Here is a 229,253-nt window from a genome sequence, read left to right as displayed (position 1 = left end):
CCGGCGCCTCCCAGTCGCGCGGCCTGATCTCGTATTTCTCGCTGTCGAGATATTCTTCCTTACCGGGGATGGCGGCCGATTCACAAAGCTCGAAACCCGAATACATGCCCCAGAGCCCGGACAAGCTAGCGGCCAGGGCCGCGCGGATCAGAAAGCCCGGGCGACCGGAATTGTGCAGGAAGGTAGGGTTGATGTCGGGCGTGTTGACGAAGAAATGCGGGCGGTAGATTTCGCGTGCAGGCGCCGTGTTCAGCTCCGTCAGGTATTCCGTCAGCTCGGCCTTGGTGTTGCGCCAGGTGAAATAGGTATAGGACTGCGAAAAACCGACCTTCCCTAGCCGGTACATGACTTTGGGCCGGGTAAAGGCTTCGGCCAGAAACAGCACGCCAGGATCGCGCGAGCGGATATCGGCGATCAGCCACTCCCAGAACGGGAACGGCTTGGTATGGGGATTGTCGACGCGAAAAATCCGCACGCCTTCGTCGACCCATCCCTGGACGACGTCGCGCAGAGCGAGCCAGATGCCGGGCACGGCCTCGCTCGCATAGAAATCGACGTTGACGATGTCCTGATATTTCTTCGGGGGGTTTTCGGCGTAGCGCATCGACCCGTCCGGCCGCCACTGGAACCAGCCGGGATGCTCGGTGAGCCAGGGGTGATCCGGCGAACACTGGATAGCGAAGTCGAGGGCGATCTCCAGCCCGTGCCGTGCCGCCTCCCGCACGAGATCGCGAAAGTCGTCGCGACTTCCGAGTTCCGGGTGAATCGCGTCATGGCCGCCATCGCTCGAACCGATGGCATAAGGGCTGCCCGGGTCATCCGGGCCGGGGGTCAACGTATTGTTGGGGCCCTTGCGGTTGGTCTTGCCGATCGGATGGATCGGCGGAAAATACAAAACGTCGAACCCCATCGCCTTGATGGCGGGCAAGCGGCCGACGACATCGCGGAATGTCCCGTGCCGCGCAGGGTCGTCCGTGATCGAGCGCGGAAACAGCTCATACCAGCTGGCGAAGCTCGCAGCCTCGCGCTCGGCCTCGATCGACAGGAGATCAGAAGCGCCGGTCGCATGTGTTCTCGGATCGGCCCGCTCCATTGCCGCGATCAGGGCGTCTGCTGCAAAGACGGCAGCGCTCTCACCCTGGGACGTGCTCAGTCGCCGCAGATGATCCTCGATAACCATCCGGTCCGCCGGGGCCGCGCTTCGCGCGAACTTCTCCAGAATGAGCCGGCCTTCCGTGATCTCGACCGCGACATCGAGGCCAGCATCGCGTTTCTTGACCAAATCCCGCAGGAATGTGCCGAACTCGCTCCACCAGGCTTCGATGGCGAAGTGGTAACGTCCCTCGCGAAGCAGCGGGAAGCGCGCCTGCCAGCGATCATTGGCGACAAAGATCATCGGCGTGCGCAACCACGACGCCTCGTCGGCCGGTCGCCAGAGAAGCTCGGCTGCCAGCACCTCATGCCCGTCGCTGAAGATATCCGCGGCGACTTCGACGATTTCGCCGACGCTGCGCTTGACCGGGAAGCGGCCATGATCGACGGACGGGGCAATCGACTCGATCGCGATACGCTCGCTCTCCAGACGCTCCCTCTCGTCAGGCTCAAGGAGATGCACGCTCTTGATCGGAGAGCGTGCAGACAATGCGACTGCCGCGCCGGCAGCCGGCTGCAGCCTGACCAGCTTGCTGTGGTCTGGCGGGACCGCGCCCAGTCGCGCAGCCATCACATCGACATCGACTGCGACGGCGTTGACAGGATCCCGGTTCAGCAAGACGAGATGCCGGGATGCGGCATCCGACCGCAAAATGGCATCGAGCCCGCGCCCGAGTTGCAGCGCCCGCATCGAACCTCCCCGGCTGCTCCCCAGCGCGGCAGCCGCCTCGTTAGCCGTCACGATGGCGGGCCTGAGATCCGTGCTTCCTTGCGAGGCCGCGAGAAAATCCTCCGCTTTCGCGTGAAGGAAGGGCGTTTCCATCCCGAACTCGAAGCCCATGGGCATGAGCCAGCCATCGGCCAACAGGGCCGAGGCCATCAACGCAAGCTGCCCGCTCCGTGAGGGACTCACTGACGCCCGGGCCGGCCTTCGGGGCGAAAACGGATCTTCCGGAAACCCTATGACAGCCACATGTTCGGCGAGCGCGTTGTACTCATCGATCCACCGACGCTTCTCGTCATCCCATTGGGCGACAGAGGACGAGAGGAAGTCGAAGGTGTCGCCGATCGCCGGACTTTCAGCCCGGGACGCTTCCAGCCTCCAGGCCAGAGCCTGAAATTCCGGCTGGGCCCGGCGCGCCGGGGCCAGAATCTCGCGCCAGATCCCCGCCGGCACAACCTGCGCATCGTGACAGCGGACGCCAGATGCTCCGAATGCCTGCAGGTTCAGGACCTCGGCCTGCCAGAATGGGATCAGCCGCGCGCACGCTTCCTCACCCTCCCAGGCCGCTCTCCGGCTGCGTCGGGACATGATGGTACGGGGATCGAGTGCCTCGCCCCTGTTTTCGACCCACGCGCCTGTATCTCCGGCTGCCAAGGGTCCAGCAGCATCAGCGCTCTGGATGGCAAGATCGATCCAAAACACGAGACCCAGAGCGTCGCACTCGCGAGCGAGCGAGCTCAGCAGTGGCTCTGCTGCCTGCCCGTCGATGCAGCGAAGATCCCAGGTTAGAAAAAGATCGCGCGATGGGCCAGCGAACGGCCAGGCGAGGAGAACATGCGTGAAGCCGAGATCTTTGGCGTGCCGGACTGACTGACGCCAGGACGACTTTTCCCCGCCCAATCTCGGGTGAAGATAATAAATTCGTGGAGAAACATGGCCTTCCATAACGCAGGAACGGCGAACAGAATTCGCCTCTTCCAGCGGCCGCGCCTCAATCAATGCCACCTGCCCACCACCTTGCTCTTGCTCGATCATGAACGGGCGAGCCAGCGGAGGGTTCCCACGAATGGGCAAGACGTTTTATGACAGCCTGCAGCTGCAATCGATCTCGGCGCTACCCAAAACTCCCACCCGACCTAAAATCTGCCGACGTCGTGACAGTATCCGAAAGCTCTCGCGGCGCCACCTTTACATCCTCGATCGTTGCAGCCAGTTGCGGGACCGCCCGATGCGGCGCATCGGCGAGGATCGTTGCACGAAACGGAAGCGTCGCATCGATGATGGCGGGATCGATAAACTCGTTCCGCATGGACAGAATTTTTGCTCTTAACGTAGGGACAGACAGGCCGATTGCGTGTAGCCTCCGTCTAACGGCCGATATGAGAATGGCCGACAGGGAGCGGGCGATGACAAAAATGCTGATGGCGCTCTGCCTGGCAGGCAGTGCAATGGCTCTCATTCCGACAGAGGCGAGTGCTGTGGTCTGCGCTCGCGGTGTCGTTCGCGCCGGCTGTGTCTCCGCTGGCGGCGCAGTCGTGGTCCGCCGACCGGTCGCTGCGCCCCGGGCGGTGGTGGTCACCCCGAGAGCCGTGGTCGTTGCCCCAAGGCGCGCGGTGGTCAGGCGGCCCGTTCGCTACTGAAACAACTGCCTTTGAAGCCAGGAGAACTCCCATGCTGATGCTGAAGCAGGTGAGCATGATTCTCGCGGTCTCGCTTGCCGCCGGATTGGCAGGATGTGCGACCTCCCCAACGGTGACCAGTCAAACCGTGATCGTCGCTGGCGTCGGCCCGGTCGAAGTCGAACAGATGAATGTCGAGATCGTCGACGTGGAGCCCGCCGAGCGCATCGTGCACGTCCGTCAAGGCCGCAATACGTGGCAGGTCGCGGTGCCGGAGGTGTTCGGCAATCTCCAGAACATCAACGCAGGTGACCGGGTCGAGATTCGGCGCGTGGAAGGGGTCGTCCTCGGGGCCAGACGGGCTCGCAAGGGCGCCCAGCCGAGCGTCATCTATACGGAGACCACCAGCGATCCATCCTTCCAGAACTTGCCGGACAAGTTTGTCGTGCGGTCGCTGACGCTGACGGCGCGCTTCGAGAATTTCAATCCGGCGACCCGCGTCGTGAATTATGTCGGGCCGGCTGGGCCGCGGACCCATACGGTGTCCGATCCTGTCATCCAGAACGATCTCAGGCGTCTGAGGCGCGGCGACATGGTCGAGCTGACCTTCGCCGAAGCCTTCCACTTCCAGAAATACTGAGCGGGGACTTATCCGCCAGCAGTATCCGGCCGTCGAAGCAGGCCATATGGAATGCGTCGAGCCGGACCTGCGGCTGTATTCTGCGCGCCCTTCGCGCATTCGCAGGACATCGCTGGTCGGGCGTTCTCAGTGCGGCTCGACGCACTGCGTCCGGATCATGATCTTGCCGAAGCTCGGCACATGCGCGCCCTCGCTGCTGGCGGCAAGTTCGCCAGCCTTCATCGAAAACCGTATGACCAGCCCCTGCCCTTCACGCCAGGCGCCCGTATCGCCGTCATCCTCGTAGAGTTCGCCCTTGGCGGCAGCGGGAGGTCCGAAGACCAGAACTTCGCGCAGATCCTCCTGACCCATCGGATCGCCGACCGGGATGATCGCGCCTGAGCGGACGAAGACGGGAAGCCGCCCCAAAGGCGCCTCGACGGTGACGCGGCCGCCCTGCGGAAAATGACGGCGGCTATGCCAGTCGTACCAGCCGCCGGGATTGGCGGGCAAAACGACGCTGCGCTGCGTCGCGCCTTCCTCCAGCACAGGCGCGACCAGCAGATCAGGCCCCAACATGAAGGCGTCGTCGATGGCCGCAACGGCCGGATCGTCGGGGAAATCATAGAAGAGCGGCCGCACTGCCGGTTCGTTGTCGCGGCTGGCGCGCCACATCTGTGTGTAGAGATAAGGCATCAGCCGGTATCGCAGCGAAATAGCCTCGCGCACCTGCGGGATCACCTCGGGGTGCATCCAGGGCAGATTGACGACGCCGTCGTCGTTCCAGGAGTTCATGATCATGCGCGGCCACAAGGCGCAGAACTCGTTGAAGCGGCAGAACAGCTCGGGGCCCGGCGTCGGCCCATGGAAGCCGCCGACGTCGTGACCGATGCTGAACATCCCCGACAGGCTCATGTTGAGGCCTTGCGTCAGGTTGAAGCGCAGCGTCTTCCAGGCCGTCTCGTTGTCGCCCGACCAGGTCTGGGCATAGCGCGAGATGCCGGCGCAGCCACCGCGCGTCACCGAGTACTGGCGCTTGCCGGGCTCGCGCGCGGCTTGCGCCTCATAGGAGAGTTTTGTCATCAGCAGCGCCTGGGCCGGCCGCGCCAGGCTTTGAGGAAACGGGCGGCCGTCGCCCGCGCAAACAGCGTCCTCGTCCCAGATCTCGTATTCGTTGTTGTCGTTCCAGACCGTCGTGAAGCCGTAGTCGAGCAGCGCGGTCTCGATGCCGTCGCGCCACCAGGCCCTGCCCTTGGGGTTGGTGTAGTCGAGATGGAAACCGAGCCCGTCCCAGAACTGCGCGACGGCGGGTTTGCCCGTGTCGCCGTCCTGCACAAGAAAGCCGCCATCGAGCGCCTCCTGCAGGCGCGGATGGTCGTCGAGCAGGCAGGGCTTCAGATTGGCGACCGGCTGCAGGCCCGCTGCCTTCAGCCGCGCCATGGTCGCGGCCGGATCGGGGAATTTGTCGCGGTTCCAGTTGAAGGCGTAGCGGCGATTGCCGATCTGGGTATAGCCCGAACCGAAATGGAAGCTGTCGCAGGGAATTTCGTGCTCGCGGCATTTTGCGACGAAATCGCTGATGCGGGCATCGGCATCGGGCGCGTCGGCGATCGCCATCGAGGTGCAGCCGAAGCCGAAGGACCAGCGCGGCGCGAAGGCCTGCCCGCCGGTGAGCCAGGAGAAGCGTCGCACCACCTCGGGCACCGATGGCCCCGCCATCACGTAGTAGTCGAGATCGCCGTCATCGCCGCGCCAGGAACGGAAGAGCCCGTGGTAGTTGTCGAGCGTGCAGCCGAGATCGACGCTGCCGGTGGCGAGGTTGTCGTAGAACACGCCATGCGCGCCCCTGGGCCCATCGACGATGAAGAAGGGCAGCATCTTGTAGAGCGGGTCGCTGAGCTCGGCATCGAAGCCGCACGGATCGACGGCGTCGATCGCAAAGCGCCGGCCGGTGCGGTCGAGCGGGCCAGCCTTGTCACCGAGCCCGTAATGCCGCTCGGTGTAGCCGCGCTCCATGTAGTGGGCGACCGCATGGGTCTTGTTCGAGATCAGATAGGCCTGGGTCGTCCGGTCGCGCAGGAAGGGCTCGGCTTCGCCGTCGCGGCGCCAGGCAATGCCGAAAGGCGCGAGCGTGACTTCGGCCGACAGGCCGGCGGCGGCGAGCACGACCTTGCCGTCGGCTTCGGTGACCGTGGCCGCCGGGCAGGCGAACCCGGAAAGATCATCGCGCGGACGGCCTTCATAGGCAGGCTCGAGCCCGCCTGGCGCGATCGACCAGCCGCGATCGAGCCGGTAGCCGCCCTCGCGGCGCAGGGTGACGCGGCCGATATCGCCCTCCAGGATGCGCACGACGAGGGTCGCGCCATGGCCCAGGTCGAACAGGGCGGCTTGTCCGTCGCGGCCGGCATAGCGGCCTTGCGTCAGGGCTTTCATCTCAGGCGTGCTCCGGAGCGATGGACGATAGTGAGGATGTGCTCAGACAAGCGCGGGGCGGATCACCAGCCCAGCCTCGTCGAAGAGATGCAGATGACCAGGGTCGAAGCGCAGGGCGACGTTGTCGCCGCGACCATGGGCCGTCTGGCCGTCGAGCCTGACCGTGATCTGCGGCAGGCCGGGCACGGAGCCGTAGAGATAGCTTTCGCCTCCGAGCCGCTCGACGAGTTCGATCGTCATGGCGAGCCCCGGCTCGCCGGCGCCGGCCAGCACGATATGTTCGGGTCGGATGCCGAGCGTGATCGCCGCCCCCTGCGGAAGCGCCGCGGCGATGCCGGTGTCCATCATAGTCTCATCCTTGCCCAATGCGACGGCGCCGGGGCCAGCCATCGTCGCCGGCAGCAGGTTCATCCGGGGCGAGCCGATGAAGCCGGCGACGAAGAGGTTATCGGGCGCATTGTAGAGTTCCAGCGGCGTGCCGATCTGCTCGATCCGGCCGCCCTGCAGAACCACGATCCGGTCAGCCAGCGTCATCGCTTCGACCTGATCGTGGGTGACGTAGATCATCGTGCCGCCGAGTTCGGCGTGGAGCCCGGCAAGTTCCTTGCGGGTCGCGACGCGCAGCTCCGCGTCGAGATTCGACAAGGGCTCGTCGAACAGGAAGATTTTCGGGTCGCGCACGATGGCGCGCCCGATCGCGACGCGCTGGCGCTGGCCGCCCGAGAGGGCTTTCGGCTTGCGGTCGAGATAATCGGTCAGGCGCAGCATCGTCGCGGCGCGGCGCACGCGCGCGTCGATGTCGGGCTTCTTCAGCCCCATATTCTCCAGCGCGAAGGCCATATTGGCGTAGACGCTCATATGCGGATAGAGCGCGTAGGACTGGAACACCATCGCGAGCCCGCGCTCGGAGGCCGGCAGCCCGGTCACGTCCTGCCCGTCGATTGCGATGCCGCCGGAGGTGACGTCCTCCAGTCCTGCGATGATGCGCAGCAGCGTCGATTTCCCACATCCCGAGGGGCCGACGAAGACGACGAATTCGCCATCGGCGACGGCGAGATCGACGCCGTGGATCACGGTCGTTGCGCCGAAGGATTTGCGGATGCCGCTGAGCGTTAGTTGCGCCATGAGAGATCCGTTTCGGTCATTTCATTCCTGTATTTGCGATACCGGTCGTGATGAAGCGTTGCAGGAAGACGAAAACCAGCGCGACAGGCAGCAGCGTCACCACCGTCATCGCCAGCAGGTAATGCCACTGCGTCTGCAACTCGCCCTGGAAGGCGTTGAGGCCGATCTGCAGCGTGTAGGACTCGGTCTTGGTCAGTACCGCGAGCGGCCAGAGGAACTCGTTCCAGCGCCACATGATCGAGAAGATCGCCAGCACCGCGAGCGCCGGCATGGCGAGCGGCATGACGATCCGCCAGTAGATCTGCCATTCCGAGGCCTTGTCCATGCGCGCGGCCTCGATCAGGTCGCGCGGCAGGGTCAGCATGTATTGCCGCAGGAGGAAGACGCCGGTCGGCGTCGCCGCACCCGGCAGGATCACGGCCCAGAGCGAGTTCACCAGCCCCAGATACGTGATCACGAGATAGGCCGGCACGAGGATAATGGTGATCGGGATCATCAATGTGCCGATCACCATCAGCATCGCGGTGTTCTTGCCGCGGAACTCGTAGATCGAGAGCGCATAGGCCGCCATCGAGTTGATCATCAGCGTGATCAGCGTCGCGACTACGGTTACGAACACCGAATTGCCGAGGAAGCGGGTGAAGGCGAAGCGCTCCAGCGGCTCGGTGTAATTTTCTGTCGCGAGCTTGAACCCGCGCACGGGCGTCCGCTTGTCGATCGGCACGCGGATCGTCTCGCCCGGATTGGCCGGATCGACCATCTGCGCCTGGATGCCGATGCGCCTGACCTGCGCAAGAACGCGCTTCGCGCCGTCCTCCATCGTGACCTCGAAGAGCGGCAGCCGCTGGGGATAGCCGGCCACCGTGACCTCCTGCTGCGACATGGGCAGCAGCGAGGGCGGGAATTCGAGCAGACCGGCCTGTGTCTTGAACGAGGACAGCATGAGCCAGGCCACGGGGCCGAACATCAGCACGACGCCGAAGGCGAGATAGGCGTAGGCCGCAACATCGGTCCAGTGCCAGCGTCCGGCCTTGCGGCGCGCTTTGATGAGGGTCGCGACGCCGGTCATGCGCCCTTCCTCCGGCCGGCGGCGAGTTGCGCCAGCGTCAGCGCGAACAACACCACGCCGAGCACGACGGAAGCCGCCGCCGCGAGGCCGAAATTCTGCACCTGATTGGAGAAGGCCGTCTCGTAGATGTACTGCACCACCATCAGCGTCGCCGTGCCGGGCCCACCGCCGGTCAACACGAAGACCTCGTCGAAGGTCTGCACGCCCTTGATCAGAGCCAGCACGACCACCACGACCATGTTGGGCCAGAGCAGCGGCAAGGTGATGCGGCGGAAGGCGCGCCAGCGCGGCGTCGCATCCATCTCGGCGGCCTCGTAGAGATCGGCTGGAATGGCCTGGAGGCCCGCGAGCAGGATCAGCGTGTAGAAGCCCATATGGGCCCAGATCGAGACGAAGACGGCCCAGAACATCGCCCAGCCCGGGTCGATGAAGAACAGGATCTTCTCGCCGCCGAGCGAAGTGATGCCGGCATTGAGCAGGCCGTCGCGCTGCAGGATCCATTTCCAGATCAGCGCCACGACAACTGGCGAGAGAAGGACTGGGAAGAAATAGACCGCCCGGAAGAAACCGCGACCGCGGATCTTCATGTTCAGCACCACCGCCGTCACCAGCGAGAACAGCACCATCGCCACGACCTGGAAAACCGTGAACTTCGCCGTGTTGGCGACGCCACGCCAGAAATGGTCCTCGCGGCAGGAGCCGGGATCGAGCCAGGAGCCGCAGTCGAAGAGGTAGGCATACTGCCCCGCGCCGACGAACGGCCTCTGGGAAGGGAACAGCGCCGCCCCGCCCGTCACCGAGAACACCACGTTGATGATCAGCGGTACGAAGACGAACAGGCCGAAGAAGACGAGGTTCGGCAGCAGGAAGACGTAGGCCATCCGCCGCTCGCCGAGGAGCCGCTGCAGCCCGCGCATCGGCCAGTCGACGAGGCGCATGAGTCCGGCAAGCGGGGCGGCCGCAAGGGCCGCCGCGCTGCGGCGCGGTGTGCTGGGAGCGGCCGGCACGCGATTATTTCTTGTCGCGCTCGGCGATCTGCTGGGTGATGTCGGAGGCGATGCGCTGATAGGCCTCGTCCAGGGTGGTCTCGCCCGAGATCGCCTGGCCGACACGGCTGATCACCGCATTGAAGATGATGCGGTTGTTGACATAGCCCTGCAGCTTGTAGGCGACGGGCGAGATGGTCGCGACCTGCTCGGAAAAGACTTTGAGCGCGGCCTTCGCCAGCGGGCTTCCATCCTTGTAGTCGAGCCCCTTGGCGGCGATGCCGAGATGGCCGGGCACGAACAGCGAGCGGCTGTAGAACTCGCTCAGCACCGGCTCGCTGGCAAGATACTCCATCACCTTGGCGACGGCCTCGGGGTTCTTGGTCGTCTTGATCGCGACGAGCCCTGCACCGCCCGGCATGGCGGTGCAGGCGGCGGGACCGCAAGGTGTCGGCACCGCGACCCAATCGAAGGCGTTGCCGATGGTCTTGTCGAACTGTGCGGTCTGCCAGGAGCCCGACATGTAGAGCGCGACCTGGGCGTTCTTGAACTCGTCATTGGCGCCGCGATAGGCCGCGCCCGAGACCGAGCCCCAGAGTTCCTTGGCCATGACGCCGCTCTTGTGCCAGTCGTAGACGAGCTGCGCTGCGCGCTTGAAGCCCTCGTCGATGACGGCGGGTTCGCCCTTCTCGTTGAAGAGCTTGGCGCCCTGCGAGATCGCGAGCCCGAAGAAGCGGTGGCCCGAGCGGTCCATGGCGATCGGGAACGGCGCCTTCACCTTGGCGGCGACCTCCTTGGTCGCCTTGGCCCAATCCTCCCAGGTCGCCTTCGCGCCCGGCATGGCGATGCCGGCCTGCTCGAACAGCGTCTTGTTGACGAGCGGTCCCGTCACCGTGAGCTGCGTCATAAAGCCCGGGATGGCCTTGGTGTCGCCCTCGGGCCGCATCCAGGGCAGGAACGGGCCGAAATTGGCGTCCCAATAGGCGGCATCCTTGAGATAGGGCCGCAGATCCAGCGCATAGCGCGCGATCCCGCCGAGATCGACGACGCGGGCGATGTCGGGGCCCTGCCCTGAGGCCAGCTGAACCGGCAGGTTTTCTGTGATCGCCTTGTAGGGCACCTGGTCGAGCACGACCTTGATGTCCTTGTTCTGCGCCTCGAAGCGCTTGAGCAGATCGGCGACGACCTCGCCTTCATTGCCGTCGGAGTACCAAGTCATCCGCACGGTGGTCTGCGCCTGCGCGACACTGCCTGCGGCAAGGCCGGCAACCAGTGCCAGCGTGGAAATCCAGCCCGTCCTCGTCATGATCCGCTCCATCCCTGTCGATCTTTGCGGGCGCCTCGCCGGGCGCCTTGTCCTAATTTAGGCAAACGTTTGCCTAACTTGTCAAGCCGCGCGATATTGGCCATTCACGGAGGCGGATGGTTTGCCGGCTCCGCGCCGCGTGAGTGGGCGGGAGGGACGAAAAGGCGTGAGCACGAGACGGATAGCGCCACGGGCTGCGTCGCTCGAAACCGTTGCACGCCAGGCCGGCGTCTCGGCGGCGACCGTCTCGCGCATCGTCAACGGCGAGACGCGGCGCGCTTCCCCGCAGACCATCGCGCGGGTCGAGGCCGCCGTCGCCGAACTCGGCTATCGCCCCAACCATGTCGGACGTGCCCTGCGCCGCCGCGAAAGCCGCGTCGTGGCGATGCTCGCACCCAATCTCGACAACCCGGCGATGGCCGCCATCGCGGTCTCGACCGAAGCCGCTTTGCGTGCGGCGGGCTACGTCATGATCCTGTGCGACACCCATGACCGCTCCGACCTACAGGACGAGTATCTGCAGGCAATGCGCTCCCAGCTCGTGCAGGGCTATGTCATGGTCAGCGCCGTCGCGAGCCCGGCGCTCACCGAGGCCGTCGCGCGCGGAGAGCCGGTCGTCTTCGTCAGCCGGCCCAACCCCGATGGCGGCGGCGCCTATGTCGGCATCGACAACCACGCCGCCGGCGCCACGGCCGCCGATCACTGCCTCGCGCAGGGCATCGCGCAACCCGCCGTGATCTATCCGGAGCAACCATCCGCCTCGACGCGCCAACGCGCCGAGGGTTTCGTCGAACGGCTGGTCGCGCGCGGGCTGCCTCGGGAGGCCATTCGGCAGGCGACGGCGCCGGGCCTGTCGCATATCCAGATCGGCTACGAGGCCGCCCGAACCCTGGTCTCGCAACCCGGCGGCTGGCCGCAGGCGTTGCTCTGCGTCAGCGACATGATGGCCTATGGCGCCTATCGGCTGTCGGTCGAGCAGGGCGTCGCGATTCCCGATCGATGCCTGTTGATCGGCGTCGACGGCAACCCGCTCAATGCCTGGATCGCCCCCTGGCTGACCTCGGTCCACATCCCTTACGACGATTTCGGCGGCAAGGTCGTGGCTCAGCTGGAGGCACTCTGGAGCGGCCAATTGCCTGTCGATGTGCTGCTCGCACATCGGCTCGACATTTGAGCAGGTATTGCCAGGTTCTCGTCGGGAGGACACGGGACCGTCCACCTCCCCTGCTCTTTTGAGCCGCTAATTCTCCCCTCGCAATTCGAAACGGACGGACGATTGTCGAGCCTCTGCCGGGATACGGATCCCAGTGTATCTCAGACCTCATTTCGCCGCTATTATCGAACCAGAACGCTGTTTCGCGAAACGCCGAAAGAGTTCAAAATGACAGATAGCCCCTATCAAATCGGGATCACCTTGCTGCGTTTGGTTCACAGCTACGCCGACGCCGAAGAGCTTTTCAAAGCTGCTCGTCACGCTCACCCGAACGCCAAGAAAAAAGACATCGTCTTGGCTGCCTTAGGCGTAATGATTGACCAGTCTGAGACCGACCAGGCGGCAACGAAAAAACTACACGCTCTCGCGATCGAGCAGCGCGGCGAGCTTTAGCCATCTGGCGACCCGGTTCAAACCACTCGAGAAGTCCAATCGACCGGGCGGCTGCATCGCTCGAGGTCGATCCCTTGGCTGGAAGCCTCCCAATTGTGGCAGATCGAAGCGATCAGGATCGGCCTGGCATGGCCTGTTATTGACCTGAAGATAACCGGCTAACCAATTGTCTCGATTAGCCTTCTTAACCTCGCGTTTCGTCCTTTGCCTTATCTGCGCATCGTAGTGGAGAGCGAGATGCCGCGACTAAAATTCGGTTTGACAGCGAAAATAACCAGCTTGTTCGTGCTGCTGGTCGTCGCGGTAGGGGTCGGACTTCTGGCTGGAGCGGCAGGGCTCCAGGAAATCAGAGCGATCGAGAAGGACGCGGCCATCAGCCAAGCGCTTTCAAATCGTGCGACACTCCTTGCAAGCCGCGTTGCCCAAACGTCGATACTCAGCCGGTTGGATGATTTTGAATCCGAGGCGAAAGGGAAACAGGCGATCGATCGACTTGATGAGGCAATCGAACTCGTCGATTCTGCCCGGGCCGCTTTTCGGTCCGCATTGCCGGCCGACATCAGGACCAAAAGCCCCACGCTCGATCCCAGGCTCAGAACATTCGTCGACTTCCAGAAGGGCATCGTCGATATCGGCAGGCGCGTCTCGCCCAAGGCCGCGTTGATCGAGGCAGACGCAATCGAGGCACGGGACAACGTTCGCGAGATTCTGTCTTTGACCGGCAATCTCGCGGACGGGTTCACTGCGCGCGCGCAACAGGCTGCCGGGAGGGCCGACGAACTCGCGAACTCATTGCTAGTCGAAATCGTCGTCGCCGCGATCGGGGTTCCGCTCACGGTCGCCGTTCTGGCGATGATATTTCTGCACGCGCATCTTACCCGTCCGCTGCGCGACCTGATGAAGGTGATCGAAGCTGCCGCATCCCCCCTGGATCTCGTCGAAGTCCCTCATACGCAGCGGCGCGATGAGATCGGTCAACTGGCGCGTACCGTCCGTGCCCTCGGAGATGCCCGAGCGACCCTGACCACACGTGAAGCAGAAGCCGAACTTGCCAATCTGCATTCCCATCGCCGCGCAGAAGAGCTCGGCTTGATCGCAACCGAATTCGAGGAGCAGATCACGCGACTGCTGCTCGATATCGTTACGTCCAGCGCCTCGCTGCGGGTCGGCGCGGAGGATGCGGTCGTCCGTTCGGATCAGGTGGCGAGCGTCTCGGTCGAAATATCGACCGCGGTCGTGGGCGCCGGCGTGGATGCCGATCGCATCGCCGGTGCGGCGATGCAGCTTGGCGATGTCCTGGCAAAAGTCCACTCTGATATCGAGCGGGTTGCAGTGACCGCTTCGGGGTCCAACGAGGGCGCCTCGGCAGCCGAATTCGTGTTTGCGCGGCTTTCAGAGAATACGGGGCAGATCCGAGGCGTCGTCGGCCTGATCGATGCGATCGCACGACAGACCAACTTGCTCGCCTTGAATGCAACGATCGAGGCAGCTCGCGCCGGCGTCCACGGCCGAGGTTTTTCGGTCGTCGCCAACGAGGTCAAAGTACTGTCGGCTCAAACGGCCGAGGCGACGACCCAGATCGCTGAGCGCATTGCCACCGTTGAAGCCGCACTGCTCGATGCCTCGACCGCAGTTTCGGCGATCGTCAGCAAAGTTGGCTCGGTAGAACGTACCACGACCGACATCAGCCGGACGATCAGTTCCCAGCGGACCGTCGTCGAAACCCTCAGCGCGACCGTATCGCGCATCTCAGGCGTCGCTGGGGACGCCGCCATACGCGTGCAGGAGATTGCCGAGGCGAACGCGGAATCCGTTCGCCAATCCAGAGTTGCAGCGCTTGAGATCCAGGGTCTGGATGCGCGTATCGGTGCCGTTCGTGAAGCAGCGACCCGTTTCGCGGCAAGGCTGCGAGCGGCCTGATATTGGCTGGCTTCAGCTTCCCTCTTTGACTTCGGTTTAAACCCTCTGACCAACTGCCCGGCGTCCCGCTATTTGCCTGACAACAGGCGTCCCCGCGCCGAAGCCCTCAGCCATTCATGTAGTCATGGATCTTGCGCCCGAACGGCAAGGTGAGATCGGCGATGAAGTGATGCGCGCCGATCACCCTGCGCACCGGCAAATCGGCAACGGGCGCATTCACATGCGGGACGAGGTGAAGCCGCCCGGGACCGATCCATGATCCCTTGACGGTGATATCGGTCAGGTTCAGCGCCACGAGCTGACAAATCTCGGGCTCGCCATCGACGCCAGGAATAATCTTGAGGTTGACCTGCGTCTTGGTCAGGATCTGCGTCGTCCTGACGCCATTCCCGGCCAGACTCTCGTGCTTGTAGCCCATCGTGCCCATGGCGACCTGCTGGCCGGCATATTCAAGCGTGCCGGTCAGCGTGTCCTTGACCACTTCGAGCTTGGGATGGGCATATTTCTTCGGGAAACCCCAGATCTCGCGGCCGGCCGAGATGGGCGGCTCGAGGTCGAGATACATCTGCGAGACGAAGCTGACCTCCTCCTCGCCGAACTTGCAGGGGATGACGATGCCGGTCTCGGTGTAGGTCCCGAAGCCGGATGAATCCGGCATCTTGATCCATTCGTAATGCACGATCGGCTGGGCGATCGGCTCCAGCGGCTCGGGCAGATGGTGGCGGATCAGCTCCGGATCGGTTTCGTAGCTGATGATCATGTATTCGCGGTTGACGAAGCGGTACGGGCCGGCCGGGTAACTCGGTCCCGCCAGCGGCATGGACGGCAGGTCGAGAATGTCTTTGCGGTTCATGGTCTCGCTTTCCTTACTGCGCGGTCCAGCCGCCATCGATCGGCAAGATGACTCCCGTGATCGATTTCGCGGCGTCCGACGCCAGGAAGACCGCCAGCGCGGCGACCTCCTCGCTCGTCACGAACTGCTTTGTCGGCTGGGCATGCAGCAGAACGTCGTTGATGACCTGTTCCTTGGTCAGGTTGCGGGCCGCCATGGTCTCGGGGATCTGCTTCTCGACAAGCGGTGTCCAGACATAGCCGGGGCAGATCGCGTTGGCGGTGATGCCGAAGGTCGCGGCTTCGAGCGCGACCGTCTTGGTCAGTCCGGCGATGCCGTGCTTGGCGGCGACATAGGCGCTCTTGAACGGCGAGGCGACCAGCGCATGGGCCGATGCGGTATTGATGATGCGGCCCCATTTGCGGGCTTTCATCCCCGGCAGTGCGGCGCGGATCGCGTGGAAGGCGGCAGAGAGATTGATCGCGATGATCGCATCCCATTTCTCGATCGGGAACTCTTCGATCGGCGCGACGAACTGGATGCCGGCATTGTTGACCAGAATGTCGACCGACCCGAACTCGCTCTCGACCTCCGCGATCATCGTCGCGATCGCGCCGCCATGGGCCATGTCGGCGGCACTGTAGCGCGCTTTGACGCCGAAATCGGCCTCGATAGCCTTACGCTCCGCCTCGATCTCCTCGGGCCGTCCGAAGCCGTTGATGACGATGTTGGCGCCCTGCTCCGCATAGGCGCGGGCGATCGCCAGGCCGATGCCGGAGGTGGAGCCGGTGACGACGGCAGTCTTGTCCTTCAGCATAACGGTGCTCCTCGGGCCTGGCTGGTCATGGCGGCGAATACCGCGCTGCGAAAGCCATGGCCGAGCCCTGACGAATGAAACTGACGTTGGGATGAAGCTTGGCTGACGGATCCGTGACAGACCTTCAGGCCCGTTGGCGTCATATCGCTGTCACCTCCGCAGTTTCAGCAATGATCCTTGTTGCAGTGCGAACGATGCAGGGATCACCAAGCCATGAACGCGTCCACAGCCGTATCCCTGCCCGATAGCCGCTATCTCGGCTGGCGTCCCGACCGCTGCGACCGGGTCGCGCTGGTGTTGCAAGGTGGCGGCGCGCTAGGCGCCTATCAGGCCGGGGTCTATCAGGCCTTGCACGAGGCCGATATCGAGCCGGACTGGGTCTCCGGCGTGTCGATCGGCGCCATCAACTCGGCCCTGATCGCCGGCAACCCCCGCGAGCGGCGGCTGGAGCGGCTGCGGGAGTTCTGGGACCGCATCACCGACCGCAAGGTCTGGCTCTTTACGCCCGAAGGCGACGTCTTCCGCCAGGCACGCAATGCGACGTCGTCTTTCTTCACGACGTTGTTCGGCCAGCCCGGCTTCTTCGAGCCGCGTCGCAGCAGCCCGTGGTTCGCCGCGGCCGGCGCGACCGATGCGACGAGCTTCTACGATACCTCGCCCTTGCGCGAGACGCTGCTGGAACTGGTCGATTTCGACCTGATCAACAGTCAGGCGGTGCACTTCTCCGTCGGCGCGGTCAATGCGATGTCGGGCAACTTCGTCTACTTCGACAATATGCGCGAGAAGATCGCGCCCGAGCACATCATGGCCTCGGGTGCGCTCCCGCCGGCTTTCCCGACGGTCCAGATCGGCACCGATCACTTCTGGGATGGCGGCATCGTCTCCAATACCCCGCTCCAGCATTTGCTGGATCAGGAAGACACGTTGAATTCACTGATCTTTCAGGTCGATCTGTTCTCGTCGCGCGGCCCGCTGCCCCGGACGTTGCAGGACGTCATGGGGCGGCACAAGGACATCATGTACTCGTCGCGCACGCGCTATACGACCAACCTGTTCCAGCAATTGCAGAGCTGGAAGAAGAAAGCGCATGAAGCTCTCTCGGCCGTACCGGAAGAGAGCCTGAGCGCTGAAAACCGCCAGTTGCGCGACGAACTCGCGAAACTGCCGGAGCATACCATCCTGCAGCTGATCTATCAGCAGAAAACCTATGAGAGCCACGCCAAGGATCACGAGTTTTCACGGACCTCGATGCGCGACCATTGGCATTCGGGCTATGAGGATACCCGGCAGACCTTGACCCGATCGGACTGGCTGACGATCCCGCCCGACGGCGCCGGAATCGTCGCGCACGACGTGCATCGCGATTTCGAGCGACGCTGAAAGCCCGTCCGTAAAAGACACGCCGCCAAGCGAGGCGCGTCTGCCTGCTTCGAGCCTTGGTCAGCCGAGGATGCCGCGGCGCTTCAGCACGACCATCGCACCCCAGGCGGCGGCGATGCAGATCAATGCGACATAGGTAAAGCCGAGCCCGTCATCCGCCCAAGGGCACACCCTTGGCGTTGATGCCCCAAAGCCCGTGACGAAGGTTGCGGGCAAGAAGCCGAGGGTCAGAATCGAGAGCACGTAGAGCTGCCGGTTCGAAGCCGGCCGCCATTTTGCCGAGTTCGAGCTGCTCATCACGCGGCTGCAGGCGCGGACGGCCCTCTTCGTCGAAACGATAGGCCCCAGATGATGCCCATCCGGGATTGCACGTCAGGATGCAGGGCGGGCGCGATTCGTCAGGGCGACCTCGCTTACGATCGAAGTCAAAACAGCCGCGGGCGAACCGCCCGCGGCGCCGTCGTCGGATTGCTGGCGGCGGGTGTCAGAACACCTGGCGCAGGATGATGAAGAGCGTTCCCGAGATGAGAATGGCGCAGGGCAGCGTGAGCACCCAGGCCATCAGCATGTTGCGCACGGTCGACATCTGCAGCCCCGACTTGTTGGCCGCCATGGTGCCGGCGACGCCCGAGGACAGGATGTGCGTGGTCGAAACCGGCAAGCCATAAACATCCGCGGCCGCGATCGTGGCCGCGGCGACGAGTTCGGCGGAGGCTCCCTGAGCGTAGGTCAGGTGCGACTTGCCGATCTTCTCGCCCACTGTGACGACGATGCGTTTCCAGCCGACCATCGTGCCCAGGCCGAGCGCGAGCGCGACCACGACCTTGACCCAGAACGGAATGAACCGGGTCGCGTCGTCAAGGGATGCCTTGTAGGCGGTCATCACCTTCAGATCCTCCGGCGTGAAGATCTTCTCTTCCTTCTTGTCGGCCTTGAAGATGTGCTTGATCGATTCCGAGGCGAGATACATGTCGTTGCGGGCGTTGCCCACGGTGGCCGCCGGGAATTTCGACGGGTGGCCATAGGTCTCAAGCTGCTTGACGATCTCCTTGTTCAGCGCCGACAGCGCCGGGAAGGTCGTGTCGTCGATCTTCCTTTCAGAGACGTAGCGCGTCACGTTCTGGCGCGGATCGCCGATGATGGCGTAGCCGAGCGCCTTCTGGTCGATCACGCGCTGGCAGCGATCGCGGTCTTGCGGAAATTGTCGAGATCGCCGGCAGGAATGGCGCGGTTCAGAGCATAGGCTGTCGGTGCGCAGCCGATCAGGATCAACATGATCAGGCCCATGCCCTTCTGGCCGTCATTCGAGCCATGGGCGAACGAGACGCCGGTGCAGGTCGCGATCAGCACGCCGCGGATCCAGAGCGGCGGCGGCTTGTTGCCCTTGGGCTCGGCATAAAGTTCGGGGTTCTTGACCAGGATCTTGAGGGTAAGGAAGACGAGCGCCGCGGCGCAGAATCCGAACAGCGGCGAGATCAGCAGCGACTGGCCGATTTCGATCGCCTTGCTCCAGTCGATGCCGGAGGTGCCGTTCGAGGAACTGGTGAGCTGGTTTGCGAGACCGACACCGATGATCGAGCCGATCAGCGTGTGCGAGGACGAGGCCGGCAGGCCAAGCGCCCAGGTGCCGAGATTCCAGAGGATCGCGGCGATCAGCAGCGCGAAGACCATGGCGAAGCCCGCGCCCGATCCGACGTTGAGGATCAGTTCAACGGGCAGGAGCGAGATGATGCCGAAGGCGACCGCGCCGCTGGCCATCATCACGCCGAGGAAGTTGAAAAATCCTGACCAGACGACCGCGACATTGGCCGGCATCGCATGGGTGTAGATCACGGTCGCGACCGCGTTGGCGGTGTCGTGGAAGCCGTTGACGAACTCGAAGCCGAGCGCGATCAGCATCGCGACGCCGAGCAGGGCGAAAGGCAGCCAGGTCGTCGCCGGAGTGCCGGCAGAGCTGATGTCCTGGTAAAGCGAAAAGGCCATATAAGCCAAGCCGGCGGTCATGATTCCGGCAAAGAACGCGAGGGCGCCGAGGCCCTTGGGCGCGTCGAGTTTAGGCTTGTCAGCGTCCTGACGAGCGGCAGTGTCCAAAGCGATACTTGACATGATGAATGACCCCCAGCCCACATGGCGATCGACAAGTGAGCCGCGAATCTGACGTTGCGATGACACCTTGTCGCATGATTGGTCGGGTTTCAGGCGCATGGTCCACGCCTTCATCCCAACGTCATTTGAGCCGGCGAGATTGCCACGCTGGCAGTGGGTGCGTCTTGCCGCCGTTTGGCTTCAGGCTTGCCGCGATCCCGGTGCACTCCTCCAGGGGCTGCACGGGGGCTGCGGAAAGCGATCGAGCGTCAAGACGCCCTGCCCGCCGTTCCCTAGAGCAAATGTCAAAGGTTAGCAGTCATGACCACCGATCTGGACCGCATCAAAGCCGAGATCGCCGACAGCTTCGACGAAGAGCTGGAGATGCAGCTCGAAGAGGACCGGATCGACGAACTCGTCGCCGAAGGTGTCGGCCCTGCCGGTTCGACCCTCGACCGGAAGATCTATTTTCGCGAGCTGTTCCGGCTCCAGCACGAGCTCGTGCGGCTCCAGGACTGGATCCAGTACAAGAAGCTCAAGGTCGTGGTCCTGTTCGAGGGTCGCGACTCGGCCGGCAAGGGTGGCGCGATCAAGCGCGTGACGCAGCGCCTCAATCCGCGGCTCTGCCGCGTCGTCGCGCTGCCTGCGCCCACCGAGCGCGAGAAGCATCAGTGGTATTTCCAGCGCTACGTCCCGCATCTGCCGACCGCCGGCGAAATGGTCCTGTTCGACCGCAGCTGGTACAACCGCGCCGGCGTCGAGCGGGTGATGGGCTTCTGCACCCCCGAGGAGCTCGAGGAGTTCTTTCGCTCGGTTCCCGATTTCGAGCACATGCTCGTGCGCTCGGGCATCATCGTGATCAAGTACTGGTTCTCGATCACCGACGAGGAGCAGGAGTTCCGCTTCCAGATGCGGATCGCCGACCCCCTGAAGCAGTGGAAGCTCTCGCCCATGGACATGGAAAGCCGTATCCACTGGGAGGATTATACCCGCGCCAAGGAAGAGATGTTCGACCGGACCCATACGGAGTATGCCCCGTGGTGGGTGGTTCAGGCGGTCGACAAGAAGAAGGCGCGGCTCAACTGCATCGCGCATCTGCTGGCGCAGATTCCGTATGAGGATGTGCCCAAGCAGGAGATCACCCTGCCCGACCGCGTGCGCCATCCCGACTATGCCCGGCAGGCCGTGCCCCCGGAGCTCCACGTCCCGGATCTCTACTGAGTCGTCGGCCGGCCAGAGCATTGCGCGAAAAAGTGGGTACCGGTTTTCGCTCAAGCAATGCTCTAAACTTCTGGCACCATCGCTCCGGCCGCATCGCGGGCGGAGCGATGATCTGGACTTAGAATGCGCGGCTTCGGTTCAGCAATCGCGGCTCACCGCGTTTAAGGTGTCGGCGAGCCGCCCTTCGGCGCGATCGGCGATGTCGCGCCGACGCCCAGCGACCTCTGCACCATGACGCTGTCGGACCATTTGCCGTAGCGATAGGCGACGCCCGGCAGCAGGCCGACCCGCGCGAAGCCGAAACGCTCATGCAGGGCCAGCGAAGCAGCGTTTTCCGCGTCGATATAGCCGATCATCTGCCTGAAGCCCGCGGCGGCGCAGGCGTCGATCAGCGCCTGCATCAGCAGACGCCCGATCCCGCGACCGACATGGTCGTGATGGATGTAGATCGAATGCTTGACCGTGAAACGGTAGGCCGGCCGTTTCCGGAACGGCACGACATAGGCATAGCCGACGACCTCGCCGCCGAGCGTCGCCACCAGATGCGGCAGCCGGCGGTTGCGCAGGTTCTTGCGCCGATCCTTCAGATCGTCGGGCTGGGGCGTGCCGCGATCCTCGACGCCGTCCTCGACGCCGCGCCGGATATGCCGGCGATAGATCGCCAGCATGGCCTCGACATCGGCATCGCGCGATGGCCGGATGACGACGGGGGTTTGCTGCTCCATGGATCGTGCCTGCTCAGCCGCCGGCCTGTTCGCCGACGACATAAGTGTAAAGCCGCACCGCGCCGGTGTGATCGATCTCGCGATAGACGCCCTGGATCTCGACATCGAAGCCGGGGAAGGTGTTGAAGCTCGCCTCGAACATCCTGAGATAGTCGATCATCGGCTGGGCCCGCTCGGTCAGCCGCTCGCCGGGAACGATCGTCGCGATGCCCGGCGGATAGACCACGAAGGGTGTCGTCGCGATGCGGCCGGCGATGGTGTCGATCGGCAGGTAATCGACGTCGTTGCGGGTCAGGCAGCGTGCCGCATCATGGGGCGACATCGCCATCTCCGGCAGGTGCTCGGGCGAGAACTGCTTCGCCTGCAACCCGCTGACATCGGCGTCGCGGAAGAAGCGGTGCATTTGACCGCAGAGATCGCGCAGGCGCACGCCCTCGTATCGCGAAGGCCTGCGCCGATAGAACTCCGGGATGGCGTCTTCGAGCAGGGCGTTTTCGTCGTGGAGCTTCTTGAAGGCGACGAGCCCGCTGATCAGCGTCCCGGCCTTGCTCGCTTCGACGCCTGGCGTCAGCAGGAAGAGCAGCGAATTGAGATCGTTCTTTTCGGCGACGATGCGGTTCTCCCGCAGGAACTGGGCGACGACGGGCGCCGGGATGCCGTGTTCGGTGTAGGCGCCCGTCGCGCGATCGAAGCCGGGCGTCAGCAGCGTCAGCTTGTTGGGGTCGGTCATGGCAAAGCCCGCCGCCATCCCCGCAAAACCGTGCCAGGCCGCGTCGGGCGCGAGCTGCCAATAGGCCGGGTCGCTCGCGAGTTGGTCGGTCGCGACCATCTCCCAGGCGACGTCATGCACGCCGCCGGGCCGCGCGGCATCGGGGATCGAGACCCGGTCGGGCACGAAGGGCTCGAAGAACCAGCGCCGCTCGGGCCGCGCCTCCTTCTCCTCGAACTCGCGCCTGACGGCACGGATCTTCTTGCGGAGCTCGATGCCGAGCCGGATCGTATCGTCCCAGAGCACTTCGCCGGAGCGCCCCTTCATCATCTGCGCACCGACATCGAGCGAGGCGAAGAGCGGATAGAAGGGCGAGGTCGAGGCATATTGCATGAAGCTCTCGTTGAAGCGGCGGTGCTCGACGCGGCGCTTCTGGCCCTTGATATGCCGGTCCTTCATGTGGATCTGCGAGGCCTGGCTGAAGCTCGCCAATTGCTTGTGGGTCGACTGCGTCGCGATGATGCCCGGCGAATCGGGCCCGAGATCCTTCAGCCCCATGGCGAAGCGCCCGGCATAGAGCGGGTGGAACTTCATGAAGCCGGCCCAGGCCTCGTCGAACATGATGTAGTCGCAGAGATGCCCGATGCGCTGGAGGATCATCTCCGCGCTGTGGATCGTTCCGTCATAGGTGCACTGCTCGACCACGGCGACGCGGAACGGGCGCGGCTTCTTCCAGGCCTCGGGGTCCTTGACCAGCGGATTGGTCCGGATGCGCTCGCGAAGAGCGTCCTCGTCGAAGCTGTCCCAGCGCATCGGGCCGATCAGTCCCCAGGCGTTGCGGACCGTGGGAATGTAAACCGGGATGCCGCCGGCGATCAGCAGCGCGCCGTGATGAGCGGCCTTGTGGTTGTTGCGGTCGAACAGCACGAGATCGCCATCCGTCACCAGCGCGGCCAGCGCGACCTTGTTGGAGGTCGAAGTGCCGTTGAGGACGAAATAGGTCTTCTCCGCCCCGAAAATCTGGGCGGCTTCCTTTTGGGCCTTGAGGGCCGGACCCTCATGGGTCAGCAGATCACCGAGATCGAGCACGGAATTGTCGAGGTCGTCGCGGAAGACCGCCTCGCCGAGATGCTCCATGAACACCCGCCCGATCGGGCTGCGGCTGTAGAACACGCCGCCATTATGGCCCGGACAGGTCCAGAGGTGGTTGCCCTCCTCGGCATAATCGACGAGCGCGCCGAAGAACGGCGTCTTCAGCGTCTCGGCATATTGCTTGAGGCGGCTGATCAGGCTCTTGGCGATAAAGGGCGGGGTTTCCTCGGACAGAAAGATGTAGCCGTCGATGAAATCGAGCACTTCGACCGGCACATCCTCGAAACGCTTGCGGCGGATCAGCAGGATGATCGGGAATTCGAGCCCGCGCCGGCGCATCAGGTTGATGAGCGACGCCGTCTTGCCTTCCAGGCCCTTCTTGCCCCAATCGACGACCATGCAGCCGATGGCGGCATCGGTCTGCACCGCGATCTCGGCGTCTTCGAGCTTGCGGGCCTTCACGACCTCGAAGCCAGAGCGTTCGATCTCGTCGACGATCTGATGGAAGCGGATTCCCTCGAGATCCTCCGCATCGAAGTTCGGCGTCGCGAACAGGAAGGTGAAGCGCCTGAAATAGTCCATCTCGACTCCGCTGAATGAGGTGCGAGGTTTCAGGGAGTCACATGACAACAAGGCGACTTTCGGCGCGATCATGTGACAAGATGCAGCTTGGCGACGAGCAGGCGTCCGCAGATCCAGCATCGGCACGAACCTGCTTGCAGCTTGGACGGCCCCCGACGACCAGACGCGGCGGTGGACGGTAATGGGACACACTGACATGAATGCCGGCACTTCGCCGATCGACTCCCCTACCGTCGCCATAGTGTCATGCGCGGCTGCAACTAGCTCGCCCCATCCATAGGATCACGGATCATCGGAGGTGGGGATGCAACTGAAAACGATTTGGCACGCGACGGCGGTTGGAGCCGTCCTTGCAACCGCGCCGGTGGCCGCGCAGACGATCTATCCGATCAACCGCGCCGAAATCCTCGAGGGCTCGCGCTTCGACTTCAAGGTCGAGTTTCCCGACGCGCCGACCTCGGCCGACGTCGCCGTGACGATCAACGGCAAGGCACCCGCCGAGATTTTCGGCAAGGCGACGGCCTTCATGCAGAACGAGGAAGGCCAGAAGCATTCGGCCCTCTGGCTGCGTGGCGCGACGCTGCCGGCCGGCAACTATGTTGTCGAGGCGACGCAAGGCACCAAAAAGGCGACGGTCAAGTGGGAGGTCTTCGCGACCGCCCAGCCGCGCCGCGCCAAGAACGTCATCCTCTTCGTCGGCGACGGCATGTCGATCGCGCATCGCACCGCCGCGCGCATCATGTCGAAGGGCTGGGAAGAAGGCCGCTATAATGGCGAACTCGCCATCGACGACATGCCCAACATGGCGCTGATCTCGACTTCCGGCAACGATTCGGTCGTCACCGACAGCGCCAACAGCGCCCATGCCTACACCACCGGCCACAAATCCTGCGTCAATGCGCTCGGCGTCTATTGCGCCAAGAACGCACTGACGCTCGACCATCCCAAGGTAGAAACCATCGCGGAGCTGATCAAGCGCCGCAGCGGGATGACCGTCGGCGTCGTCACCAACGCCGAAATCGAGGACGCGACGCCGGCTTCGATGGTCGCCCATACCCGCCGCCGCTCGGACTACAACGACATCGTCAAGATGTTCCACGAGGTGCAGCCCGACGTGATCATGGGCGGCGGCTCGCCGAACTTCCTGCCCAAGTCGACGCCGGGCTCCAAGCGCACCGACGATCTCGACTTCATCGCGCAGTTCAAGACCGCCGGCTACACCATCGCCACCACCAAAACCGAGATGAACGCGGCCGCCGCCTCGGGCGCCAAGAAGCTGCTCGGCCTCTACAACACCTCCAACATCGACGGCGCCTTCGACCTGCGCATCGCCAAGAAGGGCGGCATCTCGAAGTTTCCCGACCAGCCCGACGTCGCCGAGCAGACCAGGGCCGCGATCGACATGATGAAGGGCAATCAGGACGGCTTCTTCCTGATGGTGGAATCGGGCCGTATCGACAAGTACAGCCACTCGCTCGACTGGGAGCGCGCGGTGTTCGACACGATCATGCTCGACAACGCCGTCAAGATCGCCAAGGATTTCGCAGGCGAGCGCAACGACACGCTGATCATCGTCGTGCCGGACCACACCCATGCGGTCTCGCTCGTCGGCACCTATGACGACGAGCGCCCCGGCCAGCTCCTGCGCGACAAGCTCGGCACCTACGCCGACTCGAAGCCGCCGAATTACGGCCCTCTCGATGCCGACGGCTACCCGACCGACGTCAACACCTCGCGCCGGCTGGCTGTCGTCTTCGGCACATATCCCGACACCTGCGACACCGGCCGCCCCTTCATGAACGGCGAGCGCGTGCCGGCGGTGAAGAGCGCCGACGGCAAGACCAATGTCGCCAACGAGGGCGATTGCACCGGCCCGCTCGCAACCCGCAAGGCCGGCAACCTGCCCTTCGACGCCAATTCCGGTGTCCATTCGGCCGATGACGGTCTGCTGACCGCAATGGGCCCCGGCGCCGAGAAGTTCCGCGGCCACAAGCCCAACACCTACGTCTTCCGCGTTATGGCGGAGGCGTTGGCCCTGGGCGGCAAGTAAGCCGGCCGGCCGCCGACAGGAACGAAGGATGCAGCGGCAACGCCGTCATACGCTGACCACCCGCCGCGCGACCCTGATGGGTCTCGCGGCGGCAACGCTTTGCGGGAAGGCCCTCGCGGCCGATTCCGGCATGATCACCTTCGACGGCCTCTACAAATCGTTCGGCGTACTCGGCTTTCAATTCTCCGACCGGGTCGTCGCGCTGCGCGGACAGCCGGTTCGCCTGACCGGCTACATGGCGCCGCCGCTGAAGCCGGAAAGCCATTTCTTCGTGCTGACGCGCGAGCCGCTGGCCATCTGCCCGTTCTGCCAGTCGGACGCCGACTGGCCGGTCGATATCGTCGTCGTCTTCATGAAGGAGATAACGCCGATGGTCAGCGCCGGCCGCAAGGTCGTCGTGGCCGGCCGGCTGGAGATCGGCTCGGCTACGGATCGCGATACCGGCTTCGTCAGCCAGATCAGACTCGTCGATGCCAGCTTCACCCTCGCCTGAACGAGCTGCCGCCAGAGCGCTCCGGCTCTCCGCCGTCACTCTCGACCATCGCGGCGGCGACGGGCGCCCGTTTCGGGTCCTCGACATTCCCGAACTGACCGTGCCTGCAGGCACCCATATCGGGCTGCGCGGTCCTTCAGGCTCGGGCAAGACCTCGCTTCTGCACCTGATCGCCGGCTTGATCGTGCCGGGTACGGGCACGGTCGCCTGGGGCGAGACCGTACTCTCTGCGCTGCCGGCCGGCGCTCGCGACCGCTGGCGTCTCGCAACGCTCGGCTTCGTCTTCCAGGATTTCCACCTCATCCCGGAACTCGACATCCTCGCCAACATCACCCTGCCCGCAACGTTCTCATCGTGGCGGGTCGGCCGGGAGGAACGGGAGCAGGCGGCGGCGGTCGCCGCGCGCATGGGCCTCACCGATCTGCGCCGCAGGACCGGCGTGCTTTCTCGTGGCGAACAGCAGCGCGTCGCGATCGCGCGCGCGGTCTGCCGGCGCCCCGCCCTGATCCTCGCCGACGAGCCGACGGCGAGCCTGGATGCAGCCCATGCCGACGAGGTCGGAGCCTTGCTGGTCGATGCCGCCCGCGAGGCCGGGGCCACGCTGATCTGCGCCACGCATGATGCCGCGCTGCTGGCGCGGATGGAGCGGCGGCTCGACATCGCAACCGCCACGCAGCTGTGGGACGCGGCCGCATGAATCCATTTGCAATGGTCCTTGCCGATCTGCGTGCGCTGCGCTGGACGGCGGCCGCGATCGTCGCGCTGGTGGCGGTGGCCGTGGCGATCGGCGTGGCGATCGGGGCGCAGGAACGCGCGTTACGGCAGAGTTCGGCGGCGGCCGCCGACGATTTCGACCTGCTGATCGGTGCTCCGGGCAGCCAGGCGCAGCTGCTGATGTCGACCGTCTATCTGCAGCTCGACGCGATCCCGCTCGTCGAGGGGAGCGTTCTCGGGGCGCTGGCCCGCGACGAGCGCGTCGCCGGCTTCGCGCCGATCGCCTTCGGAGACGTCACCCGCGGCTATCCGATCATCGGCACCACAGCGGCCTTCGCCACACGCTGGGGCCGCATCGCGCCGAACGAGGGCCGGCTCTTTTCCGCCGAAGGCGAGGCTGTCGTCGGCGCCGATGTGGACTATCGCCTTGGTCAAAGCATCACGCCATCGCATGGCGTCGCGGGACAGGCGCACAAGCCCGGCGAGGAGGATGCCGACGAGGCGGGTCATCGCCATGCCGGCCACGACTACACCGTCGTCGGGCGCCTGCCGCGACTTGGATCGCCGTGGGATCGCGCGATCCTGGTGCCCATCGAAAGCGTCTGGGAAGTCCACGGCCTCGGCAACGGACACGCGACCGGGACGGAGACGATCGGCCCGCCCTTCGACGGAGCCCCCATACCCGGCGTGCCGGCGATCGTCGTCAAGCCCCGCAGCGTCGCCGGAGCCTACGCCCTGCGCAGCCAGTATCGCCAGGGCGGGACGATGGCGTTCTTCCCCGCCGAAGTGCTGGTGGGACTCTATCGGGCACTCGGCGATGCGCGTGGCGTTCTCATCCTGGCCTCGACGCTGAACGCGACCTTGGTCTTCGCCGCGATCCTGCTTCTCCTCATCGCGGTGACGGGGCTGCGCCGGCGACGCTATGCCGTGCTGCGGGCCATGGGCGCGCCCCGGCTTTATGTCCTGCTCGTGATCTGGCTCGGGATGGCCGCGTTGATGGCGTTCGGCTGCGCCGCCGGCCTGTTGCTCGGCGGCGCAGCCGCTTCGGTGCTGTCGCAGCTGGTCGAAGCGGAAACCGGTCTTCACCTCGCGATCTCGCTCGGCAAGCCCGAATTTCTGCAAATCGGCCTGCTGTTCTGTGTCGGCACTCTCCTCAGCCTGTTGCCGGCGCTCGCGTCGTTCACCAGCCCGATCGGAACAGGACTGCGGGGCTGACGTCCATCATCGCCGGAACCGGCCACCAGCCGGCGCCGCACCGCTTCGATGACGGACGCCTCGGCCAATGGCTTCTGCAGGCAAGACGAATACCGTCGAGAGCGGCGGGGCCGGGAGGTTATCTTTCCCTTTTGTCTGCGATCTTTGAAAACCGCTTTCGTTGACCCGACCCTCGCGATCGACGACATTTGAGGGGTCGATTTCACGGTGATGGATCGATCGCGGGATTTGTCGAAGCAGTTCTGCGCCGCGCTACTACTGCCGAAAGCATCACGATGACATCGTGGGCTCCAGTCCCGGGGACATTTCGTGATCGCCTTCATCGACCTGGTTGCAACACGTCTCCCTCATTCTTCGAAGGGTCTGCATCCCTCGCGATGTTGATGATGTCGCGCCACCCTGCGGTGTAGCAGGCCACCCTTGATCCATCATCTCAGATACCAAAGGCGCCGACATTCTCGGCGAATGAAGCCGTATGGCCAAAGTGGCCGCAACCGACGAAACAGCCCAAACCGCATCAGACCCGTCAGCCCCGAACCGGGTCATCGGGCGCTTGCGGCGTGCGCGTGCGGACGTCCCGGGTCGTCTCATCTTCACGACCAGTTTCGGGCTCGAAGATCAGGTTCTGACGCACCTCATCGCGGAGGCAGGGCTGGCGCGAGAGGTTTCCTTCGCGACGCTTGATACCGGGCGCCTGTTTCCGGAGGTTTATGATCTCTGGTCGGAGACGGAACGGCGCTACGGCCTCAGCGTTTCGGCCTTCTTGCCGGATGCGAGCTCGGTCGAGCGCATGGTCCGGGAACAGGGTATCAACGGCTTCAAGGCCTCGCAGGAAGCGCGCAAGCGCTGCTGTTTCCTGCGCAAGCTTGCCCCCCTGGACCGGGCGCTGGCAGGAGCTGCCGGCTGGATCACGGGCTTGCGCGCGGGCCAGTCAGAGGCGAGAGCGGCGACCGGTTTCATCGAACATGATCTCCAGCGTGGCCTGACGAAGATCAACCCGCTGCACGACTGGAGCCGCGAGCAGGCCCGTCTGGTTGCCCAAGACCTCGGCGTGCCCGTCAACCCGCTGCACGCGCGCGGCTTCGTCTCGATTGGATGCGCGCCCTGCACACGCGCTATCGTTCCAGGCGAGTCCGAGCGTGCCGGTCGCTGGTGGTGGGAGCAGGATGCGGCGAAGGAATGCGGCCTGCATGTCGGCGACGACGGCCGGCTCGTCCGCACGCGCACGGCGGAGGTCGCGCTGTGATCGCGCCCGGCCATCTCCAGAACCTCGAAGCCGAGGCAATCTTCATCCTGCGCGAGGTCGTGGCGACCTGCGACAATCCGGTGCTGCTCTATTCGATCGGCAAGGATTCCGCCGTGCTGCTGCATCTGGCGATGAAGGCCTTCTCCCCCGGCAAGCCGCCCTTCCCGCTGCTGCATGTCGATACGACCTGGAAATTCCGCGAGATGATCGCGTTCCGCGACGAAACCGTGCGCCGGCTCGGGTTGGAGCTGATCGTTCATATCAATCAGGATGGCGTAAAGGCCGGCATCGACCCGGTCTCGTCAGGCTCGCGCATCCATACCGATGTGATGAAGACGCAAGGGCTGAAGCAGGCGCTCGACAAATACCGGTTCGACGCCGCCTTCGGCGGGGCCCGCCGCGACGAGGAGAAGACGCGCGCGAAGGAACGCGTCTTCTCGCTCCGGAGCGCCGACCACCGATGGGATCCAAAGAACCAGCGGCCGGAGCCCTGGTCGTTGTTCAACACCGCCAAGAGGGCGGGCGAGAGTTTCCGCGTCTTTCCGCTCTCGAACTGGACCGAACGCGACGTCTGGGACTACATCGCGCTCGAAGGCATCCCCGTCGTGCCATTGTACTTCGCCGCCCCCCGTCCCGTGCTTCGCCGCGGCGATGCCTGGATCATGCGCGACGACGAGCGCCTGCCATTGCTGCCGGGCGAGGTCGTCGAAACCCGCATGGTCCGCTTCCGGACGCTGGGCTGCTACCCGCTGACCGGCGCGATCGAAAGCGATGCAACCAATCTGACCGACATCATCGCCGAGATGCGGGCGTCGCAGAGTTCCGAGCGACAGGGCCGGATCATCGACCATGATGGAACCGGCTCGATGGAGCAGAAGAAGCAGGAAGGCTATTTCTGATGAGTGCCCTCAAGGCCCGGCAGCGCGCCAACGAAGCGGCGCGGCCGGACGACGGCCCGGCCAATGACGACGGGATCGAGCCGCGCTCCCTGCTGCGCTTCTTCACTTGCGGCTCCGTCGATGACGGCAAGTCGACGCTAATCGGCCGCATCCTGTTCGAGACCGGGGCGGTCTTCGACGACCAGCTCGGCACTCTCCAGCGAGATTCCCGCAAGTTCGGCACGCAAGGCGACGAAGTCGACTACGCGCTGGTCGTCGACGGGCTCTCGGCCGAGCGCGAGCAGGGCATCACCATCGATGTCGCCTATCGCTATTTCTCGACGCCGAGACGCGCCTTCATCGTCGCCGACACGCCCGGCCATGAGCAGTATACCCGCAACATGGCGACCGGCGCCTCGACCGCCGACCTCGCCGTCATCCTGGTCGATGCGCGGCTCGGCCTGCTCAGGCAGACGCTGCGGCATTCGTTCATCGTGTCGCTCGTCGGCGTTCGCCATGTCGTCGTGGCGGTCAACAAAATGGACCTGGTCGGCTACGATCGGGCCGTCTTCGAGCTCATCAGCGCCGACTATCGCGCCGCCGCCGCTCAACTTGGCTTCACACAGATCAGCTTCATCCCGGTCTCGGCGCGCAACGGCGACAATGTCACGAGTCCGTCGGCGGCGATGGCGTGGTATCGCGGCGAGCCCTTGCTGGCCCATCTGGAAAACGTCTCGGTCGAGGCTTCGGGCCGGGTCCATGAGGGCGCGGTGTTGCCGGTGCAATGGGTCAACCGACCCGATTCCGGCTTTCGGGGCTATTCGGGCAATCTCGCGCTGGGGCAACTAAAGCAGGGCGATGCCGTCGCCATCCTGCCCTCAGGCCGCACGAGCCGCATCGCGCGCATTCTGGCCCCCGCCGGAGAAGTGGGGCACGCCTCCGCCGGCCAAGCCCTGACCGTAACCCTGGCCGACGAGATCGACGTTTCGCGCGGGGACCTGATCGTCGATGCGGCACGGCGTCCCCCGGTCCGACGCAGCCTGAACGCGCGCCTGCTCTGGACAGGCGAGGCGCCGCTCGCTTTGGGCAACCGCTACGCACTGAAGCTCGGCAGCAGCCATGCTCATGCCGTGGTCAAGGCACTGCACCACAGCATCGACGTCGCGACGGTGACGCCGGTGCCTGCGACGACGCTGGCTATGAACGATATCGGGACGGTCACGCTCGACCTCGACAGGGCGATCGGCGTCCTGCCGTTCTCGGTCAGCACGGAACTGGGTGGATTCATCCTGATCGACACGATCAGCAATGAGACGGTCGCGTTCGGCTTCGTCGATGAGGCGGCGACGCCGTCAGCCGGGACCAACTCCCGCCTCCCAGGCTCCGTCGCCACCCTGCTTGCCTCCCTGCGCAACCGTATCGGGCCCGCCGGGTCCCTGACGCGCAGCGAGCTTTCCGGCGCGGTCGGCGGCAATATGCTCGCCTCTCTCGTGCTGGGGGCGCTCGTCCATGGCCTGACCGGCAGCCTGTCGTCGGCACTGCTTGTCGCGGTGGCCGATCTGGCGTTGCGACCGCTTTTCGTGGGCGGGGCATGGGCCTTGGCGCGCGGCCTTTGGCATCGCCGCCGGAGCCGGAACCAACTCGCTTCGGAGAATGTCCTGGGCGACGGGATCTGATGGTCTGTCGGGTCGGAATTACGTCGGCTCGGAGAGGAAAGACCGCTCTTCTGAAACCGGGTCTGGAAGCAGCGGTCTGTTCTCCCGAACCGGCCAAATTTGAATAACAGTGCTGCCTCGGTCTCTTGTCTGCTGCCTTGCCTCAGCATACCCTTACGTTCCGTAAAAAGAACTTTTTGACCCGTCGGTCGGGCTGGTCCCAGCAACGGAGAGCACGATGCCCCGCCCCGCACTTCGTCGCCTGATCCAGGCCGGCCTTGTTCTGGGAGCCTTCTCTTTGCGCTTTGGGGTCGTGGCCGGGGCGCGTGCGCAGACTGAGTCGCTGAACGTCTCCCGTGATCCGACCCAGGAGCTTAACGTCTCCAAGATCGACCTCGTCACCATCTTCGGCGGCTGGGCCAAGGCAAGGCCGATCCATTTCGGCGATGGCAGCACCTTCGACCAGTTCTACAGGCCGGCTCTTTGAGCCGAGCGCCCTGCCGGGTTCGGCCAGGCGCGTGATCAAGCCAACGGCCTATCGGATGTGGTGCTGATCCCTCTCGCAGCCTTTGCCTCAAGGCGATTGCGCGCTCGTCGGACCGGCCGATCCTGACGAGGGCGCCACGATTTCCGCGGCCGTGGCCGCGCCCAGCGCCTCAGCGGGGTCAATTTCACTAAAGCGAATGTACAATATAGTAAAACCATCTCGCTTGCGTGAATTGATCGGCCGCCGTCCTTCGTTTAAACTCCGTTCGGAATACAGAACGGAGCATGACGGTTTTGGCTACGCTGCACGTCACCGACAGACATGGCCGGTCCCATGAGCTCGACACCGTCGAAGGCTGGCGGGTCATGGAAATCCTGCGCGACTGCAAGGTCGGCATCGACGGACTATGCGGCGGTTCCTGCGACTGCGCGACCTGCCATGTCGTCGTCGCGCCCGACTGGGCTCACCGGCTCCCCGAACCCCGCGCCGACGAGATCGACGCGCTCGACACGCTGCCCCTGATCGAGCCGACATCGCGCCTCTCTTGCCAGATCATCTGGGCGGACGCCCTGGACGGGCTGCGGCTGCACTTGCCGGAAGCGGCCTGATGACCAGCACCCCGAAGCGCCCACCTCTGCCTGCCATCCTGCTCGCCAACGACCTGCTCGACGGGGACGTCGTCTTTGCCGTGGAGGACGCAGACGGAGCCTTGGACTGGACGCGAGATCCCCGTCTCGCGCTGGTCGCTGACGAGGGCGTCGCCGCCGGCAGGCTGGAAGCGTTCGCTGCAGCCGCACGACAGCAGGTCGTCGATGCCTATCTCGTCGATGTGGAGATTGGCCCGAACGGGCCCGTGCCGCGCCACTTCCGGGAGCGTTTCAAGACGCTCGGACCCAGCACTCGCCCGGATTTGGGCAAGCAGGCCGGTGAAGGCATCGCCGGCCGCCGGAGCGCCTGACGATGTACCGCTACGATGAATTCGACGAGCGTTTCGTGCGCGACCGGGTCGCGCAGTTTGGCGATCAGGTCGCCAGACGCCTGGACGGCTCCCTGACCGAGGATGAGTTCAAGCCGCTGCGGCTGAAGAACGGCGTTTATTTGCAGCTCCACGCCTACATGCTGCGTATCGCCATTCCCTATGGCACGCTCTCGTCGCGGCAATTGCGCCAACTCGCGCTGATCGGCGAGCGCTACGACCGCAGCTACGGCCATTTCACCACCCGCCAGAACCTGCAGTTCAACTGGCCGAAGCTGCGCGACGTGCCGGCCATCCTGGACCTGCTCGCCGATGTCGAGATGCACTGCATCCAGACCTCGGGAAACTGCATCCGCAACGTCACGGCCGATCACTTCGCCGGCGTCGCGCAGGACGAGATCGAGGATCCGCGCCCGGTCTGCGAGCTGATCAGGCAGTGGTCGACCGCCCATCCCGAGTTCAGCTATCTCCCGCGCAAGTTTAAGATCGCCGCCACCGGCGCGCAGCATGACCGCGCGGTGATCAAGGCGCACGACATCGGCCTGAGGATCGTGAGGCATCCCGAGAGCGGCGAGATCGGCTACGAGATCAGCGTCGGCGGCGGGCTTGGCCGCACGCCGATGATCGGCAAGGTCGTGCGCGACTTCCTGCCCAAGGCTGACCTGCTCGCCTATCTCGAGGCGGTGATGCGGGTCTACAATCTCGAGGGACGGCGCGACAACAAATATAAAGCGCGGGTCAAGATCCTAGTCCACGAGATCGGGACGGAGGAATTCCGCCGCCGGGTCGAAGCGGAGTTCTCGGCTCTCGACGGGCCTTCGGTGAATGCCGACGCCGAAGAGCTGGCCCGTATCGCGGCCTATTTCACGCCGCCCGCCTATGAGACGTTGCCGCCCGACAGCGGGGCGCTTGCCGTGGCCAAGGCGGGCAACCCGGATTTCGCCCGCTGGGTCGATACCAACCTCACCCCGCATCGCGTGCCGGGCTACACTGCGGTGACGATCTCGCTGAAGCCGGTCGGACTGGCGCCGGGCGATGCGACCTCCGAGCAAATGCGGCTGGTCGCCGATCTCGCCGAGCGCTACTCCTTCGACGAATTGCGCGTCACCCATGCGCAGAACCTCGTCCTGCCGCATGTCCGCAAGGACGATCTCTTTGCGATCTGGCAGGCGCTTGTCCCAGTGGGGCTCGCCACCGCCAATCTCGGATTGATCACCGACATCATCGCCTGCCCTGGCCTCGACTACTGCTCGCTCGCCACAGCCCGCTCGATCCCGATCGCCCAGGCCATCGCGCAGCGCTTCGCCGATGCGGATCGTCAGGCGTCGATCGGCGAACTCAACATCAAGATTTCCGGCTGCATCAACGCCTGCGGCCATCACCATGTCGGCCATATCGGCATTCTCGGTCTGGAGAAGCGCGGCATCGAATCCTACCAGATCACGCTCGGCGGCGACGCCACCGAGAATGCCGCAATTGGGGAAATTCTCGGGCCGGGCCTTCCGGCCGAGGACGTGCCCGACGCGATAGAGGCGATCGTCGGCGTCTATGAGAGCCAGCGTCATGACGGAGAGCGTTTCATCGAGACGGTAAAGCGCGTCGGATTGGTGCCGTTCAAAGCCGCCTTCAGGGAACTGGCCGATGCTGCTTGATCGCAAGGGTGCCATCACGGAAGGCTGGACACGCACGGAAGGTGCCGCGATCGGCAACCTGTCGCAAGCGCTTGTCGGTTTCGACGCGCTGCCGGACGCCTTGGCTCAACTGGCCCAGGCTCAGCAGATCGGAGTTCTGATTCCCAATGCGCTCCCCGTGGCGGCGCTGGAGCCCTTCCTGCCGAGGCTGTCGCTCATCGGCATCGCTTTCCCGGCCTTCGCGGATGGCCGCGGCTTCAGCCTGGCGAAAGCGATCCGCCGTGCCGGTTATGACGGCACGTTGCGGGCGTCCGGCCCGCTGATCCCCGACCAGTTCGCCTATGCGCTGGCCTGCGGATTCGACGAGATTGAACTGCCAGACAGCAGCGCCGCCCGACAGAGCGTCGAGCAATGGCAACTGGCCAGCCGACATCTCAAAAGCAACTATCAGCGCGGCTATCGCCGCGAAGGCAATATCCTCGACAACCGCCGTCAGGCCCGGGCGGACACCCCCGTGGCATGAGTGCGACCGGGGATGATCTGGAGGCGCAACTGATGGACCGTGCTGCCCGCTGGACCGAGGATACGGCCTCCCGCGAGATCGCCGACTTCCTGCCCCGGAGTCGCCATGAGCGCTGGATCGATCTCGGCTTCGGCTTGCTGGTCGCAATCCTGCTGTTGGGATGGTCGGCGTTACCAGACCCCGCCGCCCGGCCGCAGCCGCCCACCGGTCAGTCAAGTCCGCGATGATCCAAGACATCCCGAGGACATGTCGGCACGCCGCAGCGAACCGCTGGCGACATTGCCTCAGTTAGCCGCAACTACTCCTGCCAAGCCGGTCCATTTTGCCGCCCCCCGCGTATGGCCGATTTTCTGCGCAGTCGCGTCGCGTTGGTACCCTGCCGAGGCCGCGCGCTGAGCTGTCTGGCGAAAAGGGATGCCGTTTGAGCGCCATTGCGAAACGGGATAACCGACGCCAAGCGGAGGCGAGACAAAAGCGCCAAAGGCAACCGGACCAGGAGGGTATTATCCTTCTTCCCGCCCGATCTTTGAAATCCGTTTTCATTGACCCACCGCGTCAAATCAAGAACAGTACATGTATTGGTCGAAGCAATTATTCGATCCATCGCGGGATTTGCTGGAGCAGCTTGCGCCGCGTCACCAAAGCTAAAAGCACCACGATAAGATCGTGGGCTCCTTTTATGGAGACACACCGTGATCATTCTTGTCGACGTTGTCGTCGGACACCTTCTTCGTCTCTCAGATTTCCTGCGCTCGACGCGATGTTGAGGCCGGTCCTGCAGCGTATCCCGCGCTGCTGAGGACAGCTTCTCCCCATTCCCGCAGATGAAGAAGGCGCCGAAGCCATCGGCGAAGGTATCCGCATGTCCAAAGCCATCGTGATCGAAGTTCAGGGTGACGCCGCCGGCATCGTCGTCGGCCAGAACGGGAACTTCCGCTTCTTTTCTTCCCAGCCAGCCTTCGACGCTCTCGACGGCAAGACCTTTCGCTCGGTGGAGCAGGCCAGCGCGCAGCCGCCACGCGCCGCGCCGGACAGGGTCTTCCGAAGGCCGCCTGAGCACGCCCCCCGACATCGAAATCAGGAAAGACTTGCATCATGGACCGCAGAGACTTCATCGCCGGCCTCGCCGGAACATCGCTCGCCTTCGCTTCAGGGGCAGCCACCGCCCAGTCGCCCGCGGCGCCGAAGGAGCTACGCATCGGCTTCCAGAAGAACGGCATCCTGCTGATTGCCAAGCAGCAGGGCGTCCTCGAGAAACGCTTCGCTGCGCAAGGCATCGCCATCAAATGGGTCGAGTTCCAGTTCGGGCCGCCGCTGCTTGAAGCGCTGAACACCGGCTCGATCGACTATGGGCCGACCGGCGACGCGCCGCCGATCTTCGCCCAGGCAGCCAAGGCCAACCTGCTCTATGTCGCGACGCAGGAGGCCGCTGGATCGGGCGCGGCGATCCTGCTGCCGCCGAAATCGCCGATCCAGACGCTGGCCGACCTCAAGGGCAAGAAGATCGCTTTCGCCAAAGCATCGAGCTCGCACAATCTGACGATCGCCGCGATCGAGAAGGCCGGGCTCGGCTATGACGAGTTCACGCCGGTCTATCTCCCCCCGGCCGATGCGCGTGCCGCTTTCGAGCGCGGCTCGGTCGATGCCTGGACGATCTGGGATCCGTTCTTTGCCATCGCCGAGCAGATTCCGGGCGTCCGGATCCTGGCGCTCGCCAAGGGCATCGTGGCGCAGAACGCGTTCTACCTCGCCAACCGCGACTTCACGGGCAAGCACCCCGAGCTCGTCGCAGCGATCAATGACGAACTCGCCAAGGTGGCGCGCTGGGCGGAGGCCAACCGGGGCGAGGTGGCAAGCGTCCAGGCCGCCGCGACGGGCCTGCCGATCGAGCCCTGGAAGCGTGCTGTAGACCGGGCCGATTTCCTGATCGCGCCGCTCAATCCGCGCGTGCTCGACGAGCAGCAGCGGGTCGCCGACCGCTTCCATCGCCTCGGCCTCATCCCGAAGGCCATCAATGTTCGCGATATCGTCTGGGAGTGGAAGCCGACGGCCTGAGCGCCGACGCCTCCCCTCCTTCCTCAACGCGAGTGCATCGACATGACCGACAAGCCTCTCGACATCTTCTGGTTCATTCCCGTCAGCGGCGACGGCTCCTATCTCGGCACGACCGAGGGCCATCGCCCCGCCGATTTTCGCTATCTCAAGGAGATTGCGCAGGCCGCCGATCGCCTGGGCTATGGCGGCGTGCTGATCCCGACAGGCAAAAGCTGCGACGATCCCTGGATCACGGCGGCCGCGCTGGCCCCGCTCACCGAGCGGTTGAGATATCTCGTGGCCGCCAGGCCCGGCGTCGCATCCCCGACCTTCGTCGCGAGACAGGCCGCCGCCCTCGACCGGGTCAGCAATGGCCGCTTCATCGTCAACATCGTCACCGGCGGCAATCCTTCCGAACTCGCCGGCGACGGCATCCGCCTGCCCCATGACGAGCGCTATGCCCATACGGCTGAATTCCTTAGCGTCTATTCCCGCCTGCTTGCCGGGGAGAGGGTCGACTTCACCGGAAAATACATCGATGTCCAGGGCGCCAAGCTCGACTTCCCGCCGGTCCAGAGCCCGCCGCCGATCTGGTTCGGCGGTTCGTCGGACCCCGCGCTCGATGTCGCCGCCGAGCATGTCGACACCTATCTGACTTGGGGCGAGCCGATCCCGCAGGCCAAGGCCAAGCTCGATGCCGTCCGGGCGAGAGCCGCCGCTCGTGGACGCAAAGTCCGCTTCGGCCTGCGCATTCATCTAATCGTGCGGGAGACCGATGCCGAGGCCTGGGCCGCGGCCGACAAGCTGATCAGCAAGCTGCCAGCCGAGGCAATCATCGCGGCACAGAAAAAATTTGCAGAGGAGTCGGATTCCATCGGCCAGAAGCGCATGAGCGCGCTGCATCTCGGCCGCCGCGATCAGCTCGAGATCGCGCCCAACCTTTGGGCCGGCATCGGCCTGGTGCGCGGCGGCGCCGGCACCTCTCTGGTCGGCAGTCCCGAGACGGTCGCAGCGCGCCTGCGGGAATACCAGGCGCTCGGGATCGAGACGATCATCGCCTCGGGTTATCCGCATCTGGAAGAGGCCTACAAGGTTGCGGAACTGCTTTTCCCCGTGCTTGGAATCGGCGCGCAGACGCAGACAACGCATCGCACGCAGATCGGCGAATTCGGCATCAGCGGCACAGGCGTGCGCGTCGCCGTCGCGGCGTCGTGAGGGCGGAATGACTGATTTCGCTCAACCCGGACTCAGCGCACCGGTCGTTGCCTCGCCATCGAGCGGGAGGCGGCTTTCTCCCCGTACCAGGTCGTTCCAGCCGGTGCTGTCGCAGCTGATGCCCTGGCTTTTGCCCCTGGGCCTGCTGCTGGTCTGGCAGGCCGGCTCGAAGCTCGGCTGGATCGCGGCCAATGTGCTGCCCGCGCCGAGCGACGTGCTCGCCGCCGGATGGCGGCTGACGCTGAACGGACAGTTGGGCGAGAACATCGCCGTCAGCTTCAAGCGCGCGATCTCCGGCTTTCTGCTCGGCGGCTCGCTCGCCTTCGCACTGGGCCTGTTCAACGGCCTGTCCAAGACCTCCGAGCGGCTCACCGACACCACCGTCCAGATGATCCGCAACATCCCCAATCTTGCGCTGATCCCGCTGGTGATCCTCTGGTTCGGGATCGAGGAGGAGGCCAAGCTGTTCCTGACCTCGCTCGGCGTGTTCTTCCCGATCTACATCAACACCTTCCATGGCGTGCGCACCGTCGACAGCCAGCTCGTCGAGATGGGCCGCTCCTACGGGATGAGCAACTGGGAGTTGTTCCGCCGCGTCATCCTGCCCGGCGCCCTGCCCTCGATCTTCGTCGGCGTGCGTTATGCGCTCGGCATCATGTGGCTGACCCTGATCGTGGCCGAGACGATCGCGGCCAATTCCGGCATCGGCTACATGGCGATGAACGCCCGCGAGTTCATGCTGGTCGACGTCGTCGTGCTGGCGATCGTGATCTACGCCGCGCTGGGCAAGATCGCCGACTCGACCGTGCGGCTGTTCGAACGGCTTTGCCTGTCCTGGCATCCGGCCTTCCAGAAAGCCTGAGGATCTCGCCATGACGACAGCGACGCTGGCGCCGAGCGCGCTTTCCTTCGACGCCCTGTTCGAGGACAAGGCGGCAAGATCCAGAGCCGCGCTCGGCCAGGAGATCGCCATTCGCGGCCTGACAAAGCGCTTCGGCGATCTCGAGGTCCTGCGCGGCATCGATCTCGACATCCCCGCCGGCCAGTTCCTCGCCATCGTTGGGCGCAGCGGCTGCGGCAAGAGCACCCTGCTGCGTATTCTTGCCGGCCTCGACGCGGCCAGCGACGGCACGCTACGTTTCGGCCAGGGCTCTAGCGCGACGGAGACGCCGCGCATCATGTTCCAAGAGCCGCGCCTGCTGCCCTGGGCGCGCGTGCTCTCCAATGTCGAGGTCGGTCTCGGGGCCGACCGCAAGCTGCCTGAGGCCGAGGAGCGCGCCTTTCAGACGCTGCGGGCCGTGGGGCTCGAAGCCAAGGCGGAGCAATGGCCGGCCGTGTTGTCTGGCGGCCAGCGCCAGCGCGTGGCGCTAGCCCGCGCGCTGGTCAGCCGGCCGCGTGTGCTGGCGCTCGACGAGCCCCTGGGCGCCCTCGACGCGCTGACCCGCATCGAGATGCAGAGCCTGCTGGAGCGCGTCTGGCAGACGCAAGGCTTCACCGCGATCCTCGTGACCCATGACGTTTCGGAGGCGCTGACGCTCGCCGACCGCGTCGTGATGATCGACGATGGCCGGATCACGCTCGACATCACCGTCAACCTTCCCCGCCCGCGCCGGCGCGGCTCGGTCGATCTCGCTTTGCTCGAAGAGCGCATCCTCAAGGACCTGATCCGCGAGGACACCAACCCGCCCGACTACACGATCTGAGGAGACCGGGACGATGTCGGTTGTCACGCCCCTGCACAAGCCTGTTCGCCTGGTCCAGGACGATGTCGCGAGCTTCCGCCAGGCCTTGAGGCATCTCGCCGGCGGGGTCAGCGTCATCACGACCGGCCACGGCCCGGACCGCACCGGTCTGACCGCGACTTCGATCTCGTCGCTTTCGGCCGAGCCGCCGACGATCATGTTCGGACTGAACCTGTCGTCGTCGAGCTATCCCGTGCTGACGCGGACCCGCAGCTTCGGCGTCAACTTCCTTAATGCGACGCAAAAGCAGGTCGCCGACCGCTTCGCCGGGCGTCATGGTGAGAAGGGTGCGGCGCGCTACGCCGACGCCGAGTGGACGAGCGGCGTCACCGGCGCGCCGCTGCTGACTGGGGCACTGGCGGCGCTGGACTGCGAGGTCGAAGAGATCATCGAGCGGCATTCCCACGCCATCATCATCGGCCGCGTCCGCGAGGTCAGGCTCGGGCACGACGACGCCGCACTCGTCTACTGGCGCGGCGATTATGACCGGCTCGGCTGGATGGCCGAGGAAGCAAGCACGGCCTTGGGACTAAGGGCCTACTAGCCCAACCCAAAGGCGGGACGGCTTCGGCCATCCTCCGGCCGCACGCAACCGAATGGCTTCGACTAAGCTGCGCAACGGGCTACCCCGCAGAACGTGCAGGAACCAAACGACGGTCAAACCGCCCGGCGAGGGCTCTGCTTGATGTGACGGACGAGCTTGGCGCACAGGTTTGACCATCGCCGATGGCTCCTACGACCTTCACCCAGGCCCAGCTGAACTGGACCGCATGGCTCGGTCCTGTCGATCGCTGACCTGATCCACCCGCATCCTTCTTCAACTGGGCGAACCGGCTCATGCTGTCTCTCGGCGAGCCGGAGAGGCAGGCATGAATGGCGCGACCTACGGGAGTCGAACCCGTATTTCTATAACATTAAATAAATCATATACTTAGCCTGATTTATAATTTGGATTCCTACCATTTTTCATACCATGATTCCTACCAGAGCTTCGTGCCGTGCGAACTGCGTTTATCGCGCGCCGAAGGCTGGAGTGCAGGTAGCTGGCCCGGCCGACATAACTGATCGAAGGAAAGCCTAGCGCCGCTCAAGAGGCCCAGTCCGTCACCATCAGGCCAGGCACGCGCTCGAACTCGCGCCGATTGCCGGTGACCAGAACCGCACCGCGCCGCCGGGCCTGCGCCGCAATCAGAGTATCGTAGGCGCCGATCGGCGTTCCGGCCGCTTCGAGGGTGGCCCGAATATCGCCGGCTTCCGCTGCATCGTCGGCATCGAACGGCACCATCTCGAATCCTTCGGAGAGAAACGTATCGAGTACGCGGCCTGAGGCCTCACGCCTCACGCTCTTGGCTATCCCATATCTCAGCTCGAAAACGACCACCGACGAGATGAGAAGCCGGGTTCCGACGGCGAGCTCCTGTTGAAGCCTGGCATCGACCGCGGGAACCCGCCCGTTCAGGGCATGAACGACGACGTTGGTATCGAGGCAGAACATCGGGCGATCAGCCGAAATCGACTGTGTCGTCGGCTCCAACATGCGGATCTTCCGGCAGCCCCTCCGTCAGGAAATCGCGGGCGCCCAGCGCATCGAGCTGCGCCCTCCAGGCGCCGGCGTCGAAGGCAGGCTTCCTGATGGGCTCAAGGACGACCTTGTTTCCGACCCTGCTGACATGGACCTCCGTTCCCTCGAAGCGGAATTCCTTCGGCAGACGGACCGCCTGGCTGCGGCCATGCATGAAGAGCTTGGCGGTCGATGAGTTCGTCCGGGCGCTCATGATCGGCCTCCATGAATGGTATCTACCGACAATAGATATCATCACTCGGCGCTGTGTCAATCGTCGGCTGGAATGGCCTCTACATCCCGGCAGAATGCGTGGCCAGCAGCAGATTCAACCGGCATAACGAGCCGTCTGGGCTTCAACCCAATCCGGTGAGAGCTTCTCAAAAAGCGGCAGCAGCGGCCCTACCCTCCACTCTGGCAGAAGATCCGCCCGCGTGATGGACGCCGATGTGGGCCAAGGCGGCCTGCCACGCCCGTGCCCCAGCGCTTCAAGCACCCGTTCGGCGGCTGCAGGAATGAACGGCCAAGCCGCCTGCGCCGCAATCGCAACCAAGCTTGCGCCGGTCCTGGCGACGACCGCGGTGCGCTCCGGATCGTCAGTGAAGGTCGACCACGGCGCCTCGCCGGCGAAATAGCCGTTGCCGAGCCGCCAGAGCTGGCGCACCTCCTCGGCCGCTTTTCGGAATGAACGGCCGGCATGGTGGCCACGAAGAGACCGCAGATCGATGTCGATCTGCGCCGCCAACGCGAACTCGCGAGCCGAAGGCTCGCCTACGATCGGCACGATGCCGCCATAGCGGCTCTCCACGAACTTGAGGATCCGATTCACCAGATTGCCAAAAGTGTCTGCCAGATCATGGTTTACGTCCGCCGCGAAGCGCTCGAACGTGAAATCGGTATCGTTGGCTTCGGGTGCATTCGACGCCAGCCACCAGCGCCAGTAGTCGGCCGGCAGTAGCGCAAGGGCCTGGTCGAGGAAAACGCCGCGCCGCTGGCTTGTCGAGAACTTTCCGCCTTCATAGGTCAGCCAGTTCACCCCCTTGATCACGTCGACGGTCTTCCACGGCTCGCCGGAGCCTATAAGGGTGCAGGGAAAGCTGACCACGTGGAAAGGGACGTTGTCCTTGCCGAGGAACTGGGCGTAGTCGACATCCTCCGCCGTCCACCACCAGCGGCTCCAGTCGCGACCCTGTCGCGCATCCGCCCATCCTGAGTAGCGGCGATGTAGGCGATCGGCGTATCGAACCAGACGTAGAAAACCTTCCCCTCATAACCCGGCTTCGGCACCGGCACGCCCCACACAAGGTCGCGGGTGATGCAGCGGTCCTGGATGCCCTCGTTCAACCATTTCCGGGCGATCGACGTCACCAGCGGCGGCCAACCCTTTGGCGTAGAAATCCAGGCCTCAAGCTCGCCGATCAGCGCCGACTGTCTCAAAAATAAATGGTGGCTCGGCCTGATCTCCAGCTCCGTGCTGCCCGACAATGCCGAGCGCGGCGCGATCAGGTCGATCGGGTCGAGGGGCCGCGTGCAGTTTTCGCACTGGTCGCCACGCGCTCGCTCGAAGCGGCAATGCGGACAGGTGCCGATGATATAGCGGTCGGGCAGGTAGCGGCCATCCTCTGGCGAATAGATCTGATCGAGGACACGCTCCTCGATGAAGCCGTTCTCTTCCAGGCAACGGAAGAAGTGCTGGGTCAGCGCGTGGTTGTGAGGCGACGACGAGCGACCGAAATGGTCGAAGGACAGATCAAGCTGCCGGTAGATCGCAGCCTGGCTCGCGTGCTGTTCGAGACAATAGGTCTCGATGTCCTGACCGGCTTCGGCCGCGGCAAGTTCGGCCGGCGTGCCATGTTCGTCCGTCGCGCAAATGAAGAGCACCTCGTCGCCGATCTGGCGGCGATAGCGCGCGTGAATGTCTGCCGGCAAGAGCGATCCTGCCAGATTTCCGAGATGCTTGATGCCGTTGATGTACGGAAGCGCGCTTGTAATGAGTGCGTTCGCCATGATCCCCTCCCTGGGGTCATTTCACGGGTGAAGCGCCAGACCTTCGACGAACAAAAAAGCCCTCCGCAGAACCGGGAGGGCTTGGGTCCGACGCTCACGCGCGCGGCAAAATGCTCGCGCTTACCCCCTCCGGCCAATCTCCTGCTGGTCGGGCCTGCGCATTCGCGTGGCGGGGAAGGACGTGAACATCAAGGCACCCAAGTGTCGGTCAGACATAAAGGCCCGCATTTCGACCGAAAGACAAGTTCCAAGTGCGCTGGGCGACGCAATGCCCCGCCTGGCAGCCGACGCCGCTAAGCCTCAACGTCCTGACCGCGCGCGTGTCAGCATTCGCACTTCCAACTGGAAATGGTGGGGGAAGCAGGACAAATCTACGAACACGTATACTATTGAAATATTTATATAATTACGCAGAAGAATTGCCGCGCGAAGATGCATCCGGCAAACACCGACCCCTCGGAACTGATGATCTGAGCCGCGCCGCTACGGCAAGGTGGAACCGCAATTCCGAGACGAAGGCAGCAATGGTCAGATCACACCACCGGAAACGAGCTCACGCACCCTAGACCTCGCCGGCCGCCCCCATCACTGCATCGAGCGTCGCGTCGATCACACCATCGTCGTGTTCGGACGATACGAACCAGGCCCCTCGCTCCAGAATGCGCACCCCGCGCTTGAGCATAGCGAAGGCGAAGCGGACATAGGCCGCCTTATCGGCCCGCGCGATGTCGCGATAGTTCCGCGCAGGTGCGTCCAGCCCGAACGAGACGTGAAAGATCAGCGGAGCGCCGACCACCTGCGCCCTGATGCCCGCCTGGCCCATGATCGTACGAATGCCGTCCTGCAGGCGCTGGCCGCGGGCGAAGCTGCGCTCGTACAGCTCGGGTGTCAGGGCCCTTTGGGTCGCCACGAGAGCCGCCATGGCGACGGGCTGGGCGTTGAAGGTGCCGCCGTGCAGCACCCCGTCCGCCAGTTGATCAAGCAAATCCGCCCGTCCAGCGACCGCCGCGACCGGGAAGCCGCTGGCAATGGCTTTCGCTAGGATCGTCAGGTCGGGCGTCACGCTATAGAGCTTCTGCGCGCCACCGCTGCTCAGACGGAAGCCCGTTACGACCTCGTCGAAGATCAGGACGGCCCCGTGCTTGCGGCAGGCCGCGAGAGCCCCTTCGAGATAGCCCGGCAGAGGCGCGATCGCGCCCTGGTTGCACATCACCGGTTCCATCAGGACGGCTGCGACATCGCCCTGCGCAAGACGCGCCTCCAGTGCGGCCAGATCGTTCCAGCCCAGTACTGCGAGTCCCTCCGCCGTGGCCAGATCCTGGCCCTTGCTGCCGGCGACCGGGATTGGAGAATTGTCGGGACCGGCCGCGTTGAGGCCCGGAGCCGTCGACCACAGAATGCTGTCGAGCCAGCCATGATAATGCCCCTCGAACTTGATGACGATGCGCCGGCCGGTGGCGGCTCGCGCCAGGCGGATCGCGGCATGAACGGCCTCCGAGCCCGAGGAGGTGAAGCGCAGACGCTCCGCCGATGGCACACGTTCGCAGATCAGTTGCGCGGCTTCGCATTCGATCGGTACCTGGCCCGCGAACAGGATACCGCGCTCGACCTCGTCCTTGACCGCCGCGATCACCGAAGCCGGGGTGTGCCCGAGCAGGGTTGCGCCCATGCCGCAATAATAATCGATCAGCCGGTTGCCATCGGCGTCGATGAGATGCGCCCCGTCCCCCCGCTCGAAGACCAGCGGCCCGGACGCCATGCCGAAGCGGAAATTGCTGTTGACGCCGCCGGCAATGTAGCGCGCGTGCTCGGCGATCCGCCGGGACGATTCCGTGAAGTGAAGCAAGGCATGGGGGCGCTCGGCTGTCATGGAACCGGTCTCCTTCGGTCAGGCGCAACAAGGAAGGTCAGGCAAGGCGGAGTACGGATCGTCATCCGACGAACCGGCGCACGCAGTTGCGGGGCGATAGGCGCGACGGAGGGCAGAACCGGGCGGCGCTTGCCTGGAGTTCTCGAAAACACTCATTCCAGGGTCCAACCTAGCCGGGCATAGAGATAGCGCTGATAGGTCAGGACATCGACGCTGCGCAGTTCCCGCACGCGTCCTGGATCGCGGGTTCTCGCGGCCAGGGCCAGTTCGTGCATGATGTGGGTGGAGAACTCCATGAAGCCGGGATCATCCGGCGCGTCGGCGGCGAGTGCCAGCGCGATGATCGGGGCATTGCGCACGCGCAGCCGCCGGATCAGTGCTGCGAGCATCGCCGACCCGCAGCGCTCGGCGATGAAGAACGACCACTCATGGAAGGCGAGCATGTGCTTGCTGACGCTGCCTCCGCGGTAGGCCTGTTGAACCGCCGCCGTCAGACTCTGGAGGCTGACGAAGTCCTCCTCGGTCGCGCGCTGGGCAAACAGTGCTGCTGCCTCGCCTTCGACGAGCGACCGTAGAAGCCAGATGTCGTCGCAGACGCTCCGGTCCAGCAACGGAACCTGAATGACACGCGCCGGCGTGATCTCCAGCGCCTCCTCGGCCACAAGGGACGAGACGGCGTCGCGCACGGGCTGCATACTGGTGCCGAAGGTTGTCGCCAGCGAGCGCAGCGACACTTTCGCGCCTGGATACATCTCGCCGGCGAGCAACCTCTGCCCCAGCGCGTCGTAGACCTGAACGGCGAGCGTGCTGGAGCTTTTCCCGCTGTCTCGGATGGTCATGATGAAGCCGTCCGCTGTTTCCGGGCGATCCCGAATGAAGTACCGGCCATCGGATATCCGCGCGTCCCGTCACCTCGTCTGATCAGCACGCCCGAAAGCCAGTCGAGCCACCGCTCTCTGTGATCACATTACCCAGAACCGCCTTTGCATCAAGCATGGCAACTGCCCAATCCACAAGCGGAACCCGCTCAATTTATCCTCAAAGCACCGATTGACGGCATTCAAGGCAGGTCTATAGTCGAGATTATCGAGCTGTGATCACAGGGGCAAATGTCCGTCATGAACATCGCCGCGCGCCTTTCCAACCACTCGTCCGACATGCTGCTGTTGCCGTTCTCGAACCTGAGACAGCTGCGCGAGGCGAGACCTCTCGTCTTCACCAGCGGCAAGGGCATCTTCACCTTCGACGAAGACGGCAAGGACTACATCGAGGCGGTCTCGACGTTCTATTGCGTCGGTCTCGGCTTCAGCGACGAAGAGCTGATCGAAGCCGCGATCGCTCAGCTTCGAGCGCTGCCGATGTATCCCTCCGGCATTCACAGAACCGTCCCGGTCGTCATGGAACTCGCCGAGCGCCTGTCGCAGAGCGCGCCGATCCCCAACGCCCATGTAATGTTCGCTACCACGGGCTCGGAGGCGAACGACCAACTCGTCAAGTTCACCTGGTACGCCAACCGCGTGGCTGGTCAGCCGCAGCGGCGCAAGATCATCTCGCGGCGGGGGAGCTATCACGGCGGCACCGTGCTCACCAGCGCGCTCGGCGGTGGCGCCGCCGTTCAGGAGGCGTTCGGCGTTCCAACACACGATGTGCTGCATGTCGCGCACCCGACCTGGCCGCGCGGCGCCCTGCCCGGCGAGAGCGAGGACGAATACACCGACCGGCTCGTGGCAGAACTGAAGGAGACCATTGAGGCCGCGGGGCCGGAAACGGTTGCAGCCTTCATCGCCGAACCTCTCTCGGTGTCCTCGGGCATGTTCGCGCCGCCGCGCGGCTACTTCCCGAAGATCAAGGCGCTGCTCGACGGCTATGGCATCCGCCTCTACGCCGACGAGGTCGTGACGGGTTTCGGCCGGACCGGCACGATGTGGGGTTGTGAAAGCTTCGATCTCGTGCCCGACTGCATGAGCACCGCGAAGACGCTGTCGGGCGCCTATCAGCCGATCGCCGCCGTGCTGATGTCGGACGAGTTCTATCGCCTGCTCGAAATCGGGTCGGATACAGCCGGGATCTTCAACCACGGCTCGACCTATGCCGCCCATCCGGTCGCCGCCGCCGTGGCGTTGAAGGTGCTGGACATCTTCGAGCAACGCGACATCCTCGGTCATATCCGATCCGTGATGCCGGCCTGGGCCAAGGGGCTTGCTGCGCTGGAGGACCACCCCCTCGTCACAGCCACGCGCTGTTTCGGTCTCGCCGGCGGCGTGCAGGTTGCCTTGCCGGGAACCGAAGGTGGCAGCCAGGCCGCCGCCTCGCTGGTCCCGGGCGGGATCGCGACGCAGATCTACGACGCCGCTCTCGCGGCCGGCGTCGTCGTGCGCCCGCTGCAGGGCTGTCTGGTGCTCGCACCGCCCCTGATCATCACCGAGGCTGAGATCGACGAACTGTTCAGGCGCTTGCGGATCGGGCTCGATGCCGTGCTCGCCGACCTGCCGCCGAATTGACCATCCATGGCCGCTGAGCTCGGCAGGGCACCTGTCGATCGGCTCAGGCTCAAATTATGCATCCGGCGACCGAGAGATCCGGTCGCCTGCCGCGAGTCCCGTCGTTCCGGAAGGAGTGCTGAAGCATGAATGTCGATGTCAGCCATGCGGCAACGACCGACAGCGTCCTGTGGCCGGCGGGAGCGGCTTTCATCGACGGCGCCTACATGCCGATCGCCGAGGCAAAGATCCCGGTCACGGACTGGGGCTTCCGGCGATCCGACGTAACCTACGACGTCGTCAGCGTCTGGGACGGCGCCTTCTTCCGGCTCGACGATCACCTCAAGCGCTTTCGCGCCTCGATGGAGGCCATGCGGCTCGTCCCCCAGGAGAGCGACGAGGACACCAGATCGATCCTGCACAAGCTCGTCGCGAAAGCGGGGCTGCGGGAGGCCTATGTCGCCATGGATTGTCTGCGGGGCCGCCCTTTGCCGGGGCTGCAGTATCACCCCAAGAATACGCGTCCTTATCTGAGCGCCTACGCCATTCCCTATGTCTGGCTGATGACGCAGGAGATCATCGAGCGAGGCGCCCATATGATCGTCGCCTCGACGCCGCGCATCCCGGAGGCCTCCGTCAACGCCCGTGCCAAGAATTTCCACTGGGCCGACATGACCGCGGCGCTGTTCGAGGCCGACGACAAGGGTGCCGACAACCCGATCCTGCTCGACGCGGCCGGCAATGTCACCGAAGGCCCGGGTTACAACGTTTTCTGCATCACCGACGGCGTCGTCTCGACGCCCGATCGCAATGTGCTGGGCGGCATCACGCGGCTCTCCGTCATGGAGCTCTGCGCCGAGCTCGGCCTCGCCTGCGAGGTCCGTAACGTGCCCGTGGACGAGATGCGCAACGCCGACGAGATCCTGATCTCCTCGACGGCCGGCGGACCGATCGGGGTCAGCCGCCTCGACGGACGAATTCTCAACAACGACCGTCCCGGCCCCATCAGCCAGACGCTACGCGAAACCTACTGGGCCAAGCGCAAATCCGGCTGGCATGCCGAGTCGGTGAACTACGAAGCCGCCTGATTTCCCGATAAACCTGAAGCAAAAGGATCTCCATCGTGACCAGACCGGACCGAACCCTCCTGGGAAGGATGCTCTCCGCGTTGGGCGCCGCGCTGCTGAGCACGGCCGCCACCGCCCAGACCCTGCCCGCTCCCGGCGCCACCGTCGAGGCGATCAAGAAGCGCGGCGAACTGGTCTGCGGCGTCGACAGCGGCATACCGGGCTTCGCCTACCAGGATTCCTCCGGCACCTGGAAAGGCTTCGACATCGCCTATTGCCAGGCGCTGGCCGCGGCCGTCCTGGGCGACGCAAAGAAGGTCAAATATGTCGGCACGACCGCCAAGGTCCGCTTCACCGTGCTGCAATCGGGCGAGATCGATGTGCTGATCCGCGACTCGACCCTGACGTTCTCGCGCGATATCGGCCTCGGCCTGTCCGAGGTCGCGGTCAATTTCTATGCTGGCCAGGGCTTCATGGTCCGCAAGAGCCTCGGCGTGAAGACCGCAGCCGAACTGCAGGGCGCCACCATCTGCATGATCACGGGTGCCACGCTCGAGCTCAACATCGCCGACTTCGCCCGCTCGAAGGGCACGACGATCAATTCGCTTCTGTTCGACAAGACCGAGGAGGCGTTCGCCGCCGCCGAAGCCGGCCGCTGCGACGGCTATTCCGACGACACCGGCTCGCTCGCCGCGGCCAAGTCGACCATGAAGGTCCCCGACGACTGGATCATCATGCCGGAGGTCATCTCCAAGGAGCCGCTCGGCCTCCACACGCGCGACGGTGACTACCGCTGGTCCGACATCGTCTTCTGGGTCGATACGGCTTTGAAGACGGCCGAGGAGTTCGGCGTCACCAAGGAAAATCTCGACAGCAAGAAAACCTCGACCGATCCGTTCGTGCGCCGCCTGCTTGGCCTCGAAGGCGATTTCGGCAAGCAGCTCGGCCTGGACAACGATGCCTTCGCCCGCGCGATCAAGGCCGTCGGCAACTACGCCCAGATCTACGATGAACACTTCGGGCCGAAGACCCTCGGCCTGCCGCGTGGACAGAACAACCTCTACACCCAGGGCGGCCTGCACTACCCACTGCCGTTCCGGTGAGGCCAGGCCGCATGGCTCGGACGTCCGCTACCGCCAACTCCGCGCTGTGGCCCATGAAGTCATCCCACGCCCTGCTCTGGCAGGGCGTGGGGATCGGGGCCGTCCTGATCGTCCTGATCTGGTTCGGACATAACGCCGCGAGCCATCTGGCGCGCCGGAACATGGAGCTCGATTTCGGCTTCCTGTGGCGCCCCGCGGGCTTTGCGATGCCCTTCCAGATCACCGCCTTCAAGCCGACCGACAGCTATTTCATGGCGCTTGTCGCGGCCTTCGCGAACACCCTGCTGGTGTCGTGCCTCGGTGTTGCGACGGCGACGATCCTGGGGTTGGGCCTGGGCGTGATGCGGCTCTCGTCGAGCTGGCTGATGCGAACCGCATCGGGCTGCGTCGTCGAGCTCATCCGCAACACACCGCAGCTCCTGCAGATCGTGTTCTGCTATATCGGCGTGCTCCAGTTCCTGCCGCAGGCACGCCAGAGCCTGTCGCTGGCGGGCGTGGTTCATTTCAACATCCGCGGCCTCTTCGTCCCCTCCCCGATTGCTGGCGACGCGACGGCAGCGCTGACATGGGGGCTGGCCGCCAGCCTGATCGTCGTTCCGCTACTGCGCCGGTGGCTGCCGGTGGAAAAGACGTACAGCACCTGGCTTTGGCTGCTGCCGCCCGTCCTTGCCGGCGCCCTCATTGCCAGCCTCTCAGGCTGGAGCCTGCCGACGCTGAAGGGCTTCAACTTCGTCGGCGGCATGGTGATGCCGCCGGAGCTTGTAGCGCTCTGGGCCGGGCTTTCGCTCTATTCGGCAGCGTTCATCGCGGAAATCGTCAGGGCCTCGGTGGAGGGTGTCGCCAAGGGACAACGCGAGGCGGCCTACAGCCTGGGGCTTCGGTCATGGCCGACGCTGCGGCTCGTCGTGCTGCCGCAGGCGCTCCGGGTGATGATCCCGCAGATGACCAATCAGTATCTCAACCTGATCAAGAGCTCCTCGCTCGGCGCGGCGATCGCCTATCCCGAGATCGTGCAGATCTTCGCCGGGACCGTGCTCAACCAGTCCGGACGGGCGATCGAGGTCATGGTGATCGTGATGCTGGTCTTCCTCGCCATCAACCTGCTGGCCTCAGCGGGGCTCGCGCGGCTCAACGCCAAGGTCGCACTGAAAGAACGTTGAGCCTGGAGCGATGCACTCATGACCGAGACCGTGCGCAGCTGGATCCAGACAAACCTGTTTCCGTCCCTGCGATCGGGCGTCGTCACCATCCTGACGCTGGTGCTGCTTGCCCTCCTGATCCCGCCACTGCTGCGCTGGTTCTATCTCGACGCCGTCTTTCATGGCGCCAACCGCAACATTTGCGGAGCGGGCGCCTGCTGGGCCTTCGTCAACGACCGGCTGGAGCTGCTGATCTACGGGCGCTACCCCGCACCGGAGCGCTGGCGGGTCAAGCTCGCAGGCTTTGTCCTGCTGGTTTTCGTCCTGCTCGCAGCGTGGCCGCGCAATCCATGGCGCGTGATGTCCGTGCTGCTGCTCATGTCGCTTTGCCCACTGCTGGCCGGCACGCTGCTGGTCGGCGGCGTGTTCGGACTGCCCTTCGTGCCGACGGACCAGTGGGGTGGGCTGTCGCTCAACGTACTCCTGACCTTCGCCACGGTCGCTATCGCGTTGCCACTGGGGGTCGTGCTCGCGCTCGGACGCCGCTCGGGCCTGCCGGCAATCCGATGGCTGTGCACCGGTTTCATCGAGTTGCTGCGTGGCGTGCCTTTGCTGGCCGTTCTGTTCATGGCGATGGTCATGCTGCCGATGTTCCTGCCCGAAGGCACTAGCTTCGACCGGCTGCTGCGCGCGATCGTCGGCCTGTCCCTGTTTGTCGCCGCCTATCTGGCCGAGACCGTCCGCGCGGGGCTGCAGGGGATCGACAAGGGCCAATACGAGGCTTCGGCCGCGCTGGGCCTGAGCTATTGGGGCACCCATCGGCTGATCGTACTGCCGCAGGCCTTTCGGCTGACGGTGCCTGGCATCGTCAATACGGTGATCGATCTGTTCAAGGATACCACACTGGTCTCGATCATCGGCCTGTTCGACCTGCTCGGCATCATCGGACAGGCGATCAAGGACCCGAGCTGGCTCGGCCTGGCCCGCGAAGGCTATGTCTTCGCAGCGAGCGTCTTCTTCGTCTGCTGCTTCGCCATGTCGCTCTACAGCCGCGCCATCGAGCGCCGGATCGGCCGGGTGAGGCACTGAATGCGGAACAACGCCACCCCCGCCGAACCGACGCGCCGTGAGCGGACATCGCTGCGGGTTGCATGATGGAACGAGAGGAGACCGATCGCTTGAGCAACCGTATACCGAATTCAGCCAGTGCGCGGGACGTGATGTTCCATCTGCATTCGCAGACCAACCCGCAGCGACATGCGGAAATCGGGCCGCTGATCATGACGCATGGCGAAGGCGTCTATGTCTATGACAGCAACGGCAAGCGCTATTTGGAGGCGATGGCCGGGCTCTGGTGTACCTCGCTAGGCTTCTCGGACCGGCGCCTGAAGGCCGCAGCCGCAGCGGCCTACGACAAGTTCGGCTTCTACCACAGCTTCAACCATAAGACGCCCGACAACACGATCGACCTGACCAAGCAGCTGGCCCAGATCTCCCCAATCCCGGACACGCAGGTCTATTTCGCTACGTCAGGCTCAGAGGCGACCGAGACGATGGTCAAGCTCGCCTGGGTCTATCACGCGGCGCATGGCAAGCCAGGCAAGCGCAAGATCATCGCGCGCGCCCGCGGTTTCCACGGTTCGACCATCGTCGCAGCCTCGATGTGCGGCCTGCCGCGGATGCATCGCGAATATGGTCTGCCGCTGCCGGGCTTCCTGCACACGCATTGCCCGGATGCCTATCGCAACGCCCTGCAGGGCGAAAGCGAGGAGGCTTTCGTCGCGCGCCTTGCAGCCGATCTCGAGACCATGATCCTGGAGGAGGATCCCGACACCATCGCCGGCTTCATCGCTGAACCGGTGAACGCCGGCGGCGGCATCATCGTGCCGCCGAACGGCTATTTCGCAGCGATCGAGACCGTGATGCGCCGGCACGACATTCTCGTCCTCGCCGACGAGGCCGTCTGTGGCTTTGGGCGGACGGGCAACTGGTTCGGCTGTCAGACGGTCGGCATGACGCCCGACATGATGGCGCTCGCAAAGGGCATCACCTCGTCCTACTTCCCGATGTCGGCGGTGCTGCTGGGCCGGCCGATCCAGGAGGCTCTCGCCGAGATCAACAAGGGTGGCGAGCTCTTCGGCCATGGCTTCACCAATTCCGGCCATCCTGTCGGGGCCGCGATCGCGCTCGAGGCGCTGGCGATCTACCACGAGATGGACGTGGTCACGCATGTCAGGACGATGGGCGAGCGGCTGCGAGCCGGCCTCGGCCGGATCGCGGCAACATCCGGCATCGTCGGCCAGGTCCGCGGCGTGGGCCTGATGATCGGCGTCGAGCTTGTCGCCGATCCCGACACGCGACATGCGTTCGACCCCGCGCTGAAGATTGGCGCGATGTTCGATGCACAGGCCCTGGAGAACGGCCTGGTCATCCGGGCGATGGGCGACACCATCGGCTTCTGCCCACCGCTGATTATCGCCGAAGCCGAGATCGACGAAACGATCGACCTGTTCGCCAAAACGCTGCGCCAGGTCGAGGATCGGCTCGGCGCGACCCTGCGCCTATCGTCATCACCTGCCGCCGTCCTTCCTTCCCGCCACTGAGGAGTGCTCCGCATGCGCCGTCGAGACTTGCTTCGTTCTACGCTTGGCGCCGGATTGGGCGCGGCCCTCGGCGCGCCGCTGTTTGCGCCGAGCATCGCCCGCGCCCAGGCTCCGCGCACGCTGCGCTTCGTGCCTCAGGCCGATGCCGCGATCCTCGACCCCATGATCACGACCGGGCTCGTCAATCGCAATCACGGCTTCCTGATCTGGGACACGCTCTACGGGGTCGACGACGCTTCGCAGGTGCAGCCGCAGATGGTGGCCGGCCATGTCGTGGAGAATGACGGCAAGACCTGGATCATGACGCTGCGCGAGGGCCTAAGGTTCCATGATGGCGAACCCGTGCGAGGACGCGACGTCGTCACCAGCCTGAAGCGCTGGGCCTCGCGCGATGCGTTCGGCAGCTCGCTGTTCAGCGTCGTCGATGAGCTTTCGGCCCCCGATGACCGCACCGTGCGCTGGCAGCTCAAGGCCCCCTTTCCCCTGCTTCCACTGGCTCTCGGCAAGGTCGGCGCCATCGTTGCCTTCATCATGCCGGAGCGGCTGGCAATGACCGACAGTTCCATGCCCGTCAAGGAGTTGATCGGCAGCGGACCCTTCCGCTTCCAGGCCGATCAGCACATTCCCGGTTCGCGCCTGGTCTATTCCCGCTTCGAGAATTATGTGCCCCGCCCCGGAGGTACCCCAAGCCAGCTGGCGGGCCCGAAGGTGGCGCAATTCGACCGGGTCGAATGGCAGGTCATGCCGGATGCGGCGACGGCGGCTGCGGCCTTGCAGCAGGGCGAGATTGACTGGTGGGACCAGCCGATCGTCGATCTCCTGCCGAAGCTCAAGGCCAATACGGCGCTGAATGTCAAACTGCTCGATCCGATCGGCAATGTCGCCGTGCTGCGCTTCAACCACATCCAGCCACCCTTCAACAACCCGGCGATCCGCCAGGCGGTGCTCTCGGTCGTCGACCAGAAGGATTTCATGGGAGCGGTTGCGGGGGACGACAGGAGCTTGTGGCGTGATCAGGTTGGCTTCTTCGCCCCGACCTCGATCATGGCCAGCGACGAGGGCATGGCGGCGCTCAACGGCCCGCGTAACCTAGACGCCGCCCGCAAGGCGATCAAGGATGCCGGTTATAACGGCGAAAAGGTTCTGCTGATGGCTCCCGGCGATTTTCCGGTGATCGGGCAGATGAGCGAAGTCGCCGGCGACCTCTTCCGCAAGCTGGGCTTCAACGTCGAATATGCCGTTCTCGACTGGGGTTCGATGCTGCGCCGCATGGGCAACCGCGAGCTGCCCGACAAGGGTGGCTACAGCGCGTTCTGCACCTATTCGGCCGGCGTCACGCATCTCAACCCTGCCGCCCACAATTTCCTGCGCGGCAGCGGCGACAAGGCGACGTTCGGCTGGTCGAAAAGCGAGAAGCTGGAAGAACTGCGAGATGCCTGGTTTTCGGCCCCCGACGTCGAGGCCCAGAAGAGGATCGGCATCGCGATGCAGCGTCAGGCTTTCGTCGACGTGCCCTATGTGCCGCTCGGCGTGTTCTACCAGCCGACCGCCTACAGGAAATCGCTGACCGGCATGCTCAAGGGCCTGCCGCTTTTCTGGAACGTACGCCGCGCCTGATCGGCCGGCGTCAGCAGAGGATGCCTGATGCTTCCCATCACCGGATATGTCGACCGCTGGAGCGTGCGCCCCGGCGAGGAGCTGAGCGTCATGGTCGCTGTCGAGGGCGGCGGGCGCTACGGCGCGCGCGTCGCCCGCGTGATTTGCGGCGACCCCAACCCGCAGGGGCCAGGCTATCGCGAGGTTCCCGTCGCATGGGAGCTTGAGGGCGAGCATGAGGGGGAAGAACGACTGATCGCCAGAGGCTCTTGGGTCGATATTCCCGAACTTGATCTCGGCTCCGGCCGATCCGTCGCTTTCTGCGCCACGATCTGGCCGACGCTGCTCTCGGCCGGCAAGCAGGCTGTGCTCAACTGGAACAACCGCGGCGCGACGCTGACGCTTGGGATCACGCCCGACGGCGCCTTCTGCCGTCTCGTCGCACCTGGCGGCACGACCCTGACGACCACCGGCGTCGCGCTGACGGAGCGCGCCTGGCACGACATCGCCTGCCTCTACGATCCCGCGACGGGAGCCCTTTCGATCGCGCAGTCGCCGCGCAAGCCAAGGCTCGACCATGATGAGCGGGCGGAGCGCGGCAGCATCGCTGCGATGGTGGTGCTGTCGGGTCCAGGCGCCGTCACGATCGCAGCCGAACGCAGCGGCACGCACACGGTCTGTCATTTCAACGGCAAGATCGAGCGGCCGCGCATCATCGACGGAGCTGCCGGACTGGCCGCGATATTGACTGCGCAGGCGCGAGACGAGGTTCGGTCGGACGCAAAAATCGTCGCCGAGTGGGACTTTTCCCTTGCGATATCAAGCGACGATGTCTGTGACATCGGCCCGGCGCAGGCCCATGGCCGCTGCATCAACCTGCCGACGCGCGCCATGACCGGCTCGCTTTGGACCGGCGCCTCGCATCGCTGGACCGAAGATCCCCGGCAATGGGCGGCGATCCATTTCCACAACGACGATATCGGCGATGCGGCCTGGCCGGTCTCGCTGCGCTTCACCGTGCCGGAAGACTGGAGCAGTGGGGTCTACGCCCTGCATCTCGACAAGGGCGGCGCACGCGACAACATCGTCTTCTATGTCCGCGCCGCGGTGCCCGGCTCACAAGCCAAGGTCGCATTCCTGGCGCCGACCTTCAGCTATACGGTCTATGGCCAGTTCCAGAAGGAGGGCCGGCAGGCGCTGATCACCGAGCGCTCTCTGGCCTGGGGCGCCCTGCCGCAGGCGCCCGACGGGCATCCCGACTACGGGGTCTCGCCATACAATTTCCACTCGGACGGCAGCGGCGTCGTGATGTCGACGATGCGCCGTCCGCTCATCGACAAGCGGGTCAATCAGATCCATCTCGTCGATCCGAGCCCGGAGGGATCGGGCCTGTACTGGATCGCCGCCGACAGCGCGATTACCGACATGCTCACCCGCAAGGGCATCCCCTTCGAGGTCATCACCGATCACGACCTGCATGAGGAAGGCCACGGCCTCCTGTCGAATTACAATGTCGTGCTGACCGGCCAGCATCCGGAGTACCACACCACCCAAACGCTCGATGCGCTCGGCACTTATCTCGAAGGCGGCGGCCGCTTCGTCTATCTCGGCGGCAACGGCTTCTACTGGAAGGTCGTGCCACATTCGAAAGGCCCCTGGGCCTTCGAACTGCGACGTGCAGAGGGCGGCATCCGCCTGTGGGAAACGCTTCCCGGAGAAAGCTACCACGCCTTCGACGGCTCCTATGGTGGACTCTGGCGCCGTCTCGGCCGGCCGCCGCAGGCACTGGTCGGCGTCGGCTTCAGCACGCAGGGGGACTACAAGGGCTTTCCCTACAGCTTCCTGGACGGCATCCTCGATCCGCGCGTCGCCTTCATGCGCGAGGGATTGACGGACGAGGCAAGACCCGGCGGGATCCTCGGCGAACGCGGCCTGATGGGCGGCGGGGCGGCGGGCCACGAACTCGACCGCGCCGACACGAGGCTCGGTACGCCGGCCCATGCCATCATCGTCGGCAGCGCCGTGCTCGACGACCCCAGCTACCAACCGGTGAACGAGGAGCGTTTCGACCACACCTGGCCGGAGGCACGCGAGAAAATCATCCGCTCGGACCTGACCTTCTTCGAAACAGCCAATGGCGGCGCGGTCTTCTCGGTCGGCTCGATGAATTTCATCGGTGCGCTGCCGATCGACGGTTACGAAAACGTCGCAGCCCGGCTCGTCACGAATGTCATAAGGCGCTTCGCGGACCCCGAGCCGTTTCCTCCACCATTCGCGGATCGGCCTGGTCACAGATGAGCGGCTCACCGCTCTTCCGGAGGAGGAGCACTATAAAGTTGGTGGGCCGGACCGGACAAGTTTGCGAGCACGTACACGATTGAAATCGCTATATAATTTATACGACATAATTCATGGCCAGGTCGTGAAGCCCGTTTTTGCTGTCCCGTGGGACAGGGCAGGTCCGGCGTGACAGGCCGGAATTATCTCAAGAGTTACAATAAGCCGTTACACATTTCACCGCCGGAACCCGCCACGATCAGTCAGAAGTGTTACGCCGGTCGGGCGCATCGGGCGCCCCGAAGACGTGCCTCAGACCATCGCCTTCCTCTTCCCTCCCTCAGGTCTTTCGCTCACCGCACCGTCCGTTCTGTTGCGTTATCATCGTTACAAGGTAATCGTCCGGTGTCGGCCCTTTTAGCTTTCTGATGGGACGCTTTTGGCGAAAGCGGCCTTTCCGATGGCACGGCGTCGGGCCAGCTTTGCAATGTTGGCCTGAACAGTGGGACTGTCGATGTCCTCTGGCTCGAGGAAGCCGGGGAAGCCGCTCAGGCCTTCCTACGGGCGCGCAGCGCCAATGCCCGGCTTCCCCGGGCGCAGGCGGGCTCTGCGATCGCGCTCGCAACGCTCGGCGACGTATCGAGCGCACGCAAGGCGGCTACGGATCTCATGGCGGTGGCACCCGGCTTTCGGCTTTCGCAATCGATCGATGCGTGCCTCCCGAGTTCCCCGCTGCGATATCAACAATTCTAAGAGGAGATCCTGCGGCCGGGAGCCGAGCGAGCAGCGTGCCTATATAATGTCAGGATGATACGCGCCAAAACCACCTGCCCGCTCCGGGAAAAAATGCGCCACTTGCTACCATTGACCCTTTGCCTACAAGCGGACACGCCGCGCCGCTATTACCGCCGCTGGGTATTATCGCCGTCGGGGCATATACGCGAAATTCAGGGGGCATTTAGACGGGCTTAAAGGTCAGCACAACTCGTTTCGGTTTGCCAGCGGGGCGGGAGGAACAGGCGGGTTCGCGAGGGGTTAGGTCGACTAGCGACGCAACCCCAAGGAATTTCATGAACACCCTCAACACCGTATCCCTGGTCGTGCTTCTGGCGACCAGCGCGATGACGCCGGCGTTCGCGCAGACGTCGCCGGCACCCGCGTCGGCCACGATTCTCCCCGCCTCGAAGCCCGATGCCGATATGGCCGAGGTCCTATCAGTGCTCGCAGGCCTTGGCGGCAAGCCGATCGAGAGCCTGGAGCCAGACGAGGCGCGCAAGCAGCCGACGCCGACCGATGCGGTGATGAAGATCGTCAAGGACAAGAAGCTCGACGTGAAGCCGCACGAGGGCCTGAAAGTCTCCAACAGCCGCTTCGCCGACATGGGCAATCTGAAACTGCGTTGGTACGTGCCGGAGAACGCGACCAAGGAGTCAAACCTGCCGATCATCATGTTCTTCCGCGGCGGCGGCTGGGTGGTCGCGGATCTCGATGTCTACGACGCGACGCCGGCTGCGCTGGGGAAGAAGACCGGTGCGGCCGTCGTCTCCGTCGATTATCCAATGGGTCCAGAGAACAAGTTCCCCGCCGCTCATGACGAGGCGATCGAGGCCTACAAGTACATCCTGAAAAACGCGCAGGGCTGGGGGTACAACGGCGGCAAGATTGCGCTTGTCGGGGAGAGCGCCGGCGGCAACCTTGCGATCAACACCGCGATCGCGGCACGCGATCAAGGTTTGCCCAAGCCCGTGGCGATCGTTTCGGTCTATCCGGTCGCGACGACAAGCCTGGACACGCCGTCCAAGAAGGAGCAAGCCGCCGCTAAGCCACTCAATACGCCAATGCTGGCGTGGTTTGTGAAGCACATCAGCAAGAGCGAGGCGGATGCGCAGGACCCGCGTCTCAACCTCGTCGGGGCCAACCTGAAGGGCTTGCCGCCCACCACGATAATCAACGCCGAGATCGATCCGCTCAAGTCGGATGGCGACCTGATCGTGGCGAAGCTGAAGGAGGCTGGCGTCGAAACAACCCACCAGCTCTACACCGGGGTTACCCATGAGTTCTTCGGCATGGACGCCGTCGTCGCCAAGGCCAAGGAGGCGCAAGACTTCGCCGTCGCTCAGATCAAGAAGGGTTTTGGCGGGATGTGATCCGACCCCGCCGTCCAGTCTGAGCCCAACAGGAGACGGGCCCCGTCAGGGGGCCGTCTCCCGTTGGGCCAAAAGATCAATTCGCTATGTGCTGAGGGAGGTTAGGCAGCCTCTGGTAGCAATCCGCCTGCGGGGATAAGACCCCGCAACGTAGAGACCAGTTCCCCGATCTGATAGGGTTTCATTAGCACCGGGCGTTCCCGATAGCCGTCCATGACGCCTTGGCTGCCGTACCCGGTCGAGAAAAGGAATGGCACATCCCGTGCCGCCAACGCGTCGGCTATCGGATAGCTTCGATCGCCGTTGAGGTTGAGGTCCAGCATCGCGACGTCAAATGCCTGCGCGTCGAGAAGCGCAAGGGCTTGGTTGACGGTCGCTGCCGCCGTCACGGATTCGCACCCCAGATCTTCCAGCATGCTCTCGATCATCATGAGCAGCATCATCTCGTCCTCGACTACGAGGACGCGCGCGCCGGCTAGAATTCGGTCGTTCATGACGAACCTCCGGGCGCGGGAATGTCGATCATGCACGCGACGCCAGCGGCCCGGTAGTCTAGATCCACCGAGCCTTCCAACTCATGTGCCAAGCCGCGCGTCAAAACCTTCGAGCCGAAACCCTTGCGGATCGGTTGGGATACCGGCGGCCCGTCTTTTTCCAGCCAGCGGATGACCAGCCGATCGCCACCCGTCTTCGACACGATCGACCAACTGACGCCGATTGAGCCGGCCTCGTTCGAGAAGGCGCCGTACTTGACGGCGTTGGTGGCGAGTTCGTGGAACGCGATCCCTAGTGCAAGCGTCGCCTTCGGGGAGACGCGGACGTTCTCGCCCGTAATCAGGAAGCGTTCCTTGCGACCGTTGGCCACCCCGAACGGCTCCAGCGCGGCATCGAGCAGATCGTGCAGGCCGGTGCCATCCCAACTCTCGTCGCTCAAGAGATCGTGCGATCGCGACAGCGCGAATATCCTGGAGCCGATCGATTCCTTGATCGTGTCGAACAACGCCGGCCTCCGCAGGGCCTCGGTCACGATCGACTGCACAGTCGAGAGCGTGTTCTTCACGCGATGGTTGAGCTCGTCGATCATCATACGCGATCGATCCTGCTCCAGTTTGTGCCGAGTCAAATCCACGAAGGACGTGAAGTGTTGCACGACCTTTCCGGCCTCGTCATGAACCGGGCTGACGAAAAGGTCGGCCCAGAACACGCTGCCATCCTTGCGTCGGTAGCGCACCTCGGTGCTGAGTTCGCTGGAGCCATCGAAAGCGGCGGCGAGTTCCGTGAGCACCTCCGGCGACGCGCCTTGCGCCATCAACGCCTTGAAGCTTTGCCCAAGGACCTCAGCGCGGTCGTAGCCCGTGAGAGCGAGAAAGCTGTCGTTGGCGAAGATGATCGGATTGTCTGGCCCTTTCGCATCCGTGAAAATCATCGGCATCCGGGTCGTCTCGGCCGCGACGACAAATGGCCCCAAATCCTCGCGGAAACCCTCGACCTCGCTCTCGGCTTCGGCCTGGTCCTTCGTCTTCGGTTTTATCGCAGACACGGCCCAGCCTCCTCAGAGACCCCCCGGCTAATCGACGTTAGATGATTAACCTGCCCGTCGATACCGCCATCTCGATCTCGATCTCCTTCGAATATTTATCTCCGTCAGATTTTCCAAATTAATCCGCACCAACCTATCAAGCGGCGCAGCGTTAATTCCGCATGCATCCAAAATCCAAAACGACGCGTACCCGTGAACAGCGCCGTAATTACCACCGCAACCCCTTTTTCCGCGGCGCGTTTTTCTTGAAACTAAACCTGAAACCTAATCAAATTAAGAGATAAATACTTTAGTATCTGGGAACATTACATGCTTGCGACAGTTGGCTGCATCATTATCCCAAATGTGGAGATGCACGATGACTGATCAAAAAATGGGTTCCCTTGCGGACCATGGGCGAGCCGAGGGACGTCGCGCGTTCCTACGCTGGTCCGGCGTGGCTGCAGCGGCTGCCGTGGCATTCGGTGTGAACGTCCCTGGCCTCAAGCTCGGCGAGGCGTTCGCGCAATCCCGCGCCGTGGATCTCGGTGGCGGCGATCTCGGCGTTCTCAATTACGCCTACGCGCTGGAGCAACTGGAGGCTGCCTTCTACACGCAGGTCATCGCCAGCCCCTATGCCGGCATGAACGCCTACGAGCGGACCCTTCTGACCGACATCCGCAATCATGAGGTCTCGCACCGCGAGTTCTTCAAGAAGGCGCTCGGCGCGAACCGGATTCCCGACCTCGCCGTCAACTTCTCGGCGGTCAACTTCGGCGATCGCGTGAGCGTGCTCAAGACGGCCATGACCTTCGAGGACCTCGGCGTCTCGGCTTACAATGGTGGCGGCGCCGCCATCCAAAATCCGAAGTATCTCGCCGCGGCAGGCTCGATCGTCTCGGTCGAGGCGCGTCACGCCGCCACGATCCGCGACATGCTGATGCCGTTTACCGCATCTTTCGCCGGCGATGACGTCGTCACGCGTGGCGGCGTCGACGTTTCCAACCCGCCTTCGACCGTGCTTCGCGCGGCAGGTCCCTTCATCGCCACGCCGGTCACCGCGTCGCAGCTCCCATGAGCGCCTCCGGTTCGATCCCTCATTCGAAAGGCACGACCATGAACAACGAGACCCTTCTCTCCACTCTCGATCCCGATCTCGCCGGTGCGCTGGCGTCGCGCAGGGATCTATTTTTGTCCTCGGCCAGGAAGCTTGGCGCGGTCGCCTCGGCGCCTGTCGTCCTGGCGGCCGTGTCCAGCCAGGCCTTCGGCCAGGGCATGCCTGCCCAGGTCGCTGACGTGCTCAACTTCGCGCTCACGCTCGAATATCTAGAGGCCGAATTCTACAGCATGGGCCTAAAGGCCGGCGTCGTGCCGGATCGCTTCTCGCCGGTGTTCCGTCAGATCAGCGAGCATGAGGCCGCCCACGTCACCCTGCTGAGCTCAACGCTCGGTGCAGCTGCGGTCGCCAAGCCGCAGTTCGACTTCACGGCCGGCGGCAAGTACGCCACCGTGTTCCGTGACTTCAAGACCTTCGCCGCCGTGGCGCAGACCTTCGAGGACACGGGCGTCGCGGCCTATGCCGGCCAGGCTCCCGCCCTGATGGGGTCGAACGCCGCCTTGACGACGGCGCTACGCATCCATTCCGTCGAGGCCCGGCACGCTGCCGAGATCCGCATCGTTCGCGGCGTGAGGCCCTGGAAGGGTGCCTTCGACAAGGCCATGACCAAGCAGCAGGTCCTAGCGGCGGTGACGCCGTTTATCGACGCCTGATCGCGGAAGCAAATGACCGGCGCCATGCCAACTCCGGCGTGGCGCCGAACGCATGGTATGGAGGCCAGCATGCATCGTCGAATGTTCGTCCTTGGGAGCGCCTGCGCGATGATGCCCGCGGCGGCTGACGCCCAAGCCCGTCGAGGCTCGCCATCGACGTCGATCACCATCGAGCGTTTCGATGCGCCGGGTCCGGGTCCGCATCCCGTTGTCCTGTTGCTCCACGGCTCGGACGGCCTGACCTATCCTGGTCGGTACGCGACTGCGGCAAGAACGATTGCCGCCGCCGGCTTTACCGTCTTCCTGCCGCACTACTTCGAGAGCACGGGCGATCGGCGCGCGGCCTATGGCGAGTTAGGATCGAAATTCCCTGCGTGGCTTGCCGCCAATTCCGCTGCGCTGGATCAGGTCGTCGCCGCGCCGGGCGTGGCCCGCAACCGCATAGGAGTCGTCGGAATCTCGCTCGGCGGCGCGCTCGCCTTGGCGCTATCGGCTCAGGACGCCCGCCTAAAAGCCGTCGTGAACTATTTCGGCTACCTGCCGGGTCAGCTACGGGCTGCGCGCCGCTTCCCGCCGACGCTGATCCTGCACGGCGACGCGGACCGGATCGTTCCGGTCTCCAACGCCTATGCTATCGAGACCTTGTTGCAAGCCCGAGGCAGCGTCGTCGAGCGCCGGATATATCCCGGCCAGGGACACGGCTTCGGTGGAGCGGCCTCGACGGATGCGGCAAGCCGGACCGCCTCGTTTCTCAACCGTTACATCGGCTGACACTTTCGCATTTGGCGCGGTATCTCGCGCCCCTGTGTGCGTTTCGCTCCGCATGAGATGCGCAATGAGGAGAGTTTGAGTGTCTGGTATCTTCGCATCCCTACTTCAACGGGTGACACCACACGAGGCATCGAAAGAAGCCATCAAACCAGGCGAAACGCTTGGCCGTTTTGTATGGCGCGCAAGCGGCGTCCACCAATTCTATGTCGGCCTGATCGCGATGGCCGTGGCCTTGCTCAACTTCGTGCCCATCGACCTTCAAAGACGGATCGTAGATGTGGCGATCGCGGACAAGGATGTCGGCTCGCTTCTCTTTTTTGGCGGGCTCTATCTCGCGACCATCTTGATACAAGGTGCGCTCAAATATGCACTCCTCGTCTATCAGGGGTGGGTTGGCGAAAGTGCCGTCAAAATGTCCCGCGACCAATTGGTCGTAATCGCTTCCGAAAAGTCTTTGAAAGACACTGTAACCAGTGGTCAGACTGTCAACGTTATTGGTAGAGAAATCGACGGCGTCGGTGGCTTCGTTGGAGTCAGCATATCTGAATTTGTAGTCAATCTGACATTCCTAATCGTGATACTATCCTACATGCTCTATATTCAGCCAATAATAGCATTTATCAGTATGATATTTATGATTCCTCAGATCGCTCTTGCCCTTTATATGCAGGGCGACCTGAATTTATTAGTTGAAAAGCAGGTTGGTCTAGTACGAAAATTAGGAGATGAAACTGTCAGCCAAGCAGAAAGCAAATCTGACAGCTCTGGCGTAAGCTCAAACACGGTTAGCGCTATTTTTCAAAATCGGCTGCGGTTCTATTTGCTTAAATATGGCCTAAAGACATTACTCAACATCGCAAACGCAATTGGGCCGATGATGGTGCTTGGAGTTGGCGGTTGGATGGCAATTCAACAACAGACTACGATCGGCACCATAGTCGCTTTTATTTCAGGACTAGAGCGACTGTCGAGTCCACTTCGGGATCTACTCAATTTTTATCGGGAATATCAACAGGCAAAAGTTCAATACGAGATGATCGTTCAATGGGTCGAAAAGGCGGACTGAAATGCAGTTTCGAACGGTGACAGCTGACGAACAAGCACGTTAGGCACATGGGCGGGACCGGGAACGGATAAATTCCAACGTCTCGAGATAATGACATGGGCCTGCTTGGCTCTTGCGAACAGCGAAAGTGAGCCCCTCTCCAGTCGAATCCAAATCGGGATGATGTGGTATACGGTTAATCCGCCTTTTTTCTCGGTACCTTGACCCGCTCTTGACCTGAAATTGGCGGACCTCCAAGTCTCAATCGCGCCATGAGCGGACTTTAGGTGACAGACCCATAAATCGGATTCCCTTTTGGGTCGAAGGCTGATTCATTCTCCCATCCGGATTCCTCTGCGAAAGGGTTCTGGCGTTGAGGGTTGATTGCTGATTCACTTCGTCTGGGTATGGCGGAGGGGTCGGCTTGACGGATCAGATGTCTTTGGCGGAGGCGTTTCTGGACCCTCGGCTGGGTACGAACGCGAAGCTTTCGAAGATCGACGCCCTGATCGACTGGCGGCGGCTCGCGCCTTTGGTGCGGCGGCTGCGTCAGGCTCAGACCGGTCGGCCTCCCTAAGAGGCGCTTGCGATGCTGAAGGCTCTGTATCTCCAGGCACTTTATGACCTGTCGGACCCCGGGCTGGAGGAGGCTTTCACGCCCGACCAGTTCATCCAGCAATACGACGTGAACGTCCTCGGCGCGCAGCGCGTCAACCGGGCCGCGCTGCCCCATCTGAGAGCCCAGCACAAAGGCCTGCTGGTCTGGGTCGGATCGAGTTCGACGCGGGGCGGCACACCGCCCTTCCTGGCGCCCTACTTCGCCGCCAAGGCGGCGATGGACGCGCTGGCCGTGTCGTACTCCACCGAACTCGCGCTCTGGGGCATCGAGACCACCATCATGGTGCCGGGCGCCTTCACCAAGGGCACCAACCACTTCGTCCATTCCGGCACGCCCTCCGACGAGGCGCGCGCGGCGGAGTACGAGGCCGGGCCCTATGCCGGCATCGCCGACAAGGCGCTCAAAGGCCTCGCCGGCCTCGAACCCGCCGATGCCGATCCGGCCGAGGTCGCCCGAGAGATCGTGCGCGTGGTCGGCGCGCCCTTCGGCAAGCGCCCGTTCCGCGTCCATGTCGACCCGTCGCAGGACGGCGCCGAGATCGTCAACGGTGTCGCCGACCGCATGCGCCGTGAGATGTACCGCAATATCGACCTGGAAGACCTCCTCCATCCCGCGATCACCGGCTGAGCAGCGAGGTAACCGGCCGGAGCCTTACGCTCCAGCCGCCCCCCTTCCCATTCGTAGCAGCGATCAGCTCGCGCGTCGTGATCGCTGACCGGGCTGCTGGCCGGGAAAGAGCCAGCCACGCGGACACAAGCGGCATTTCAATCGTCATGTTTCGCCCTCGGCTGCGGCAACGCCACGGGTTTCGCGTGCAAGCGATAAGCGAACTCGGGAGGCGCGGGATGGGCGACTGCCAAGTTCAGGCATGATGGCAAGCGACCCGCGCTCCGTCGGGTTTCGTCGCCAGCTCGGGCCGCTCGATCGAACAGATCGGGGTCGCCAGCGGGCAGCGGGTGTGAAACGCGCATCCCGGCGGCACGTTGGACGGGCTCGGCAATTCGCCGGTCAGCATCGTGCGCGTCTTTGTACGCTGGGCCACGGGATCGGGCTCCAGCACGGCCGACATTAGGGCGCGGGTATAGGGGTGCTTGGGCGCCGCAAACAGCGCGTCGCGCGATGCCAGTTCGACGATGCGGCCGAGATACATCACCGCGACCCGGTCGCAGATGTGCCGGACCACGGCGAGGTCGTGCGAGACGAACAGATAGGACACGCCGATGCGGCGCTGCAGATCGACCAGCAAATTGAGAATCTGCGCACGCACCGAGACGTCGAGTGCCGAGACCGGTTCGTCGCAGACCACCAGCGCCGGCTCCAGCGCGAGAGCGCGAGCGATCACGACGCGCTGGCGCTGCCCGCCTGAGAACTGATGGGGATAGCGCGTCGCATGCTCTGGCTTGAGGCCGACCTGGTCGAGCAGTTGTGCGACGCGCTCCTTCAGTGCCCGCCCTTTGGCGATGTCGTGCACGGCCAGCGGCTCGCCGATGGCGGCCCCTATCGTCGCGCGCGGATTGAGCGAGAGCGCTGGATCCTGGAAGATCATCTGCACATTGCGGCGCACCGCGCGCAGGGTCGCGGCATCGGCGCCTGCGACCTCCTTGCCCTGGATCCTGATACTGCCGCGCGTCGGCCGCTGCAGCCCGACGATGGCGTTCGACAGGGTCGACTTGCCGCAACCGGATTCGCCGACGAGACCCAGCGTCTCGCCCGGAGCGACCGTCAGGTCGACGCCGTCGACGGCTCGCACCGGCTTGGGCAGCGGCTTGAAGAGGCCGGGGCGCGCGCCGAAATGCACTGCGACGTCGCTGACGGCGAGGACCGGAGGCGCTACGCTCATGCCGCCACCCGCGCAATCTCATGGGCCCGGTCGGCGTGCCAGCAGGCGGAGAAATGGCCCGGCCGATGCGCCAGCAGCGGCGGCGTCTGCGCATGGCAGCGCGCGTCGGCCAGCGGGCAGCGCTCGCTGAAGCGGCAGCCCGGCCCGAAACGCTCCGGCGAGGGTACGCTGCCCTCGATGGTGGCGAGACGCTCCTTGGGCGAGACGTCGAGGCGCGGCACGCTGGCGAGCAGCAGCGCCGTATAGGGATGGGACGGGTTGGCGAAGATGGCGTCGACGGGGCCGATCTCGGCGATCCGGCCGGCATACATCACCGCGACGCGGTCGGCGATGTCGGCGACCACGCCCATGTCGTGGGTGATCAGCACGATGCCGGTGCCGCGCTCGGCGACGAGCGTCTTCATCAGGTCGAGGATCTGCGCCTGGATGGTGACGTCGAGCGCGGTCGTCGGCTCGTCAGCGACTAGGATGTCGGGGCCGCAGATCAGCGCGATCGCGATCATCACGCGCTGGCACATGCCGCCCGAGAGTTCGAAGGGATATTGCGTCAACCGCCGGTCGGGATCGGAGATGCCGACCGAGACCAGCATGGCGCGCGCCCTGGCCAGCGCCGCGCGCCGGCCAACCTTGTGGTGCAGGCGATAGGCTTGCGCGATCTGCGAGCCCACCGTCGCCAGCGGGTCGAGCGAAGCGGTCGGCTCCTGGAAGATGATCGAGAGCCTTTTGCCTCGCAGGCGCCTGAGCTCCCGCTCCGACAGCGCGGCGAGGTCGAGCCCGTCCATCAGGATGCGGCCCTCCACCACCTCGGCAGCGTCGGGCAGGAGACCGAGGAGGGCAAAGGCGGTCAGCGACTTGCCGCAGCCGGATTCCCCGACCAGCGCCATCACCTCGCCGCAGCCCACGGTGAAGGCCACGCCGTCGACCACCGAAGCGCCGGCGATGTCGATGGTCAGGTTCTCGACCGTCAGCCCCTGCGCGCCTGTCTGCGTCATGCCTTGGCAGCCCCCTGCCCGAGTTCGCCGCTTTCGAAGGTGCCGATCGAGTTGCCGCCATCGACGCTCAGCACGGCGCCGGTAACGAAGCTCGCCTTGTCAGAGCAGAGATAGGCGATGGCCGCGGGTGCATCGCCTGGGCCGCTGGTGCGTCCGAGCGGAATCCGCGCAGCCATCCTGGCGACGTACTCCTCGCTGAGTTCGCTGACGGAGCTTCCCGGCGCAAATCCGGGCTCGACGGCGTTGACTCGGATGCGATGTGCGGCGAGTTCAAGCGCGAAACCTTTGGTCAGCCGCTCCAGCGCCGTCTTGGAGGTGCAGTACGGCACCGAGCCGTTGCGCATCTGGCGCGACGCACCCGACGAGATGTTGACGATCGCGCCCTGGCGCCCCTCTGCGATCATCAGCTTCGCCATTTCGCGGGTGACGAGGAAGGGCGCGCGCAGATTGACACCGAAGATCAGGTCCCATTCAGCGCCGGTCATCCCCAGCAGCGAGAATTTCGGATAGAGCCCGGCATTGTTAACGACAATGTCGGGCGCACCCCAGGCGGCCTTAACGGTCGCGGCGAGATCGGCGATCGAGGCCTCTTCGGTCAGTTCGGTGACATGCAGGACGACGCGGGACGGATCGAGCCCGAGTTCGACGACCATGGCGTCCAGCGCCTCACGGCGGTTGTCGGAGAGGCAGAGCCTTGCGCCCTCGCCGGCGAAATGGGCCGCGATCCAGCGTCCAAAGATGCCGGCCGCTCCGGTGACGACGACGCCCTTGTCGGAGAATTCCATGGTGACCTCAGCGCGAGCGGGAGCGGGGATCGAGCCTGTCGCGCAGCCAGTCCCCGAGAACATTGACGGACAAGACGAGCAGGAAAAGGCACGCACCCGGAAAGGCGACGATCCACCAGGCCCGCTCCACATATTGCCGGCCGACGCTCATGATCGAGCCCCAACTGGGCGCCGGCGGCTGGATGCCGAGCCCGAGAAAGGAGAGCCCCGCCTCGAATAGGATCATCAGGCCGAACTCGGCCGTCGCCACGACCAGCAGCGGCCCGGCGATATTGGGCAGCACATGCCGCAGCAGGATGCGGACCGTCCGCGCGCCGGCGAGTTCGGCGGCCTTGATATAGGGCAGATTGGCGACCTGCAGCGTCTGCGCATAGGCGACGCGGGTGTAACGCGGCCAGCGGGTCAGGGCGAGGACGAGGATCAGCTTGATGAAGCCGGGGCCGAGGACGGCGACGGTGAGCACCGCCAGCAAAACGGCGGGGATCGACAGCATGATGTCGACGAAGCGCATGATTAGCGTCTCGGTCCAGCCTCTGAACCACGCTGCCGCCATGCCGAGCGAAACCCCTACCAGCGTCGAGACCAGCACAGAGAGGAAGGCCACCGCGATCGAGACCTGTGAGCCGTAGAGAATGCGCGAGAGCAGGTCGCGGCCGAGGTCGTCGGTGCCGAGCAGATAGTGTTGCCCGGCCGAGGACACGGTGCCGGGCGGCCGCAGCCGCATCAGCAGGGTCTGTCGCATCGGATCGGCCGGCGCGAACCAGGGCGCCAGCAGAGCGAGCACGACGATGATCGCCAGGATCGCGGCAACCGCGACGATCGCCAGCGGAAAGGCGCGGGGGACGCGGCGCGCCGGCCGTCGCGGGGCTTGCGGAAGCGCGCTCACGAGGCCAGCCTGATGCGCGGATCGAGCACGGCATAGACGAGGTCGGCGAGCAGGCTCGTCAGCACGTAAACGATCGAGATCAGCAGCACGATCACCTGCACCACGAGAAAGTCGCGCGACTGGATCGACTGGATGGCCAACTGTCCGATGCCGGGCCAGGCGAAGACGGTCTCGACGATCACCGCGCCGGCGAGCAGGTTGCCAATCTCCAGCGCGGCGACCGTCACCACCGGGATCGCCGCGTTGCGCAGGACGTGACGGCCGACGGCACCGGCTTTCGACAGGCCGCGCGCACGCGCCGCCCGGACATAGTCCTTGCCGAGTTCGTCGATGATGGCGATGCGGGCCATGCGGGCGAAGGTCGACATCGAGAGAGCGCCGAGCGCGATCGCGGGCAGGATCAGCGCGCTGGCGCTGCCGGCGCCCGATGTCGGCAGCCATCCCAGCACGACTCCGAAGACGATGATCAGCAGCATGCCGGTCAGGAAGGTCGGCAGGCTCTGCCCGGTCAGGACCAGCGCCGACAGGCAGCGCTCGAACCAGCCGCCGCGCCACACCGCCATGGCGATGCCTGCCGGCAGTCCGATGAGCAGCGCGACGGTCAGTGCACCGAGCGCCAAAGCCACCGTATAGGGAACGCGAGACGCGACGATGTCGACGGCCGGGATGCGCTGAACCACCGAGACGCCGAAGTCGAGGCGCAGCAGCGAATGCAGGTAGTCGAGATACTGGACGGCGATTGGCCGGTCGAAACCGAGTTGCCGGCGCAGCGCATCGACCGCCTCCTGAGACGAGCCCTCCGGGACCAGCAGCAGCGTCGGGTCGCCGGAAAAGCGCATCACAACGAAGACGATGGTAAGCACGCCCACCACCGCGATCGCCGCCTGCACCAGCCGGCCGGCCGCATAGCGCAGCATCAGCCGCGTCTCCCCGGCATGATCCGCGCCGGGCTCACTTGGCCCAGCTCATGTCCATGACGAACAGCGATTCGTTGGGCGTCGGCTGCCATTTCAGTTCCTTGCGCGCCGCATAGGTCGCGAAGGACTGGTAGAGGCCCAGGCCCGGCACGTCCTGCCGCAGCACCTCGTAGGCCTTGCGGTATTCGACGATGCGCTTGGCATCGTCGAGCGTGCTGCGTGCCGCGTCGGCGGCCGTGTCGAAGGCCGGGTTGGAGTATTTCGACCAGGTGCTGCCGGTGCGGAACAGCGGGAAGATGATGCCGTCGGCATCCTGGCAGGCGCAGGACCAGACGCCGATGGCGAGTTGCCCGGCTTCCGCCGGTGTGCCCTGGCGGCGACGCAGGAAGGTCGCGTGGTCCAGCATCACGACATTCACCTTGAGGCCGACATCGTTGACCATCTGCTGGATCGCCTCGACGATGCGGCGGTCATAGGCCGGCGAGGTCAGGAAGGTCAGCTCCGCGCCTTCGGCCTTGGCCTCCTTGACCAGAGCCTTGGCCTTGGCGGGGTCGTAGCCGTAGCCCGCGATGTCGGCCTGGTAGCCGAAGATCGGCTCGGCGCCGATGCTGGCGACGGGCTTGCCCAAGCCCTGCAACAGTGCATCGATGATACCCTGCTTGTCGACGGCGTAGGCGATCGCCTGGCGCACCTTCAGGTCGGTCGTCGGACCGGCCTGGGCGTTGATGAACATGTAGCCGACGCGCTCGGTGGGCACGGTCAGCACGTTGAGCGCCGGCTCCTTCTTCAGAGCGATCGCCTCGTCGGGCGGCAGCAGCCGGACGAGATCGGCGCGGCCGGTCTTGAGGTCGGCGATACGGGTCGAGACGTCGGGCACCGCGCGGAACACGACGGTCTTGAACGGCGGCTTGCCGCGCCAGTAGGTCTCGACCGATTCCAGCGTCGCCTGCACGCCCTTCTGCCATTCCTTCAGCTTGTAGGGGCCGCTGCCGACCGGCTTCAGGTTGAACTCCTGGTCGCCGACGCGCTCGACATAGGCCTTCGGCGCGATCGAGAGCTTGACCAGCTGCGAGAGCAGCACCGGATAGGGCGATTTCGTGATCAGCACGACCTTGGCCGGCCCCTCGGCACGGGCCTCGACGATCTGGTTGAACTGCGAGAGCTGCGAGCTCTTCAGGTCCGGATTGGTGATGCGCTTGACGCTGAAGACGACATCGTCGGCCGTCAGTTTCGTGCCGTCATGGAACGTCACGTCGCTGCGCAGGTCGAATTCGATATGGGTGTCGTCGAGCGCACGCCACGCGGTCGCGATCTGCGGCACGATCTTGCCCGAGGCATCGCGCGTCACGAGGTTGTCGAAGATGTTGCGGTAGACGCCGTAGCTGTCGGCGTCCCATTGCAGATGCGGATCGAGCGTCGCCGCGTCGTTGGGCTGGTCGATCGTCAGGACGTCCTTGGGCGCCTGCGCCAGGGCCGGCTGCACCAAGGCGGGCAGGGCCAGGCCGGCCAGGATGGCGGCTGTTAGGGATAGTCGTCTCATGTCGTCCCTCCTCGTCCGTTCAAGCGGTTGCGCTGTCGTCTCGCGGTATCGACAACTCGGCCTCGGCGGCGCACCAGGCGGCAATCTCGGCATGGGTGGCGAACCAGACCGAGCCCTTCGCCTTCGCCGCGCAAATGATTTCGTCGAGGATCCAGATGCGCGAACGGTGCCCGCTGTGATGGGGATGCATCGTCAGCTGGAACAAACCGCCCTCTTCGCAGGCCAAATCGAGCTCGCGGCGGAAGATGTCGAGCACCATTTCCGGCCCACCATAGGGCCGCAGCGACATGGCGCGGTCCATGTTGAAATAGACCGCATCGTCGCGGATCCATTCGACCGGGACTTCGACGATCCCGGTCGACTTGCCACCATCGAGCAGCTCATAGGGCTCGTCGTCTGCCATCAGCGAGGAATCGTAGAGCAGTCCCATTTCGCGCACGATCTTGAGCGTCCAAGGGCTGAAATCCCAGGAGGCGGTGCGCATGCCCACCGGCCGCTGGCCGCTGAGGCTTTCCAGAACGTCGCGGGCTCTCAGGGTCAGGTCGCGTTCGGTCGCCTCGTCGAGCCGCGAATTGCTTTCGTGGATCCAGCTGTGGATGCCGATCTCGTGCCCGGCCTGCGCTACGGCCTTGATCTCCGCCTCGTTTAGCAGGGCCGCGACCGCAGGCATGAAGAAGGTGGCGGGCACGCCATGGGCCGCCAGTCGCGACAGGATGCGCGGCATGCCGGCGCGCGCGCCGTACTGGCCTTGGCTGATGCGCGAATAGGATTTGCCGCCATTGCGCAGCTCGATCGTCTCATGGTCGCTGTCAAAGGAGAGCGCGACGGCGAAGGCCGCGCCGCCCTTCCAGCGCGACGGCTTGAGGCTGCGTCCGGCTCGGACATGGGAGACGATGCCGCGCCAGGTCGGCTCGGGCCAGGTCCAGGGATCGCTGTCGATGGTGAGGGCTGCGTTCATCGGTTCAGCAATTGTAGTGGAAACCATCGACCGTAAAGGTCTGGCCGGTGATGAAACAGGGTTCCGACGTGGCGAGGAAGACCACGAGCTGTGCGATGTCGTCGGGAGTGCCGAGGCGGCGCAGGGCAATGTCGCGGGCTGCGATCTCGGGACCGCGCGCCCGCGTCACCGCATTGCCCAGTTCGGTCTGGATCAGGCCCGGGCAGATCGCGTTGACATGGATCGCCGGCCCCAATTCCTTGGCAAGCGAGCGCGTCATTCCCAGGATGCCGGCCTTGGCGGAGGCGTATGCGAAACGGCTGACGGCGGCGGTGACGCCGCCCGACAGCGCGTTTAGCGACGACATAGAGGCGATCCGCCCTGCGCCCTGCTCGAGCATCAGCGGCGCGACGGCCCGGACATAGTTGAAGCAGCTCTTTAGGTTGATCGCGATGGTACGGTCGAATTCTTCCTCGGTGATGTCCAGAATGCCCTTGGGCATGGCCTTACCGGCATTGTTGAGCAGGAAGTCGATCCGGCCGAACTGATCCTTGGCCGCATCGACTACCTCCTGCGCCCGACCGAAGGATGTGACGTCTGCATCGAAGATCGCGACCGCCCTGCCGAGATCGCCGATCTCGCCGGCCGTGCGTTCCATCTCCGGCACCAGCAGATCGACCAGGACGATGTCGTGGCCTGTCTTGGCCAGAGCAAGGGCGCAAGCTCGGCCGATCCCGCGCGCTCCGCCCGTCACCAGTGCGACCTTGTTCGTGCCTGTTCCGCTCACGCCGATATCCCGTCCGTTTCCGATTGAAGGTTAGGCTAACCCCGCCTATCCTGTTCAACAACCGGAATGTGGTTCAGATATATGAATCTCGAAGTGAAGTCCGCCGCGCGCGTCCTGGAGCTGATGGAGTATCTCGCCGGCTGCTCCGAGCCGGTGATGCTGAAGGACATTTCGCGCGAACTCGGCTTTCCTAAGAGCAGTGCCCATGCACTCGCCCAAACGCTGGTCTCGCGCGGTTATGCCATCCAGGACGCGACCGAACGCTATGTACTGGTGCATGGCAACCGACATGGCTCGGCCCTGCGGGCCCGCGAGGCGCGACTGCTCTCGGCCGCGCATCCAGTCATGGAACAGTTGCGCGAGAGCTCGGGCGAGACTGTGATCATCAGCGTGCGCACCGGCCGGGGCGAGGTGCGCCGGCTCGCCAAATGCGTCAGCCGGCAGGTCGTGCGCTACGATGTCGATCTCGATGCGCCCAGCGAAGCCTATTGCACCGCGACCGGGCGCATCCTGCTGGCCTATTGGGACGAGACCTCGGTCGAGGCCTATCTCTCGCGCAAGCGGATCGTGGCCTATTCGCCGACGACGATCACCGACGTGGCAGCCTTGCGGACGATCCTGAGCGAAGTGCGCGCGCAGGGCTTCGCGGTCAACGACCAGGAGTATGTGACGGGCTCGACGGGCGTCGCGGCGCCCGTGCGGGACCGCGAGCGGGCCGTGATCGCAGCGCTCAATATCGGCACCCTGACCAGCCGCTTCCACGAGCGCCGTCACGACATCATCGAAGCCGTGACCGAGAGTGCGGTCAGGATCAGCCGCCGGCTCGGCTTTGAGGGAGAGTAGGTAATGCAGGGCATACCCGCAGGAACCGTCCCGGCTGGCCTACTGCCTGTCTCCCGGACAGTGAGAGAAGCGAAGTTGACTTCCCGGCGGGATCCAAACCGGAACAATACCGTAGGTGTCCAATCCGGCTCTTTGAACAGCCGTAACCAAGGTTCCGATCACGATGGGTGCCGCATGCCCCTATCGCGGACGAAATGCGCCAAAAGCCGACATGAGGAACAAGCAGCTAAGCGGACCTAAGTTTGAGCCGCGTTGGAGCGTTCTAGGTCGAGCGCAACCAGAGGCAGCGCAAGGACGGCCTACCGCGCCGAGCGCACGTGCCCGCCTTTCGCTGCAAGTACCACCGCCTGCGCTGGGAGCGAGATATCGTGCTCTCGACGGTATGCGCAACACTAAGGGGGGACTAGCCGTCTGTATCAAAAACGCCGGCCACGACGGCGGTAGTCGACCTGTTAGATAGGCCCCTCGCAGTGCCCGCCAGGCCGACTGAATCGCGGAGAACAAGCTCGAAAGGCAGAATCTTGCGCGCTGCGGTCTGCGTCTTGGCCTCGATCAGATCGATCAGCATCATGGCGAGATCCTCTCCTGCCTGGCGAATAGATGTCTCGGTTGCCGTGAGGGGCGGAACGAACTGGTTAGCGCCGATCCCCCTGACGCCGTCATCATGGCAGACTACCGAAACATCCAAACCAACGCGAAGTCCGTGCTCGGCGATGGATCGGTAGACACCGCGTGCCTGAAAGACCGAACCGCAAATGAAGGCGGTCGGCGGCTCTGACCCGTCAAGGCGTCGCGTTGCGGTTTCATAGCCGGTCACCTCGGTCATCGAGACAAACTCAATGGCATCGGGCCGGGGCGTCAGGGCACGGGCTGCAAAGGCACGAAGGAAACTTTTCGCGCGCGCCGTCGCGTAGCGGAACCGCTCAAGCCCATTCACGAAGACGATGTTGCGGTGGCCGTAGTCGATGAGCAGGTTGGTCAGGCGCTCAAACGCCGTGTCGTTGTCGGTATCGACGAACGAATAGGGCTCACTCACCTCGCTGCGCCCATGTACCACGAACGGCAGCCCGAGCCTGTTCAGAAGAGCGATGCGGGCATCATCGACCAGCGGCCGTGTGATGATGACGCCGTCGACGGTCTTCGACGCAGCGAGTCTGCGCAGGACGGCTGCTTCATCATCCTCGAACGGCGTCAGCAGCAGGCTGTAGTTGCGGCGTGTGACCGCCGTCGAGATGCCAGCCAACACCTCGACGAAATTGGTTTCCGGAAGTTGCAGCCGCTCGATCGGGAAGACGAGCCCGATCGCCTCGGTTCGGCCGATCGCCAAGCTGCGTGCCCGCGCATTGGGTCGGTAGCCCATCGCTTCGGCGGCAGCGGTGACGCGGTGACGCGTCGTTTCGGGGATGCCGGGATGGGCGCGCAAGGCGCGGCTGACGGTCGATTGCGACAGCCCGAGTTCGATCGCAAGCGTCTTCAGATCAGGCGCAGCCTTCTGCAAGCGCTTGCTTTCGCGGCTGTCACCTCCACGAGCTCGTTCGTCCTGCGCCTCTAAGCGGTCCATCATTCAGCTCATTCGCCGCCGGATTGGGGCCAGATCTACCCTCGATGGTCAGTGTTGACAAACGCCACATGCCGCATAGCATGCAAGCGCTTGCATAATCACGCTGGAAAACAGCGGGCACTCGGAGGAGGCTTTATGAGCTTGATGACGATCACCCGTCGTTCTTTGCACAGGCCGATCGTGGCTGCGGCCCTGGCCCTCGGTGTTCTCGCCGCCGGCGTCGGCCGCGCCCACGCCGTCGAAATCCAATATTGGCAATACGTCTTCGACACCCGCGTTCAGGCGATGACCGAGGTGATCAAGCAGTTCGAGGCCGAGAATCCCGGCATCACCGTCAAGCAGGTCACCTTCCCTTATGCCGATTACCAGACAAGGCTGATCGCGGCCAAGGCGGCGGGACGCAGCCCGGAGGTGATGCAGCTCTTCTATGGCTGGCTTGACACCTTCATCGCCGGCAAGCTGGTGCAGCCCTTGTCGAAGGAGGCGTTCAAGGACGCCGAGATCGAGAACGAGTTCTTCCCGATCGTCTCGGCGATGAAGCGCAATGGCGAGTATTACGGATTGCCGACCGCCGTTCGCGCCATGGCGCTGTTCTACAACAAGGACCTGTTCCAGAAGGCAGGCCTCGACCCCGAGAAGCCGCCGCAGACGCTGGACGAGTTCGTCGCTGCCGCCAAGGCGATCGCCAAACGCGATGCCGGCGGCAACTTCCAGCAGGTCGGCATCGCGCTGGACATCGCCCGGCAGGACCACAACTGGTGGCGCGAGATCCTCGTGCGGCAGTATGGCGGCGAATCCTACTCGGCCGATGGCAGCAAGGTCGCTTACAACACCGAGGCCGGGGCCAAGTCGCTGGAATTCTATACCAGCCTGCAGAAGGTCCACCGCGTCGGCCAGGAAAGCTTCATGGACGAGGGACAGGCTGCCTTCCGTGGTGGCTTGGCCGGCATGGTGGTTGACGGCACGTTCCGTGTCGCCTCCTACAAGACGATCCAGTCCTTCAAATGGGGCGTCGCCGAACTGCCGACCGTCGACGGCAAGAAGGCCAATTTCGGCAGCTACTTCGCCAACGCTATCGCGGCCTCCGCGACCGGCGAGAAGAAGGCGGCGGCCGAGAAGTTCCTGCAGTTCATCTCGTCCGAGAAGGCGATGAAGGTCTGGCTTGAGAAGGTCGGCGAATTGCCCGCGCGCCGCGCCGTGGCGATGACTGACGCCAACGTCAACGACCCGATCTACGGCCCTTTCATCCGCGCCCTCTCCTATGCCTCGACGCCACCCATGGTCGATGAGGCGCAGCAGCGTCAGGTCTCGATCGACATGATCAACGGCGTCCTGCTGAAGGATACGCCGATCAAGGAGGCGCTGAAGGTGGCGGCCGATCGCGAGCAGGCGATCCTCGACAAGTTCAAGACCAAGTAAGAGGCGGCCGTCATGACTGCGGCGATATTTCGGCCTCCGAGCCCCGTCTCGGGGGGTGGCTGGGGGCGGCTGCCGATCTCGGCCAAGCAGATCATCTGGGCCTGGGCGTTTCTCGCCTTGCCGGTGATTTTCTTCACGGTCGTGCGCTTTTACCCGACGATCGAGGCGTTCTACATCTCGACGACGGATTGGGACCTGCTGAACGAGGCCAAATTCGTCGGCCTCGATAACTATCGCCGGCTCTTTGGCGACCCGGTGTTCTGGCAGGTCTTCCGCAACACCTTCGCCTATCTCGTCTTCGGCACGCCGATCGCGATCGTGCTGTCCTTCGCCATCGCCTATTATCTCGACCGGGTGACCGTCCTGCACGGCACGATCCGCGCGCTTTATTTCCTGCCCTACCTGACGACGGCGGCCGCGATGGCCTGGGTCTGGCGCTGGTTCTATCAGCCGGTGCCGATCGGCGTGATCAACAGCATGCTGGCTTCGGTCGGCCTGCCGACGCAGCCTTTCTTGCGCTCGATCGATCAAGCCCTGCCAGCGATCATGGCGACCGCGATCTGGGCACATCTCGGCTTCCAGATCATCATCTTCATGGCCGGCCTGCGCGCCATTCCGACGAGCTATTACGAGGCGGCGCGGATCGACGGTCTCGGCGAGGGCGCGATCCTGCGGCGCATTACCATTCCCTTGCTGAAGCCGACCACGGTCTTCCTCGTGGTGTTCTCCTCGATCGGATTCCTGCGTATCTTCGACCAAGTCTACAACATGACCAGCAACGATCCCGGCGGGCCGCTGAACTCGACCAAGCCGCTGGTGCTGATGATCTACCAGACCGCCTTCTCGTCCTACCAGATGGGCTATGCGGCAGCCCAGACCGTCGTGCTGTTCATCATCCTGTTTACGATCTCGATGGCGCAGCTCTGGATCCTGAGGAGCCGCTGACATGGTCGATCAAGCTGCCCAACCCGCAAGGCGCCAATCCAATATCCGCCCAGGCCGTATTGTGGCGTGGACGGTTCTGTTCCTCGGCGGCGTGGTGATGATGACGCCGCTGCTGTTCATGTTCTCGACCTCTCTGAAATCAGCAGGGCAGGTCTATGATCTGAAGCTGATCCCTACCGATCCGAGCTTCGCCAACTATATCAAGGTTCTCTCGGACGGGCGCTTTTCCCGCTGGTTTCTGAACTCGATCGGCATCGCCACCGTCGTCACGCTGTCCTGCCTGTTTTTCGACAGCCTGGTCGCCTACACGCTGGCGAAGTTCCGCTTTCCCGGCCGGCAGGTGGTGTTCTTGGCGATCCTTTCGACGCTGATGATCCCGACCGAAATGCTGGTCATTCCCTGGTACCTGATGGCGAGCAAGCTCGGCTGGGTCGACACCTATTGGGGCATCATGTTCCCCGGCCTGATCACGGCCTTCGGCGTCTTCCTGATGAAGCAGTTCTTCGAGACCGTGCCGGACGATTTTTTGGAAGCGGCGCGGATCGACGGGCTGAACGAATTCGCGATCTGGTGGAAGGTCGCCCTGCCGCTGGTGACGCCGGCGCTGTCGGCGCTGGCGATCTTCACCTTCCTCGGCAACTGGACGGCCTTCTTCTGGCCGCTGATCGTGACCACGGACTCCTCGCTCTACACGCTGCCGGTGGGGCTTTCGAGCTTCGCCGTCGAGCAATCCATCCAGTGGGAGCTGATCATGACCGGGGCCTCGCTCGCGACGATCCCGACGCTGATGATCTTCCTGTTCTTCCAACGCTACATCGTGCGCGGCGTCATGCTCGCGGGCGTCAAGGGCTAGACGGCTTCAAGGGCACAAGATGGGCATTCTGCAGGCCAACGACCACACTCGCTTTCCCGATCCGGTCTATCGGGCGACGGTGCTCAAGCCGCTTTTCGACGGCGCAAGGCTTCACCATGCCGGGGCGCTGCGCGCGATCGACCGGGCCCACCTGGTCATGCTGGTCGAGACGGGAATCCTGGACGCCGCCCAGGGCGCGGCGATCGCCAACGCCTTGCTGGCGATGGCGCGCGAGATCGATCCTGCCGCACTGGCCTATGGCGGCGACGTCGAGGATTATTTCTTCTACATGGAGCGGGAGCTGAAGGCCCGCGCCGGCACCGATATCGGCGGACGCCTGCACACGGCGCGCTCGCGCAACGACATCGACCACACCTTCCTGAAGCTCGGCTTCAAGCCCCGTATCGACGGAATGCTCGCTGCCTGTCGCGAGCTCCTGACGGCGCTGATCGAGGTTGCCAGGCGCGACCGCGACGTGCTGATCGTGGCCTACACCCATGGCCAGCCGGCCCAGCCGACGACCCATGGACATTATCTCGCAGCCATCATCGAAGTCCTGATCCGCGACATGGAGCGGCTGGAGGCGGCCCGCGAGATCGTCGACCTCTGCCCGATGGGCGCGGCCGCGATTACCACCTCGGGCTTTCCGATCGACCGGCATCGGGTCGCAGGCCTGCTCGGCTTCTCGGCGCCGCTGCAGAACTCCTATTCCTGCATCGCCGCCACGGACTACCTGACCTCGGTCTACAGCGCGATTGCGCTGATTTTCCTGCATCTTGGCAGGACCGTCCAGGATTTCCAGTTCTGGTCTAGCTTCGAGGTCGGGCAGCTCTATCTGCCCAACGCCTTCGTGCAGATCTCGTCGATCATGCCGCAGAAGCGCAATCCGGTACCGTTCGAGCATCTGCGGCATCTCTCCAGCCAGGCTGTCGGCCGCTCGCGCGCCGTCATCGACGTGATGCACAACACGCCCTTTACCGACATGACCGACAGCGAGGCCGACACCCACGAGATGGGTTACCAGGTCTTCGATGTCGGTCATCGCGTGCTTGATCTGCTCACGGCGACGATCCGGGCCGGCCGCATCGACCCCGAGCGGGTCGCAGTCAATCTTAGTCGCTCCTGCGCCACCATCACCGAGCTCGCGGACTGGCTGGTGCGCAGTGAAGGTCTGTCCTTCCGGCTAGGTCACGAGATCGCGGCCGATGTCGCGCGCGGCGTGGTGGCGATGGCCGGCGATCTGCCCGGCGACGGCTATCCGGTCTTCCTCAAAGCTTTCGAACATCATGTCGGGCGCAAGCCCGCGGCGGATGTGGCGGAATTCGCCAAGATGATCTCGCCAGAGCATTTCGTCGCCGTGCGAGACCGTTTCGGCGGCCCGGCCCCGTCGGCCATGGACGCGGCGCTCACCAGCTACGAGGCCGTGTTCGAAGGGTTCGAGGCGCGAGCAACTGCCTTCTCCCGACACGAGGCCGAGGCTGCGGCCGAACTCGACCAGCGTGTTCTCGATATCGCACGAGGCGGGTGATGGCCAAAATCGAGCTCGACAAGATCTCAAAGCGCTATGGCAGCATCGCCACCGTCCACAGCATCGATCTGACGATCGAAGACGGTGAATTCGTCGTCCTCGTCGGGCCCTCCGGCTGCGGCAAATCGACGACCCTGCGCATGATCGCCGGGCTGGAGGCGATATCGGGAGGCACACTTCGGATTGGCGGAGAGGTGGTTAACAACCACGAGCCCAAGCATCGCAATATCGCGATGGTGTTCCAGAACTATGCGATCTATCCGCATCTGACCGTGGCCCAGAACATCGGCTTCGGTCTCTACACCTCGAAGCTCACCAAGGCCGACAAACAGGCGCGCATCGGCGAGACCGCGAAGATGCTTGGCCTCGAACCCTATCTTGATCGGCGGCCAGCCGCCCTCTCCGGCGGCCAGCGCCAGCGCGTCGCCATCGGCCGCGCGATGGTGCGCGACCCCGTCGCCTTCCTGTTCGACGAGCCGCTCTCCAATCTCGACGCGCAGCTTCGCGGACAGATGAGGCTGGAGATCAAGCAACTGCATCAGCGCCTGCGCAGCACCATCGTCTTCGTCACCCATGACCAGGTCGAGGCGATGTCGCTGGCAGACCGCATCGTCGTCATGCGCGAGGGTCGCATCCTGCAGGTCGGCGCGCCGATGGAACTCTACAACCGCCCCGTCGACATCTTCACCGCGCGCTTCATCGGCACACCTGAGATGAACATGATCGATGCGACGGTCACGGATGCCGGCCTGGACGCCGGTGCCAATGGTCCCTCGCTGCGCCTGACCGGCCTGCCGGTTCGAACCGACGCCGGCCGCGCGATCGTTCTCGGCATCAGGCCGCAGGAACTCACTTTGCTCACGGATGGACGCGACGATTTTCCGATTAGGATCGAAGGAAAAATCCGCGTCGCCGAACCCCAGGGACCTGAGACCTTCGTGCTGGTGGACCTGCCAGCCGGCCACATCGTCGCGCGCGCGCCGGCAACAGCGATCCTGCGCCCCAACGACACGGTCGCATTCGGTGCCCATCCCGACAGTCTACGCGTGTTCGATAAGGACACAGAACGACTGCTAGCGGCACTACCCGCCGTCTGATCGCTCGCATGCTCAACGAAACGATCGAAGCGTCGGCGGATGTGCAGTTTCTGCCCAGACGCAACCGGTTACCGAGTTGAAAGCTGGCGGCGACCAGCCGCGCAAGCATGGCCGCTCGCGAACTTACTATCCTTGTACGGCACTGCGGCTCTTCTTCAATTTCACGCTGGACCCGATCGGCTTCGACAACCGCAAGGGCCGGCATCCGAAACCCTTCACACCTGCAGTCACCACTTCAGCATCGGCAGGGCTCTAATCTCCATGGCAGTCTCAGGCAGGATCACGCCCCCCTTCCCGGCCCGCACCATACCGGCGGCCATCGACATGTAGGTCGCGTCGGCTGCAACTTCCGCCTCCAGCCCCTCGGCCGCGATTGCAGCATCGACCACGGCGCGAACGCTCGTCGAGCGTGACATCAGGACGAGCGGGTGGCGTGTCACCGCCGCAAGCCTGGGCGAGGTGCCGTCGTCCAGCGCGTGCCCTGCCGAGAACACGGCGTGCATCCTGTCGACGCTGCTCACAGCAGTTCGAGCTGCGCACGAACTTGCCTGCGGATCGCTGGTCAACGCCTCTGGAGCCTGGGCCGTCGAGACAGCGGAATGCTTCGGGGAGACCGCGTCGCTCTTCGCAGCCGAACCGCCGCAATTCGCCACGGAGCCCCTGCCCTTCCTGATCGCCCCGTCGCTGCAGACGATCGACGGCTCGGTCATCGCTTCCCAGACCGAGCGAGGCAATGTCATCGTCGCCGGTTATCCGCGCACGGCGGCGGATACGACCGCAAACCGCGCCCCGGTGCCGCCGGTCAAGACGGTGGCGGCGATGCGCGCACTGGCGCGGGTGGTTCCGGCACTGGCGCATGGCCATGTCATCCGCGTCTGGCCGGGGATCGAAGGCTATCTGCCCGACATGATCCCGGTGATCGGGCCGAGCCTGACCGCACTAGGCCTGTTCCACGCCTTCGGGTTCTGCGGGCATGGCTTCCAGATCGAGCCGGGCGTGGGCCTTTGCCTAAGCGAACTGATCCTCGACGGCGCCACACCGACACCGCTCGAACCGTTCTCGATCGCCCGCTTCCGGCGCGAGGCCGTCGTCAGCGACAAATTCCGCAAGGAGTTTGATTGACCGAAGATCGAACGCGAGTTCCTGGACGTGACCATACCGTAAGTGCGCCGGCAAGGCGCCGGTCTTACATCGCTGCTCGTTGATTTGCGCCAGGAGCGACTTAGGCGCCCTGCCGAGCAACCGAACGTTTCTGCATCGACATCTGGACCGTAAAACCGGCATGGACGCAGTCAACGGCGCGACGGTCTCCGCCACGCCTCCAGTTCGCCAGCATAAATACGCGTGCCGTTCGCAAGGATCGATGGTGACGCGATGACCGACCTTCAGCAGGTCCAGCACGGTCGCAGCGCCGACGCTGCCCGCCCGATGACGACCACATGCAGAGCATCGTCCTGTCTTCCCTCTGGAGAAATCGCGCGGTTAGAGCGTGCTGCTTTTCAGCGGAATCGGGATTCGCAAATCTGTTGGATCGTGATTCAAGATGTCTGCCGGGATAAGGCGGCCGGCCGAGATGACGCGACCTTACTCTGAAGACCTTCGCGAGCGGGCTCTGGCACGGTTCGAGGCGGGCGAGACGATCCGCTCGATCGGAGCGGCTTTGAAGATCAGTCCGTCCTGCGTTTCGAAGTGGCGCAAGCTCAAGGCGCAGACGGGCTCGCTCGACCACGGCAAGATCGGCGGGCACAAGAAGCCGCGGCTGTCGGGCGAGACGGCCGACTGGTTGCGCGAACGCTGCCGCTCGGGGCCGTTCACGACGCGTGGCCTGACGGTGGAACTGCTGGCGCGCGGCATCAAGAGCGACCGGCGCAGCGTCTGGCTCTTCCTCCATGCGCAGGGGCTGAGCTTCAAAAAAACCGTACTGCCGGCCGAACAGAGCCGACCTGACATCGCCCGCAAGCGAGAGCGCTGGAAGGCGCATCAGGGCCGCATCGACCCGCGCCGCCTCGTCTTCATCGACGAGACCTGGATCAAGACAAACATGGCACCGCTACGCGGCTGGGGGCGCAAGGGCGAGCGCCTTCAGGCGCGTACGCCGCATGGTCACTGGAAGACATTGACCTTCATCGGGGCGCTCAGGGTCGACCGCGTCGATGCGCCTCTCGTGATCGACGGCCCGATCAACGGCGAACTCTTCACCCTGTATGTCGAGAAGGTTCTCGCACCGACGCTGGCCAAGGGCGACATCGTCGTCCTCGACAATCTCGGCAGCCATAAGGGCCAGGCCGCCCGTCGCGCTATCCGCCAGGCCGGCGCCCACATGCTCTTCCTGCCGCCCTACAGTCCCGATCTCAATCCGATCGAGCAACTCTTCGCCAAACTCAAGCACTGGATGCGCGACGCAGAGGCCAGAACCGTCGAGGCAACATGGCGAAAGCTCGGAGACCTGCTCGACCTCGTCTCAACAAACGAATGTGCGAACTATCTCACAAACGCTGGATATGCTGCCGTATAAATGAAGCACGCTCTAGCGCTCCGCCAATACGCGCGCATTGGCGCGCACCAAGCGTTCGCTGACGCTGATGCCGAGGCCAGGCCCGACCGGCACGACGACATGGCCGTTGCGGTTGGCTATCTTCTCCTCGAGCACGTCCTCGGTCAGGACATGGTGGGGCATGTAGAACTCGCAGCCGAGTGAAATGCCGGGCGTCGCGGCGATCAGCTGAGTGCCGGCAGCGAGCCCGATGCCGCCCTCCCAGAGCGTCCCGCCATAGCCCGGCAATCCTGCCGTGTCGGCGATGGCCATGATGGCCTGCGCCTTCATCAAACCGCCCGCCTTCATCAGCTTGACCGAGATCGCATTGGCCGCCTTGAGGCGGATGATCTCCATCAGATCGCGCGTATCAAAGCAGCTCTCATCGGCCAGGATCGGCGTGTCGAGCGCCGCGACGAAGGACGCCATCGCATCGAGATTGTCGCGCGGTACCGGCTGCTCGATGAAGGTCGGCTGGAAGACATCGACATCGCGCAGGATCTTGATCGCCCCGAAGGGCTGCAGCGCCTGATTGTAGTCGAGCCGCAGGTCGATCGCCTCGCCGAACTCCGAACGCATCGCCTCGAGATGGGCGAGGTCCTCGCGGTGCGGCTTCACCCCGGTCTTGACCTTGTAGATCACGTTGCCGGCGGGAACCATCAACCGCATCCGCTCCAGATCGGCGGCGAAATCCGGGTCGGCGATCGAGAATGAGAGCGGGATGGTGTCGCGCACGCGCCCACCGAGCAGATCCGCGACCGACAGGCCGGACTGCTTGCCGACGATGTCGAACAGCGCCATCTCGATCGCGACCTTGGCCTCGGCATGCCCGACCAGCGCCCTGTCGAGCAGCGCCATGGTCTCGCGGATACGCCGGACCGGACGCCCCAGCAGGATCGGCCGGAGATAGACGTCGATGGCCGCCAGCGCCGCTTCGGCGGTGCCGGTGAAGACCTCCCAGGGCGCGGCCTCGCCCCAGCCGACCACGCCGTCGCCGGCGGTCAGCTCGACCAGCACGCGCTTGACCGTGCCCTTGACGTTCCCGACGCCCTGGAGCCGTGCCATCTTGATCGGGCTCTCGATGAAAAAGAGCCGGATGCGTTCGACCGTTGCAGCGCTCGTGACTTGGTTCATGACCTGCAGGCTCACACGAGCCCCCCGTTGACGTGGATCGTCTGGCCTGTGACGTAGGACGCCGCCGACGAGGCGAGGAAGCCGATCACGGCGGCAACCTCTTCCGGGAAGCCACGGCGCCCGAGCGGAATGATCGCCTCCATGCTGGCGATGGCCTCCGGAGAGAGCTTGCTGCCCTTGCTGTCGTCCTTGCGGATAAGACCGGGCGCGACGGCGTTCACAGTGATGGCGTCGACCGCCAGTTCATGCGCCATCAGCCGGACAGTGGTCTCCAGCGCCGATCGGCTGGCCGCCGTCGCCGCGAAGGCTTGCATGTCCGTGCGCAGCGCATGCGCGACGAAGGACGAGGTCGCGACGATGCGGCCGCTACCGCTGGCCTTCAGGAGCGAGCGCGCCGCCCGCGCCATGCGCATCAGCGCAACCACGGATTCGTCGATGGCCCGCACGAGTTCGGCTTCCGGCAAATCCATGATGCCACCCTTGCGGGCATGGCCCGCGACGGCGATGACGCCGTCGAGCCGACCGAAGCGTTCGGCGCCGAGACCGATGGCCCGTTCCACGGTCTCCGTCGCCGCGATATCGCCGAGGACGGTCACGGGCATCGCCCCCGCGGCTCGAGCCGTCTCGGCGACGGCATCAAGGCCCGACTGGTTGGAGCCGGTATGCAGCACAAGGCCGATGCCCGGGCCTGCAAGCGTGAGCGCCGTCGCGCGGCCGATACCGCTCGCCGCCCCGGTGACGAGATAGACGCGTTGAAGAACGGCCATCAGGATGCCGCGCCGCCGACCGGCTGGGCTGCCCCACCGCGGTGGAAATGACCGAGAAAGGCCTGCGTTGCCGCTTCGCGCGGCGCGTCGATGACCTGCCGGGCAGGCCCCTCCTCGACGACGACGCCGTCGCGCATGAAGATCACCCGGTCGGCGACCTCGCGCGCAAAGGCGATCTCATGGGTGACGATCACCATCGTCATGCCCTCGGAAGCGAGCTTCTGCATCACGCCCAGCACCTCGCCGACGAGCTCGGGATCGAGCGCCGAGGTCGCCTCGTCGAAGAGCATGACCTCTGGCTCCATGGCGAGGGCACGCGCGATGGCGACGCGCTGCTTCTGGCCCCCCGAGAGCCGGCTCGGATATTCGTCGGCCTTGTCGGTGAGCCCAACCTTGGCGAGCAGCGCCAGGGCGTGTTCGCGCGCCGCCGCCTTGCTCTTGCCACGCACGGTGACCGGCGCCTCCATGACGTTGCCGAGCGCCGTAATGTGCGGGAACAGGTTGAAGTGCTGGAAGACCATGCCGGTCCCGGCGCGGAACCGGGCAAGCTCGCGCGTGCCCGGCAGCTTGGTGCCCGGCCCAAAGGCGAAGCTGTCCGAGCCGACGCGCACCTGACCGCCATTGGGCGTCACCAGCAGGTTGATGCAGCGTAGCAGCGTCGATTTGCCCGAGCCCGACGGGCCGATCAGCGCGACGACTTGGCCCTGATCGACGCTGAGATTGATGTCCTTGAGGACGACGAGATCGCCGAACTGCTTGCGCAAGCCCGCGATCTCGATCTTCGACTGAGTGTCCATCTCCAAAGCCTCAATCGCTCGTGGACAGCTTCTTCTCGCCCTGCCGGACGATCACCGTCAGCGGGAAGAGAAGCACGAAATATGCGACTGCCACGGCGCTGTAGACCTCCAGCGAACGGTAGCTGTCATGGGCGGCGATCTGGCCCTGATAGAGCAGGTCCGGCACAGCCAGCACAGAGACCAGCGAGGTGTTCTTGAACTGGATGATCGACTGGTTCATCAGCGGCGGCACCATGCGCTTGAGCGCCTGCGGCAGGATGATCCGCCGCATCGCCTGGAACGGTGTCATGCCGAGCGCGGCGGCGGCCTCCGGCTGGCCAGGGTCGATCGAGACGATGCCGCCCCGGATGATCTCGGCATAGAACGATCCGCCATAGAGCGACAGCGCCAGAATCGACGCCGTGACGGCCGAAATCTCGATGCCGCTCAGGATCGGCAGGGCATAGTAGAACCAGACCAGCTGCACGAGCAGCGGCGTGCAGCGAAAGATTTCGATATAGGCATGCGTCAGCCAGCGCAGCGGCGCGAAGGCCGAGAGCTTCGCCAACGCCCCCGCCAGCCCCACGACGAGGCCCAGGCTCACGATCGCGACAGTGAAGCCGACCGTGACGACGAGCCCGTTCAGGAACAGCCAGCGATAGCTCCAGAGGAAGGCGAAATCCCATTGGTACATGAGGCGAGGTCCGGTCGAGGGATGACATGCCGTGACAAGACCGTCACGCTATCCGGGAAAACCGCGCCGTCATCCCGGGCGACTGCAAGTCGACCCGGGATCCATTCCTGAACGTATCCGGCAAACGCTCCGGAATGGATCCCAGGTCTTCGCTTCGCTACGCCCGGGATGACAACGCGGCGGACTGAAACCAGCGCGATTACAGCGTGACGCCGGCCGGCATGTCGGCCTCGGTGATGCCGACCGCTTCCATGTTCTTGATGATGACGCTGCGGATCAGGCCGAGCCCACGGTTGAACTCCAGCCAGGTGTTGACGTAGTCGCGCCAGGTCTTGTCGGCCTCGCGGCGGAAGCCGGCATTCGAGGTCGTGGCGAAGACTGGCGTCGGGACGACGAGTTCGCCGAGCTGCGGGTTCTTCTTGAGCATGGTCAGCGAGAGCATCATCACAATGCACTGCGCATCGGCGCGGCCGGTCATGACGGCCGTGGCGGCTTCGTCCACGGCCTTGAAGCGCGAGATCTGTGCCTTGGGGCAGAGCCGCGTCGCGACCTGGTCCTGCGAGGAGCCGGCATCGACGGTGATCTTGACCGCCGGGTTGTTGAACTCGTCCCAGGTCTTCTTGCCGAGGCCCTTCTTGGCGATCATCGTGAAGGCGTTGTTGAACACCGGCACCGAGAAATCGATCACCAGCGCGCGCTTGGGCGTCGGGTTGAGGCCGAAGAAGATGTCGGTCTTGTTGGCCTGCAGATCGAGCACCGAGTTACCCCAGGTCGTCTCGATGATCTCAAGCTCGACCTCGAGCTCCTCGGCCAGCGCCTTGGACAGGTCGATGTAGAAGCCGCCCCACTGCCCCGTCGCGATGTCCTTGTTGTAGTAAGGCGCGGCGCCCGCGACGGCGCCGATCCGCAGCTTCTTGGTGCGGCGGATGCGCTCGAAGGCTGTCTCGGCGGCCGGAGCCGTCTGGGCCTGGGCCGACGAGACGAGACCGGCAGCAGCGAGGCCGGCAGCCGTGGCGCCGATGGCGGTAGCAATGTTCCTGCGCGAAATCATGGTGATCCCCTTTTATCGGTGCTTCGGTCGTCGCGGCGTGCCTGCGGCCTCGCCTGCCTTACTCGATTGGAAGCCCTTGGCAATCAAGCGGCATTTCGGGTGTCCTGATATGCGCCCGGAGTCGCATCGGCGCCACGGGATTCGCTTGCAAGCCGCGAGCCGGCCCGCGTCACGAGGAAGTCGGCGAGCGAGGTGTCCTCCTGGCGGACGAACACCTGCTGCGGCAGCTTGCCAACCCAGAAAGAGTTCGACCATGGCGACGCGACCGGCCGCCGTTGTGAGCTGGATCACGCTCATGGCCGGGGTCCGTCACAGCACGACGCAGTCCTCCTCCAGGCGTCCGGCCTTCTCGCCGATCCCGGTGACGAAGACGATGACCACATCCTTGCGGGTGAAGGGGGCGGAATGGCTGAGGATCCGCCGCATCGTCTCCTTGTCGTCGGCGAGTTCGAGCCCACGTAGCAGGAGCTTCATGATCTCGGCATGGCCGGGGTATCACAAAGTCTTGTAGCTCATATTGCGAACCTTGCCGGCCAGCGTCTCGGTCAGCGTCCCTAACCCGCCCGAGGTGTTGAACGCCTCAAAGGCGACGCCGTCGATCATGACGCTTTCGCGCCCCTCCAGCGCCGGCACCAGGATCGGCTTGCCGTCGAAGACGATCTCGCAAGGGTTGCAGTATTCGTTGATCAGCCCATCGACCGACCAGGTGACATTGTGGCGCAGCGCGTTGGTTGGGCAGAGCGGCAGCGCCCCAACCCGCATCTTGATCGTCTTCACGCTGCCGAAGCGCGCCGCCATGTCCGCACCGAGAATGCAGATGCAGCCCGGCGCCGGTCCGCATTGGGGCACCAGTGCGACGCCGGCTGCGGCACCGATCCGCTTGATGTAAGCCGTCGTTCGACATCCTGGGTCAGGTCGAAATAACGCCTGGTCGACCGCGATGTGGCGATGCCCTTGTTAAGGAAATAGGGGCATGCGCTGACGACGATGTCGCGCGCCGTCAGGAAGGCGCGTAACCGCTCCAGATCACCGGCATCGACGACCTCGGTCGCAAAGCGCTGTCGGCCGCCTATTTTATATCCATACGGGAGTCAGACCTATAAATGATTTTATCTAACTAATTCAGATACTTAGATAAGTTTCTTTAACGCATTTGCACCATAATTTATACCATGATTCCTACCAGTTATCACAGCAGTTCAAATCGCAACATGGCGCCTGCGGCAGCCGAACGACGGGACCCTACGAATCCGTATCGCCGCCAACGTCTGGCGGCGAGATGAAGCCGAACGTCTGTAACTCTACCGGCGGATCGCGCCACTTCTGACGTTGGAAGCTCGCCAAGAACTGGACGTTCGCGCTTTTAATAAGCCATGACTTGCCGCTGGTTCGACACACTTCCAGTTCCGAGCATGTGAACCAAAAATTTGCGGGTTGGTCATGCGCGCGCCGGCTGCGCGCTTCTAGCCCAACAGCACTCAGGGCTGCACGTGCGGTTCCCTAAGGAAAATCTGCCGCTCACGCGAAATCCACTTGTCAGCCCACCAGCCATAAGGCAATGTCGCCATTAACGCATACATTAATGGACGCGCATATGATCGCTTTGGCCGGATACGATGAGACCGAGGATGGCTCGCGCCCTCCGCGCTCGTCCGAAGCCGTATATCTGAAGCTGAAACAGGCGATCCTCGACAACCGCTATCCGCCCGGGGCTCAGATCTTAGAGAGCCAGATCGCTTCTGAATTCGAAGCCTCCCGCACGCCGGTCAGGGAATCCTTCGTACGACTCCAGCAGGAGGGGCTGTTGGAGATCGTACCGCGGCACGGGGTGCGAATCTCCGCTCTGTCACCCGGCGACATGCGTGAAATCTACGAAATCCTGATGTCGCTCGAGCCAACCGCGGTCGAACTGCTGGTGGCGCGCCGGCCCGACCGCGCCGAGCTGTCCGGCCTCGTCCGGGCTTGTGACGACATGGAGAATGCGCTGGCGGGCGCGCAGCCTGATCTCGTCGCCTGGGCCATGGCCGATGAGCATTTTCACATGAGCCTGGCCAAGCTTTGCGGCAACAAGCGTCTCGCCGCCATGATCCTGACGGTATGGGACCAGGCCCATCGCGCCCGCATGTTCACGCTGTCGCTGCGGCCTCTGCCCCTGCAATCAACCGCGGAGCACCGTGCCGTCGTCGATGCGGTGCTTGCCGGCGACGGCGACAGGGCACGCGAACTCTATTTTGCCCATCGCAAGCGCGGCGGAAACGAACTCACCACCATCATCGAACGCCACGGAATCCAGCGCCTATGACCTCGAACTCCTTCCATCTCGCCGTTATGCCGGGCGAAGGCATCGGCATTGAAGTGATGCAGGCGGCCTATGTCGTGCTGGAAGCCGTCGAGGAGCGCTTCGGGCTGTCGTTCCGCTCGGAAGAGATCCCCGGCGGCGCCCATCACTACCGCGAGACCGGCGCGACGCTGCCCAAGGACGGCATCGCGCGGGCCGGGAAGGCCGATGCCATCCTGTTCGGCGCCATGGGCTGGCCCGATATACGCTTTCCCGACGGCACCGAGATCGCGCCGCAGCTCGACCTGCGCGTCGCCTACGGACTCTATGCCGGCGTCCGACCGATCCGCGCCATCCCCGGCGTGCCGCCGGCGCTCGCCGACGAGAGGGCAAAGGGCATCGACCTCGTCATCGTGCGTGAATCGACCGAAGGCATGTTCGTGTCGCGCGGCAAGGGCGAGATCATCGACGATCGCGAGGCCCGCGATACACAGGTCATCACGCGCGCGACGACGGAGAAGCTGACCGAATTCAGCTGCGGCCTCGCCCGGCGGCGCAAGGAGACGCGGGGCACGCCGGGCCGCGTCACCATCGTCGATAAGGCCAATGTTTTCCTCTCCTTCGCCTTCATGCGGAAGGTCTTCTACGAAGCCGCCGCCCGGCATCCCGACATCGAGGCCCGGCACCACTATGTCGATGCAATGGCACTCGATCTCGTCCGCAGGCCCTGGGATTTCGACGTGCTGCCGATGGAGAACCTGTTCGGCGATATTCTCTCGGATCTTGGCGCCGGCCTGATCGGCGGCATGGGCTTCGCGCCATCAGCCGATATCGGCGACGCCAACGGCATGTTCCAGCCGAGCCATGGGACGGCCCCCGACATCGCGGGCAAGGGCATCGCCAACCCGACCGCGATGATCCTGTCGGCGGCAATGATGCTCGACTGGCTCGGCGAGACGCGCGGCAGCCAGGCGGCCGTCGATGCCGGCCGCGCCATTGAGCACAGCGTCGATCACGCCTTCGGCAAGCTCGGTCTGCGCAGCCACGACATCGGCGGCAGCAACGGCACGATCGAGATCGGCCAGACGGTCGCCGACCTGATCCGCAGCGGACAGGCCGATCCGCAATGACCGGGGCCTCCCAGCCATGACACTTGCGGTCGCCATCGCGGGCTGCGGCTATTTCAGCCGGTTTCACCAGGACGCCTGGAGCCGGATGGCGGATGTACGCGTCGTCGGCGTGGCCGATCGCGACCCGGACAAGCGCGCGGCCGCAATGGCCCTGTTCCCGCAGGCACGGGCCTTCGCGAATGCCGAAGACATGCTCGATGCGGCGCGGCCCGATCTCGTCGATATCGTCACGCCGCCGCAGACCCATCTGGATCTCGTCCGGGCCGGTGCCGAGCGCAAGATCGCGATGATCTGCCAGAAGCCGCTGGCGCCTGCGTTGCCGGAGGCAATCGAACTGGTTGAGACGGCGGAGCGCGCTGGCACGCTGCTGGCCGTGCACGAGAACTTCCGCTTCATGCCCTGGTTCATGGAGACGCAGGCCCTGATGCATGGCGGCGCCGTCGGCACGCCACTGAACGTCAGCTTCCGCCTGCGGCCGGGCGACGGCCAGGGGCCTGACGCCTATCTCTCGCGCCAGCCCTATTTCCAAGCGATGCCGCGCTTCCTCATCCACGAAACCGGCATCCACCTGATCGACGTCTTTCGCTGCCTGATGGGCGAGATCACCGGCGTCTTCGCTCGTCTGCGCCGGATCAACCCCGTTATCGCAGGCGAGGATGCAGGCTATGTCATCTTCGACTTCGCCAGCGGCGCAGCCGGTCTTTTCGACGGAAACCGTCATGTCGACCATCCCGCAAACGACACCCGCATGACCAATGGCGTGCTCCTGGTCGAGGGCACGCAAGGCGTCATCCGTCTGGATGGCTTCGGCAAGCTCTTCGTCCGTCCACGCGGCGGAGATGAGCGTGAGCATGTCTATGGATGGGAGGATCGCGGTTATGGCGGTGACTGCGTCTACCGTCAGTCGCGCCATGTCGCCGACCATCTCCTGACCGGCTCGGCGCTCGTCAATACCGGTCGCGACTATCTGCGCAATCTCGACATCGAGGAGGCGATCTACCGCTCGGCTGCGGAGGCTCGCTTCATCTCACTTTGAACCACGAGAAGGCGGCAGCAAGCCGCCCGGCTGGCAAACAATCACATCCCGGGAGGATACCATGACCAACAGACGCGATCTCTTGAAGGGCACGGCCGCAGCCGGCCTCGCCATCACCGGCTTCCCCACCATCCTGCGCGCCCAGAGCGCCAAGGTGCTGCGTTTCAGCCATACCGACACCTCGGTAGGTGCACGCCAGCAGGCGGCGGAGATGTTCGCCGCCGCCGTCGAGAAATACACGCAAGGCCGCTACAAGGTGCAGGTCTATCATTCGGGCCAGCTCGCCAACGACGCGAAGTCGCTCGACCAACTCCAGATCGGCGGGCTCGATTTTGCCGTCACGGGCGTCGTCACCTTCACCCCGCATGTGAAGGATCTGTCGCTGATCGCATTGCCTTATCTCGCCGAGAACTACGAGCAGGGCTGGAAGCTCTATGACACCTCGCCCTTCATTGCGAAGCAGGCGGCGGCTTTGCCGGCCAAGGGTATGCGCCTGATCGGCAACTGGGAGGCGGGCTTCCGCAGCTTTACCACCAACTTCCCGCTGAACAGCCCCGCCGACGCCAAGGGCAGGAAGCTCCGCATCGCGCCCGTCGAGATGATCCGCTGGATCATGGAGTCGATCGGCTTCTCGCCCGTGGTGATGCCAGTGACCGAGGTCTATCTCGGCATCCAGCAGAACACCGTCTCGGGCCAAGAAAACCCGATCGACACGATCTTCTCACAGCGCTTCTACGAGGTGGCGAAGTACATCACCCTGTCAAACCACGTCTATTCGCCGCTCTGGCTCGCCATGGGCGAACGCAGCTTCAAGGCCATGACGGCGGCCGACCAAGACGGCGTGATGAAGGCCGCCAAGGAAGCGGGCGACTGGAACCGCCGCGAGGTCCGCGCCAATGACGAGAAGCTTTTGGCCGAGATGACCGCCAAGGGCGCGACCATCGTCAAGCCCGATCTTGCCGCCTGGAGCAAGGCCGCGGAAGGCGCCAACGAGCGTGCCCGCAAGGAGTTCGGTGCTGCGGCGGTCGATCAGATGATCGGAGAAGCCGCCGCCATCCGGAAGGCCATGGGCTGATGGCAACGCCCGACGCCGGAGCCGCGGTCGGATCGTTCTATTTCTACCGACCCGGCCGGCCCGAACCGGCGGTCCTGCGCTTGCTCGGCGACGCGATCGACATCGTCGTCACCGGGCTGGCCATCATGCTGCTGCTTGTCATGTTCGCCAACGTTGCGGCGCGCGTGCTGCTCAACAGCGACATCGCCTGGAACACCGAATTTGGCGAGTTCGTGCTGCTCTGGGCGACTTTTCTGGGTGGCGCCTCGGCGGCGCGGCGTGGTGCTCATATGCGCATTACCGAGTTCGTCGAGGCGATGCCGCCGGCCTGGACCCGCATCGTCGAAATCGCGACGCGGCTCGGCGTGGTAGCGCTGCTCTGCTTTCTGGTCTGGTACGGCTGGAACATCGCGCTGGGCACGATGGAGCAGGAGATGACGGTACTGCACTGGCCGATGGGCGTGCAGTATCTCGCCATGCCGGTCGGTTCGGCGTTGGCGCTCGTCTACGTGCTCTACGAGACGACACTGCTGGCTCGCGGCGAGCCCATCCCTCAAGAAGTCTTCATGGATTGAAACAATGGTGCTTGCCGTCATCTGCGTGCTTTTCTTCGCTCTTGCGCTGCTAGGAATGCCGCTGGTCTGGGCGCTGCTGCTGACCACGATCTCGACGATCGGGATCTTCGGCCAGGGTTATCCGCTCGAAGCGATCTTCCTCTCCTATCTCTCCAGCGTCGAGCCGCTGCATCTGGCGGCGATCCCGCTCTTTATCTTCACCGGCGAGCTCATCACCCATGGCGGCGTTGGCAAGCGGCTGATCGATTTTGCACGCTCGCTTCTCGCCTTCATGCCAGGCGGGCTCGGGGTCGTCACAGTCTCGGCCTGCACGATGTTTGGCTCGGTGTCGGGTTCGGCGGTTGCCGATTCCGCCGCGATCGGATCGATCATGGTGCCGCGCATGGCCGAGCGCGGCTATCCGCGTGCCTTTGCCGGCGCGCTGATCGCGGTCGCCGGCACCATCGGCGTGTTGATGCCGCTCTCGATCCCCCTGCTCGTCTATGGCTTCGTCGGCAACGTCTCGATCCGCGAATTGCTGGTTTCGGGCGTGTTCCCGGCCTTCACGCTCGCCTTCGCGCTGATCCTGCTTTGCATCTGGAAGGGCCGCTCGCTGGGGTGCGACCTCGGCGGCGCAATGCCCAGCCGGCGCGAGATCTGGCGCAGCTTCGTCGCGATCCTGCCGGCTTCGGGGATGCCGGTCGTGATCCTGGGCGGCATCCTGACCGGCATCTTCACACCGACGGAGGCCGCCTCTATCGCGGTGTTCTACGGGTTGATTCTCGCGCTCTTCGTCTATCGCGAAGTCAAGCCGAGCCAGGTGCCGGAGATGCTGCTGCATTCATTTCGCACCAGCGCGGTGGTCATGCTCGTCGTCGGCGCGACCGGGGCGCTGTCCTGGCTGATCACGGTCGAGCAGATCCCGGCCAATCTGGCAGCTGCGATCCTGGCGATTTCCGAGAACAAATATGTCTTCCTGCTGCTTCTCAACGTTGCGCTGATCCTGGTCGGCATCTTCCTCGAGCCGCTGCCTTCTCTGATGCTGACTGCGCCTCTCTTCATCCCCACGGCCAAGGCTTTCGGCATCGACCCGGTGCATCTCGGCCTGATCATGGTGTTCAATCTGGTGATCGGGCTCTACACGCCCCCCGTCGGCGGCACGCTCTTCGTCGCGGCCAAGATCGCGCGCGTCGGCATGGTCGCGATCTCGCGCGAGTTGATCCCGATGTTCGCGATCGCGCTGATCGTGCTGTTTGCCGTCACCTATATCGAGGCGATACCGATGGCACTCGTCTGGTTCATGCGCGGATGACTCCGATCCCGCTCTCCGAGGTCTCGCTGCTCGGCCAAGGGTTGGTGCGCCCCGAATGCGTGCTCGCCACCGCGCGCGGCGATCTCTTCACCGCCGACTGGCGCGGCGGCGTCGCCCATCTGAAGCCTGACGGAACACAAGCGCTATACACCGCCGCGACAGCGGACATTCCCGAGGGCCTGCGCCCCAACGGCATCGCGCTGGAGCCCGACGGCTCCTTCCTGTTCGCCAATCTCGGCAGCGAGATTGGCGGCGTCTGGAGGCTGACGCGGGACGGCCAGGTCTCGCCCGTTCTAACCGAGATCGACGGACAGCCCATCCCGCCTTCCAACTACGTGGTTCGCGACCGCGAAGGACGGCTCTGGCTCACCGTGTCGACACGGCTGAAGCCACGGTCGCTCGACTATCGGCTCGATTCCTCGACCGGTTTCGTCGCGGTGCTCGACGAGCGGGGCGCGAGGATCGTCGCCGACGGACTCGGGTTCACCAATGAATGCCAGATCACGCCGGACGGACGCTGGCTTTATGTCAACGAGACCTATGGCAGGCGGCTCAGCCGCTTCCCTATCACCCCCGGTGCGCGATTGGGACCCAAGCAGGTCGTGCATGAATTTGACGCGGGGCAGTTTCCAGATGGTCTGGCTTTCGATGCCAACGGCAAGGTCTGGATCGCCGGGGTAATTTCAAATCAGCTCCTGCGGATCGATCCCGAAGGCGGGCACGCCGAGATCATTATCAGCGAGACTGATGCGCGCCATGTTGCCTGGGTGGAGGAAGCCTTCGTCGCCAATGGGTTGGGCCGTCTGCAAATGGATTCAAACCCGGCCGTCACGCTGCGGAACCTGTCGAGCATAGCCTTTGGCGGACCTGACCTTAAAACCGGCTATCTGGGCTGTTTGCTCGGCGACCATATTGGCATAGTCCGCCTCCCGGTGAGCGGCACTGCACCAGTGCACTGGCATTATTGATACTGGTTGCAACCCGTCTCACGGTCTTAATGCGCCAGGAGCAGACGTCCAGCGCCGAGCAAAGAACCGGACAGTCGCATCCGTCCCTAACGTCGAATGTGTCCGGACGGCGCGCCAATGTGAACGCGCGGCTGCCAACGGCGTGGCCTTCATACCATGTTCTTACTAGCCGATCATCCTTGGAACTGCTGATAGGAAGAGCGAAGGCTTGGCATCCGTCCAATCGGCTGCCAGCTAAGGTTCACGCGGAGTCGATGCTAACTTCAGGGCCGCGACTGGAGCCAAAAAGCAGACCCAGCGCAATATCCATGACCTTGGCAGCGTCTCGCACTATGTTACCGTGCGTTTAGAGCGGATCAAAAAGCCGCCACCGGCTTCGCCGTAGGAACCTTCGGCGCAGCTAGCACGCAGGGAGGAATACGATGCGTAAGACGCTTATGGCCGCTGTCGCGGTTTGCAGTCTCGTGGCGGCCTCAGCGGTCGCCAATGCCCAGGAAAAACTCAAGATCGGTGTGATGGCGACGCTGTCGGGCGCTTTGACGTCCGGCGGCGAGGATGGCGTTCGCGGCGTCCAGATCGCGGCCAAGGAACTCGGCAACAAGCTCGCGGGCCGCGAGTTCGAACTCATTATCACGTCCACGGACGCCAGCCCGGATTCCGCGCTGCGCGCTGCGCGCAAGCTGGTCGAGCAGGACAAGGTGCAGCTCATCATCGGGCCGCTTTCCGGCTCCGAGGGCATCGCCATGCGCGATTACAGCAAGACGGTGCCCAATCTCGTCATGATCAACGGCTCGTCGGGCGCGCTCGAGACCACCTTCGTCAATCCCTCGCCGAACTTCTTCCGCTTCAACAGCGACGGCGCGATGTGGATGGCCGGTCTCGGCGAATACGTCTTCAAGGACAAAGGCTTCAAGAAGGTCGCCGTGATCGGCGAGGACTATTCCTTCCCCTACACGCAGGTCTTCGGCTTCGCGCTCGGCTATTGCCGCGCAGGGGGCGACATCACCCAGCGCCAGTGGGTGCCGCTCGGCACCAAGGATTTCGGCTCGGTGATCGCCAACATCCCCGACGATGTCGATGCCGTCTTTCTCGGGCTGGGCGGGGGCGACGCGGTCAACTTCCTGAACCAGTACAGCCAGACCGGCGGCAAGGCCAAGTTCATCGGCGGCTCCATCATGGTCGACCAGACCGTGCTGTCGTCGAAGGGCGCCGCCAAGCGTCTGCTGGTGGGCACGCCCTCTTCGGGCGGCGTCGCCGACGCCTGGGACGATCCGCGTTGGAAGGCCTGGGTCAAGGCCTATCAGGACGCCTTCCCGGCCGACAAGCGCTTCGCCAGCCCCTCGCTGTTCGCGACAAACTATTACAATGCCGTCAAGGCCCTGGCGATCGCGATGGACAAGGTCAAAGGCGACATTTCGGATGGCGGTGCCAAGCTGCGGGCCGAACTCGCCAAGATCGAACTCGATGCGCCCAACGGCAAGATCAAACTCGACGACAACCGGCAGGCGATCGCCACGACCTTCATCACCGAAGTAGCGGAGCTGCCGAACGGCGATCTGACCAACAAGTTCGTCCGTGCGGTTCCCGACGTGACCCAGACGCTGGGGCTCTCGCTCGAGGCGTTCAAAGCGGTGGGGCTGCCGTCGCGGACCAACCCGGAATGCAAGAAATAGGCGCCTGAGCGCTGCGACGAAGGGGGAGGAACGCGAGATGCGCGCCCCCTTCGATCCTGTCATGTCCCGACGCCAGGCGCCTGCGAGCCGATCTCGCGGCGCAAGGATGGCGGCTTGCCTGATGAGGCCGAGCTTCCGCCGTCGGATTTTCTTTCGCGAGGCACCATGAGTCGCGCAGTCGCGGTCTGTCACGGTCCGTTCGGCCGGGTTTCGATCTACGATCTCGACCGTCCGCTGGTGCTGCACGCCCATCGCGAGGCCCATCTGATCTTCTTCCTGGAGGGATCGCGCGGGCTCGTCACCGTCGGTGGCCGTTCCACGCGCATCGACCCCTTCATGGGCATCGCCATCAACCCGTGGGAGCCGCATAATTTCCAGCCGGAGAGTGCCGGTTGCTTTGGCCTCTTCCTCGTCGTCTATCTCAGGCCGGAGTGGCTGGCAGCCCAGAGCATGACTCCGGCCGGAGGGCTGGTCTTTCCGTCATCGGAGCTGGTCGTCACCCGCGAGCTTGCCGCCTGGCGCGACAAGGTCGTCGAGATGCTGCTGTCTCCACGCCGCGACCTCAATCTCGAGCCGGTGCTGATGGCGCTGGCGCAGGCTTCGAGCGAGCCGATCGAGCCGGATCTGGCCTCCTCCTTCGCCCATCTCTCGCCGGAGGGCGCGCTCGACTGCCGCGTGCTGCGCGCCTGTCGGCTGCTCGAGGACCATCCAAGCTACGATGGTGCGCTCGAACGTGTCGCCCGGGAGGCCGGCCTGTCGCGTGCCCATTTCTTCAAGCTCTTCCGCCAACAGGTCGGCGTCACCCCGACGGTGTTCGCCAACACGGTCCGACTCGACGCTGCGCTCGACCGGCTCGTCTTCTCGCAGGATCCCGTGACCCGGATCGGAAACCGCCTCGGCTTCTCCTGCCAGAGCGTCTTCACGCGCTTCTTCACCGCCCATATGGGCATGGCGCCGCGTGACTACCGCCGCGTGCTGCGCACGGTCGGGCCCGCGCCGATGCAGGTGGCCCATCTCATGCAGGCGGCCCATGTCTGATTTCATCGCACGCCGCCCCGTCTGGTCGCTGATCATCATCTTCGCGGTGGCGATCCTCTTCTGGCTCGTCTTCGCGATCTGGACACCGGGGATGGAGGCCGCGTTTGGGCGCAAGCGCGTTTTCCTCAGCGCGCTGTTCAACGGGATCACGCTGGGCGCACTTTATTTCCTCGTCGCCAGCGGATTCACGCTGATCTTCGGGCTGATGCGCAACGTCAACCTGGCGCATGGCTCGCTGTATCTGTTTGGCGGCTATCTCGGCTACAGCGTCGGCGAATTGACCGGCTCCTGGCTGGTTGCTCTGCTGGTCTCGTTCCTTGTCGTGGCCATCGTCGGCATCCTGATGCAGGTGCTGCTGTTCCGCTGGATGGAAGGCCAGGATCTCCGGCAGACGCTGGTCACGATCGGCCTCTCGATCATCTTCGCCGATCTGCTGCTGTGGAACTATGGCGGCGACACCTTCCAGGTGACGACGCCGGACTGGCTCTCCGGGCCCGTGACGCTGCCCTTCGCCGTGGCCCTGCGCAGCAATGGCGAGGCGGTCATGATGACCTACCCGCTCGTTCGCATCGCCATTCTCGTCGGCGCGATCGTCCTCGGCGTGCTGATGTGGCTCGCGCTGAACCGCACGCGGGTCGGAATGCTGGTGCGAGCCGGCGTGGACGATCGCGACATGCTGTCGGCGACCGGCGTGCGGGTGCAACTGATCTTCGTCATGGTCTTCGCCTTCGGCGCCGGGCTTGCGGGGCTCGCCGGCGTCATCGGCGGCACGTTCCAGTCGCTGCAGCCGGGCGAAGACACGCGTATCCTCCTGTCTTCGCTCGTGGTCGTCATCGTCGGCGGGATGGGCTCCATTCCGGGCGCGGCCATCGGCGCGCTCATCGTCGGCCTCGCCGAGCAGTTCGGCTCGGTCTACATGCCGACCTATGCGGTGATGCTGACGTTCATCATCATGGTCGCGGTCCTGGCGGTGCGGCCCGAAGGCCTCGCGGCGAGGCGCGGATGATGGCGATCGCGGACCTCAACCTCGAGCAGCGCGCCCGCCCCCGCGAGAGCTTCGGCGACTGGGTGGGTCGGCGGGGCACGGCCTTCTGGATCGTCGCCGGGTTGTTGCTCCTGATGCCCGCGATCGCGAGCTCCTTCTGGCTCATTCAGATCGTCGCCTATGCGATGATCCTGGGCATGATCGCGCTGAGCCTGATGTTTCTGGCCGGCTATGGCGGCATCGTCAGCCTGGTTCAGATGACGGTGGCGGGCTTCGCCGGCTACCTCGTCGCGATCCTGGGCGACAGCGCGATCTCGCAGATCAGCCTGCACTGGCCGTGGTGGCTCGCCGCTCCGGTCGCAATCCTGGTGGCGACACTGTTCGGCACCCTCAGCGGCGCGCTCTCGGTCCGCACCGAGGGCATCTACACGATCATGATCACGCTCGCGATCGCCTCGGCCTTCTACTACCTGACGCTGCAGAACTATACGATCTTCAACGGATTCAGCGGCTTCAACGGCATCCTGCCGCCCACCTTCCTCGGTGTCGAATGGGGCCAGAGTCTGCCCTTCTACTATCTGACGCTGGCCTGCGCGGCGCTGGCCTATGGCGTCGTCGTCTACGTCTCCCGCGCTCCCTTCGGGCTGGCCCTGCAGGGAACCCGCGACAATCCGCGTCGCATGGCGGCGCTGGGCTTCGATGTCGTCGCGCACCGCATCCTGGCCTACACGTTCGCCTCGCTGATCGCCGCCTGCGCGGGCGTCCTTCTCGTCTGGTACCAGCGCCAGATCTCACCCGGCACGGCCGGCGTCGGCCCGGTGGTCGACATGCTGATCATCGCGGTGGTCGGAGGCCTGAGCCGCCCCATCGGCCCCTTCATCGGCGCGCTGGTCTATGTCCTGCTGCGCACCTTCGCGCTCGATGTGCTGGAGGGCGTCGGCCTCGACGGCCGGCGCTACCAGTTGCTGATCGGCCTCGGCTTCCTGGTCATCGTGCTGTTCTCGCCGGACGGGCTGATCGGCATCTGGCAAAGGCTGCGCGAGCGCTACCGCCGTAGCGGCGACGCCCGCAATACCCAGATGGGCTCCGGTGGAGGCTCGCCATGAGCGCGCTCGCCACACGCGAACGCCTGACGGCGGCCGGATCGGCCAACGCGCTGGAACTGCGCGGCGTCTCGCGTCTGTTTGGCGCGCTGGCGGCGCTCACCGACATCACGCTTTCGGTGAAGCCCGGCGAGAGGCGCGCCGTGCTCGGCTCGAACGGTGCCGGCAAGACGACGCTGTTCAACTGCATCACGGGCGATTTCGCGCCGAGTTCCGGCGTCATTCGTTTCTTCGGCGAAGATGTCACCGCCTTCCCGCCGCAGGAGCGCATCCGGCGCGGTTTGCGCCGCACTTACCAGATCTCGTCGCTCTTCTCGGGACTGTCGGTCCTCGACAATGTCTATCTCGCCTGCCGGGGCGTCTCGCGGAACCGCTTCTCGCTGCTGCGCCCGCGCCGCGACGATGCACTGATTCATGCCGCCGAAACGCTGGTGGAGGCCGTGCATCTTGCGCCCGTGAAGGACCGGCTGGTCGGCGAACTCGCCTATGGCCAGCAGCGCCAGCTCGAGATCGCACTCGCGCTGTCGGGCGCACCGCGTTTCATCCTGTTCGACGAGCCGGCGGCGGGCCTGTCGCCGACCGAGCGGCGCGACCTCGTCCATATCCTGACCTCGCTGCCGAGCCATATCGGCTACATCATCATCGAGCACGATATGGATGTGGCGCTGCGCGTCGTCGAGAGCGTGACGATGATGCACAACGGACGCATCTTCAAGGAAGGCGCGCCCAACGAGATCGAGACCGACCCCGAGGTCCAGGAACTCTACCTCGGAGGTGGTCATGGCTGAGCGCCTGAAGGCCCCGCCGGGCGCCGGCGTGCCGATCCTGCAGATCGCGGGGCTCAACGTCTTCTATGGCCGTTCCCATGCGCTGCAGGGCGTCGATCTCACGCTGCAGAGCGGCGTGCTCTCGGTCGTCGGCCGCAACGGCATGGGCAAGACGACCATGTGCAAGGCGATCATGGGGCTGGTGCCGATCAGCTCCGGCTCGATCCGCTTCTTCGGCGAGGAGATCGCCGGCCGCAGTCCCGCCGAGATCGCACGGCTCGGCATCGGCTACGTGCCCCAGGGCCGCCGGCTCTGGCGCTCGCTGACGGTCGACGAACATCTGCGGCTGATGCAGCGCGGCAAGCGCGGCGCCTGGACGCCTGAGCGAATCTATGAGGCCTTCCCGCGGCTGGCGGAGCGCCGCAACAATGGCGGCGCGCAACTGTCCGGCGGCGAGCAGCAGATGCTGGCGATCAGCCGCGCGCTGCTGATGAATCCGCGCCTTTTGATCATGGACGAGCCGACGGAGGGGCTCGCGCCCGTCATCGTCGCCCATGTCGAGGACATGCTGGTGCGGCTCGCCGAACAGGGCGACGTCGCGATCCTGGTCATCGAGCAGAACATCGGCGTCGCGACGGAAATGTCGGACCCCGTCGCGATCATGGTCAATGGCCGGGTCAACCGCATCATCGCCTCGGCCACGCTGGCGGGCGACCGCGAACTGCAGCAGCGTCTGCTCGGTGTCGGCCGCCATGGCCATGACGAGACGGACGGAGCGCCGAGCGTCGCGGAGACTCCCGAGGGCGGGGCACCGCGTGCCCCCTCCCCGCCGACCGGGCCGATGCGAGTCTACAACGCCAACCCAGTCATCCCGACACGCTGGTCGCAGCCGGTGCCGGCGGCGCGCATCGAGGCGCAAGCCCGGACGATCTCGCGCCCGACGCTGGCAACGCTTGACGGCCGGAGCGTCGCCGACGGTAGACGCCATGCACCCTCAGCTAGTGGCGAGCCCCATGTCATCGTCGTCGGCACGCTCGACACCAAAGGCGAGGAGCTGCGCTTCATCCGCGATCTCGTCCAGGCAGAAGGGGTGCGGGCGCGGCTGGTCGATATCTCGACGTCGGGCCGCAGCGCGGGCGGCGACGTCAATCCCCAGGAGATCGCGCTCGCCCATCCGCGCGGCTCGGCCGGCATCGCCTCGGGCGATCGCGGGGCTGCGGTCGCGGCAATGACGGAGGCGTTCAAGGCCTGGCTGCCGCGCCAGCAGGGCGTTCTCGGCATCATCTCGGCCGGCGGCTCGGGGGCGACCGCGATGGTGACGCCGGCGATGCAGGCGCTGCCGATCGGCCTGCCGAAGCTGATGATCTCGACCATGGCCTCGGGCGATGTCGCGGCTTACGTCGGCGCCGCCGACATCACCATGATGCATTCCGTCACGGACGTGCAGGGGCTGAACCGGGTCTCGCGGCTCGTACTGGGCAATGGCGCGCGCGCCATCGCCGCCATGGCCAAGGCGCGGCTGGCCGAACTGACGAAGCCCGCAGCGGCGCGACGTGGCGAGGCGGAGAAGCCGCTGGTCGGCCTCACCATGTTCGGCGTCACGACACCCTGCGTGCAGCAGGTCTCAAAGCTACTGGAGGCCGAGTGGGAGCCGCTCGTCTTCCATGCCACCGGTACGGGCGGCCGCGCGCTGGAGAAGCTCGTCGATTCAGGGCTGGTCGGAGCCGTCATAGACGTCTCCACCACCGAGATCTGCGACATGATGATGGGTGGGCTCCTGCCGGCGACGGAAGACCGTTTCGGAGCGATCATCCGCACGCGCATCCCCTATGTCGGTTCGGTCGGCGCGCTCGACATGGTCAATTTCTTCGCCCCGGAAACAGTCCCGGAGCGCTATCGCGGCCGCAATTTCTATCCGCACAACCCGCAGATCACGCTGATGCGCACCACGGTGGAGGAGAATGCGCGGATGGGCCGCTGGATCGGCGAGCGGCTGAACACGATGGAGGGGCCCGTGCGGTTCCTCCTGCCCGAACGGGGTGTCTCGGCGCTCGATGCACCAGGCCAACCCTTCCACGACCCCGCCGCGGATGCGGCCCTGTTCCAGGCGCTGGAGCAGACGGTGCGTCAGACAGCGACACGGCAGCTGATCCGCTGCCCGCACCACATCAACGACCCGGCCTTCGCCGCCGCCCTGGTGCGGGAGTTCAAGGCCCTGCACGCCGGCCGGCGTCGCGAACGGACAGCGAAGGCATGAAGTTTCCCATGGCCAGCTTCGACAAGAAATCCCTGCTGAAGCGCTTCCGGGCGATGGTCGCGGCCGGTGAGCCGATCGTGGGCGGCGGCGCGGGGACCGGGCTGTCTGCGAAATGCGAGGAGGCCGGCGGCATCGACCTCATCGTGATCTACAATTCCGGACGCTACCGCATGGCCGGACGCGGCTCGTTGTCAGGGATGATGCCCTATGGCGATGCCAATGCCATCGTCATGGAGATGGCGGCCGAGGTGCTGCCGGTGGTGAAGTCCACGCCAGTCGTCGCCGGCGTCTGCGGCACCGACCCGTTCCGCAGGATGGATGCCTTCCTCGACGAGGTCGCGCGTATCGGCTTCGCCGGGGTGCAGAACTTCCCGACCGTCGGGCTGATCGACGGCGTCTTCCGCAAGAATCTCGAAGAGACCGGCATGGGCTACGGCCTCGAGGTCGAGATGATCGCGCTCGCCAACGCGAAGGGCCTGCTGACGACGCCCTACGTCTTCAACGAGGCCGATGCGCGCGCCATGGCGAAGGCGGGCGCCGACATCATCGTCTGCCATCTCGGCCTGACGACGGGCGGGGCGATTGGCGCCGAGACGGCGCTGAAGCTCGCCGACTGCCCGGCGCTGGTCGATGCATGGGCGTCCGCCGCGCTGGCAGTCAAGAAGGATGCGCTGATCCTCGTGCATGGCGGCCCGGTCGCCGAGCCCGCCGATGCCGATTTCATCATGAAGAACACCAGGCACTGCCACGGCTTCTATGGCGCCTCTTCGATGGAGCGCCTGCCGGTCGAGGTCGCGATCCGCGAACAGACTCGCGCCTTCAAGCGCATCGGCCGCGATCTCACAGTCAAGAAGCCGGCCACCAAGGCCGGAAAAGCGAAATGACCCAGGCTACGGGCGGGAGGATGAGGACATGACGGGACAGCTGATCGGATCGCTGATCCTCTGGCTGATCGTGGCGGTGATCGTCATCGCCATCGTCGTCTATCTGGTGAACTGGCTGTATCGGCGCTCGTCGAAGGAGGTCTCCTTCGTCCGCACCGGCCTGTTCGGCGAGCGTGTGGTGATCAATGGCGGCGCCTTCGTGCTGCCGATCATCCATGACGTCACTCCCGTCAACATGAACGTGCTGCAGCTCGCCGTGACGCGGGCCAGCAACGACGCGCTGATCACCCGCGACCGGATGCGCGTCGATATCGACGCGGAATTCTATGTCCGGGTGAAGCCGGAGCGGGACTCCGTCTCAGTCGCCGCCGCGACACTGGGCCGGCGCACGCTGCAGCCCGACCAGCTCCATGCCCTGCTGTCGGGCAAGTTCATCTCGGCGCTGCGCACCGTCGCCTCCGAGATGACGATGGAGGAAATGCACGAGCAGCGCGGGATGTATGTCCAGCGCGTCAAGGAGGCCGCGGCCGAGGCGCTCGACCAGAACGGCCTGCTGCTGGAATCGGTGGCGCTGACCGACCTCGACCAAACCGACCTGCAGTATTTCAACCCATCCAACCGCTTCGATGCCGCCGGCCTGACGCGGATCATCGAGGAGATCGAGGACAAGCGGAAGCTGCGCAACGACATCGAGCAGGATTCGATGATCCGCATCCGCACCCGCAATCTCGAAGCCGAGCGGCAGGCGCTCGACATCGAGCGCGACAGCGAGGCGGCAAGGCTCGAACAGCAGCGCGAGATCGAGATCAAGCGCGCCGTGCAGCGCGCGGACATCGCCCGCGAGCGTGCCGCCCGCGACACAGAGGCCGAGCAGGCCCTGATCCTCTCCCGCGAGGAGATCGAAAAGTCCCGCATCTCCAACGAGCGCGCGATCAGCGAGGCGCGCATCGTGTCCGACCGTGACATTCGGCAGCAAGAGATCGCGCGCACCCAGGCGGTCGAGGAAGCCGAGATCGCCTCGCGCGAGTTGATCGAGAAAGCCCGCATCGCCAACGAGCAGGCAATCAGCTCCGCGCGCATCGCCTCGGAGCGCGATATCCGGCAAAAGGAGATCGAGCGCGCCAGGATGCTGGAGGCGGCCGAGATCGCGGCGCGCGAGGCGACCGAGAAAGCCCGCATCCTTCAGGAGAGCGCTGTCAGCGCCGCCCGGATCGCCAGCGAGCAGGAGGTCCGCAACCGCGAGATCGAGCGCACCCGCGTTCTCGACCAGGAGGATATCGCGGCGCGCGAGGCCGTCGATACCGCCCGCATCGGCCAGGAGGAGCGCGTTCGCGCGCTCGGTATCGCCCGCAACCGGGCCCTCGACGAAGCCGAGATCGCAGCCCGCGAGGCGGTCGAGAAGGCCCGCATTGCACAGGAGAACGTGCTGACTGCCGACCGCATCGCGCTTGAGCAGCGCAAGCGCCTGCTCGAGATCGAACAGACCGAGACGATCGAGGCGGCCGAGATCTCGGCGCGCGAGACAGTGGAAAAGGCGCGCATCAGCCAGGAGCGCATCGTCGCCGGCGAGCGCATCCGCCGCGACGAAGAGGTCCGCAATCTCGAAATCGCCCGCAATCAGGCGATCGACACCGCCGAGATCGCCGCGCGCGAGGCCACGGAGGCCGCGCGGATCGCGCAGGAGAAGGTCGTCGCCGCCGAGCGCATCGCCGCCGAACTCTCGACCAAGGAGCTGGAGATCCGCCGCAACGCCGATATCGACTCAGCGGAGCTGAAGCGCCGCGACACCGTCGAGCGGCGCCGCATCGCCACCGAACTCGGGCTCGACGAGGAGCGCATCAACTCGGCAAAATCCCGCGAGATGCTGCAGATAGCCCAGAAAAAGGCGGTCGAGGTGGCGGAGGAAGACCGCGCCATCGTGCTCGCCGCCAAGAAGGTCGAACGCACTGACGCCGACAGCGCCCTGCGGCAGGCCGAGATCGTCGCCAAGCAGCAGGTCGAGACCGTCGATATCGTCCGCGAGCAGGCGCTGGAAACCACGCGGATCGAGCGCCGGCGCGCGCTGGAGCAGCTTGAAATCGCGCGGACCCAGGCGCTGCAGGAAGCCCAGATCGCCTCGAATGAGGAGGTCGAGCGCGCCCGCATCTCGTCGGATCGCGGGCTCGACGAAGCCCGGGTCGGGCGTCAGCGCGAGCTGCGCAAGCTCGAGATCGCCCGCGAGCGCGATGTCGAATCCGCCGCCATGGACAAGGCGATCGCGCTTTACACCAAATCGCTGGAGGAATCCGCCGCCCAGGCCAATGCCGAGATCGCCCGCGCCAAAGCGGTCGAAGCCGAGGAACAGGTCAAGACGGTTCGCGAGAGCGAAGGCGCCAGGCGGCGCAAGACCGTCGAGGTCCTGCTGGCCGAGAAGGCGGCGGAGGAATCCAATATCGCAGCCGCGGCCGACAAGGTCCGCCGCACCGTCGAGGCCGAAGCGCAGAAGCTTCTTTACGAGGCCGAGAACGTGCTTAGCGATGGGTCCCGCTATGGCCTGTTCCGCCGCCGCCTGCTCGACAAGATCGAGGGCATCGTGCGCGAGAGCGTCAAGCCGATGGAGAAGATCGACAGCATTCGCATCCTTCATGTCGACGGGCTCGCCGGCGTCGGCGGGAGCGGCGGCACAGGGGGGGCTGCGCGCTCGCCCACCGACGAGGTCATCGAATCCGCCCTGCGCTACCGCGTGCAGGCGCCGATGATCGACCAGGTGCTCAAGGAAATCGGCATCGAGGGCGGCAATCTCGCCAAGATGGGCGGCCTGATGCGCGAGGCCTCCGACATGCAGCGCGTCGCCAAGGATGCGCAGCCGGCCAAACCGAAAGAATCCGGGGAGGCCAAAACCGGGGGCGAGGGCAAGCCGCCCGAGCCCAGCCCCGGCAAGACATCTTGAGGCGAAACGACCATGGCCCGCGTCTACGTCTCCAGCGTCATTTCCGCCCCGGCTGCCAAGGTCTGGGCCCGCGTGCGCGATTTCAACGGCCTGCCGAACTGGCACCCTCGCATCGCCGAGAGCCGAATCGAGAACGGCGAGCCCGCCGACAAGGTCGGCTGCATCCGCGCGTTCTCGTTGCGCAGCGGCGACCGGCTGCGCGAGCAGCTTCTCGGCCTGTCCGACTACGACATGTTCTGCACCTACGCGATCCTGGATTCGCCCATGCCCCTGACGAACTACGTCGCGACACTCAGGCTGACGCCGATCACCGATCAGGAGCGCACCTTCATCGAGTGGTCGGCCGATTTCGACTGCGCGCCGGAACGCGAGGCGGAGCTGATCGAGGGCATCGGCACCAACGTCTTCCAGGGCGGCTTCGACGCGCTCAAGCGCGCATTCGGGGGATGAGGCCATGCCCCATGTCGTCCGCAGCACGATCATCGACGCGCCGGTCGACCTGCTCTGGTCGGTGCTGCGCGACTTCAACGGCCATGACCGCTGGCACCCGATCGTCGCCAAAAGCGAGATCGAGCGCGGGCACCCCTCCGACAAGATTGGCTGCGTGCGCCGTTTCTGGCTGCAGGACGGCAGCGAGCTGCGCGAGCAACTCCTCACGCTCTCGGATCTCGAAATGACCTTCAGCTACTGCCTGCTCGACACGCCCATCCCGCTCTTCAACTACGTCGCCCATGTCCGGCTGCTGCCGGTGACCGACGGCAACCGCGCTTTCTGGCACTGGGAAAGCCGCTTCACCACGCCGGGCGGGCGCGAGGCCGAGCTCGCCCGGATCGTCGGCGACGAGGTCTACACCAACGGCATCGAGGCGGTGCGCCGCCTGCCCGAACTGGCAAGGGAGGCCGTCTGACATGCTCGATGTGAGAAGTTGCGCGACCCTGTCCGAAGCCGCCGGCATCCTGTCGGGCGACCGGCAGGCGGTTCTGATCGGCGGCGGCACGCTGGTCATGCGCGACGTCAATGAGGGCCGCCTAACGGAAGGCACGCTCCTGCACGTCACAGATCCCGCCTTCAGGCGCATCGAAGCCGGCGGCGGACGCATCGAACTCGGGGCCGGCGTCACGATGGGGATGATCCTGGCGAACCGCGAACTCGCCTTCCTGCATCCGGCCGCGCGGGCCATCGGCGGACCGGCCGTGCGCAATATGGCCTCCGTCGGAGGCAACCTGTTCGCGCCCGCGCCTTATGGCGATTTCACCGTCGCACTGCTCGCGCTCGATGCGCAGGTCGTGGTGCAGGCCGGCTTCGGCTCCGGACGGGCGACGCCGCTGGAGGAATTCCTGGCGGCGCGCGAGCGCTCGGGGTCGGCGCTGGTGACGTCGGTCCAACTGTCGCGGCCGGCCAATCCGGGCGATTTCCATTTTCGCAAGATCAGCCGCGTCAAGCCGAAGGGCATTTCGGTACTGTCGATCGCCGCGCATCTACCGCTCACCGGCGGGCGCGTGGCTCAGGCGCGCTTGGCCTATGGGGCGATGGCGCCGACGCCGATCCGGGCGCGAGGCGTCGAGCGGGCGCTGGAGGGCAAAAGCCTGGATGCCGGCGCGATCCAGGCCGCGAAGCAGGCCGCACTCGAAGGCTGCCGCCCCGCCACGGATGCGATCGCGAGCGAGTGGTATCGCCGCGAGGTGCTGCCCGTCCATCTCGGCCGGCTGCTCGCCGGCAACAGTCGCTGAGGAGCGCGCGATGGCGAAGATCCCCGTCCAGTTCCGCCTCAACGGCACCGACCGCGCCGCCTTCGTCGATGCGCCCGAAACCCTGCTCAACACGCTGCGGCGGAGCCTCGGCGATTTCGCGCCGAAATATGGCTGCGGCCAAGGCGCCTGCGGCGTCTGCACCGTGCTGATCGACGGCGAGCCGCACCTCTCCTGCCTCACGCTCTCGATCGCCTGCGAGGGCCGGCAGGTGGAAACGGCGTCCGGCATGGCGAGCGGCCCGGAGCTGCACCCGCTGCAGGCGCAGTTCATGGAGCATTTCGCGGCGCAGTGCGGGTTTTGTACGCCCGGCATGCTGACGGCGGCGCGGTCGCTGCTCGACAAGAATCCTAACCCCACTCGCGACGAGGTCATCGAGGCGATCAGCGGCAATATCTGCCGCTGTACCGGCTACGAGCCGATCGTCGCCGCAATCCTCGCCGCCGCCGGTTCGCCCGGCCTGCGACGCGCCTGAAGGAGGCCGACATGCTGGAAATGCGCAAGGACCTCTTCGCCGACGAGCGCGACGACAATCTTAACGTCATCGGCAAGGGCCTCCAGCGTCAGGACATGCCCGGACACGTCACCGGGTTGACGCGCTATTTCGACGACCACGCCTTCGACGGGATGCTGCATCTCAAGGTCGTGCGCAGCCCCCATCCCAGCGCCCGAATCCGCTCGATCGACATCGCGGCCGCCGCTCGTGCACCCGGCGTCAAGCGCGTGCTGCGCGCCGCCGACGTGCCGGTCAACAAGAACACACTGCTCAGCCTGATCAATTTCGGCAAGGACGACGAGCCGTCGCTTGCGGTCGACAAGGTGCACTACAAGGGCGAGCCGGTCGTCGCGATCATCGCCGAGAGCGAGGCTGAAGCGCTCGCCGCCAAGAAGCTCGTACGCATCGACTACGAGCCGATGCCGGCAGTCTTCGATGTCGAAGAGGCGCTGAAGCCGGGCGCGCCGGTGGTGAACGAGACCTATCCGGCAAACTATTTCGAATATCACGAGCGCTTCGACCATCAGAAGCTGCGCTTCGGCGATGTCGAGCGCGCTTTCGCCGGTGCCGACATGGTGTTGGAGCACCGCTACCAGATGTCGCCGATCGAGCATGCGCCGACCGAGACCAACGGCTCGATCGCGGCGCCCGAGCAGAACGGCCGCTTCGTCGTGCATTCCTGCGCGCAAGGCCTGTTCTTCGCGCTGGGCACGGCGGCGAAGATCGTCGCGGTCGAGTCGAACCGTCTGCACTTCATCGGCGGCACGGTCGGCGGTGGCTTCGGCGGCAAGGTCGATTCACTGACCGAACCGCTGGCCGTGCTAGGTGCCATGGTGACGGGGCGCCCGGTGCGCTTCGTGCTCGATCGCGAGGAGGAGATGCTCTACGGCTCCCCGCGCGGGGCCGAGCGCATCTACATCAAGGACGGGCTGATGCGGGATGGGCGCATCGTCGCCCGCCAGATCCGTAGCTATTTCGATGCCGGCGCCTATACACGGCTCTCCAGCTACGCTGCGATCAAGTGCACGGCGCATCTGCCCGGGCCGTACTGGATTCCCAACGTCGCCTCCGACGTCCATGTCGCCTACACCAATCGCTGCCCGTCCACCGCCATGCGCGGCTTCGGCATCACGGCGGTGGATTTCGCGCTGGAGGTCCAGATGGACAGGCTCGCCGAGGCGGCCGCCATGGACCCGATGGAGTTTCGCCTGCTGAACGCCTATCGCGACGGGGACATGAAGCCGCATCGGCGCAAGGCCTCGAACACGGCGCTGATCGAATGCGTCCAGGTCGCGGCCGAGAAGGCAAACTGGCCGATCTCGGAACAGGGCAAGCGGCAGTCGTCGCTCACGGGCGGCGGCGCCGGCGAGCGCTCGCAGATTCCAGCGACGGTGCTCGATGCGCGCGGCCAGATCGGCCGGCCCGACACGCGCAGCTCCGCCCCGACGCAGACCCTGCCGGCGGGGACCTCCCGCATCCCGCTGAGCAAGCAGCCGGTAATGGAAGGCGCGCGTGACGGCCGCGCCGCGCCGACGCAGGTGCCGCGTTATGAGCCGGCCCGCCCCGTTACGGCAGCGCCTCCGTCCTACGCTGCACAGCCGGCCTATCCTCCTCCGCAGCCCTCGCCCTATCAGCCGGTCGCAAGCCAGCAGCCGCCGCCCTATCAGCCGCCGCCGGTGCCGCCCTCGCCTGCGCCTGCCGCACCCGCCCCGACCCAGCATGGCGCGGTCCGCTTCTCATCCGTCTTTGGCACGAGGAGGCGCTGACATGGCCCGTCACGAAGGCCGCGGCATGGCGTCCGTCAATTATCCAATCGGCATGAATCTCGGCGGCGATCCGAGCCAGGCGCTGATCCATTCCAACCCCGACGGCAAGTTCACCGTCGCGCTCTCGGCGATCGATCTCGGCCAGGGCATGAAGCAGGTCTCGCGCCAGATCGCGGCGGAGACTCTCGGCGTGCCGGTCGAGGACGTCCATGTCGATACCGCCGACAGCGACACCGGCCCCCACGACATGGGCTCCTTTGCCTCGCGCGGCACGCACCGCATGGGCAACGCCATCATCGTCGCGGCGCGGGAGGCGCGCGGCGTGCTGCTGGAGGCGGCCGCCGAGGAGCTGGAGGTCGATGCCGGCGACCTCGTGACCGACGGGCGCGGCAACATTCATGTTCGTGGCGCCCCCTCGCGCTCGATCACGGTCAAAGCCACGGCCCAGGCGGCGCAGTTCAAGCAGGGCAAGACCATCGCCGGGCGCGGCATCTTCCTGATCCCGCTCTCGGCTGTCGATGCCGAGACCGGCGAGATGAACCCCAACACCGCCTTCGCCCATGCCTGTCTCGTGGCCGACGTCGCCGTCGATGACGAGACCGGCGAGGTCGAGGTGCTGCGGATGACCAGCGCCTATGAACTCGGCCGCGTGATCAATCCGCGCATGGTCGAGCAGCAGCTCGTCGGCGGCGCCTGGATGGGCATGAGCCACGCGCTCTACGAGACGCCCGAACCCTATTATCCGAACCCTGAGCACGGCCCGCGCGACTTCAACGAGTATCTGATGCCGGGGCCGGGCCAGATCGCGCCCTATCACGTCACCGTGCTGGAGCGCCCGGCGCCGGACGGGCCGTTCGGCGGCAAGGGGCCGGGCGAAATGTGCGCGAACCCGGTCCTGCCGGCGGTCGCCAACGCCGTCTACAACGCGGTCGGCGTCCGCGTCGACGAATTGCCGATCACGCCGGAGAAGATCCTGCGCGGCATCCAGGCCAATGGCGGCGTCAAGCCCGGCCCGCGCCGCGGCGGCCCCGTGAACTGGCGGTGACGGCATGGCCCTGCGCACCACCGTCGCCGGCATATCGAGCCCCGAAGACCTCGCCCAAGCCCTGACGGGGGCGATGTATCTCGCCGACGACGGCATCGCCACGGCGGGTTATCTCGCACTTGCGCTCGGCAAGCCGCTTTTGCTCGAAGGCGCGCCTGGCGTCGGCAAGACGGAGGCCGCCAAGGCCATCGCCGGCATCCTCGGGCGCCAGCTCATCCGCCTGCAGTGCTTCGAGGGCATCGACGCTTCGGCCGCGCTCTACGAGTGGAACTATCCGCGCCAGATGCTGGCGATCCGGCAGGCCCGCGACGGCGAGACACTCGACATCTACCGCGACGATTTCCTGATCGAGCGGCCGATGCTGACGGCTTTGCGCCGTCCTGAATCGACCGTCCTGCTGATCGACGAAATCGACCGCTCCGACCATGAGTTCGAGGCCTTCCTGCTCGAGTTCCTGTCTGATTTCTCGATTTCGATCCCCGAGCGCGGCACGTTGCGCGCAGCCGAGCGCCCGGTCGTGGTGCTGACCTCGAACCGCACGCGCGAGCTGCACGAGGCGCTCCGGCGGCGTTGCGTCTACCACTACATCGCCTATCCCGAGCCCGAGCGGGAGGCGCAGATCATCATGATGCGCTCTTCGGCCGTGGCGGAGGGAACGGCGCGCGCCGTCGTCCACGCCATCGGGCTCTTGCGTCAGGAACCACTGGCCAAGCCGCCCGGCGTGGCCGAAGCAGTGGACTGGGCGGAGGCCGCCACCGCGCTCGCCCTGGCCGGCGCGCCCTGGCCGGAGGCGTTCCGTCGGTCCTTGGGCACCGCGATCAAGGACGAGGAGGATTTCGTCCATCTGCGCCCGCGCCTGCCATTGATCATTCCGGGGCTGGCGGCATGATCGCTCCCCTCCCCGCCGCGGCGCGCCTGTTCGTCGCCTTCCCGACGCTGCTGCGCGCCCATGGGCTCAGCGTCGCGCCCGAGCAGACGACGAGCTTCCTGATGGCGGTCGAACTGCTCGGCCCCCACAGCATCGAGCATATCCGCAAGGCGGCCGTGGCAACGCTAGCCCCGCATCCGGAGCAACGCGAGCTGTTCGACGCCCTGTTCGACATTCACTTTCTCGGTGCGATCGCCGAACCGGGCGACGAGGATTTCGCGCCCGACGAGGAGATAGCGGTCCAGGAGGATTCAGGCTCGCGCGAAATCCTGATCGGCGAAGAGGTCAACGAAACCGGCCAGGCAGCGACCGGGGCCGAAGCCCTGTCCGTGCGGGCGCTGCAGCCGCTGGACGAGAGCGAAACCCTGCGCCGCTTTGCGCGAGCGCTGCCGGCCGCCCTGCCCCGCCGTCGCGGCTATCGGCATCGCGCGGCAAGGCGCGGCGCAACCGTCGATCTCGCGCGCAGCCTGCGCGAGGCGATCCGCCATGATGGCGAGGTGATGAGCCTGAAGAAGCTCAGACGCGTCATGCGTCCCCGCCCGATCCTGCTGCTGATCGACGTCTCCGGCTCGATGAAGCAGCGCAGCGACGCCAATCTCGCGCTGGCGCATACGATCGTCCAGGCGGCATCCAGAGTGGAGGTCTTCACCTTCAGCACCCGCCTGACGCGGGTGACGCGCGCGCTGCGCCGCAGGCGCCGCGAACAGGCGCTCTCCAATGCTTCGGGGCTGGTCGCCGACTGGGATAGCGGCACGCGCATCGGCGACGCGCTGCAGGCCTTCCTCGCCGTGCCACGCTTCGCCTCCTATGCACGCGGCGCCGTCGTGGTCGTACTGTCGGACGGGCTGGAACGCGGCGACCCCGCGGCGCTGGTTGCGGCCGTTACGCGGCTCGCCGCGCGGGCTCACCGCATCGACTGGCTGACGCCGCTCGCCATCGACCCCGGTTTCCGTCCGGAAACCGAGGCGCTGCGGCTGATCGCGCCGCGTCTTGCCAGCCTCGGCAATGGCGCGAGCACCGCGCGGATCTGCCGCCACATCCTTTCGCTCGGAGGCTCGCTCGCAGCATGAAGCCAATCGTCGATTCGCATTTCCACATCTGGCGGCAGGCCGACTTGCCCTGGCTCGTCGGTCCGATGCAGCCGCGCATTTTCGGCCCCTACGAGCCGATCCAGCGCGATTATCCGGTTGCAGAGTATCTCGCGGATTGCCTGCCTTCGGGTGTGACCGAAGCGGTCTACGTCCAGGCTAACTGGGCCCCGTCGCGCTTCCTCGACGAGGTCGAATTCGTCTCGCAGGCGTCGGAGGAAAGCGGCTTCCCGATAGCGATCGTCGCCTATGCCGACATGCGGACCGAGGACGTCCGCCCGCAGCTCGATGCGCTGGCGCAGAACCCACGGGTGCGCGGCGTGCGGATGCAATTGCACTGGCACGAAAACCCGCTCTACCGCTTCGCCAGCGGCAGCGATCTCTGCCGGGAGCTGCGCCTGCAGGCCAACATCAACCGTTTGGCCGATTACGGCTACAGCTTCGACCTCCAGGTCTTCGCCCAGCAGATGGAAGGGGCGGCCGAACTCGCGTTCAACTGCCCGAAGGTGACCTTCGTGCTGCAGCACGCCGGGATGCTCGAGGACCTGTCGCCGGAAGGGCTCGACGCCTGGCGCGAGGGCATGGCTCAGCTCGCAGGCCAGCCCAACATCGTCAGCAAACTGTCAGGGCTGGGCACCTTCCAGCGCCGCAACGACCCCGACCATATCCGCTTCGTCGTCTCGGAAACGCTCGCGCTGTTTGGCGTCGAACGCTGCCTGTTCGGCTCCAATTTCCCGATCGAGAAGCTCTGGACGACCTATTCCGAGCTGGTCGGTGCCCATCGCGGCGCCGTGCCCGACAGCGCGGCCGATCATGTCTTCAGCCACACCGCGCGGCGAGTCTACCGCCTCGCCCAGCATTGACGGGAGAACCTCCATGGCGCTCGAAATCAAGATCCTCGACTATGGCGACATCGAGCTGGAATCGAGCTTCCTCGTGCTCGGCCGCGATTGCGGCCGCACCCGCCGCGTCCCGACCTATGGCTTCCTGATCCTCGGCGGGCCCTGGCCGGTCGTCGTCGATACCGGCTACCGCCACAACCAGATCATGGAAAGCCTGGGCATGCGGGGCCTGCAGTTCCACGAGAACATGATCGAGAACCAGCTGGCCAAGCACGGCGTGCGGATGGGCGACGTGCGTTATGTCATGCACACCCATCTTCATATCGACCATGCCGGGAAGGACGAGCTTTTCCCGATGAACACGACGGTGCTCGTCAACCGGCGCGAGCTCGAATACTCCGTCTCGGGGCTGATGCACCCGCAATATCCGGCCCCCGACATCAAGCACCTGATCGACCGGCTGCATACGCGCGATGCCCTCCGTTTCGAGGATCTCGAGCTCTCGGGGATGATCGAGCTCTTTCCGGGCTGCTATCTCGAAGCCGCCGGCGCGCATACCGAAGGCTCGATGAACGTGCATGTCGACACGGCAGAGGGTCGGGCCATCCTCTGCGGCGACGTGATCTATGATTTCAACGACCAGATCGTCACGCCTTTCCACGAGATCAGCGCCAACGAGCCGCGCACCACCGGAAATCACGGCGTCTCCAAGCGCGAGGAGAAGGCGGCGATCAAGAAGCTGCTCTCGGTCGGCAAATTCCTGCTGCCGGTCCATGACAAGCCGGCGAAGATCGCCCATGGCCAGGTCGTCGGCCGCATGGACATGGCGGTTCCCGGCCCGGTGGTGCAGTCGCTGCCGCCGCGCAACTGGTTTGCGGCCTGATCGGGGGCCGCCATGACCACCCACGTCGCCATTCATCCCACATTCGCCGATCTGATCGATCTCTGGGCGCCGGTGCGACAGCTCGGCACCGGCTTCGAGTTCTGCGAAGGCCCGGTCTGGCATCCCCGCGAACAGCATCTGCTGTTTTCCGACATGCCCGGCGATGTCCGCCGCCGTTGGGACAAGAGCGGCGTGCGCGAGGTCAAGCGGCCCGCGAACAAATGCAACGGCATGACTTATGATGCCGGGCTTAACCTGATCGTCTGCGAGCATGCGACCTCGTCGCTGATCCGCGAACGACCGGACGGGCAGCGCGAGGTGCTGGCCTCGCATTTCGAGGGTCTGGAACTTAACAGCCCGAACGACGTCGTCGTGAAGTCGGACGGCTCGATCTATTTCTCCGATCCCTGGTATGGCCGTATGCCGGTCTTCGGCGTCGAGCGGCCGCGCCAGCTGGGATTCCAGGGCGTCTACCGCATTCCTCCGGGAGGAGGCGAGCCGCAGCTTCTGGTCGATCGCTATCTCTTCGACCAGCCCAACGGCCTGTGCTTCTGCCCGACGGAAGACCGGCTCTTCGTCAACGACACGGTGCAGCACAACATCCGCGTCTTCCCCATCCTCCCCGATGGACGCCTCGGGCCCGGCCGCATCTTCGCGTCGGGCATCGTCGGGGCCGAAGCCGGCGTCCCCGACGGCATGAAATGCGACGCGCAGGGCAATGTCTGGGTCACCGGGCCCGGCGGCGTCTGGGTCTACACCATCAAGGGCGAGCTGATCGGCAAGCTGCGCGTCCCCGAACTGGTCGGCAACCTCGCCTGGGGCGGGCCGGACTGGCGCACGCTGTTTTTGACCGCGACGCATTCGCTCTATGCCGTGGAGACACATGTCGGCCCACGCCGCGAACCCTTCATGAAAACTGGCGGCAGTCCGAACAGTCGCGGCGGCAGCGGCCCTGCCCCGGAGCCGGTATCGGGCGTCGCGCCCGCCGCCACGATTGCGGCAAACGGTGCGAAGAAAGCCGCTGCCGGCTACCGGCTTGATCCCTCGCGCTGCGCGCTGATCATCCAGGACATGCAGAACGACGTCGTCATGGAGGGCGGGGCGTTCGCGGCTTCGGGCTCGCCGGAACATTGCAAGCAGCAGAACGCCATCGCCAACGCGACGCGGCTGGCGCAGGCGGCGCGCTCGCGCGGCATTCCCGTCATCCACGTCTGGTTCGTGGTCGAGCCCGGCGCGCCGGGGGTGACCATGAATGCGCCGCTGTTCGAGGGGCTGGCCGATGCAAACGCGCTGGTGCGCGGCACTTGGGGCTCTGCGCCCGTGCCGGGGCTCGAGGCTCAAGCCGGCGACCATGTCGTCGAGAAGCAGCGCATGAGTGCCTGGGAGGGCACGCGGCTTGAAACCGTGCTGAAGGCGCTCGGACGCGACGTTGTCATCGTCACCGGCGCCTGGACCAACATGTCGATCGAGCACACGGCGCGCACCGGCGCGGACAAGGGCTATTTCATGCTCGTACCGGAGGATGCCTGCTCGACGATGAATGCCGAGTGGCACACGGCGTCGGTCAACTACGCCTTGCAGAACGTCTGCGTCGTGACGGATGTCGATGCGGTCATTGCCGCTACCGAGAGATAACGCCAGTTCAAGCAATGCGTTTCTCGCCGACGACGCCCGACCAACTTACTTATTGGAGTCTGCGGCCCGTTCCACGGCGCTGTCGCTGCTTCCAACCACGCGACGCCGCCGCCGCGATAGCAGATAAGTGGCGCGACCTACGGGAGTCGAACCCGTATTCCTATATAATTAATGAAATCAAATACTTAGTTTGATTTACAACTTCGATTCCTACCATTTTTCCTACCATGATTCCTACCAGGCTCGGGTCACTTGAACTTCGTTCAGCGGGTGCCGACGGAGGCAGTGCGTCGCGGTCGACAGCACTGATTGAAGGAAAAGCCGGCACACTCATCAGGCCCAATCCGTCACCATCAGGCGAGGAACCCGCTCGAACTCGCGTCGGTTGCCAGTGACCAGAACCGCTCCGCGCCGCCTCGCCTGCGCTGCGATTAAGGTATCGTAGGCGCCTATGGGAGTTCCGGCCGCTTAGAGTATGGCCCTGATATCGCCCGCGTCCGCAGCATCGTCAGCATCGAACGGGACGATCTCGAAACCCTCTGAGAGAAAGGCGTCTAGCACGCGGCCGGAGGCTTCCTGCCTCGCACTCTTGGCGATCCCGTATCTTAGTTCGAATACGACGACCGAAGGGACGAGAAGCTGGGTTCCCGCCGCAAGCTCCTGCTGGAGCCTGGCGTCGACTCCTGGAACCCGCCCGTTCAGGGCATGGACGATGACGTTGGTATCGAGAAAAAACATCCGGTGGTCAGCCGAGGTCGACCGTATCGTCGGTGCCGACTGGGGGATCCTCCGGCAGCCCCTCCGTCAGAAAATCGCGGGCTCCCAGCCCATCGAGCCGCGCTCGCCAGGCTACGGCGTCAAAGGCAGGCTTCCTGATCGGCTCGAGGACGACCTTGTTTCCGACTCTGCTGACTTGAACCTCAGTACCCTCGAAGCGGAATTCCTTCGGCAGGCGCACCGCTTGGCTGCGACCATGCATAAAGAGCTTTGCGGTCGATGAGTTCGTCCGGGCGCCCATGATCGGCCTCCATACATGGTATCTATCCCAAATAGATACCATCAGAACGAGCTGTGTCAATTCGGCTGATCCTTCTTGATGTGCTGTAGGCGCGCGACGTTCTCAGGCCGGCTCGAAACGGGCGAGTTCGCGATCCTGCTGCGCTCGGATCTGAAGGGTCGGGGGCTCGGCGGGGCCCTGATGGAGCTCATCGTCGCCTGGGCGAAGGTAGACGGCATCGGCGTCGTCGAGGGTCAGATGCTGCGCGAGAACAAGACCATGCTGGCCATGTGCGAGAAGCTCGGCTTCGACGTCGGAGCCGATCCCGACGATCCCGACCCCAAGCGCGTCAGCCTGAGCATCGCGCAGGCCTGACGGCGGGACCGTCCCTGGCCCCGATCGTCTGCTCCGGCGCAAGCTGATCCTGACCCTCTGCCGCGTGCTCCCTACCGCGACGACGCCTGCCCAAGTCACGTCCGCGCACATCCCGATCGCGTCCCTCCCCGGACCTGCCAGATCGTCGGCGGCATGCCGACGGGATCGAGAGGTCTGCGCCAAATTGAAGCAGTCATTGTAATTAGAATAATTCCAAACTAGATCAGCATGGCCAACCCGGCATCTGTCCGATCGGGATGAGACCGCCATGACGACGACCGCTGCCTCCGCCTCGCTGTGCCCTGCCAGCGCGCAGCCCTGCACCTGCTTCCGGCCGTTCGAGCGGACCTGTTCGGCGAGCGCGGTCGAGCAGGCCAAGCGCTCTCCGGGCTGGCTCGGCGGCCGTGTCCCGCGCGCGCTGAGCCTGTTCGGACATGACGTCGAGACCGTCGACGTCCTGCGCGTCGCGGTCGTCGCCGTATCGGCCGCGCTGGTCTGGTTCGGGCTGACCCGCACGGTCGCCGGCGTCGATATCGTCGGCGCCGCAGGCCTGCTGTTCGGCGCCTGGCCGATCCTGCGCGAGGCGTTCGAGAACATCAAAGAGCGGCGCATGACCATGGAGCTGTCCATGTCGATCGCCATTCTGGCGGCCGCCGCGATTTCGGAGTTCTTCACCGCGCTCGTCGTGACGTTCTTCGTGCTCGTCGCCGAGGAGCTTGAGCATCTGACCGTCGATCGCGGTCGGGCTGCCATCGCCGACCTGATCGACGTCATGCCGCATGAGGCGACGGTCCGCCGCGACGGCGTGATCTCGCTGGTCCCGATCGACACGATCGTCGTCGGCGACCGCGTCCTGGTCGCGCCAGGCGAAAACATCCCGGTCGACGGCGTGGTCAAATCCGGACTGTCCTATGTCGATCAGGCCCGCATCACCGGCGAGTCGATGCCGATCAAGCGCAGCGAGGGCGATGCCGTCTTCGCCGGCTCGATCAACCAGTCCGGCGCGCTCGACATCCAGGTCGACCGCATCGGCCGCGACACGAGCTTCGGCCGCATCATCGACGCGATCGAGAACGCCGAGCAGTCGCGTGCGCCGGTCCAGCGCCTCGCCGATCAGCTGGCCGGCTATCTCGTCTACTTCTCTTTCGCCGCAGCGATCGTCACCTATTGGCTGACCGGCAACATCCGCGACACGATCTCGGTGATCATCGTGGCAGGCGCCTGCGGCGTCGCGGCGGGAACGCCGCTGGCGGTGTTGGGCGGCATCGGCCGCGCCGCACGCAAAGGCGCCATCATCAAGGGCGGCATGCATCTTGAGATGCTCGGCCGCATCGACACCATCGTGCTCGACAAGACGGGAACGCTGACCTTCGGCGAGCCGCGCGTCTCGGCGATCCACCCGGCGCGCGGCCGCACGGAGGACGACCTGCTCAGGCTGGCGGCATCCGCCGAATTGCGTTCGGAACACCCGCTGGCCAAGGCCATCGTAGCAGAGGCCCATCTCCGGGAGATCGTGGTGCCGGAGCCCGACAGCTTCGATTACACGCTGGGTCGCGGCGTCACCGCGCAGCTCGGCGACGACCGCATCCTGATCGGCAGCGTCAAACTGCTGAAGGCAGAGGGCGTCGAGGTTCCAGACGACAGAGGCGGCGATGTCGTCTCCTCCGAGATCTGCGTCGCGGTCAACGGGCTCTATGCCGGTTCCTTCGCCGTCGCTGACGAAGTCCGCCCGGAAGCTGCCGGCGCGATCGCCGCCCTGCATGCGATGAAGATCCGCACCATCCTGCTGACCGGCGACAACGCGAAGGTTGCCGACAGCGTCGGCGCTAGCCTGGGGATCGGCACGGTAGAAGCCGGGATGCTGCCGGAGCAGAAGCTCGAGCGCGTGAGGGCACTGGTGGCGTCTGGCGCAAAGGTCGCCATGCTCGGCGACGGTATCAACGACGCACCGGCGCTGACCGCCGCCAGCGTCGGGATCGCAATGGGGTCGGGCACCGACGTCGCCAAGGAAAGCGCCGACATCGTCCTGCTCGCCAACGACCTGGATCGTCTGGTCGAGACGGTTCGGATCGCCCAGCGCACGCGCGGCATCATCTGGCAGAACTTTTCCGGGACGATCGCGGTTGATGCGCTGGGCATCGGTCTCGCCGCCTTCGGCTTCCTCAACCCGTTGTTGGCCGCCTTCATCCACGTCTCGTCGGAGCTGATCTTCATCTCCAACTCGGCGCGGCTCCTCTCGACCGCCAACAAGACGCGGCTGCCGCAAATCGCGACGGCGGACGCATCCAGCGCGGTGCAGGAGCTCGGTCGATAGCAGCTGGTCGCCAGCGTAGAATCCGACCCTGGGCCATTTCGCTCTGAAGCGTCACTGAATTCCATCCACGCGCCATACGGCGACAGAACAGAATGCGAGTCGTCCGATGCCCCCAGTGGCCCCAGCACCATCGATCCCGACTGCCGGCTACGACAGCATCGCACGCATGCTTCATTGGCTCATGGCCGCGCTCATCCTCGCCGTGTTCCTGCTGGGCCTGCTGGTGGACACGTTTCCCAGGACCTGGGAGCATGGTATCGTCGAGACGCATAAGGTGCTGGGCGTCGGCATTCTGCTCCTCGTCGTATTCAGGTTTGCTTGGCGCCTGATCCACCGTCCGCCGGCATCAGAACATGTCGGTCCGCTGCTGGACCGCGCGGCCTGGCTGGGCCATTACGGCCTCTATGTCCTTATGTTCGCCGTTCCGGTGATCGGACTGGTCTATACCGCCCTGCGAGGGCAAGGCATCGATTTCGGGCTGTTCTCGGTCCCGCCGGTCATGGCGCGCAACCGGGAGCTCGGCCGCACGGTCCGCGAGGTGCATGAGCTCGCGGCCTATGCGCTGATCGGCCTGGCCAGCATCCATGCACTCGCGGCGCTCTGGCACCATTTCATCCTCAAGGACTCGACACTATTGCGGATGCTCGCGGCCCAGCGTTGACGAGCGCCAAGCTTAAACGCGATCAGGATCGCCTATGCAACTTTTCTGGCGAAGGGCACGTCGTTGCGGCCGCGAACGGGTCGCAAGCACCTGCGATGTAGGCCGCACTGCGCTCGGGCCAACCCAGAGGCTGAAAAAACCAGTCGAGTGGCCTGACCGCGTAGCGACGATCGATGCCAGGGGTCGCGAACACGCGCGCGTGGCGTCGAAATCGGGATAGCGTTCGGCAAAGCTGTGATGAGCGGCGGCGGCTACGTCGCGCTGTTTGAACTCGTGAGCTGGAACGGCGCTGGCAACTGCGACGAGGTTGACTGTATGGGCCAACGACACTTTCAGACACGGCGCCCGCCATCGCTTGACACGGACGGGCGTGCTGCACCGTGATGGCTATGATTCAGACAGCTGTTAAGTTCCAGCATCTGGCTGCGTGACTCCAACGCGCTTCGACAAGGCCGGGCCTGATGGGTACTTTCCGAACCTGTACCCACCTCGCTCAACATGCTCTTTGAAAAGGCGCTAGGACCTTCTGAGAGAGTTTAGCCGCTGCCGACGAACCGCTGCTCTCGCGACGCGAATACACCGACGTGAAACTCTTCAGGCAAGGCTCATCAGGCCGAATGATGTTTCCCGGGGCTTCAGACTTGGTGCGGGCGGTGCGATTTCAACGGCCTTAATCGGGGAGCCACGATATTTCAAAAACGGAACGGTCCAACATCACCGAGAACCATGGCCGGGTCCGCGATCTGAGCGTTTGGCTCGCGGATGCGAATGCGGGGCTCAGCAAAGAGGCGCAGTTCCACGGCTTTCTAGAGGAAAGTCCCGATGCCATCGTTATCGTTGACCAGACTGGTTGCATTAGCTTCGCCAGCACTCGCGTCGAGGCCATGTTCGGTCACTTCCCGAGTGATCTGACTGGAGAGCCGCTTAGCATCCTGATTCCAGAACGGTACAAGGGCCTTCATGCAGGTCATCTTGATCGTTTTATGAGTAATCCCATTCCCCGCATGATGGGCACCGGCTTGGACCTAAGGGGACTTCGCAAGGACGGCAGCGAACTCCAGGTCGAGATCAGCTTGAGCCCGCATCTTACCGGCGACGGAATGGTCGTGGTCGCTGCCATAAGGGATGTAGAAGCCGCCAAGCGGTTGCAGGAACTGCTGGTTGGGGAACTGCATCACCGCGTGAAAAACATGTTGGCGACGGTGATTTCGATTACCTCACAGAGCTTGCGGACAGCGCAAAGTCTGGAAGAAGGCCGCTCAGTTGTCACGAGCCGATTGGTTGCCTTGGGCAGGGCGCATGATCTGCTTCTTGAATCGAAATGGCTGGGAGCAAAATTAAGCGACATCATTCATGACGCTGTCGAGCCATTCGATAGCCATCACGTTCGAAGGTTTGTGGTTCAACATACACCAGTTCAGATCGCTTCTGAGGTGGTCCTGCCGCTCACCATGTCGCTGAACGAACTATGCACCAATGCGGTCAAGTACGGCGCTTTGTCCACCGCAACGGGGCGCATCGACATTACATCGACTGTCGACGCCAAAGCGCAACGGCTAAAGCTGACATGGACGGAGAGTGGTGGCCCAGCAGTCCAGGAGCCGACTCGACCCAGTTTCGGGACATGCCTCATCAACGGCCTAGCCGATCAGCTCCATGGTAAAGTTCGGTTGAACTATGAGCCGACAGGACTCGTATACGAACTCGACATCCCCCTTGCCCGTTCTCCCGGCACGTAAAGGTCCATCCTTCTACCCGTCGGCAACCTTGCGCAGGGCGATTTCGATCTGCCCCCCGCAGTAAGCATCGCCGTAATCGAGGCGGGCTCTTTCGGCCAGGTTGGCCAGGGCCGGTATGGCGGCCACGCGGCGCGCTAGCGCACTCGTCAAGGGCGCGGCACGGTCTAGGATCGACGCGATTTCGGCAAACCGCTCCGCCATGGTCATCCACAACGTTGCGGTGACGACGTCGGCAATCCCTGGCTCCCTTCCGCCCAGAAGAAAGCCGGCCTCTTCAGTCAGGCCGTGCCGACGACCGGTCTCTTCCCAGAAGGACATCCACTTTTCCAAGCGTGGCACGAATGCGCGCCACTTTGCGTCGGTCCACATCGACTGGCCTCCCTGGAGCGTGAGTTCGTCGATGACGTCATTGGCGTCGTTGACGATCTTCATCGTCAGCGCTCGCAACGGCGCCGTCGCCGGCATGCGCTCCAGCGTCTCGCCGAGGTAGAGGACGATCGCGGGCATCTCGGCGATGGCAAAGTCGTTGACATGGTCGATCAGGAGCGGCGGGCCCATAAAAGGAACTGGCATGTCTTCGACCGGCCGCTTCATCAGCTTGCCGATTTCCTCGTCTCCAGCCTCGCGCCACTCCTTATCTGCCCAGGCGAGCACCGCCCGAACGAACTGGCCACGAAACGGAACTGACCAATAGTAGAGCGTGTAGTCCGGCATCGGCCGCGTCCTCCTTGGTGGGTTCGCTTGTCGTCAACGCGCAGAAAGAGAGTTGAATTCGGTCCAAGCGGGCTTTCCGTGGGGCAAATACAGTCGACATGGCAGTACGCCGTCCACTGCCGTCTTGATGGAGCGGTCGGTTAAGCGATCACCAAGGACTGTCTCACAATCCGTGTGATCGACCCTATCACGCTGGAACAACCTGTCTGACTGTCGCTGTGCCGTGTCCGCGTAGCAGTTCTGCACGAGCGACGATCTTGCTGACCTCGCGCAGCCAGAGCGCGGTGCTCGCCACTGCGATGCAGACGAGCCAGTCCCCCATCGTGAGCGCGACCGTTGAGAAGGCCTCCTGGAGCCAGGGCACATAGAGCACGGCGCCGTGCATCAGCAGCGAGAGGCCGACCGCCGCCCAGAGCCAGCGGTTCTCCAACAGGCCGCTGAACGCGCTGCGGACGTCGGAGCGGGCATTGAGAAGGTTGAAGAGCTGGAACAGCGTCAGCGTGGTGAAGGCCATCGTCTGGCCATAGTCCAGCGAACCCGCGCCTTCGATCAACCCGCCGGGCAGCGCGGCATCCAGCACCAGCAGCGTGCCGGCCGCCATGATGACGCCGACATAGACGATGCCCACCCACATGCGCCCCGTGACGACGCCCTCGCCACGCAGCCTGGGCGGTCTCGTCATCGTGTCGGGATCGGCAGGATCGACGGCGAGCGCCAGCGCCGGCGCGCCATCCGTCACCAGGTTGATCCAGAGGATCTGGATCGCCAGCAGCGGCAGCACGACATGGCCGGAGCCGTGACCGGTCAGCCCGATCACATCCGACAGCAGCACGCCGAAAAACATCGTCAGGACTTCACCGAGATTGGAAGACAAGAGATAGCGCAGGAACTTGCGGATGTTCTCGAAGATCGCGCGCCCTTCTTCGACCGCCGCGACGATCGACGCGAAATTGTCGTCGGAGAGCACGATATCGGCGGCCTCCTTCGACACATCGGTGCCGGTGATCCCCATTGCGACGCCGATATCGGCGGCTTTCAGCGCCGGCGCGTCGTTGACGCCGTCACCGGTCATGGCGACCGTGGCGCCGCCACGCTGCAGCGCCCTGACGATCCGCAGCTTGTGCTCAGGATTGACGCGGGCATAGACCGACACGTCCTTGACGGTCAGATCCAGCGCCGTGTCGGACATCGCCGCGAGTTCGATACCGGTCACGACCCGGCCGTCGCCTGCGATGCCAATCTCAGACGCGATGGCGGCGGCGGTCGAAGGATGATCGCCGGTGATCATCACCGGGCGAATGCCGGCCCGTTGCGCGCGCGCCACCGCCTCCTGCGCCTCCGGGCGCGGCGGATCGATCATGCCGATCAATCCAAGGAAGACGAGATCGGCCTCGATGCGGTCGTCGAACCCCTCCTCGCTTCCGTCATCGCTTTTGGCCTGGTCGCGGGGCAAGGACCGGCATGCAACCGCAAGCGTGCGCAGGGACGCGCTCGCGAGTTCGGTGTTGCTCGCCAGAATCGCGGTGCGGCGCGCTTCGCTGAGTGGATGGAGCTCATCGCCGACCCGTTCATGTGTGCACAGCGCCAGCACCACGCCCGGTGCGCCCTTGACCGACACCAGCAAGCTCTCCGGGTGCTCGGCATCGCGATGAACCGTGCTCATGCGCTTGCGCTGCGATGAGAACGGGACCTCCGCAATGCGCGTCAAACGCCGGTCGTCTTTGGCATCGGTCAGGCCCGCCTTGCGCGCGGCCACGATCAGAGCGCCTTCGGTTGGGTCGCCAAGGACCGTCCAATGGCCATCATCCTCGCGAACGCTGGCGTTGCTGGCGCGCTGCGCGGCGGCCAGCACGTCCTGCGCCTCGATCCGGAGCGCGCCCTCGAGCTGGCCACCTCCGGCCGCCGTCAGCTCGCCTCCCGATCCATAGCCCGAACCGCCGATCGCGACGGTTCCGGTGGCAGTCACGAGCCGCCGCACCGTCATCTCGTTCTTCGTCAGCGTCCCTGTCTTGTCGGAGGCGATCACGGTTGCGGAGCCGAGCGTCTCCACCGCCGCCAGATGGCGCACGATGGCGTTGCGCTTGGCCAGGCGCTGGACGCCCAGCGCTAGCGAAGCCGTCACGACCGCCGGCAGGCCTTCAGGAACGCCCGCGACCGCCAGCGCAACGCCGAGGATCAACACGTCGAAGACGGCTTTGACGTCGGCAACACCCTGGGCGACCAGGATCGTGACGATCATCGCCAGTGCGATGGCGACGACGATCAGGCCCAGCAGCTTGCCGACGCGATCGAGTTCGCGCTGCAGCGGCGTCGCCTCGTCGGGGGTCGCCTTCAGCATGTCCGCGATGCGACCGAGTTCGGTGCGCATGCCCGTCGCCGTCACCACCGCCCGCCCGCGGCCGTAGATCGCCGACGTGCCGCTGAAGACCATGTTGGCGCGGTCGCCCAGCGCCTCCTCGTGCGCGATCGCATCGGTGTCCTTTTCGACGGGCACGCTTTCGCCCGTCAGCTGCGCTTCGGCCATGCGCAGCAAAACGGATTCGATCAGGCGGGCATCGGCGGAAACGAGATCGCCCTCCTCGATCAGCATCACATCGCCCGATACGAGATCGGCGGCGGCGATGCTGCTGCGTCGTCCGTCCCGGACGACGATCGCGGTCGCCGCCGACATCCGGCGCAAGGCGAGGACGGCCTGCTCGGCCCGCGACTGCTGGACGAACCCCATCACAGCGTTCAGCAGAACGATGGCGAGGATGGCCAGCGCCTCATAGGGCAAGGCCGTCGCACGCTCGACGAGCCACAGCGCTGCGGAGATCAACGCGGCGACCAGAAGCAGGATGACCAGGACATCGCGGAACTGGGCGAGAAACCGCTTCCAGGCCGGTGTCACACACTCGGCCGTCAATTCGTTTGCGCCGTCACGCGCGAGGCGCGCCGCCGCCTCCGACTGGGTCAGGCCACGCTGCGACTGCGCGTCGAGCCGTCGCAGGACGTCGTCGGCCGATTGGCGGTAGGCCGCGATCTCCGGGGCTGCAGCGAGCGTGGTGGTCATCTGATGATCTGTCTCGCGTTTGCATGCTTGCACCCGCCCTCGACGGGCCCCGGGGGGAGGCTCCGAACGCCGCGGGTTGGATTGCCTCGGATGCGCGGCGTCGTCACGGCCGGGCGAGAACGGCACATTCCGACAGCGCGATGTCGCGGAGCGCCGTCAGCGGCCCGCCGGATTCGAGACGCCGCCAGCCCATTTCTCCGCAGCCCTGACGCAGTTGCTCGCGCAGGACGCAAGTGGTCGCATCGGAGGGATCATTGATGCGGGCCGCCACTCTCGCCAGCAGCGTCGCTTCCGGCGCCTCAAGCCAGAGGCCAAGGCGCGCGACATCGAGGTCGGTGGCGATCTTTTCCAGCGCCGTACGCTCCGGCGCCCGGTCGAACACGGCGTCGGCGACGACGGACCAGCCGGCTGCGAGCGTGGCCGCCGCCTGCTGCCTCAGCGCTGAATAGACCGCAATTGACACCGCGGTATCATAGGCGGCTTCAGGCAGCCTCTCCTCCGCCGCGACGTCGTAGAGACGCTTGCGGATGCGATCGCTGCTCAAGATCCGCGCGCCGGGCGGCGGCCCCAGATGGGATGCGACAGAGGCGGTAAGCGCCGATTTGCCGCTGCCGCTGAAGCCGCCGATGGCAAGCAGGAACGGCTTGGCATCCGTCAGCAGCGCCTGCGCAAGATCGACATAGCCGCGGGAGTCCGCCAGGAGCGGACGGGCCTGCTCATCGGGCAGATCGGCGGCCTGGGCCGCGGTGACATGGGCGCGGACGATGGCGCGGATGGCCATGAAAAACGGCAGAAGGCACAGCCCGTCCGTCTCGTCGCGCGCATCCAGATAGCGGTTGAAGATCAGGTTCGCGAGGTCACGGCCGTCGCGTCGCCACAGGTCCATGAGCAGGAACGCAAGGTCGTACAGCACATCGATCGTGGCGATGGCCTCGTCGAACTCTATGCAGTCGAACGGCGTCGGCTCACCGTCGATCAGGCAGATGTTGCGCAGCATCAGATCGCCATGGCACCGCCGGACCTTGCCCGCGTCGCGCCGCGCATCGAGCTTCGGGCGATGACGGGCGAGGACCGCCGCGAAACGCCGCTCGAGCGCGTCGGCGTCGGCGTCACAGACCAGCCCCGTGGCGCGCAGCGACGCGTCGTTGATCGACAGGACGGCGGCGATGCCGTCGGCTCCGCCCTGATCGAGGCTGATGGCGGCCGCATCGTGAAAAGCAGCCAGGCGCCGCGCCAGGCTCGTCATCAGAGCGGGCGTCAGCGCCTTGCGCTTGGCCATGCGATCGAACAGGCTCTCCTGATCGAACAGCCGCATTTCGACGACGGCATCGACGAGTTGGCCCGGTCCATCGAACGCCAGGGCGTCATCCTCGCCGCGCGTGATCGTCCGGACGGCGAGATAGAGCCCCGGCGCGGTCCGTCGGTTCAGGGCGAGTTCGGCATTGCAGGCCGCCAGACGCCGCTTGGGTGTGGAAAAATCCAGATAGGGAAACCGGACCGCGCGCTTGAGCTTGTAGGCGCGATCGGCGGTCAGGATCACGGTCGAGATATGCGTCCGCACGGTCTCGACCGCGATGCTCTGTCCGCCAGCGTTCCGGCTGAGAAAGCGGATCGTCTGCGCCTGCTCGTCGAGGATCATGGCCGCGCCGTTCGCCACGGAGGCATTGCTTCGGGACCGCGCCAGGAGCCGGTCATCCTAGTGAGACAGGAAGATCGGAAGCGTCGGATTGCCGACAACGCTCTTGGTCGCGCCGCCCAGAAAGAAGTCCCGCATCCGCCAATGGCCATAGGCGCCCATGACGAGCAGATCGAGGCCATGCTTGTCCGCATAGCTCTCGAGTGCCTGACCAATCGGCCGGCCCGCCGCATCCTCCTCGTCGAGGATGAGCGTGACGCCGTGCAGGGCCAGGTGACGCGCGAGATCCTGGCCCGACCGGCGCGTTTCGATGCTCTTCTCATGCGTCACGGTCACGGCCCGCACGGTCCTGGCCGCCTGCAGGATCGTCATGGCGTCGGCGATGGCGCGCGCGGCCGGGCGGCTGAAATCCCAGGCGATGCCGATGGCATCGAGCGCCTGGGAGTTGCGGCTCGGCTTGGCTGGCACGACGATGACCGGGCGGCCAGACCCGAAGATCACGCATTCGGCGATGTATTGCTGGAAGCCCGCGGGAGCCTCGGCCGGAATGATCGTTAGGTCGCGCAACCGCGCATGCTCGATCACGGCGCCTGGGATGCGCGCCGTCGTGCACAGTTCGCGCATCTGGTCATGGACGACGCCGCGCTTGGTTGCCATCGCCGCGAAGGCGTCGAGGCCAAGCTTGGCGTTGGCGGCGCTCTTGTCGCGCTCCGCATCGATGAGGCTGCCGATATCGAAGAAGCCGAAGGGAACGATCGTTCCAGGCACCTCGATGTCGAACTCGAACGTCAACGCCGTGATGTCGGCCCGCAAAAGCGCCGCGATCGCGACGCCCTGTTCGATCGCCGAGGCGGGCGCGGCGTCCGGGTAGCTGTTGAGCTGCAGCAAGATATCTTTGATCGCCATCGATTCTTGTTCACCCTGAAATTTCAATTCCGACCGCTCCGACTGCGAAGAGGACTTACCATCTATGAGTAATGCCATTTTGGAGACTGCATAGGATCGGAAAATACTCAGGGATATTTAATCGCAATTTTCGCGGTTATTATATATTTCCTTGAAATCGCGATCCAATCGTTTTTATCATTTAATATTAAATTTCTGGGTTATGATTTTAAATTTAACGGTAAATATAAAGGAACTATGCTCGAACTTAAAAGGAATTGGTCACCATCGGGTGGGCCACGATGATCTGGTGGCCGGCATCGACTGCGATTTGGCCACTGTAGCCCTGCATGAAGCGGCGTGCGGGCAGGATGCGGCTGTCCTCGTCGGTGAAGTTGCGCTGTGCCCGGTCCGGCGGTCCACCTTCATCGCTCCCTAACGCCCGGCCATGCCAGCCAATGCCCGACGATGCGTCAGGTCCACTCGCGCCCTCCGGATCAGGCGGAGCGGCATCCTCTGCCTTCGGCCCCGCCTTGCAGATCTCTACGGCTCAATTCAACTCGCGTGAGTAGATTCCGAACCTATCCGGTCGTCCTACCGGGAGAGATAAGTTCAAACGGCGACGTTGCAGCGGCCGCGCTCGCTGAGGATCAGGCCGAGACGGTCGGAGATTTGCGATGACGATCGACGCGTTCCTGCTTTCGCGAATCCAGTTCGCCTTCACCATCTCGTTCCACATCGTGTTCCCGGCCTTTACGATCGGGCTATCGGCCTATATCGCGACGCTGCTGGGGATGTGGCTGAAGACCGACGACAAGAAATATCACCTGCTCGCCCGCTTCTGGACCAAGATCTTCGCGGTCTCATTCGCCATGGGCGTCGTGTCTGGCATCGTGCTTTCCTATCAGTTCGGCACGAACTGGAGCCGCTTCTCCGTCGTGGTCGGTAACGTCATTGGCCCGCTCATCGGCTACGAGGTGCTGACCGCCTTCTTCCTCGAGGCGTCGTTCCTCGGTGTCATGCTGTTCGGCTGGAAGCGCGTGCCGCCCTGGCTACATTTCCTGTCGGCGGTGATCGTGGCGTGCGGCACTGCGCTCTCAGGCTTCTGGATTTTGTCCGCCAACAGCTGGATGCAGTTCCCAACCGGGCACGAGATGCGCGACGGCATCGCCTATCCGCTCGACTGGATGAAGATCATCTTCAATCCCACCTTCCCGATGCGCTTCATGCACATGATGACGGCGGCCTACCTGACCACCGCCTTCGTCGTGCTGGCGACCGGCGCGCGCCATCTCATGGTCGGCCACCGCACCGAGGCGGCGAAGACGATGGTGCGGATGGCGATCTTGATGATCGCGATCACAGCACCCGCGCAGGCGCTGATCGGCCATAGCCACGGCGTGGACACCGCCAAGTACCAGCCGGCCAAGCTCGCCGCTATCGAGGCGCATTGGGATTCGTCTAAGCCCGCCCCACTGGTGCTCTTCGCCTGGCCAGATGAGGTTGCAGGCGTCAATCGCTTCGAGGTTTCGATCCCGGGCCTCGCAAGCCTGATGACCCATGGTAGCATGGACGCGCTATTTCCGAGCCTAAACGATTTCGCGGTGCAGGATCGCCCGCCGGTTAAGATCCCGTTCTTCGGGTTCCGCATCATGGTCGGCATCGGCATGTTCATGATCGCCTTCGGCTGGCTCGGCGCGATCCTGTGGTGGAAAAGCGCCGTCTTCGAAGAGAGACGCTGGCTCTGGGTCGCGCAGTACACTTGGCCGCTGGGCTTCATCGCCATCCTGGCGGGCTGGTTCGTCACCGAGGTCGGCCGCCAGCCCTGGATCGCCACCGGCGTTCTGCGTTCCAAGGACGCGATCTCGCCGGTCACCACCGCGCAGGTCGCGATTTCGCTGGCGCTGTTCGTCTGCGTCTACTGCGTCGTCTTCTCGGCAGGCATCGTCCTGATCAACCGCTTGATCGACAAGGGGCCGGACGAGATCACCAGCGAGGACCCGCCCGAGCAGCCGTCGAGCCGGCCGCTCAAGGCGGCGCAGGCGCCGGCGTCCGACCTGTTCGGCGACGGCCGTCCCGGCGACGACCGCATCCAGCCCCAGACCTGAGGAGAACCCGCTATGGAATGGTATCTCCCCGTGATCTGGGCCGTGCTGATCGGCACCGCCGTAATGCTCTATGTCGTGCTCGACGGCTTCGACCTCGGCATCGCAATCCTCTTCCCGACAACGAAGGACGAGCGCGAACGCGACCAGATGATGAACTCGGTCGCGCCGTTCTGGGACGGCAACGAGACCTGGCTGGTGCTCGGCGGCGGCGGGCTGTGGGTCGCGTTCCCGACGGCCTACGCCATCATCATGCCGGCCTTCTACCTGCCGGTGACGCTGATGCTGCTGGCACTGATCTTCCGCGGCGTCGCCTTCGAGTTCCGCTGGGTCGCCAAGCCGAAGCACCAGATCTGGGACCTCGCCTTCTGGCTCGGCTCGACGCTGGCCGCGTTCTCGCAGGGACTGATCCTGGGCGGCATGATCCAGGGCATCACCGTCGTCGACAGGCAGTTCGCCGGCGGCCCCTTCGACTGGTTCACGCCCTTCACGCTGATGTGCGGGGCGGGCGTCGTCGTCGGCTACGCACTGCTGGGCGCGACCTGGCTGATCTACAAGACCGAAGGGTCGGTCGCCGACCGGGCGCGCGGCCAGGCCAAGGCCCTGCTGATCGGCCTGCTCGCCTTCGCCGTCCTCGTCTCGCTCTGGACGCCCTATGCCCATCCGCGCATCGCGGAGCGCTGGTTCTCGTTCTCCAACCTGGTCTGGCTCTTGCCGTTCCCGCTGCTGACGGCGTTCTGCGGCTGGATGGCGTGGAAACGGCTGCACGGCAAACACGAGTTCACGCCGTTCGCTTTCACCATAGCGATCTTCGTGTTGTGCTTCCTAGGGCTCGCGATCTCGAACTACCCTTATCTCGTGCCGCCGAGCCTGACGATCTGGGACGTGGCGGCGACGCCGGCCTCGCACATCTTCGTGCTGATCGGGGTCAGCTTTCTCCTGCCGATGATCCTATTCTACACCGCCTTCGTGTACTGGACCTTTCGAGGCAAGGTGAAGGCCGAGGGCGGCTATCACTAAAACTGTGACCACCGGCGGCCCACTCGGCTGCCGCCTTATAGCCGTTCCTACCCTCCAGGCTATAGCAGCGGTGGGGATGGTGAGCTGGCGGTGCTTAACTGATGATAACAATGAACCGGCGGAATATTCTGATTGGCGGTGGTCTCGCGGCGCTAGGCGCCGGCGCAGCGGCGTGGATGTCGGCATCGCGCATGGGATCGGCATCGGACTATACTGCCGCGACCCAGGCCGCCAGGGCAGCGCTGTCGTCCCGACCTGATGCGCATGAGCTGATCCGCTATGCGACGCTGGCGCCTAACAGCCACAACACGCAGCCATGGCGCTTTACGGTCGCGCCGGACCTGATCACGATCAGCCCGGATCTGGCCCGTCGCACGCCGGCGGTCGATCCCGACGATCACCACCTGTTCGTCAGCCTGGGCTGCGCCGCTGAAAACCTCGTCCTGGCCGGGGCGGCGCAAGGGTGCCGGGGAGACGCGGTCTTCGACGCCGCAGGCGGGGGCTCGATTGTGTTTTCACATGGGGCGGCGCCGGCGCAGGCTTCGGATCTCTTCGACGCCATCCCTCTGCGCCAGTCCACCCGCGCCGCATTTGGCGGGCGTGCTGTCAGCCCGGCCAACCTGCGTCTGCTGGCCGAAACCGCCGGCAGCCCAACCGTCGCGTTGGTGCTGATCACCGACCGGCCGGGCATGGACCGCGTTCGCGATCTCGTCGTCGCCGGCAACAGCGCGCAAATGGCCGATGCGGCCTTCGTCACCGAGCTCAAATCCTGGCTGCGTTTCAATCCGCGCCGCGCGCTCGAGACCGGCGACGGTCTCTACAGCGTCGCGAGCGGCAACCCCGCGCTTCCCGACTGGCTCGGGCCTTACGCCTTCGACTGGCTGTCGAATGCGCAATCGCAGAATGATGCCTATGCAAGGCAAGTCCGCACATCCGCCGGCCTTGCGGTGTTCATAGGCGGGCGGGAGGATCCTGAGCATTGGGTCGCCGTCGGCCGCGCCTGTCAGCGTTTCGCGCTGCAGGCGACTGCGCTTGGACTCAAGACCGCCTTTATCAATCAGCCGGTCGAGGTCCCGGCCCTGCGGCCGGAGCTGGCTGCGCTGATCGGCTTCCCGGGCCGGCGCCCCGATCTCGTGATGCGTTTCGGCTATGGGCCTGTGCTGCCTTATGCGCCGCGGCGGCCCGTTTCGGCGGTCATCGCCACGTGACGCCGGGACCGCGGCGGGCGGACGACCGGGCCACGCTAGGTAGAATCCACCCCTGCTCGCCCCGCCCGGTGCTGCACTAGGGTGGCGCTCGCGAGGGCGTGGTCGCGGCGATCAAGCTGCCGGAAAAGCTGGGACGAGCATCGATGTCTTTGACTTCAGACCGCGCGCAAGCCCATTCCGGACCGGGCTTGCCGACCAAGCCGCCGATCGAAAACGCACGTCTGTCGAATTGCCGCTTCGACGACCTCACAATCGGACAGAGCGCCGCGCTGGTGCGGACGGTTACCGATGACGATCTGCGGCTGTTTGCCATCGTGTCTGGCGACATCAATCCCAGCCATCTCGACGCCGCCTATGCGCGCACCGACAGCTTCGGCCATCTCGTCGCGCATAGCCTATGGTCTGCCGGTTTGATCTCGACGCTGCTGGGCACGCGGTTGCCTGGACCGGGGACGATCTACCGCGAACAGAACCTGCAATTCGTCGCTGCCGTTGCGCCGGGTGACACCATCACAGCAACGGTGACGGTTCTCGAGACATGGGTCGAGACACGCCGGGTTTGGCTGTCGACGACCTGTACGAACCAGACCGGGCAGGTGGTGCTGAACGGGACCGCGATCGTGACCGCGCCGGCCGACGCCGTCTGCCTGCCGCCGACGCCCTTGCCAGACGTGACGCTGCACAGCCACGCCCGTTTCGCCGGTTACCTGAAGCAGGCCCGCGCTCTGCCTCCGCTCAAGACCGCGGTCGTCCATCCCTGCAGCATCGAAGCGCTGCAGGCCGCCATCGAGGCGCGCGACGAGGGGCTGATCGCGCCGGTCCTGGTGGGTCCGCAAGCCCGGATCGAGGCCCTGGCCGCAGAGGCCGGGCTCTCGCTGAGGGACGTCGCCATCGAGAACGCCGCCCACAGCCATGCGGCAGCGGCCCGCGCTGTCGCGATGGCGGCGGCCGGAGAGGTCTCGGCCCTGATGAAGGGCAGCCTGCACAGCGACGAAATGCTAGCCGCCATCGTCGCATCGGATTCAGGCCTGCGGACGCAGCGCCGTCTCAGCCATGTCTATGCCATCGACGTGCCAGCCTATGCCAAGCTGCTGCTGGTGACGGACGCTGTGATCAACATCGCTCCCACCCTCGAGCAGAAGCGCGACATCTGCCAGAGTGCCATCGACTTCCTGCATGATCTCGGCATCGCCGAACCGCTCGTCGCCATTCTGGCGGCCGTCGAGATGGTCAATCCGGCGATGCCGGCGACGCTCGACGCCGCCTCGCTGACCGTGATGGCCGCCCGCGGCCAGATCACGAGCGCCATCGTCGACGGACCACTCGCCTTCGACAATGCGATCAGCCTGGATTCGGCCCGGATCAAGGCGATCGCCTCCCCTGTGGCGGGCCGTGCCGACATCCTCGTCGTCCCCAATATCGAGGCCGGCAACATGCTCGCCAAGCAGCTGATCTATCTGTCGGGCGCCGACGCGGCCGGGCTGGTGCTCGGCGCCCGCGTGCCGATCATCCTGACCAGCCGCTCGGATTCGATGAACATCCGCCTGGCCTCCGTGGCGCTCGCCAAGATCGTCGCCGCCGCCCGTGATGCAGCAGGAGCGGCGTCGTGAGCCCGCCGATCCTGCTGACGTTTAACCAGGGCTCATCGACCATCAAGCTTGGCATCTTCGCGCTCCATGCGGACGGGCCGATCAGGCTGGGACATGGGGAGATCGATTTGTCGCGGGCGCCCCTGGCACTGCGACTGGTCGAGGACGGCAAAGCCACGGAGATCGCGCTGTCGGCCAGGCCGGGCGGCGAACTGCACGCGATCATCGACGAGATGCTCGGCTGGCTGACGCGCCATTTCGGGTTGAACGATATAGCAGGCGCCGGCCATCGGGTGGTGCATGGCGGCGATCGGTTCGCCGGGCCGACGCTGATCACCCACGAGACGCTGGCCGAGATCGAGGCCCTGGTCCCGCTCGACCCGCTGCACCAGCCGCAAAGCGTCCGCCTGATCAGGGCGGTCGCGCATCTGCGGCCGCAGATGCAACAGACCGCCTCGTTCGACACGGCCTTCCATCGCAGCCAGAGCGATGTCGTCCGCCGTTTTGCCTTGCCGCGTGCGCTGTTCGACGAGGGCATCAAGCATTTCGGCTTCCATGGGCTGTCCTACCAGTTCGTCGCGTCCGAACTGGCGCGCCTCTATCCGGACATCGCCAGGGGGCGGGTCGTGGTGGCGCATCTGGGCAGCGGCGCGAGCCTGTGCGCCCTGGAGGGAGGCGTCAGCCGCGACACCACGATGAGTTTTTCCACGCTCGACGGCGTGCCGATGGCGACACGTTGCGGCACGCTCGACCCCGGCGTCGTCATCCACCTCGTCAAGCAGCGCGGCTGGTCGATCGAGCGCGTCGAGGACGTGCTCTACCATCAATCCGGCCTGCTTGGGGTATCGGGCATCAGCGGCGACACCCGGGAGCTCTGCGCCAGCGCCGACCCCAGAGCGAAGGAGGCGGTCGCGCTATTCGCCTTCCGCGTGTCGCGCGAGGTGGCGGCGCTCGCCAATACGCTGCATGGGCTGGACGCCATCGTCTTCACTGCCGGCATCGGCGAGCATCAGCCGGCGGTCCGGGAGGCCATCTGCAGCCGCCTCGCCTGGCTAGGTGTCTCGATCGACGCCACTGCCAATGCCGCCAACCAGCCCCGCATCGACGTGGCGGCGAGCACGGTCGCGGTTCTCATCATGGCGACCGATGAGGAGCAGGTCATCGCCAATGAAGCCCATTCGCTCCTGATCCCCCGCCAAGGCGTCGCGCGCGCCACAGCCTGATCGGCAAAATCCATGACGGATGCGAAGACGCCCGAACCACCCGCTTCCGGCGACGCCCTTGCGACCTTCTGGACCTTGTCGCCCGATCAGTTGTGCACGACGCTCGCCTGCGGCGCTGGCGGGCTTTCAACTGATGAAGCTGCGCGGCGCGTTCGCCAATACGGGCCCAACAGCGACGCGGCCGCCAAGACGGACAGCCGTTTTCGCGCCGTTTGCCGCCGCATGCTGGAGCCGCTGTCGCTGATCCTCCTGGCAGCGGGCATCGTCTCGGTGGCGACGGGCGACACGGTCGGCGGCTCGATCATCGTCGCGATCCTCGCGCTCTCGATCGGTCTCGATACGGTTCAGGAAGGCCAGGCCCGGAACGCGGCCGAAGCGCTGCGCCGCTCGGTGGCGCTGAAAGCCGAAGTCAAGCGCGACGGCGCCTTCGTCCAAGTCGATGTCGACACGGTCGTGCCGGGCGATCTTTTGCGCGTGCGGGCCGGCGACATCATCCCGGCCGATGCGCTGATCCTTGAAAGCACCGCCTTCACCGCCGGCGAAGCGGCGCTGACCGGCGAGCCCTATCCGGTCGAGAAGCGGGCGGGGGCAAGCGCGGCGGCCAGCGCCGCCGAGGCCGCCAACGCCCTGTTCAGAGGCTCCGTGGCCCAGACCGGCGAAGCGCTGGCGCTGGCTGTGGGTACGGGGCGGGCGACGCTGTTCGGCTCGGCTGCGGCGGCGCTGGCGCAGGGCGCCACGCCGTCGCCCTTCGAGCGCGATCTGCACCAGTTCGGGCTCGTTGTCGCGCGCGCCACGATGGGGCTCGTCGTCGTCGTTCTTGCCGCGCGCGTGATGCTCGGGCGGGAAGTCCTGGATTCAGTGCTCTTCGCCGTCGCCCTGGCTGTTGGCCTGACGCCGGAGCTTCTGCCGATGATCACGACCGTGACCTTGTCGCGCGGCGCCATGCGCATGGCGCGTCGCAAGGTCATCGTGAAGCGGCTGGCCGCCATCCACGATCTCGGCGCGATGACCGTTCTGTGCACCGACAAGACCGGCACGTTGACCGCGGCCGAGATCACGCTGGCGCGCAGCCTCGATCCAAGCGGCGGCGACGACGCAGGCCCCGCGAGGCTCGCAGCCATCGCCGCCGAACTGGGCGGCGACCGCGGCGCGCTGGACGCAGCCCTGATCAAAGGCAGCCCGGACGCAGCCAAGGGCTCGACTCTGGCGGGGCGGCGCGCCTTCGACTTCTCGCGCCGCATCGGCTCCGTCCTGGCATCGGGGGCCGGGAGCGTCACGCTCATCGCCAAGGGCGCGCCGGAGGCCATTCTGGAACGCTGCACGCTGCGGCGCATGGGGGCAGAAACCGGACCATTGGACGAGGCGGCCCGCGCTGCCGCGATCGCGCAGGTGCGCGCGCTGGCTCAGGATGGGCTCCGCAGCATCGCCGTCGCCTCGCGGCGCTGGTCGGGCGCGGCGCGGGACCTCACCGTGGATGACGAATCCGATCTGGTGTTCGAGGGTCTGTGCGCCTTCGCCGATCCGCCCAAGGCAACGGCCGCCGCCGCCATCGCGCGGCTGGCTGCGGCCGGTATTTCCGTGAAGATACTGTCTGGCGACGATCCTGTCGTGGTCAGGAGACTGGCGGGGCTGGTCGGACTGCGCACCGAGAAGGTGCTCAGCGGCGCCGACATCGCCGGCCTCAGCCATGATGCCCTGGCGGTGCAGGTGAGGTCTGTGGATGCCTATGGCCGGCTCGCGCCCGATCAGAAGTTCAGGATCATCAAGGCGCTGCAGGCCAGGGGTGCGGTGGTCGGCTATCTCGGCGACGGCATCAACGATGCGCCGGCCCTCAGGGCGGCCGATGTCGGGCTCTCGGTCGAGGGCGCGACCGGCGTCGCCCAAGCGGCCGCCGACATGATCCTGCTCGATTCCGATCTGTCCGTGGTCGCCGACGGGATCGACGAAGGGCGCCGGACCTTCGCTAACATCCTGAAATATGTCCGGATGGGCGCGAGCTCCAATTTCGGCAACATGATCTCGATGGCGGTGGCCTCGGTCGCCCTGCCCTTCCTGCCGATGCTCCCGACGCAAATCCTGCTCAACAACCTGCTCTACGACCTCTCCGAAATCGGCATCCCATTCGATACGGTGCGCCCGGAGACGACCGCCAAGCCCCAAATCTGGGATATCGGCGGGCTGCTGCGTTTCGCCGGCGTTCTCGGGTTGCTCTCATCCGTGTTCGATCTGGTGACCTTCGGCATGCTAATCTGGGTCTTCGAGGCTTCGCCGGCGGAGTTCCGCACAGCCTGGTTCCTCGAGTCGATGACGACGCAGATCCTCGTCATCTTCATCATCCGCACCAATGGCCGGCCCTGGGCCGATTGGCCGCGCCCGATCCTCGCCGCGACGTCGCTGACGGCGCTGCTAGTCGCCCTGGCGCTGCCCTTCACGCCTCTCGGCACGTGGTTCGGCTTCGTCCTGCCGCCGCCCGGCGTGCTGGCGGCAGTCGGCGCCATCGCGGTCCTGTACCTCATAGCCGTGGAGTTGCTGAAGCCGCTCGCCCTTGGCGACAGCGTCAGACAAAAGCGACGCGCCACGCCACATCATGCGCCGGCAAAACACCTGATCCGTCTGCGTAGATTCCGACTCTGATCGGCCGGCCTGCCGGCTGCTAGAGCATGGGCACGACCCGTCATCGATCGCTCACAGCGACATCTGCAGGAGAACGCGCGTGGCCATCACGACACCCTCCCCTCCCGCCGAGGCGCCGTCCAAGACGCCCTACATAATCGCCTGGGCCTGCTGCGTCCTGTTCTACTTCCTGCAATATGCGCTGCGATCGGCGCCCGGCGTCATGGTGCCCGAACTCACGGCGGCCTTCGGGCTCTCGGCGCTGGGGATCAGCGCGCTGATCGGACTCTATTATTACACCTATTCCGCCTTCGCGATCGTCTCGGGCGCCTGCTTCGACCGCTACGGGGCGCGCTACGTCATCCCGGTCGGGCTGGTGCTGATGGCCGGCGGCGCGGTGCTGTTCGGTCTCGGGTCCAATGCGGCGGCCCAGGCCGGCCGGCTCCTTCAGGGCGCTGGTTCCGCTTTCGCCTTCACCGGCGCGGTCTATCTCGCAACGCGCGGTTTTCCGGCGAAGTATCTCGCGACCGCGATCGGCTTCACCCAATGCTTCGGCATGCTCGGTGGCGCCTCGGGCCAGTTCGTCGTCGCGCCGCTGATCCATGGCGCCTTCAGCTGGCAGCAGTTCTGGTTGATCGGCGGCGCCGTCGCGGCCGTTCTCGCCATCGTCGTCCTGGTGGTGACGCCCGGCGGACATCCCGTGCAGACCCCGGCGCAGAAATCGGTTCTGTCGATGTTCACGCCCTACAGATCGGTGCTGACCAATCCCCAATCCTATCTCTGCGGCTTCGCGGCCGGCCTCCTGTTTCTGCCGACCACGATCGGCGACATGATCTGGGGCGTCTCGTTCCTGCGGGCGGGCTGGTCGATCGACTATTCAGAAGCCGTCAACCGGGCGGCCATGGTGCCGCTGGGCTGGGTCGTCGGCTGCCCGCTGCTGGGATACGTCGCCGACCATTACGGCCGCCGCAAGCCGGTCCTGATCGGCGGCGCGCTCGTCATGCTAGCAGCGTCGCTGGTCATCCTCTATGCGCCCCATGGCGTCGTGCCGCCCTATCTGGCGGGTTTCCTGCTGGGCGTCGGTTCGGGCGCGGCGATGATCCCCTACACGATCATCAAGGAGGTCAATGCCGACGAGGTGAAGGGCAGCGCGACCGGTGCCATTAACTTCCTTGTCTTCACGCTAAGCGCCTTGATGGCACCCATCTATGGCTGGGCCCTGCTGGAGCTGTCGGCCGGCGGCGTGCTGGGCATCGAGGTCTTCCAGAAAGCCGGCGTGATCGGCGTGGCCGGGATCGTGCTCGCGATCATCCTGTCGCTCTTTATTCGCGAGACCGGATCGGCGCTGGCGACGCCGCTCAATCGGCCGATGCCGCCTTTGCAGCCGGCGCTGGGAGGCGTTTGATGAACGTCTTCGCGCGCGACATGACGCCAAGGGTCGATCTGACCCTTCCCCACGGCACCGGTCCCGTCCGCAGCCAGCGCCCGGTCTATGTCGATCTGCTGCCGCCCTGCAACTCGGCCTGTCCGGCCGGGGAAAACATTCAGGCCTGGCTCAGCCTGGCGCAGGCGGGAAAGTTCAGGGCGGCGTGGGAGGCCCTCATCGCCGACAACCCGATGCCGGCGGTGCATGGGCGGGTCTGCTACCACCCCTGCGAGACCAGCTGCAACCGCAAGGATCTCGACAGCGAGGTCAGCATTCACGCGGTCGAGCGCTTTCTGGGCGACCAGGCGTCGCTGCTCGGCTGGACCATGCCCAAACCCGCCGCATCGTCGGGCAAGCGGGTTCTCGTCGTCGGCGCGGGGCCGAGCGGATTATCGGCGGCCTATCACCTGACGCGGCTCGGGCATCAGGTCGAAATTCACGAGTCCGGTCCGCTGCCGGGCGGGATGCTGCATTTTGGCATCCCGGCCTATCGCCTGCCGCGCGCGGATCTGATGCGCGAGATCGCGCGCATCGAGGCATTCGGCGTCAAGATCGTGCTCAACCACAAGGTCAAGGATTTGCTGGCGGAGCAGGCCGCTGGAGGCTTCGACGCGGTCTTCATCGCGATCGGCGCCCAGAAGGCGCATCACGTAGAGATTCCCGCCCGCGACGCCGCCCGGGTCTACAGCGCGGTGGGACTGCTGCATCAGGTCGAGACCGGCACGGCGCCGCAGCTTGGCCGCCGCGTCGTTGTCTATGGCGCCGGCAATTCCGCGATGGATGCGGCCCGCACCGCCAAGAGGCTCGGCGCCGAGGAGGCGCTGGTCGTCTTCATCATGGACAAGTCGCGCATGGAGGCGCGTGCCTTCGAGGCGCAGGAGGCGGTCGATGAGGGCGTGACCTTCAAATGGCTGAGCGCGATCAAGGACATCGGTTCTGATACGATGGTCGTCGAGCGGATGCGGATGGACGCGGACGGCCATCCCCAGCCGACAGGCGAATTCGAGACGCTGAAAGCGGATTCGGTGGTGCTCGCATTGGGCCAGGAGGCCGAGAGCGGCTTTCTGAAGACCATTCCCGAAATCGCCTATCTGCCCGGCGGCATCGTCGAGATCGATGCCGGCATGATGACGGGGCGGCCGGGCATCTTCGCTGGCGGCGACATGGTGCCGAGCCAGCGCTCGGTGACGATCGCAACCGGACACGGCAAGAAGGCCGCGCGCCACATCGATGCCTGGCTGCGCGACACCAAGCTGGCCGATGTCGAAAAGCATCCGGGCATCACCTATGCCGGGCTCAACCTGCCGATCTATGCCGATGCCGCACCCTCGCGTCAGTCCGAGCTGGCCCTGAGTGCCCGCAAGACGGGCTTCGAAGAGGTCGTTGCCGGCCTCAGCGAAACCGAGGCGCTGCACGAAGCCAAACGCTGCCTGTCCTGCGGCAACTGCTTCGAATGCGACAATTGCTTCGCCGCTTGCCCGGAGGACGCGATCATCAAGCTCGGTCCAACCAAGGGATACGAGATCAATTTCGAGACATGCACGGGCTGCTCGGTCTGCGTCGAGCAATGCCCCTGCCACGCCATGGAAATGGTCCCCGAACAGATGATGGTGCAGGCATGAACGCGGACCCAAAGATCATCTTGGCCGCTCCGGCCGTCCCGGTGGCAAACCCGCTCGCGAAGGCCGCCCTGCGCACGACCATGGACGGCAATACGGCGGTCGCCCACGTCGCCTACCGCGTCAGCGAAGTCTGCGCGATCTACCCAATCACACCTTCCTCTACGATGGCGGAACTGGCGGACCAATGGTCCGCCGACCAGCTTCCCAACATCTGGGGCAACGTGCCCGTGGTGCAGGAGATGCAGAGCGAGGGCGGCGCGGCCGGCGCGGTCCATGGCGCGCTGCAATCGGGTGCGATGACGACGACCTTCACCTCGTCGCAGGGCCTGATGCTGATGCTGCCCAACCTCTTCAAGATCGCCGGCGAGCTCAATGCGACTGTCTTCCATGTCGCGGCCCGTTCGCTGGCGACGTCGGCGCTATCGATCTTCGGCGATCATTCCGACGTCATGGCCTGCCGCACCACCGGCTTTGCGCTGCTCTCCTCGGCAAATGTGCAGGAGGCGCACGACATGGCGCTTGTCTGCGAGGCAGCCACGTTGGCTTCGCGCGTGCCCTTCATGCATTTCTTCGACGGGTTTCGCACCTCTCATGAGCTGAACACGCTCGACTTGATCGACGACGACACCATGCGCGCGATGATCCCGAACGATCTCGTGCGGGCCCATCGCGGCAGGGGTCTCAATCCCGAAAATCCCTTCATTCGCGGCACGGCGCAGAATCCCGACACCTTCTTCCAGTCGCGCGAGGCGGTCAGTCCCTATTATGCCGCCGTCCCCGGCATCCTAGACAAGGCGATGGCCCGCTTCGCCGAGCTGACCGGCCGCGCGTATCAACTGTTCGAATATGAAGGCGCATCCGACGCAACGCGCATCCTGATCGCGATGGGATCGGGTGCCGAAACCGCGCGCGAAACCGTCAAGGCGCTCGCCGCCACGGGCGAGAAGGTGGGCGTCCTTCAGGTGCGTCTCTACCGCCCGTTCTCGGCGTCCCATTTCCTAGCGGCCATTCCTGCCTCCGTCGAGACTATCGCTGTGCTGGAACAGGCCAAGGAGGTCGGCGGCGTCGGCGAGCCACTCTATCTCGACGTGATCGCAACGCTGGCGCAAGGCTTCTCGGCAGGCACGCGCGCCACCATGCCGCGCGTCATCGGCGGTCGCTATGGGCTGTCGTCGAAGGATTTCACGCCAGCGATGGCCAAGGCGGCCCTGGACGAACTCGGCCTTGTCGATGCGGACGGGCGCTTTTCGGGACGCAACGGCTTCACGCTGGGCATCAACGACGATGTCTCCCACACAAGCCTGACAGTCGATCCGCTGTTCTCGATCGAACCCAAGAACCGGACGAGCGCCGTCTTCTACGGGTTGGGCGCCGACGGCACGGTCGGCGCCAACAAGAACAGCGTCAAGATCATCGCCGAGGATGCCGGCCGCTATGCGCAGGGCTACTTCGTCTATGACTCACACAAATCCGGCGCGCAGACCGTGTCGCATCTGCGCTTCGGGCCGGAGCCTATCCACGCCCCCTATCTGATCTCCCAGGCGAGCTTCGTCGCCTGCCACCAGTTCGGCTTCCTCGAACGGCAGGATGTCCTGCGCGTCGCCGCGCCCGGCGCGGTGTTCCTGCTCAACAGTCCCTTTGGCAAGGACGAAACCTGGGACGAATTGCCCCTGCCCGTCCAGCAGCAGATCATCGCCAAGAAGCTGCGCCTCTTCGTCATCGACGCCTCGAAGGTGGCGCGCGATGTCGGGCTAGGTGTGCGCACCAACACCGTGCTGCAGACCTGCTTCTTCGCCATCTCGGGCGTCCTGCCCCGCGACGAGGCCATCGCGCAGATCAAGGCGTCGATCAAGAAGACCTATGGCCACAAGGGCGAGGCGGTCGTCTCCAAGAACTTCGCGGCGGTGGACGACACGCTGGCCGTGCTGTTCGAGGTCGCGGTGCCCTCCACCGCGACAAGCCTCCGTGGCCGCCCCGCCATCGTTCCGGCGAATGCACCTGCCTTCGTGCGCGATGTCACGGCGCTGATGCTGGTCGGCCGCGGCGAGGACATCCCCGTCAGCCTGATGCCGGCCGACGGCACCTTTCCGTCCGGCACCAGCGCTTACGAGAAGCGCAACATCGCCGAGTTCGTGCCGGTCTGGGAGACTGATCTGTGTATCCAGTGCGGCCAGTGCAGCTTCGTCTGCCCCCACAGTGTCATCCGCTCGCGCACCTATGACGAGACGGTGCTGGTCGATGCTCCCACGAGCTTCAAATCCGCGCCGGTGAATGCGCGCGGCTATCCCGAGGCGCGCTTCACGCTGCAGTTTTATGTCGAGGACTGCACCGGCTGCGGTCTGTGCATCGAGGCCTGCCCCGCCACCAGCCCGCGAGAACCGGGCAAGAAGGCGATCAACCTCGCCGAGAAAGCGCCGCTGCTGGAGGCCGAGCGGACAAGCATGGCCTTCTTCGAGACGCTGCCGGTCAATGATCGCTCGCGGGTCGACTTCGCCAATGTTCGCGGCGTGCAGTATCTCGAGCCCCTGTTCGAATTCTCCGGCGCCTGCGCCGGCTGCGGCGAGACGCCCTATCTCAAGCTTCTATCGCAGCTCTTCGGCGACCGCGCGCAGATCGCCAACGCCACCGGCTGCTCCTCGATCTATGGCGGCAGCCTACCGGTGACACCCTGGACTAAGAACGACGAGGGTCGCGGCCCGGCCTGGTCGAACTCCCTTTTCGAGGACAATGCCGAATTCGGCATGGGCTTCCGCCTGGCGGCCGACAAGCATCTCGCCATGGCCCGCGCGCTGCTGACGACGCTTGCGCCGACGCTCGGCGACAATCTGGTCCAGGCCATGCTCGACGCGCCCCAGATCGAAGAGCACGAACTGCGCACGCAAAGGCGGCGCGTCGCCGATGTGAAGGACAGGCTCGCCGCGATCGACACGGAGGAGGCGCGCGATCTCCTGTCGGTCATCGACCATCTTGTCCGGCGCAGCATCTGGATCGTCGGCGGCGACGGCTGGGCCTACGACATCGACTATGGCGGGCTCGACCATGTCATGGCGAGCGGCCGCAACGTCAACATTCTGGTGCTCAACACCGAGCTCTACTCCAATACCGGCGGGCAGGCCTCCAAGGCGACGCCGCTGGGCGCCGTGGCGAAGTTCGCCGCCGCGGGCAAGCGCGTGCCGCGCAAGGATCTGGCACTGCTGGCGATCGCCTATGGCAATGTCTATGTCGCGCAGGTCGCTATGGGGGCCAATGCGCAGCAGACGCTCGATGCCTTCCGCGAGGCGGAAGCCTATGACGGCCCCTCGCTCATCATCGCCTACAGCCAGTGCATTGCCCATGGCATCGACATGCGCTTTGGCATGAAGCAGCAGGATCTTGCGGTCGCCAGCGGCTACTGGCCGCTGATGCGTTTCAATCCGGCGATGCAGAGCGTCGGCCTGAGCCCGTTCCAGCTGGACTCGCCTCGGCCGACGATCGCCTTCAAGGACTACGCCTATAACGAGATCCGCTACTCGTCGCTGGCGCGAACAATGCCGGCCGACGCCGCAGCCCTTCTGCTGGAAGCGCAGGCGGGGGTGGACGCCAAATATCGCCGTTATGAGGAACTCGCCGCTCTCGACGGCGGGCGGTTTCGACCCGGCGTCGCGACGCCCGTGACAGGAGCTGCCTGATGGATCTGTCGTCGCGCTACATGGGCCTGGCCCTCAAGAACCCGGTCGTGGCCTCGTCCTCGCCGCTGACGGGGACGCTGGACGGCATAAGGCAGCTCGAGGATGCGGGCGCGGCCGCGATCGTCCTGCCCTCCCTCTTCCAGGAGGAGATCGAGGCGGAGGATTCGCGCCACGACCGCCTGACCGGCGCCCATGACGAGAGCTGGCCGGAGGCGAGCACGAACTTCCCCGCGCTCCCGGAGTCGGCGCGCGGGCCGCACCGTTATCTCGAACTGGTCCGGCGCGCGAGCGAGATGACCGCGGTCCCGCTGATCGCCAGCCTCAACGGCGTCACCGACGAGGGCTGGACGGACTATGCCCGATCGATCGAGCAGGCCGGCGCGCAGGGGCTGGAGCTCAACGTCTACTTCATCCCCACCGACATCACGCTCGACGGCCGAGCGGTGGAACAGCGCTATCTCGATGTCCTCAGGGCTGTCCGCGCCGCGGTGACGATCCCGGTGGCGGTGAAGCTCAGCCCCTACTTCAGCGCGATCGGAAATCTGGCGCTGGAACTGGAACGCGACGGGGCCAATGCGCTCGTGCTATTCAACCGGTTCTATCAGCCCGATCTCGACATCGTTGCGCTAAAGGTGCTCACCGACCTGCATCTGAGCGAACCCAACGAGATCCGCCTGCCACTGCTCTGGCTGGCGGTGCTGGCGGGGCGGGTCAAGCTGTCGCTGGCTGCAGCGACAGGGGTGACGACCGCCGACGAGGTCGTCAAATACGTGCTGGCCGGCGCCGATGTGGTGATGACCACCTCGGCCCTGCTGCGCCACGGCCCCGGCCAGATCGGCGTCCTCATCGACGGTCTTGCGCAGTGGCTCGATGCGCGCGACTTCGTCTCGGTCGATGCGGCGCGGGGCATCATGAGCCAGCAAAAACTTCACGAGCCGAAAGCCTTCGAGCGCGCCAATTACATCAAAATTCTGCAGGGTTACGGCCATTGAGCGGCTGAGCGACAGTCGACGCCGAGCCCCTCGCATCAACTCTCGACCAGTCCGACGGCATCCTTGCGCCAACGCGAGACGGTCGCCAAAGCTTTCTGTGGCCGCTCGGTCAGCGGGGTAAGCCGGCCTGAATGGATCGTACCGGTATTGCCGTTCAACGACAGGAGGTCGCCCTCGTTCAGCTGTGCGCCACCGATGGTGCAGCGGCGGTGATCGAGGTCGATCTCAAGGCCGGGACAGGCGACGAGGCAGACCTTGCCGAGTTGGCGGGCGACGACCGCCGCATGGGAAGTGCGGCCTCCCGAGGCAGTGATGATGCCGGCAGCCAGCGCCATGCCCTCGATATCGGACGTTACCGTGTCGCGACGCACCAGAATGGCCGGCTCGCCTGCCGCCGTGAAGCGCTTCACCGCCTCGGAATCGAGCGCGATCACCCCGCTTGCGACCCCCATCCCGGCGACCTCGGCCGTCGCCAGCGTTTCCGGAACCGGCGACGCGAAGCTGCTGCGCGTGATGCTTGCGAGATCGAGTCCGTCGAGATGCTCAAGCGCCTGGGCGGGCGAGATGACGTCCTCCTCGACCATTTCGACGGCGATCATCAGCGCAGCCCAATCCGTCCGCTTGGCGTTTCTCGCCTGGAGGATAAAGAGCACTCCCGATTGAACGGTGAATTCGAAATCCTGCGCGTCGCCGAACAGGCTTTCTAAGTCGTGGCAGATCTCCTCCAACCGCGTCCAAACCGCCGGCAGCGCCCGGCGCAGGCGGTCATTGTCGCGCAGCTTCTGACGACCGGCGACCACATCCTCGCCCTGCGCGTTGAACTGGAAATCGAAATAGAACTCGCGGGCTCCGGTGGCGGGGTTGCGGGTGAAGCCAACACCGGCTCCCGAAGCCCCGCCGGCGTTGCCATAGACCATTGTCTGGACGGTCACCGCGGTGCCGGCCTTGTCATTGAGGTGGTTCAGCCGGCGATAGCTGACGGCCTTTGGCGCGTCCCAGGAGCGGAACACCGCCTTCGTCGCTTGTGCGAGCTGCTCGGCCGGATCGGCCGGGAAGGCACTTCCAGCCAGACCGCGATAGCATTCCAGCATGGCCCTCGTCAGCGTCCGAAGGCTACGGTGGTCGAGATCGCGCTCGGTGTCGGCTTCTGCATGAGCGAGCGCGGCTGCAACAAGCGCATCGAAGGGCTCCGTCGGCAGGTTCGCGACGACCTCGGCATAGCTTTGCACCAGACGGCGATAGCTGTCCCAGGCCAGCCGCGGATTGCCGGTCAAGCGGATCAGCCCCTCGACGGTCTGCGCGTTGAGGCCGATGTCGAGCACGGTCTCCATCATGCCGGGCATCGAGACGGCGGCGCCTGAGCGAACCGATACCAACAAGGGCGCGCGCGCGGCCCCGAAGGCCAGGCCGGTCGCTGACTCTAGGGCGGCGATGCCGTGCGACAGCGCCTGCCGCAGCTTGGTGTCTTGCGCCGTGAGATCGCGATGGCACCAGGCCGTGGGCAGCACGAAAGCGGCCGGCACGGGCAGGCCGGCCTTGGCCATGAGCATCAAGTTCCAAGCCTTGTTGCCGACATTTTTGGCGCCGCCTGGGGCCACGGCCGCGCCCGACGCGATGAAATAATGATCAACCATCGACCACCTCCGTCAGCACATGGTCGCGCAGGATCAGGTTGGCGTGCTTGAGCGCATCGGCTGCTGCTTCCAGCCGGCCGCCGACCGCATTGTAGAGATGCAACTGGCGGAAATCTTTCGCGTGTTTGATGGCACTTGCGGCAAGCGCACGCTGCGCATCATCCGCTTGATGCTCCAGCGCCGCGACGCGGTCGACCGCCGTGAGGAAATCCTCGGTCTCGGCCTGGCTTGCGGCACGCCCAATCTGCGTGGCGTGACCGAGCGCCTTGATCCATTCCTGCGACGCCTCGACCAGCAGGTCGGCCAAACCTTGCAAGACGGCGAGTGGCTTGCCTTCGAGTGCGTCGAGATCGAGCAGGAAGGCGGTGTCCTCGAGTTCGTCGGCGGCGTCGTCGGCGGCTTCGAGCAACGTCTTGAACACTCTGTAGTCGGGGCGTCTGCGCACGGCATCGCGGGCCTCGCTCACCAGCAGATCGGCGTCATGCTCGAAACGCCCTGCCCGTCTGGCGCGTTTGCCGGAGCCGTCCTGATCGGACTGCAAGCCGTCCCTCACCAGGCTCGCGAGCTCGAAGATCAGGCCGGCATGATCGCCGGCGAGCGCAAGTAGCCGCCGTTCCTCATTGCTGAAATGCGTCGCCAGCGTAACCCGGACCCGATCCCGGATCAGCGCTTGCGACTGGCCCGCCAACAGTCCCTCTGCTGCCGTGCGAAACACGAATGTCATGAAGTCCAGCGTCTCGGCGTCACCCAGAACGTCGCAGAGCCTGTCGCCGAACCGCATCGCGGAGCCGGCGGTCTCCTCGATCGCCTGGTTGACCAGCCTGGCGCCGCCAAGCTCGAGGAAGGCGCGATGTCCGGTCTCGGTTTCCGCGGCGCTCTGCAGCAGCGCGAGGCGGTCGCTCCCGCGCAAGAACCCGCGCAATTGTTTGCGCGCCCGGTTCCAATCGATCAGGAAGACCAGGCGCGAGCCCAGGAATTCGAGATAGGCGCGGCAACTCTTGGCGTCCTTCGCCTCGAGCCGCCCGGTCGCCAGGTAGAAGGGCGCGCCTGCGGCGAGCGTCGCCGTCCGCTCACCCTCCCACGTCACCGCATGAGGTTTCAGCATCGCCTGAAAGAAGGCGAGCCGTTCGGAATGCACGTCGGTATAGGTCACATTGACGACATGGGCCTCGACATGGATCACGATGACATGGGCATCCGTGGTGCCGATGTCGTTCTGGATCAGCAGCCGCTTGCCGGAGCGGGTCGCTGTGGTGGCGAGACCCGGATGGTCGAACTTCAGCCTGGCAGTGCGGTTAAGCCCGGCCATGAAAGCCTGCACCAGGGGACGGTCGGCCTCTAAGAGGTTGTAGGCGGCGGCCCCGTCGATTGTCTCTTCGGCCAGCGCTTCCTGCAGGGCGTTGAGCTGCTTGTGAAGATCCATCACCAGACTATGCAAGCTGTCAGCGTGCTTGCGGCCGGCTTGCGTCATGGCCGAAACCACCTCGGGATCGAGCAGGTCGTCCTTGCCCGACGGCAAAGCCTTCAACAGCACATCGAGCCGCGTGGCCAGACCGTCGGATTTGCCGGCGAGAACGGGCGCCGCCATCTCGCGCATGTCCTCGGCGATCCGGGCCACGACCTTCGCGGCAGCGGCCACATGGCAGGATTTTCCCTGCATGCGGGCTTGTGCAATGACGAGATCGAGATCGGGGTCGTCGATGCCACAGGCGATCCGCTCGCGCTTCAAGGTGGAAGATGGCTGACCTGGATCCTTGGCGTGCGCGCAAGCCAGTTGCAGAAGGGAAAAAGCGTATTTGACCCGGTCATTGGCCGCCAACGCGGCGTTGAGTTGCGCCGCCGGCTGCAGCTCTATCTCGCCGATGGCGGTTAGGATTTCGGATTTCATCGTGTTTCCGGTCGGTTTGGGTTGCAGATGTCTTGAAGGCTGGAGGGTCGGTGCGCATAGGTCGCTGGTGGGAGCCAATGAGTGCCCTCAGCCGAATTTGCCCGACACATAGGCTTGGGTTTTTGGCTGTTTGGGAGCTTCGAACATCTGCTTGGTAGACCCGGCTTCGACAATCTCGCCGAGATAGAAGAATGCGACCTGATCGGCGCAGCGCGCGGCCTGCTGCATGTTGTGGGTGACCAGGGCGATGGTCACCTCCTGCTTCAGGTCAATGATTAACGCCTCGATCCTCTCCATGCTGAGGGGATCAAGGGCGCTGGTCGGTTCGTCCAGCAGGAGAACGTCTGGCGCCATCGCCAAGGCGCGCGCGATGCACAGACGTTGCTGCTGGCCTCCCGACAGGCTTTCGGCCGGCTGTCGCAGCCTGTCCTTGGCCTCGCTCCACAATGCGGCGCGCGACAAGGCCGCTTCGACCCGCAGGTCGATTTCGGCACGCGCGAGCGTCCCTGGAAGCCGAACGCCAAAGGCGATGTTGTCGTAGATCGACATCGGCAAGGGCGTCGGCACTTGAAACACCATGCCGATCCGACCGCGCAGCCAGCTCAGATTGATCGTCGGGTTGAGAATATCCTCGCCATCGAGGCTGACCTCGCCGGTCGCGCGCTGGCCCGGATACAAATCGTAAAGACGGTTCAGCACCCGCAACAGCGTCGATTTCCCGCAGCCGGAAGGCCCGATCAAGCCGGTTACCTGCTTTTCCGGGATATCCAGTGCCACGCCCTTCAGAGCCTGGTCCTTGCCGTAGAAAAAATCGAGATTCCGGATCGCGATCTTGGTTCGGCTCGGCCGGCGGGTGGGCAGGGTCGGCGTCTTGCCACGGTCGGAAACCGCACTCGCCTGAACGGATAACCCGGATCCGGTCAGTCCCGGCCTAGTTCGCTCGATGATCGCCTCGACCATGTCGTCCGATCCTCATGTCGCTGACGCGGATGTGCGGGCGACCATCACCGGCTAGCCCACGGAGGGACGCTACCCGATGTCGATCAGCAAAAGGGAGGTTCGGAAACTACTCTATCGAGGGCATCCGAAAGTTTTCGGAGCGCGCCTTATGTCGATCTCGTGATCAAAAAACTGAACAATGCTCACTATGCCGCCGCTTTGCACTGAGATGTGAGTATATTCCGATCCACGTCTCAATCATCGAGCTCTGCTAACACTGACCACGCACGCAGCTAGTGGATTTATATTATACGCCGGCTAATCGATTAACCGATAAACTAAGGTTTTTCCAATACGGCGCTTATTACAGCGAGACACAGGCAGATGAGCGAATTCGACGATCCAGCTCGATACACTGGCTATGTCAGCATCATGACGCCGGTCAACCTCGGCATCGATTGCGCTGGTTGCGTCACGTTCGCAGCTGCATTGGCGCAACGATTCGAGGCGCTTTTGATCGGCGTCGCGGCTGAAGACTATGCTTTGTCCGAGTTCGCCGGCGAGATAGGCTCCGCCGTGGAAGACGCCGTCGATGACAAGGCCGAAGGGGTCCTCGCCGACAATCTCCTGCGGGCGGAGCGGGCATTTCGACGGGCGGCCGGGACGGCCATCGCGACGGAATGGCGGGCGGGGGTCGGCGCGCCTCGGACGTTTCTGGCGGAACAGGCCAGGGCAGCCGATCTCGTCGTGATGGCTCGGCAGGGCAACAACGATGCAAGTCAGGGACGCATGGCGATATCGCTGGGCGGACTGATCATGGAGATCGGTCGCCCGGTGCTCGTCGTTCCTCCCAAAACACATCGTCTGTCGTCGGAGCGCATCGTCGTCGCCTGGAAGGACAGCCGCGAAGCCCGCAAAGCCGTGTTGGATGCGCTGCCTTTGTTGAAACGGGCCGAAGCGGTGACCGTCGTGGCGGTCGGCGGCGACCTCGAGTACCAAAGCGCGACCGATGTCAGCCAGTATCTGCGCCGACACGGTGTCGCCAGCCAGCCTCCTCCACGCGCCGATCCAAAAAACGAGGTGTCGCGACAGTTGCTCGACATCGCTGAGAGCGCAGAGGCGGGACTGATCGTGGCCGGTGCCTATGGCCATGGCCGGATGCAAGAGCGCATTTTCGGCGGCGTCACCAGGGACTTCCTGACAAAAACGACCATTCCCTGTCTCATGTCGCATTGAGGAGGCGCCGCTTTTTGGGCACTCCGGTTGGGCCGATGAACCGCTGACGGACGCCGGATTCATCGCGGTGAGGACTTCGCATCGGCGCATCCGACCGCTCCCTCGCGCACCTTCTCCCGTTGTTGGTGACGTCTTTCCGCGCTTTTTCACGTCGCGTATGAGGGAAAGCCGAGGCTTGTCGAAGCTTGTGGAGACATCGAGAACTGATCGCAGAGCGTCGCGGCGCATATCCCGATCACGATTTCGAGGAACCAATCTTATGCTGACAGACAGCGAATCCGCAAAAACGTCACCGACGAGCTGGCCTGGGCGCCAGACGTCGCCGCAGCCGAGATCGGTGTCACCGTCCATAACGGCGTCGTCACCCTGCTCGGGCATGTGCCGAGCTTTTGGAGAAAGGATTCGGCGATCCGCGCCGCCCGCGGTGTGCGAGGTGTACGCGGGATCGCCGAGGAGCTGACGGTGGCCCTTTTAAACAACGATCAGCTTTCGGACGAGAACATTGCCGAGCGCGCTCTGTTTTGCCTGGCTTCCGACGGCTCGATCCCCAACGACGTGGTCAAAGTCACCGTAGAGAAGGGAGTCGTGACGCTCACGGGAGAGTTGTGCTGGCACTATCAGCGCGAGGAGGCCGAGTTCGCGGTTCGCAAGATCGCGGGCGTCACCGGGCTGGTCAATCAGATTGAACTCAAGCCGCGCAAACTCCCCTATGACGTTCTGGCATCTGTGACGCAGGCCTTCACACGCGGAGGCCTAAACCAGCTCGATCGGATCACGATCAAAGTCCGCGCCAGCCAGATCAGGTTGGGTGGTTATGTCCATACGCCGCACCACCGGGACGTCGCCGAGACGGCGACCTGGTCCGTACCCGGCGTCACCAAGGTCGAAAATACGATCGGCGTCTATTGAAACGCTCTCGGCTCGGTCATTCCAGCACCAGCTCAGCAATGAGGTCATCGTGAGCCAAATCTCGGCAGAACCCGCGATCGTGACGCCGTCGAAGTCGTGGCTTTCCCAAGGAGGCAAATGGCTGTGGACTCACAAATGGCCGACCATCCCCACGCTCTTCATCAGCGTAGCCATCGCTATGGGCGGCTTGCGGTGGTTCCTGGGGCCAGAGGTCGCGGTCTATCCCGTCATGCGGACCGATCTGATCAAGACCGTCGTCGCCAGCGGCCATGTCGAGACGCCATTCCGGGTCGAGATCGCCGGTCAGATCACAGCGACCGTGGCCGATGTGCTCGTCGAGGAGGGCCAATCCGTGACGGCCGGGCAACCGCTCGTCTCATTGGTCACGCGTGAACTGGAGGCTGCCGTCGTGCAAGCCCAGGCGACATCGGCACAAGCCGCCGCCCGGCTTCGCCAGATGCGGGAACTTACGCTGCCGGCTGCCGACCAGAGCCTGAGGCAGGCCAAGGCAACGCTTGCCAACGCCGACGCCGCCTTCCAGCGCGCGGAGGGGTTGGCAACATCGGGATATGGCACACGCGCCGTGCTCGATGCCGCCACGAAAGATCTCGACATCGCGCGGACGCAGGTCCGGACCGCCGAGCTCCAGGTCTTCACTGCGACGGCCGGCGGCGCCGATTTCGTCATGGCGCAGACCCAGCTCGACCAGGCCCAGGCCGGGCTGGTCGAGGCCCGCGCCCGTCTCGGCTATGCAACGATCTCGGCCCCGCGCGACGGCATTCTGATCACGCGCAGCGTCGAGCGCGGCATGGTCGTCGCGCCCGGCAAGGCCTTGCTGGTGCTGGCGCCGACCGGCGCCGTTCAGCTTGTCCTGCAGATCGACGAGAAGAACATCGGGCTGCTCAAGCTCGGGCAGAGTGCGGTGGCCTCGGCCGATGCCTATGCCGACCAGCGCTTTCCCGTGACGCTGTCCTACATCAACCCTTCGGTCGACATCAGCCGCGCCTCCGTCGAGGTCAAGCTGACGACGACGCTGCCGCCGGCCTATCTGAGGCAGGACATGACCGTCTCGGTCGATGTCCAAATCGAGCGCCGCAATAGCGTGATGGTCGTGCCGGCGCGCACCGTTCACGATCCCCTCAGCGCCAAGCCCTGGATCCTCGTCGTCAGGGAAGGTCGCGCACGGATGCAGACCGTCCATATCGGGCTGCGTGCCGCCGACAGCATCGAGATTCTCGACGGCGTTGCACCGGGCGAGCGCCTGATCCCGGTGGCCGCCGGTGTCCGCGCCGGCCAGCGCCTGCGTCCGGTGGCGTCATGAAGAACTGGGTGCCGATCGAATGGACGATCGGCCTGCGCTTCCTCACCGAAGGGCTCATGCAGACCGTCTTCATCTTGACCGGCATCGCGATGGGCGTAGGCGTCATTGTGTTCATGTCGGCGATGCTGGCAGGCCTGCAGGCGAACTTCATCAAGCGCGTCCTGACCTCGCAGGCCCATATCCAGATCATCCCGCCCGACGAGGTCGCCCGCCCGCTTCGACGGGGCCCAGGCCTGCTCGAGGGCGCGATCATCCAGCGTCCCTCCCAACGCATTTTGTCGATCGATCAGTGGCAGACCGTGCGAACCGCTATCAAGGCGCGCACCGATGTGGTGACGGTATCGCCCACCGCTGCGGGATCCGCCCTGGCCATTCGCGGCGACGCGGCGCGAAGCATCACTCTGACCGGCATGGAGCCGGACCTGTATTTCCAGATCGTGCGGATACCCGACTACATCGTCGCCGGCACCTCGAAGCTCGAAAGCGATGATATCCTGGTAGGTACCGAACTCGCCAAGGATCTCGGGGCCACCGTCGGCGACAAACTCAACCTCAGCACGGCGACAGGCACCACGCGAGTGCTCACCATCACGGGCATCTTCGATCTCGGCAACAAGGGCGCCAATTCGCGCAGCACCTTCGTGGCCCTACGGACAGCGCAAAGCCTGCTCAAGCTGATCGGCGGCGTGACGACCCTGGATGTCACTGTCACCGACATCTATGCCGCGGAGACGATCGCGCGCGACATTGCGGCCACGCTTCCCGTCCAGGCCGATAGCTGGATCAAGACCAACGCCCAGTTCTTCACGGCGGTCAGGGCGCAGCAATCCTCTAACACGCTGATCCGGTCCTTCGTCGGTCTCTCCGTCGCCTTCGGCATCGCGGCCGTGCTGATCGTATCAGTGATCCAGCGTTCAAAAGATATTGGCATCCTGCGGGCCATGGGGACGAGGCGAGGTCAGGTGCTGGGCATCTTCCTGATCCAGGGCGGCGTTCTAGGGTTCATCGGTTCATTGATCGGCTCGAGCCTTGGAGCCGGCGCCCTGGTCCTCTGGCACAGCGCCGCCCGGCAGGCCGACGGCACCGAGCTCTTCGGGCTGATGCTGGAGCCCAGCCTCTTCATCGCGGCTGCTGCGGTCGCGACCGTCACCGGCGTGGCTGCCGGAATGGCGCCGGCGCTCAGGGCGGCCCGTCTTGATCCCGTGGAGGCGATCCGTGGCTGACGTCCTATCCCTTTCGCAAATCCGCAAATCGTACAATGTCGGCACGCCGGTCGAGACCGAAATCCTGCACGGGATCGATCTGACGCTGGCGGCCGGCGAATTCGTCGCCCTGATGGGTCCGTCCGGTTCCGGCAAGAGCACTCTTTTGAACATCATCGGCCTGCTCGACCAGCCGACATCCGGCACGGTCTCGATCAATGGTCACAACACCGCCGGCCTGCCCGATTCCGAGGTGACCGCGCTACGCGGGCATGCGATTGGATTCGTTTTCCAGTACCACTATCTAATCTCGGCCTTCACGGCGGCCGAGAACGTGATGATGCCTAGGTTGGTCGATCACGGCCGGCGGACGGACGCGATGCAGGACGTCGCCTATGGTCTGCTGGCGGATGTCGACCTGACCCGCTGGCGCGATAACCGGGCCAACAACATGTCGGGCGGCCAGCAGCAGCGCGTCGCGATCGCACGCGCGCTGGCGATGAACCCCTCGCTGGTGCTGGCCGACGAGCCCACCGGCAATCTCGACAGCGTCTCCGCCGACAGCGTCTTCGACCTGATGCGGCGCATCAACAAAGAGCGTTCGACCACGTTCCTGATCGTCACCCATAATCTTGAACTCGCCCAGCGCTGCGACCGGATTCTCGACGTGGTCGACGGGCGGATCTCTGGGCAGGAGGCCGGGGCGTCAGGGCCAGCGGCGGGCTGAAATCCTGCGCTTGAATTCAGGAGCCTGGATTGACGCCCCTGCCCTCTTCGAGCCCGACGCCCTCGCCGGAGCGCGGCGGGCGTCGCCGCTCATTCGGCGTCGAAATCCTCGCAGCTCTCGCCAAACAGCGAGAGGCCCTCCGCAAGATAGTCGGCGAGCAAGGGCAGCCCCATCAGATAGGCCGCCGTGCGGGTGTTGTGGGCATAGCGCGCATCGGACTGGAGCCTGCTCCAGTCGCCGATCGCGCCGTCGCCACGGCCGAGCCAGGCCAGCGCGACGAGATCCACCTGCTCGTCGATATCGAGATCTTGGATGAAGCTCTTCAGTTCCTGCTCGACCGGATCGCTGCGGTCGTCCTCGAGGACGTCCACCATGCCGTCATCGATGGCATTGGAGCCGGATCCGGGGTCTGTCACCCCTTCCTTGGCATCGAACTGTCGCGCCTTGGACAGGATGAAGCAGACCTTCCGGGTGGCAATGCCCAGTTCCGCTAATTCAGTCATGGTGTTTTCCATCGAAGAGACATCGGGGGTCGAGCGCTCAGCCGTGGCGGCGCCGTCTCATGACGACGGCCGCCCGGCGAGACCGTCGCCATCCTGGTGCGGAGGTCGATTGAGGGCCGCTCAGGCGGAGGCGACCTCCGCATTGTGCCCGTCAGTTCGTCCCGTCGGTCTTGGGCTTGGTCTTGTCGGCAAATGCGGCGTTGACCTCGTCCTTCGTGATCCGGGCAGAAGGGTCGCCACGCTCGTTGAGGTTCTGCTCCTCGGTGCCGTCCCCCATCATGCCGGGATGGACGATGCCCAGGGTCTTCTTGCCGGCTTTGGCTTCGGGTTTGGACGTCATGTGCGTATCCTTCGATGCCGGCGGGGCCCGGCGTTCCCATGTCCCTGCCCGCGAAGGATCGTCCTTCCGACCGGGGGGAACCTTCACGACGGTAGCGGCCAACGGTGACGCGCCGGAAGGCTCGGAAATTACCCATCGCCCGCCATCGGCTCGTGCAGCGCCGGTCCTTTCCGGGGGCGTGAGCCGCAAACCACCGCGAAGCGATCATGTCCGGCGGGCGGCCACCACTCTCAGCCACCCGCTTGGGTAGTTTCCGAGGCTGTTGATCGTGCCGCGCCTGGCTCAGCCTGCGCCCCTGGATGGGATCTTCATGTCGGAGCCCGTCACCCCGTCGAGGACTGACGATGAACGCTGTGGCGAAGACCACGACGATGAAGGCTCTGGTTTATCATGGGCCGGGCAAGAAGGCGTTCGAGGACCATGCGAGGCCCCAGATCGCCGCGGCCACTGACGCGATCGTCAAGATCACGCGGACGACGATATGCGGCACCGACCTCCACATCCTCAAGGGCGACCTGCCGAGCTGCCAGCCCGGCCGCATCCTCGGCCATGAGGGCGTCGGCGTCATCGACAGCGTCGGCTCCGGCGTCACCGCCTTCAAGGTCGGCGATAGCGTCCTGATCTCCTGCGTCAGCGCCTGCGGCCGCTGCGAGTTCTGCCGGAAGGGAATGTTCTCTCACTGCACCACCGGCGGCTGGATCCTCGGCAACACCATCGATGGCACGCAGGCGGAGTACGTCCGCACGCCGCATGCCGACACCAGCCTCTATCCGATCCCCGAGGGGGCCGACGAAGAGGCGCTGGTCATGCTCAGCGATATCCTGCCGACCGGCTTCGAATGCGGCGTGCTCAATGGCAAGGTCCAGCCGGGCGCCACGCTCGCCATCGTCGGGGCAGGCCCGATCGGGCTCGCCGCTCTGCTGACCGCACAGTTCTACTCGCCCGGCGAGATCATCATGATCGATCTCGACGATAACCGACTCGAGATCGCCAAGCGCTTCGGCGCGACGCAGACCATCAACAGCAGCGATGGCAAGGCCGTCGAGACCCTGATGTCGCTGACCGAGGGCCGCGGCGTCGATACCGCGATCGAGGCGGTCGGCATCCCCGCGACCTTCGAGCTCTGCGAGGAGATCGTCGCGGCGGGCGGGGTTATCGCCAATGTCGGCGTCCATGGCGTGCCGGTCGCCCTGCATCTCGAGCGCCTGTGGGACCGCAACATCAGCATCACCACGCGGCTCGTGGACACCGTCAGCACGCCGATGCTGCTCAAGGTTCTCAAGGCGCAGAAGATCGACCCGACCTTGCTGATCACGCACCGCTTCAAGCTCGCCGACATCCTCGACGCCTACGACACCTTTGCCAATGCGGCCAAGACCAAGGCGCTGAAGGTCATTATTGAGGCCTGACCGGGCGGGCCACCGCCTCGTGGCGGGCTCCGGACGAAGACATCTCAAAGGACATCTCATGACCTATCAGAGCATCAACCCGTTTAACGGGGTGGCGGTCGCATCCTTCGACGACATGACCGACGCGGCACTCGACCACGCGATCGCAACCGCCGCGGCCTGTTTCGAAACCTGGCGCGGGCGCAGCTACGCGCAGCGGGCCGTGATCATCGCGAAGGCCTCGGCGCTGCTGCATGCCCAGGCGGACACGCTGTCGCAGACGATGACGCGGGAGATGGGCAAGCGCATCGGCGAGGCCCGCGCCGAGGTCGAATTCAGCGCCCGCATCATGGCCTATTACGCCGAGAACGCCGAGCGCTTCCTGGCGCCCGTGAAGCTCCACCCGACGGTCGGCGAGGCGCATATGGAGAGCAGCCCGATCGGGGTGATCTTCGGCGTCGAGCCGTGGAATTTCCCCTATTATCAGCTCGCCCGCATCGCCGGTCCGCATCTGATGGCGGGCAATGTCCTCGTCGTGAAACATGCAGGCATCGTACCTCAATGCGCCATTGCTTTTGAAAAGCTGCTGATCGAGGCCGGCGCCCCGGCCGGCCTCTACACCAACCTGCTGATCTCGCATGCTCAGTCCGACAGGGTCATCGACGATCCCCGCGTCAAGGGCGTCTGCCTGACCGGCAGCGTCGCGGCCGGCCAGACCGTCGCGGCCAGGGCTGGTCGTAGCCTGAAGATCTCCTCCATGGAACTGGGCGGCAGCGACGCCTTCATCGTCCTGGAAGACGCCGATCTCGATCGCACCATCCCCTGGGCTGTCTGGGGGCGGATGTACAACACCGGCCAGACCTGCTGCGCCGCCAAGCGCTTCATCGTCGTCGAGTCCCTCGCCGATGCGTTCCTGGCCCGGTTCAAGGCAGCGCTCGAGGCCTTAAAGGCCGGCGACCCGATGCACGAGACGACCACGCTCGGCCCGCTCTCTAGCGAGGCGGCGCTCGTCCAGTTGCTCGCACAGGTGAAGCTGGCGGTCGACAAGGGCGCGACGCTGGTCACCGGCGGCAAGCGCATCGACCGGCCTGGCTCCTACATGGAGCCCACCATCCTGACCGATATCGAGCCCGGCAATCCCGCCTTCCGCGACGAGTTCTTCGGCCCGGTCGCCATGTTCTTCCGCGTCAAGAACGAGGACGAGGCGATCGCGCTCGCCAACGACTCCGATTTCGGTCTGGGCGGTTCCGTCTGGTGCAAGGACGTCGCGCGCGGCCAGCGCGTCGCCAGCCGAGTCGAGACCGGGATGATGTTTATCAACAACATCGACTGGTCCGACGCCGAGCTGCCCTTCGGCGGAATCAAGGATTCCGGCTACGGCCGCGAGCTCGGCGACATGGGCATCCAGCAGTTCGTCAACAAGAAGCTGGTGCGCACCGCCGCGATGCCGGCGCCGGTCTGACCCCCGACGCCCGGTCCTGGTGCCGTGAACGCCGGGTCCCAGGCCTGCATGGCGCCGCGCCTGCGTAGTTTCCGGGGCTGCCCGTGACGGCACGGCGCTGATCTTGTGCGCAACGGAATGGCGGTTGATCCGCCCTAGCTCGGTGGCGCGCCACCAGATCGTCACCCCAACAAGCGCAGGAGCCTGCCATGGCCGCCAAGATGCACGCCGCCGTCGTCGAGCTGTTCGGCAAGCCGCTCGCCTTCCAGGAGGTCGCGATCCCGACACCTGGGCCAGGCCAGATCCTCGTCAAGACCGAGGCCTGCGGTGTCTGCCATACGGATCTCCACGCCGCTCAGGGCGACTGGCCGGTCAAGCCGACCCTGCCGTTCATTCCGGGTCATGAAGGCATCGGACGCGTGGTTGCGGTCGGCGCCGGCGTCACGATCGTCAAGGAAGGCGCCCGGGTCGGCGTACCTTGGCTCTATTCGGCCTGCGGCCATTGCGAGCACTGCCTCTCCGCCTGGGAGACGGTCTGCGGTGAGGCCGAGTTCGGCGGCTACACCAAGAACGGCGGCTTCGCCGAATATATCCTCGCCGATCCGAATTACGTCGCCCATATTCCTGACGGGCTGACGCCGCAGCAGGCCGCCCCGCTAATCTGCGCGGGCATCACCACCTACAAGGGCATCAAGGTGTCCGACGCGCGACCGGGTGAATGGATCGCCATCTCAGGCGCCGGAGGCCTGGGCCATCTGGCGATCCAGTACGCCAAGGCAATGGGCCTTCAGGTCTGCGCCGTCGATATCGACGAGGGCAAGCTCGACCACGCGAAGCGGCTGGGCGCCGATCTCGTCGTCAACGCCAAGTCGCCGGACGCGGTCGAGGCGATTAGGACCGGCACCGGCGGCGGCGCCCATGGCGTTCTAATCACCGCGCCCTCGCTCGGAGCCTTCAAGCAGGGCATCGCAATGGCCCGTAAACGCGGCACCTGCGTGCTCGTCGGCCTTCCGCCGGGAGAGTTCCCCGTCCCCCTCTTCGACGTCGTCGCCAACTGCATCACGATCCGCGGCTCCTTCGTCGGCACCCGCGAGGATATGGCAGAGGCGCTTGCCTTCGCGGCCGAGGGCAAGGTCAAGGCGGATATCGAATTGCAGCCTCTGTCGGCGATCAACTCGGTATTCGAGCGGCTGGAGCATGGCGACGTGCCCTCCCGCGTCGTGCTCGATTTCGCTGCGAGCTGAACGGCGCAGCTGCGCGGAGACGCCCGGCACCTCCTCCCAGCATTTTATTCGAGGACCATCGATATGACCAAACTCGATGCCGGCAAGTCCGGCACGTTCAAGATCGGCAGCGAGATCACGATCAACCGCCTCGGCTTCGGCGCGATGCGGCTGACCGGCAAAGGCATCTGGGGCAAGCCGTACGACCGTGACGAATGCCTGGCGACCCTGAAGCGCCTGCCCGAACTCGGCGTGAACCTCATCGATACCGCCGATTCATACGGGCCGGATGTGTCCGAACATCTGATCCACAAGGCGCTTCATCCCTATCGTGACATTCTCGTCGCCACCAAGGCGGGCCTCGTGCGGGGTGGTCCCGACATCTGGCAGCCGCTCGGCCGGCCGGAGTATCTGCGCCAGCAGGCCCAGATGAGCCTTCGCTTCCTCGGCGTGGAGCAGATCGGACTGTGGCAGCTGCACAGGATCGACCCGAAGGTGCCGCGCGATGAGCAGTTCGGCGCGGTCAAGGCGTTGCTCGATGATGGCTTGATCCGGCATGCGGGACTCAGCGAGGTCTCGGTCGAGGACATCGAAGCCGCACGGAAGGTCTTCCCGGTTTCCACTGTCCAGAACCGCTACAACCTGATCGACCGAACGAGCGAAGATGTGCTGGCCTATTGCGAGATGCACGGGATCGGCTTCATTCCATGGTTTCCACTGGCAGCCGGCGCGCTCGAAAAGCCGGGCTCGCTCTTGGACGGCATCGCCAAGGCACACCACGCGACACCCGGTCAGATCGCCCTGGCATGGCTTCTGAAGCGCAGCGAGGTCCTCCTGCCCATACCCGGCACGTCCCGCGTATCGCACCTCGAGGAGAACGTCGCCGCAGCGAATATCGCGCTGTCGACCGAGGAGTTCGGGGAGCTGGATCTGGCGGGCCGCGCGGTCTTCGAGAAGCACTGAAGCGGCTGGCTATTTAAGGCCTTTCCCATGCAACACAGCCACGATAACCGGCATGCGCACGAGGCGGCGCCTGCTATCGAGAGCGGGGCCTATACCTGTCCGATGCATCCGCAGATACGACGGGCCGATCCAGGCAACTGTCCGATCTGCGGCATGACGCTCGAACTGGTGGTGGCCAAGGCAGAGCCCGCGCCCAATCAGGAGCTTCGCGACATGACGCGTCGCTTCTGGATCGGTCTCGTCCTCGGCCTGCCGGTCCTTTTCCTGGAGATGGGAGGGCATGTGCCGGCCTTGGGACTGCACAATCTCGTTTCGCCGCAGATCTCGATCTGGGTTCAGTGCGTCTTGTCGACCCCTGTCGTGCTTTGGGCCGGCTGGCCCTTCTTCGCACGCGGCTGGGCCTCTATTGTCAGCCGACACCTCAACATGTTCACGCTAATCGCCTTGGGCACGGGGACAGCCTATCTCTACAGCCTTGTGGCAGCCTTCGCGCCGGGCCTTTTTCCAGAGCGCTTCCATGGCATGGCCGGCACGGTGCCTGTCTATTTCGAGGCCGCAACCGTCATCACGGTGCTCGTCCTGCTCGGTCAGGTGCTCGAATTGCAGGCCCGCGAACAGACCGGCGGCGCCATCCGCGCGCTCCTGAATCTCGCACCGAAGACCGCCCGCCGCCTGCGCGATGGCGCCGACGACGAGGAGATCGAGATCGCCGACGTGGCGGTCGGAGACCGGCTCCGCGTCCGCCCGGGCGACGGCATCCCTGTCGATGGCAAGGTTCTCGAAGGCGCAAGCGCCGTGGACGAATCCATGGTCACAGGCGAAGCCCTGCCCAACACCAGACGGCCTGGCGACCCGTTGATCGGGGGCACGCTTAACGGCACCGGCGCGTTTGTCATGCGGGCCGAGAAGATCGGCGCCGACACCATGCTGGCCCGTATCGTGGCTATGGTATCGCAGGCACAGCGCAGCCGCGCGCCGATCCAACGCCTGGCCGATACGGTTGCCGGCTGGTTCGTGCCCGCTGTGCTCGCCATCGCAGCTCTCTCCTTCGCAGCGTGGTGGATCTGGGGCCCCGAGCCCGCATTCTCCTACGCGCTCATCGCGGCCGTCTCGGTCGTCATCGTCGCCTGTCCCTGCGCGCTGGGACTGGCCACGCCGATGTCGATCGGAGTGGGCGTGGGCAAGGGCGCAAGCGCCGGTATTCTGATCAAATCCGCCGAGGCGCTGGAGCGCTTGGAAAAGGTCGATACGCTCGTCGTCGACAAGACCGGCACCCTCACCGAAGGCAAGCCCAAGGTCACGAAGGTGATCGCCCGCGACCGGAGCGAAGCCGATCTGCTGGCGATGGCGGCAGCACTCGAGCGATCCAGCGAACATCCTCTGGCAGGTGCGGTTCTGGCTGCCGCGACGCAAGCTGGCGCTGCGGCGTTGGTTGCGAGCGAATTCATGTCGTTGACGGGTAAGGGCGTGACGGGCTTGGTCGCCGGCAAGCGGGTCGCGCTCGGCAATTCGCAATTGATGTCGGACGAAAGCGTCGTACTCGACGACCTCGAAACCAAGGCCGTCGACTTGTGCCGCGATGGAGGAACGGCGCTGTTCGTCAGCATCGATGGCAAGCCAAGCGGCGTCATCGCGATCGCCGATCCGATCAAACCGACCACAAAGACCGCGATCACAGCCTTGAAGGCGGACGGCATCCACGTCGTGATGCTAACGGGCGACAACCAGACGACCGCCGATGCGGTCGCCCACACGCTTGGAATTACAGACGTTCATGCCGGCGTCCTGCCGGAGGACAAGCAGCGGATCGTCGCGACGCTTAAGGCTGGCGGCAAGATCGTCGCGATGGCAGGCGATGGCGTGAACGACGCCGCAGCACTCGCTGAAGCCGATGTCGGCATAGCCATGGGCACGGGAACCGATGTCGCCATTCAAAGCGCCGGGATAACGCTGGTGAAAGGCGATCTCGCGGGCATCGTGCGTGCCAAAAGCCTGAGCCGCCAAACCATGCGCAATATCCGCGAAAACTTGGTCTTCGCCTTCGCCTACAACGCCGTCGGTATCCCAGTCGCCGCCGGCGTGCTGTATCCGGCTTTCGGCATTCTGCTCAGCCCCGGTGTCGCCGCCCTGGCGATGTCGCTCAGCTCGATTTCCGTCATCGCCAACGCGCTTCGACTGAGGGCGATCAGGCTTTGATCGACCTCAGCCGGCAGCTGCAACACACAACAGCCCGGGCTCTTTATCCTCAATGACACGCCTCAAAACCCACATCGAGCGGCATGTGATCGGGCGACTCGGCTGGCTGCGCGCTGCCGTTCTGGGTGCCAATGACGGCGTCCTCTCGACCTCCAGCCTGATCATCGGCGTTGCCAGTGCCCAAGGCACACCGCACAACATCCTCATCGCGGGCGTTTCGGGTCTCGTCGCCGGCGCCATGTCGATGGCAGCCGGCGAGTACGTCTCGGTCAGTTCGCAGGCCGACTCCGAGAATGCCGATCTCACGCGAGAGCGGAAGGAACTCCATGACGATCCGGCCGGAGAGTTGGCCGAACTCACGCAAATCTATGTGAGTCGCGGGCTGAACCAGCGACTTTCCACCGAGGTCGCCACGTCATTGATGGCGCATGATCCACTGGGCGCTCACGCCCGGGACGAACTGGGCCTGTCGACCGCGACCGCCGCGCGACCGGTTCAGGCGGCCCTCTCCTCGGCGGCCGCCTTCGCCGTCGGGGCTATCGTGCCCGTCGGCATTGCCCTTATCGCTCCGGCACACCTTCTTGTGGCGTCCGTATCGATCGCATCGCTGGTGTTCCTGGCGGTCCTGGGAGCTGTCGGCGCAAGGGTCGGCGGAGCAGCGATGGGGATAGCCGCGGTCCGTGTCACGTTCTGGGGAGCGTTCGCGATGGCCGTCACGGCCGGCATCGGCGCCCTATTTGGAACGCGGGTCTGATGGGCTCGGTCGAGAAAGCTTCTCTTCCCAAACCGGCATCCAACGCGGCAGTTCTCGGTCCCGGCCATCCCGTCGTCGTGACAGAGAAAAGCCGGCGGGACATCGCCATCGACGTTCGCGATCTCGTCGTCGGATTTGGCGACAAGATCATCCTGAACCACCTCGACCTTGAGGTCTTTCGCGGCGAAATCCTCGGTGTCATCGGCGCGTCCGGCTCGGGAAAATCGGTTCTCACCCGTGCGATTCTGGGCCTGCTTCCAAAGCGCGAAGGACACATCGAAGTTTTCGGCGAGAACGTCGATAAAATCTCGGCTGACGCGACCAGGCTGCTGGAACGCAGATGCGGCGTCATGTTTCAGAATGGCGCGCTGTTTTCCTCATTGACCGTGAAGGAAAATATCCAGTTCCCGATGCGCGAGCATCTGCAACTGTCCGACGATCTTCTCGACGAGATGGCGACGCTGAAGATCGAGATGGTGGGACTACCGGCCGATGCGGCCGACAAATCGCCAGCCGAACTCTCCGGGGGAATGACCAAGCGAGCAGCGCTTGCCCGCGCGCTGGCGCTTGACCCGCAGATCCTCTTCCTGGATGAGCCGACCTCGGGGCTGGACCCGATCGGGGCTGCAGAGTTCGATGTCCTGATCGGCAGTCTGCGCAAGACGCTCGACATGACCGTGTTCATGGTCACCCACGATCTCGATAGCCTGCATCAGATCTGCGACAGGGTCGCGGCGATCGCCGATGGGAGGGTGATCGCGATAGGTCCGATCGAGACGATGCTCACGTCGAACGACCCATGGCTGCATGCCTATTTCAATGGCGTTCGCGGACGGTCGGGGCGCGCCTGATTGAGCTCGGCAGACCGACAATCATCGACCGCCATGAGTACTTTCCGACGCTCTCTCACGGCGTTTAGAAAGCCTACCATCTCAATCGATATCGCCGCGGCAAAGAGATCGTATGCAAAGATGACTCTGCGACACACAGTTCATCACAGCCTCGTCATTCTCGGATTCGCGATGGCGTCGATCGGAACGAGCGGGCCCGGCCGTGCGATGCCGGCCGATGCGCAGCGGCCCGAGAATGCAGAGAGCGCCGAAGTCGGCCACAAGGTGGCCGAGCGTCATTGCAGCGGCTGTCATGCCATCGGACGCGACGGTGAGAGCCCCAATCCCAAATCCCCACGGTTTCCGTTCATCGCGGAGCGCTACCGTGACGACAATCCGGCATCGGTTCTGATCGACGGCACCGTCGTCAAACATCCCGGCATGCCGGAATTCCGACTCCTCGAACACGAAACTGATGGCCTGGTCGCTTACATCCGGCGAATCTCGCGAAAATGGACGCCCAAATGACAGAATTGAAGGAATGCTACGGCCCCCTTCCCTCTGTTTGGTATCGCCAAGCGCGTAGCCGGCGTCTGTTGTCCATGGTCTATCGAGCGATATCTCCATTTTCAATCATCGCTCTTGTGGGCATGTGGCAGCCGATCAACGCGCAAGACCTGGATCAGGCGAAAGCCGGCCGTGTGCTGGCGGAGACCCTATGCGTGGCATGCCATCGGGTTGGCGCCAACGACCGGGACATATCGAGGATCCCGCCGGACTTCGGGGCCGTCGCTGACATGCCGTCGATGACGGAGGTCTCGCTACGCGTCTTTCTTCGCACACCCCATGGCGAAATGCCGCGCTATCAGTTCAGTCCATCCGAGATGGACGACCTCATCGCTTATCTGCAGAGCATGCGGTCCCGCTAGCGCAGGCCGATCGAGCGTTAAGCTACCAAGCGCGAACTTCTATTTGGCCGCTCCGGGCTCCACCGCCGCATCGGCCTTGAGCCCCTCGCGAAAGGCGTCCAACCTGGCGCGGTATCCTTCTGCATCGCCATATTCGAGGAATTCGTAGTAGCGGCGATGCGGGTCGCTGATCTTGAGCGCATGCTTGATCGGGCACCAATACTGCTCCGTCCGGCTGCCGATTTCCCGGACGTAGGCGACGACGCCGTTCGAATAGCCACAGAACAGGCAGTTCAGTACCTCGATCCAGTTGAGGTAGTTGAGATGTCGCCTGTCGAGATTGATGTAGTCGCTCCGGCTGACGCGCGGGATCCCGTAAACCCGAAAGCAGATCGCCTGATACAGGCTGGCCCAGGCATCGATGAGGATCATCGGCAGGATCAGCGAATAGATCACCGGCGCGGACGCGATCGTCGCCAGGGGCGATTTGCCGAGGAAGCTCCTGACCGACATGCGCAGGCGGCGATTTTCGATCGCGATGCCGTGCTCGAAAGCAACCAGGCGCTTCTTGACGCTCCAACCGAGGACCTTCCGACGAGCCTCAATCTCGCGGTCGAGTTCGGTCTGCAGGCGCACGATCTCGCTCGCCAGTTCTCGCATACGGTCCGTCATCGGCTCTGTGGCTCCCGGGCCTGGCGTGAGGCGCCTTATGGCACGTAACAGACTCGGCGGGGTCGCCAATAACGGGCGCATGGCTCAACTCGTCTCGCCCATCGAACATGCGTGTTTTCCGACCCTGTCGCCACGGACGTCATCCCGCCTAGCCTGAGTTGGGCTGGATGATCCGACCGGCAGGCACTTCAGCGCTCGGTTTGGATTGTGGTCGGCCGAGCTTTCGGAGCCTGCCGCTTAGCGCAGTGGCAGAGCCACTTTATCCGAACACACAGGAGCCAAAGATGTCTCACGACACAGAACTGCTGAAGTCCGTCATCGCCGAGCTAAGCTGGGAGCCCAGCATCAGCGCCGCCCACATCGGCGTCACCGCCGATAACGGCGTGGTCTCGCTTTCGGGCCATGTCGAAAGCTTCATGGAAAAGCACGCGGCTGAGACCGCAGCGCGGCGCGTCAAGGGCGTCAAGGGCGTCGCTGATGAGATCGAGGTTCGCCTGCCCTACCATGTGAAGCGCGCCGACGATGAAATCGCCGCCGCCGCGGTCAGCCGGCTGTCCTGGGACGTCTCCATCCCCAAGGACAGCTTGAAGGTCACGGTCGACAAGGGCTGGGTCACACTGACGGGCGAGGTCGAGTGGCACTATCAGAAGGACGCCGCAGAGCTCGACATCCGCGGGCTTTTCGGCGTGCTCGGCGTGTCCAGCCAGATCACGATCAAGCCGCAGGTCGATACCGTCAATCTCAGCGACAAGATCACCACCGCCCTGCATCGCTCCTGGTTCTATGATCCCAAGACCATCTGGGTGAGCGCGACGGGCGGCAAGGTGCGCCTGACCGGCACCGTCCACAGCTGGCACGACCGGCAGGTCGCCGGCGATACGGCTTGGGCTGCACCTGGCGCCACGGCCGTCGACAACGAGATTGCCGTCGTCTGACGCCTGCATAAACCACCGGTTCCATGATGGGCCCGGTGGCTTATCCGCCCGGCCAAAATAGCATCCAGGAGTTCCCCACCGTGACGAAGTTCGACCGCACTGCCGATCGCAGCACCTCGAAAGCCTATCTCGTCGGAGGCGGCATCGCGTCGTTGGCGGCTGCCGCGTTCATGATCCGCGATGGCGACATGCTCGGCCACAACATCACGATCATCGAGGAAACGGGCACGATAGGCGGAAGCCTGGACGGCTCGGGAACGCCTGAAACGGGCTATGTCCTTCGCGGCGGCCGTATGATCGAGAGCAAGTATCTGTGCACTTTCGCACTCTTTGACTCGATTCCGACGCTGGACGACAGCCGGACGGTCACGCAGGAGATCATTGCGTGGAACGAGACGATGAAGACGTCGTCGAAATCGCGTCTCGTGCGTGACGGCGCTCGAGAGACCGCACCGGGTTTCGGGTTGAGCGAAATGCACATCCTGACGCTCGAGCGGCTTGCGATCGAGCCTGAATTCGTCCTCGGACGGACGAGAATCTCCGATCAGTTCGACGCGGCGTTCTTCAAGACCAATTTCTGGTTCATGTGGTGCACGACCTTCGCCTTCCAGCCATGGCACAGCGCCGTCGAGTTCAAGCGCTATCTGGTGCGCTTCGCTCACATGGTCTCCGGCTTCGACAGGCTCGAGGGCATCATGCGCACCACCTATAACCAGTACGATTCCATGGTCAGACCACTGCAGAAATGGCTCAGAGAGCGCGGCGTCGCTTTCGAGCTCGGGACACGCGTCACCGATCTACATTTCGCCGAGAGCGACGGTGTCCGCAGCGTCGATCAGATCCTCTTCGAGCGTGCGGGATCGAACGGCGCGATCACGGTCGCCAAGTCCGACTCGGTCATGGTTACACTGGGTTCGATGACGGAGGCGTCGAGTCTCGGCGCCATGGATCGCCCCCCGCTGATGCTGGATAAGGTCGGTGGGGCCTGGTCGCTCTGGGAGAAACTCGCCGCCAACCGACCGGAGTTCGGACGACCGTCGGTCTTTTCCGATCATGTCGAGGAGTCGAAATGGATCTCCTTCACGACGACCTTGCGTGATCCGAGGCTGCTCGACTTCGTGCGCGACCTGACCGGCAACGTTCCCGGTGAAGGGGGGCTGATCACGTTCCCCCAGTCGAGCTGGCTCGCCTCGATCGTCATCCCGCACCAGCCGCATTTCATCGGCCAACCCGACGAGGTCAGCGTGTTCTGGGGCTATAGCCTTTCGGTCGACGCGCCTGGCGACTTCGTCAACAAGCCGATGTCAGAGTGCACCGGCCGCGAGATTATGACGGAGATCCTGGGTCACCTGCGAGTGAAGATGGACGCTGCGGCGATCATCGACACGTCCACTTGCATTCCCTGCATGAAGCCCTTCATCACGAGCCAGTTCCTGCGCCGAGAGGCCGGCGACAGGCCGCAGGTCATTCCAGCCGGCTATGAAAACCTGGCCCTGATGGGCCAGTTCTGCGAACTTCCCGACGATGTCGTCTTCACGGTCGAGTATTCGATCCGGTCCGCGCAGACCGGTGTTTATGCGCTGCTGGGCCTCAAGCGCGAACCTCCGGCGGTCTACAAGGGCACCTTCAATGCCCGGGTCCTGTATCGGGCGTTCCTCGCTCTGCACGACGTTGCCGCCTGAAGGCGCGACCAAGAGGTTTTACGCCGGCTGCTTGCCGGCAGTGCAGGCAGGCGCGCTCTACTTCGTGCTTGTCTTCGCTGGTGGTTTCGTTCTGGGAGCGTTGCGGGTCGCGTTAGTGGCACCTGCACTTGGCGCCGTTGCTGCCGTCGCGCTGGAAATGCCGCTGATTCTCGCGATCGCCTGGCTGACGGCACGCGCCATCATTGCAAGGCTTGCGATCGCGCGGTCGGCTGTGCCGCGACTCGTGATGGGCGGATCGGCCTTCGCCTTGCTCCTGACCGCTGAATATGTCGGCTCTGCCGCTCTGATGGGGATGTCCGGCGCCGAGTATCTCGCCAAAATTGCGACACATGCAGGCCTGATCGGCCTGACAGGCCAGATTCTTTCCGCCCTTATTCCCTTGGCGCAGATTTGGCGCCGCGAGAGGAATGTTCAAGCGGGCTGACGAAGTTTGGCCGCGCTGAGCGCTCTTGCGATGGCCCGGACCAAATCCGGCTCCTGGAAAGGCTTCTGGAGCACGATCGCGTCCGGGCTCAAGGCGGCTCTGGTCAGCCGATCGCCGCTGACGAAGACATGCGGAATGAAGCCGTCCTTGAGAATGTCGCTGACTGCCGCCACGCCGCTGCCCTGGCGCAGGCGGGCGTCGACGATCATCAGGTCCGGCCGACACCGACTCACCGCCAGTATTGCCTCGGCCTCCGTCGCCGCAACCCCGCTCACCACATGGCCGAGTTCCATCAGAACTTCGGCGAGCAGCGTCGCAATGATGGGTTCATCCTCGATCACGAGCACGCGAAGCTTCATCATGACGCGCTTTTGTCCCAATCAGTTCGCCGGTGTGAGCCTTGAAGCAAGCGATCCCACCGAGCCGAGCACCTGCCCTTGGAACGGGCCTTGAGCCGTCACAAAAGCCAGTTTAATCCAAATAAAAATCAGAATACGGCGTTCACGATTTTCATCGAGCGATGAAAATCATATTGCGTAGTGGATTTAATCAATCGTCTATCTCAGATTAAATCAGAAAAAACGGAACATTAAGGCTCGGAAAATACTTATAGCCTAGCCGTCCCTCACCGAATTTGCTACATGACAAGGGCCCGCTTGGCGTCATGTCGAGCCGCCGCACCGCTTAAACGCCGACCGACATTCCTCAATGGCAGCGCATGCGCGCGCGCCAGAAAGAGCCATTTCAATGCCGGATCGCAACCATCACGATGGCACACCGGAAAAGCAGCCTATGGCACGCGCTCCGTCGGGGGCAGACGAGGCAATGCAGTCAGGCGGCCCCATCGTCGTCGGCATCGGCGCCTCTGCGGGAGGTCTCGAGGCCTGCCGCAAATTGCTCGACGCCATGCCGGACACGGACGGTTTGGCTTTCGTCCTGGTGCAGCATCTCGATCCCGATCATCCAAGCATGATCGCGGAACTGCTGTCCTCACACACATCCTTGACGGTGCAGGAGGCACGCGATGGCGTGCGGCTGGAACGGGGCCATCTCTATGTCATCGCTCCGGGCACCGCCTTGTCGGTCGTTGGGGGCGCGCTCCACGTTTCAGCGCCCCAAGAGCGACATGGGGCTCGCATGCCAATCGACTTCCTGCTCAAGTCACTAGCGGAAGAATATGGGCCGCGCTGCATTGCCATCGTGCTGTCTGGGACCGGCGCGGATGGCAGCATCGGGATCAAGGCGATCAAATCCAAAGGCGGCATCGTCCTGGCGCAGGACCCGGAGGAAGCCGGCTATGACGGCATGCCGCGCAGCGCGATCGCGACAGGGAGCGTCGATCGCACGCTTCTCGCCAGCGAGATCCCCGAAGCGCTTCTGGAAAGCGCCAAGACGATCCATGACGACCCGGCCATGATGGAGCGCTTGGCAACGGATACCGAGCAGACCTGGCTTGCCGACGTCATCGAGGTCCTCAAGGCCAACACCCGCCATAATTTCACATTCTACAAACCCGGCACGCTTCTGCGCCGGATTGAACGACGCCGTGGGCTGGCTGGGATCGAGGCCGGCAACACCTCGGCCTATCTCGATCTGCTCCGAAGCGATCCCGCAGAATGCGAATTGCTCGCCAAGGATCTCCTGATCAACGTCACGAGCTTTTTCCGCGACCCCAAGACATTCGCGCTTCTGGCGGAGACCATTATCCCAGAGATGGTCAGCAAGCAGCCTATCGATCGGCCTTTACGCATCTGGATCGCGGGCTGCAGCAGCGGTGAGGAAGCCTACTCGGTCGCGATGCTCTTTCGTGAACAGATCACGGCGGCGAAGAGCAACGTCAAGCTTCAGCTTTTCGCCTCGGACGTCGATGCAGATGCGGTGCAGAGCGCCCAGGAGGGGCTCTATCCAAACTCGATCGAGGATTCAGTCTCGGCCGAGAGATTAGCTCGATTCTTCAAGAAAGAGGGTCAGAATTATCGGGTCTTGCCTGAACTGCGCGGTCTGGTGGTGTTCACAGTCCAGGATCTGCTGGCCGATCCGCCATTCTCGCGGTTGGACATGGTTTCATGCAGAAACGTGCTGATCTACCTCCAGGCTGAAGCGCAGAAGAAAATACTGTCCTTGTTTCACTTTGCCTTGCGGGAAGGCGGAACGCTGCTGCTCGGCAGTTCAGAAACGGTCAGTCACGCCGAGGGCCGGTTTGCAGTCGTCGCCAAGGCACAGCGCATCTACCGCCATATCGGCGGCAGCCAACCCTCCGACGCGCGATTCCTGGGGGGCGCCGGCGAACCGATCCGTATTCCGTCGCGGGCGGGTCAGGGCCATGCCGTCTCGCGGCAAAGCGCGCTGGCCGACTTATGCAAACGCGCCGTCATCGAGACCTACGCGCCGGCAGCAGTGCTGGTCAACGGCACCTATGAGTGCCTCTACAGCCTTGGGCCGACGGAACACTACCTTCATGTCGTGGCCGGCCATCCCAGCCATGACATCCTAGCTATGGCTCCCGAAGGTATTAGAACAAAGCTGCGGGCCGCGATTCACAAGGCCACGCAAAGTAACGACGCCGTTCGCCTAGATGGGATGCGGACGCGTCGCGGCGCTCAGAATTTTGCCTTCAGCATCGCCGTCCTGCCGTTGCAGCATGAGGGTGAAACGCTCTTTCTCATCTCCTTCATCGACTCCCCCAAACATGACAAGGCGCTGATAAAGAAGGCCTCTGCAACCGATGCTCCGCGGGTTGGAGAGCTCGAAGAAGAGCTCAATGCGACGCGCGCAGAGCTCAAGGACGCGATCCGCAATCTCGAGATCTCGAGCGAGGAGCAGCGCGCGATTAACGAGGAGGCACTTTCGGTCAACGAGGAGTTCCAGTCGACCAACGAGGAACTGCTAACCTCCAAGGAGGAGCTGCAGTCCCTGAACGAAGAGCTGACCGCCCTCAACGGTCAGCTGCAGGAGACGCTCGAACGGCAGCGCACGACTTCGGACGACTTGCAGAACGTGCTCTACAGCACCGATGTCGCCACCGTCTTCCTTGACCGCGATCTCAAGATCAGGTTCTTCACACCCGCCACCAAGGCCCTGTTCAAGATCATTCCGACCGATGTCGGCCGACCGCTCGAAGACCTGAATTCGCTCGCGGTCGATGGCTCCCTGCCGGTGGACTCACGCACCGTTCTGCAGACGCTGGCGCCGCTGGAGCGTCGCATCGAAGCGCGCAACGGCATCTGGTTCGTGCGCCGCATCATGCCCTACCGGGCCCACGACAACAGCGTCGAAGGCGTCGTCATCACCTTCACCGACATCACCGAGCAGAAAAAAGCTGCGCGCGCGCTGGACAACGCGCGCAAACAGGCCGACCTCGCCAACGTTGCCAAGTCGCGCTTCCTGGCCGCCGCCAGCCATGATCTTCGTCAACCCCTGCAAGGCCTCGCGCTCCTCCAGGGCTTGCTCGCCAAGGTCGTCGAGGGCGACAAGGCAAAGACGCTTGTCGCCCGGCTGAGCGATACGGTGGACGCGATGTCGAGCATGCTCAACACGCTGCTCGACATCAACGAGATCGAAGCTGGAACCGTCCATGCCGAAATCGTCGATTTCCCTATCAAGGATCTGCTCGACAGGTTGAGAGAGGAATTCGCGTATCACGCCGAGGCACAGGGGCTTATGCTCAAGGTCGTCTCGTCGAGCCTCGTCGTGCGCAGCGACCCCCATCTGCTGGAGCAGATGATCCGAAACCTCCTCTCCAACGCGTTGAAATACACGAAGACCGGCAAGGTGCTGCTGGGCTGCAAGAGGCGTCACGGCAAGCTCAGCCTCGAGATCTGGGATACCGGCATCGGCATTCCCAAGGATGAGCTGAAGGCGATCTTCGACGAGTACCATCAGCTCGACAACGCCGCGCGCCAACGGAGCCTGGGTCTCGGCTTAGGATTATCGATCGTCAAGCGTCTTGGCGTTCTGCTTGACCATCACGTCAGCGTTCGTTCCAACCACGGCAAGGGCTCCGTGTTCGCGATAGAACTTGCCCTGCTTCGTCCGATCGTCCGGGGTGCTCCGGACGTGGAGAAGTTTGCTAATGTAATGGCAATTGCCATCGACAGCCCGCATCTGACGGGGACGGTACTCTTGATCGAAGACGACCCAGAACTCCGCGATCTCCTTGAGCTTTTGTTGAAGGATGAGGGCCATCAGGTTCTTGCAGCGTCAGATGGTCATGCAGCGCTCGCCTTGATGACGAGCGGCGCATCACGGCCAGACGTCATCCTGTCGGACTTCAACCTTCCCAAAGGCATGGATGGGCTTGAGACCGCAGCGAAACTGCGCGAGCGGGATCACCGCGAAACGCCGGTGATCATCCTCACCGGAGACATCTCGACCGAGACTTTGCGCGCGATCAAGCTGCTGAACTGTTTGCACCTTAACAAGCCGGTCAAGGTCGAGGAGGTCACTCAGGCCATCCAGCGCATTCTAGAGAGGAAAGTCGCGCCCGGAACGATCCGCCAAGCAGAACGTCCAGAGCCGGAGCTTGAAAATCCGGTCGTATTCATCGTCGATGACGATGCTCAGATCCGGGACACATTGCGCCTGGTTCTAGAAGAAGCCGGACATAAGGTGGCAGCCTTCGAAAGCTGCGAGGGTTTCCTTGCTGCCTATTCGCCCGGCGAAGGCAATTGCCTCCTGGTTGACGCCTATCTTCCGGGCATGACGGGACTCCAGTTGCTTCGCCATCTGAACGAACAAGGCCACCACCTGCCCGCCATCATGATCACCGGCAGCAGCGACGTCGCGATGGCGGTCGAGGCGATGAAGACCGGCGCGTCGGATTTCATCGAGAAGCCGGTCAGTTGCACCGAACTCCTGGGCAGCGTGAGGCGCGCGATCGAGCAGTCGCGCGACACGAGCCAGCGCGCGGCCTGGAAGGCAAGCGCCACGAAAAGCCTAGCCGGGCTCACGGCTCGGCAACATCAGATCATGGATCTGGTTCTCGCCGGGCACCCCAACAAGAACATCGCGGCAGATCTCGGCATCAGTCAGCGAACGGTCGAGAACCATCGCGCCTCGATCATGCACAAGACCGCCTCGAAATCGCTGCCCGCTTTGGCCAGGTTGGCGCTCGCAGCGACATGAGCCTGAGCGGTGGCTCGTCTTTGCGTTCCGGATCGTCAGGCCGACTTCTTCGTCGCTCCGACCTCTTCGAAGTCGGCGTCGACAACGGTTTCGCCGGAGTTGGCGTGCCCGGCTCCGGCCGTCTGTCCAGCCGCGCCTGACTGAGGCTTCGTCGCGGACGAGGCGATTTTCATGGAGGCGTGGGCCAGCGCCTCGGTGGCCTGCGTCAAGCCGGCCGTATCCGTGCCCTCCATCGCCGCGCGAACGGCCGTCATCGCCGCGTCAACTGCACTGCGCTCCGGCTGGGTGATAGCCGCGCCATGCTCGGCCAGCACCTTCTCTGCCGCGTGCAGCTGCGCGTCGGCGTGGTTCTTCGCCTCGATGAAACCGCGCCGCGTCTTGTCAGCATCGGAATTGGCCTCGGCCTCCTTGACCATGCGCTGGATGTCGGCGTCGGAAAGCCCGCCACTCCCCTGGATCTTGATCTGCTGCTCCTTGCCGGTCGCTTTGTCCTTGGCCGTGACCGACACGATGCCGTTGGCGTCGATGTCGAAAGTGACCTCGATCTGGGGTACGCCGCGCGGCGCCGGCGGGATGCTCGTCAGGTCGAAATTGCCGAGCGTCTTGTTGTCTGCCGCCATCTCCCTTTCGCCCTGGAGCACTTTGATCGTCACCGCGGCCTGATTGTCGTCGGCCGTGGAGAAAATCTGGCTCTTCTTGGTGGGAACCGTCGTGTTGCGCTCGATCAGGCGGGTGAAGACACCACCCAGCGTCTCGATGCCCAGCGACAGCGGGGTCACGTCCAGCAGCAGCACATCCTTGACGTCGCCCTTGAGGACGGCGCCCTGAACGGCGGCCCCGATCGCGACGACCTCGTCGGGATTGACGTTGCGCGCTGGCTCCTTGCCGAAGAAGCGCTTCACGCTCTCGATCACCTTCGGCATGCGGGTCATGCCGCCCACGAGGATGACGTCGTCGATCGCCTCGGCCGCGACGCCGGCATCCTTCAGGGCTGCCCGGCAGGGCTCGATCGTGCGGGCGATCAGATCCTCGACGAGGCTTTCGAGCTTGGCCCGCGTCAGCTTCATCGCGAGGTGCTTGGGACCGGCCGCGTCAGCGGTGATGAAAGGCAGATTGATCTCGGTCTCCATGGTCGAGGAGAGCTCGATCTTGGCCTTTTCCGCCGCCTCCTTGAGGCGCTGGAGCGCGAGCTTGTCGGTCCGCAGATTGATGCCCTGCGTGTTCTGGAATTCGCTGGCGAGATATTCGATGACGCGGTTGTCGAAGTCCTCGCCGCCGAGGAAAGTGTCGCCATTGGTCGACTTCACCTCGAAGACGCCGTCGCCGATTTCGAGGATCGACACGTCGAAGGTGCCGCCGCCGAGGTCATAGACGGCCACCGTGCCAGTCTTCTTCTTGTCGAGGCCGTAGGCCAGGGCTGCCGCCGTCGGCTCGTTGATGATGCGCAGCACCTCCAGGCCTGCGATCTTGCCGGCGTCTTTCGTGGCCTGCCGCTGGCTGTCGTTGAAATAGGCGGGAACGGTGATCACGGCCTGTGTCACCGGCTCGCCGAGATAGGCCTCAGCCGTCTCCTTCATCTTGCCCAGGATGAAGGCGCTGACCTGGCTTGGCGAATACTGCTCGCTGCGCGCCGCCACCCAAGCGTCGCCATTGCCGGCTCGCACGATCTCATAGGGCACCAGCGCCTTGTCCTTCCCAACGAGCGGATCGTCGAAGCGGCGGCCGATCAGACGCTTGATCGCGTAAAGCGTGTTAGTGGGGTTGGTGACGGCTTGGCGCTTGGCCGACTGGCCGACGAGCCGTTCCCCGGTGCTGGAAAACGCTACCATGCTGGGCGTTGTCCGGGCGCCCTCCGCGTTCTCGATGACGCGCGGATCGCCGCTTTCCAGGATCGCGACGCAGGAGTTTGTGGTGCCGAGGTCGATGCCGATGATCTTCGCCATGTTGCGGACTGCTCCAGTTGAATAGGGGTCGGGCCGGCGCTGGCCGGTCGAAGGGAAAGCATGGTTCAGCGGCGTGCGAAGACCCTGCGCGACGCGCTTGTGGAGAAGAGATTGCCCAGGCGCGGCCGCGCGAAATGCGCCCGGGCCCAGGCTGGGCTTCGCTCAGGCCGAGCTCATCCGATGCGCAGTGTCGGCGCTCGCCGGCCGAGCCTTGGCGACGATCACCATCGCGGGTCTCAGCAGCCGCCCGTTGAGCGCCCAGCCGGACGAGAGCACATGGAGGATGGCGCCAGGCGCGGTGGTCGTGGCGTCCTGTTCCGACATCGCCTGCTGACGCTCCGGATCGAAGATCGCGCCGATTGCGACATCCTCGCGTCTGACGCCATGGCGCTCCAGCAAGGTCAGGAAGTTGCGTTCGATGCCTTCGAAGCCCGTCCGCAGGCTGGAAAGGAGGTGAGGCTCGTCGGCTTCAGGAGGCGGCAGGCTTGCCAGGCCGCGATGCAGGTTGTCGACGCCTTCGACGATGTCGGTCGCAAATTTCTGCACGGCGTATTGCCGGGCGTCATCGACATCGCGCTTCGCGCGCGATCTCACATTCGCAATCTCGGCCTCTGCCCGCATCCAGCGGTCGCGAAAATCCGCCACCTCGTCCTGCACCGTGTCCTCTGACGCGTCGGCAGGTCGATCGGAAGAAGGGGTGCCTCTATCGTGCGGCGACGTCATGCTGTTGCGTGTTGAGCCAACGGCCCAACCCTCGATGCGAGTACGCCGCGGCCGAATGGCGCGTCGTCAGAGTGGACAATCGGGACCGGCGCGAGACATTTCGTTACCGACCCAAACGACCCTATCCGGTCGGCGCTGTATTGCGCGAACCAAGGCTGGCGAGTGGGAATGCAAAAAAGCTCGATGCCTTAGTTGGACGTCTCCGACGCTTGGCCGTCGTCAGGGAACGACCCCAACAAGGCCATCAGCATCGCGGCGCGGATTTCCTCAGGCACATCGTTCTCGAGAGCCTTGCGCACCCGGTGCAACCCGCGGCGGGCGTCGTAGAGCTGGTCGAGCAGGTGCAGGACGAACGGGAGGGCGTGCTCATCCAGCCTGAGATCGAAACGCAAATCACGGATCAACCGCATGCGCGCGACATCGATGTCGTCGAACATCCAATTTTCGGAGCGCTTCGAGGGCCGGACCCAGTCGCTGGCGATCCAGTCCTCGACCTCGCTGCGCTGAAACTCCGGCATGGTCGCTATCAGCACATCAAAGGTCATCATGACATGGCCTCCAGGGCCGCGCGGGGATCCCAACTCGCGACGTCGGCTCGATCCCGCAGGAAGGTCGCAAGCGCCTCGTCTGGCGGTCCGAGGATGATGCGCAGGGTCGGGAAGGCGTCTCCCGCGACATGGGTGCCGCCGGCCGGCACACCCTTGCCCTTCAGGCGTAGCTTGGTTGTCGAGTCGGAACCGGGAGGCAAGGTCATGGTCACAGGCCCGCTGACCGTTGGCACCGTCACCGGGCCACCCAACACGGCCTCGCGGATCGTGATGGGGAGCTCCAGATGAATGTCGCGGCCCTCGCGGCGAAACAGCGGATGAAGCCCGACCTCGACCTCGATCAGCGCATCGCCGGGCGGCTCACCCGCCCCTCCCTTGCCGCGTAGACGAAGGATCTGTCCGCTCTCCAGCCCCGGCGGGATCTTGACGTCCAGGCTGCCACCTTCTGGCAGCGTCAGGCGCTGGGTCGTCCCGCGGATGGCGTCGAGGAAGGATACGGCAAGTGTATAGCGCCGATCGGCGCCGTGACGTCGTCCAGCAGATCCAGCGCGGGCCCCACCGCGAGCGCCAAACATCTCCGAAAAGATGTCGCCGAGGTCGTCATCGGAGCCAAAACCGGCGCTGTAACGCGTCCCTGATGGACCTTCCGCATGGTCTCTGTACGAGCGCTGCCCCGGCGGCGGTCCTTGCCGCGCCTGCTCGTGGCCTGCCCCATCGATCTCGCCACGGTCGAAACGGGCCCGCTGGTCCTTGTCTGACAGCAGGTCGTTTGCGGCGTTGATGGCCTTGAAACGGCCTTCGGCCGAGCGATCGCCGGGATTGAGATCGGGATGGCTGGTCTTGGCGAGCTTCAGGTAAGCGCTGCGAATCTGCTTGTCGGTCGCGTCTCGGGCAACGCCGAGCGTCTTGTAAGGATCGTCAGCCATGGCGTCAGGACCTGTCGCTGGGGCCTGTGGCATCCGGCAGCAACTTCACATCCAGATGAACCGGATTGTGAAGCGTGTTGGCAACGGGCGACCAGAGTACGACGTGCTTGATGAGTGCATCCAAGACCTTTCGCGGCGCATCAGCATCCAAGCGCACTGATACCTCGATCGCCTGGAAGCCGATCGGCTTGGGGTTTAGGTCGCCCGTTCCCCACACCGCGTTCGGATTGATATCGCCGGCGAGATTCACTTCGAGTGAACGGATTGGAATACTTTGCGCGATTGCATTGGCGTGAATGCCGGTGGCCAGACAGGAGCCCAACGCGGCAAGCAGTGCCTCCGATGCGTTCGGTGCATTGACCTCTTCGAGTTGACTTGAGGCCTCATGCTCCTTGACGAGCTGCGGCGGCAAAATCCGGATGTAGTTCAGCTGGCTAAGGCGACCTTGCGCCACCGTTCGACATCGCAAGGTACGGACTGAGTCTGGACGGGCTTCGCCCTGTGAGATCGTCGCATCACGTTCGCGGTGATCCAAGCCAGAGTTCCTAAATTTGCTAAGTGGTATCGGAGAACGAGCCGTCTCGCTTTTGGCGGCATCGACGAAGACCAGGTCGTCGTCGTCCAGGGGAATTTGAGGCTTAGCCACCTTGATCTCCCCCAAATAAAACGGCTTCGAGCAACGTGGTGCCGAATAAAATCGGGCACATCGTGACCTCAAATCCGTCTCGTGCGTTGCAATTGAGGACCATAAAGCAGTCTTGAACACGCGGGTGAACCAAAGTCGGCGATCCGCAATGCAAAAATAATCGGGAGGTGATCCATGCTCGACTGGGACGACCTCCGATTTTTTCTTGCGCTCACCCGGCATGGCACGTTGTCATCCGCGGCCAAGGCGCTCCATGTCGCCCAGTCCACCGTCGGACGACGCCTGACGTCGCTAGAGGCCAGCCTTGGCGTGCGTCTCTTAAACAGGACACCCGACGGCTATGTGCCGACACTGGCCGGACAAGAGCTTCGCACGAAGGCCGAACGTCTCGAGACCGAGGTCCTCACCGTCGAGCGCGACATCAGTGGGCGCGACACGCAACGGGCCGGGCTCGTCCGCGTGACGTGCGCCGAGACCGTCGCCGCCCATATCCTTGCTCCGAGCTTCGCAGCGCTGCGGGCCAGCCACCCGGACATCATGATCGAACTGATACCCAACCAACGGGAACTCAGCCTCGCAATGCGAGAGGCTGACATCTCCGTCCACCTCAAACTCCCAGAGCAGCATGATCTCGTTGTGCGGCGCATCGGGCGGATCGCGTTTGGCCTCTATGCAAGCCGTTCTTATCTCGACGACCATGGGGAGCTCGATATCGCCGACGGCTGCCCGGGCCACGACCTCATCACGCAGATCGACGACAACCATGAGATGACCCAGACGGCCTGGCTCGCCGGCCTGGCTTCGCGCGCTCGAGTTGCGATGCAGACCAGCAGCCATGAGGCCGTCGTGTTGGCGGCAGCCCATGGCGGAGGGCTTGCCTGTCTCGCCTGCTTCCGCGCTGACAGGGAACCAGGTCTGGTGCGCGTCGCCGTTCCCAGCGAGCCGCCCAGCGCCGATATCTGGGTGATGGTCCACAAGGACAATCGCGATACGCCCCGCATCAGGGTCGCCCTGACCCATATCGCCGAATGCGTGCGCGCGCTTCGGCATCAGCTCGAACCGGACGAAAGCGCCCTGCCCGTTCAGATCTCCAGGTACTCGGACGGCTAGCGAGTGGCGCCACACGCTTAAGCACCGCGGCTTCGGATCCTGCGTAGTTTCCGACCCTGAGTGCCGGGCGGTTTTCGCTTTAGGATCAAGTCTCGGGCCCGGGGCCCCTCGCTATCCGAGAACAGGTGACATGATGAAGACGACGACAAAGCTATTTTTATCGCTGGCTGTCTCGCTGGCGCTTTTCCCGATCGCGGCCTCCGCAAAGCCGACGGTACGGGCAGGCGAACTGATCTGCAACGTGGCCGGTGGGACAGGTATGATCCTGACCTCCGAGAAGGCGCTGACATGCCGCTATGACGCCGTCGGCGGTCGCGTCGAATTCTACACCGGGACAATCAAGAAGTTCGGCCTCGACATCGGCAAGACGACCGAAGGCGGGATGGTCTGGGCGGTCGTCGAGCCGGCCCTGAGGCCTGGCGGATTGAATGGCACCTATAATGGCGTCACCGCCGAGATCACCGTCGGCGTCGGCGCCGGTGCCAGCGTTCTCGTCGGCGGCAATGACGGCGCCGTCACCCTGCAGCCCTTGTCGTTCCAGGGGCAGACGGGCGCCAATCTGGCCGTCGGCGTCGGGTCGCTGACGCTGACGGAGATCTCGGCACCGCCGGCGAGGCGTTCGCACAATCGCCGCCATAGCCAGCATGGCCGGATGCACAACGGTTGATCGGGGCTCTCTCGCTCAAGACAGGACGCGGACCCTGACGTGACCGAGATTCGCAACCGCCCTTGGCTACGCACGCCATCGCCAAGGGCGGTCCTCTATGCCGCCCTTGCGGCGAACTGCGTCGTCGCGATCACCAAGATCGCAGCGGCGGCCTGGACCGGCAGCTCGGCCATGACGAGCGAGGCCGTGCATTCGGTCGTTGATACGCTAAACGAGATTCTGCTTCTCTATGGAATTCAGCGCGCCGACCGGCGCCCGGACGCCGACCATCCGCTCGGCTATGGTCGGGAGCTCTACTTCTGGAGCTTCATCGTCGCGCTTCTGGTGTTTGCGCTCGGCGCAATCGCTGCGATCTTCGAAGGCGTCGGACATATCCTGAACCCAGAGCCCGTCCAGGACCGCTTTATCATCTACGGGGTTCTCGCGGTGGCGTTCCTCGTCGATGGAGCCTCGTGGCTCGTCGCCCTGCAGAGATTCAGACGCACCAAGGGCGATCTCGGCTTCTACGACGCGGTTCGCAGAAGCAAGGACCCGCCGTCCTTCATCGTGCTGTTAGAGGACAGCGTCGCACTTCTTGGAATCATCGTGGCCGCTGCGGGAACGTATGCGGCTGCCGCCTTCCATGAGCCGATCCTGGACGGTCTCGCATCCATCGTCATCGGACTGCTTCTGGCCGCGACCGCCTTGATCATCGCGCAGGAAAGCAAGAGTCTTCTGATCGGCGAGCGGGCCGATCAGGATCTATCCCGTTCCATCCTCGGTATCGTCGCCGCCGAAGAGGGTGTCGCAGGAGCCAATGGTCTCCTGAGCGTTCAGTTAGCGCCCGATCAGGTTCTCGTGGCGCTCAGCGTCGAGTTCGACGACGAGATGCGCTCGGGGCAGATCGAAGATCAGGTCGCCGACATGGAACAGAAGATCCGCATGGCGCATCCCGAAGTCGTCGCGCTCTTCGTCAAGCCCCAGACCGCCAAGGGCTTCGCGAAAGCACGACGAGCTCGCTTTGGCGATATGCCGTGATCCGAGGTCGATGCGGGTGTCGAAGCCGAGTGCATTGCAATGTCCTCCCAGACCCCGCGCGGCGAACCCCGTCCTCTAAAGCCTTCCCACCGGTATTCGACGTCCACTCATCGCGGCAAACGATATGGCGATCGAGGCCGCCCGTCCCCACGTCATAAACGGCCAGCGCGCGAGTCTTGCGTAGTTTCCGAGGCTGTGCGGCCGAAAGTCTTTCCTCGTATCGATCACGCGCACCAACATGATCCTCGCTGCGCGGGGAGAAGAACCGTATCCAAGCTGGCACTCATAGGTAGAGACTGCTAGCAGGGTTCATCGCGAGTTTTCTGAGCCTCGCATCCAGATTTTACCTAAAGGAAATGACCCATGAAGTTCCGTCCGTTGCATGACCGCGTTGTGGTCCGTCGTCTTGATGGCGAAGAGAAGACCAAGGGTGGCATCATCATCCCCGATACCGCCAAGGAAAAGCCCCAGGAGGGCGAAGTCGTGTCCGTGGGCCCCGGCGCCCGTGATGACGCTGGCAAGCTCGTCGCACTCGACGTCAAGAAGGGCGATCGCGTCCTCTTCGGCAAGTGGTCCGGCACCGAGGTCAAGATCGACGGCCAGGATCTCCTGATCATGAAGGAATCCGACATCATGGGCGTCATCGGCTGAACGCCTGAGACCGCCCTTCCCATCCTTTCATAAGGAGTTGCTCTCATGGCAGCCAAAGACGTCAAGTTTTCCACCGATGCGCGCGACCGGATGCTGCGCGGCGTCGAAATCCTCAACAACGCCGTCAAGGTGACGCTGGGCCCCAAGGGCCGCAACGTCGTCATCGACAAGTCGTATGGCGCCCCGCGCATCACCAAGGATGGCGTCACCGTCGCCAAGGAGATCGAGCTCGCCGACAAGTTCGAGAACATGGGCGCCCAGATGGTGCGCGAAGTGGCCTCGAAGCAGAACGACCATGCCGGTGACGGCACCACAACCGCGACCGTTCTCGCCGCCGCGATCATGCGCGAAGGCCTGAAGTCGGTTGCCGCCGGCATGAACCCGATGGACCTGAAGCGCGGCATCGACCTCGCTGTCGAGGCCATCGTGGCCGACCTGAAGAAGAACTCCAAGAAGGTCACGACCAACGCCGAAGTCGCGCAGGTCGGCACCATCTCGGCGAACGGCGACGAGTCGGTCGGCAAGATGATCGCGACCGCCATGCAGAAGGTCGGCAACGAGGGTGTCATCACCGTCGAGGAGGCCAAGACCGCCGAGACCGAGCTCGACGTCGTCGAGGGCATGCAGTTCGACCGCGGCTATCTCTCGCCCTACTTCATCACCAACTCCGAGAAGATGGTGGTGGAGCTCGAGGACCCCTACATCCTCATCTTCGAGAAGAAGCTGTCCTCGCTCCAGGCGATGCTGCCGATCCTCGAGGCCGTGGTGCAGACCGGCAAGCCGCTGCTGATCATCGCCGAGGACGTCGAAGGCGAAGCTCTCGCCACGCTCGTCGTCAACAAGCTCCGTGGTGGCCTGAAGGTCGCGGCCGTCAAGGCTCCGGGCTTCGGCGATCGCCGCAAGGCCATGCTCGAGGACATCTCGATCCTGACCGCCGGCCAGATGATCTCGGAAGACCTCGGCATCAAGCTCGAGACCGTGACCCTCGAGATGCTTGGCCGCGCCAAGAAGGTGCGCATCGAGAAGGAGAACACCACGATCATCGACGGCGCCGGCAAGAAGAAGGACATCGAAGGCCGCGTCCAGCAGATCAAGGCGCAGATCGAGGAGACCACCTCGGACTACGACCGCGAGAAGCTCCAGGAGCGCCTGGCCAAGCTCGCAGGCGGCGTCGCGATCATCCGCGTCGGCGGCGCGACCGAGGTCGAGGTCAAGGAGAAGAAGGACCGCGTCGACGATGCCCTGAACGCGACCCGCGCGGCCGTGGAAGAAGGCGTTCTGCCGGGTGGCGGCGTCGCTCTCCTGCGCGCGCTGTCGACCGTCAAGGCGATCAAGACCGCCAACGACGACCAGAAGACCGGCGTCGAGATCGTCCGCAAGGCGATCATGGCCCCGGCCCGTCAGATCGTCGACAACGCCGGCGATGACGGCGCCGTCGTGATCGGAAAGCTGCTCGAGTCCAAGGACTACGCCTTCGGCTACAACGCCCAGACCGGCCAGTACGGCGATCTGATTGCACTTGGCATCATCGACCCGACCAAGGTCGTGCGCACGGCGATCCAGGACGCAGCTTCGATCGCGGGCCTGATGATCACCACCGAGGCGATGATCGCCGAGCTTCCCAAGAAGGACAGCATGCCCCCGATGGGCGGTGGCGGCGGGATGGGCGGCATGGGTGGTATGGACTACTGATCGTCCCCATCCCTCCACCTCTCCATGAAAGGCCCGGCGCAAGCTGGGCCTTTTTTGTATCTTTGCGCTGCATCTCTTTGGGATTAACTGCCGAAAAATAAAATACCGAGGTGCTCGTCATCGTCACTTGGCCATCAGAGCCGACCCAAACCGCGCTCAATTCTGACCGACCAGCGCACAGCGCTGATTTTTCCTCAGCCTGCTAAGGCACCGCTACGACGAACAGCACTTCATTGCGACGCAGCGGACCGGGCGTCCACGGGTCGTTGTAATAGGCATAGGTCGGCGCGCCTTGGATTGCGATCGCGCGCTGCGCCAGCCAGGCCCGCAACATCGCCTCGTTCTGCGCGATCAACGCATCGGTCGCGGTGCCTGAAAAGCGGATCGCGGCGCGGCGCGCAGCCGGCAGCTCTAGCAGGCGCACATCCTCTCCAGCCGCCTTTGGCAGGGTTTCCAGCGTGTATTTTGACGGCATCACGAAACGGATCAGCCAGCTCTGATCGTTGGCTTGCGTAGGCGTCTGGATCACCGGGGAAGTCATGCTGACGGTCTCGCCCTCACGGCTTTTGGCGAAGATATAGCCGGCAAGCGGCGAGAACCCGGCGCGCACCGCGGCTTGCCGCGCACCGCGCCGCGTCACCTCCGCCACGACGAGCGCAGGATAGTCGCGGATCTCAATAGTGTCGTCGCGTGTGACCGAGGCGTAGGCCGGCTGCTCGATCGTGCTCATGACATAGATCCAGATCCCGACAGCGATCGCCGCGAGCCCGGCAAGGACGCCGAGCCCCATCAGCGCGAGCATCTTGAACGTCCACATGCCTCGGTCCGTATCGGTGTGTTGGCACCCGTCGGTCGGGAGCGCTCCAATCAGGAGATGCTAGCACAGGCTCCAGCCAGCCGGCGCCCACCATGACGTCGCGTCGGTCGTTCTTGGCTCGGAAAAAGGCGGCGCCGACAACCTGCTAAGCGACGATGGCAGCAGACGCGTGCGATGGCGACAAGCGCCGTGACAGCCCCGGCTGGCGCTGGACGCATCCGTCCATTTGGAAGCCGAGCTGGTGAGTTGCTGGCGGCTGGGTCTGGATCACTGCAATAATGGCTCGCCGCTTGAAACATTCCCCGAGACCTGCGTGATGGTCTGGCGCGCCCGTTCCCGCGTCTGGAGGGCTTCGATGCCCCACTACTTCTTCGACACCGACAATGGGTCCGAACCGGTGATCGACTTAGCCGGCCGCGACTTACCCGACGACGCGGCTGCAAGATGGTTCGGCTTGGACACCCTGCCGGACATGGCCCGCGACAAGATCGCCGAGGGCGACCATCGCACGTTCGGCGTCGTGATCAGCAATGCTCACCACGTCGTTATATACAGCGCGACGATCGCGCTGATGGGCGGCTGGAAGAACGGTCACGAACAGCCCCCGAAGTGGAAACCTCGCCAGCCGGTCGCTCTCCTGTCCATGGAACCCAAGGAGGCGTTGTGAGGGCGAACTGAGACCATCTGGCATCTGACGAAACAGCTTCCGGGAATCCCCATTGGAAAGCAGGGGACCACAGCACCGCCCACGATGCCTAAGTTCACGATCACAACGGACATCGGCGACAGCGCCGAGCGCTGAGATGAGCCCCTCGAATTCCCACATACCAAGGCCGCGAACGACGCCGCCCTGATCGCATTGGCAGATATGGCCCGCGAGACGCCCTGCCAGACCCTTGCATGTGCGTATTCCAGACTTGTTCATCGCGCAGGAAAACAACAGTCTTCTGATCGGCGAGCGGGCCGATCAGGATCTATCCCACTCCATCCTGGGCAGCGTCGCCGCCGAAAGCGGGGTCGCGCGAGCCAATGGCCTCCTGAGCGTTCAATTGGCGCCTGACCAGTTTCTCGTGGCGCTCAGCATCGCGTTCGACGACGACATGCGCTCGGGCCAGATCGAAGATCAGGTCGCCGCCATTGAACAGAAGATCCGCGCCGCTCATCCCGAGGTCGTCGCGCTCTTCGTCAAACCCCAGACAGCCAAGGGCTTCGCGACAGCACGACCAGCGCGCTTCGGCGATCTGTCGTGACGGCCTGCGATCGACTGACAATCTGGCGCTGGCCCCGCGTCGACCTTTTGGAAATTGCGGCGAGCGGGGCCCAACATCACCAGCCGTAGCCGCTCCAGCCATAATGCTCGTGCAAGCGTTTCTCGTAGATGTCGTTTATCATCGCGGCGGGATCCCAGGCCGGGCTGGCCTTGACCCGTTCGCGCGTGACGTCGAGATAGACCTTCTCCTGCGACCAGCTGATCTCGCTGACGGCATAGGGCGACATCAGTACCTGCTTGCCCATCCACCAATTGCTGGTGTCAAGCACAAGGTAGCGGATGCCCCAGCTTCCGTCGTCAATCATGAGATTGTCGACATGGCCGATATCGCCGTCGGTGGCGTGCACGTGATAGCCCTTGACCTCGGACACGCTGCGAAGGTGCGGGTCTCCGCTGTCGCCGTGGTTGCCAAGGCCCAGGTCGTCGTAAAGCTCCTTGTTCCCGAAATAGCGCGACGGTCCAAAGCCTGCGCCCGCGAGTTCCGAGCCATAGAGATCGCCACCCCAAAGAGGGCTCCAGCCATAATAGCCGTAGAGGTCGGATTCATGCTGCCGCGAAACGGGCAGATCAGAGCTCAAGGCTGGACTGCCTTGCACCTGCTGCCTGCTCAACGCGACCCGCAGTGTCTGCGCGCCATAGTCGATCTTGCCGATCGCCGAAGGATGGAGGAGCACCTTGCGCTCCGTCAGCCATCTCCCGGTATCGACGACAAGCCATCGGATCTGCCAGGTTCTGTCGTCGAACTGCAGATCCTTGACGGTGCCGATCGCGCCGTCTTGCGCCTCGACGGCATAACCTTTCAGAGCGGAGGCGGCTAACAGCATGGCTGAACCCTTTCTGGACGAAGACGGCCATCCAAACTGGACGGATCAGCAAGCGCCGACGTCTTGCCCGGCTCCGCGGACGGGACCGAGACAGATCAAACCTTCCATGCTGATCGGCGAGTTTAGGGCCCTCTGATGGTCCAATGGGTATCGGCATGCCATCGTTGGTTGATAGGGTCGGAAACTACGCAGCGTCACGAGCGATCGAGTTCGGCAGTTTCATGCGCGACGTCGCCAGCGCTTGGCTCGTAACGGACCTTTCGGGCGCGCCGGCCGCGTTCGCGCTCGTCCAGGCCGCGGCGACGCTTCCCCGAGAACAAGATTCGCGCACAGACCTCGATGAACTCCTGGGGCGACTAAAACGTCCGCGACGCGCTCGCGCCCAACGGGCGCAAGAAGGTCGTGGTCTCGTGTCTATGGACCGAGGTATGCAACACCAACTTCGCGCGCTGCGCCATGCTGGAAGGCGGGCACCCAGATCGTTCGGAAGGTAGACCAGCGCCCCATCGATCGGTGCGCTTTCGCCTTTAGCACGCCATCCCGGACGTGGAAGGAGACGAGTGGGGCGGACGGCTTGGCGTCGGCCCCTGCCACATCAAATTTTATTGTCAGTTCGTCGATCGTGATGACGATTACCTGCATGACTGGTGCGATCGATTGGTTAGAAAGCGCAGCAGCGATCGGCGGAAGTTATGTTGAGGTGCTGGCTCTCGCCGTGAAAATAGCAAAGAACTGGCGATAATCCACACCTATTGCAAAGCTCGCTCCAGACGCTCGAGAAGGGCACTCTGCTGAGATTCACGCAGATAGCTGCGTAGCTCGCTCGGGCTGGGAGGGTAGACACTCATCACCGCGCGAAAGACGGCGGAACCGGGCAGTCGCGCGTGCGTGTATGTGCTGGAGCAGGTGCCCAAAGCATCGCATGCGCGGTGAATTCCGATAGCAGCCAGCAAATCCAATCCGAGTGCGGATATTTCCTTAGCGGCCATCCCTTCAAAGCAGAACAGCAAATCCATGTTGGGTCCGACTTCACGGTCGCCATCCCACCACGTAGGCGTATAGCCAGCTTCGATGTCCAGATAGGTCAGCTGGCCCACACAGCCTGACCGGGCAACGAGCGGGCGGCAAAGCAAGATCTCACCCAGCAGCCGGTTTCCCCTCTCTTCCGACAAATGGTTTACGGACGGCTGTGCCTCACAATGAATGATGTCGAGAGCGGCGCGACAGAGGAAGTAGATGCTCGGCGGTAGCCAATTCGCGACGCTGTCGCCCGGTGCACAGCGGAATTCGTTGGTAAGCTCGCGCGGGAGTGCCTGGGATTTATTCAGGGCGTGGCCAAGGCCAAGCCAAACCACCTCGAAGGTGGTCTTGGCGAGTTCGATAGCCTCGACGTTCGTGTACGCAAACCCACGCCAATGAAACGCCTTTTGCCCATTCAGCGCCACGAACTGCACGTCGTATGCGTTGAGTTTTGGTACTTCCATCTTCTCGCTCGCCACTTCTGCGCCCTCCCGGACCGGCAGGCCGTAAACGGCGTTGAGCTGGCTGCTAGGCGCGACCGGAAACGCTGATGTCTCCGTTATCGGAATCGGCTCGCCCTGCCGCTGCGAAGGATTCTGCGTCGGCTTGTGCTTGGGCTTTGGCGCGCGCGTCTGCGTCGGCCTCGCCGGCCTTCTTGGCGTCGCTGAGCGCTTGGTCGATCCGGGTTTTCAGTTCAGTAAGCGTAATCTTGCCTTCCCTGATCGCATCGAACAGGCGGATCGTGTCCTCGGAACTGGCGACAGCGACGATATAAGCCGCCAGGAGAATGGCATCGTCCGTCTTGATGTACACGCGGCCCTGGAACGACATCAATCGCATGAGCGCATGAGCACCATCGATAATGCGCGACGTAACCTGCGTGTCAGTCCGTTCCGATCCGGCCATTTCGCCGGTCTCCGGATCGATCAGCGCGGCGCGACGCTGGCCGGACTCGATGCCGAAATCGAGGCCAAAGCGATCCTTGTTACGGCTGTTGTCGATCTTCTCAGTCATGGTAGGTCTCCGAATTCGGATGGATCAGCGTCTTTCAGACGCTTCGAAAAATTGAACGGGGACGGGGCCGGCGTGAATACTCAAGCCAAACGACAAACGATCGCGACGGCTGACGGCTGGTACGATCTTGCCAAAGTCGTTGAGGAGCGCTTGGCAAGAATTGGTCACGGCGATCGCGAGGGCGTGTACCAGGCGTTCGCTCGCGAGCACGGGGTTAGCCGGCATGTACCGCAGCGACTTGCCAGGGCATCCCGCTTCCTGGCGACGCTCGCAGAGGAAACGCCGTTTGAATTCCTCGCTTCGCGGCTGCGGTCGCAACCCCTTGCTTCGGTGTCCGTTATTGCCCGGTGGTACAATTATGCCCCCGATCACGCGACCCGTGCCGCCGAGGACCTTGTTGATGGCAAGATCAGTCTCACAGGCCTCATCGCGCAGGAGCGGGCGGATCGTAGCACGGGCGAGCGGGTAGCCGGTGCGACCGACCGGGCCTGGCAGACCTATGCTTCCGTTAAAGCCAGCGAGTTCGTTGAAGGCCTCTATCCAGCAGCCAAGTTCGTTTGGGCTGCTCGAGGGTGGGGACCGGATGGCCCGCGTTTCAACAACAAAATCCCTGGGCTTCTTGGAAGGATGAAGTTCTTGCCCAGCCTCCACCTGGCGTTCACAGTTAGCGACCCTGATCGCCACCTCCTTGTCTGCGTCCTGTCGGCTCAGGGTGAGAAGCGCCGCGTGCCGACGGCCATCGCGCAACTTGTTCTGACCCTGACGGGTTATGCGCGTCGCGGGTATGACGTCCTTCTGCTCGTGGGGCTTTCTGAAGACCTGGAGGTAGCCCGCATCGTGCTGGATCAGCTTGGACGTCCTGATGACGTCCAAGCCCACCTGCTCGATCTCAGTTGAGGTCATCGCGCGTGGCATGGTCCGGCCAGGATCCGATCACTCTTCGGATGTCTCCAGCAACCGGATCTCGACCACAGGCCGGCCAGCCCCCTCCTCTTCCCGCTTGGTCTCCCCTCGCCCAATCCCTGCGAACTTGAGAGCCATGGCCATCGCATCCGGCTGTCGCACGGTCTGTGCCCGAGTTTCGCTGTTACCGGGCGCCGGGGTGGGCTGAACACTCCGGTCAACCTCTTTCCGGGCGTCCTCGGGAAGGACAGCCGTCTGAATCACGGGGTCCTGCGGAACCTTCGGCTGAGGCACCTTGGCAGCGCCCTTGCGCGGCGAGGTCGGGACCAGGCGAAGGGTGCCCGCGACGCGCCGCTCGTCGAAGCTGGCGATGAGGCTCTTGGCCTGCTCCTCTTCATCGATCATGTCGCCGCCTGCATGTCGGGACATGGCAGCGCTATATTCCTGCGCGAGCCACTCGATGCCGAAATGCTGATCGAGAACATGCTTCAGCCGTCGTCCGTGGAGCGCGGTAAGCTCTGGCAGACCGACGCGGTCCGTCAGCATCGCCTCGGCCTTCTCCAGCACCATTTCGAATGCCGCACGATTGACGGTCGCCGTAACACTGCCAGCTCGCTGACGCTTTTTGGTCATCTCATGTCTCCCGTGGAGTCAGTTCCGTCCGCCGCAGCATGTTGATACTCTAAAATCTGATAGACCGCAATGGCGCTCTAATGAGCTTGACGCGATAGCGCGGCCTCGGCCATTGTGTTCGAGTGAGATGTAGATTCACGACGCAGGCACGCACCCTTCGGTGCTGGCGACTGCTCTCAAGCCTCTGATTTCATTCACAAAACCTACGGTGATGGGCTGTGGCCAAACCATCTGAACTCAGGGTCCTCATCGACCCCATGCTGCTTGAGAAAGTCCGGCATCGCGCGCGCGTGGACAGGGTCCTGCTGCCGTTCCTCGTACAACATGCCCTATCGCGTTACCTGGACGCCGACGCGCAGGCCGACAAACTTCGTGTCGATATCGCCGCAGTCCGCGGGGTGGTAGATGCGCTCGCCGACCAAATTGACCCGATCGTTCGCTTTATCGCGACGACCTCGATCAGCGCTTCCCACCGAAGCCGGCCTCATTCCCGTGCCTTTATCGCCGAAGAACGAGAGGATTGATCGATGTTCAACTGCACGGCCGTTCACGCTGTGGCATATTACGATGATCAGGCCGCCGACGCAGCGCGTCTTGCCGAACGCTCGATCAAATCGCGGAAGAAGGGCGCCGTCTCGACGGCGGCGATCTCCTATTATGACCACCTAGGCGAAGATGGCCGGGGAATTTTCGTCAAGCTTGGCCAACTCGAAGCTGGCGCGAGCAGCCCGTTCAGCGGCATCCATACCGGCGACATCGCCGATTCCGACAAGATCTTGCGTCTGGCGCAGGGGCTTCATCCTGAAACCGGCAGGCCTTTAGGCATAAAACACAAGGAACGTTGGCTCAACTCGAAGCAGCGCGAAGCCAAGAAAGTCGTCGGGTACGACCTTTCGCTCTCCCCTCCCAAAGACGCGAGCATAATATACGGGCTTGGTTCACCTGACGTGAGGCGCGCTGTTGCGAGCGCTCATAATCGCGCTGTTGCCGCAGCGCTGCGTTTTATCGAGCGTCAGGGCCTCATCATCACACGTTCTGGACAGGATGGGCGCGTGCGCGAGCCAGCGGCACAGGTTGTTGCGTCGCTCTACCTGCATGGTCTGTCCCGCGAAAATGATCCACAAATTCATACGCACGCTGTCATCTTCAACCTCTGCAAACGCGCTGACGGCTCGATCGGGGCGATCGATAATCATTCGTTGAGGGTTTTTGGAGGGGCGATCGCAGCGCTCTATCGTTGCGAGCTGGCAAGCATACTGCGCCAGGAACTAGGGCTCGAGGTGACGCGAGACGAGCGCAACTTTGTGCTGCCAATCGTTCCAGAGGTGCTTGTGAAGGCTTTTTCCAAGCGTCGTTCCGCCATTGAGACTGCTGCGCGCAATGGCGGATTTGAGACGGCGAAGGACCGCAATGCCGCCCAACGGGCCGCCTACGCCACCCGCAAATCCAAGAACCCGAAACTAACGATCGCCGCCCTAACCCCGCGATGGCGTGAGGAAGCGCTTGCAGCAGGTTGCGATCCGGCTGCTTTTTTGGCGCCGGTGGAAGCTGCTCTTAGACGCGGCCCCGAGAAGTCCATTGCGGAACGGCGCAGACCGACGATCGACAGGGCCGCGCTGATCTCGTCCATCTTCGCGACTGAAGCGGAGAAGACATGGCCACAAATCCTCTGTGCTGTCGCTGAACATGTGCAGATATCCGCCACCGCTCAGGAGGCAATCGCCCTCGCCGACAGCATTCGTGGCGAGTTGATCGCCCTGCCCTCTTCCTCTGGTGGGGACAAGCTCTTTACAACGCACACCATTGTCGAAGCCGAGCATGGCCTCCTGAAAACAGCGTTGGCCGCACGCGGACGGTGGCGCCAACTCTCGCAGAGCGAGGTTATCCTTGGCCTAAAGCGCCAGAAGGAGTTGAACGACGAGCAACGTTTGGCTGTCATTCACGGCCTCAACCGTGACGGCATCAGCGTCATCAATGGTTCCGCTGGCACCGGGAAGAGCTTCAGTTCAGCAGCCATCAAAGCCATCACGGCTGCGGCCGGGTTGCGCTTGATCGTGACGTCTTCGTCGTGGCAGGCCACCCATGTAATCCGTCGCGACGCCGGCGTTCCCGTGACGGATTCGCATTCCCTCGCCAGACTGCTAGCGAGACTTGCGCGTGGAAGCGAGCTCTTGACTGCCAAGACGGTCATACTCGTCGACGAAGCTGGCATGGCGCCGCTCTTCGACATCGCAGATCTCGTCCGTCGCGCTGACGTCGCCGGCGCCAAAATTATCCTAGTGGGTGATGCCCAGCAGCTGCAGCCCGTGGCCGCAGGTGCGCCGATGCGCGCGCTTGCCGACCTGCTCGGCCGCAGCGCGCTTGTTGGAATACGGCGTCAGGAGCTTCCGTGGATGCGGCAATGTTCCATGGATTTAGCAGGCCAGCGTGCGGATCGCGCCATCGATACGTATGATACCAACGGTCATGTCAGCGTTCATCTCGACCGTTCCACGACCCTTTCGGTTGCTGCAAAAGACTACATCAGCATGGCTATGTCGACCGGCTCCGTGGACCACGAAAGCCTGCGATCTCAGCTGATGATCACCCCGCGCAATCGCGACGTTGCGGCACTGAACGCGCTGATCCGTACCAAGCTCCAGAGTATTGGGCTCGTCGAGGCCGACGGGGCAGATGTACTGGCGCTGCCTCGTGCCAAACAGGAGGGGCGCCAGCCGGTCAGTCTCGCACTTGCCGTCGGGGATCGCCTGATCTTCGGCGAGCGTTTGGAGGTGGGAAACAAGACGATCTTCAACGCCGATGTTGCGCGCATCATGTCGATCGATCCTGCACCAGGCGGCCCAGTTCTGACCTTCGTGCTGGATCGCGAACGGGAAGATGGGCAACCTCTTTCGTTTAGCGCACCGTTCAAGGATCTGGTTTCCCGCTTTCGCATTGGTGAACATCCCATCATTCAGCATGCCTACGCGGTGACCATCCACGCGTCGCAGGGGGCGACCGTCGATCGCTGCATCGTCGTGGATATCGACGGTCTGAGTGCCGAGCATAGCTACGTCTCCATGACCCGCCATCGTCACGATCTGCGCGTTCACGTCAGTGCGGAACGCAGCCTGTCGCGTGGTCGCCGCGAAACTATCGCGGTGTCCCGTACCGGCCGCCTTCGAGGAACGGACGAACTTCAAGCGGCGCCCGTAGCGCTCACGTCCGATGAGAGAGCGGTTACCATCGGCGCCATGAAGGCAAACGCGTGCAAGGTGCAGCGGGCCCCAAATCCCTCGGCGCGGCTCCTTGACCAGGCTCTATGGCTGGCGGCGGACGACCCCGTCACCGAGTTTAAACGCCAAATGGCCCTCCCGCGGTCTCGGAACCGGACCCCGAAGATAACTAATACCAAGCTAACTGAGCCCGGGCTCCCCGCCGATCCGACCGAATTCTCCGCTATCGAACGTCGTCATCTCGACGCCATTCCGTTCAACGGTACGCGCGTTCTGACCCCCCTTGGTCTCAAACAGCTCAGCGACAACCAACTTGTCCATATCAAGACAAAAACACTCATCCCGCTGGCCCAGGGGCTGCCGGTATGGTCGGACCAGCAAATCGAGGCGTTGACGAGACGGAAAGCCGTTCACGACCATCCGATCGTGCAGAGCGTCGTGCTGTTGCTTCTAAAACCTGTTCGTCTGGCACGGGCCTGGGTTCGCAGGACCTTCGGCCTTGCGGGGCTCAATCCTTTCGCCACTGCACTTCATGACGAGGAGCGCCGCAAGCGGGTCCGCAAAGCCGAGGTGGAATCCGAGCCGCAGGGCACGCTGGCAGAGCAATTTGCGTCGAGGGAATTCGATGTCGACGATAATCAGGCGTCGCGGCGCAAGCTCCGGTTGCGAATCTGGAACGCACAGTCCGACCGAACGCGACGGCAGATGGACACTGACCCAGTGGAGATCGTGCGGGATGTCAGCAATAGCGTGCAACTTTCCGACCCGCAGTCAACTTATGTCACGCCTCCTAAGCCAGTATCGACCGTCGCCGACGCCACGCCATCAGCTTCATCGAGGCCATCCTCGATACCGGATTCGCCTCAGGAGCACGTTCGACTCGGCCCGGCGCACTTGTGGCGTCACGCACAGGCGCAGCTCGATGAGGGGCGCCCGGTGCTCGTACAGCCCACCTCCGACCGCAACCAAGTCATGGATAACAGCGTCAAAGTCGCGGCTGTGTCGTCTCCGACGCACGATTTAAAATCCGATGCCCGACTTCCGTCCACCCCGAAAGGTCGGACAAATGACGCGAATGTTCCCATGCCCCGCTCGCCAGCGGCCACTATAATTCCGGATGAACAGGCCTCTCGGAACGCCCCAGATTCGGGTCGATTTCACAATACAGTGCGCGTCGGGCGAAATGATCCCAAGTATGAACGCCCAAACACCAACCAATTTTCATCAAACCTTGTCGACGGTCAAAAAAGCGAGCCCCTTCAGAGCGGTAAGACTCCTGCCATGGACGGAGCAACACGCCCTCCTTCCCAGTTTAAAAAGGATGGCATCGCGGTAGGCCATCCGGAGGAACAGACGCGGCCGAAATCCCCTCCCACCGCTGTCAAGCGACCGGCGGCACAGACCCGAAAGCCATCTGATCTCTTCACGCGGATAAAGCAGACTGCAGTCACCGAGCGCGCCGAGTTCGGTATCGTTGACGTGCCCAAAGCGCCCAGCCGCTTCAAAGCCAATTCGGCTGCCATCCGTAAGGCTGACGCCGCCCGCACGATCGATTCTAGTGGTCCCCCGACGCAAGCGGGGAGGCCAGCCAAGAAGCGAGACGACTTCGAAATTAAGTAGGCTGCCCGCCCATTGAGTAGGCTGCCCGCCCGGAGAAAAGATTGTGGTCGTCGATTAACTATGATCGGTTGCCACGCAAGTCGGCAGCAATTCGGATAAAAGTACCGCGAATTCCCGTCGCTCGTACGGGTTAGATGCGCCAACTACTGACATTGATGTGTAGCCTGCTAGCTGACATTGTCGCGCTCAATCGTTGAAGTCACGTATGCCTCTATGGTGTCAGCACGACATGGTGGACGCCGTGTGGCATGGCAATGCGGCCGAGCCGTTCCAGTCGTGGCTTCGGACCTTTGACGACGCGGAATGTTTCAAGCCCAGGGCCTGTGTCGGCCGTGGCTCCTTCGTGTCCCTGAAAGACGGTTGCGAGGAAATGATCGCCTAAGAGATCGAAGGCTCCGCCTTCCGGTAGTACACCATCTATCAGGTAGTCGGCGACCTTGGTCAGCCCGCCGCTCTCGGTATCGAAGCGCAGCAATGTCACTGTGGATTGGCGCTGGAAGCGCGGCGAACCCGGCGGGAACTCCGTCCCGCGCATGTTGACGGTCGCAACCAAGGTTCCGTCTGGACTGATCGCGATACCTTCGGCGGAATTGTCGGTCGAAACATCGGCGATTCGGGTGTGGCGCGGCTCGGACGCTGGCCCTACCTGAGCCTTGGCCAGCTCGCGTAGCGATGCCCCGCCAGCGATGGCGGGGCTTTCGTGTTGAGGAATTCTCGGATGATGGCGCAAGGCGGACGCAGCGGCATCGGGCTGATGGTCCTGGCGATGATCGTCTTTGGCACACAGGACGCGGTGTCGCGACATCTGGCGGCGCAGTATGGCATCGTCCTGATCCTGACGATCCGGTTCTGGTTCTTCGCGCTTTTCGTGCTTGGCCTGAGCGCGAGGGCCGAAGGCGGGCTGCGCGCGGTGGCCGCGACGCGGCGCCCGATTCTCCAGATCTTGCGCGGCATGGCGCTTGTCGCCCAGCTCGTGCTGCTGATCCAGGGATTCGTCCAGATCGGTCTGGTCGAGACCCATGCGATCTTCGCGTGCTACCCGCTGATCGTTGCGGTGCTGGCTGCCGCCGCGCTCGGCGAGGTGGTTCCGGCGGCGCGCTGGCTCGCCATTGCAGCCGGAGCCGCTGGCGTCCTGGTCATCCTCCAGCCGGGAGCAGAGGTGTTCACACCGGCTGCGCTGATCGTGCTCGGGGCAGCGAGCATCTTTGCGGTCTATTCGATCCTGACCCGGCTCGTGGCGCGCGACGACCGGCCACAGACCAGCTTCTTCTACACGGGCGTCGTACCCGGGCTGCTGCTCAGTTTCGCCGCGCCCTTCGTCTGGCGGCCGCTCGCCTATAGCGACGGGGGATGGATGGCGCTCCTGTGCGTCTCCGGTGCGCTCGGCCACTACCTGCTCATCCGCGCCTACCAGCGCACACAGGCGAACCTGCTCCAACCCTTCGCCTATCTCCAGCTCGTGACCGCGTCAGCTTGCGGCGTCGTGGTCTTCGGCGAGGCTCTGTCATGGACGACGCTGCTGGGAGCGGCGATCGTGGTTCTGGCAGGCCTGTCAAATCTTTGGATCGAACGGCGACGCAGCACTGCCTGAGGCGTCGTGGCGAAGAGCGACCGCTTGATGCGCTCCACGACAAGGTCATCGTTCCTGCTCGCGGCGTCAGGAGCGCTCGCGCTGCCGACGATAGGTCGTCGGGCTGAGGCCGAGAACCTTGTTGAACGCCCGCGCCAGCGATTGCGGACTCTCATAACCCACGTCGAAAGCGATCTCGGTCAAGCTCCGGTCGGTCGCCTCCAGCAGACGACGGGCATTTTCAACCCGGATGCGGATGAGGTACGCGTGGGGTGCATGGCCGGTGGATCGCTTGAAGGCGCGGACGAAGTGATAGACCGATAGGTCCGTCAGGGCAGCCAAAGCAGACGCGGCTCCAATCCTCGGTCACCTACCGTTTCTGAGACACGAGCGTCAGAAGCGCGGTTCAGGCAGACTCTCCACCAGCCGGCTCAGGCCGTCGCTGTAACGTTCGCGCAGATCCGCCCAGTAGGGATGCTGGGCGGTGAACTTGGCGAGCTGCCCGGCTATCAGGCTGCCGGCCTCGTAGCGCAGCAGGTCGATCGGTGGGGCGACCGAAAGGTTGCTGCGGATCGTGGCGTCGAAGGAGAGCAAAGCGAGCTTCGCCGCCTCGTCGAGCCCGCTGCGCATCGTCAGGGCGCGGTCGAGGATCGGCTTGCCGTATTTGGTCTCGCCGAGCTGCAGGAACAGGTTGCGGCTCGAGGCCTCCACGAAATTTCCGGCCGAATAGACCTGGAACAGGCGGTGGCCGTCGCCGGCGATCTGGCCCCCGACGAGGAAGCTCGCGCTGGGATCGCCATAGGGCTCGACGTAGCTGCGGTTGAGCCGCATCACCTCGCGCAGCACGGCGCCGACGGTCTGCGCGACGTCGAACAGGCTGCGGGCGGCGAGAAGGTCGCCCTCGGGCCCGACCGTGCCACCGCGGCCGGCCGTCTGGCGGATCATGCTGATCACCGCCTGGGTCGTGGCGAGATTGCCAGCCGAAAGGATGGCGACGACGCGTTCGCCCGGCTTCTCGAATAGCGCGAGCTTTTTGACGGTCGAAATCTGGTCGACTCCCGCGCTGGTGCGGGAATCGGAGGCCAGCACGAGCCCGTCGGCAGCCAGATGCCCAGGCAGTAGGTCATGGTCGCGTCTCCCCCCGCGATGAGCGGCGACTATGGCATGGTTCCGCCGCCGGCATGACGGCGGATCTGGCCGCGCATGCTGCGGATGCTGGCAAAGCCGGAGCGCCTAGCGATCTCCTCGATCGGGAGATCCTTGGTCTCCATCAGACGCAGGCAGCGCTGGGTGCGCCGCTGCTGGATGAAGCGGTAGGGCGAGACGCCGACCTGCGCCTGGAATTCCCGTGCGAAGTGGAACAGGCTGAGCCCGGCTAGCGCGGAAAGCTCGGTCAGCGACAGGTCCGTTTCAAGATTGTCCTCGATATAGGCCAGAACCCGCCGCACCTCGATGCGGCGATAAGTCGAGCGTTCGCGGTGCCGGGCGGCGCAACGCAGCAGGCTGCCCGCGAGATGGGTTACCGCGCTGTCGAGAAAAAGCCGCGACGCGTCATCGGTGCGTGCCAGCTCGATCCAGAGTGACCGGCAAGCCGCTTCGAGGACGTTGTTCTTGAAGTAATGACCAATGAGGGGGCGCAGCGCCGCCTCCTCATTGGCAAAGAGCTCGTCGTCGAGATCGGTCAGGAGACCGCCGCTCCAGGTCAGGACCATGAGACGCGTCGGCCCGGCGATCTCGTAGCGCACCTCGGTACCGGGCGGCACCAGCAGGAAGTCGCCGCGGCTGCGTGGCCGCTGTTTCCAGCCGTCTCCATAGTTGAAGCGGGTCGGGCAGGCCGCCTTCAGCGGCAGACCGAGGACCCAGTCCGTGCTGGCGATGTCGGTGAAGTCGTGCGGCTGCTGACTAACGACGAAGCCGTGCAACTGGCTCCAGACATGCGTGCGGTGCTCCTGGGGAAACTGCGAATAGCCCGAGGACCGGTAGAAGTCGGCGAAGGAGCGTCTTGGCCGGCCGGGACTTGCGATGGCGTGCGTGGTCATCGGTCCTCCTTTCTCCTTGAGCATGGCGCGGTCGCTGCACCGCAGAAAGGGGCTTTCGCTGCCCGCGACGCCTTCTTGCCGGGTCCGCGCAAGCCTTCACCGCAAGATCGCGCCCTAGCGTCATCGCAAGATGATTTGTCCTCGGCTAGCCTTTCGCAAGTGCAGAACCGATGGCCAAAGAGCGAAAGGTGCGGATGTGACGTCTGATCCCGCAACCGTGTTCGGTATCACGCTCCCGACAGGTGGAGCGCAGGCATGATCGACGCGTTTGGCTCTCAGCACGCAGTCGATCATCCGGTCGCTGGCCGGGCCTTCGCCGCTGCGGTCGGGGCCCTGGCCGGCCACCGGCCCAACGCGGGCGCCCATCTCGAAGCCGCGCTGGAGGCTGAGCCTGCCTTGACGGCGGCGCACGCGCTGGCCGGCATGGCCGCCATCGTCCTGGCCGGCAAGGACCACCTCGCCGATGCCGCGATCCGCCTGCAGCGTTCGCGCGCGGCTCTCAGGCGCAATGGAGGCGGGACGGCATTCGAGCGGGCCCTGGTCGCTGCTCTCGAGCATGCCGTCGCCGGGCGTCTGCGTTCGGCGGCCGATGGGCTCGACGATTTTCTCTACCGCGATCCCAACGCCTTCCTGGCCGCCAAACTCTCGCATGCACTGCGCTTCATGACCGGTGATGTCGACGGCATGGTCAGCCTGACGGCCCGCCTCAGCCTGGAATGCGAGCGGTCGAATGCGGGCTACGGCTATCTGCTCGGCTGCCATGCCTTTGGGCTGGAGGAGATCGGGCGGCTGCACGAGGCGGAACGGGTCGGCCGGGCGGCCCTGGCCGTCGCGGTCGACGATGCCTGGGGGCTCCATGCCGTGGCCCATGTCTTCGAGAGCCGTGGCCAGACAGCGGAGGGCACCGCCTGGCTCGAGGAGCACCGTGCGGTCTGGACCCGCTGCAACAATTTCTCGCGGCATTTCGCATGGCATCTTGCCCTGTTCGTGCTGGAGCGCGGCGACCACGAGGCCGTGCTGGCGATCTACGACCGCGACATCGGCAGCGAGCTCTCCGGCGATTTCCGCGACTTCGCCAATGCGGCCTCGGTGCTGTGGCGCCTGCGCCAGCTCGGCATCGATCCAGGCACGGCGCGCTGGGAGGTGCTGGCGGAGATCGCCCACCGGCATGCGCGCAGCACGACGCTCGTCTTCGCGCAACTCCACTTCCTGATCGCGCTGATCGGGGCCGGACGACGCGACGAGGCGGCCGCCTTTGCCGAGTTCATCCACGACAGCGGCCGCGCTGCCACCGACCAGGCCAATGTCGCCCGCAATGTCGGTGCCGAACTCGCTTTCGCGCTGGTCCAGGGTGATCATGGCGGGGCCTCCGGCGCGCCGGTCGGCTTTCTGGCGCGCCGGCTGCACCGGCTCGGCGGAAGCCACGCCCAGCGCGACGTGTTCCTGCAGGCGCTCGCCGGGATGGCGCATGCGGCCGGCGACGCCGCGGGTCTGCGCCAGGTGCTGGCAGTCAGGCGGCGCCATAAGGCCGATGACCCGTCGGTAACCAAGCTGCTTCGCGGAGCGAATTCAGCTTCAGCTCAGCAGAACTGAGGGGCGGAGACGGATAATGACGGTGGTAGCCGAAGCGAAACCTGCGACCCTTCAGGGTCGGACGGCCCTTCATCTCTTCGCCGGCGGGCTCGCCGGCCTGCTGATCTGGGAGGTCTGGGCCCGCGTGCTGACGAAGGCCGTGCTGGGTTATCCGCTTGAGCCCGCCGGGCTGATCGACGCCATCGCCCAGCATCGATTGGGCCTGTCTGTGCCCCATCTGCTTCGCGAGGCGCTGCATTATGGCGTTGGCATCGTCGGCTACCCGGTCGCCTATTTCGTGATCTCGCGCTTCGTGCCGCGCTGGCCCGTCGTGCTCGATGCCCTCGTCTTCGTGACCTTCTCGATCGGCATCGCCGGTTTGATCGCGGCGGGCACGTTCAAGCCGATCCACTTCATCTTCTGGACGGCGGCCGTCGGGCTGATCGCCACCCGCCTGATCAACCGGGACGCGCTGATCGCCAACGCCATCACCTGGGGCAATTTTACCTGGCTCAATGCGCTGGGCCTGATGGCGCCGATCGGCGGCCTGTCGTTCTACCTGCTCGGGGAGGGCGGCGAGCTCTCCTACATGAGCTTCGTCGGCCATGTGATCTACGGGGCGGTCGCCGTCTGGCTCTTCGAGCGCATTGAAGCCGGCTTCGACCGCCGATGACGCCGGCGCGGCGGTCGCGCCTGCAGACACCAACGCAGTGACGGGAGGCGCAACGCCATGACGGCACGATTTCAGACCAAACCCGCCGATTTCGACAAGAAGGTCGGGCTTGTGCTGCAGGGCGGAGGCGCGCTCGGCAGCTACCAGGCAGGCGTCTACAAGGCGCTGGCCGAGTCAGGCTACCATCCCGACTGGATCGCCGGCATCTCGATCGGCGCCATCAACGGCGCCATCATCGCCGGCAATGCGCCCGCAGAGCGCGTCTCGCAGCTTCGCGGTTTCTGGGAGCGGGTCACGGCCCCGACCACGAGCTTTCCCTTCCTACCTTTCACGGAGGCGGCAAACCGGCGCTGGCACGCCGCGAGCGCCCTCCTGTTCGGACGGTCGGGCTTTTTCGGGCCCCGCCCGATGACCGATTGGTTCGGCTCGCCGGTGAGTTTCTACGAGACCAAAGCTTTGCGCAGCACGCTGGAGGCCTTCATCGACTTCGACCGGCTTAATGCCGGCGATACCCGCTTCAGCGTCGCTGCCGCCAATGTCCGGACCGGCGATTTCGCCTATTTCGACAGCCGCGAGATCACCATCCAACCCGAGCACGTCATGGCCAGCGCCGCGCTGCCGCCGGGCTTCCCGCCCGTCGAGATCGACGGCGAGCACTACTGGGACGGCGGCCTCGTCTCCAACACTCCCCTTCAGTATGTGCTCGACTATGTCCCGAGGCGCAGCCGGCTAACCTTCCAGGTCGATGTCTTCAATGCGGAAGGGCCGCTCCCCTCCGACCTGGAAAGCGCGATGGAGCGTGAGAAGGACATCCGTTATTCGAGCCGCACGCGCACCGCGACCGACATGGCGCGGGTGATCCACGATGTCCGCCACAACATCAACGACCTGATCGAGCGCCTGCCCGACGATCTGCGCGCCAGCAAGGAGGCGCAGTTTCTTTACGAGTTCGGCTGCGTCACCCGCATGGACATCGTCAGGCTGAGCTATCGCCCGGCCGAACCGCAGGGCCAGTCCAAGGACTACGAGTTCAGTGCCACCACCATGGCGCAGCGCTGGGACCAGGGCCTGCTCGACGCCCGCGCGACGCTGGCCGAGAGCCCCTGGCTCGTCCCGATGCCGAGCGAACTGGGCGCAAGGGTGTTTGACGGTGGCTGGGCGACCAATGCCCCGGCACAGACCAGCCTGATGGCGCCAAGCCGTCCGGCCGCGGCCGAGCCGGGCTGAGCCGGCGATGGCGGCTGCCGCGATCATCGTCGCACTGGGCCAGGCCTGGCTCCTGGCGGGGTTGGCTGTGGGTGTCGCGTTCCTGCTGTTGGGCCTCGACCGGCACGACGCTGCGGCCCGTGGGGCCTATGGCTTCCGGCCGCTGCTGCTGCCGGGGCTCGTCCTGCTCTGGCCGCTGGTTGTCTGGCGCTGGCTAGAGCAGCCGTCGCTGCAATCCTCGTTGCGTCGCCGCCACAAGCGAGCGCATGCTTTCCTCTGGCTCGGGCTCGCCTGCATCCTGCCGGCCATCCTGGCGACGGCGCTGGCGCTGCGGCGCCACGACATACCCGTGCCGGCCTCGGTGCGGATCGACACCGGCCCGTCGGAGCGCGACGAATGAGCGTCAGCTATCGCCCTGTCGGCTGGACGCGCAGCAAGATCGTCTACGATGCCGTGCTGATCGGCGGCATCGGGCTTTATCTCGCGGCGTTCATGCGGTTTGCCCCGAAGGCAAGGCCGACCGGCGCGCTGCTCGACGACCAGTCGCTGGCGATCAAGGCATATGGCACATGTGCTTTCCTGCTGCTGACGCTGGTGCTGATGATCGGGCCGCTCGCCCGGCTCGACACCCGCTTCCTGCCGCTGCTCTACAACCGTCGGCATTTTGGCGTGATCACCTGTACGGTCGCCGCCGGCCATGCCATGGCGGTGCTCGACTGGTACTTCGCCTACAGCCCGCTCTCGCCCTGGGTCGCGCTCTTCGCCACCGATACGGCCTGGGGTGACCTACGCGGCTTTCCGTTCATCCCGTTCGGGCTCGCGGCCTTTCTCATCCTGCTCGTTCTGGCCGCGACCAGCCATGATTTCTGGCTGAACTTCCTGACTGCGCCCGTCTGGAAATCGCTCCATATGAGCATCTACGGCGCCTACGGGCTGGCGGTGCTGCATGTCGCGTTCGGGGCGTTCCAGGATGCCCGAAATGCCGGCCTGCCTGTGCTCGTCTTCGGCGGCAGCGGCGCCCTCGTCGCGCTGCATCTGGCGGCGGCCTGGCGCGAGCACCGGCTGGACCGGCGGGTATCCGCCGATACGACGGGCTGGATTGCGGCCGGACGGATCGGCGACGTTCCGGCCGGCCGGGGGCTGGTCGTGCCGCTGGCCGACGGCTCCTCGGTCGCGATCTTTCGCGAGGAAGACGCCCTGTCTGCGATCAGCAATCTCTGCGCGCACCAGAACGGCCCGCTGGGCGAGGGCCGGCTGCGCAATGGCTGCGTGATCTGCCCTTGGCACGGCTACGAATACCGGCTGCGCGACGGCTGCGCGCCGGCGCCCTTCACCGAGCGCGTCGCGACCTACAGGCTCAAGCTGGAGGCCGACATGATCATGCTCGACCCGACGCCCAATCCGTTGGGAACTGCGGTCGATCCCGTCGCGATCGGGCAGTTGCACCGATGACGCGGCATGACGACGTCGCCGGATCGCGCCATGACGAGTTCTTCATCGGCTGGAGCGGCAAGGCGGGGCCGCGCCTCAGCCGCTTCCTCGCCGTCGTGGCAACCCTCTGCCTGGCGGGGATGGGGCTGGTCGGTTACGGCCTGAGCCGCCATGCCGACGATCCGGCCGCCGGGCTGCTCCGGCTGGGCGAGCGCGACGGCACTGGTGGGCCGGTGCGTCCCGACGACTGGGGCGGCGAGCAGGTCCTGCGCGGGCATGTCTCGCGCTTCGGCTCGCCTCTGCTGCAATTGCCGCCGAGCGTCGACTATCCGCGCGGGCGTGTGATGCTGCTGGCGGGCGACGGCAAGCGCGCCCCCGACCTGCCGGCCGGCACCGGCCCGATGGAGTTGCGGGGTAGCGTGCTGCGGCGCGGCTCCATCGAGATGCTGGTCGTCGAGGGGCGCGGTCAGCCGCTCGACGCCTCGTCTGGCCTCGACCCCGCCATGCATGAGCCGCTCGGGCGCTGGCGGATCGCCGGCGAGATCTGCGACGGCAAATGCTATGCGGGCGCGATGCGGCCGGGCTCGGGGCTGGCCCACAAGGCCTGCGCCAATCTGTGTCTGATCGGCGAGATTCCAGCGGTGTTCGTCACGGTCGATCCCGTTGCCGGCAGCCGGTTCCTCGTGCTGGCCGGCCCGGATGGGCGTCCGCTGCCGGCCGAAATCTATGACTGGGTCGGCATTCCGGTCGAGCTGCAGGGCGAAGTCGAGCGGATCGGGAATGTGCTTGTCCTGCGCCTCGAGCCAACGCGCATGAGGCGGCTGTGATGGCGCGCCTGGTTAGCCTTGTTGGAACGCTGCTCGCCCTGGGCCTCGCCTTTGGGGTCTTCGTCCAGTCTGCGCCGGTGGCCGGCTGGGTCGGGCTCCCCGAGATGGGCCTCGTCGTCCAGCTCGGCCTCACCCTCGTCGCGCTGGGTGTCGCCGACGTCCTGGCCGCACGCCTGCTCACCAGACCCCATCCCGAGACCTGACCGCAGACAGAAGAATGGATCTTGCCATGACCGACACCTCCCCGATCGTCATCGTCACCGGCGCGGCCGGCAATGTCGGCCGCGCGCTTCTGACCACGCTCGCCTCGCGCGGGGACCGCATCATCGCCGTCGACCGCCAGTCGTCGGCGATGGGCGACCTGCTTCAGCCGTTCGGCGGCGCTGATCGCCATCTTGTTCTGGCCGATCTCGACCTGTTCGACGCGGCCGCCTGCGAGGCCGCCATCAAGGCGGGGCTCGCCCGCTATGGCCGCATCGACGGCATCGCCCATACGGTCGGCGGCTTCGCCTCGGCCGCAGCCGCCGAGGGCGGCCCCGATCTCTGGGAGCAGATGTACCGGTTGAACGTGTTGACCACGCTCAACATCTTCCGAGCTGCGCTGCCGCCCATGCGCGCCGCCGGTCGCGGCAGCCTCGTCGCGATCGGCGCCGGTGCGGCCGTGAAAGCGCCCTCCGGCCTCGGCGCTTATGCCGGCGCCAAGAGCGCCGTCCATCGGCTCGTCGAAAGCTTCGCCGACGAGTTCAAGGCCGACCGCATCCGCGTCAACGCGATCCTGCCCAGCATCATCGACACCCCGCAGAACCGCGCGGCCATGCCCGACGCCGACCATACCGCCTGGGTGCGGCCGCGTGAGATCGCCGACGCCATCGCCTTCCTGCTTGCAGAGGACGCCAGCGGCGTCACCGGTGCGTTCATCCCGGTCTCGGGCCGTGTCTGAACCGTGACGGCTTTCAGTCCGGCTCCGACCTCACCAGCCGGACATCGACCTCGCGCTCGACAAAGTCCCATTCCCGTGTCCTCGCAGCCGCGCCAAAAGGTCGTCGAACGCCGGCTCATCGGCCGGCGCGAAATCGAACCAGGTCAGGAAGTCGAACGGCTCGCCGAGGTCGCGGCTGTGGTGCAGCCGCCGCGCGATCGCCGGCAGATAATCCATGCCGATCGCTGTGTGTCGCGAGGTCTCTTCGAAGATCGCACGCCTCTCGTCCTGCGCGAGTTCCCACCAAGCCGCCGACTTTTTGATCGGGATCAGGGCTGCATGTGTCGCCTGCCGGCGGTCGAGGCCCTCCTGGCGCGCCCTCAGGCCGGCCACCTCGTCTCGCGTCGCATAGCGGATGTTGCTGACCGTACCGAGCAGGCGCCAGTTCGTGATGTCAGTGATCGGGCCTGGCTCCCAGGGCTGAATGGTCAGGGCCTCGGCCGGTGCGAGGCCTACGCCGCGATAGGCCGCGATCGACGAGATCCGCCAGTGTCCGTGCGCTCCGGCGCTGAAGGCATAGGTTGAAGCCATGGCGGTCCCCATCTTGCTAATCACAGCCCTCAAGGATCCAAGGCAAGGGTTATGCCCGCCCGCAGGCGAGCGAGGCCTCCCGCCTTGCGCACCGGCGGATGGGAGCGGTTTGCGATGCGAGGCATTCCCCGGCGCTACAGCCACGTCGTCTTCGGCGTGCTGCAATCGGGCCTGACCTCTGCCATCGCGGCCGCCATCGCGCTCCTCCCCGGCGATGGCGGGCTCGATCTGCTGGGGCGCTGGCTCGGCTCCTGGCTGCTCGCCTGGTCGGTGATGCTGCCAATCGTCGTCTTCGCGGCCCCGTTCATCCGCCGCCTGGCCGTCGCCCTGACGCAACCAGATTGAGGCGCTCAGACGGCTTGCCTCTGACGCTCGCCAGTTCCGCCTCTAGCCCCAGGATGCGGCGGTCCTTCTCGGCAAGGGCCGCGGCGACGTCCTTCGCCGCGATCATCTGCGGGATATGCTGCGGGCAGTTGGCGTCCCAGGCCTCGATCTCGAACAGGATCGCCTGCTCGGGCGTGCCGGCATAGCCGGCGGGGCGCAGCCTCTCCAGCAGATCCGGATCATCCTCGACGACCCTGGCCGCGCCCCAGATCTTGATGCGCTGGCGGCGGGCATAATCGATCAGGAAGAGATAGGCCTTCGGGTTCTCCGACAGGTTGCCGAGGCTGACATATTGGCGGTTGCCGCGGAAATCGGCAAAGCCGAGGGTCTTCTCGTCGATCACCCGCAGGAAGCCGGCCGCGCCGCCGCGGTGCTGGATATAGGGCTGACCGTCGGCACTGGCCGTGGCCAGGAAGAAACTGTCGCGGGCCGCGATGAAGGCGGCGAGTTCCGCCGTCACCGTCGTCTCCCAGCCGCCATGCTGCTCCATCCGGCGGTAGCCGTTGCGGGAGCCCTTTCGCTGCTGGATCGCCTTGACGGCCGGCGTGAAGGCAATGTCGCTCGAACTCTTCAGATCGCTCATCGGTCTGCTCCGGAAAGCCGTCTCCCGGCCGCATCGGCCAGGGAGACGCAGGTCATGACGGGAGAGGCACGCAGAGGGCGCCGGGCGCTCAGGACGCGAGCGGCAGTGCAACGGCGGGGAAGTCGATATCCGTGCCGGCGACCTCGTTTACGTAGTTCGTCAGCGTGTTGAGCGCGACATGGGCCACGATCTCGATGACCTGGCCGTCGTCATAGCCCGCGGCCTTGACCGCCGCGACGGCGTCCGTCCCGACATGGCCGCGCTCGCGGACGATGGCCACGGCGAAGCGCACCGCTGCATCGGCCTTGGCATCCCCGGAATGGCCGTGGCGGTTGGCGAGGATCTCGGCGTCGTCGAGCTTGGCGATGTGGCGGCCGAGATAGCTGTGCGCCGCCAGGCAATAGCCGCAGCCATTGAACTGCGCGACCGCGAGCGCGATCCGCTCCCGGGTCTTGGGCTCGAGCCGGCCCTTCCCCAGCGCGCCGCTCAGGCCGAGATAGCCTTCGAGCGCGGCCGGCGAATGCGAGACGACGCGAAACAGGTTTGGGACGGAGCCGAGCTGCTTTTCGACGGCCTGCAGAAGGGGCCGCGCCGCCGCCGGCGCGGCGTCGATCGAGGACGGGGTGACGATGATGGACATGATGGGTCTCCCTCGAGGCCCGCCGGGATGGCTGCCTCATGAGGGAGAAGATGACAATGGTCGCCTGAAACGATAATCGTCTGGTTTGGCACGTCATCATTGCGCAGAACGGTGCAATCCCATGGATCGCTTCGCCTCGCTCTCGGCCTTCGTCAAGGTGGCCGAGCTCAAGGGCTTCGCCCCGGCGGCCCGTCACATCGGCCTGTCTCCCTCGGCCCTGACCCGTCTCGTCGCCGCGCTGGAGGACCATCTCGACGCGCGCCTCCTGCGGCGGACGACGCGCTCGGTCACGCTCACCGACGAGGGCGAGCGCTACCTCCTGCAGGCCCGCCGCATCCTGGCCGATCTGGCCGACGCCGACGCTTCGCTGCAGGCCGTGCGCGCCGTGCCCGCCGGCCGGCTCGTCGTGGCGGCGCCGCTGGCCTTCGGCCGCTTCCATGTCGGCCCGCTCCTGTCGGCCTACCTGTCGCGCTATCCGGCGGTGCAGGGCGAGCTCAGGCTGGGAGACCGCAACGTCAGTCTCATCGAGGACGGCATCGACGTCGCGGTCCGCATCGGCGAACTCGGCGATTCGACACTGAGGGCACGTCGCGTCGGAGAGACGCGGCGCGTTTTGGTGGCGGCGCCGGGCTATCTGGAGCGGCATGGTGCGCCGTCGTCCCCCGCCGACATCGCAGCCCATCGCTGCATCCATTTCTCCGGCTTCAACGCCGCCCATGAATGGGTTTTCGAACGGGAGGGACGGCGGCTGCGGGTCGGCTTCACGCCCAGCTTCGTGACGAATGGCGCGGAAAGTGCGGTCCAACATGCCGTGGAGGGGGGCGGGCTCACGTTGGTCTTCGCCTACCAGGCGGCCCCGGCGCTGGCCCAGGGGCGTCTGCGTGTCCTGCTGCCGGATTATGAGAGGCCGCCCTCGCCGATCCAGCTCGTCTACCCGACTGCGCGCCTGCTCACGGCAAAGGTGCGTACCTTCATCGACATGGCCGTCAGCCACACCCACTGGTCGTTCACGGAGCTGGATGCACCGACGGGCGTTTGACGCGAAGGCGACTGTCCAGCGCCAGGAGTCGGACAAGCGCGGATATGGAATCTCCAGCCTGCGACGACAGATGCCGGCAGCAAGACACATACAGAGCCTCTACACGCCACGACCGGTCGCATCAGTCGGAACGGGTGGCGGACTTTCCAATGTCTGCCGTGGACCTTCGCGGCTGCTCGACTAACATGCCCAACAGACTGCCCTGAAGCAGACGTTCCAGATGTCGGCTAGGGGCCAGAACCGCCCTCCCCGCTCTCAGTCGAAGTGCGCCACTTCCTGACGTTGGAAGCTCGCCGGGAACCGGACGTTCGGGCTTTTGATGAGCCGAGCACCTGTCGCGGGTTCAGCACGCTCCCAGCTCTAAACATTTGGACCGGAATTTTTGCGTTCGCCACGCGCGCGTGGCTGTGCGCTTCAAGCCCAACTCCACTCAGAGCTGCACGCGCGCTTCGCGTCCTCGAGGAAAATCTACCGCTCACGCGAAATCCACTTGTCAGCCCAACACTAGACCACGAGGGCTCCGGAAAGACCCGGTTGGAGGCGATGCGCGGATTGGATCATCGGCCACTGTTCATCGCCAATTACGAAATCGACCTTTCCAGTCTAAACGAAGAGGATCAGGCAGGCGCCCGCGAAGCCGTCGGGCGGGTGCGTGCGGTCTGAGGCCGGGCGCGAAAATTTTCCTGCGTCGCTGTCGATCGGGCGCCCCGCCGCGCATCACCCTGTTAGGAACGCGCACGGTGCGCGAGCCGCCCAAGGAGAACGCCATGCAGTACATGCTCATCTTCAGTGAGACCACCGCCGAAATCGGCCGCCGCGACGACCCCGCGGCCGCGCCCGCCTACTGGGGCGCGTGGAATGCCTACGTCGGCGCCATGCATGACAGTGGCATCGTCGTCAGCGGCAACGGGCTGCAGTCGCCGCGCACCGCCACCCGAGTGCGCGTGGAAGGCGGAAAGCGCCAGGTGCAGGACGGCCCCTTCGCCGACACCCACGAGCACCTGGGCGGCTACTTCATCGTCGAGACGGCCAGCCTGGACGACGCGCTGGAATGGGCCGCGCAGGCGCCCTGCGCATCGGCCGGCAGTGTCGAGGTGCGGCCGGTGATGCCGCCACCGACGAACGCGCCTGCATGAGCGACGGCGTGGCGGCGGCGGCCGAGCGCGTCGCCCGTGAGAGCTATGGCCGCCTCGTAGCGCGCCTGGCCTGGCAATGGCGCGACCTCACCGCGGCCGAGGACGCGCTGGCCGACGCCTTTGCCGCCGCGCTGCGCCACTGGCCCGAGCAGGGCGTGCCGGACGCGCCCGAGGCCTGGCTGGCCGCTGCGGCCCAGCGCCGCCTGCTGCACCACGCCCGCCACGTCCGGCTGACGCTGGACCCGCGCGTCACCGCCCTGCTCGACGAGGCCGAGCCCGAGGCGCCCGAGCGCCTAGCCGTGCCCGACGCACGGCTTCAGCTGATGTTCGTGTGCGCCCATCCGGCCATCGAGGCGAACGTCCACGCTCCGCTGATGCTGCAGGCCGTGCTGGGAATGAACGCCAAGGTCATCGCCAGCGCCTTCCTCGTCTCGCCTGCGGCGATGGCCCAGCGCCTGGTGCGGGCCAAGGCGAGGATCCGCGAAGCCGGGTTGCGCTTCGAAGCGCCGGAAGCCCGCGAGCTGCCGGCGCGCCTGTTCGCCGTGCTGGAGGCCATCTACGCCGCCTACACCCTGGGCCGGCACGCGCTGGTCAGCCCCGCTGACGACCTACGCGAGGAAGGCCTCTTCCTGGCCCGCCTGGCGGCGCAGCTGCTGCCGACGCAGGCCGAGGCCTGGGGGCTGCTGGCCCTCCTGCTGCATGCCGAGTCGCGACGCGCCGCGCAGTTCGATGCCGAGGGCCGTTTTGTGCCCCTGCCGGCGCAGGACCCGGCCGGCTGGCGGGACGACCTCATCCGCGAGGCCGAGGCGGCGCTGTGGACCGCCGCTAAGCTGCGCCAGCCCGGGCCCTTCCAGATCGAAGCGGCCATCCAGTCGGCCCATGCGCAGCGCCGCGCCACGGGGCAGACACCCTGGCGCGCCATCGCAGAGCTGTACGGCGTGCTCGTGCAGCACCACGCCAACCTCGGCGCGCGCGTCGGCCAGGCCGTGGCCTTGGCCGAGTCCGGCGAGCCCGCGTCTGCGGTGGCGCTGCTGGACGCACTGCCGCTTGAGGCCGCCGGCTATGCGCCCTACTGGGTGGCGCGCGCCCATGTGCTGGGCCTGGCCGGCGCGCCCGGCAGGCAGGCCGCGGTGCGGCGCGCCATCGGCCTGACCGACGATCCGCGTCTGCGTGATTTCCTGGTTGCTCAGCTGGGCTGAAATTCCTCGCCAAACGCCGAGCGGGTGTAAAGCCGCAGTCGGTCGTGCCGAGACGGACGAGCAGTGTGATGACCATCGTCCGACATGCCCATGCTGCGGCGGTCGCATGATCCTCGTCGAGCTCGATGGTCGCCTGGTAGCCCAGGAGCTCGTCTGTGTCCTCTATGCGGGGGTAGCGGGCGACTATCGATCGAGGTGCTCGCTGAGGAGCACCGCGCGGCGGTTGACGCTGATCATCCTGCGTGTCTTCGCGTTCAGCGTCATCGTTCATCGTGCTTCACCAGACGTTGAGCGCGATGGGATGCGAGGTTCTTCGAACCGTCCAGCTTCCAGCCATCCTAACGGACTTACGCGCTGATTGAACCGCATCGGGCTTCCCGGAGGCTCCAACTCCTGAGTATCGGTGTTGGTCAAGCACGGGTCGCAGTCAATTGACGGCCGTCGCGTCAAACGGCGGCAGCAAGGCGCAGCCGTCGTCGATGAGTAGCTGCCGCTTTGCGTGCAGTACTATGCCAAGTGCGCGGTCGGCGTTCGTGACGCCTTCCAGCGGGACATAGCAGTCGCTGCGGAGCGACCAATCGGGCTCGAAGATGGGCGGCTCGGTGTAGTGGGCCTCCAGATCGTGTCTGCGCTCGATCAGGACAGTGCTGATTTCATGATCGATGTGCCCATTCATGGGGAGCAGAGCCGGGATCAGCGTCCGGCAGGCTGCGGGCGTGATCAGATAGGCGAACGTTCCGTTGAAGAAGTAGATCCGCGCCAGTTCCGAGCCTTGGGGCCTCTCCGCCATACCATTCATGATGGCGCGGCCGAGAAAAACAAGATCGGCCTTGGGCGAGATGGCGCCGAGGACGTTACGGAATCGGTTCGCATCGAAACTCGCGGCCGGGTTGGCATCGTCTTCGAAGACCAGCAGCCGCGGCATCTTGTTGGCGATCATCCACTGCCAGGTGGCGATGTGCGATAGGAAACAGCCGATCGCGGGCCGCGTGAGTGTGAAATGGCTCTGTGGGGCTGCTTCGATCTGTGCGGCCGGTTGGCACAACAGGGGTGCAATGGCCTCCAACGATAACCGGGCGCCCTCGACCGCTGGCACCTTGATCAGTTTGTTCAGTCCGATAGCGGCCATGCGCTTCGAGATGGCGTTCCACTTGTCCGTTCGATGCGGAAGATTGATCACGGCGACGGGCAGGTCGATGCCAACCGCCTGAGCACTGTCCCCATCGAACGCGATGTCCGCTTTGGGAACGAGCTGCAGCATATGATCCATGTCTGGTTTGGTGCGGATCGGACGACAGCCCCCTTTTGATCTTCGTCAGCGGACATTTCAGCGCGGAGACGTGCGCTTTGTCACTGGAAAAAGAACGAAATGTACTCACCTTTCTGGATCACTTCGAAATTGCGCCCCGCGATGGCTGAGAACAGGGTCCGGCTGGTGCCCTGCCCCGGGAACAGCCAATCATGCGTCTCCGCAATGAGCAGATCGGTGCGATCGAGCCAGCCCGTGTTCGAACGGAACAAGGTGTCTTCGCCACCCTCGATGTCGACTTTGACGATGAGATTGCGCGTGGCGCCATACCGCCGCATGAGGCCGTCAATGGTGACGGCGGCGATCGCGCTTTGCGCGCCGGCCTGGGCCGGCCGCACCCGATAAGCGAACTTTTCGGCATGGGGGTCCACCAACTCAAGGCCGGTTTCCCGGTCGTGCACGGCGGCTTCGACGATCTCGATCAGGGGATTGTGCTGCGTGTTCTTACGCGCAAGCTCCGCGTTGTCTCGCGCGGGCTCAATGCCGACGATCCGCGCTGCCGGCAAATGCAATGCGAAGTATAGTGTGCTGAGGCCGATATTGGCACCGCAATCGACGACGAGCGGGGTCTCGCCGGCGGCGATCAGCCGGTGATAGGCCGCGCGGATCCAGGCGAATTGCGGGGCGGTGCTGATGTTGAATTCTTCCGTGCGGAAGATCTGCTCGAGGACCGCGTAGTCGCTAGTGCCGTCGCGGATCCAAACCGGGCCGATGCGATCAACGTCAATTCGCCGTAGAGCCGGTGAGATCTCGGTCATGGGCTTGCTCCTCAAGTTCGGAGGCGGCGGGAACGCTACTGGCAGAATGCCGGAGTTGGACAACCTGCTGTTGTCAAGGCTTGCCAGAAATAGGTTCGGGCCCCCAAATTCATGCCGATGGGCGTGCCGAGCGTGTCGCACGTCAGGTTGCCTGATCCCGGACGAGTTGTGCCAATAGCAGAGGTGGGCGCGCTCCCTGATAGCGACCCTTCAGGAACTGTCTACGACACCAGCGACACTGCCGCCGAATTTTGTCCCTTCCGGCGCCAGCAGCGCGAGCGCCGGCCGCACCACCCCTTCAATGAGGGCTCGCTCCGGGCGTACGCGTGCAAGAACCCGAACGCCCATCAAAACCCCGAGGAGGTGCCGCGCCAGTTCATCGGCAGCCTGCGACGACGAGATCGAGCCGTCAGCCTGACCTTGCCGGACACTGCTCAGAAAGAAGGTCTCGATGCGCAACAGCACGCTCGCCACGGACTCCCTGAAGACTGGATCGTGAGGCGCGACATCGAGCGCCGTGTTCACCAGCATGCAGCCCTTGCGATCCTTGTCTTCGAGCGATCGCTTCACGATCTCGGCTAGGAACGCCTCGATCGCCTCGCGAGGTTTCATGGCCTCACAGCGCCGAATGCGTTCGCCGATGCTCCCTGCCACATAGTGGTCAAGGGCGCGCCGATAGAAGGCGCGCTTGTCTCCGAACGCATTATAGAGGCTGGCGCCGGTAAGGCCGGTCTTATCGATCAGGTCGCGGATCGACGTGGCTTCGTAGCCGCGACTCCAAAAGCATTCCACGGCCGCGTCGAGCACGGTGGCCTCGTCGAATTCCCTGGGCCTCGCCATCCTGATCCCCGCTCGCCAGCACCAGGAACATCTTGTCATCGAAGGTGCGGCATGTATTTTAGAATGAATGAACTAAAATGCAAAGTGGTCGGCTCCCTGGAGGCGCCCCGGGGCTGGAAGGGAGGCCATGTCAGAGACCGAGGCCTCTGCAGCGATCAAGGTTTTCCCTGTCGCCGCGCCCCGGCGCTTGGCGGGGCTGATCTGGGCGGCCGTTGCCGTCTCGATCTTCTCGGGCTGGTTCGTGATCACGCGCTTCAGCGTGACGCGCGAGCTGCGGATCTGGGACATCACGGCGCTGCGGTTCGGGATCGGCGCGGTGTTGCTCGCACCCGTCCTCATTCGACGTCGCGCGACGCTGTCGCGCGCGGCCTGGGGCGAGGGCCTGGTCTTCGCCATGCTGTGGGGCATGCCTTTCGTGCTTCTGGTCGCACTCGGCCTCAGCCTGACCTCGGCTGCTCAGGCTGCATCCATCGCCCCGACGCTGATGCCGCTGTTTGCCGGCATTTTCGCCTGGGCTTTCCTCGGCGAGCGGCAGGGAAGGCAACGCTGGGCCGGCTATGCAGCGATTTTCGCCGGCTTGGCCCTGCTCGTCCTGGCGGGAACCGCCAGCCACGGGCCGCCCAGTCCGGCCGCGCTCGGTGCGCTGGCTGCCGCGGCTGCAATGTGGGCTGTCTACACGCTGTTGTTCCGCCGGAGCGGCCTCAGCCCGATCGAGTCGGCGGCGCTGATCTGTTTCTGGTCGGCGGTGCTTTTCCTGCCGGCCTACGCGCTGTTCGGCCTCAGCCGTTTCAGCCAGGCTCCGGCGGCCGAGATCGCCCTGCAGGCTGTGTATCAAGGCGTGCTTATGAGCGGCGTCGCGATCTTCACCTTCAATCGCGCCGTCTCGCTGCTGGGTTCGGCAGCCGCCACCGCGATTATCGCACTCATTCCGGCCGTCGCATCGCTTCTTGCCATTCCCGTTCTCGGGGAGGTGCCATCGGGCGTCGAGGGCGTTGCGATCACGATCATCGTCGCCGGTGTCCTGCTCGCGTCGCGCCGGCCCGTTGCCGCTGATTCCGTTGAAACACAAGGGAGAACCCCATGATCCGCTTCTACTTCCACCCGACGCCAAACCCGGCGAAGGTCGCGCTGTTCCTGGAAGAGACGGGCCTGCCCTACGAGGCGATCCCCGTCGATACCAGCAAGGGCGAGCAGCACGCAGCGTCGTTCCGGGCGATCAATCCCAATGGCAAGGTGCCGGCGATCGTCGATACCGAGGGACCGGGCGGCCGTGAGGCGCGGGTGTTCGATTCGACTGCCATCCTGCTCTATCTCGCCGAGAAGACCGGCACATTGTTCGGCGCGCCCGAGGACAAGCCGGAACTGCTGTCCTGGCTGCTGTTCATCGCGTCGGGCCTCGGGCCCTTCTCGGGGCAGGCGGTGCACTTCCAGTTCGCCGCGCCCGAGGGGCTCGACTATGCGGTGAACCGCTATCGCCGCGAGGCGGAGCGCCACTATAAGGTCCTCGACGACCACCTCGAAGGCCGAACCTATATCGTCGGCGACGCATATACGATCGCCGACATCTCCGCCTGGGGCTGGCTCGACCGCGCCTCACGCGTGTTCAAGGGCACCGATGATCCGCTAGCGACGTTCCCCAACCTCAAGCGCCTGTTCGAGACAGTCGAGGCACGACCGGCCGTCGTCCGCGCACGCGCGGTCGGCAAGGACCACCCCTTCAAGCAGGTCCGTGACGAGGAGGCGCAGCGCGCGCTGTTCCCGTCCAATTTTCCGCCTATAGCCTGATTGCCCCAAGGAGACGCATCATGACCGACAGCACCAACTACGTCCCGCCCAAGGTCTGGACCTGGGACAAGGCCAGCGGCGGCACCTTCGCCAGCATCAACCGGCCGATCGCCGGCGCGACTCATGACAAGGACTTGCCGATCGGCAAGCATCCGCTGCAGCTTTATTCGCTGGGGACGCCAAACGGCCAGAAGGTCACGATCATGCTGGAGGAGCTTCTCGCGCTGGGCCACAGCGGCGCCGAATACGACGCCTGGCTGATCAAGATCGGCGATGGAGACCAGTTCGGATCAGGCTTCGTCGAGATCAACCCGAACTCGAAGATCCCGGCGCTGATGGATCGCAGTGGGCCTACGCCCATCCGCATCTTCGAATCCGGCGCGATCCTTATGCACCTCGCTGAGAAGTTCGGCGCCTTCCTGCCGACGGAGCCGGCGGCGCGGGCCGAGACGCTCTCCTGGCTCTTCTGGCAGATGGGCTCGGCGCCCTTCCTCGGCGGCGGCTTCGGCCATTTCTACGCCTATGCGCCGGCCAAGTTCGAATATCCGATCAACCGCTATGCGATGGAGGTGAAACGGCAGCTCGACGTGCTCGACCGGCGATTTGCCGACAACGAATTCGTCTGCGGCAAGGACTACAGCATCGCCGACATGGCGATCTGGCCCTGGTATGGCGGACTCGTGAAGGGCTGGCAGTATGGCGCGGCCGAATTTCTCGCCGTGCAGGACTACAAGAACGTCGTCCGCTGGGCCGACCAGCTTCTCGCACGCCCCGCAGTGGCTCGTGGGCGCAAAGTCAACCGCACCTCCGGCGAGCCATCGGGCCAGTTGCACGAACGCCACGACGCCAGCGATTTCGACACCAGGACGCAAGACAAGCTGTTGGAAGCCAAGGGATGACTGTGCCCTGCATCGCTCCTGATCGGGGGTGGTAAGCACGACATCACCAACGCAGAAAGCGCGGCATGATGAGCATCGAGAGAGCTGTCACAGCTACGGCTGCCAGCGAGTACCACGTCGCCAGAAATGGCACGGTGTCGTCTGAGCAGTGCAGACTGTAGCCCATGATGGCTAAACCCGCGGACGCGATGCCAGCGGAGGCGCCGGTCAAACGTCCGTCAGTCGAAGCGCCGCGCCGGGCCACAACGAGAAACAGCAGCGAGGGGACAAGCGCGTAGAGCGGCACGACCACGAGGCAGGTGCGCCAGTTGCGCCCGAACGTCAGAGCGCTCCAGCTTACGACTGGTTCCTGCGCCAATGTCAGCAAGGCCCAGCCGCCGGCCAGCGCGATCGGCAAAAGTGATAGCCACAGGCCTCGTGCCGGGCGCAATCCCGGCCGCAGGCTTCTCTGAAAGACGACGAGTGCTACGCCGGCCAGGCTTCCGCCAAAAGCCATTTTGGCGATGACGGCTCCCGTAATCCAGGACATGGCCAGGTCGGGCCGCGCACCTAGGGTAGCGAGGACGAGCAGCACGACGACCCCGAGCGACACAAGCGCAGTCCCCGCCGTTGCGCGATCGAGCCAGGCAATATTAACCGGGCGGGCGTCCATCGTCATGACCGAGATCAGGTCTTCGGTTCGCATGTCGAACCTTCGTTGCGATGAGTTCTCATGAGAATTCGCAGCATGTCGCTAAAAGGTTACAAGCCGGACCCTGTTCGGAGGATTTGGCATCGGGCAGGATTCGGAACTGGCCGATCATGCCCCCGGCGATGCCGCTCGCGAAAACGTTTGTAACCTCCGACAGATGCCTTGCGAACTTCATCTCGACAGCAGCGTTCACAGTGACCTGCTTGTCGAATGAAAGTTGCACCGTATGGCTGCTCTACTCGGCAACGCTCCTCATGTTCGCACTATCGCGGCCCAGTCCCTGAAAGGGTTGACGAGCCCTGACAACGGGCTGGTGTCGCCGATCCATTTCGCGACCGCCTATGTGCGCGACGAGAGCTATGCCTATCCGACCGGTCATGTTTACGGCCGTTCCGACAATCCGACGCTGCAGCAGGCAGAGACCTTGCTCTGCGCGATGGAAGGCGGCGACGATGCCATGCTGTTCGGTTCGGGCATGTCGGCCGCGATGGCGGTCGTCATGGCGTTCGACCAGCCGACGCATGTTCTGGCGTCATCGCAGATGTATTATGGCCTAAGGCGCTGGCTCCAGGCGATCGGTCGCTTCGGGCATACCTTTGCGTTCTGCGACACGAGCGACCTAGGGGAAGTCGAGAAGGCCTTGGCCGCCCGTCATCCCGGCCTCGTCTGGATCGAGACGCCCAGCAATCCGGCCTGGTCGATCACCGACATCAGCGCGGTCTGCACGCTCGCGCATGATGTCGGGGCGATCGTCTGTGTCGATTCCACAATCGCCACGCCCGTCTTGACGCGGCCGCTCGCTCACGGGGCCGACCTCGTGATGCACAGCGCAACGAAATATCTGAACGGGCATTCCGACATCAATGCCGGCGCGCTGGTCGCCGCCACGCAGGACGCATTATGGGCGCGGATACGCGACTGGCGCGCGGAGCAGGGCATCGCGCTTGGCACCGTGGAGGCCTGGCTGCTCGCGCGCAGCATGAGGACGCTCCATCTGCGCGTCAGCGCTCAGTCGCAGACCGCGGCGCTTCTTGCAGGCCGCCTGCAGGGCCATCCTGCGGTTGCGCGCGTGCTCTATCCTGGCCTGCCGTCCCATCCGGGGCACGTCGTCGCGGCGCGACAGATGAGCGGCGGCTTTGGCGGCATGCTCTCGATCCAGGTGAAGGGCGGGCAAGCCAAAGCGCTTCAGGTGGCGCGCAAGACCTCGCTGTGGAAATGCGCGACGTCGCTCGGCGGTTTCGAGAGCCTGATCGAGCATCGCGCGACGATGGAAGGCGCGGACGCGCAATGCGCGGACGACCTCCTGCGCCTGTCCGTCGGGCTGGAGGATCCAGAGGACCTTCTCCGCGATCTAGAAACCGCTCTTTCCTGCAAGTGATCGAGATGCTCATCAGTCGAGGCAACGCCATGAAGACAGTCGGTATATCGATCATCTGCAAGACGCCCGAGCCGGGCAAATCGAAGACGCGGCTGTCGCCGCCGTTGTCGCCAGAGCAATGCGCCTTGATCTCCGAATGCTTCATCCGGGATCTCGCCCAGAACATCCAGGTGCTCTGCGACAAACGGGGCTTCACCGGCTATGCCGTCTATACGCCGGTTGGTAGCGAGGAGAAGCTGCGCGGGCTGATTCCCGACGCGTTCGGCCTCATCCCGCAATGTGGCGGGGACCTCGGTGCGCGTCTGCTTCAGGGCACCAAGGACATCTTGGCGAAAGGCCACGATGCCGCGTTCATCCTGAGCTCCGACAGCCCGACCCTGCCGATGGATGTACTTGAAGAGGCCATCGACAGGCTCTTCGCACAGGATTGCGTGGTCCTCGGTCCCGCGATCGACGGCGGATACACCTTCATCGGTCTGACCCATGCGCATGAGCGGCTTTTCGACGACATTCCGTGGAGCACAGACCAAGTCTACCGGCTGACCGTCGAACGCGCCGGCGAAATCTCCCTGCCGGTTTTCAGCGCATCCGAATGGTACGATGTCGACGAGGCGTCGACCTTGGATCTCCTGCAGACGGAGTTGCGTGGCGACGGACTGCCTGCCGCCCTGTCAGGCCATATGCCGATGGCTGCGCCTGCGACGCAGGCCTATCTCCACAAGCTCCAGAGGTCGGCACGCCAGCTCCTGCTGTAGCGGAGTGCTCTCGACCCAATGTCTCCGGAGATTCTGATCACATGATATTCCGTGCACGCACCGAGACCGTTTCCGTGGTGATTCCATGCCTCAATGAAGAGGAGGCGATCGGCCCCCTCATCGCCGAGATTCTGGCCGAGGGCGTCGACGAGATCGTCGTCGTCGACAATGGCTCGACGGATCGGACCGCCGAGGCCGCCCAGGCCGCGGGAGCCCGGGTCGTCGCCGAGCCCATGCCCGGCTACGGCAGAGCCTGCGCCGCAGGCGTCGCGGCGGTGCGCAGCGACTGCGACATTGTCTGCTTCCTCGATGGCGACGGCAGCGACATTCCAGGCTTCATCCGTTCGGTCACCGGTCCCGTCGCGGCCAACGAGGCCGATTTCGTGATGGGATCGCGGCTGAAGGGCACGCGTGAACCCGGCAGCATGACGCCGCAACAGCTCCTGGCCGGACACATCGCAGGCTTCCTGATAAAGCAGGCCTATGGCGTCAGCTTCAGCGACATGTCGCCGTTTCGCGCCATGCGGTTGTCGCGCCTGCGCGCGCTTCAGATGGCCGAGACCACCTATGGCTGGAATCTCGAAATGCAGATGAAAGCCGCGGCCGGCGGGCTGCGCATCCTCGAGGTTCCCGTCGATCATCGTTGCCGGCGCGGCGGCGTCTCCAAGGTCTCGGGCAATCTCGTGGCCGGGTTGAAGGCCGCCTGGAAGATTTCGACGACGTTCCTGCGTCTGAGATCGACGCTCAAGCGGACAGCTCACGCCTGAGCCTGCCGACCGGTCGGCAAGAAAGGATTTGACGATGCATGTTCTGGTGACGGGTGGAGCCGGCTTTATCGGCCAGCATGTCGTGCGCGGGCTTGTCGCGCGCGGCCATGAGGTTCGCGTGCTCGATTCCCTGCGGGCCGATGTGCATGGCGCGACGCCCTCGTGGAAGCCGGCCGATACCGTCGCATTCCAGCAGGGCGACGTGCGCGATGCGGCTGTCGTCGCGACCGCCCTCAAAGGCATCGACGCCGTCATCCATCTCGCCGCCAAAGTCGGTCTCGGCGTGGATGTGACGGACCTCCCGGACTACGCGTCGAGCAACGATGTCGGCACCGCCGTCCTGCTCGTCGCCATGGCGCAGGCGCGTGTCCACCGCCTGACGCTGGCGAGTTCGATGGTCGTCTATGGCGAGGGCAATGCGATCTGCTCCGAGCATGGCCTTGTCCGGCCGGCCCCGCGCATCGAAGCCTCGCTCGCAGCGGGCGATTTCGAGCCGCCATGCCCGCTCTGCGGCAAACCCCTCTCGACCAATCTCGTCGGAGAGGACACGGCGTTCGATCCGCGCAATGCCTATGCGACCAGCAAGGCGACGCAGGAATATTACGCGTCCAACTGGGCCCGGACCACGGGCGGCTCGGTCGCCGCGATGCGCTATCACAACGTCTACGGACCCGGCATGCCCAAGGACACGCCCTATGCCGGCGTGGCCGCGATCTTCCTCTCCGCGCTGCGGAAGGGCGTTGCACCCATGGTCTTCGAGGATGGCGGGCAGCGGCGCGACTTCATCCATGTCCGCGATATCGCCGCCGCCACGATCGCCGCCTGCGAACAGCACCAGACGGGCGTCCGCGCCTTCAATGTCGGCTCGGGCACGCCTCGCACTGTGGGCCAGATGGCTGAAGCGCTGGCGCAGGTGCTCGACGGCCCTGCTCCGATCGTCACCGGCAAATACCGTCTCGGCGATGTCCGGCACATCACCGCGGATTCTTCGCGGCTGGTCGCCGATCTCGGTTTCCGACCTTCGGAGGAGTTCACCGAAGGCATGCGTGAACTCAGCGGCGCCGTCTGAACCTCATCCGCGACATCGCCGAACCGAACCCGGGCAGGACGACCTCGTGACAGCGCAGATCATCGATCGGCCAGACCATGCAGAACGCAGAGCGCATCCGGCCGCTCTGTTCGGCATGCCGGTCGCTTTGTGGATGTTTGCGGGGCTCTTCCTCGGCCTGACGGCCTTCGGCGCCTGGCAGATGGCGCTCTACGAACATGACCGTCTCTTTGCGCTGATGCTGGCGCAAGCCGTGCTTTACCTGGCTGCGGTCTGGTGGGTCCTGCGCAACGGCGCTGCTCTGGACCGCAAGCCGGCCCTCATCCTCGTGCTGGGCGTGGCGCTGCTGGCTCGGGCCATGCTGCTGCCGATGCCGCCGGTCTCGACCGATGTCTATCGCTATGTTTGGGATGGCCGGGTCCAGTCGGCGGGCATCAACCCTTACCGCTACATGCCGGCCAATCCGGCGTTAACGGGCTTGCGCGACGAGGAGGTCTATAGCCGGATCAACCGGGTCGACACCGCCGTCACGATCTATCCGCCGATGGCGCAAATCGTTTTCCTCGCCGCATCGAAACTCGGCGACAGCGTCACCGCGATGAAGGCGATGATGGTGGCCTTCGAGGCGCTTGCCGTCTTCGCGCTGCTTCGTTTGCTTAAGGCGGGCGGACAGTCGCGGGCGCACATCCTGTTCTACGCCTGGCATCCGCTGCCGCTGTTCGAGTTCGCCGGCAGCGGCCATGTCGATGCCATCGCGATCGGCCTGATGCTGGCTGCGATGCTGGCGGCGAATGCCAAGCGCCCATTTCTCTCCGGAATGCTGCTCGCGGCCGGCGCTGCGGCAAAATATGTTCCCGCCGTGATCGGGCCGGCGCTCTATCGGCGCTGGGACTGGCGCATGCCTGCCGGTTTCGGGCTCGCCCTTGTGCTGCTTTACTTGCCCTATCTGGGCGTCGGGCGCGGGATCCTCGGTTTTCTTCCCGGCTATGTGCAGGAGGAGGGCATCGCCGGCAGCGGTATCTTCTGGGTCGCGCTGGTGCAGCGGCTGACCTCCGCGCAGGGTAACCTCACCACCGCCTATTTCGGACTGGTTGCGCTGGTGCTCGCCGGCTTGGGCCTCGCAGCGTTGTTTCGGCGCGCGCCCGATCGCATCTCACCGGCTCTGACAGGCGCCCTGCTGCTCGCTTTCACCCTGGCGGTCACGCCGCACTACGCATGGTATTTCAGTTGGCTCGTCCCGCTGCTGTGCCTGCGGCCATCGCTCGCCGTGCTCTGGCTGACGCTGGCCGCGCCTGCGCTTTACGGGCTGCCATGGCTGCCCGACGCCTTCACCGTGCAGGTCGCGATCTATCTGCCGGCGCTTGTTCTGATCCTCCTCGACGTCTTGCGGCCGCAGGCAACGTTCAGCGCCGAAAGAGCCCCGTCATGAATGAGCGGCTCGGCACCATCGCCCTCGTGCTGACGAGCGTCGTGCTCAACGCCGCGGCACAGATCGCACTGCGCAGCGCCGCACGGGCCGGCTTCTCGGTCGCGGGTCGCGGCTTCACCGAGATCGCGCTGGATATCGCGGGCCGGCCCGGAATCCTGGCCGGCATCGCCTTCTACGGATTGAGCCTCCTGACCTGGATCGCCGTTCTGTCCCGGGCGGAGGCTTCCCTGGCCTACCCTTTCCTGGCGCTCGGCTTCGTGATCGTCGCGATCGCCGGCCATGTCCTGCTTGGAGAGGTTCTGACCGAGCGCCGGATGATCGCGATCGCGATCATCGTCGGCGGTGTCGTCCTCCTGGCCACGAGCTGATCATGACCTCAAGCGACAATCCCGAACGGCATTTCACCCCATCTCGTCGTGCCTTCTTCGGCGGCCTTGGCGTCGGGCTTTCCGTCTCGACGATCGCGGCTGGGACAGCGCGGGCGCAGGGCGCCAAGCACGGACCGGAGAAGCCGGCAGCGGAGCCGTCCGAAGGCGGCAAGCCGAAGGAGCTTTCGCCGGAGGAAAAGATGGCCCGCCGCTTTCCCCAGCCTGTGAAGATCTCCTACCTCCTCGGCCTGCCGATGATCGACGAGCGCAATGAGACGCTCGGGCATGTCCGGCAGGTCGTCAGGAGCGGTGCAGGCAAGATCCGGCTGGTGATCGACTATGGCGGGTTGTTCGGCATCG

The 229,253-nt window shown here is 64.6% G+C and carries 204 protein-coding genes and 10 pseudogenes (2 of these 214 only partly in view); 142 read left to right on the top strand and 72 right to left on the bottom strand.

Features of this window, described 5'->3' with window-relative positions; translation table 11 throughout:
- A protein-coding gene (locus AXW83_RS26420; RefSeq protein WP_168166063.1) for an alpha-1,4-glucan--maltose-1-phosphate maltosyltransferase crosses the window boundary here: on the bottom strand, window positions 1–2,911 show its 5' portion. Its footprint begins 371 nt before the window's first position; only the first 2,911 of its 3,282 coding nucleotides appear in the window; the start codon lies at window positions 2,909–2,911; its stop codon lies off the left edge, out of view.
- A gap of 438 nt (window positions 2,912–3,349) precedes the next feature.
- On the opposite strand from AXW83_RS26420, the gene AXW83_RS05265 reads away from it, so the two are divergent.
- A complete protein-coding gene (locus AXW83_RS05265) occupies window positions 3,350–4,135 on the top strand; it encodes a hypothetical protein (protein WP_168166028.1) in 786 nt (261 codons plus the stop codon).
- Window positions 4,136–4,261: 126 nt separating this feature from the next.
- Here the strand turns inward: AXW83_RS05265 and AXW83_RS05260 are convergent, their stop codons facing one another.
- The 5 genes from AXW83_RS05260 to AXW83_RS05240 all read right to left on the bottom strand — a co-directional run bounded on the left by AXW83_RS05260 (window position 4,262) and on the right by AXW83_RS05240 (window position 11,033).
- Window positions 4,262–6,547: a glycoside hydrolase family 31 protein gene (locus AXW83_RS05260; protein WP_066611267.1), complete on the bottom strand. Its 2,286-nt coding sequence runs from the start codon at window positions 6,545–6,547 to the stop codon at window positions 4,262–4,264.
- Window positions 6,548–6,589: 42 nt separating this feature from the next.
- Window positions 6,590–7,672: an ABC transporter ATP-binding protein gene (locus AXW83_RS05255; RefSeq protein WP_066611265.1), complete on the bottom strand. Its 1,083-nt coding sequence runs from the start codon at window positions 7,670–7,672 to the stop codon at window positions 6,590–6,592.
- A 16-nt stretch (window positions 7,673–7,688) separates the two neighbouring features.
- Window positions 7,689–8,741: a carbohydrate ABC transporter permease gene (locus AXW83_RS05250; protein WP_066611263.1), complete on the bottom strand. Its 1,053-nt coding sequence runs from the start codon at window positions 8,739–8,741 to the stop codon at window positions 7,689–7,691.
- Window positions 8,738–9,679 carry a carbohydrate ABC transporter permease gene (locus tag AXW83_RS05245; protein ID WP_082767460.1) on the bottom strand — a complete coding sequence of 314 codons (942 nt, stop codon included), beginning with the start codon at window positions 9,677–9,679 and terminating at the stop codon, window positions 8,738–8,740. Before AXW83_RS05245 ends, AXW83_RS05250 begins: the two co-directional genes overlap by 4 nt.
- A gap of 73 nt (window positions 9,680–9,752) precedes the next feature.
- The gene (locus AXW83_RS05240; RefSeq protein ID WP_066619881.1) at window positions 9,753–11,033 is read right to left on the bottom strand and encodes an ABC transporter substrate-binding protein; all 1,281 of its coding nucleotides are present in this window, start codon (window positions 11,031–11,033) and stop codon (window positions 9,753–9,755) included.
- Between the two features lie 166 nt (window positions 11,034–11,199).
- Here AXW83_RS05240 and AXW83_RS05235 point away from each other — a divergent pair, with 166 nt between their 5' ends.
- From AXW83_RS05235 to AXW83_RS05225, 3 genes are all read left to right on the top strand, one after another.
- The gene (locus AXW83_RS05235) at window positions 11,200–12,207 is read left to right on the top strand and encodes a LacI family DNA-binding transcriptional regulator (protein WP_066611259.1); all 1,008 of its coding nucleotides are present in this window, start codon (window positions 11,200–11,202) and stop codon (window positions 12,205–12,207) included.
- Window positions 12,208–12,414: 207 nt separating this feature from the next.
- The gene (locus AXW83_RS05230) at window positions 12,415–12,639 is read left to right on the top strand and encodes a hypothetical protein (protein WP_066611257.1); all 225 of its coding nucleotides are present in this window, start codon (window positions 12,415–12,417) and stop codon (window positions 12,637–12,639) included.
- A 237-nt stretch (window positions 12,640–12,876) separates the two neighbouring features.
- Window positions 12,877–14,559, top strand: coding sequence for a methyl-accepting chemotaxis protein (locus AXW83_RS05225; protein WP_082766956.1), 1,683 nt, complete (start codon window positions 12,877–12,879; stop codon window positions 14,557–14,559).
- 106 nt (window positions 14,560–14,665) lie between these two features.
- Here AXW83_RS05225 and AXW83_RS05220 read toward each other — a convergent pair whose 3' ends face one another.
- Both AXW83_RS05220 and AXW83_RS05215 read right to left on the bottom strand, forming a co-directional pair.
- A complete protein-coding gene (locus AXW83_RS05220; RefSeq protein WP_066611253.1) occupies window positions 14,666–15,412 on the bottom strand; it encodes an acetoacetate decarboxylase in 747 nt (248 codons plus the stop codon).
- A 13-nt stretch (window positions 15,413–15,425) separates the two neighbouring features.
- The gene (locus AXW83_RS05215) at window positions 15,426–16,208 is read right to left on the bottom strand and encodes a 3-hydroxybutyrate dehydrogenase (protein ID WP_066611252.1); all 783 of its coding nucleotides are present in this window, start codon (window positions 16,206–16,208) and stop codon (window positions 15,426–15,428) included.
- 213 nt (window positions 16,209–16,421) lie between these two features.
- Between AXW83_RS05215 and AXW83_RS05210 the strand changes: the two genes are divergently transcribed.
- A complete protein-coding gene (locus tag AXW83_RS05210) occupies window positions 16,422–17,588 on the top strand; it encodes a patatin-like phospholipase family protein (RefSeq protein WP_066611250.1) in 1,167 nt (388 codons plus the stop codon).
- Between the two features lie 60 nt (window positions 17,589–17,648).
- Here the strand turns inward: AXW83_RS05210 and AXW83_RS05205 are convergent, their stop codons facing one another.
- Window positions 17,649–17,885, bottom strand: a complete 237-nt coding sequence (locus AXW83_RS05205) for a magnesium transporter CorA family protein (RefSeq protein WP_066611248.1) — start codon at window positions 17,883–17,885, stop codon at window positions 17,649–17,651.
- Between the two features lie 187 nt (window positions 17,886–18,072).
- Window positions 18,073–19,694, bottom strand: a pseudogene (locus tag AXW83_RS05200) (inorganic phosphate transporter).
- 300 nt (window positions 19,695–19,994) lie between these two features.
- On the opposite strand from AXW83_RS05200, the gene ppk2 reads away from it, so the two are divergent.
- A complete protein-coding gene (ppk2, locus tag AXW83_RS05195) occupies window positions 19,995–20,894 on the top strand; it encodes a polyphosphate kinase 2 (RefSeq protein WP_066611246.1) in 900 nt (299 codons plus the stop codon).
- A gap of 161 nt (window positions 20,895–21,055) precedes the next feature.
- Here ppk2 and AXW83_RS05190 read toward each other — a convergent pair whose 3' ends face one another.
- Both AXW83_RS05190 and AXW83_RS05185 read right to left on the bottom strand, forming a co-directional pair.
- Window positions 21,056–21,619 carry a GNAT family N-acetyltransferase gene (locus tag AXW83_RS05190; protein WP_066611244.1) on the bottom strand — a complete coding sequence of 188 codons (564 nt, stop codon included), beginning with the start codon at window positions 21,617–21,619 and terminating at the stop codon, window positions 21,056–21,058.
- Window positions 21,620–21,632: 13 nt separating this feature from the next.
- A complete protein-coding gene (locus AXW83_RS05185) occupies window positions 21,633–24,002 on the bottom strand; it encodes an Orn/Lys/Arg family decarboxylase (RefSeq protein WP_066611242.1) in 2,370 nt (789 codons plus the stop codon).
- Window positions 24,003–24,306: 304 nt separating this feature from the next.
- Between AXW83_RS05185 and AXW83_RS05180 the strand changes: the two genes are divergently transcribed.
- The 19 genes and pseudogenes from AXW83_RS05180 to AXW83_RS28210 all read left to right on the top strand — a co-directional run.
- Window positions 24,307–26,052 (top strand): alkaline phosphatase, encoded by a 1,746-nt coding sequence (locus tag AXW83_RS05180; protein ID WP_066611240.1) that lies wholly within the window; start codon window positions 24,307–24,309, stop codon window positions 26,050–26,052.
- Between the two features lie 28 nt (window positions 26,053–26,080).
- A complete protein-coding gene (locus AXW83_RS05175) occupies window positions 26,081–26,545 on the top strand; it encodes a hypothetical protein (protein ID WP_210179646.1) in 465 nt (154 codons plus the stop codon).
- Window positions 26,523–27,242: an ABC transporter ATP-binding protein gene (locus AXW83_RS05170; protein WP_082766955.1), complete on the top strand. Its 720-nt coding sequence runs from the start codon at window positions 26,523–26,525 to the stop codon at window positions 27,240–27,242. Before AXW83_RS05175 ends, AXW83_RS05170 begins: the two co-directional genes overlap by 23 nt.
- Window positions 27,239–28,474, top strand: coding sequence for an FtsX-like permease family protein (locus AXW83_RS05165; RefSeq protein ID WP_066619873.1), 1,236 nt, complete (start codon window positions 27,239–27,241; stop codon window positions 28,472–28,474). Before AXW83_RS05170 ends, AXW83_RS05165 begins: the two co-directional genes overlap by 4 nt.
- A gap of 475 nt (window positions 28,475–28,949) precedes the next feature.
- Window positions 28,950–29,720: a phosphoadenylyl-sulfate reductase gene (locus tag AXW83_RS05160; protein WP_066611238.1), complete on the top strand. Its 771-nt coding sequence runs from the start codon at window positions 28,950–28,952 to the stop codon at window positions 29,718–29,720.
- Window positions 29,654–30,619 carry a sulfate adenylyltransferase subunit CysD gene (gene cysD / locus AXW83_RS05155; RefSeq protein WP_082766954.1) on the top strand — a complete coding sequence of 322 codons (966 nt, stop codon included), beginning with the start codon at window positions 29,654–29,656 and terminating at the stop codon, window positions 30,617–30,619. Before AXW83_RS05160 ends, cysD begins: the two co-directional genes overlap by 67 nt.
- Window positions 30,619–32,274, top strand: a complete 1,656-nt coding sequence (locus tag AXW83_RS05150; protein ID WP_066611234.1) for a sulfate adenylyltransferase subunit 1 — start codon at window positions 30,619–30,621, stop codon at window positions 32,272–32,274. The genes cysD and AXW83_RS05150 overlap by 1 nt, the downstream gene beginning before the upstream one ends.
- Window positions 32,275–32,491: 217 nt before the next feature.
- Window positions 32,492–32,740 (top strand): hypothetical protein, encoded by a 249-nt coding sequence (locus tag AXW83_RS05145; RefSeq protein ID WP_066611233.1) that lies wholly within the window; start codon window positions 32,492–32,494, stop codon window positions 32,738–32,740.
- Between the two features lie 284 nt (window positions 32,741–33,024).
- Window positions 33,025–33,348, top strand: a complete 324-nt coding sequence (locus AXW83_RS05140) for a 2Fe-2S iron-sulfur cluster-binding protein (RefSeq protein ID WP_066611232.1) — start codon at window positions 33,025–33,027, stop codon at window positions 33,346–33,348.
- Window positions 33,348–33,698, top strand: a complete 351-nt coding sequence (locus AXW83_RS05135) for a DUF2849 domain-containing protein (RefSeq protein WP_066611230.1) — start codon at window positions 33,348–33,350, stop codon at window positions 33,696–33,698. The genes AXW83_RS05140 and AXW83_RS05135 overlap by 1 nt, the downstream gene beginning before the upstream one ends.
- 2 nt (window positions 33,699–33,700) lie before the next feature.
- Window positions 33,701–35,368, top strand: a complete 1,668-nt coding sequence (locus AXW83_RS05130; RefSeq protein ID WP_066611229.1) for a nitrite/sulfite reductase — start codon at window positions 33,701–33,703, stop codon at window positions 35,366–35,368.
- Window positions 35,358–35,870: a DUF934 domain-containing protein gene (locus tag AXW83_RS05125; RefSeq protein ID WP_082766953.1), complete on the top strand. Its 513-nt coding sequence runs from the start codon at window positions 35,358–35,360 to the stop codon at window positions 35,868–35,870. The genes AXW83_RS05130 and AXW83_RS05125 overlap by 11 nt, the downstream gene beginning before the upstream one ends.
- 32 nt (window positions 35,871–35,902) lie before the next feature.
- Window positions 35,903–36,097, top strand: coding sequence for a hypothetical protein (locus tag AXW83_RS05120; RefSeq protein ID WP_156639811.1), 195 nt, complete (start codon window positions 35,903–35,905; stop codon window positions 36,095–36,097).
- Between the two features lie 868 nt (window positions 36,098–36,965).
- Entirely contained in the window at window positions 36,966–37,925 is a 960-nt protein-coding gene (locus AXW83_RS05115) for a sulfonate ABC transporter substrate-binding protein (RefSeq protein WP_066611226.1), read from the top strand.
- A gap of 42 nt (window positions 37,926–37,967) precedes the next feature.
- A complete protein-coding gene (gene ssuD, locus AXW83_RS05110) occupies window positions 37,968–39,119 on the top strand; it encodes an FMNH2-dependent alkanesulfonate monooxygenase (protein WP_066611225.1) in 1,152 nt (383 codons plus the stop codon).
- A 7-nt stretch (window positions 39,120–39,126) separates the two neighbouring features.
- Window positions 39,127–39,981, top strand: coding sequence for an aliphatic sulfonate ABC transporter permease SsuC (gene ssuC, locus AXW83_RS05105; RefSeq protein WP_082766952.1), 855 nt, complete (start codon window positions 39,127–39,129; stop codon window positions 39,979–39,981).
- A 10-nt stretch (window positions 39,982–39,991) separates the two neighbouring features.
- Complete coding sequence (locus AXW83_RS05100; RefSeq protein ID WP_066611223.1) at window positions 39,992–40,822, top strand: ATP-binding cassette domain-containing protein; 831 nt, start codon at window positions 39,992–39,994, stop codon at window positions 40,820–40,822.
- Between the two features lie 13 nt (window positions 40,823–40,835).
- Complete coding sequence (locus AXW83_RS05095) at window positions 40,836–41,405, top strand: flavin reductase family protein (protein ID WP_156639809.1); 570 nt, start codon at window positions 40,836–40,838, stop codon at window positions 41,403–41,405.
- Window positions 41,406–41,636: 231 nt separating this feature from the next.
- Window positions 41,637–41,734: pseudogene (locus AXW83_RS28210) on the top strand (alkylhydroperoxidase domain protein); the annotation flags it as partial.
- Between the two features lie 214 nt (window positions 41,735–41,948).
- Here AXW83_RS28210 and AXW83_RS05090 read toward each other — a convergent pair.
- The 6 genes and pseudogenes from AXW83_RS05090 to AXW83_RS05070 all read right to left on the bottom strand — a co-directional run bounded on the left by AXW83_RS05090 (window position 41,949) and on the right by AXW83_RS05070 (window position 47,138).
- Window positions 41,949–42,398 carry a type II toxin-antitoxin system VapC family toxin gene (locus tag AXW83_RS05090; RefSeq protein WP_236841822.1) on the bottom strand — a complete coding sequence of 150 codons (450 nt, stop codon included), beginning with the start codon at window positions 42,396–42,398 and terminating at the stop codon, window positions 41,949–41,951.
- The gene (locus tag AXW83_RS05085; protein ID WP_066611219.1) at window positions 42,364–42,636 is read right to left on the bottom strand and encodes an antitoxin; all 273 of its coding nucleotides are present in this window, start codon (window positions 42,634–42,636) and stop codon (window positions 42,364–42,366) included. Before AXW83_RS05085 ends, AXW83_RS05090 begins: the two co-directional genes overlap by 35 nt.
- A gap of 114 nt (window positions 42,637–42,750) precedes the next feature.
- Complete coding sequence (locus AXW83_RS28205) at window positions 42,751–43,671, bottom strand: class I tRNA ligase family protein (RefSeq protein ID WP_442855240.1); 921 nt, start codon at window positions 43,669–43,671, stop codon at window positions 42,751–42,753.
- A 14-nt stretch (window positions 43,672–43,685) separates the two neighbouring features.
- Window positions 43,686–44,429, bottom strand: a pseudogene (locus tag AXW83_RS05080) (class I tRNA ligase family protein); the annotation flags it as partial.
- Window positions 44,430–44,991: 562 nt separating this feature from the next.
- Entirely contained in the window at window positions 44,992–46,299 is a 1,308-nt protein-coding gene (locus tag AXW83_RS05075) for an aspartate aminotransferase family protein (protein WP_066611217.1), read from the bottom strand.
- Between the two features lie 152 nt (window positions 46,300–46,451).
- The gene (locus AXW83_RS05070) at window positions 46,452–47,138 is read right to left on the bottom strand and encodes a GntR family transcriptional regulator (protein WP_066611215.1); all 687 of its coding nucleotides are present in this window, start codon (window positions 47,136–47,138) and stop codon (window positions 46,452–46,454) included.
- 279 nt (window positions 47,139–47,417) lie between these two features.
- Here AXW83_RS05070 and AXW83_RS05065 point away from each other — a divergent pair, with 279 nt between their 5' ends.
- The 9 genes from AXW83_RS05065 to AXW83_RS05025 all read left to right on the top strand — a co-directional run bounded on the left by AXW83_RS05065 (window position 47,418) and on the right by AXW83_RS05025 (window position 60,711).
- On the top strand, window positions 47,418–48,800 hold the full coding sequence (locus tag AXW83_RS05065) for an aminotransferase class III-fold pyridoxal phosphate-dependent enzyme (protein WP_168166062.1): 1,383 nt from the start codon (window positions 47,418–47,420) through the stop codon (window positions 48,798–48,800).
- 125 nt (window positions 48,801–48,925) lie between these two features.
- Entirely contained in the window at window positions 48,926–49,867 is a 942-nt protein-coding gene (locus AXW83_RS05060) for an aminotransferase class IV (RefSeq protein WP_066611208.1), read from the top strand.
- A gap of 35 nt (window positions 49,868–49,902) precedes the next feature.
- Window positions 49,903–50,949: an amino acid ABC transporter substrate-binding protein gene (locus tag AXW83_RS05055; protein WP_236841821.1), complete on the top strand. Its 1,047-nt coding sequence runs from the start codon at window positions 49,903–49,905 to the stop codon at window positions 50,947–50,949.
- A 53-nt stretch (window positions 50,950–51,002) separates the two neighbouring features.
- Window positions 51,003–52,109 (top strand): amino acid ABC transporter permease, encoded by a 1,107-nt coding sequence (locus tag AXW83_RS05050; RefSeq protein ID WP_066611206.1) that lies wholly within the window; start codon window positions 51,003–51,005, stop codon window positions 52,107–52,109.
- Between the two features lie 18 nt (window positions 52,110–52,127).
- A complete protein-coding gene (locus AXW83_RS05045; RefSeq protein WP_066611203.1) occupies window positions 52,128–53,177 on the top strand; it encodes an amino acid ABC transporter permease in 1,050 nt (349 codons plus the stop codon).
- An 89-nt stretch (window positions 53,178–53,266) separates the two neighbouring features.
- On the top strand, window positions 53,267–54,691 hold the full coding sequence (locus AXW83_RS05040; RefSeq protein ID WP_236841820.1) for an aminotransferase: 1,425 nt from the start codon (window positions 53,267–53,269) through the stop codon (window positions 54,689–54,691).
- Window positions 54,692–54,703: 12 nt separating this feature from the next.
- Window positions 54,704–56,308: an ABC transporter substrate-binding protein gene (locus tag AXW83_RS05035; protein WP_066611197.1), complete on the top strand. Its 1,605-nt coding sequence runs from the start codon at window positions 54,704–54,706 to the stop codon at window positions 56,306–56,308.
- A 27-nt stretch (window positions 56,309–56,335) separates the two neighbouring features.
- Window positions 56,336–58,585 (top strand): N,N-dimethylformamidase beta subunit family domain-containing protein, encoded by a 2,250-nt coding sequence (locus AXW83_RS05030; RefSeq protein WP_066611195.1) that lies wholly within the window; start codon window positions 56,336–56,338, stop codon window positions 58,583–58,585.
- A gap of 1,049 nt (window positions 58,586–59,634) precedes the next feature.
- A complete protein-coding gene (locus AXW83_RS05025; protein ID WP_210179645.1) occupies window positions 59,635–60,711 on the top strand; it encodes an alpha/beta hydrolase in 1,077 nt (358 codons plus the stop codon).
- 101 nt (window positions 60,712–60,812) lie between these two features.
- On the opposite strand, the gene AXW83_RS05020 is transcribed toward AXW83_RS05025, so the two are convergent.
- Window positions 60,813–61,205, bottom strand: a complete 393-nt coding sequence (locus AXW83_RS05020; protein WP_066611193.1) for a response regulator — start codon at window positions 61,203–61,205, stop codon at window positions 60,813–60,815.
- Complete coding sequence (locus AXW83_RS05015) at window positions 61,202–62,137, bottom strand: HWE histidine kinase domain-containing protein (protein ID WP_236841918.1); 936 nt, start codon at window positions 62,135–62,137, stop codon at window positions 61,202–61,204. Before AXW83_RS05015 ends, AXW83_RS05020 begins: the two co-directional genes overlap by 4 nt.
- Before the next feature lie 472 nt (window positions 62,138–62,609).
- Between AXW83_RS05015 and AXW83_RS05010 the strand changes: the two genes are divergently transcribed.
- The 5 genes and pseudogenes from AXW83_RS05010 to AXW83_RS04990 all read left to right on the top strand — a co-directional run.
- Window positions 62,610–63,308 carry a ferritin-like domain-containing protein gene (locus AXW83_RS05010; protein ID WP_066611187.1) on the top strand — a complete coding sequence of 233 codons (699 nt, stop codon included), beginning with the start codon at window positions 62,610–62,612 and terminating at the stop codon, window positions 63,306–63,308.
- A gap of 38 nt (window positions 63,309–63,346) precedes the next feature.
- Window positions 63,347–64,000 (top strand): ferritin-like domain-containing protein, encoded by a 654-nt coding sequence (locus AXW83_RS05005; RefSeq protein ID WP_066611185.1) that lies wholly within the window; start codon window positions 63,347–63,349, stop codon window positions 63,998–64,000.
- Window positions 64,001–64,012: 12 nt separating this feature from the next.
- Window positions 64,013–64,771: a dienelactone hydrolase family protein gene (locus AXW83_RS05000; RefSeq protein ID WP_156639807.1), complete on the top strand. Its 759-nt coding sequence runs from the start codon at window positions 64,013–64,015 to the stop codon at window positions 64,769–64,771.
- Window positions 64,772–64,850: 79 nt separating this feature from the next.
- Window positions 64,851–65,837, top strand: coding sequence for an ABC transporter ATP-binding protein (locus AXW83_RS04995; RefSeq protein ID WP_156639804.1), 987 nt, complete (start codon window positions 64,851–64,853; stop codon window positions 65,835–65,837).
- 616 nt (window positions 65,838–66,453) lie between these two features.
- Window positions 66,454–67,062 (top strand): annotated as a pseudogene (locus AXW83_RS04990) (SDR family NAD(P)-dependent oxidoreductase); the annotation flags it as partial.
- Between the two features lie 235 nt (window positions 67,063–67,297).
- Here the strand turns inward: AXW83_RS04990 and AXW83_RS04985 are convergent.
- The 8 genes from AXW83_RS04985 to AXW83_RS04950 are packed head-to-tail and all read right to left on the bottom strand — an operon-like array spanning window position 67,298 to window position 75,119.
- Entirely contained in the window at window positions 67,298–68,275 is a 978-nt protein-coding gene (locus tag AXW83_RS04985) for an ABC transporter ATP-binding protein (protein ID WP_066611181.1), read from the bottom strand.
- A complete protein-coding gene (locus AXW83_RS04980) occupies window positions 68,272–69,267 on the bottom strand; it encodes an ABC transporter ATP-binding protein (RefSeq protein ID WP_066611179.1) in 996 nt (331 codons plus the stop codon). Before AXW83_RS04980 ends, AXW83_RS04985 begins: the two co-directional genes overlap by 4 nt.
- Complete coding sequence (locus AXW83_RS04975) at window positions 69,264–70,052, bottom strand: SDR family NAD(P)-dependent oxidoreductase (protein ID WP_066611177.1); 789 nt, start codon at window positions 70,050–70,052, stop codon at window positions 69,264–69,266. Before AXW83_RS04975 ends, AXW83_RS04980 begins: the two co-directional genes overlap by 4 nt.
- Window positions 70,053–70,059: 7 nt before the next feature.
- Window positions 70,060–70,938 (bottom strand): ABC transporter permease, encoded by an 879-nt coding sequence (locus AXW83_RS04970; protein WP_066611176.1) that lies wholly within the window; start codon window positions 70,936–70,938, stop codon window positions 70,060–70,062.
- Window positions 70,935–71,855: an ABC transporter permease gene (locus AXW83_RS04965; RefSeq protein ID WP_066611174.1), complete on the bottom strand. Its 921-nt coding sequence runs from the start codon at window positions 71,853–71,855 to the stop codon at window positions 70,935–70,937. Before AXW83_RS04965 ends, AXW83_RS04970 begins: the two co-directional genes overlap by 4 nt.
- Before the next feature lie 34 nt (window positions 71,856–71,889).
- The gene (locus AXW83_RS04960; RefSeq protein WP_066611172.1) at window positions 71,890–73,395 is read right to left on the bottom strand and encodes an ABC transporter substrate-binding protein; all 1,506 of its coding nucleotides are present in this window, start codon (window positions 73,393–73,395) and stop codon (window positions 71,890–71,892) included.
- Between the two features lie 19 nt (window positions 73,396–73,414).
- Window positions 73,415–74,353 (bottom strand): polysaccharide deacetylase family protein, encoded by a 939-nt coding sequence (locus tag AXW83_RS04955; protein ID WP_066611170.1) that lies wholly within the window; start codon window positions 74,351–74,353, stop codon window positions 73,415–73,417.
- Window positions 74,354–74,357: 4 nt separating this feature from the next.
- Window positions 74,358–75,119 carry an SDR family NAD(P)-dependent oxidoreductase gene (locus AXW83_RS04950; RefSeq protein WP_066611168.1) on the bottom strand — a complete coding sequence of 254 codons (762 nt, stop codon included), beginning with the start codon at window positions 75,117–75,119 and terminating at the stop codon, window positions 74,358–74,360.
- A gap of 81 nt (window positions 75,120–75,200) precedes the next feature.
- Between AXW83_RS04950 and AXW83_RS04945 the strand changes: the two genes are divergently transcribed.
- Window positions 75,201–75,962 carry an IclR family transcriptional regulator gene (locus AXW83_RS04945; RefSeq protein ID WP_066611166.1) on the top strand — a complete coding sequence of 254 codons (762 nt, stop codon included), beginning with the start codon at window positions 75,201–75,203 and terminating at the stop codon, window positions 75,960–75,962.
- Window positions 75,963–76,365: 403 nt separating this feature from the next.
- On the opposite strand, the gene AXW83_RS04940 is transcribed toward AXW83_RS04945, so the two are convergent.
- On the bottom strand, window positions 76,366–77,523 hold the full coding sequence (locus AXW83_RS04940) for a substrate-binding domain-containing protein (RefSeq protein ID WP_168166061.1): 1,158 nt from the start codon (window positions 77,521–77,523) through the stop codon (window positions 76,366–76,368).
- 135 nt (window positions 77,524–77,658) lie between these two features.
- Here AXW83_RS04940 and AXW83_RS04935 point away from each other — a divergent pair, with 135 nt between their 5' ends.
- Genes AXW83_RS04935 through AXW83_RS04915 form a run of 5 tightly spaced genes read left to right on the top strand, consistent with a single transcriptional unit; the run spans window position 77,659 to window position 83,365 of the window.
- A complete protein-coding gene (locus AXW83_RS04935; protein WP_236841819.1) occupies window positions 77,659–78,942 on the top strand; it encodes an extracellular solute-binding protein in 1,284 nt (427 codons plus the stop codon).
- A gap of 12 nt (window positions 78,943–78,954) precedes the next feature.
- Entirely contained in the window at window positions 78,955–79,887 is a 933-nt protein-coding gene (locus tag AXW83_RS04930; RefSeq protein WP_066611157.1) for a carbohydrate ABC transporter permease, read from the top strand.
- Between the two features lies 1 nt (window position 79,888).
- Entirely contained in the window at window positions 79,889–80,740 is an 852-nt protein-coding gene (locus AXW83_RS04925; protein ID WP_066611155.1) for a carbohydrate ABC transporter permease, read from the top strand.
- Window positions 80,741–80,759: 19 nt separating this feature from the next.
- Entirely contained in the window at window positions 80,760–82,268 is a 1,509-nt protein-coding gene (locus AXW83_RS04920) for an argininosuccinate lyase (protein WP_066611154.1), read from the top strand.
- A complete protein-coding gene (locus AXW83_RS04915; protein WP_066611151.1) occupies window positions 82,268–83,365 on the top strand; it encodes an ABC transporter ATP-binding protein in 1,098 nt (365 codons plus the stop codon). The genes AXW83_RS04920 and AXW83_RS04915 overlap by 1 nt, the downstream gene beginning before the upstream one ends.
- A gap of 227 nt (window positions 83,366–83,592) precedes the next feature.
- Here the strand turns inward: AXW83_RS04915 and AXW83_RS26405 are convergent, their stop codons facing one another.
- The gene (locus tag AXW83_RS26405) at window positions 83,593–83,868 is read right to left on the bottom strand and encodes a LysR substrate-binding domain-containing protein (protein WP_082767458.1); all 276 of its coding nucleotides are present in this window, start codon (window positions 83,866–83,868) and stop codon (window positions 83,593–83,595) included.
- Here AXW83_RS26405 and AXW83_RS04910 point away from each other — a divergent pair.
- Window positions 83,825–84,487: an NAD(P)/FAD-dependent oxidoreductase gene (locus AXW83_RS04910; RefSeq protein WP_236841818.1), complete on the top strand. Its 663-nt coding sequence runs from the start codon at window positions 83,825–83,827 to the stop codon at window positions 84,485–84,487. The genes AXW83_RS26405 and AXW83_RS04910 overlap by 44 nt on opposite strands.
- Window positions 84,488–84,938: 451 nt before the next feature.
- Window positions 84,939–85,880: an IS630 family transposase gene (locus tag AXW83_RS04905; protein WP_066611149.1), complete on the top strand. Its 942-nt coding sequence runs from the start codon at window positions 84,939–84,941 to the stop codon at window positions 85,878–85,880.
- Between the two features lie 12 nt (window positions 85,881–85,892).
- Here the strand turns inward: AXW83_RS04905 and AXW83_RS04900 are convergent, their stop codons facing one another.
- The 7 genes from AXW83_RS04900 to AXW83_RS04875 all read right to left on the bottom strand — a co-directional run bounded on the left by AXW83_RS04900 (window position 85,893) and on the right by AXW83_RS04875 (window position 91,118).
- Window positions 85,893–87,032 carry an enolase C-terminal domain-like protein gene (locus AXW83_RS04900; protein ID WP_066619851.1) on the bottom strand — a complete coding sequence of 380 codons (1,140 nt, stop codon included), beginning with the start codon at window positions 87,030–87,032 and terminating at the stop codon, window positions 85,893–85,895.
- Between the two features lie 11 nt (window positions 87,033–87,043).
- Entirely contained in the window at window positions 87,044–87,799 is a 756-nt protein-coding gene (locus tag AXW83_RS04895) for an SDR family NAD(P)-dependent oxidoreductase (RefSeq protein WP_066611147.1), read from the bottom strand.
- On the bottom strand, window positions 87,799–88,596 hold the full coding sequence (locus tag AXW83_RS04890) for an amino acid ABC transporter ATP-binding protein (RefSeq protein ID WP_066611145.1): 798 nt from the start codon (window positions 88,594–88,596) through the stop codon (window positions 87,799–87,801). Before AXW83_RS04890 ends, AXW83_RS04895 begins: the two co-directional genes overlap by 1 nt.
- 10 nt (window positions 88,597–88,606) lie before the next feature.
- Window positions 88,607–89,269: an amino acid ABC transporter permease gene (locus AXW83_RS04885; protein WP_066611143.1), complete on the bottom strand. Its 663-nt coding sequence runs from the start codon at window positions 89,267–89,269 to the stop codon at window positions 88,607–88,609.
- Window positions 89,270–89,468: 199 nt separating this feature from the next.
- Entirely contained in the window at window positions 89,469–90,320 is an 852-nt protein-coding gene (locus AXW83_RS04880) for a transporter substrate-binding domain-containing protein (protein WP_066611141.1), read from the bottom strand.
- A gap of 309 nt (window positions 90,321–90,629) precedes the next feature.
- Window positions 90,630–90,794, bottom strand: a complete 165-nt coding sequence (locus tag AXW83_RS26965; protein ID WP_156639802.1) for a hypothetical protein — start codon at window positions 90,792–90,794, stop codon at window positions 90,630–90,632.
- A gap of 21 nt (window positions 90,795–90,815) precedes the next feature.
- Entirely contained in the window at window positions 90,816–91,118 is a 303-nt protein-coding gene (locus tag AXW83_RS04875; protein ID WP_066611139.1) for a saccharopine dehydrogenase family protein, read from the bottom strand.
- A gap of 796 nt (window positions 91,119–91,914) precedes the next feature.
- Here AXW83_RS04875 and AXW83_RS04870 point away from each other — a divergent pair.
- From AXW83_RS04870 to AXW83_RS04745, 26 genes are all read left to right on the top strand, one after another.
- Window positions 91,915–92,622 carry a GntR family transcriptional regulator gene (locus AXW83_RS04870; protein WP_066619849.1) on the top strand — a complete coding sequence of 236 codons (708 nt, stop codon included), beginning with the start codon at window positions 91,915–91,917 and terminating at the stop codon, window positions 92,620–92,622.
- Window positions 92,619–93,728, top strand: coding sequence for an isocitrate/isopropylmalate dehydrogenase family protein (locus AXW83_RS04865; protein WP_066611138.1), 1,110 nt, complete (start codon window positions 92,619–92,621; stop codon window positions 93,726–93,728). Before AXW83_RS04870 ends, AXW83_RS04865 begins: the two co-directional genes overlap by 4 nt.
- Window positions 93,729–93,744: 16 nt before the next feature.
- Window positions 93,745–94,764, top strand: a complete 1,020-nt coding sequence (locus AXW83_RS04860) for a Gfo/Idh/MocA family protein (protein WP_066611136.1) — start codon at window positions 93,745–93,747, stop codon at window positions 94,762–94,764.
- A gap of 61 nt (window positions 94,765–94,825) precedes the next feature.
- Entirely contained in the window at window positions 94,826–95,839 is a 1,014-nt protein-coding gene (locus tag AXW83_RS04855; RefSeq protein ID WP_066611132.1) for a TRAP transporter substrate-binding protein, read from the top strand.
- On the top strand, window positions 95,839–96,393 hold the full coding sequence (locus tag AXW83_RS04850) for a TRAP transporter small permease (protein ID WP_066611130.1): 555 nt from the start codon (window positions 95,839–95,841) through the stop codon (window positions 96,391–96,393). Before AXW83_RS04855 ends, AXW83_RS04850 begins: the two co-directional genes overlap by 1 nt.
- 4 nt (window positions 96,394–96,397) lie before the next feature.
- On the top strand, window positions 96,398–97,684 hold the full coding sequence (locus AXW83_RS04845; protein ID WP_066611128.1) for a TRAP transporter large permease: 1,287 nt from the start codon (window positions 96,398–96,400) through the stop codon (window positions 97,682–97,684).
- Between the two features lie 59 nt (window positions 97,685–97,743).
- Entirely contained in the window at window positions 97,744–98,652 is a 909-nt protein-coding gene (locus AXW83_RS04840) for an SMP-30/gluconolactonase/LRE family protein (protein ID WP_168166059.1), read from the top strand.
- A 422-nt stretch (window positions 98,653–99,074) separates the two neighbouring features.
- On the top strand, window positions 99,075–100,325 hold the full coding sequence (locus AXW83_RS04835) for an ABC transporter substrate-binding protein (protein ID WP_066611124.1): 1,251 nt from the start codon (window positions 99,075–99,077) through the stop codon (window positions 100,323–100,325).
- 165 nt (window positions 100,326–100,490) lie between these two features.
- Complete coding sequence (locus tag AXW83_RS04830; protein WP_156639800.1) at window positions 100,491–101,363, top strand: helix-turn-helix transcriptional regulator; 873 nt, start codon at window positions 100,491–100,493, stop codon at window positions 101,361–101,363.
- Complete coding sequence (locus AXW83_RS04825) at window positions 101,356–102,369, top strand: branched-chain amino acid ABC transporter permease (RefSeq protein ID WP_066611119.1); 1,014 nt, start codon at window positions 101,356–101,358, stop codon at window positions 102,367–102,369. Before AXW83_RS04830 ends, AXW83_RS04825 begins: the two co-directional genes overlap by 8 nt.
- Window positions 102,369–103,454, top strand: a complete 1,086-nt coding sequence (locus AXW83_RS04820) for a branched-chain amino acid ABC transporter permease (protein WP_066619839.1) — start codon at window positions 102,369–102,371, stop codon at window positions 103,452–103,454. The genes AXW83_RS04825 and AXW83_RS04820 overlap by 1 nt, the downstream gene beginning before the upstream one ends.
- Complete coding sequence (locus tag AXW83_RS04815; protein WP_066611118.1) at window positions 103,451–104,239, top strand: ABC transporter ATP-binding protein; 789 nt, start codon at window positions 103,451–103,453, stop codon at window positions 104,237–104,239. The genes AXW83_RS04820 and AXW83_RS04815 overlap by 4 nt, the downstream gene beginning before the upstream one ends.
- Window positions 104,232–106,475, top strand: a complete 2,244-nt coding sequence (locus tag AXW83_RS04810) for an ABC transporter permease (RefSeq protein WP_066611117.1) — start codon at window positions 104,232–104,234, stop codon at window positions 106,473–106,475. The genes AXW83_RS04815 and AXW83_RS04810 overlap by 8 nt, the downstream gene beginning before the upstream one ends.
- Window positions 106,472–107,359, top strand: coding sequence for a phosphoenolpyruvate hydrolase family protein (locus AXW83_RS04805; RefSeq protein ID WP_442855223.1), 888 nt, complete (start codon window positions 106,472–106,474; stop codon window positions 107,357–107,359). The genes AXW83_RS04810 and AXW83_RS04805 overlap by 4 nt, the downstream gene beginning before the upstream one ends.
- 28 nt (window positions 107,360–107,387) lie before the next feature.
- Entirely contained in the window at window positions 107,388–110,288 is a 2,901-nt protein-coding gene (locus tag AXW83_RS04800) for a flotillin family protein (protein WP_066611116.1), read from the top strand.
- Between the two features lie 12 nt (window positions 110,289–110,300).
- A complete protein-coding gene (locus tag AXW83_RS04795; RefSeq protein WP_066611115.1) occupies window positions 110,301–110,738 on the top strand; it encodes an SRPBCC family protein in 438 nt (145 codons plus the stop codon).
- A 4-nt stretch (window positions 110,739–110,742) separates the two neighbouring features.
- Window positions 110,743–111,195, top strand: coding sequence for an SRPBCC family protein (locus AXW83_RS04790; RefSeq protein ID WP_066611113.1), 453 nt, complete (start codon window positions 110,743–110,745; stop codon window positions 111,193–111,195).
- A gap of 1 nt (window position 111,196) precedes the next feature.
- Window positions 111,197–112,018, top strand: coding sequence for an FAD binding domain-containing protein (locus AXW83_RS04785; RefSeq protein ID WP_066611111.1), 822 nt, complete (start codon window positions 111,197–111,199; stop codon window positions 112,016–112,018).
- A gap of 10 nt (window positions 112,019–112,028) precedes the next feature.
- Window positions 112,029–112,511, top strand: a complete 483-nt coding sequence (locus tag AXW83_RS04780; RefSeq protein ID WP_066611109.1) for a (2Fe-2S)-binding protein — start codon at window positions 112,029–112,031, stop codon at window positions 112,509–112,511.
- Between the two features lie 11 nt (window positions 112,512–112,522).
- Window positions 112,523–114,298, top strand: a complete 1,776-nt coding sequence (locus AXW83_RS04775) for a xanthine dehydrogenase family protein molybdopterin-binding subunit (RefSeq protein ID WP_066611107.1) — start codon at window positions 112,523–112,525, stop codon at window positions 114,296–114,298.
- A 1-nt stretch (window position 114,299) separates the two neighbouring features.
- Window positions 114,300–115,343, top strand: coding sequence for a xanthine dehydrogenase family protein molybdopterin-binding subunit (locus AXW83_RS04770; protein ID WP_066611105.1), 1,044 nt, complete (start codon window positions 114,300–114,302; stop codon window positions 115,341–115,343).
- Window positions 115,344–115,347: 4 nt separating this feature from the next.
- Window positions 115,348–116,232, top strand: coding sequence for an AAA family ATPase (locus tag AXW83_RS04765; protein WP_066611103.1), 885 nt, complete (start codon window positions 115,348–115,350; stop codon window positions 116,230–116,232).
- Entirely contained in the window at window positions 116,229–117,341 is a 1,113-nt protein-coding gene (locus AXW83_RS04760; protein ID WP_066611101.1) for a vWA domain-containing protein, read from the top strand. Before AXW83_RS04765 ends, AXW83_RS04760 begins: the two co-directional genes overlap by 4 nt.
- Window positions 117,338–118,222 carry an amidohydrolase family protein gene (locus tag AXW83_RS04755; protein ID WP_066611099.1) on the top strand — a complete coding sequence of 295 codons (885 nt, stop codon included), beginning with the start codon at window positions 117,338–117,340 and terminating at the stop codon, window positions 118,220–118,222. Before AXW83_RS04760 ends, AXW83_RS04755 begins: the two co-directional genes overlap by 4 nt.
- Before the next feature lie 13 nt (window positions 118,223–118,235).
- A complete protein-coding gene (locus AXW83_RS04750) occupies window positions 118,236–119,084 on the top strand; it encodes an N-acyl homoserine lactonase family protein (protein ID WP_066611094.1) in 849 nt (282 codons plus the stop codon).
- A gap of 12 nt (window positions 119,085–119,096) precedes the next feature.
- Window positions 119,097–120,719 carry an isochorismatase family protein gene (locus AXW83_RS04745; protein ID WP_066611092.1) on the top strand — a complete coding sequence of 541 codons (1,623 nt, stop codon included), beginning with the start codon at window positions 119,097–119,099 and terminating at the stop codon, window positions 120,717–120,719.
- A gap of 333 nt (window positions 120,720–121,052) precedes the next feature.
- On the opposite strand, the pseudogene AXW83_RS04740 reads toward AXW83_RS04745, so the two are convergent.
- A pseudogene (locus AXW83_RS04740) lies at window positions 121,053–121,457 on the bottom strand (type II toxin-antitoxin system VapC family toxin).
- 7 nt (window positions 121,458–121,464) lie between these two features.
- The gene (locus tag AXW83_RS04735; RefSeq protein WP_066611090.1) at window positions 121,465–121,737 is read right to left on the bottom strand and encodes an antitoxin; all 273 of its coding nucleotides are present in this window, start codon (window positions 121,735–121,737) and stop codon (window positions 121,465–121,467) included.
- Window positions 121,738–121,815: 78 nt separating this feature from the next.
- On the opposite strand from AXW83_RS04735, the gene AXW83_RS04730 reads away from it, so the two are divergent.
- The 4 genes from AXW83_RS04730 to AXW83_RS04715 all read left to right on the top strand — a co-directional run bounded on the left by AXW83_RS04730 (window position 121,816) and on the right by AXW83_RS04715 (window position 126,805).
- Window positions 121,816–122,091 carry a GNAT family N-acetyltransferase gene (locus AXW83_RS04730; RefSeq protein ID WP_066611088.1) on the top strand — a complete coding sequence of 92 codons (276 nt, stop codon included), beginning with the start codon at window positions 121,816–121,818 and terminating at the stop codon, window positions 122,089–122,091.
- Between the two features lie 268 nt (window positions 122,092–122,359).
- Window positions 122,360–124,405 carry a heavy metal translocating P-type ATPase gene (locus AXW83_RS04725; protein WP_066611086.1) on the top strand — a complete coding sequence of 682 codons (2,046 nt, stop codon included), beginning with the start codon at window positions 122,360–122,362 and terminating at the stop codon, window positions 124,403–124,405.
- Between the two features lie 166 nt (window positions 124,406–124,571).
- Entirely contained in the window at window positions 124,572–125,066 is a 495-nt protein-coding gene (locus tag AXW83_RS04720) for a cytochrome b (protein ID WP_168166058.1), read from the top strand.
- 689 nt (window positions 125,067–125,755) lie between these two features.
- Window positions 125,756–126,805 (top strand): sensor histidine kinase, encoded by a 1,050-nt coding sequence (locus AXW83_RS04715; protein ID WP_335339353.1) that lies wholly within the window; start codon window positions 125,756–125,758, stop codon window positions 126,803–126,805.
- Window positions 126,806–126,817: 12 nt separating this feature from the next.
- Here AXW83_RS04715 and AXW83_RS04710 read toward each other — a convergent pair whose 3' ends face one another.
- The 5 genes and pseudogenes from AXW83_RS04710 to AXW83_RS27730 all read right to left on the bottom strand — a co-directional run.
- Window positions 126,818–127,519, bottom strand: coding sequence for a glutathione S-transferase (locus AXW83_RS04710; RefSeq protein ID WP_066611082.1), 702 nt, complete (start codon window positions 127,517–127,519; stop codon window positions 126,818–126,820).
- Between the two features lie 187 nt (window positions 127,520–127,706).
- A complete protein-coding gene (locus AXW83_RS04705) occupies window positions 127,707–130,571 on the bottom strand; it encodes a cation-translocating P-type ATPase (RefSeq protein ID WP_066611081.1) in 2,865 nt (954 codons plus the stop codon).
- 103 nt (window positions 130,572–130,674) lie between these two features.
- Window positions 130,675–132,228 (bottom strand): bifunctional aminoglycoside phosphotransferase/ATP-binding protein, encoded by a 1,554-nt coding sequence (locus AXW83_RS04700; protein WP_236841816.1) that lies wholly within the window; start codon window positions 132,226–132,228, stop codon window positions 130,675–130,677.
- Between the two features lie 39 nt (window positions 132,229–132,267).
- On the bottom strand, window positions 132,268–133,113 hold the full coding sequence (locus AXW83_RS04695; RefSeq protein WP_066611078.1) for a universal stress protein: 846 nt from the start codon (window positions 133,111–133,113) through the stop codon (window positions 132,268–132,270).
- 253 nt (window positions 133,114–133,366) lie between these two features.
- Window positions 133,367–133,627: pseudogene (locus AXW83_RS27730) on the bottom strand (IS5/IS1182 family transposase); the annotation flags it as partial.
- 142 nt (window positions 133,628–133,769) lie between these two features.
- Between AXW83_RS27730 and AXW83_RS04690 the strand changes: the two are divergent.
- From AXW83_RS04690 to AXW83_RS04645, 10 genes are all read left to right on the top strand, one after another.
- The gene (locus AXW83_RS04690) at window positions 133,770–135,200 is read left to right on the top strand and encodes a cytochrome ubiquinol oxidase subunit I (RefSeq protein WP_066611076.1); all 1,431 of its coding nucleotides are present in this window, start codon (window positions 133,770–133,772) and stop codon (window positions 135,198–135,200) included.
- Window positions 135,201–135,212: 12 nt separating this feature from the next.
- Entirely contained in the window at window positions 135,213–136,217 is a 1,005-nt protein-coding gene (gene cydB, locus AXW83_RS04685; protein WP_066611074.1) for a cytochrome d ubiquinol oxidase subunit II, read from the top strand.
- Window positions 136,218–136,408: 191 nt separating this feature from the next.
- Window positions 136,409–137,425: an Acg family FMN-binding oxidoreductase gene (locus AXW83_RS04680; protein WP_335339338.1), complete on the top strand. Its 1,017-nt coding sequence runs from the start codon at window positions 136,409–136,411 to the stop codon at window positions 137,423–137,425.
- A 143-nt stretch (window positions 137,426–137,568) separates the two neighbouring features.
- Window positions 137,569–139,035: a bifunctional enoyl-CoA hydratase/phosphate acetyltransferase gene (locus AXW83_RS04675; RefSeq protein WP_082767457.1), complete on the top strand. Its 1,467-nt coding sequence runs from the start codon at window positions 137,569–137,571 to the stop codon at window positions 139,033–139,035.
- Entirely contained in the window at window positions 139,032–140,237 is a 1,206-nt protein-coding gene (locus AXW83_RS04670) for an acetate/propionate family kinase (protein WP_066611068.1), read from the top strand. Before AXW83_RS04675 ends, AXW83_RS04670 begins: the two co-directional genes overlap by 4 nt.
- 12 nt (window positions 140,238–140,249) lie before the next feature.
- A complete protein-coding gene (mgtA, locus tag AXW83_RS04665) occupies window positions 140,250–142,871 on the top strand; it encodes a magnesium-translocating P-type ATPase (RefSeq protein WP_066611067.1) in 2,622 nt (873 codons plus the stop codon).
- 79 nt (window positions 142,872–142,950) lie between these two features.
- The gene (locus tag AXW83_RS04660) at window positions 142,951–144,255 is read left to right on the top strand and encodes an MFS transporter (RefSeq protein WP_066611065.1); all 1,305 of its coding nucleotides are present in this window, start codon (window positions 142,951–142,953) and stop codon (window positions 144,253–144,255) included.
- Window positions 144,255–145,898 (top strand): NAD(P)-binding protein, encoded by a 1,644-nt coding sequence (locus AXW83_RS04655; protein WP_236841815.1) that lies wholly within the window; start codon window positions 144,255–144,257, stop codon window positions 145,896–145,898. Before AXW83_RS04660 ends, AXW83_RS04655 begins: the two co-directional genes overlap by 1 nt.
- Window positions 145,895–149,566 carry a pyruvate:ferredoxin (flavodoxin) oxidoreductase gene (gene nifJ / locus AXW83_RS04650; RefSeq protein ID WP_236841814.1) on the top strand — a complete coding sequence of 1,224 codons (3,672 nt, stop codon included), beginning with the start codon at window positions 145,895–145,897 and terminating at the stop codon, window positions 149,564–149,566. The genes AXW83_RS04655 and nifJ overlap by 4 nt, the downstream gene beginning before the upstream one ends.
- Window positions 149,566–150,558, top strand: coding sequence for a dihydroorotate dehydrogenase-like protein (locus AXW83_RS04645; protein ID WP_066611063.1), 993 nt, complete (start codon window positions 149,566–149,568; stop codon window positions 150,556–150,558). Before nifJ ends, AXW83_RS04645 begins: the two co-directional genes overlap by 1 nt.
- A 35-nt stretch (window positions 150,559–150,593) precedes the next feature.
- Here the strand turns inward: AXW83_RS04645 and AXW83_RS04640 are convergent, their stop codons facing one another.
- From AXW83_RS04640 to pstB, 3 genes are all read right to left on the bottom strand, one after another.
- Entirely contained in the window at window positions 150,594–152,192 is a 1,599-nt protein-coding gene (locus AXW83_RS04640) for a PEP/pyruvate-binding domain-containing protein (RefSeq protein ID WP_066611057.1), read from the bottom strand.
- Window positions 152,185–154,080 (bottom strand): DUF47 domain-containing protein, encoded by a 1,896-nt coding sequence (locus AXW83_RS04635; RefSeq protein WP_066611056.1) that lies wholly within the window; start codon window positions 154,078–154,080, stop codon window positions 152,185–152,187. Before AXW83_RS04635 ends, AXW83_RS04640 begins: the two co-directional genes overlap by 8 nt.
- 87 nt (window positions 154,081–154,167) lie before the next feature.
- Window positions 154,168–155,040: a phosphate ABC transporter ATP-binding protein PstB gene (gene pstB / locus AXW83_RS04630; RefSeq protein WP_082766945.1), complete on the bottom strand. Its 873-nt coding sequence runs from the start codon at window positions 155,038–155,040 to the stop codon at window positions 154,168–154,170.
- Between the two features lie 363 nt (window positions 155,041–155,403).
- Between pstB and AXW83_RS04625 the strand changes: the two genes are divergently transcribed.
- From AXW83_RS04625 to AXW83_RS04605, 6 genes and pseudogenes are all read left to right on the top strand, one after another.
- Window positions 155,404–156,255: a universal stress protein gene (locus AXW83_RS04625; RefSeq protein ID WP_066611054.1), complete on the top strand. Its 852-nt coding sequence runs from the start codon at window positions 155,404–155,406 to the stop codon at window positions 156,253–156,255.
- A gap of 228 nt (window positions 156,256–156,483) precedes the next feature.
- A pseudogene (locus tag AXW83_RS28200) lies at window positions 156,484–156,663 on the top strand (BON domain-containing protein); the annotation flags it as partial.
- Between the two features lie 54 nt (window positions 156,664–156,717).
- Window positions 156,718–157,164, top strand: a complete 447-nt coding sequence (locus AXW83_RS04620; RefSeq protein ID WP_168166057.1) for a BON domain-containing protein — start codon at window positions 156,718–156,720, stop codon at window positions 157,162–157,164.
- 49 nt (window positions 157,165–157,213) lie between these two features.
- Window positions 157,214–158,485 carry an efflux RND transporter periplasmic adaptor subunit gene (locus tag AXW83_RS04615; RefSeq protein WP_236841813.1) on the top strand — a complete coding sequence of 424 codons (1,272 nt, stop codon included), beginning with the start codon at window positions 157,214–157,216 and terminating at the stop codon, window positions 158,483–158,485.
- Window positions 158,482–159,708: an ABC transporter permease gene (locus AXW83_RS04610; RefSeq protein ID WP_066611050.1), complete on the top strand. Its 1,227-nt coding sequence runs from the start codon at window positions 158,482–158,484 to the stop codon at window positions 159,706–159,708. The genes AXW83_RS04615 and AXW83_RS04610 overlap by 4 nt, the downstream gene beginning before the upstream one ends.
- Window positions 159,701–160,414, top strand: coding sequence for an ABC transporter ATP-binding protein (locus AXW83_RS04605; protein ID WP_066611048.1), 714 nt, complete (start codon window positions 159,701–159,703; stop codon window positions 160,412–160,414). The genes AXW83_RS04610 and AXW83_RS04605 overlap by 8 nt, the downstream gene beginning before the upstream one ends.
- An 89-nt stretch (window positions 160,415–160,503) precedes the next feature.
- Here the strand turns inward: AXW83_RS04605 and AXW83_RS04600 are convergent, their stop codons facing one another.
- Together AXW83_RS04600 and AXW83_RS04595 are read right to left on the bottom strand one after the other, a co-directional pair.
- Window positions 160,504–160,917 (bottom strand): DUF3775 domain-containing protein, encoded by a 414-nt coding sequence (locus AXW83_RS04600; protein ID WP_156639798.1) that lies wholly within the window; start codon window positions 160,915–160,917, stop codon window positions 160,504–160,506.
- 151 nt (window positions 160,918–161,068) lie between these two features.
- Complete coding sequence (locus AXW83_RS04595) at window positions 161,069–161,257, bottom strand: hypothetical protein (protein WP_066611044.1); 189 nt, start codon at window positions 161,255–161,257, stop codon at window positions 161,069–161,071.
- A gap of 371 nt (window positions 161,258–161,628) precedes the next feature.
- Between AXW83_RS04595 and AXW83_RS04590 the strand changes: the two genes are divergently transcribed.
- From AXW83_RS04590 to AXW83_RS04550, 9 genes are all read left to right on the top strand, one after another.
- Window positions 161,629–162,666 carry a zinc-dependent alcohol dehydrogenase family protein gene (locus tag AXW83_RS04590; protein ID WP_066619813.1) on the top strand — a complete coding sequence of 346 codons (1,038 nt, stop codon included), beginning with the start codon at window positions 161,629–161,631 and terminating at the stop codon, window positions 162,664–162,666.
- A 58-nt stretch (window positions 162,667–162,724) separates the two neighbouring features.
- A complete protein-coding gene (locus AXW83_RS04585; protein ID WP_066611042.1) occupies window positions 162,725–164,107 on the top strand; it encodes an NAD-dependent succinate-semialdehyde dehydrogenase in 1,383 nt (460 codons plus the stop codon).
- Window positions 164,108–164,295: 188 nt separating this feature from the next.
- Complete coding sequence (locus AXW83_RS04580) at window positions 164,296–165,330, top strand: zinc-dependent alcohol dehydrogenase (protein WP_066611041.1); 1,035 nt, start codon at window positions 164,296–164,298, stop codon at window positions 165,328–165,330.
- 63 nt (window positions 165,331–165,393) lie between these two features.
- Window positions 165,394–166,272 (top strand): aldo/keto reductase, encoded by an 879-nt coding sequence (locus AXW83_RS04575; RefSeq protein WP_066611039.1) that lies wholly within the window; start codon window positions 165,394–165,396, stop codon window positions 166,270–166,272.
- Window positions 166,273–166,299: 27 nt separating this feature from the next.
- Window positions 166,300–168,468: a copper-transporting P-type ATPase gene (locus AXW83_RS04570; protein ID WP_082766942.1), complete on the top strand. Its 2,169-nt coding sequence runs from the start codon at window positions 166,300–166,302 to the stop codon at window positions 168,466–168,468.
- A gap of 52 nt (window positions 168,469–168,520) precedes the next feature.
- Entirely contained in the window at window positions 168,521–169,222 is a 702-nt protein-coding gene (locus tag AXW83_RS04565) for a VIT1/CCC1 transporter family protein (RefSeq protein WP_066611035.1), read from the top strand.
- A gap of 77 nt (window positions 169,223–169,299) precedes the next feature.
- Window positions 169,300–170,073: an ABC transporter ATP-binding protein gene (locus AXW83_RS04560; protein ID WP_066619810.1), complete on the top strand. Its 774-nt coding sequence runs from the start codon at window positions 169,300–169,302 to the stop codon at window positions 170,071–170,073.
- Window positions 170,074–170,244: 171 nt separating this feature from the next.
- Window positions 170,245–170,580, top strand: coding sequence for a c-type cytochrome (locus AXW83_RS04555; protein WP_066611034.1), 336 nt, complete (start codon window positions 170,245–170,247; stop codon window positions 170,578–170,580).
- On the top strand, window positions 170,577–170,981 hold the full coding sequence (locus AXW83_RS04550; RefSeq protein ID WP_168166056.1) for a c-type cytochrome: 405 nt from the start codon (window positions 170,577–170,579) through the stop codon (window positions 170,979–170,981). Before AXW83_RS04555 ends, AXW83_RS04550 begins: the two co-directional genes overlap by 4 nt.
- Window positions 170,982–171,020: 39 nt before the next feature.
- Here AXW83_RS04550 and AXW83_RS04545 read toward each other — a convergent pair whose 3' ends face one another.
- Window positions 171,021–171,632, bottom strand: a complete 612-nt coding sequence (locus tag AXW83_RS04545; RefSeq protein WP_066611030.1) for a hypothetical protein — start codon at window positions 171,630–171,632, stop codon at window positions 171,021–171,023.
- Between the two features lie 284 nt (window positions 171,633–171,916).
- Here AXW83_RS04545 and AXW83_RS04540 point away from each other — a divergent pair, with 284 nt between their 5' ends.
- The 3 genes from AXW83_RS04540 (at window position 171,917) to AXW83_RS04530 (ending at window position 174,694) form a co-directional block, all read left to right on the top strand.
- The gene (locus tag AXW83_RS04540; protein WP_066611028.1) at window positions 171,917–172,567 is read left to right on the top strand and encodes a BON domain-containing protein; all 651 of its coding nucleotides are present in this window, start codon (window positions 171,917–171,919) and stop codon (window positions 172,565–172,567) included.
- Window positions 172,568–172,647: 80 nt separating this feature from the next.
- Entirely contained in the window at window positions 172,648–174,249 is a 1,602-nt protein-coding gene (locus AXW83_RS04535; RefSeq protein ID WP_066619807.1) for an oleate hydratase, read from the top strand.
- Window positions 174,239–174,694: a hypothetical protein gene (locus AXW83_RS04530; RefSeq protein ID WP_066611025.1), complete on the top strand. Its 456-nt coding sequence runs from the start codon at window positions 174,239–174,241 to the stop codon at window positions 174,692–174,694. Before AXW83_RS04535 ends, AXW83_RS04530 begins: the two co-directional genes overlap by 11 nt.
- Here AXW83_RS04530 and AXW83_RS04525 read toward each other — a convergent pair.
- Window positions 174,682–175,041, bottom strand: a complete 360-nt coding sequence (locus AXW83_RS04525; protein ID WP_236841812.1) for a response regulator — start codon at window positions 175,039–175,041, stop codon at window positions 174,682–174,684. The two genes, AXW83_RS04530 and AXW83_RS04525, sit on opposite strands and share 13 nt — an antisense overlap.
- A 361-nt stretch (window positions 175,042–175,402) precedes the next feature.
- Between AXW83_RS04525 and AXW83_RS04520 the strand changes: the two genes are divergently transcribed.
- Window positions 175,403–179,818 (top strand): chemotaxis protein CheB, encoded by a 4,416-nt coding sequence (locus AXW83_RS04520; protein ID WP_442855220.1) that lies wholly within the window; start codon window positions 175,403–175,405, stop codon window positions 179,816–179,818.
- Window positions 179,819–179,853: 35 nt separating this feature from the next.
- Here the strand turns inward: AXW83_RS04520 and dnaK are convergent, their stop codons facing one another.
- From dnaK to AXW83_RS26400, 5 genes are all read right to left on the bottom strand, one after another.
- Window positions 179,854–181,761, bottom strand: a complete 1,908-nt coding sequence (gene dnaK / locus AXW83_RS04515) for a molecular chaperone DnaK (RefSeq protein WP_066611021.1) — start codon at window positions 181,759–181,761, stop codon at window positions 179,854–179,856.
- 162 nt (window positions 181,762–181,923) lie between these two features.
- The gene (locus AXW83_RS04510) at window positions 181,924–182,418 is read right to left on the bottom strand and encodes a nucleotide exchange factor GrpE (protein WP_066611019.1); all 495 of its coding nucleotides are present in this window, start codon (window positions 182,416–182,418) and stop codon (window positions 181,924–181,926) included.
- A gap of 254 nt (window positions 182,419–182,672) precedes the next feature.
- Window positions 182,673–183,029, bottom strand: coding sequence for a chaperone modulator CbpM (locus tag AXW83_RS04505; RefSeq protein ID WP_168166055.1), 357 nt, complete (start codon window positions 183,027–183,029; stop codon window positions 182,673–182,675).
- The gene (locus tag AXW83_RS04500) at window positions 183,029–183,958 is read right to left on the bottom strand and encodes a DnaJ C-terminal domain-containing protein (RefSeq protein ID WP_066611016.1); all 930 of its coding nucleotides are present in this window, start codon (window positions 183,956–183,958) and stop codon (window positions 183,029–183,031) included. The genes AXW83_RS04505 and AXW83_RS04500 overlap by 1 nt, the downstream gene beginning before the upstream one ends.
- 4 nt (window positions 183,959–183,962) lie before the next feature.
- Complete coding sequence (locus AXW83_RS26400) at window positions 183,963–184,604, bottom strand: OsmC family protein (RefSeq protein ID WP_236841811.1); 642 nt, start codon at window positions 184,602–184,604, stop codon at window positions 183,963–183,965.
- A gap of 174 nt (window positions 184,605–184,778) precedes the next feature.
- Between AXW83_RS26400 and AXW83_RS04490 the strand changes: the two genes are divergently transcribed.
- The 5 genes from AXW83_RS04490 to groL all read left to right on the top strand — a co-directional run bounded on the left by AXW83_RS04490 (window position 184,779) and on the right by groL (window position 189,741).
- A complete protein-coding gene (locus AXW83_RS04490; RefSeq protein ID WP_066611014.1) occupies window positions 184,779–185,714 on the top strand; it encodes a LysR family transcriptional regulator in 936 nt (311 codons plus the stop codon).
- Window positions 185,715–185,844: 130 nt separating this feature from the next.
- Entirely contained in the window at window positions 185,845–186,381 is a 537-nt protein-coding gene (locus tag AXW83_RS04485; protein ID WP_066611012.1) for a DUF992 domain-containing protein, read from the top strand.
- Between the two features lie 39 nt (window positions 186,382–186,420).
- Window positions 186,421–187,398 (top strand): cation diffusion facilitator family transporter, encoded by a 978-nt coding sequence (locus AXW83_RS04480; RefSeq protein WP_236841810.1) that lies wholly within the window; start codon window positions 186,421–186,423, stop codon window positions 187,396–187,398.
- 363 nt (window positions 187,399–187,761) lie between these two features.
- Window positions 187,762–188,049: a co-chaperone GroES gene (gene groES / locus AXW83_RS04475; RefSeq protein WP_054143942.1), complete on the top strand. Its 288-nt coding sequence runs from the start codon at window positions 187,762–187,764 to the stop codon at window positions 188,047–188,049.
- Between the two features lie 45 nt (window positions 188,050–188,094).
- Complete coding sequence (groL, locus tag AXW83_RS04470; protein ID WP_066611010.1) at window positions 188,095–189,741, top strand: chaperonin GroEL; 1,647 nt, start codon at window positions 188,095–188,097, stop codon at window positions 189,739–189,741.
- Between the two features lie 202 nt (window positions 189,742–189,943).
- Here groL and AXW83_RS04465 read toward each other — a convergent pair whose 3' ends face one another.
- Window positions 189,944–190,558: an SOUL family heme-binding protein gene (locus tag AXW83_RS04465; protein WP_066611008.1), complete on the bottom strand. Its 615-nt coding sequence runs from the start codon at window positions 190,556–190,558 to the stop codon at window positions 189,944–189,946.
- 355 nt (window positions 190,559–190,913) lie between these two features.
- Between AXW83_RS04465 and AXW83_RS04460 the strand changes: the two genes are divergently transcribed.
- Both AXW83_RS04460 and AXW83_RS04455 read left to right on the top strand, forming a co-directional pair.
- Window positions 190,914–191,225, top strand: coding sequence for a DUF6894 family protein (locus tag AXW83_RS04460; protein WP_066611007.1), 312 nt, complete (start codon window positions 190,914–190,916; stop codon window positions 191,223–191,225).
- A 250-nt stretch (window positions 191,226–191,475) separates the two neighbouring features.
- On the top strand, window positions 191,476–191,808 hold the full coding sequence (locus tag AXW83_RS04455; protein ID WP_066611006.1) for a cation diffusion facilitator family transporter: 333 nt from the start codon (window positions 191,476–191,478) through the stop codon (window positions 191,806–191,808).
- 76 nt (window positions 191,809–191,884) lie between these two features.
- Here AXW83_RS04455 and AXW83_RS04450 read toward each other — a convergent pair whose 3' ends face one another.
- Window positions 191,885–192,652, bottom strand: coding sequence for a PRC-barrel domain-containing protein (locus AXW83_RS04450; protein ID WP_066611003.1), 768 nt, complete (start codon window positions 192,650–192,652; stop codon window positions 191,885–191,887).
- 155 nt (window positions 192,653–192,807) lie between these two features.
- Here AXW83_RS04450 and AXW83_RS28135 point away from each other — a divergent pair.
- Together AXW83_RS28135 and AXW83_RS26395 are read left to right on the top strand one after the other, a co-directional pair.
- Window positions 192,808–192,963: pseudogene (locus tag AXW83_RS28135) on the top strand (MFS transporter); the annotation flags it as partial.
- Window positions 192,959–193,111: pseudogene (locus AXW83_RS26395) on the top strand (hydrolase); the annotation flags it as partial. The pseudogenes AXW83_RS28135 and AXW83_RS26395, both read left to right, overlap by 5 nt.
- A gap of 290 nt (window positions 193,112–193,401) precedes the next feature.
- Here AXW83_RS26395 and AXW83_RS04440 read toward each other — a convergent pair.
- Both AXW83_RS04440 and AXW83_RS04435 read right to left on the bottom strand, forming a co-directional pair.
- Window positions 193,402–194,151: a hypothetical protein gene (locus AXW83_RS04440; RefSeq protein WP_066610999.1), complete on the bottom strand. Its 750-nt coding sequence runs from the start codon at window positions 194,149–194,151 to the stop codon at window positions 193,402–193,404.
- A gap of 49 nt (window positions 194,152–194,200) precedes the next feature.
- Complete coding sequence (locus AXW83_RS04435; protein ID WP_066610997.1) at window positions 194,201–194,686, bottom strand: hypothetical protein; 486 nt, start codon at window positions 194,684–194,686, stop codon at window positions 194,201–194,203.
- Window positions 194,687–194,758: 72 nt separating this feature from the next.
- Here AXW83_RS04435 and AXW83_RS04430 point away from each other — a divergent pair, with 72 nt between their 5' ends.
- Window positions 194,759–195,583, top strand: a complete 825-nt coding sequence (locus tag AXW83_RS04430; RefSeq protein WP_156639794.1) for a hypothetical protein — start codon at window positions 194,759–194,761, stop codon at window positions 195,581–195,583.
- Between the two features lie 36 nt (window positions 195,584–195,619).
- Here AXW83_RS04430 and AXW83_RS04425 read toward each other — a convergent pair whose 3' ends face one another.
- The gene (locus AXW83_RS04425) at window positions 195,620–196,222 is read right to left on the bottom strand and encodes a hypothetical protein (RefSeq protein WP_066610991.1); all 603 of its coding nucleotides are present in this window, start codon (window positions 196,220–196,222) and stop codon (window positions 195,620–195,622) included.
- Between the two features lie 257 nt (window positions 196,223–196,479).
- Here AXW83_RS04425 and AXW83_RS04420 point away from each other — a divergent pair, with 257 nt between their 5' ends.
- On the top strand, window positions 196,480–196,746 hold the full coding sequence (locus AXW83_RS04420) for a hypothetical protein (protein ID WP_066610989.1): 267 nt from the start codon (window positions 196,480–196,482) through the stop codon (window positions 196,744–196,746).
- 3 nt (window positions 196,747–196,749) lie between these two features.
- Window positions 196,750–201,057 (top strand): MobF family relaxase, encoded by a 4,308-nt coding sequence (gene mobF, locus AXW83_RS04415; protein WP_066610986.1) that lies wholly within the window; start codon window positions 196,750–196,752, stop codon window positions 201,055–201,057.
- A gap of 211 nt (window positions 201,058–201,268) precedes the next feature.
- Here the strand turns inward: mobF and AXW83_RS26955 are convergent, their stop codons facing one another.
- The gene (locus AXW83_RS26955; RefSeq protein WP_156639790.1) at window positions 201,269–201,787 is read right to left on the bottom strand and encodes a hypothetical protein; all 519 of its coding nucleotides are present in this window, start codon (window positions 201,785–201,787) and stop codon (window positions 201,269–201,271) included.
- On the opposite strand from AXW83_RS26955, the gene AXW83_RS04410 reads away from it, so the two are divergent.
- A complete protein-coding gene (locus tag AXW83_RS04410) occupies window positions 201,776–202,648 on the top strand; it encodes a DMT family transporter (RefSeq protein WP_066610984.1) in 873 nt (290 codons plus the stop codon). The two genes, AXW83_RS26955 and AXW83_RS04410, sit on opposite strands and share 12 nt — an antisense overlap.
- A gap of 66 nt (window positions 202,649–202,714) precedes the next feature.
- Here AXW83_RS04410 and AXW83_RS04405 read toward each other — a convergent pair whose 3' ends face one another.
- The 3 genes from AXW83_RS04405 to AXW83_RS04395 form a co-directional block, all read right to left on the bottom strand.
- A complete protein-coding gene (locus tag AXW83_RS04405; protein ID WP_066610982.1) occupies window positions 202,715–202,969 on the bottom strand; it encodes a helix-turn-helix domain-containing protein in 255 nt (84 codons plus the stop codon).
- A 51-nt stretch (window positions 202,970–203,020) separates the two neighbouring features.
- Complete coding sequence (locus AXW83_RS04400) at window positions 203,021–203,716, bottom strand: proteasome-type protease (protein WP_210179641.1); 696 nt, start codon at window positions 203,714–203,716, stop codon at window positions 203,021–203,023.
- A 68-nt stretch (window positions 203,717–203,784) separates the two neighbouring features.
- Window positions 203,785–204,666 (bottom strand): AraC family transcriptional regulator, encoded by an 882-nt coding sequence (locus AXW83_RS04395; protein ID WP_168166054.1) that lies wholly within the window; start codon window positions 204,664–204,666, stop codon window positions 203,785–203,787.
- Window positions 204,667–204,921: 255 nt separating this feature from the next.
- On the opposite strand from AXW83_RS04395, the gene AXW83_RS04390 reads away from it, so the two are divergent.
- The 8 genes from AXW83_RS04390 to AXW83_RS04355 are packed head-to-tail and all read left to right on the top strand — an operon-like array spanning window position 204,922 to window position 211,315.
- Window positions 204,922–206,259 (top strand): tetratricopeptide repeat protein, encoded by a 1,338-nt coding sequence (locus tag AXW83_RS04390; protein WP_066610978.1) that lies wholly within the window; start codon window positions 204,922–204,924, stop codon window positions 206,257–206,259.
- A gap of 16 nt (window positions 206,260–206,275) precedes the next feature.
- Window positions 206,276–206,911 (top strand): hypothetical protein, encoded by a 636-nt coding sequence (locus AXW83_RS04385; protein WP_066610977.1) that lies wholly within the window; start codon window positions 206,276–206,278, stop codon window positions 206,909–206,911.
- A gap of 57 nt (window positions 206,912–206,968) precedes the next feature.
- Window positions 206,969–208,138 (top strand): patatin-like phospholipase family protein, encoded by a 1,170-nt coding sequence (locus AXW83_RS04380; protein ID WP_210179640.1) that lies wholly within the window; start codon window positions 206,969–206,971, stop codon window positions 208,136–208,138.
- 7 nt (window positions 208,139–208,145) lie between these two features.
- Entirely contained in the window at window positions 208,146–208,517 is a 372-nt protein-coding gene (locus AXW83_RS27725; protein WP_236841809.1) for a hypothetical protein, read from the top strand.
- On the top strand, window positions 208,514–209,569 hold the full coding sequence (locus tag AXW83_RS04370; protein ID WP_066610976.1) for a Rieske 2Fe-2S domain-containing protein: 1,056 nt from the start codon (window positions 208,514–208,516) through the stop codon (window positions 209,567–209,569). Before AXW83_RS27725 ends, AXW83_RS04370 begins: the two co-directional genes overlap by 4 nt.
- Complete coding sequence (locus tag AXW83_RS04365) at window positions 209,566–210,375, top strand: hypothetical protein (protein ID WP_066610974.1); 810 nt, start codon at window positions 209,566–209,568, stop codon at window positions 210,373–210,375. Before AXW83_RS04370 ends, AXW83_RS04365 begins: the two co-directional genes overlap by 4 nt.
- Window positions 210,375–210,578 carry a hypothetical protein gene (locus tag AXW83_RS04360; protein WP_066610971.1) on the top strand — a complete coding sequence of 68 codons (204 nt, stop codon included), beginning with the start codon at window positions 210,375–210,377 and terminating at the stop codon, window positions 210,576–210,578. Before AXW83_RS04365 ends, AXW83_RS04360 begins: the two co-directional genes overlap by 1 nt.
- Before the next feature lie 26 nt (window positions 210,579–210,604).
- A complete protein-coding gene (locus tag AXW83_RS04355; protein ID WP_168166053.1) occupies window positions 210,605–211,315 on the top strand; it encodes an SDR family NAD(P)-dependent oxidoreductase in 711 nt (236 codons plus the stop codon).
- Between the two features lie 13 nt (window positions 211,316–211,328).
- Here AXW83_RS04355 and AXW83_RS04350 read toward each other — a convergent pair.
- A pseudogene (locus AXW83_RS04350) lies at window positions 211,329–211,885 on the bottom strand (chlorite dismutase family protein).
- Window positions 211,886–211,999: 114 nt separating this feature from the next.
- On the opposite strand from AXW83_RS04350, the gene AXW83_RS04345 reads away from it, so the two are divergent.
- Entirely contained in the window at window positions 212,000–212,230 is a 231-nt protein-coding gene (locus tag AXW83_RS04345) for a DUF2798 domain-containing protein (protein ID WP_066610969.1), read from the top strand.
- Here AXW83_RS04345 and AXW83_RS04340 read toward each other — a convergent pair.
- Both AXW83_RS04340 and AXW83_RS04335 read right to left on the bottom strand, forming a co-directional pair.
- A complete protein-coding gene (locus AXW83_RS04340) occupies window positions 212,190–212,852 on the bottom strand; it encodes a pyridoxamine 5'-phosphate oxidase family protein (RefSeq protein WP_066610966.1) in 663 nt (220 codons plus the stop codon). The two genes, AXW83_RS04345 and AXW83_RS04340, sit on opposite strands and share 41 nt — an antisense overlap.
- 88 nt (window positions 212,853–212,940) lie before the next feature.
- Window positions 212,941–213,492 carry a carboxymuconolactone decarboxylase family protein gene (locus AXW83_RS04335; RefSeq protein WP_066610965.1) on the bottom strand — a complete coding sequence of 184 codons (552 nt, stop codon included), beginning with the start codon at window positions 213,490–213,492 and terminating at the stop codon, window positions 212,941–212,943.
- 121 nt (window positions 213,493–213,613) lie between these two features.
- Here AXW83_RS04335 and AXW83_RS04330 point away from each other — a divergent pair, with 121 nt between their 5' ends.
- The 4 genes from AXW83_RS04330 to AXW83_RS04320 all read left to right on the top strand — a co-directional run bounded on the left by AXW83_RS04330 (window position 213,614) and on the right by AXW83_RS04320 (window position 216,866).
- A complete protein-coding gene (locus AXW83_RS04330) occupies window positions 213,614–214,531 on the top strand; it encodes a LysR family transcriptional regulator (RefSeq protein WP_066610964.1) in 918 nt (305 codons plus the stop codon).
- A gap of 534 nt (window positions 214,532–215,065) precedes the next feature.
- Window positions 215,066–215,194 carry a hypothetical protein gene (locus AXW83_RS28015; protein WP_257722113.1) on the top strand — a complete coding sequence of 43 codons (129 nt, stop codon included), beginning with the start codon at window positions 215,066–215,068 and terminating at the stop codon, window positions 215,192–215,194.
- A 104-nt stretch (window positions 215,195–215,298) separates the two neighbouring features.
- Window positions 215,299–215,667 (top strand): YciI family protein, encoded by a 369-nt coding sequence (locus AXW83_RS04325; protein ID WP_066619795.1) that lies wholly within the window; start codon window positions 215,299–215,301, stop codon window positions 215,665–215,667.
- Window positions 215,664–216,866, top strand: a complete 1,203-nt coding sequence (locus AXW83_RS04320; RefSeq protein ID WP_066610960.1) for an RNA polymerase sigma factor — start codon at window positions 215,664–215,666, stop codon at window positions 216,864–216,866. The genes AXW83_RS04325 and AXW83_RS04320 overlap by 4 nt, the downstream gene beginning before the upstream one ends.
- Window positions 216,867–217,293: 427 nt before the next feature.
- On the opposite strand, the gene AXW83_RS04315 is transcribed toward AXW83_RS04320, so the two are convergent.
- The 3 genes from AXW83_RS04315 to AXW83_RS04305 all read right to left on the bottom strand — a co-directional run bounded on the left by AXW83_RS04315 (window position 217,294) and on the right by AXW83_RS04305 (window position 219,773).
- Window positions 217,294–218,136, bottom strand: coding sequence for a glycosyltransferase family 25 protein (locus AXW83_RS04315; protein ID WP_066610959.1), 843 nt, complete (start codon window positions 218,134–218,136; stop codon window positions 217,294–217,296).
- 80 nt (window positions 218,137–218,216) lie between these two features.
- Window positions 218,217–218,933, bottom strand: a complete 717-nt coding sequence (locus AXW83_RS04310; RefSeq protein WP_066610957.1) for an FkbM family methyltransferase — start codon at window positions 218,931–218,933, stop codon at window positions 218,217–218,219.
- 210 nt (window positions 218,934–219,143) lie between these two features.
- A complete protein-coding gene (locus AXW83_RS04305) occupies window positions 219,144–219,773 on the bottom strand; it encodes a TetR/AcrR family transcriptional regulator (RefSeq protein WP_066610955.1) in 630 nt (209 codons plus the stop codon).
- Window positions 219,774–219,900: 127 nt separating this feature from the next.
- Here AXW83_RS04305 and AXW83_RS04300 point away from each other — a divergent pair, with 127 nt between their 5' ends.
- From AXW83_RS04300 to yghU, 3 genes are read left to right on the top strand one after another with little or no spacing between them, the layout of a single operon-like run.
- On the top strand, window positions 219,901–220,857 hold the full coding sequence (locus AXW83_RS04300) for a DMT family transporter (protein ID WP_066610953.1): 957 nt from the start codon (window positions 219,901–219,903) through the stop codon (window positions 220,855–220,857).
- The gene (locus tag AXW83_RS04295; RefSeq protein ID WP_066610951.1) at window positions 220,854–221,558 is read left to right on the top strand and encodes a glutathione S-transferase family protein; all 705 of its coding nucleotides are present in this window, start codon (window positions 220,854–220,856) and stop codon (window positions 221,556–221,558) included. The genes AXW83_RS04300 and AXW83_RS04295 overlap by 4 nt, the downstream gene beginning before the upstream one ends.
- Window positions 221,559–221,578: 20 nt before the next feature.
- Complete coding sequence (gene yghU / locus AXW83_RS04290) at window positions 221,579–222,457, top strand: glutathione-dependent disulfide-bond oxidoreductase (RefSeq protein ID WP_066610949.1); 879 nt, start codon at window positions 221,579–221,581, stop codon at window positions 222,455–222,457.
- Between the two features lie 43 nt (window positions 222,458–222,500).
- Here yghU and AXW83_RS04285 read toward each other — a convergent pair whose 3' ends face one another.
- Window positions 222,501–223,142, bottom strand: a complete 642-nt coding sequence (locus tag AXW83_RS04285; protein ID WP_066610947.1) for an NrsF family protein — start codon at window positions 223,140–223,142, stop codon at window positions 222,501–222,503.
- Between the two features lie 232 nt (window positions 223,143–223,374).
- On the opposite strand from AXW83_RS04285, the gene AXW83_RS04280 reads away from it, so the two are divergent.
- The 7 genes in view from AXW83_RS04280 to AXW83_RS04250 are tightly spaced (at most 46 nt apart) and all read left to right on the top strand, a layout consistent with a single transcriptional unit that may run on beyond the window.
- Window positions 223,375–224,526 (top strand): trans-sulfuration enzyme family protein, encoded by a 1,152-nt coding sequence (locus AXW83_RS04280; RefSeq protein ID WP_066610945.1) that lies wholly within the window; start codon window positions 223,375–223,377, stop codon window positions 224,524–224,526.
- A gap of 29 nt (window positions 224,527–224,555) precedes the next feature.
- Window positions 224,556–225,281, top strand: a complete 726-nt coding sequence (locus AXW83_RS04275; RefSeq protein ID WP_168166052.1) for a TIGR04282 family arsenosugar biosynthesis glycosyltransferase — start codon at window positions 224,556–224,558, stop codon at window positions 225,279–225,281.
- A 41-nt stretch (window positions 225,282–225,322) separates the two neighbouring features.
- Entirely contained in the window at window positions 225,323–226,048 is a 726-nt protein-coding gene (locus AXW83_RS04270; protein ID WP_066610941.1) for a glycosyltransferase family 2 protein, read from the top strand.
- 34 nt (window positions 226,049–226,082) lie between these two features.
- Entirely contained in the window at window positions 226,083–227,117 is a 1,035-nt protein-coding gene (locus AXW83_RS04265; RefSeq protein WP_066610940.1) for an NAD-dependent epimerase/dehydratase family protein, read from the top strand.
- 46 nt (window positions 227,118–227,163) lie between these two features.
- Window positions 227,164–228,525 (top strand): MptA/MptB family glycosyltransferase, encoded by a 1,362-nt coding sequence (locus tag AXW83_RS04260; RefSeq protein ID WP_066610939.1) that lies wholly within the window; start codon window positions 227,164–227,166, stop codon window positions 228,523–228,525.
- The gene (locus AXW83_RS04255) at window positions 228,522–228,893 is read left to right on the top strand and encodes a DMT family transporter (RefSeq protein ID WP_066610938.1); all 372 of its coding nucleotides are present in this window, start codon (window positions 228,522–228,524) and stop codon (window positions 228,891–228,893) included. The genes AXW83_RS04260 and AXW83_RS04255 overlap by 4 nt, the downstream gene beginning before the upstream one ends.
- Before the next feature lie 2 nt (window positions 228,894–228,895).
- Window positions 228,896–229,253, top strand: the 5' portion of a protein-coding gene (locus tag AXW83_RS04250; protein ID WP_066610937.1) for a PRC-barrel domain-containing protein. 170 nt of this gene lie beyond the right edge of the window; 358 of the gene's 528 nt are visible here — the first part of the coding sequence; the start codon lies at window positions 228,896–228,898; its stop codon lies beyond the right edge, outside the window.

It is taken from the genome of Bosea sp. PAMC 26642, assembly GCF_001562255.1.
Classification (GTDB): domain Bacteria; phylum Pseudomonadota; class Alphaproteobacteria; order Rhizobiales; family Beijerinckiaceae; genus Allobosea.
The sequence above is the reverse complement of the archived record's forward strand: the minus strand, read 5'-3'. Positions and strand labels throughout refer to the sequence as shown.

Bases quoted from the DNA above. Each gene is read 5' to 3' on its own strand.
- AXW83_RS05260 (WP_066611267.1), bottom strand. From the start codon at position 6,547: ATGAAAGCCCTGACGCAAGGCCGCTATGCCGGCCGCGACGGACAAGCC.
- AXW83_RS05255 (WP_066611265.1), bottom strand. From the start codon at position 7,672: ATGGCGCAACTAACGCTCAGCGGCATCCGCAAATCCTTCGGCGCAACG.
- AXW83_RS05250 (WP_066611263.1), bottom strand. From the start codon at position 8,741: ATGACCGGCGTCGCGACCCTCATCAAAGCGCGCCGCAAGGCCGGACGC.
- AXW83_RS05245 (WP_082767460.1), bottom strand. From the start codon at position 9,679: ATGCGCCTCGTCGACTGGCCGATGCGCGGGCTGCAGCGGCTCCTCGGC.
- AXW83_RS05240 (WP_066619881.1), bottom strand. From the start codon at position 11,033: ATGACGAGGACGGGCTGGATTTCCACGCTGGCACTGGTTGCCGGCCTT.
- AXW83_RS05230 (WP_066611257.1), top strand. From the start codon at position 12,415: ATGACAGATAGCCCCTATCAAATCGGGATCACCTTGCTGCGTTTGGTT.
- AXW83_RS05225 (WP_082766956.1), top strand. From the start codon at position 12,877: ATGCCGCGACTAAAATTCGGTTTGACAGCGAAAATAACCAGCTTGTTC.
- AXW83_RS05220 (WP_066611253.1), bottom strand. From the start codon at position 15,412: ATGAACCGCAAAGACATTCTCGACCTGCCGTCCATGCCGCTGGCGGGA.
- AXW83_RS05215 (WP_066611252.1), bottom strand. From the start codon at position 16,208: ATGCTGAAGGACAAGACTGCCGTCGTCACCGGCTCCACCTCCGGCATC.
- AXW83_RS05210 (WP_066611250.1), top strand. From the start codon at position 16,422: ATGAACGCGTCCACAGCCGTATCCCTGCCCGATAGCCGCTATCTCGGC.
- AXW83_RS05205 (WP_066611248.1), bottom strand. From the start codon at position 17,885: ATGAGCAGCTCGAACTCGGCAAAATGGCGGCCGGCTTCGAACCGGCAG.
- ppk2 (WP_066611246.1), top strand. From the start codon at position 19,995: ATGACCACCGATCTGGACCGCATCAAAGCCGAGATCGCCGACAGCTTC.
- AXW83_RS05190 (WP_066611244.1), bottom strand. From the start codon at position 21,619: ATGGAGCAGCAAACCCCCGTCGTCATCCGGCCATCGCGCGATGCCGAT.
- AXW83_RS05185 (WP_066611242.1), bottom strand. From the start codon at position 24,002: ATGGACTATTTCAGGCGCTTCACCTTCCTGTTCGCGACGCCGAACTTC.
- AXW83_RS05180 (WP_066611240.1), top strand. From the start codon at position 24,307: ATGCAACTGAAAACGATTTGGCACGCGACGGCGGTTGGAGCCGTCCTT.
- AXW83_RS05175 (WP_210179646.1), top strand. From the start codon at position 26,081: ATGCAGCGGCAACGCCGTCATACGCTGACCACCCGCCGCGCGACCCTG.
- AXW83_RS05170 (WP_082766955.1), top strand. From the start codon at position 26,523: ATGCCAGCTTCACCCTCGCCTGAACGAGCTGCCGCCAGAGCGCTCCGG.
- AXW83_RS05165 (WP_066619873.1), top strand. From the start codon at position 27,239: ATGAATCCATTTGCAATGGTCCTTGCCGATCTGCGTGCGCTGCGCTGG.
- AXW83_RS05160 (WP_066611238.1), top strand. From the start codon at position 28,950: ATGGCCAAAGTGGCCGCAACCGACGAAACAGCCCAAACCGCATCAGAC.
- cysD (WP_082766954.1), top strand. From the start codon at position 29,654: ATGCGGCCTGCATGTCGGCGACGACGGCCGGCTCGTCCGCACGCGCAC.
- AXW83_RS05150 (WP_066611234.1), top strand. From the start codon at position 30,619: ATGAGTGCCCTCAAGGCCCGGCAGCGCGCCAACGAAGCGGCGCGGCCG.
- AXW83_RS05145 (WP_066611233.1), top strand. From the start codon at position 32,492: ATGCCCCGCCCCGCACTTCGTCGCCTGATCCAGGCCGGCCTTGTTCTG.
- AXW83_RS05140 (WP_066611232.1), top strand. From the start codon at position 33,025: ATGACGGTTTTGGCTACGCTGCACGTCACCGACAGACATGGCCGGTCC.
- AXW83_RS05135 (WP_066611230.1), top strand. From the start codon at position 33,348: ATGACCAGCACCCCGAAGCGCCCACCTCTGCCTGCCATCCTGCTCGCC.
- AXW83_RS05130 (WP_066611229.1), top strand. From the start codon at position 33,701: ATGTACCGCTACGATGAATTCGACGAGCGTTTCGTGCGCGACCGGGTC.
- AXW83_RS05125 (WP_082766953.1), top strand. From the start codon at position 35,358: ATGCTGCTTGATCGCAAGGGTGCCATCACGGAAGGCTGGACACGCACG.
- AXW83_RS05120 (WP_156639811.1), top strand. From the start codon at position 35,903: ATGGACCGTGCTGCCCGCTGGACCGAGGATACGGCCTCCCGCGAGATC.
- AXW83_RS05115 (WP_066611226.1), top strand. From the start codon at position 36,966: ATGGACCGCAGAGACTTCATCGCCGGCCTCGCCGGAACATCGCTCGCC.
- ssuD (WP_066611225.1), top strand. From the start codon at position 37,968: ATGACCGACAAGCCTCTCGACATCTTCTGGTTCATTCCCGTCAGCGGC.
- ssuC (WP_082766952.1), top strand. From the start codon at position 39,127: ATGACTGATTTCGCTCAACCCGGACTCAGCGCACCGGTCGTTGCCTCG.
- AXW83_RS05100 (WP_066611223.1), top strand. From the start codon at position 39,992: ATGACGACAGCGACGCTGGCGCCGAGCGCGCTTTCCTTCGACGCCCTG.
- AXW83_RS05095 (WP_156639809.1), top strand. From the start codon at position 40,836: ATGTCGGTTGTCACGCCCCTGCACAAGCCTGTTCGCCTGGTCCAGGAC.
- AXW83_RS05090 (WP_236841822.1), bottom strand. From the start codon at position 42,398: ATGTTGGAGCCGACGACACAGTCGATTTCGGCTGATCGCCCGATGTTC.
- AXW83_RS05085 (WP_066611219.1), bottom strand. From the start codon at position 42,636: ATGAGCGCCCGGACGAACTCATCGACCGCCAAGCTCTTCATGCATGGC.
- AXW83_RS05075 (WP_066611217.1), bottom strand. From the start codon at position 46,299: ATGACAGCCGAGCGCCCCCATGCCTTGCTTCACTTCACGGAATCGTCC.
- AXW83_RS05070 (WP_066611215.1), bottom strand. From the start codon at position 47,138: ATGACCATCCGAGACAGCGGGAAAAGCTCCAGCACGCTCGCCGTTCAG.
- AXW83_RS05065 (WP_168166062.1), top strand. From the start codon at position 47,418: ATGAACATCGCCGCGCGCCTTTCCAACCACTCGTCCGACATGCTGCTG.
- AXW83_RS05060 (WP_066611208.1), top strand. From the start codon at position 48,926: ATGAATGTCGATGTCAGCCATGCGGCAACGACCGACAGCGTCCTGTGG.
- AXW83_RS05050 (WP_066611206.1), top strand. From the start codon at position 51,003: ATGAAGTCATCCCACGCCCTGCTCTGGCAGGGCGTGGGGATCGGGGCC.
- AXW83_RS05045 (WP_066611203.1), top strand. From the start codon at position 52,128: ATGACCGAGACCGTGCGCAGCTGGATCCAGACAAACCTGTTTCCGTCC.
- AXW83_RS05035 (WP_066611197.1), top strand. From the start codon at position 54,704: ATGCGCCGTCGAGACTTGCTTCGTTCTACGCTTGGCGCCGGATTGGGC.
- AXW83_RS05030 (WP_066611195.1), top strand. From the start codon at position 56,336: ATGCTTCCCATCACCGGATATGTCGACCGCTGGAGCGTGCGCCCCGGC.
- AXW83_RS05025 (WP_210179645.1), top strand. From the start codon at position 59,635: ATGAACACCCTCAACACCGTATCCCTGGTCGTGCTTCTGGCGACCAGC.
- AXW83_RS05020 (WP_066611193.1), bottom strand. From the start codon at position 61,205: ATGAACGACCGAATTCTAGCCGGCGCGCGCGTCCTCGTAGTCGAGGAC.
- AXW83_RS05015 (WP_236841918.1), bottom strand. From the start codon at position 62,137: ATGATTTTCACGGATGCGAAAGGGCCAGACAATCCGATCATCTTCGCC.
- AXW83_RS05010 (WP_066611187.1), top strand. From the start codon at position 62,610: ATGACTGATCAAAAAATGGGTTCCCTTGCGGACCATGGGCGAGCCGAG.
- AXW83_RS05005 (WP_066611185.1), top strand. From the start codon at position 63,347: ATGAACAACGAGACCCTTCTCTCCACTCTCGATCCCGATCTCGCCGGT.
- AXW83_RS05000 (WP_156639807.1), top strand. From the start codon at position 64,013: ATGACCGGCGCCATGCCAACTCCGGCGTGGCGCCGAACGCATGGTATG.
- AXW83_RS04985 (WP_066611181.1), bottom strand. From the start codon at position 68,275: ATGAGCGTAGCGCCTCCGGTCCTCGCCGTCAGCGACGTCGCAGTGCAT.
- AXW83_RS04980 (WP_066611179.1), bottom strand. From the start codon at position 69,267: ATGACGCAGACAGGCGCGCAGGGGCTGACGGTCGAGAACCTGACCATC.
- AXW83_RS04975 (WP_066611177.1), bottom strand. From the start codon at position 70,052: ATGGAATTCTCCGACAAGGGCGTCGTCGTCACCGGAGCGGCCGGCATC.
- AXW83_RS04965 (WP_066611174.1), bottom strand. From the start codon at position 71,855: ATGCTGCGCTATGCGGCCGGCCGGCTGGTGCAGGCGGCGATCGCGGTG.
- AXW83_RS04960 (WP_066611172.1), bottom strand. From the start codon at position 73,395: ATGAGACGACTATCCCTAACAGCCGCCATCCTGGCCGGCCTGGCCCTG.
- AXW83_RS04955 (WP_066611170.1), bottom strand. From the start codon at position 74,353: ATGAACGCAGCCCTCACCATCGACAGCGATCCCTGGACCTGGCCCGAG.
- AXW83_RS04945 (WP_066611166.1), top strand. From the start codon at position 75,201: ATGAATCTCGAAGTGAAGTCCGCCGCGCGCGTCCTGGAGCTGATGGAG.
- AXW83_RS04940 (WP_168166061.1), bottom strand. From the start codon at position 77,523: ATGGACCGCTTAGAGGCGCAGGACGAACGAGCTCGTGGAGGTGACAGC.
- AXW83_RS04935 (WP_236841819.1), top strand. From the start codon at position 77,659: ATGAGCTTGATGACGATCACCCGTCGTTCTTTGCACAGGCCGATCGTG.
- AXW83_RS04930 (WP_066611157.1), top strand. From the start codon at position 78,955: ATGACTGCGGCGATATTTCGGCCTCCGAGCCCCGTCTCGGGGGGTGGC.
- AXW83_RS04925 (WP_066611155.1), top strand. From the start codon at position 79,889: ATGGTCGATCAAGCTGCCCAACCCGCAAGGCGCCAATCCAATATCCGC.
- AXW83_RS04920 (WP_066611154.1), top strand. From the start codon at position 80,760: ATGGGCATTCTGCAGGCCAACGACCACACTCGCTTTCCCGATCCGGTC.
- AXW83_RS04915 (WP_066611151.1), top strand. From the start codon at position 82,268: ATGGCCAAAATCGAGCTCGACAAGATCTCAAAGCGCTATGGCAGCATC.
- AXW83_RS26405 (WP_082767458.1), bottom strand. From the start codon at position 83,868: ATGCACGCCGTGTTCTCGGCAGGGCACGCGCTGGACGACGGCACCTCG.
- AXW83_RS04905 (WP_066611149.1), top strand. From the start codon at position 84,939: ATGACGCGACCTTACTCTGAAGACCTTCGCGAGCGGGCTCTGGCACGG.
- AXW83_RS04900 (WP_066619851.1), bottom strand. From the start codon at position 87,032: ATGAACCAAGTCACGAGCGCTGCAACGGTCGAACGCATCCGGCTCTTT.
- AXW83_RS04895 (WP_066611147.1), bottom strand. From the start codon at position 87,799: ATGGCCGTTCTTCAACGCGTCTATCTCGTCACCGGGGCGGCGAGCGGT.
- AXW83_RS04890 (WP_066611145.1), bottom strand. From the start codon at position 88,596: ATGGACACTCAGTCGAAGATCGAGATCGCGGGCTTGCGCAAGCAGTTC.
- AXW83_RS04885 (WP_066611143.1), bottom strand. From the start codon at position 89,269: ATGTACCAATGGGATTTCGCCTTCCTCTGGAGCTATCGCTGGCTGTTC.
- AXW83_RS04880 (WP_066611141.1), bottom strand. From the start codon at position 90,320: ATGATTTCGCGCAGGAACATTGCTACCGCCATCGGCGCCACGGCTGCC.
- AXW83_RS26965 (WP_156639802.1), bottom strand. From the start codon at position 90,794: ATGAAGCTCCTGCTACGTGGGCTCGAACTCGCCGACGACAAGGAGACG.
- AXW83_RS04875 (WP_066611139.1), bottom strand. From the start codon at position 91,118: ATGGCGGCGCGCTTCGGCAGCGTGAAGACGATCAAGATGCGGGTTGGG.
- AXW83_RS04870 (WP_066619849.1), top strand. From the start codon at position 91,915: ATGATCGCTTTGGCCGGATACGATGAGACCGAGGATGGCTCGCGCCCT.
- AXW83_RS04865 (WP_066611138.1), top strand. From the start codon at position 92,619: ATGACCTCGAACTCCTTCCATCTCGCCGTTATGCCGGGCGAAGGCATC.
- AXW83_RS04860 (WP_066611136.1), top strand. From the start codon at position 93,745: ATGACACTTGCGGTCGCCATCGCGGGCTGCGGCTATTTCAGCCGGTTT.
- AXW83_RS04855 (WP_066611132.1), top strand. From the start codon at position 94,826: ATGACCAACAGACGCGATCTCTTGAAGGGCACGGCCGCAGCCGGCCTC.
- AXW83_RS04850 (WP_066611130.1), top strand. From the start codon at position 95,839: ATGGCAACGCCCGACGCCGGAGCCGCGGTCGGATCGTTCTATTTCTAC.
- AXW83_RS04845 (WP_066611128.1), top strand. From the start codon at position 96,398: ATGGTGCTTGCCGTCATCTGCGTGCTTTTCTTCGCTCTTGCGCTGCTA.
- AXW83_RS04835 (WP_066611124.1), top strand. From the start codon at position 99,075: ATGCGTAAGACGCTTATGGCCGCTGTCGCGGTTTGCAGTCTCGTGGCG.
- AXW83_RS04830 (WP_156639800.1), top strand. From the start codon at position 100,491: ATGAGTCGCGCAGTCGCGGTCTGTCACGGTCCGTTCGGCCGGGTTTCG.
- AXW83_RS04825 (WP_066611119.1), top strand. From the start codon at position 101,356: ATGTCTGATTTCATCGCACGCCGCCCCGTCTGGTCGCTGATCATCATC.
- AXW83_RS04820 (WP_066619839.1), top strand. From the start codon at position 102,369: ATGGCGATCGCGGACCTCAACCTCGAGCAGCGCGCCCGCCCCCGCGAG.
- AXW83_RS04815 (WP_066611118.1), top strand. From the start codon at position 103,451: ATGAGCGCGCTCGCCACACGCGAACGCCTGACGGCGGCCGGATCGGCC.
- AXW83_RS04810 (WP_066611117.1), top strand. From the start codon at position 104,232: ATGGCTGAGCGCCTGAAGGCCCCGCCGGGCGCCGGCGTGCCGATCCTG.
- AXW83_RS04805 (WP_442855223.1), top strand. From the start codon at position 106,472: ATGAAGTTTCCCATGGCCAGCTTCGACAAGAAATCCCTGCTGAAGCGC.
- AXW83_RS04800 (WP_066611116.1), top strand. From the start codon at position 107,388: ATGACGGGACAGCTGATCGGATCGCTGATCCTCTGGCTGATCGTGGCG.
- AXW83_RS04795 (WP_066611115.1), top strand. From the start codon at position 110,301: ATGGCCCGCGTCTACGTCTCCAGCGTCATTTCCGCCCCGGCTGCCAAG.
- AXW83_RS04790 (WP_066611113.1), top strand. From the start codon at position 110,743: ATGCCCCATGTCGTCCGCAGCACGATCATCGACGCGCCGGTCGACCTG.
- AXW83_RS04785 (WP_066611111.1), top strand. From the start codon at position 111,197: ATGCTCGATGTGAGAAGTTGCGCGACCCTGTCCGAAGCCGCCGGCATC.
- AXW83_RS04780 (WP_066611109.1), top strand. From the start codon at position 112,029: ATGGCGAAGATCCCCGTCCAGTTCCGCCTCAACGGCACCGACCGCGCC.
- AXW83_RS04775 (WP_066611107.1), top strand. From the start codon at position 112,523: ATGCTGGAAATGCGCAAGGACCTCTTCGCCGACGAGCGCGACGACAAT.
- AXW83_RS04770 (WP_066611105.1), top strand. From the start codon at position 114,300: ATGGCCCGTCACGAAGGCCGCGGCATGGCGTCCGTCAATTATCCAATC.
- AXW83_RS04765 (WP_066611103.1), top strand. From the start codon at position 115,348: ATGGCCCTGCGCACCACCGTCGCCGGCATATCGAGCCCCGAAGACCTC.
- AXW83_RS04760 (WP_066611101.1), top strand. From the start codon at position 116,229: ATGATCGCTCCCCTCCCCGCCGCGGCGCGCCTGTTCGTCGCCTTCCCG.
- AXW83_RS04755 (WP_066611099.1), top strand. From the start codon at position 117,338: ATGAAGCCAATCGTCGATTCGCATTTCCACATCTGGCGGCAGGCCGAC.
- AXW83_RS04750 (WP_066611094.1), top strand. From the start codon at position 118,236: ATGGCGCTCGAAATCAAGATCCTCGACTATGGCGACATCGAGCTGGAA.
- AXW83_RS04745 (WP_066611092.1), top strand. From the start codon at position 119,097: ATGACCACCCACGTCGCCATTCATCCCACATTCGCCGATCTGATCGAT.
- AXW83_RS04735 (WP_066611090.1), bottom strand. From the start codon at position 121,737: ATGGGCGCCCGGACGAACTCATCGACCGCAAAGCTCTTTATGCATGGT.
- AXW83_RS04730 (WP_066611088.1), top strand. From the start codon at position 121,816: ATGTGCTGTAGGCGCGCGACGTTCTCAGGCCGGCTCGAAACGGGCGAG.
- AXW83_RS04725 (WP_066611086.1), top strand. From the start codon at position 122,360: ATGACGACGACCGCTGCCTCCGCCTCGCTGTGCCCTGCCAGCGCGCAG.
- AXW83_RS04720 (WP_168166058.1), top strand. From the start codon at position 124,572: ATGCTTCATTGGCTCATGGCCGCGCTCATCCTCGCCGTGTTCCTGCTG.
- AXW83_RS04710 (WP_066611082.1), bottom strand. From the start codon at position 127,519: ATGCCGGACTACACGCTCTACTATTGGTCAGTTCCGTTTCGTGGCCAG.
- AXW83_RS04705 (WP_066611081.1), bottom strand. From the start codon at position 130,571: ATGACCACCACGCTCGCTGCAGCCCCGGAGATCGCGGCCTACCGCCAA.
- AXW83_RS04695 (WP_066611078.1), bottom strand. From the start codon at position 133,113: ATGGCGATCAAAGATATCTTGCTGCAGCTCAACAGCTACCCGGACGCC.
- AXW83_RS04690 (WP_066611076.1), top strand. From the start codon at position 133,770: ATGACGATCGACGCGTTCCTGCTTTCGCGAATCCAGTTCGCCTTCACC.
- cydB (WP_066611074.1), top strand. From the start codon at position 135,213: ATGGAATGGTATCTCCCCGTGATCTGGGCCGTGCTGATCGGCACCGCC.
- AXW83_RS04680 (WP_335339338.1), top strand. From the start codon at position 136,409: ATGGGATCGGCATCGGACTATACTGCCGCGACCCAGGCCGCCAGGGCA.
- AXW83_RS04675 (WP_082767457.1), top strand. From the start codon at position 137,569: ATGTCTTTGACTTCAGACCGCGCGCAAGCCCATTCCGGACCGGGCTTG.
- mgtA (WP_066611067.1), top strand. From the start codon at position 140,250: ATGACGGATGCGAAGACGCCCGAACCACCCGCTTCCGGCGACGCCCTT.
- AXW83_RS04655 (WP_236841815.1), top strand. From the start codon at position 144,255: ATGAACGTCTTCGCGCGCGACATGACGCCAAGGGTCGATCTGACCCTT.
- nifJ (WP_236841814.1), top strand. From the start codon at position 145,895: ATGAACGCGGACCCAAAGATCATCTTGGCCGCTCCGGCCGTCCCGGTG.
- AXW83_RS04645 (WP_066611063.1), top strand. From the start codon at position 149,566: ATGGATCTGTCGTCGCGCTACATGGGCCTGGCCCTCAAGAACCCGGTC.
- AXW83_RS04640 (WP_066611057.1), bottom strand. From the start codon at position 152,192: ATGGTTGATCATTATTTCATCGCGTCGGGCGCGGCCGTGGCCCCAGGC.
- AXW83_RS04635 (WP_066611056.1), bottom strand. From the start codon at position 154,080: ATGAAATCCGAAATCCTAACCGCCATCGGCGAGATAGAGCTGCAGCCG.
- pstB (WP_082766945.1), bottom strand. From the start codon at position 155,040: ATGGTCGAGGCGATCATCGAGCGAACTAGGCCGGGACTGACCGGATCC.
- AXW83_RS04625 (WP_066611054.1), top strand. From the start codon at position 155,404: ATGAGCGAATTCGACGATCCAGCTCGATACACTGGCTATGTCAGCATC.
- AXW83_RS04610 (WP_066611050.1), top strand. From the start codon at position 158,482: ATGAAGAACTGGGTGCCGATCGAATGGACGATCGGCCTGCGCTTCCTC.
- AXW83_RS04600 (WP_156639798.1), bottom strand. From the start codon at position 160,917: ATGACTGAATTAGCGGAACTGGGCATTGCCACCCGGAAGGTCTGCTTC.
- AXW83_RS04595 (WP_066611044.1), bottom strand. From the start codon at position 161,257: ATGACGTCCAAACCCGAAGCCAAAGCCGGCAAGAAGACCCTGGGCATC.
- AXW83_RS04590 (WP_066619813.1), top strand. From the start codon at position 161,629: ATGAAGGCTCTGGTTTATCATGGGCCGGGCAAGAAGGCGTTCGAGGAC.
- AXW83_RS04585 (WP_066611042.1), top strand. From the start codon at position 162,725: ATGACCTATCAGAGCATCAACCCGTTTAACGGGGTGGCGGTCGCATCC.
- AXW83_RS04580 (WP_066611041.1), top strand. From the start codon at position 164,296: ATGGCCGCCAAGATGCACGCCGCCGTCGTCGAGCTGTTCGGCAAGCCG.
- AXW83_RS04575 (WP_066611039.1), top strand. From the start codon at position 165,394: ATGACCAAACTCGATGCCGGCAAGTCCGGCACGTTCAAGATCGGCAGC.
- AXW83_RS04570 (WP_082766942.1), top strand. From the start codon at position 166,300: ATGCAACACAGCCACGATAACCGGCATGCGCACGAGGCGGCGCCTGCT.
- AXW83_RS04565 (WP_066611035.1), top strand. From the start codon at position 168,521: ATGACACGCCTCAAAACCCACATCGAGCGGCATGTGATCGGGCGACTC.
- AXW83_RS04555 (WP_066611034.1), top strand. From the start codon at position 170,245: ATGGCGTCGATCGGAACGAGCGGGCCCGGCCGTGCGATGCCGGCCGAT.
- AXW83_RS04550 (WP_168166056.1), top strand. From the start codon at position 170,577: ATGACAGAATTGAAGGAATGCTACGGCCCCCTTCCCTCTGTTTGGTAT.
- AXW83_RS04545 (WP_066611030.1), bottom strand. From the start codon at position 171,632: ATGACGGACCGTATGCGAGAACTGGCGAGCGAGATCGTGCGCCTGCAG.
- AXW83_RS04540 (WP_066611028.1), top strand. From the start codon at position 171,917: ATGTCTCACGACACAGAACTGCTGAAGTCCGTCATCGCCGAGCTAAGC.
- AXW83_RS04520 (WP_442855220.1), top strand. From the start codon at position 175,403: ATGGCAGCGCATGCGCGCGCGCCAGAAAGAGCCATTTCAATGCCGGAT.
- dnaK (WP_066611021.1), bottom strand. From the start codon at position 181,761: ATGGCGAAGATCATCGGCATCGACCTCGGCACCACAAACTCCTGCGTC.
- AXW83_RS04505 (WP_168166055.1), bottom strand. From the start codon at position 183,029: ATGACCTTTGATGTGCTGATAGCGACCATGCCGGAGTTTCAGCGCAGC.
- AXW83_RS04500 (WP_066611016.1), bottom strand. From the start codon at position 183,958: ATGGCTGACGATCCTTACAAGACGCTCGGCGTTGCCCGAGACGCGACC.
- AXW83_RS04490 (WP_066611014.1), top strand. From the start codon at position 184,779: ATGCTCGACTGGGACGACCTCCGATTTTTTCTTGCGCTCACCCGGCAT.
- AXW83_RS04485 (WP_066611012.1), top strand. From the start codon at position 185,845: ATGATGAAGACGACGACAAAGCTATTTTTATCGCTGGCTGTCTCGCTG.
- groES (WP_054143942.1), top strand. From the start codon at position 187,762: ATGAAGTTCCGTCCGTTGCATGACCGCGTTGTGGTCCGTCGTCTTGAT.
- groL (WP_066611010.1), top strand. From the start codon at position 188,095: ATGGCAGCCAAAGACGTCAAGTTTTCCACCGATGCGCGCGACCGGATG.
- AXW83_RS04465 (WP_066611008.1), bottom strand. From the start codon at position 190,558: ATGTGGACGTTCAAGATGCTCGCGCTGATGGGGCTCGGCGTCCTTGCC.
- AXW83_RS04460 (WP_066611007.1), top strand. From the start codon at position 190,914: ATGCCCCACTACTTCTTCGACACCGACAATGGGTCCGAACCGGTGATC.
- AXW83_RS04450 (WP_066611003.1), bottom strand. From the start codon at position 192,652: ATGCTGTTAGCCGCCTCCGCTCTGAAAGGTTATGCCGTCGAGGCGCAA.
- AXW83_RS04435 (WP_066610997.1), bottom strand. From the start codon at position 194,686: ATGACTGAGAAGATCGACAACAGCCGTAACAAGGATCGCTTTGGCCTC.
- AXW83_RS04425 (WP_066610991.1), bottom strand. From the start codon at position 196,222: ATGACCAAAAAGCGTCAGCGAGCTGGCAGTGTTACGGCGACCGTCAAT.
- AXW83_RS04420 (WP_066610989.1), top strand. From the start codon at position 196,480: ATGCTGCTTGAGAAAGTCCGGCATCGCGCGCGCGTGGACAGGGTCCTG.
- mobF (WP_066610986.1), top strand. From the start codon at position 196,750: ATGTTCAACTGCACGGCCGTTCACGCTGTGGCATATTACGATGATCAG.
- AXW83_RS04410 (WP_066610984.1), top strand. From the start codon at position 201,776: ATGATGGCGCAAGGCGGACGCAGCGGCATCGGGCTGATGGTCCTGGCG.
- AXW83_RS04395 (WP_168166054.1), bottom strand. From the start codon at position 204,666: ATGACCACGCACGCCATCGCAAGTCCCGGCCGGCCAAGACGCTCCTTC.
- AXW83_RS04390 (WP_066610978.1), top strand. From the start codon at position 204,922: ATGATCGACGCGTTTGGCTCTCAGCACGCAGTCGATCATCCGGTCGCT.
- AXW83_RS04385 (WP_066610977.1), top strand. From the start codon at position 206,276: ATGACGGTGGTAGCCGAAGCGAAACCTGCGACCCTTCAGGGTCGGACG.
- AXW83_RS04380 (WP_210179640.1), top strand. From the start codon at position 206,969: ATGACGGCACGATTTCAGACCAAACCCGCCGATTTCGACAAGAAGGTC.
- AXW83_RS27725 (WP_236841809.1), top strand. From the start codon at position 208,146: ATGGCGGCTGCCGCGATCATCGTCGCACTGGGCCAGGCCTGGCTCCTG.
- AXW83_RS04370 (WP_066610976.1), top strand. From the start codon at position 208,514: ATGAGCGTCAGCTATCGCCCTGTCGGCTGGACGCGCAGCAAGATCGTC.
- AXW83_RS04365 (WP_066610974.1), top strand. From the start codon at position 209,566: ATGACGCGGCATGACGACGTCGCCGGATCGCGCCATGACGAGTTCTTC.
- AXW83_RS04360 (WP_066610971.1), top strand. From the start codon at position 210,375: ATGGCGCGCCTGGTTAGCCTTGTTGGAACGCTGCTCGCCCTGGGCCTC.
- AXW83_RS04355 (WP_168166053.1), top strand. From the start codon at position 210,605: ATGACCGACACCTCCCCGATCGTCATCGTCACCGGCGCGGCCGGCAAT.
- AXW83_RS04345 (WP_066610969.1), top strand. From the start codon at position 212,000: ATGCGAGGCATTCCCCGGCGCTACAGCCACGTCGTCTTCGGCGTGCTG.
- AXW83_RS04340 (WP_066610966.1), bottom strand. From the start codon at position 212,852: ATGAGCGATCTGAAGAGTTCGAGCGACATTGCCTTCACGCCGGCCGTC.
- AXW83_RS04335 (WP_066610965.1), bottom strand. From the start codon at position 213,492: ATGTCCATCATCGTCACCCCGTCCTCGATCGACGCCGCGCCGGCGGCG.
- AXW83_RS04330 (WP_066610964.1), top strand. From the start codon at position 213,614: ATGGATCGCTTCGCCTCGCTCTCGGCCTTCGTCAAGGTGGCCGAGCTC.
- AXW83_RS04325 (WP_066619795.1), top strand. From the start codon at position 215,299: ATGCAGTACATGCTCATCTTCAGTGAGACCACCGCCGAAATCGGCCGC.
- AXW83_RS04320 (WP_066610960.1), top strand. From the start codon at position 215,664: ATGAGCGACGGCGTGGCGGCGGCGGCCGAGCGCGTCGCCCGTGAGAGC.
- AXW83_RS04315 (WP_066610959.1), bottom strand. From the start codon at position 218,136: ATGGATCATATGCTGCAGCTCGTTCCCAAAGCGGACATCGCGTTCGAT.
- AXW83_RS04310 (WP_066610957.1), bottom strand. From the start codon at position 218,933: ATGACCGAGATCTCACCGGCTCTACGGCGAATTGACGTTGATCGCATC.
- AXW83_RS04305 (WP_066610955.1), bottom strand. From the start codon at position 219,773: ATGGCGAGGCCCAGGGAATTCGACGAGGCCACCGTGCTCGACGCGGCC.
- AXW83_RS04300 (WP_066610953.1), top strand. From the start codon at position 219,901: ATGTCAGAGACCGAGGCCTCTGCAGCGATCAAGGTTTTCCCTGTCGCC.
- AXW83_RS04295 (WP_066610951.1), top strand. From the start codon at position 220,854: ATGATCCGCTTCTACTTCCACCCGACGCCAAACCCGGCGAAGGTCGCG.
- yghU (WP_066610949.1), top strand. From the start codon at position 221,579: ATGACCGACAGCACCAACTACGTCCCGCCCAAGGTCTGGACCTGGGAC.
- AXW83_RS04285 (WP_066610947.1), bottom strand. From the start codon at position 223,142: ATGCGAACCGAAGACCTGATCTCGGTCATGACGATGGACGCCCGCCCG.
- AXW83_RS04280 (WP_066610945.1), top strand. From the start codon at position 223,375: ATGGCTGCTCTACTCGGCAACGCTCCTCATGTTCGCACTATCGCGGCC.
- AXW83_RS04275 (WP_168166052.1), top strand. From the start codon at position 224,556: ATGAAGACAGTCGGTATATCGATCATCTGCAAGACGCCCGAGCCGGGC.
- AXW83_RS04270 (WP_066610941.1), top strand. From the start codon at position 225,323: ATGATATTCCGTGCACGCACCGAGACCGTTTCCGTGGTGATTCCATGC.
- AXW83_RS04265 (WP_066610940.1), top strand. From the start codon at position 226,083: ATGCATGTTCTGGTGACGGGTGGAGCCGGCTTTATCGGCCAGCATGTC.
- AXW83_RS04255 (WP_066610938.1), top strand. From the start codon at position 228,522: ATGAATGAGCGGCTCGGCACCATCGCCCTCGTGCTGACGAGCGTCGTG.